The following is a 220,347-nucleotide window of genomic DNA, read 5'->3' as shown; positions in this document are numbered from 1 at the left end:
GCGCCGGGGCCATCGAGTCAACCCGGCCCGTGCCGTGTCTGGGAGGGCGCGCACGGATTGCAATGTCAGGAGGAGAGTGCATGACGTTTTCCAACGTGATCGGCCGTCGCGGCCTGCTGGGGATGGTTGCCGCGACGATGGTCGCCGCCGCGGTCCCGCAGGTCGCCGCCGCCGAGGCCGACTTCAAGGGCAAGACGATCGAGTTCATCATTCCGTTCTCGCCGGGCGGCGGGTCGGACACCTGGGCCCGGTTCAACGCCCCGCTTTTGCAGAAATACCTGCCGGGCAACCCGACCGTGGTCGTCGTGAACGAACCGGGCGGCGGGTCCACCAAGGGCGCCAACGTCTTTGCCACCCGCGCGCGGCCCGACGGGCTGACGATCCTGGGCACCTCGGCATCCACGCAGTTTCCCTATCTGCTGAAAGACCCGCGCGCGCTATGAATATCAGGACTGGACCCCGCTGATGGTCGCGCCGACCGGCGGCGTGGTCTATACCACCCCGTCGCTGGGCCTGACCGGGCCGCAGGACATCGCCAAGCTCAGGGGGCAAAAGCTGGTCTATGCCAGCCAGGGCGCGACCTCGCTGGATCTGGTGCCGCTGCTGGCGTTCCGGCTGATGGGGCTGGAAACCCAGCACGTCTTCGGCTTCAAGGGCCGCGGCGACGGCCGCCTTGCGTTCGAGCGTGGCGAGACGAACATCGACTATCAGACCTCGTCGGCCTATCTCAAGAACGTGCAGCCGCTGGTGGACGCGGGGACCGCGGTCCCGCTGTTTTCCTGGGGCGTGCTGAACGAAGCGGGCGAGCCGGTGCGCGACCCGACCTTCCCGGACCTGCCGCATTTCGGCGAAGCCTATCAGATGCTGACCGGCAACGCGCCGTCGGGGCCGGAATACGACGCCTATTTCGCGTTCTTCGCCGCCGGTTTCCCGGCGCAGAAGATGGTGGTGGTCCCCAAGGACACGCCCGCCGACATCGTCGCGGCCTATCAGAAAGCCTTCGAGGACATGAAGGCGGACCCCGCCTATCAAGCCTCGGCCGAGGCGGTGCTGGGCGACTATGATCAGGTCACCGGCGCCCTTGCCGACGCGCTGTATCAGCGCGGCACGACCATCGAGGACGACGTGCGCAAGACCGTGGTCGACGTCCTGTCCACCGACTATGGCGTCAAGCTGGGCGAGGAGTGATCCTCATGCGCGCCGACGGGAAGGCCCTGCGGGGCCTTCCATGTCGCGCGCTGCATCGAAAGCAACCGGGCATCGGAGAGCTTCGTGACTGAAATCCTTTTGTCATCGCTGACCAACCTGCTGAGTTTCCAGCATCTCGCCTATATGATGCTCGGCATCTCGGTCGGCCTTGTTATCGGCATCCTGCCCGCGCTTGGCGGCATCGCCGGGCTGTCGCTGCTGGTGCCGTTCATCTACGGCATGGACCAGGTGTCCGCGCTGGCCATGCTGATCGGCCTTCTGGCGATCATGCCGACCGGCGACACCTTCTCCTCGATCCTGATGGGGATTCCCGGCGGCTCGTCCAGCCAGGCGACGGTTCTGGACGGGTTCCCGATGGCCAAGAAGGGGCAGGCGGCGCGGGCGCTGTCGGCGGCCTTCATCTCGTCGATGTTCGGGGGCGTGTTCGGCGCGCTGGTGCTGACGGTGTTCGTGCTGATCGCCCGGCCGATCATCCTGGCCTTCGGCTCGCCCGAGCTGTTCATGCTGGCGCTGCTGGGCCTGTCGATGGTCGCGGTGCTGGCGGGGCGCAGCATCGTCAAGGGCCTGACGGCCTGCGCGGTCGGCCTGATCCTGGGTTCGATCGGGGGCGCCCCCGCCACCGGCGAGTTCCGCATGGTGTTCGACATCTTCTATCTTTACGACGGCGTGCCGCTGGTCGTCGTCGGCATGGGCATCTTTGCCATCCCCGAGATCGTGGACCTGCTGCGCACCAACCAGGCCATCGCGCGCGAGGCGCCGCTGGGCAAGGGCTGGGGGCAGGGGTTCCGCGACTGGGCGCAGAACTGGTTTCTCAGCCTGCGCTGCTCGGCCGTGGGCTGCATCGTCGGCGTGATCCCGGGCCTTGGCGGATCGGTCGTGGACTGGATCGCCTATGGCCATGCCGTGCAGACGACCAAGGACAGCAGCCAGTTCGGCAAGGGCGACGTGCGCGGCGTGATCGCCCCCGAAAGCGCCAACAACGCCATGACCGGCGGCGCGATGCTGCCGACGCTGCTGTTCGGCATCCCGGGTTCGGGGTCGATGGCGGTGTTCCTGGGCGGCATGATCCTGATCGGGGTCGAGCCGGGGCCGTCGATGGTCACCACCGACCTGAACCTGACCTATACGATCATCTGGACACTGGCGCTGGCCAACATCTTCGGTGCGGGCATCTGCGCGCTGCTGTCCAAGCCGATCGCCGGGCTGACGCGCATCCCGTTCCAGCTGCTGGCGCCGTTCATGTTCGTCATGGTCAGCTTTGCGGCGTTCCAGTCCACCCGGTCGCTTGAGGATCTGGTGGCCCTGCTGGTGCTGGGCGTCGTCGGCGTGTTCATGAAGCGTTTCGGCTGGCCGCGTCCGGCGCTGCTGATCGGCTATGTGCTGGCCCCGCAGGCCGAGACCTATCTGTATCAGGCAGTGCAGTTCAACGGCTGGAGCTTCCTGGTCCAGCCCGGCGTGCTGATCATCGCGGCCATCATCGCGGTTTCGGTCTTCTTCGGGCTGAAGAACCGCGTCGATGAAAGCGTCGAACTGGGCGAGCTGGACCTGCACCACCACACCGACGCCGAGGCCGCCCGCGCGGCCCGCCGCCCGCAGTTCGCCTTTGCGGCCGCGATGGTGCTGTTCCTGGCCGTGGGGCTTTGGGATGCGCTTGGGCAGTCGTTCCTGGGGGCGATCTTCCCCGGCGTCATGGCGGCGGTGGGCATCCTCACCGGGCTGATGCTGCTGTGGAAGCTGGTCTATGCGGACCGCGGCGCGCCGGCGCTTTACGATCAGGAACGCCAGACCGGCGCCGACGGCCAGATGCCGGCCGGTTCGGCGTGGAACGGCATCATCTGGCTGGCCGCGCTTGTCGGGCTGGCCTCGCTGTTCGGCTTCGTGATCGCGGTCGGTCTGTTCATGGTCGCCTTCATGCGGCAGCGGGTCGGTTCGACCTGGGCGCGGGCGTTCGTCATGGCCGGCTGGGCGCTGGCCGGGGTGATCGGGGTCGCCTATGCGCTGAACCTGAACTTTCCGTCGGGCGTGCTGCAGTCGATGGTCGATCTGCCCTGGCCGCTGAGGTGACGGGGATGCGGCTCCTCTGCCTGCCCGGCGACGGCATCGGCCCCGAAATCCTGTCCGCGACCGAGGCCGTCCTTGCGGCGGCCTCGGAGACCTGGGGGCCGGGGCTGGACCTCGACCGCCGCGAGATCGGACTGACCGCGCTGGCGGCCGAGGGGACGACCATCCCCGACGCCGTGATCGCCGCGGCGAAAGCTGCCGACGGGGTGATCCTTGGCCCGGTGTCGCACAACATCTATCCGCCCGTCAGCCAGGGCGGGCGGAACCCCTCGGGCGTGCTGCGGCGCGAGCTGGACCTTTACGCCAACATCCGCCCCGCCCGCAGCCGCGACGGCGTCCGCCACCCCATCACGAGGCCGGTCGATCTGGTGATCGTGCGCGAGAACCTCGAAGGATTTTACGCCGACCGGAACATGGCCTCGGGCCCCGGCGAGTTCATGGTGGAACCGGGCGTCGCGCTGGCCATGCGCAAGATCACCGCCCGCGCCAGCCGCCGCATCGCCAAGGCCGCCTTTGCGCTGGCCGAACGCCGCCCGGCGCGCAAGGTGGCGGCCATCCACAAGGCCAACGTGATGCGCCTGTCGGACGGGCTGTTCCTGTCCGAGGTGCGCGCCGTCGCCGCCGACCATCCCGGCATCGCCTATGAGGAGGTGCTGGTCGATGCCGCCGCGGCTCTGCTGGTGCGCGATCCCGGCCGCTTTGACGTCATCGTCACGACCAACATGTTCGGGGACATCCTGTCCGACCTCGCGTCCGAGCTTTCGGGCGGGCTGGGGCTGGCGGCGTCGCTGAACCTTGGCCCCGATTTCGCCGTGGCGCAGGCGCAGCACGGATCGGCCCCCGACATCGCCGGGCAGGACCGGGCGAACCCGGTGTCGCTGATCGGCTCGGCCGCCATGCTGCTGGCGCATCTGGGCGCGGCGGACGCGGCGGCGGCCATCGATTCCGCGCTGGACCGGGCGCTGGCCAGCCCCGCCACCCGAACCGCCGACCTTGGCGGCGCGCTTGGCTGCGCCGCCTTCGGCAATCACATCGCATCCCTGATCAGAGACCGGGCACCATGACGCAGACAGCCATTCCGTTCCATTTCTTCCGCGGCGGCACCTCGCGCGGGCCGTATTTCCGGCGCGAGGATCTGCCCGAGGACCGCGAGGTGCTGGCGCAGGTGCTGGTCGCCGCGCTGGGCTCCGGGCATCCGCTGAACATCGACGGCCTTGGCGGCGGCGCGGCGGTAACGACCAAGGTCGCCATGCTGTCGCAGGCCGACAGCGCCGACGACGACGTGGATTATTTCTTTGCGCAGGTCAGCGTCGCCGACGGGCAGGTCGATTTCAAGCCGACCTGCGGCAACATCCTGTCCGGCGTCGGCCCCGCCGCCATCGAGATGGGGCTGGTCGCGCCGCAGGGGGACGAGACCCGCGTCCGCATCCGTTCCGTCAACACCGGCGCGCGGGTCGAGGCGGTGGTGCGCACCCCCGGGGGTCGGGTCGAATATACGGGCGACGCCGCCATCGACGGCGTGCCGGGGACGGCGGCGCCGATCTATCTCAACTTCATGGATGTCGTCGGCTCGAATACCGGCGCGTTGCTGCCGACGGGCAATGCGATCGACGTCATCGACGGGATCGAGGTCACCTGCATGGACGTCGCCATGCCGGTCGTCATGGCACGCGCCGCCGATTTCGGCCTGACCGGGCTGGAAAGCGCGGCCGAGCTGGACGCCAACCTTGCGTTCTTTGAACGGATGGAGCCGATCCGACGCGAGGCGGGACGCCTGATGGGCATGGGCGACGTGTCGCAGTCGGTCACGCCCAAGTTCACCCTGCTGGCCCCGCCGCAGAACGGCGGGCACGTGACCGCGCGCTATTTCATGCCGCGGAACTGCCACCCGACGATGGCCGTGACCGGGGCGCAATGCATCGCCTCGTGCCTGCTGACCCCCGGCACCGTGGCCCACGGGGTCGCGCAGCCGCCGCAAGGCCAGCCCGCGCTGGTCCTGATCGAGCATCCCTCGGGCCAGATCGACGTGACGGTGGACTATGACGCGACCGACGGGTTCCGGCTGAAATCGGCCGGGCTGCTGCGGACCGCGCGTCTGCTGGCGCGGGGCGAGGTGATGGTCCCCGCGACGGTCTGGGACGGGGCGCGGTGAACATCCACCTGCTGGACGACTGGGGCGACGCGCTGCGCGGGTTGCCCAGTTTCCGCAAGCTGGACGGGCATCAGGTCACGGTCTGGACGGACCACGCCGACGGCGCGGAACTGGCGGCCCGGCTGGCGGATGCCGAGGCGGTCGCGTTGTTCCGTGAACGCACGCGGATCACGGACACGCTTCTGGCGGCGCTGCCGGGGCTGCGGCTGATCTCGGGGCGGGGCGCGTGGTCCCATGTCGATGCTGCCGCCTGCGCGGCGCGCGGGGTGACCTTCTGCTCGGCCAATCCACCCTGTTCGGTCAACCACGCGGCCGCCGAACTGACCTGGGCGCTGGTGATGGCGGCGTGGCGGCGATTGCCCGACCAGTTCGCCGCCGCCAACGCCGGCCGCTGGCAGGCAGGCGCCGCCCTTGGCCGCACATTGCGCGGCCGGACGCTGGGCCTTTACGGATACGGGCGCATCGCCCGGCAGGTCGCCGGCTATGCCCGCGCCTTCGGGATGAAGGTCGTCTGGTGGGGATCGGACGCGGGCCGCGCGGGGGCCGCCGCCGACGGCGAAACCGTGGCGCATTCGCGCGAGGCGTTCTTTGCCGGTGCGGACATCCTCAGCCTGCACCTGCGGCTGGTGCCCGAGACGCGCGGGATCGTCACGGCGGCGGACCTTGCCCTGATGCGGCCCGACGCGGTGCTGGTGAACACCGCCCGCGCCGGGCTGATTGCGCCGGGCGCGCTGCTGGCGGCCTTGCAGGCGGGGCGGCCGGACATGGCCGCGCTGGATGTCTTCGACGCCGAGCCGGTGACGCGCGCGGACGATCCGCTGCTGTCGCATCCCCGCGTGATCGCCACCCCGCATGTCGGCTTTGTCACCGCCGAGGAACTGGACCGCCAGTTTTCCGACATCGCCGACCAGATGCTGGCCTTTGCGGCGGGTCGTCCGGTCAACGTGGTGGCGGGCCCTTGCGGCGCGCCCGCACGGCCAGCCGGGCGCCCAGCGGCGCGCCCAGGATCACCAGAACGATCCGCGTCAGGTGGTGGACGACGACGAACCCCAGGTCCGCGCCCACGATGATCGCCAGCACCGTCATTTCCGCCTGACCGCCGGGCGCGAAGGCAAGAAAGCCCTCGATCCCCTGGGCCAGCCCGAACAGGGTCACGACCTCGGTCATCAGGCCCGTGATGACGGCAAGGATCAGCACAAAGATCAGCCCGCTGGCCACGAACCGCCGCAGCTCCCGCAGGGTGACGCCGACATAATTCACGCCGATGCCGATCCCGATGAAGAACTGCGCGGCAAGGATGGCCTCGGCCGGGGGGCGGCTGTGGATGATGTCCGTCAGCGCAAGGACCGTGGTCACGATCATCGGGCCCAGGATCGTCGCGCCGAACAGTCCGATCCGCTCGGCCCCCTTCCAGCCGATCAGCGCGGCGGCCGCCATGATCGCCATCTCGGCGGGCGGCAGGTCGGCCGCGGGGGCGCCCACGGCCCCGGTCAGCGGCGCGCCGTAGGCCAGGCTGAGCAGGATCGGGGCGACGGTCACGATCATCGCGACCCGGGTGGCGTGGATCAGCGACAGCGCGCGCGGATCGCCCCCGGCCTCGGTGCCGAAGATCACCATGTCCTGCAACCCGCCCGGCATCGCGGCGTAATAGGACGTCACCGGATCGAACCCCATGCGCCGGAAATAGGGCACGCCGATCAGCGCGATCAGGGCGATATAGACCGGGATCAGCGCCACGCTGAGCATCATCTGCGGGATGCGGGCGACCACCTCGGGCGTGATCGAGGCGCCCACCGCGACCCCCAGGATGGTGCGGGCGCCCACCGAGACCTGCCCCAGCCCCCGCAGCCTGACGCCCGCCAGCGCGGCGATCAGGCAGGCCAGCATCGGCCCGAACAGGAACGGCAGCGGCAGGGCGAGAAGCAGGAAGGCCGCAGTCCCCGCAAGGGCGATCGCCACCGTCGCAATCCCGCGGAACAGTTGGTTTTGCACGGGCTGGCGCGCTCCTTGACAGGGAATGTATCCGTATGTATCCACGGGGATACAAGTCACGCACGGGCTTGGCAATGGTGCATCCCGCGACGGCCGGTATCCGATGGACTTAGGCGACGACATTCCCCAGGGGCGGCTGATCTACAACCGGCTTCTGGACGAGATCCGCGCGGGCGATCTTGTGCCCGGCACCCGCCTGCGCGAGGTCGAGATCGCCGACCGGCTGGGCGCATCGCGCACCCCCGTGCGCGAGGCGATCCGGCTTTTGGAAAGCGACGGGTTGGTGGCCCACGCGCCACGGCAGGGCGCGACGATCCGCACGCTGGATTACCCCGAGATCATGGAGCTGTACGAGATGCGCGCCGTGATCGAGGGCACGGCCGCCCGGCTGGCCGCGCGCGCCGCCTCTCCGGTCGAGATCGAGGCGCTGGCCGCGCTGAACCACGAGTTCGCCGAGGCAAGCGACGAACGCCAGGCGGCAGAGCTGAACCGCCAGTTCCACGAGATGCTGCTGAACGCCGCCAAGAACCGCTTTCTGATGCGCGCGGTCAGCAGCCTGCAGAAAACCATGCTGATCCTCGGCCCGACCACGCTGATGGAGCGGTCGCGCGTCGCGGATGCCCAGCGCGAGCATTGCGCCATCCTTGCGGCCCTTTCCGCCCGCGACGGCCAAAAGGCCGAGGCCGAGATGCGCGCCCATATCGAGGCGGCCCAGCATGTCCGCCTGAAATCCCTTCGCCAGTCGCGGGTGGACCCCGCGGACTAGCCAGATGGAGAACGGAGCAGAGCGAATGGCAAAAGGACAGGGCGCGCCAGCGGCGGCGCGAAGCGCGACGGAATGGGACGTGGTGATCGCGGGCGGCGGCAACGCCGCGCTGTGCGCCGCGATCACGGCGGCCGAGGCGGGCTGCAAGGTCATCATCCTGGAAGGCGCGCCCAAGCCCTATCGCGGCGGCAACAGCCGCCACACGCGCAACTTTCGCTGCATGCACGAAGGGCCGCTGTCGGTCCTGACCGACGCCTATCTGGAAGACGAATATTTCAACGACCTGCTGCTGGTCACCAAGGGCAAGACCGACGAGCGGCTGGCCCGCATGGTCATCCGCAGCTCGCAGGAATGCCTGCCGTGGATGCAGGCGCATGGCGTGCATTTCCAGCCCTCGCTGTCGGGCACGCTGTCCTTGTCGCGCACCAACGCCTTTTTCCTGGGCGGCGGCAAGGCGCTGGTGAACGCCTATTACAACGCCGCCGAGGATCTGGGCGTTACCGTCGTCTACGAGGCGCAGGTCAGGCACGTTCATCTGCAAGGCGACCGGTTCACCCACATGGAGGTTTCCGTCGCGGGCGGCCCGGTCGAGCGGATCGCGGGCCGCGCGGCGGTGCTGGCGTCCGGCGGGTTCCAGTCCGACATCGAGTGGCTGACCCGCGCCTGGGGTCCGGCGGCCGCGAACTTCCTGATCCGCGGCACGCCCTACAACCGCGGCGTGGTGCTGAAGGACATGATCGACCAGGGCTGCGACACGGTGGGCGACCCGACCCAGTGCCACGCGGTCGCCATCGACGGGCGCGCGCCCAAGTATGACGGCGGCATCTGCACGCGGCTGGACTGCGTGCCCTTCTCGGTCGTGGTGAACAGGGACGGCGACCGCTTCTATAACGAGGGCGAGGACACCTGGCCCAAACGCTACGCGATCTGGGGCCGGCTGGTCGCCGCCCAGCCCGAGCAGGTCGGTTATGCGATCATCGACGCCAAGTCGATCGACCTGTTCATGCCGTCGGTCTTCCCGGCCATCAAGGCCGACAGCATCGAGGAACTGGGCCGGCAGCTTGGCCTTGACGGCGGCAAGCTGGCGCGGACCGTCGCGGATTTCAACGCCGCCGCCCGCCCCGGCCGCTTTCACCCGACCGAGCTGGACGGGCTGGCGACCGAGGGGCTTGACCCGCCCAAGACCAACTGGGCGCGGCCCATCGATACGCCGCCCTTCTATGGCTATCAGCTGCGTCCCGGCGTGACCTTCACCTATCTGGGGCTGAAGGTGTCGGACACCGCGCAGGTGCAGACGCAGGCCGGGCCGCTGCGGAACGTCTGGGCGGCCGGAGAGATGATGGCCGGATCCATCCTGGGGCAGGGCTATCTGGCCGGCTTCGGAATGACCATTGGAACCGTGTTTGGCCGCATCGCCGGCCGGGAGGCAGCCGCCCATGTCGCTTGAAACCCCCGCCCTGATCCAGGAAGCCCGCCGCCAGCTGGAGATCTGCAACGCCTGCCGCTATTGCGAGGGGTTCTGCGCGGTCTTTCCGGCGATGATGCGCAACAAGATGTTCGCCGACGGCGACATCAGCCACATGGCCAACCTGTGCCACAACTGCCGGGGCTGCTATTATTCCTGCCAGTATGCCCCCCCGCACGAGTTCCAGCTGAACCTGCCCGCCGCGCTGGCCGAGGTGCGTCAGGACAGCTGGGAAAGCCATGTCTGGCCGCAGGGCATCGGGCGGCTGTTCCACAACCACGGCGTCGCCATCATGGCGCTGATCGTCCTGGCGACCACGGCGCTGATGTGGGTGGCGCTGAACCTGCGCCCGGCCGAGGGCGACGGGTTCTATGCCTATATCGGCCATAACGTGATGGTGGCGATCTTCGCGCCCGCCTTCCTGCTGCCGCTGCTGGCGCTGTTCGTGGGCCTGCGCCGCTATTGGCGCGACACCGGGGGCAGGCGCGCGACGGTCAGTGACCTGCGCGGCGCCTTCTGGTCGGTCGCCAAGATGCGCAACCTGTCGGGCGGCCACGGCGAGGGCTGCAACTTTGAAAAAGAGGACCGCTATTCCAATGCCCGCCGCTGGGCGCACCAGGCGGTTCTGGTCGGGTTCCTGCTGTGCTTTGCCGCGACCTCGGTCGCGTCGATCATGCACACCTTCGGGATGCCCGCGCCCTATCCGCTGTTCAGCCCGCCCAAGCTGCTGGGCATCCCCGGCGGCATCCTGCTGGTGCTGGGCACCATCGAGATGGCGCGGCTGAAGCTGAAGGCCGACCCGACCCTGGGCGCCCGCCGCGTCTGGGGCGGCGAGATGGCCTTTGTCGTCCTGCTGGGCCTGACCGGCGCGACCGGGCTGATCCTCTACGCCGCGACCGGCACCGCCGCCGTCGCCTGGCTGCTGCCGCTGCATCTTGGCACGGTGCTGACGCTGTTCCTGCTGCTGCCGTTCTCGAAGATGGTCCACGGATTCTTCCGGCTGGCCGCCCTGATCATCGAGGAGCAGAAAAAGAAGTTCATGCGTGAGGTCGTGACCGCCGACTGAGGAGGTGCGCCGGGTCGGCGAGGCGGTTTCCCGGCGGCCATGAATGACCCCCGACAGGGCAAGGACTTGCCCCCGCAGCACGGCGGCGGCGTCGGTCACCGGGTCCGGGCGCAGGATGCAAAGAACGGCAAGCCCGCCGCCATCGCTGGCGGCGGGCTTCCATTTCCGGCCTCGGTCGGAGGCTTATGCGGCGGGGAAGGTGGCCTGCATGGACGGGCGTTCGGACACCGCGGCGAACCATGCGCCAAGGCGCGGATGCCCGCTGCGCCAGTCCTTGTCGGCAAAGCGGAAATCGAGATAGCCCAGCATGCACGCGACGGCGATCGACCCGGCGTGGAACCCCGCCGACAGGGCGTCGAACCAGCGGCCCTCCAGATCGTCCAGCCCCGAATCGACCTTTTCCATCTGCCCGCGCGCCCAGTCGTCCCAGCGCTTGTCCTCGGGGCGCAGGACGTTTTCGTAACGGTGCAGCAGCGCCGCCTCGAGGATCGAATCCCCCAGCGCCTCAAGCGTCAGCACCGTAAAGCGGCGGCTGTCCTGCGGATACAGCGTTTCGCCCTCGTCCCCCTGCGCGTCGATGAAGGCCGAGATGACGCGGCTGTCGAAGATCGGCGTGTCGTCGTCCAGCAGCAGGCAAGGAACCTTGCCGGTCGCGTTGTGCCGCACGATGTTCGGGTCGCGCTTGACCGGCCAGGCGGCCGAAGGCAGCTTCTCGATCTCGACCCCCCGTTCCAGCGCGGCGACCATCGCCTTGCGCACAAAGGGCGAGGCGGGCGAGAAGAAGATGCGGGGCGTCATGCGGAAGTCCTTTTGTTGCTGCCGCTGCTGCGGCGCGGGGCGGGTTTGTCAAAGTTGGGCACGCGCAGGAAATCCTGCGGGTAAAGCTGCAGCTGGACCTGCATGTGTTCCAGCGCAAAGGTGATGTGCTCGCGCATGATGGCGGCCGCGCGTTCGCCCTGCGCCTTGGACAGCGCCGTGGCGATGCGGCGGTGGTCGTCGTGCGACCGCTCGATCACGCGGAAATCGCGCCACATGATGACCCGGTCGGACGCCGCGGGCACGTCATGCAGGCGCTGCACGAAGGTCGCAAGCCAGGGATTGCCGGACAGCTGCATGACGGTGGTGTGAAAATCCACGTTCATGCGCCGGTAATCGGCCAGGTTCTCGGGCAGCAGGGCGCCGGGTGACAGCAGGCGCTGGGCGGCGTGCCCGTGTCGGTCCCGATCGCCGACGTCTATTCGGGGCTGGAGCGGGGGTCGATCGACTGCACGCTGTCGGACGCCACCAACCTCGACAAGGGCAGCAAGTTCTGGGAGGTCGCCAAGACCGTGAACACGCTGCCGCAGGGCGTCGTGGTGGGGGCGACCTATGTGTTCAACAAGGACGCCTGGGCCGGGCTTGAACCCGCGCAGCGGCGGGTTCTGCTGGACAATGTGGCGACCGGGCTGGCGCGCTCGCAAGTGGCCTATCACGTCGGGGTCGAGGCGGCGCTGAAAGGGTCCAGGGAACGCGGGCTGAAGGTCACCGAACCCACGCAGGAGATGAAGGACACGCTGGCCGCGTTCCAGACGCAGGTGGCCGAGAACCTGCCCGCCAAGTCGATGGCCGAGCGCGGGATCGAGGATCCGACCGATGTGGCAGATGGCCAACGACTTCGGTCCCAGCGGCATCCGCGTCAACGCCGTCGCCCCCGGCCTGATCGAGACGCCCCTGACCGCCGAGCGCATCCGCACCGAGGCCTGGCGCCGCCATGTCATGATCGACGGCGCGCCCCTGCGCCGCCCCGGTCGAACGGGGCGGGTCGGGGATCGCCGCCGGCGAAACGCAAGGGCGGGCCGCGCTGGCCGCGCTGGCGCGGTTCTCGGTCCAGAACTTCGGCGGGCTTTGCCGGCACCAGATGACGGATGTCGTGCTGTGGCAGGGGGGCGATGCCGACACCGTTCAGGGGAAATGCCGGATGATCATCAGCGACTTTCGCCACGGGCCGGGCCGCGTGGCGATGGCGGGCATCTATGATCTGACGCTTGTCCGCACCGCCCAGGGCTGGCGCATCGCCGAACTGGCGGCGGATTTCCTGCCGGGGTGATCCAAAGGGCGGACAGGACCGCGCCTTCCATTCAGCGGATCAGCCCGCGGCGGCAGCCTGGGCGAGGGGCGCGAAATTGTCGGGATGCGCCGCCAGAAAGGCGGGATGCGCCGCGCAGGACCGCGCCACGATCGAAATGCGCGGCAGGTGGTCGAAGGAAACACCCCAGCGGTCGGCGTTGTAAAGCTGCGGGATCAGCACGCAATCGGCAAGGCCGGGCGCGTCGCCGTGGCAGAACCGGCCGGCAAAGCCCGGATGATCCAGCATCCGTTCGAACGCGGAAAGCCCGCGGCCGATGTTGTCGCGGTTCCATTCGGCGCGCGCGTCGGCGCCCGCCAGCGCCTCGACCCGCGCCAGCACCGCGAGGTTGGACAGGGGGTGAACCTCGCAGGCGATGGCAAGGGCCAGCGCGCGGACATGGGCGCGGGCTGGCGCGCCTTGGGGCAGCAGCGGCGGGGCGGGGCGGGTTTCGTCGAGATAGTCGATGATCGCCAGCGATTGGGTCAGCACGAGGCCGTCGATCTGCAGCGCGGGCACCAGCCCCTGCGGGTTGACGTCCAGATGCGCGGCCGCGCGCTGCTGGCCCGCGACCAGATCGACCGGAACGCGGCCATAGACGATGCCCTTCAGCGCCAGCGCGATCCTGACCCGATAGGATGCCGACGACCGCCAGTAATCGTGCAGCACCACGCCGCCGGTCCCTTCCGCCACGGCCCCAACCCCCGGCATGGTCATTCCGCCGCCGGCAGGATCTGCCCGGTGCAGGGGCCGAAGCCCACCCGATAGCCGTCGCCCGCGGCGTGGGCGTAAAGCCCGATCTCGTCGCCGTCCTGAATAAAGGTCCGGGGCTGGCCGTTCACCGTCACCGGCACCTTGCCGCCCTGCGTCATTTCCAGCAGCGCCCCGGTCTGGTCCGGCGACGGCCCGGAAATCGTGCCGGTCCCCAGCAGGTCGCCCACCCGCATCGGGCAGCCGGACTCCGTGTGATGGGCCAGTTGCTGGGCACTGGACCAATACATGACGTTATAGTTCGTGCGCGCCATGTCCTGGCCGTTCATCGTCCAGCCGACGGTCAGGTCGTAAAAGCCCGGGCGGCTTTCCTGCAGATAGGGCAGCAGCGGGTTGTCGCGCGCCGCCCCCTCGCAGCGGAAGGGTTCCAGCGCGGCCTGCGTCACGATCCACGGGCTGATCGTGGTGCCAAGCGCCTTGGCCTGGAACGGCCCCAGCGGCTGGTATTCCCACGCCTGCACGTCGCGCGCCGACCAGTCGTTCAGCAGCACATAGCCGAAGATCATCTGCTCGGCCTGCTCGACGCCGACCCGCTCGCCCATCGTGCTGTCCGCCCCGACGATGGCGCCCAGCTCCAGCTCCAGGTCCAGCCTGCGGCAGGCGGTCCATTCCGGCCCGCTCTCGCCCCGGACCTGCCCCATCGGGCGGCGGATCGGGGTGCCCGACACCACCACCGACGAGGCGCGGCCGTTATAGCCGATGGGCATGTGCGTCCACTGCGGCGGCAGCGCGTTTTCCGGGCCGCGGAACAGCACGCCCACGTTGAAGGCGTGGTTCTTCGAGGCGTAGAAATCCGTGAACTCGGTCACGCGGACCGGCAGGTGCAGCGTGGCCCCGGCCATCGGGACCAGCGGCAGGGTGCGGTCGCCGCCCTCGCTCAGCAACTCGGTCAGCCGCGCCCGGACCCCGGCCCATGCGTCGCGGCCAAGGGCGATGAAATCGTTCAGATCAGACCGTGCAAAGGTGCCGCTTGCGTCGATCAGGCCGCGTTCCTCGCAGGCGGCAAGATCGACGATCATGTCCCCGATGGCCGCCCCGCAGCGGCGCGGGCCGTTCCCCGTCGAGAACACGCCATAGGGCAGGTTCTGGATGGGAAAGTCGCACCCCTTTTCGTTCGCCGATGCCACCCAGCTTTTCAGCGTCGCCGCCCCGTTGTCTGCCGCCATGTCCAGTCCTCGCATTGCCCATCCGTCCCCGCGCCGGCACGGCCGCGGGAGGTCATCTGTCGTCGTTGGTGATCGTCCGGGGACGGCGCGCTATTTGACGCCCGGCGTCCCGTCGAACTTTTTCTCCAGCCGGTTCCAGACCTCGATGTATTCCTTCTGCATCGGGGCCTCGTTCGCGGCGAACGCGGTCAGGTGCTGCGGAAAGCGGGTCTCGAACATGAAGGACATCGTCTCGTCCAGCTTCTCGGGCTTAAGCTCGGCGTTCGACGCGCCCTCGAACGCGTCGCGGTCGGGACCGTGCGGCAGCATGCAGTTGTGCAGGCTCATGCCCCCCGGCGCAAAGCCCTGCGGCTTGGCGTCATAGATGCCGTAGATGTTGCCCATCAGCTCGGACATGATGTTCTTGTGATACCACGGCGGGCGGAAGGAATGTTCCGCCACCATCCAGCGTTCGCGGAACAGCACAAAGTCGATGTTGGCCGTCCCTTCCTGCCCCGAAGGCGCGGTCAGGACGGTAAAGATCGACGGGTCGGGATGGTCGAACAGGATCGCGCCGACCGGCGAATAGGTGCGCAGGTCGTATTTATAGGCGCAATAATTGCCGTGCCACGCCACCACGTCCAAGGGCGAATGGTCGATCCAGGTCTCGTGGAACTGGCCGCACCACTTGATGACGACGCGGGATTTCGCGTCCCGATCCTCGAACGCGGCGACCGGGCACTTGAAGTCGCGCGGGTTCGCCATGCAGTTGGCGCCGATGGGGCCGCGGCCGGGCAGGTCGAACTTTTGCCCATAGTTCTCGCAGACAAAGCCGCGGGCGGGGCCTTCCAGCACCTCGACGCGGTAAACCAGCCCGCGCGGGATGATCGCGATTTCCTTGGGTTCAAGGTCGATCACGCCCAGTTCTGTGCAAAAGCGCAGCCTGCCCTCCTGCGGGACGACCAGCAGCTCGCTGTCGGCCGAGAAGAAATATTCGTCCTGCATCGAGCGGGTGACCAGATAGACGTGGCTGGCCATCCCCACCTGGATGTTGACGTCGCCCGCGGTGGTGATCGTGCGCATGCCGGTAATCCAGGTCAGGTCGGCGTCGGCGGCAGGCATGGGAACGGGATCCCAGCGATACTGGCCCAGGCTGGTGACGTTCGGCAGCACGTTGGGCGCGGTTTTCCAATATGGCACCTCGATCGCGCTGAACCGCCCCGTGTGATGCACCGAGGGGCGGATGCGATAGCACCAGGTCCGCTCGTTCTGGCCGCGCGGCGCGGTGAAGGCGGTGCCCGAAAGCTGTTCGGCATAAAGGCCATAGTTGACCTTCTGCGGGCTGTTCTGCCCCTGCGGCAGCGCGCCGGGCAGCGCCTCGGTTTCAAAGTCGTTGCCGAAGCCGGGCATATAGCCCTCGACGGTGCCCGTGGTCACGGTGCCCCGCACCAGCCCTTTCGGCAAATCATGGGTCGTCATGCCTGGTCCTCCGCCCCCCGGGGTGTTCATCGCTGATGCAACGATATCCGTTGCAGACGCAACGATGTCAAGCCCGCGTCACTCGGGCGGCGCGGTTTCCCCGGACCCGCCCGGACGCGGAAAGGCGGTGCCGTGCCCGGCCTCGGGCTGGGTCACGCTTGCGATGGCGCGGTCAAGGGCGGCGATGCCGCGCAGCAGCGCCTCGCGGTCGGCGGGCGGCATGGCGTCAAGGATTTCCTGCGCGCGGGCCTCGACCTCGGCAAAGGCGCGGGTGAACAGCGCCTGTCCCGCGTCGGTGATCCGGTAGTCGCGCAGGCGGCGGTCTGACCCCAAGACCGAGCGGGTGATCAAGCCCTTGGATTCCAGCCGCGAGGCGGCGCGGCTGACCTGCACCTTGTCCAGCGACGTGCGCTGCGACACCTGCAGGGAATCGAGCATCCCCGCATCCTCAAGCAGGAACAGCAGCCGCCATTCCTCGCGCGACAGCCCGTGGGTGCGGCCATAAACGGCGACCAGCTGGCGGGAAAACGCCTCGGCCGTGACCGCCATCCGATAGGGAAAGAACGCTTCGATCTTCATGGGCGGCCCGTGGTGGCTGGGGTGATTTCAGTCGCAACGATGCCTGCTTGGTGCCGGAAATCGCCCGCGCCCGTCAAGGGACGGCGGCCGAGCGACGAGCCCCCCGTCCGCGCCGCCCCTCTCACCACAGATAGGCGGGGCCGCGGATGGTCCAGCCCTCGTCATGGCTGCGCGGATCGAACGCGTCGGACTGCGCGGCCCGCACCCCGCCCCGCGTGGGCAGGCCCTCGGGAGTCCGCGCCGCCCCTCTCACCACAGATTGGCCGGCCGCGGATGTTCCCGCCCTCGTCATGGCTGCGCGGTTCGAACGCGTCGGACTGCGCGGCCAGCATCTCGCCCCGCGTGGGCAGGCCCTCGGACGGTCGCGCCGCCACCCTCACCACAGATTCGCGGGTCCGCGGATGTTCCAGCCCTCGTCATAGCTGCGCGATTCGAACTCGTCGGATTGCGCGGCCAGCATCTCGCCCTGCGTGGGCAGGCCCTCGGGCGGGCGGCGGTCGGCCCAGATGCGCGAGCGCATGATCGCGCGGGTGCATTGCATATAAACCTCGGCCGTCTGCACGATCATCACCGTGCGCGGCACCAGCGCGCCGGCGGTGGTGCCGCGGGCAAAGCTGTCGCGGAAGGCGGGGTCCGCCGTCACGCGGGCGATGCCGTTGACGCGGACCACGTTGCCCGAACCGGGCACCATGAACATCACCGCGATGCGGTCGTCGTGGACCAGGTTGCGCAGCGTGTCGATGCGGTTGTTGCCCACCCAGTCGGGGATCGCCAGCGTGCGTTCGTCCAGCACGCGGGCGACGGGGCCATCGTCGCCGCGGGGCGAGGCGTCGGTGCCGCCCGGCCCGACGGTCGAGATCACGCAGAACGGCGCCGCCTCGATCCAGCGGCGATAGGTCGGGGTCAGCCAGGCCGACACCTTGGCGACGGCGGCCTTGACCGGCTCGCCATAGATCGCCTCAAGCTCGGCTTCGCTGCTGATGAACTGCATGGACACGTTCCACCCTGGCGGTTGCGGGCGGGACCGAAGGCCCCGCCCCGTGGGGTCACTTCACGGCTTCGGCGGTGGCGTTCGCCTGCGGCCAGATCAGCTGGTTCACGCCGCTTTGGACCTGGGCCACCGGCAGCGGCAGATATTCGCCGCCGCCGATGACGGTGTGGTCCTCGGGGTCGAACTTGAACCGCCCGATCAGGCAGTTGTAGTCGGTCGCCCCGATGGCGTCCGACACCGCCTTGGGGTCGGTGCCGCCCGCGGTTTCCAGCGCCCGCAGCCCGATCATCATCGTGCAATAGCCGTGCGCATGGCTATAGGTGGCGGGGTTGCCGAACTCGGCCTGGATCTTGTCGTCGAACGCCTTGTGGGCGGGCACCACGTCGGGTGCGAACTGCAGCGAGGTCCAGATCAGCCCCTTGCCCGCGTCGCCGACCTGGTCCATGAACTCGGGCTTGGTCGGGTAATAGATCGCCATGTGGCGGCCGGGCATCGCCTGTTCGGCGATCTGGCGGACCAGCGACACGCCCGAGTTGACGGCGGTGAACACCGACAGCGTCAGGTCGGGCGCCGCGCTTTTCAGCTTGGTCAGCTGCGGATAGAAATCCGTGCTGCCCGCGGGCACGGCCTCGGTGGCGACGACGGTCCAGCCGTCGGCGGTGAACAGCTCGGTGATCGTGTCGGCGTTGGAATGGCCATAGTCGGTGTCCTCGATCACGAAGGCCAGCTTCTTGCCGCCCTCGGCGATCACGCCGTTTTCCAGCGCCCATTTGACAAAGTCGTGGACCGTCTCGCCATAGGCGCTGCTGTTATAGTTGCCCTTCCAATACAGCGCGTATTTCTCGGGGTCGGATTTGACCTTGTCGGCGATCAGCGTGCTGACCGGCTCGGCGCTGAGGATCGGCAGGTCGAACTGGGGCGAAAGCTCCATCAGGGCCATCGTGACATGGCTGTGCAGCGCGTCGCCGATCAGCAGCTTGATGCCGTTGCGGGTGATCAGGCGCTGCGCGGCGCTGACGCCCACCTCGGGTTTCGAGTTGTTGTCCTCGACCGTCAGGGCGACGGTCGGGTGCGCGCCGCCGGGGGTGACATAGTCGGCCTTGCCCTCGTTCCATTCCTTGACGGCCAGCATGAACCCCTGGCGCAGGGCCTCGCCCGAGTTCGCGGCGGGGCCGGTCAGCGGCGCGATGGCGCCGACGGGGATGTCCTGCGCGGCGGCGGTCAGCGGCGCGGCGAAGGACAGCGCAAGCGCGCTGGTGGCGAGCAGTCGTCTCAGCATGGCGGCAGTTCCTCTGTTGGTTGATGTTGGTTGTCAGGCCGCCCGGCGGCGTCCGATCAGGGCCAGCCATCCCGCAAGGCCCCGCGGCGCGCCCAGCACGAACAGCATGACGATGCCCCCGTAAAGCAGCATCCGGTAATCCCCGAACTCGCGCAGCGCCTCGCCCACAACGGTCAGCAGCAGCGCGCCCAGGATCGGGCCGGTGAACCGCCCGACGCCGCCCACGATGATCATCGCCAGCAACGTCACCAGCATCTCGGGGCCTACGGTCGATGTGGGCGTGAGGATCTGGATGTAATGGGCATAAAGCGCCCCGCTGAGGCCGACGATCGCGGCGCTGAAGGCAAAGACGCCCAGCTTCCAGCGGGTCAGGTCCACCGCAAGGCTTTCCGCCGCCAGTTCGGAATCGCGCATCGCCACCAGCGTCAGCCCGATGCGCCCGCGCAGCACCACCAGCAGCAGCGCGTGGACCCCGGCAAAGAACGCCAGCGCCAGCAGATACGACCCGAAGGGCTTGCCGGTCCCGAACTCGACCACGGTGCCGCCCAGGTTCAGCGCGGGCATCGCGTCGATCCCCCAGAACCCAAGCTCTCCGCGGGTCCAGTCCTTGAGGTTGGCCAGCACCAGCCGGATGATCTCGGCAAAGGCCAGCGTCACGATGGCCACATGCGGCATCGAGCGGATGCGCAGGATCGGCACCCCGATCAGCAGGCCCGCCAGCGCCGCGATCCCCGCGCCGACCCAGATCGTGGCCCAGGGCGAGACGCCGGCGTAATGCGACAGCATGGCCGAGCCATAGGCCCCCAGCGCAAAGAACGCGTGGTGGCCCAGCGTCTTCAGCCCCAGGATGCCCAGCGTCAGGTTCCAGCCCGACGCGAAGATCGCGAACAGCAGGAAGATCGTCAGCACGTGCAGGTAATAGGGGTTCGTCACCACGAACGGGATCACCGCCAGCACGGCGATCAGCAACAGCAGGGTCAGGGCCGGGCGGCGGCCGAGCATCTCGGTCATGGATCAGCCCTCCCGCGTGCTGAAAAGGCCATAGGGCCGGACCCAGATCACCGCGATCAGCAGCCCGAACGAGATCACGTCCCGCCATTCGCTGGACGTCAGCGTGACGCCAAAGCTTTCGATGATGCCCAGCAGGAAACCGGCCAGGATCGCGCCGCCAAAGCTGCCCAGCCCGCCCAGGATCACCACGGCGAATGCCTTGAGGATATAGGGCACGCCCATCCACGGGTTCACCGACAACAGCGGCGCCAGCATGATCGCGCCCACGGCCGCAAGACCCGCCGACAGCGCAAAGACCATCGTGTGGACGCGCGCGGCGGGGATGCCGAACGCCTCGGCCGCCTCGGCGTCCTGCGCCGTGGCGCGGATCATCTGGCCGAACCGCGTGCGATACAGCAGCAGGGCCGACAGCCCCAGCGCCACCAGCGCCACGATCAGGATGGCGATGCGCTGCCACGGCATCCGCACCGGCCCCAGCACCAGCACGCCGTCGAAGAAATAGGGCAGGGCGCTGAACCCCTCGCCCCAGATCAGCTGCGCCGCGCTTTGCAGGAAGATCGACAGGCCGATGGTCGCGGCGATGATGCGGAACGACCAGTCCTCGCGCGCAAGGATGGGCGCGATGACCGCGCGCTGCATCACGACGCCGCCCGCCATGACCAGCAGGATCGCGCCAAGCGCGGCCAGCCACAGCGGCAGCCCCGCCGTGGTGGACAGGATCAGCGCCGCATAGGCGGCCAGCATCATCGCCTCGCCGTGGGCAAAGTTCAGCACCCGCGTCGTGCCATAGATCAGCGCGATCCCCGACCCGATCAGCGCATAGATCGCCCCGGTGATCAGCCCGTTCAGCAGCGTCTCGATCAGGATCGCGCCGGTCATGCGGCGGCCTCGCCCAGATAGACGCGCCGGATCTCGGGGTGGTCCAGCATCTGCGTGCCGGAACCGGTCAGCACCACGCGCCCGGATTCCAGCAGATAGCCGCGGTGGCTCAGCCCGAACGACAGCTTGGCGTTCTGTTCGTTGAACAGGATCGCCACGCCGCGGTCGTTGATCTCGCGCATCAGGGCAAAGACCCGCTGCTGCAATGCCGGCGACAGCCCCAGCAGCGGCTCGTCCATCAGCAGCAGGCGCGGCTTGGCCATCAGCCCGCGGGCAATGGCCGCCATCTGCTGCTGGCCGCCGCTAAGACGGCCCGCGGTCGCGTCCATGTGCGGGCGCAGTTCGGGAAACAGCGACAGCACCCAGTCCATCTGCCGCCGGATCTCGGCGCGGGGCAGGACAAAGCCGCCGATCTCGATGTTCTCGCGCACGCTCATGCGGGGGAACAGGCGGCGGCGTTCCAGGACGATGCTCATCCCCGCGCCGACGCGCGCGGTCGCGGGCGCCTGCGTCAGGTCGGCGCCGTCGAACATCACGCGCCCGCCGCTGGGCCGCTTGAGGCCCATCGCGACCTTCAGCACGGTGCTTTTGCCCGACCCGTTCGGCCCCATGACGGCGACGACCTCGCCCGGGGCGACGGTCAGCGACAGATCCCACAAGACCTGCGCCGCGCCATAGCGCACGTCGATCCCGCTCAGCTCAAACATGGGCGTCCCCCAGATAGATGTCGCGGACGCGCGCGTCGGCGGCGACCTGCGCCAGGCTGCCCGAGACGAGCTGCTCGCCCTGATCCAGAAACAGCGCCTCGTCCACCAGCGCGCCCAGGAAATCCATGTGGTGTTCGACCACCACCATCGTCAGCCCGCGTTCGGCGTGCAGCGCGCGGATCGTCTCGACCAGACCGGGGATGGACGGGCGGTCCACGCCGCCCGTCACCTCGTCCAGCAGCAGCAGCTTGGGCCGGGTGGCCAGCGCGCGCGCCAGTTCAAGCCGCTTGCGCTGCCCGGTGCTGAGGCCCGATGCGGCGTCGTCGATCTTGGCCCGCAGGCCGACGAAATCGACGTATTCCGCCGCCGCGCCATGCGCCTGCCGCATCGCCATACCGGCGGCGGTCAGCGCCACCATGACGTTCTCGCGCACCGTCAGGCTGATGAAGGGCTGGGTGATCTGGAACGTGCGCGCGACGCCCGCCCGGCTGCGCGCGCTGGTGGCGTCGCCGGTCACGTCGCGCCCGTCGAAGGTCACGCGGCCGGTGGACGGGCGGACCGCCCCGGCGATGACGTTGAACAGCGTGGTCTTGCCCGCGCCATTGGGTCCAAGCAGCCCCAGCGACGCATTGCGCCGCAGGTCCAGGCTGATCCCGTTCAGCGCGGTCAGCCCGCCAAAGCGGACGGAAATGTCCTTCAGTCGCAGCAGGTTGGCGTCGGTCACGCAGGATTTTCCTTGTCTTGCGGAAACACTAGAGGTTGACCCCCCGCATGCAAGGCGTTTTCGTGCGGTCCTGCGACGTCCGCACGATGCCGGTCCGCGACAGCCCAAATCAGCAGCAGAAAGTGCCCCGATGCGCGCCTTTTACCACCCCCGGCAGGCGGCGCATGATCCGCAGCAATACATGCGCTTCGGCCGCGTCGTCGCGCCCAAGGATCTGCCCTGCCGGACCGACCGCCTGCTGGACGCGCTTGCCCGCCGCGGCATCCGTCCCCAGGCGCCTGCCGAAACCGGCTGCGACCCGGTCCTGCAGGTCCACGATGCCGGCTTCGTCGCGTTCCTGCGCACCGCCTGGGACCAGTGGCAGCAGCTTCCGCCCGAGCGCGGCCCCGAGGTCTGGCCCGCCACCTTCCCGTATTGGAGCGCGCGCCCCGACCAGCCGGTGCGCCCGCCCCCCCGGCCCACGGGTCTGTTGGGGCGCATGGGGTGGTATCTGGGCGACCTGTCGGTGCCGGTCGGTCCCGACACCTGGCTGTCCACCTTGCGGTCGGCCGAGACGGCGGTCGCGGGCGCCGACGCGATCCTGGGCGGCGAGGACAGCGCCTTTGCGCTGTGCCGCCCGTCGGGCCATCACGCGCGGGCCGACCGGGCGTCGGGGTTCTGCTATCTGAACAACGCCGCCATCGCCGCGCAGCGGCTGCGCCAGCGGTTCGGGCGCGTGGCCGTGCTGGACGTGGACGTGCATCACGGCGACGGGACGCAGCAGATCTTCTATGGGCGGGCGGATGTGCTGACCGTGTCGATCCACGGCGATCCGGGGGATTTCTATCCCTTCTACACCGGCTATGCCGACGAACGCGGCAGCGGCGCGGGCGAGGGGTTCAACCTGAACCTGCCGCTGCCGCACGGCGCGGCCAAGCCGCAGATGATGGCCGCGCTGGCGACCGCCGCTGGCGCGATCCGCGACTTTTGCGCCGAGGCGCTGGTGCTGTCGCTGGGCTATGACGCGCATAAATCGGACCCGATCGGCGTCCTGCGGCTTGAGTCCGAGGATTTCGGCGACATCGCCGCCGCCGTCCGCGCCATCGGCCTGCCCACGCTGATCGTCCAGGAAGGCGGCTATGCCGTCGAGGTCATCGGCGACTGCCTGCACGCCTTCCTGGCCGGGTTCGACGGCTGAGAGCGGGGGGGACCGCTGCGCGCTGCCCTTGCAAGGCTGACGTGACAGGGCGCGGGCAGCGGCGCGGACCGGGGCGAGATGGTTGCGCGATCCCCCGCCGCAAGGCTGTCGTGAGGCGGCGGGCGGGGGAGGCGACGACCCGGGGTGATCGGCCGCGCGCTTCCGGCGGCAAGGCTGTCGTGAGGCGACGCGCGGGCAGGCGGGCACCGGGAAGGACCGGCGCTTCCCCCGGCGGCAGGCTGTCCCGATGCAGCGTGCGGGTCGCGGCGCGGATCGGTCGGGACCGGCTGCGCGCCGCCCGGCGGAAAGGCTGTCGTGCGGGGGCAGCGGCGCGGATCGGCCGGGACCGACTGCGCGATCCGATGCCGTGCGCGCGCAGGCGGCCCGGATCGACCGGGACCGGCTGCGCGCACTCCGGCGGAAAGGCTGTCGCAAGGCGGCGCGGGGCGCAGGTCCGGCCTTGGCCGATGCCCGCGCGTCCTTCAGCGTTTCGGCGGCTTGCCTTGGCCCTTGGGCTTGCCCGCGCCGCCCGGACCCTTGGGCCGGAACGGCGCGCGGGGCTTGGGCGCGCCGCCGGGGTCGGATTTCCACGCGGGCTTGCCGGGCTTGCCCGACGCGGCGCGGTGGGGGGGCGTGTCGGCCTGCGTCGCGCGGGGCTTGGGGCCGGGCTTTTTCGCCGGGAAACTTTTTCGCGCGTCGTCCTGTCCCACCGGGGCGCTGCGGTCCCTCGCGGGGCGCTTCGGCCGTTCGGCATCGCCGCCCGTGGCCGCATGCGCCCTGCCCATCTCGCCGTCCTGCCGGTCGTCGGGGGTCCAGCGGGGGCGCGGCGCCTCGGCCTCCGCCACCGCTGCGCGGGGTGCGGGGCGGGGCGCGGGGCGGGGGCGGGGCGCGGGGCGCGCGCCGCGTTCGTCCAGCGGCGGCTCGCCGTTCAGGCGGCGCATGGCAAGGCCCGGCTCAAGCTCGACCCCCTGGCCGAACCGGGGGGCGAGGGCGGCCGCGATCTGGACATAGCTTTCGTCCTGGCGCACCCGGATCGCGCCGATGCCGTCGCGGGTGATGCCGCCCGCCTCGCAGATCTTGGGCAGCAGCCATCGCGCCTCGGCGCGGCCGGTGTGGCCGACCGACAGCGCGAACCAGACCGCCTCGCCGAACTCGCCGCGCTCGCGCGGGGCGGCGGGGGCGCCGGGGCTGGCGGGCGGGTCCGCCAGCTCCTCGGGGGCGGGGCGGCCTTCGCGCCACAGGCGGATGAAGGCGGCCGCGACCTGCTGCGCGCCGAACCGGTCCAGCAACTGGTCGGCGGCGGCGGTGTCCTCGTCGGGGGCGGCGGTCAGGGCGGGATGGTCCAGCATGCGCTGGTCGTCTTGCGCGCGCACATCCTCGGACGAGGGCGCCGGCCCCCATTCGGCCTGCACCCGCGCCTGCGCCAGCAGGCGCTGCGCCTTCTTGAACTCCGCCGGGGGCACGATCAGCGCCGACACGCCCTTGGCCCCGGCGCGGCCGGTGCGGCCCGAACGGTGCAGCAAGGTGTCGGCGTTGGTCGGCAGGTCGGCGTGGATCACCAGTTCCAGCCCCGGCAGGTCGATGCCGCGCGCGGCCACGTCGGTCGCCACGCACACCCGCGCCCGCCCGTCGCGCAGCGCCTGCAGGGCGTGGGTGCGTTCCTGCTGGCTCAACTCGCCCGACAGCGCCACGGCCTTGAAGCCGCGGTTGCCCATGCGCGCCAGCAGGTGGTTCACGTTGGCGCGCGTCTTGCAGAAGATGATCGCCGTCCGCGCCTCGTGAAAGCGCAGCAGGTTGAAGATCGCGTTCTCGCGGTCGCGCGACGCCACGCTGATCGCGCGATACGCGATGTCGCCGTGCTGGCGCGCCTCGCCGGTGGCGACGATGCGCAGCGCGTCGCGCTGGAACTCGGTCGCCAGTTTCGCGATGGCCGCGGGCACCGTGGCCGAGAACATCAGCGTCCGCCGGTCGGCGGGGGCGGATTGCAGGATGAACTCCAGGTCCTCGCGGAAGCCCAGGTCCAGCATCTCGTCCGCCTCGTCCAGGACGCAGGCGCGAAGCATCGACAGGTCAAGGCTGCCGCGTTCGATGTGGTCGCGCAGCCGGCCGGGGGTGCCCACGACGATATGCGCGCCGCGCGCCAGCGCCCGGCGTTCGGTGCGATAGTCCATGCCGCCGACGCAGGTCGCGATCTGCGCCCCGGCGCTGGCGTAAAGCCACCCCAGCTCGCGCGCGACCTGCAGCGCCAGTTCGCGCGTCGGCGCGATGGCCAGCGCCACCGGCAGGCCGCCCAGCGGCAGGCTGTCGCCGTCCAGGATGTTCGTGGCGATCGCCAGCCCGAAGGCGACGGTCTTGCCCGACCCGGTCTGGGCCGACACCAGGATGTCGCGCCCCGCCGCATCGGGGGCGAGGACCGCCTGCTGCACGGGGGTAAGGGTGGAATAGCCCTTGTCGGCCAGGGCCGCGGAAAGCGGCGCGGCAAGGTCAAAACTGGTCATCGTGTTCGCCTGAAGGGGTGCCGTGCACCGATGGACGGCACCTGTCCCCTGCGATCGCCCCCTATGGCGACCGCGCCGGAGCGTCTGGCCGAAAGGACCGCCCATAGCGGCTGCGCGCGCCCGAGTCAAAACTTCCGTCCGGTCGCGGCGGCCGGCGGCCGGCGGCTGGGGTCGGCGGTGGCCTGCGGCGACGGCGGCCGGCAGCGGCGGCCGCTGGCGGGGGTCGGCGGCGGTTGTGGTGGCGGCAGTCGCGGCGGCGGGGCGCTGCGGCGCTTGGCGGCGGGCCTCAGTCGCCCGGCGGGCCGCCCAGCCGCCGCTCGATGCGGTCGAAGGCGGCGGCCAGCCTGCCGCGGCGATAGGTCAGCCCCTCATAGACGGCATAGGCCCGGCGCGCCCAGCCGACATACAGGCCCGGCCGCCCCAACGCCGCCGACAGCCGCGCCATGCGGTGCGACCAGGCGCTGATCGCGGCGCGGGTGCGATAGACGGCGCGCCTGCGCACAGGCAGCCCCGCGGCGGATGGCGCGACCCGCTTGACCGGGCGGATGCCCCGGCGCGCCCAGGTCAGCCGGTAAGCCAGCCCCTCGCGCCGCTGGCGTAACCCGGCCGCCTGCGTGTCCGCGACGAAACCCGCGTCCACCGGCGACAGCTCCAGCCGGCCGTCGGCGATGCCCGCGTCGATCAGCGCCTGTATCCGGGGGGCGCGCACGATCACCACGTTGGTGCCGCGCCCGTCCGAGGAATAGGGTTCCACCCAGGCATCGCCAAAGCTGACGTCGGCCGTCTCGGCCACCACGTCGTCGCAGAAATTGCAGGCGCTGTTCTGGAAATATCCCGCGCCCCAGTCGCCGTCGGCCAGGTTCCACCAGTCGCGCACCGCAGTCGTGCCGCCGTCCAGCGTCAGTTCGGCGGTATAGACGTTGGCGGGGCGCGCCGTGTCCTTGCGGCGGTATTCGACGGCCCGCACCCGGCCCGGATCGACGCCCATCTGCCACGCGAAACTGGTGACGAAACGCGCGCTTTTCATGTGCCCGCAGAACAGCCCCAGCGTGACCGCGATGCGTTCGTCCAGCACCGCGTCCTGCGCGCGGGCCAGATGCACCGCCTTGATGAAGCAGGGGATGCCGATCACCGCATAGCGCCCGGGCACTGCCCGCACCTCGTCCAGCACCTGCGCCAGATGCACGGGATGATACCGCGACCGCGCCCCCGCCATCAGCGCGTCGGCCGTGCGCGCGATGCGATAGCCGAAGAACGGCTGGCCCGGCCCCCCCTCTGCCCCCGCCGGATGGACGTGCAGCACGCCGTCGATGTCGCCGCGGGCCATCAGCTCGGCCGCGACCCATGTCGTCAGCCCGCCGGAACTGCCGCGTTCGCGGAACGGCGGCTGCGCCACCGCGCCCACGTGGCACGAGATATGGCGCCCGATGCGGCCGTCGTGCAGGGGCGCGTCGGGGAACCGCGCGGCGGCGATGGCATCCTCGTTCGCGGCGGCGGGCGAGAACGGGCAGCGGGCGGAAAACCCGGCGTCGGGGGTGGACAGCCACGCGGGCGCGCCCTGCGGCCGGATCTGGCCGTATCCGTCCCAGCCCATGCCCACGCCCCGGTCCGCCCGCCCCACGGCGCACGACCCGCAGCCGATGCACAGCCCCGACCGGATGATCTGGCGCGGGCTGACGACGGGTGGGGCGGCGGACAAGGCGGGCGGCGGGGTGACGGTAGGGGCGACCCGAGGCGCGGGGGGCGGGACGGGGGCGGACGCAGCGGCGGGCGAGGCGACGGCAGGCGCGGCGGGCGAGGAGGCGATAGGCGCGACCAGCGGGGCTGCGAGCGAGGCGACGGCAGGCACGGCGGGCGGGGCGGGCGTGACAGGCGGTTGCGCCGTCATGCGGCCAGCACCTTGTCCAGCCACGACCATGATTGCGCGCGCAGCGTCGCCAGCCGGTCGGCCACTGCGGGCGACGCGGGTTCCGCCAGCAGCGCGTCCATTCGCGCGGGGTCGTCGTCGGAAAACGTCAGGTGCCGTTCCGCCCCCAGCAGCGCGGTCAGGTCGCGCACCTTGTTCCAGCGGTAATCGGACGGCGCGCAGGCCAGCGGGCGGCCGTTCACCAGCGCAAAGCAGCAGCCGTGGAAATAGGTCGTGGCGACCGCGGCCGCGCCCGCGACCAGCGCCGCGAACTCGGCCGGGCCCGCGTCCAGCCGCTGTTCGTCGGCCCAGTCGTTGCGATACCCGACGCTGAGCGTGCGCAGCCCCCGCCGCCTTGCGGCCGCCTGCACCCGGTCCGCGAACCAGCCGGGCAGGTGGTGCCCATAGACCAGCACATACCCCGCGCCCTCGGCGGGCGGGGGCGAGACATGCGGCGGCGACAGCAGGACCGGGTCCAGCACCAGCGCCGCGTCCAGCCCCGCCGCCTCGCGCACCAGGCGCAGGCTGTTGGCGTCGCGCACCGACACCGCGTCCAGCCCCCGCAGCAGCCCGGCCTGATGCGCGGGGATGCCCCAGTCGGCGTCGTGGTTGCCGAAGCTGGCGGCATAGCTGGCGACGCGGGCCGCGTTCAGCCCCGCGCCCCAGAACAGCGGCTTGCCGCCATACCACGGGTGGCGCAGGTTGAAGACCTCGTCACTGCCGATCAGGGCCAGGTCGACGGCGGGCATCAGACCCGGCTGGTCCAGCGGAAACGGGTCCGACAGCGGCAGGTCGGCCTGCGCGGCCGCGAACCGGCGCAGCTTGGCGCCGTAAAGCCGCAAATCGGCGCGGCTGCTGCGTTCGGGCGCCTGCGGGTTGAAGGCATAGCGCCACTCGGCCGAGGTGACGGCGCAGGACCGGTGGTCCAGCAGCACCGCGTCATGCCCGCGCGCCGCGATCGCCTGCACCAGGCAGCGCGCCTGCCAATAGCTTCCGTAATTGATGCAGCGGTGAAAGGTCAGAACGCCTATGCGCATCGCAAACATTCCCTTGTCCGGGGCGGGGCGGCGCGGGCGGCCCCGGCGGGCGGGCGCCGTGCTGCGCGCCGCCGTCACGCACGGTTGAACCAGCCGCGGCGGCGTTCGTCCAGCCTTGAGGCATCGCCGGGGCCAAGGGTGCAAACTATGTCAAGCCGGGAAACCCGCGCGGCCCCGGCGTGTTGGGCTGCGTCCCCGCCCGCCCGGCGATCCTGCCCGGCGGGTCTTTCACCGACGGAGTCGATCATGGCGCTGATGAAGAACATCGAGACCCTGCAGGATCTGTATGTCCACACGCTGCAGGACATCTATTACGCCGAGAACCAGATCACCAAGGCGCTGCCCAAGATGATCTCGAAGGCGACCGACCCGACGCTGAAGCAGGGCTTTGAACAGCACCTGCAGGAAACCCTGAACCACGTCACGCGGCTTGAGCAGGTGTTCGGGATGCTGGGCCTGTCGCCCAAGGGCGTGGATTGCCCGGCCATCGACGGCATCATCAAGGAAGCCGACGAGACCGCGGCAGACATCGCCGACAAGTCGGTTCTGGACGCGGCGCTGGCCGCATCGGCGCAGGCGGTCGAGCATTACGAGATCACCCGCTATGGCACGCTGATCGCATGGTCGCGGGAACTGGGCCGCGACGACGCCGCCGCGGTGCTGCAGCAGAACCTGGCCGAGGAATACGCTGCCGACGAAAAGCTGACCAAGGTCGCCGAGGCGCGCCTGAACCGCGCCGCGCAGTGATGTGAGGTCAGGCAGGCCCCGGTGCGCGGGCCTGCCGATCGGCGGCCACGGTTCCGACGGCGTTCGTCGGGGGGGATGCGTCGGCCCGTCGCCGAAGGCATGGGCACCGGCTATTTCGGCCGTGATTGCAGTTCGAGAACGTTCCCCTCGGGGTCGGTCACATAGACCCAGGTCAGCCTGGCCCCGGCCGCGTTCGTCAGCGTCACCACCTCGCCCACCGGCGCGCCGCCGGCGGCAAGCACCGCCTCGCGCGCGGCGGGCACGTCGTCCACCACGAACGCGATATGTCCAGATCCCGGCCGGTTGACCGCGATCGGGGATTTTTCCTGCATGATGTTATAGTTGAAGATTTCAAGCGTGGGCCCCTGATCGCCGTGGCCCGGCAGGCGCAGATGTGTTTCCCCCCTGTGCGGCACCGGCACGGTGCGATTTGCGGGGCCATTATACATCGTCGGCGGACAAACGCAGCGCAGGTTCTAAACAGGCGGCGTGACCGCCCGTCCTCGCGCAGCGGCCGGCTTCGTGCTGCTGGCCCTCAGCGGCCGTAGATGCGATCCAGCACCCGCGCCACGTCCGCCAGCCGCCCTGCCTGGGGGTCATGGCCCGCGCCCTGCGCCAGCCGGGTCAGCCAGTCCACCGCGGCGCGGCCGCCCCAGTCGTCGGGCAGGGCGGTCAGGGGTTCCTCGCGGATGTGGTGGTGGCGGGCGGCGATCAGGTCGTGGAACGATCCGTCCACGTTGCGCAGGCTGGCCCCGCCTTCGGTGCCGAAGAACTCGGCCGCGATCACCGCCGGGCGGCCCGCCTGCAGCCCCCACGAACAGCCCAGACGCACGACCGTCCCGCCCGCCAGATCAAGGGTGGCGACGGCGTAATCCTCGACCTGCGCCGCGGGGTCGGCCAGCGGCGCGCCCTTGGCGTAAAGGCGGCTGTCGACGGCCCGGACCTCGGGCCAGTCCAGCGCCCACAGGGCAAGGTCGACCATGTGGACGCCCAGGTCGATGACACAGCCGCCGCCCGACAGCGCCGGGTAATAAAACCACGGCTTGTCCGGCCCCCAGGCGTTGTGGAACAGCAAATCCACGCCGAAAACATGTCCCAGCGCGCGTTCGGCCAGCAGCCTGCGGATGGCGACCATCCCCGCCGTGTGGCGATAGGACAGGTCCACCCCCAGCAGCCGGTCGGCGCGCCGGGCGGCGGCGACGACGGCCGCGACCTCGGGGGCGGTGCGGCCAAGCGGCTTTTGGCAGAACACGGCCTTGCCCGCGTCCAGCGCGGCGATGGACTGGGCGGCGTGGGCGGCGCTGGGGGTCGCGATCACCACCGCGTCGATGTCGGGGCCAAGCAGCGCGTCCAGCCCGTCCACCCGCCGCGCGCCGGGGGCCAGCGCCAGCGCCTCGGCCGCGCTGGCGTCGTCGGGTTCGGCCACCGCCACGATCTGCGCCAGCCCGGTCGCGGCCAACGCCGCCATGCGATGCCGCCCGATCCAGCCGGTGCCAAGGAAACCCAGCCGCGGGCGGGTCACGGCGCAGCCCCCGGTGCGGCCCGACAGGGGGCGGGACAAGGGGCCGGGCGAGTGGCCGCGTGCGCCGCCGGGCGAGCGGCCGGGGGCGGCGCGAGGAGAGGAGCGGGACGAAGGGCAGGGCGAGCGGTCGGGCGAGGGATCAGGCGCGCGGCCGGGCGGGCGGCCCGGCGAGGGGCCGGGAAGGCGGCCCGGCGAGACATCGGGCGAGCGGCCGGGAAAGGGATCGGACAGGGGGCCGGGCGAGGGGCCGCGCCCCCCGGCGTGCGCGCGGCGGGGTTAGAAGCCAGACGAGCCGCCGTGCCAGCGGCAGTTGGGTGCGCAGCTGGGCGGCCGCCCGCGTGCGCCGCCGGGCCAGCGGCAACGTGCGCCGCTGGGCGGCCGGCCGCGTGCGCCGCCGGGCCAGCCGCCGCGTGCGCCGCCGCGCAGGCGACCGTCGCGCCTGACGGGGCGATGCGTCGCGGTCTCACAGCCGCACCCACGCCTTGACGAAGCCGCCCGGCTTGTCGCGCGTCGCCGCCAGCGCGTCGCCCAGCCGGTCCAGCGGATAATCCCCGCTCAGCAGCGGCGACAGGTCCAGCCGCCCCGCGGCCAGCGCATCGACCGCCGCCCGCAGCCCCGCCACGCGGACGCCCGGGTCGCGTTCGTGGGCGCTGGCGATGTCGATGCCCTTCCAGTTCCACATCTGCATGTTCACCTGCCGCGGCCCGTCCTGATGATAGCCTGCGATGACCAGACGCCCGCCCTCGGCCACCAGTTCCCCCGCAAGGTCCAGTGGCCACTGCTTGCCCACGCATTCGATCACCCGCTCGGCCATGCGGCCGCCGGTCAGGCGCTTCACGTCCTCGATGATGCGCCAGTGGTCGTCCATGACCACCGTTTCGGCGGCCCCCATCCGGCGGGCGAGGTCCAGCGTCCCGGCCCGGCGTGACACGGCGATCACCCGTGCCCCCGCGTCCGTGGCCAGCCGCGTCAGGATCGCGCCCAGAAAGCCGATGCCGACGATCGCCACGGTCTGGCCCGCCCGCACGTCCGAGCGCGCGAAGATGTTCATGGCGCAGGCCACGGGTTCACCCGGCACCGGCATTCCGTCCAGGGACGGGGGCAGCGGCACCACCATGTCGGCCCGCGCGACGTCGTATTCCGCATAGGACCGTTCCGTCAGCGCCGTGACCCGCTGGGCCAACGACAGCCCCTCAACCCCCTCCCCCAAGGCGGCAATGCAGCCCCAGCCCTCGTGCCCCATGCCGCCCGGCGCGCCCGGCCATGTGGACCACGGCTGGCCTTCCCAGGGTTCCACGTTGGACGCGCAGACGCCGCAGCCCTCAAGCCGGATCAGCACCTCGCCCGCGGCGGGCTGCGGCACCGGCACCTCGGCCACGGAAAACCGCTGCGGCCCCTCAAGGACCGCCGCGCGCATCGTCGGGGTCATCTGCCGTCCCCCGGAACCGACCGGCCCGCCGGCCCCTTGTGAAGGGCGTGGTTGGCGAGGATGCGATGCAGCGACAAGACCCCGTTCCCCCCGGCGACGGCATAAAGGAACAGCTGACCAGCAACATCCTGCGGCTGGTCAGGCGACGCCGCGAGGAGGACGCCCGCGCCTCGCCCAGCGACCGCATCGCCGGGGCGATCACCCGCGTCGCCGGGTCGATGACCTTCATCGTGCTGCACATCGTCTTTTACGGCGGGCTGCTGCTGGTGCTGACGGATCTGATCCCCGTCCCCGTTGCCTTCGGCGACGGGCTGGGGCTGATCGGGTCGGTCGCGTCCACCGAGGCGATCTTCCTGTCGTTGTTCGTGCTGATGAACCAGCGGCGCGAGGAGCAGCGCGCCGACAGCCGCGCCGATTTCACCCTGCATGTCAGCCTGCTGACCGAGGATGAGCTGACCAAGCTGGCGACGGTCATCCACCGGATGGCCGAAAAGCTGGGCGTCGAGATCGACCAGCAGGCAGCCGACGAGGTCGAGAAGAACGTCGATCCCGAACAGGTGCTGGACGCGCTGGAAAACGTCGCCGGGGACGGCGGCGCCCCCGGCCACGGCGCGCCCCCTCACGGCGCACCCCATCACGACGCGGGCACCGGCACGGCGTCGGCGATGAAATCCTCGACCGCCGAATAGGCGTCGTCGTCGTTCATCTGCCGGGGCGGGTGCTTGCAGAACCAGGCCGCCGGGGCCTCGACCGGGCCGGCCAGCCCGCGGTCCAGCGCGATGCGGGCGCAGCGGATCATGTCGATGGCGACACCGGCCGAGTTCGGGCTGTCCTCGACCGACAGGCGCAGTTCCAGGTTCATGGGGACGCCGCCGAACAACTCGCCCTCCATCCGCAGGAAGCAGACCTTGTTGTCGTTCTGCCAGGCGACGTAATCGGACGGGCCGACGTGGATGTTCTCGTCCGCGATGCGTTCGGCGGCGACGGCCTGCACCGCCTCGGTCTTGGAAATCTTCTTGCTGACCAGCCGCGCGCGGTTGGTCATGTTCAGAAAGTCGGTATTGCCGCCGGTGTTCAGCTGATAGGTGCGGCACAGCTTGACCCCGCGGCGGGCGAACAGGTCGGTCAGGACGCGGTGAACGATGGTCGCGCCCATCTGCGCCTTGATGTCGTCGCCGATCACCGGCAGCCCGGCTGCGCGGAACCGTTCCGCCCAGCCGGGGTCGGACGCGATGAACACCGGGATGTTGTTCACGAACGCGCAGCCCGCCGCCAGCGCGCATTCGGCATAGAACTCGGTCGCGCGCTGGCTGCCGACGGGCAGATAGTTCATCAGCACCTGCGCCCCGCTGTCGCGCAGCGCGGCCACGACCTGGTCGCGGTCGGGCTCGGGCGCGTCGGCGGGGGCAAAGGTCCGCGCCTCGGGGTGGTCGGCCATGTGTTCGGCCACGCCGTCCAGCAGGGCCCCCATGCGCACGACGGCCCCTGTCGCGGGCACGTCGGGGGCAAAGACCGCGGTGCAGTTCGGGGGGGCAAAGATCGCCTGCGCCACGTCCAGCCCGACCTTGCGCCGGTCGATGTCGAACGCGGCGACGATGCGGATGTCGTCGGGTCGGTATCCGCCCAGTTCCGCGTGCATCAGCCCCGCCGCCTGATCGTTGCGGCCGCGGTAATGGGCAAGGCCCTGCACCAGCGAGCTGGCGCAGTTGCCGACCCCGACCAGCGCGACGCGGATCGGATCGGGCGAGATGGGCGAGGGCGCGTTCATGGGCTGACTTTCACAGGGCCGCTTTCAGGCGGCGGACTTCACAACGCCGGGGCGGGCTGTCGGGCGGGCTGCGCCGCGGCGGGCACGCAAGGCGCATAGCGTTCGATCATCGCCGCGCAGAAATGCGCGAATTGCTGCGGATCATGCGGCGGGCTGGTGTGATGCGCGCCGGGGCCGAGATGCTCGGGCGTGAAGCAGAAGGTGACGGTGGTGTCGAAATCCGCCAGCGCCTCCATCTGCCGGTCGAACCAGCCCAGCGCGTCGGGGCGGAAGCTGTCGGCCCAGGACAGGCCGGTCCGCAGGTGGCGCACGCCCAGCCGCTTCATCCAGGCGACGGCATCGTCCAGCCGCGGGTCGTGATAGTGGAACCACTGCATCAGGCCCATGTCGGCGGCATGGGGGGCATAGGCGTCCAGCCCCGGCTTGGGCGTGCCGTCGGCGCGGATCAGGCCCATGTAGAAATGGCGGTAGTAGGACGAGCCTTCCGCCTCGCGGTGCCGCGTCGTCGCGCCCCATTCCTGCGGCAGGTCGAACAGCGAATACCAGAAGATGCGCGGCACCCGGCCGACCAGCAGTTCGGCGGTCTTCTGCACGCCGAAGACCTGCACCTCCTCGGCGCCGAAGGAACCCACGCCCACTTCCGTCACCCAGACGGGCTTGGTCGTCACGGCCTCGATTTCCGCCACCTTGGCGGGCCAGTCGTGGATCGACCACAGATTCCAGTCCAGCGGGAAACCGTGGACCGCGACCACGTCCACGTGGTCCAGCGCGCCGTGGCCCTGCATACGCTGCACCCACAGCGGGTCGATCGGGGACATGCCGCCGAGGACGCGGGTCACGGCCGGGTTCGCCGCCTTGATCGCCTGCCCCGCAAGCGTCACGCATTGGCCAAAGCGCGACCAGTCCGGGTCAAGCTCGGGATCCCAGTGCGACTTGTTGTTCGGCTCGTTCCAGATCATCGCGGCTTCGATCAACGGGCAGGCTCCTCGTCGGGATGGGCGGGGTCGGAACGGGCGGGGTCGGAACGGGCGGGGTCGGAACAGGCGGGACCGCGGGCGGGATAGACCGCCGCGGGTCCGTATCGGGCAAACGGCACCGGGGCCGTGCGGCACAGATAGACCTCATCGGCGGGGCCGGCGTCCACCGCAAAGCCCGCAGCGCGCAGCATCGCCTCGACCCCCGCGCGGTTCGGCACCCACCAGTTGGTCCAGTCGCCCGCCCAGTGCCGTTCGACAAAGGCCATGCGGGGATAGTCGGCGTCCTGGAAATGCGCGTCGTCGGCAAAGTCATAGTCGTCGGCGACCTGCGCCACGCTGTCCGGCCCGCGGGTCAGCGTCTGGAACAGCATCAGGTCGCGCGCCACATGCTCGCGGATCAGGTCCAGCGCCAGCAGCGGGTGGCGCAGGTGGTAAAGCACCCCCATGAAGATCACGAGGTCGAAGCGTTCCCCCAACGCGGCCACGTCATAGACGCCCATCTGGCGGAACTCGACGCCGTCCTGCCCCAGCACCTGCGCCGCAAGGCGGGCCTGCGCCAGATAGCGGTCGTCGCTGTCGATCCCCAGCACGCGGGCCGCGCCCCGGCGGCGCATCTCGAAGCTGTAGAATCCGGCGTTGCAGCCGATGTCCAGCACCGTCCTGCCGGTCAGGTCGTCGGGAAGCAGATGCGCAAAGCGGGCGAACTTGTCGGCCGGGTAATTGCCCAGGAAATGCGCGGGGGCGGTCTGCACCCCGTTCAGGTCAAGGTTGTGGAACCACGGGCCGATGCGTTCAACGTCGCGGGCGATCTGCAAAGGGGTCACGTTGCTGTCCATCATGCCTGCCCGTTCAGGGTTAGGACATGGAACGAACCCTGTCCATGCGCGCGCAGCCAGCTGACGGAACCGGGGTTGATGTCGAATCGCAGCATGTTGTCCAGGTCCAGTCCAAGCGCACGGGCGGCGACGCCGCGGATGACGTCGCAATGGGTGACGCACAGGACCGGCCCCGCGTTCCCTTGCGCCAGCAAGTCCAGATGCGCCGCCGCGCGGGCGACCGCGGCGGCCATCGTCTCGCCCCCCGGTGTCGGCGCGTGGCCGCGGGCGGTGTTCCAGCGGTCCCATGCCGGGTCGCCGTCCAGATCGGCAAAGCGCGCGCCGGACCACGCGCCAAAGTCGATCTCGTCCAGTGCGGGCGCCGGGGCGGGCGTCAGGTTCAGCGCCGCGCCGATGATCGCGGCCGTTTCCACCGTGCGGCGGCGCGGGCTTGTGGTGATCGTGGCGATCCCGCGCCCGCCCAAGCGCCGCGCCAGCGCGGCCGTCTCGGCCCGTCCCGCGGCGTTCAGCGCCACGTCGCGGGTCCGCCCGCTGAGCCATGTGCCCAGATCGTCATGCGCGCCGTGGCGGACCAGTCCGATCAGGACGGTCATCGCGGCGTGTCCGCGCGCGCCGCCGTCAAGCAACAAGGAGGATGAAGAAGATGGAACCCAACTCTCATGACGGGTTTACATCATGGCATTGAGAGGACTTCAATTTCTCAAGGAACAGACGGGGGACGGCTTGGAAAAGGTTCTGATCACCGGCGGCGCGGGTTTCATCGGCCGCTTCGTCACCGACGAGCTGCTGGCGCGCGGCCATCAGGTCCGCGTGCTGGACGCGCTGATCCCGCAGGTGCATGGCGAAGGCGGCGCCCGCCCCGCTGCGCTGAATGCCGGGGCCGAGTTCATCCACGGCGACGTCCGCGACGCCGACGCCGTGACCCGCGCGCTGAAGGGCGTGGACAGCGTCGTGCATCTGGCGGCCGAGGTCGGCGTGGGCCAGTCGATGTACGAGGTCGAGCGGTATACGTCCACGAACGACGTCGGCACCGCCGTCCTGTTCGAGAAGCTGATCGACAACCCCGTGCGCCGCGTCGTCACCGCGTCGTCGATGTCGATCTATGGCGAGGGGCTTTATCGCGACGCCGACGGCGCGCTGGTCGAGGATGCCGAGCGCGTGGGCATCCGCGACGGGCTGAAGCAGTGGGAGCCGGTGGACGCGCAGGGCCGCCCGCTTGCCCCCGTGGCCACGCCCGAATGGAAGCGCCCGAACCTCGCGTCGATCTATGCGCTGAACAAATACGTGCAGGAACGCACCACGCATATCATGTCCGCCCCCTATGGCATCGAAGGGGTCTGCCTGCGGCTGTTCAACGTCTTCGGCCCGGGTCAGGCGCTGTCGAACCCCTATACCGGGGTTCTGGCGATCTTTGCCGCGCGCTACCTGAACGGGCAGGCGCCGATGATCTTCGAGGATGGCGAGCAGCGGCGCGATTTCGTCCATGTGTCGGACGTGGCCCGCGCATTCGCGGATTCGCTGTCGCTGCCGCAGGCGGCGGGGGGCACGTTCAACATCGGTTCGGGCCACGACCGTTCCGTGACCGAGGTCGCGCAGGAACTGGGCCGCGCGATGGGGCGCAACGACCTGGAACCGCTGATCGTCGGCAAGGCCCGGATCGGCGACATCCGCCATTGCTTCTGCGACACGACGCTTGCCGCCGAAAAGCTGGGCTTTACCGCGCGGACCGACTTCCGCGAGGGGCTGGCGGAACTGGCCGAATGGGTGGCCAGCCAGACCGCCGTGGACCGGGTGGAACAGGCGCGCGCGGAACTGGACAAGCGCGGGCTGGTGGCATGAGGCCGACCGACCCAACCGCCGATCCGCGCCCGGTGCTGGTCACGGGCGGCGCGGGGTTCATCGGATCGAACCTGGCCGACCGGCTGGCGGCGGACGGGCACCGCGTCGTCGTTTATGACGCGATGAGCCGGCCGGGGGTGGAACGCAACCTTGCATGGCTTCAGTCCCGCCACGGCGACCGGATCGAGCATGTGCAGGCCGACATCCGCGACGCCGCCCGCATGGCGGCGGCCGCGCGGGACGCCAAGGTGGTGTTCCATCTGGCAGCCCAGGTCGCCGTGACGACCAGCATGGTTGAACCCGCCCTGGACATGACGGTCAACCTGATCGGCACCATGAACCTGCTGGAGGCGCTGCGCGCCAAGGGCGACGGCACGCCGCTGGTCTTCGCGTCGACCAACAAGGTTTATGGCGATCTCGCCGACCTGGACTTTGTGCTGGCGGGCGAGGCTTACCAGCCCACCGACGGCGACGTCCGCGCCCACGGCATCGGTGAATCCCGCCCGCTGGATTTCCACACGCCCTATGGCTGCTCCAAGGGCGCGGCGGACCAGTATGTGCTGGACTATGCGCGCAGCTTCGGCGTGCCGACCTGCGTCCTGCGGATGTCCTGCATCTATGGCCAGCGCCAGATGGGGACCGAGGATCAGGGCTGGGTCGCGCATTTCCTGATCCGCGCGCTGAAGGGCCAGCAGATCACCCTGTTCGGCGACGGCTGCCAGGTCCGCGACATCCTGGACGTGTCGAACGCGGTCGAGGCGTATCTGGCCGCGTGGGCGCGCATCGACGGCGTGGCGGGCCGCGCCTTCAACCTTGGCGGCGGGCCTGCGAACGCGGTCAGCCTGCGGCAGCTGCTGGGCTTTGTGGGCCGGATCATCGACCGCCCTGCGGACATTGCCTATTCCGACTGGCGCGCGGGCGACCAGCGGTATTTCGTGGCCGACACCCGTGCGGCCGAACGGGCGCTGGGCCTGTCGCCCAAGGTGGACTGGCAGGAGGGCGTGACGCGGCTGGCGCAATGGCTGGCGGACGAGGGCGGGATCAACCTGCCCGTGGGCCGCCCGCTGGCCCAGTCGGCATGACCCCGCCCGCATGGCCCGCGCGCAGGAGCGGCCGGCCATGAGGACGCGCCTGCTGATGACCGCCGATGCGGTGGGGGGCGTCTGGCAATATGCGCTGGAACTGGCCGCCGCGCTGGACGCGCAGGTCACGCTGGCGGTGCTGGGGCCGCCCCCCGACGCGGACCAGCGCGCGGCGGCGGCACGGGTGCCGGGGCTGCGGCTGGTGGACACCGGCCTGCCGCTGGACTGGCTGAGCGACGGGCCCGCCCCGGTGCTGGCGGCGGGGCGCGCGCTGGCGCGGCTGGCTGCCGACACAGGCGCCGACCTTGTCCATCTGAACGCGCCCGCGCTGGCTGCCGTGCCGATGGGGCTGCCGGTGGTGGCGGTGAACCACGGCTGCCTGGGGACATGGTGGGATGCGGCGGGCAAGGGCGCGGTGGATCCGGCGCTGGCGTGGCTGCCCGACCTGATCGGGCAGGGGCTGCGGGCGGCCACCCGCACCGTCGCGCCGACCCGCGCCTATGCGGCGCAAACGCAGCGCCGCTATGGGCTGCCGGCACTGCCGGCGGCGGTCCACAACGGCCGCACCGCCCTGCACCTGTCCCCGGGCCAGCCCTTTGCCGGGGCACTGACAGTCGGGCGGCTGTGGGACGAGGTCAAGAACACCGCCACGCTGGACGCCGCCGCAGCCCTGCTGGACGCGCCCTTTGTCGCCATCGGGGCGTTGACCGCGCCGCACGGGGCGACCGTCGCGCCGCGCCACCTGCGCGCCACCGGCCCGCTGCCCGCCGATGCGCTGGCGGGGTGGCTGGCCCGCCGGCCCGTGTTCGTCAGCGCCGCACGGTTCGAGCCGTTCGGCCTTGCCGTGCTGGAAGCCGCGCAGGCGGGCTGCCCGCTGGTGCTGTCCGACATCCCGACGTTCCGCGAGCTGTGGGACGGCGCGGCAAAGTTCGTCGCCCCCGACGACGCGCCGGGCTTTGCGGCGGCCGTCGCCGCGGCCCTCGCCGACCCGGCCCGCCGTGCCGCGCAAGGGGCGCGCGCGCGCGACCGGGCCGCCCGCTACACCCCGGCCGCGACCGCCGCCGCCATGACCGCCATCTACCGCGACGCATTGACCACACGGACCCGGGCCGCATGAAGATCGTCTATTTCACCCACTCGCTGCAGTCCTGCTGGAACCACGGCAACGCCCATTTCCTGCGCGGCGTGCTGCGCGAACTGGCGGCCCTGGGCCACGCGGTCCGGTCGCTGGAACCGAAAGCCTCGTGGAGTCTTGAGAACCTGCTGCGGGACCACGGCGAGGCAGGATTGGAACGATTCCATAGGCATTACCCGGACCTGAGGGTCGAAACCTATGCCGCCGACGCCGATCCGGCGGCGCTGGCGGGCGACGCCGATCTGGTCATCGTGCATGAATGGAACGACCCCGCGCTGGCCACCCGGCTGGGACGGGCCCGCAAGGCTGGCGCGTCGTTCCGGCTGCTGTTCCACGACACCCACCACCGCGCGGTCAGCGAGCCGGACGCGATCCGCGCGTTCGATTTGTCCGGGTTCGACGGCGTGCTGGCCTTTGGCGAGACGCTGAGCGAGGTGTATCGCCGCTGGGGCTGGGGCGACCGCGTCTGGACGTGGCACGAGGCCGCCGACACCCGGCTGTTCCATCCCCCGGCGCAGGAAGGCGCGCGCGAGGGCCTCGTCTGGATCGGCAACTGGGGCGACGGCGAGCGGACGGCGGAGCTGGAAAGCTTCCTGTTCCGCCCGGCCCGCGACGCGGGCCTGCCGCTGGATGTCCACGGCGTCCGCTATCCGCCCGAGGCGCTGGCGACGCTGGCCGCCTATGGCGTGCGCTATCACGGCTGGGCGCCCAATGCCGCCGCGCCGGAAATCTTCTCCAGCCACATGGCGACGGTCCACGTCCCGCGCCGGTTCTATACGACGATGTTGCCCGGCATCCCCACGATCCGCGTGTTCGAGGCGCTGGCCTGCGGCATCCCCCTCGTCTCCGCCCCGTGGAGCGACAGCGAACACCTGTTCCGCCCCGGCGACTTCCTGTTCGCCAAGGATGGCGCGGAAATGACCGCCCACCTGCGCGCCCTTGCGCATGACCCCTGCCTGCGCGCCTCGCTTGTGGCCCGGGGGCTGGACACCATCCGCGCCCGCCACACCTGCGCCCATCGCGCGCGGGAACTGCTGTCCATCGCCGCGACGCTCGGCCTGCCTCAAGGAGCCTCTGCGGCATGAAGATCGCCTTCTACGGGTCCAGCCTGCTGTCGTCCTATTGGAATGGTGCTGCCACCTATTACCGTGGCGTGCTGGGGGAACTCGCGAAGCGCGACTACCGGATCACCTTCTACGAACCCGACGCCTTCGACCGGCAAAAGCATCGCGACATCGACCCGCCCGACTGGTGCCGGTCCGTGGTCTATCCTGCGACGGAAGAGGCCATGCGCGGCGTGCTGGCCGAGGCCGCCGACGCGGATATCGTCGTCAAGGCCAACGGCGTCGGCGTCTTTGACCGCGAGCTGCTAGAGGGCGTGATCGCGGGCGCGAAACCCGGCGCCCTGAAAATCTTCTGGGACGTGGATGCGGCCGCCACGCTGGACGAGATGCGCGCCGACGACAGCCATCCCGTGCGCCGGGCGCTGCCCGGCCTTGACATGGTGCTGACCTATGGCGGCGGCCCGCCGGTGGTGGACGCCTATCGCGGGTTTGGTGCGAAACTGTGCGAGCCGGTCTATAACGCGCTCGACCCCGCCACGCACCATCCCGCGCCGGCGGATGCGCGCTTCGCCTCGGACCTCGCCTTCCTCGGCAACCGCCTGCCGGATCGAGAGGCGCGGGTGGAGGAGTTCTTTCTGAAACCCGCCGCGATGCTGGCCGACCGCAGCTTCCTGATTGGCGGGAACGGCTGGGAAACCAAGCAGATGCCGGGGAACGTCCGCCACTTGGGCCACGTTTATACGACCGAACACAACGCCTTCAACTGCACCCCGCTGGCGGTCCTGAACGTCGCCCGCGACAGCATGGCGAATGTGGGCTTTTCCCCCGCCACCCGCGTCTTCGAGGCGGCGGGCGCGGCCGCCTGCCTGATCACCGACGCATGGGAGGGGATCGAGCAGTTCCTGACCCCCGACGCCGAGGTTCTGGTCGCCCGCGACGGGCAGGACGTGGCGGATCACCTGTCAACCCTGACCCCCGAACGGGCGCAGGAGATCGGGCGGGCCGCGCTGGCCCGCGTCAAGGCCGAACACACCTATGCCCTGCGCGGCGCGCAGGTGGACGCGCTGTTCAAGGCCCATGCGCGCCAGCTTGAGGAGGCGCGGGCATGAAGCTGGTCGTCCTCGGCCTGTCGCTGTCGTCGTCCTGGGGGAACGGCCACGCCACCACCTTCCGGGCGCTGCTCAAGTCCTTTGCCCGGCGCGGGCACGAGGTGCTGTTCCTGGAACGCGACGTGCCCTGGTATGCCGGGCAGCGCGACCTGAGCGACCCCGACTGGTGCCGGCTGGCGTTCTATGCCGACCTGCCCGGCCTCGACCGCTGGCGCGACCAGATCGCGCAGGCGGATGCGGTGATCGTCGGCAGCTATGTCCCCGACGGGGTCGAGGTCGCCCGCCGCGTGCAGGACTGGGCGCAGGGCACCACGGCTTTCTACGACATCGACACGCCGGTCACGCTGGCCAAGCTGGAACGCGGCGACCACGAGTATCTCTCGCCCGAGGTCATCCCCGGCTTCGACGTCTACCTGTCCTTCACCGGCGGCCTGACGCTGCGGCATATCGAAAACCGCTATGGCGCGCCGATGGCAAGGGCGCTCTACTGCTCGGTCGATCTGGACCTTTACGGCCCGCGCGACGTGCCGACCCGCTGGGATCTGTCGTATCTGGGAACCTACAGCGACGACCGCCAGCCCACGCTGGACCGGCTGCTGCTGGAACCCGCCCGTCAGCGCCCCGATCTTCGCTTTGTCGTCGCCGGGCCGCAGTATCCCGCCGGCATCGACTGGCCCCGGAACGTCGAGCGGATCGAGCATTGCCCGCCCGCCGACCACGCCGCCTTCTACTCGGCCAGCCGCTTTACCCTGAACGTGACGCGGGCCGACATGATCCGGGCGGGCTGGTCGCCCTCGGTCCGCCTGTTCGAGGCGGGGGCCTGCGCCACCCCCATCATCTCGGACCGCTGGGGCGGGATCGAGACGCTGTTTCAGCCGGGGGCCGAGATCGCGCTGGCCGACACTGCGGCCGACGTGCTGGCCGCGCTGGACACCGACGCCGCCGTCATGGGCCGCGCCGCCCGCGCCCGGATCGGGGCCGCGCATTCGTCCGATCACCGCGCGGCGGAACTGGAATCGCATCTGACCGAGGCCGCGGCCGCCCGTGCCGCGGGGACTGTTACCGACAACCGAACACGCACGGCCACAGCATAAGCGGCCGCACCTGAAGGGGGAGACAGCCATGACCCATCCGACCCGCATCACGTCCCTGACCCGCCATCCTGAAGGCGGGCGCAAGCTGAACGTGGTGGCCGGGGGGGCGGGCTTCATCGGCTCGCATCTGTGCCGGGCGCTCCTGGACCGGGGCGAGGGGGTGCTGTGCCTCGACAATCTGCAGACCTCGCGCCCGTCGAACCTGTCGGCGCTGACCGGCGATGCGGCGTTCACCTTTCTGCGTTACGACATCACCCAGCCCCTGCCCGCGCCGGTGCTGGCCGAGGCGCCGCGCATCACCCGTGTCTGGAACCTGGCCTGCGCCGCATCGCCGCCGCTGTATCAGAAAGACCCCGAACACACGATGCTGACCAACGTCGTCGGCACGAACAACCTGCTGCATCTGGCCGAGGCGGCGGGCGCGCGGTTCCTGCTGACCTCGACCAGCGAAGTCTATGGCGACCCCGAGGTGCATCCCCAGCCCGAGGATTACCGCGGCAATGTCAGCAGCACCGGCCCCCGCGCCTGCTATGACGAGGGCAAGCGCGCGGCCGAGGCGCTGACCTTCGACTATGGCCGGGCCGGGCGCGTGCGGGTGCGCGTGGCGCGCATCTTCAACACCTATGGCCCCAACATGGACCCGCGGGACGGGCGCGTCGTGTCCAACCTGATCTGCCAGGCGCTGCGGGGCGAGGCGCTGACGATCTATGGCGACGGCGCGCAGACGCGCAGCTTTTGCTATGTCGCGGATCTGGTGGCGGGGCTGATGGCGCTGATGGACGCCGACATCGACGGCATGGCGCCGGTCAACCTTGGCAATTCGGCGGAAATCACCGTGCGCGAGCTGCTGGACCAGATCGTCGCGCTGACCGGAACGCAGGCGGGGGTGGAACATCGCCCGATGCCGGTGGACGATCCGCGCCGCCGCCGCCCCGACCTGCGCCGCGCCGCCGACCTGCTGGGCTGGGCGCCGCGCGTGTCCCTGGCCGAGGGGCTGGCCGAGACGTGGGCCTGGTTCGCCGCCGAACTGCAGGGCGAAATCAGGGCCGCGCCCGCGCAGGCCGCCGAATAGCCGCGCCGTGCGACCGGCGGGCGCGGTCATGACGGACGCCGATCCCTGGACGGCGGCCATGCGGCGCGGCGACTTTCCCGCCGCGTGGGACATCGCGGCGGCCTCGCTTGCCGCGCGCGACCCGCGCACCCGCGACGACCCGCGCCTGCCCTATCACCTGCGCTGGGTCTGGGACGGGCGGCCGTTCGATGGGCGCAACGTGCTGGTGCGCTGTTATCACGGGCTGGGCGACACGCTGATGTTCGCCCGCTTTCTGCCGCTGCTGGCCCGCCGCGCGGCAAGCGTCACGGTCGAGATGCAGCCCGCGCTGATCCCGCTGTTCCGGGGGTTTCCGGGCATCGACCGGCTGCTGCCGTTCGACCCCGCCCGGCCAGCGCCGCCGCAGGACTGCGACATCGAGATCATGGAGCTGGCGCTGGCCCTGCGCGCGCCCCCCGACCGCGCGCCCCCGCCTTATCTGCGCGCCGCGCCGGCCCCGCTGCCAACGGGCACGCTGGCGCTGTGCTGGCGGGCCGGGGACTGGGACGCCCGCCGGTCCATCCCCCAGGCGCTGTTCGCGCCGCTGTGCGACCGCCCGGCGGTGACGCTGGTGACCGCGCCCACCGCGCTGCCGGTCATGAACCCGCAGGGCTGCCCGGTGGACATGGTGCGGACCGCCGGGCTGGTCGCGGGGGCCGCGCTGGTCGTCACCGCGGACACGATGGCCGCGCATCTGGCGGGGGCGCTGGGCCGGCCGGTCTGGCTGCTGGCGCCGCACGATCCCGACTGGCGCTGGCCGGTGACGGGCGACCGCTCGCCCTGGTATCCGGCCATGCGGGTCTGGCGGCAAGGCGCGCCCGGAGACTGGGCGGGCGTGATGGCGCGGGTCGCGGCGGCCCTGGACCGGCCCCGCACGCGGGAAAGGACGGCATGACGACGAACCCCACCCTGCCGATGGCGCCCGTGTCCTGGGGCGAGCTGATCGACAAGATCACCATCCTGGAAATCAAGGCCGACCGCATCGCCGACGCGCCCGCGCGGGCCAATGTCGCGCGCGAACTGGCGCTGTTGCAGGGTGTCGCGGCGCCGGTCATGGACCATCCCGGTCTGGGCGCGCTGGTCGATCGCCTGCGCGCCGTCAACCTGGCCCTGTGGCGGATCGAGGACGACATCCGCGGGAAAGAGGCGCGAGCCGAGTTCGACGCCGCCTTCGTCGAGCTGGCGCGGGCGGTCTATCTGACCAACGACGACCGCGCCGCGATCAAGCGCCGGATCAACACCGCCCTGCGGTCGGAACTGGTCGAGGAAAAGTTCCACGCCCCTGCGGCGGGTCAGCGGGGCTGAGGTCAAGCGCAGGCCGCCGCAATGTTCATCGGTGACGTAAATCGGAACGCCGATGCACCATCGCTTGACACAACTGAACAGAGGGCACATCGTCTGACTGTCCCCTCGCCACAGGTCCGCCATGTCCACCGACCCGCTGCTGCAACCCTACCGGCTGAAACACCTGACGCTGCGCAACCGGATCATGATCACCAGCCATGAACCGGCCTACCCGGAAGACGGGATGCCCAAGGACCGCTATCGCGCCTATCACGTCGAACGGGCGCGGGCGGGCGTGGCGCTGACCATGACGGCGGGGTCGGCGGCGGTCTCGCGCGACAGCCCGCCGGTGTTCAACAACATCCTCGCCTGGAAGGACGAGGTCGTCGGCTGGATGCGCCGGCTGGTGGACGAATGCCACGACCACGGCGCGGCGGTGATGATCCAGCTGACCCACCTGGGCCGGCGCACCCGCTGGGACAAGGGCGACTGGCTGCCGGTGCTGGCGCCGTCCCACGAACGCGAGGCCGCGCACCGCGCATTCCCCAAGCGGATCGAGGACTGGGACATCGCCCGCGTCATCCGCGACTTCGCCGATGCCGCCGAACGGATGCAGGCCGCGGGCGTGGACGGGATCGAGCTTGAGGCCTATGGCCATCTGCTGGAACAGTTCTGGTCGCCGCTGACCAACGACCTGGACGCGCCTTGGGGCGGCAGCCTGGACAACCGGCTGCGGTTCACCTTTGACGTGCTGCGCGCGATCCGCGACCGCTGCGGGCCGGACTTCATCGTCGGGCTGCGCTATACCGGCGACCAGCGCCAGCCCGGCGGCATGACGGCGGCCGAAGGGATCGAGGTGTCGCACCGGCTGAAGGCCAGCGGGCTGGTCGATTTCCTGAACGTGGTGCGCGGCCACATCGACACCGACGCAGGGCTGACCGACCTGATCCCGGTGCAGGGCATGGCGTCCGCCCCGCATCTGGATTTCGCGGGCGAGATCCGGGCGGCGACGGGGGGGTTCCCGACGTTCCACGCGGCGCGCATCCCCGACGTCGCCACCGCCCGCCACGCCATCGCCAGCGGCAAGCTGGACATGGTCGGCATGACCCGCGCGCACATGGCCGACCCGCATCTGGTCCGCAAGGTGATCGAGGGGCGCGAGGATGACATCCGCCCCTGCGTCGGCGCGAACTATTGCCTGGACCGCATCTATCAGGGCGGCATGGCGTTCTGCCTGCACAACGCCGCCACCGGGCGCGAGGAGACGATGCCCCACGCCGTCCCCCGCGCGCCCTTTCCGCGCCGCATCGCCATAATCGGCGCCGGGCCTGCCGGGATGGAGGCCGCGCGCGTCGCCGCCGAACGCGGCCACGACGTCACCGTGTTCGAGGCCGCGGACCGCCCCGGCGGGCAGGTCCGCCTGACCGCGCTGCAGGAACGGCGGCGCGAGATGATCTCGATCATCGACTGGCGGATGGCGCAGTGCGAAAAGCGGGGCGTCCGCTTCCGCTTCAACACCGTGGCGGACGCGGCCGAGGTGCTGGCGACGGACCCCGACGCGGTGATCGTGGCGACCGGCGGCCTGCCGCATACCGACGTGCTGGGCGCGGGCAACGATCTGGTCTGTTCCGCCTGGGACATCCTGTCGGGCGACGTCAAGCCGGGCGCCAGCGTCCTGCTGTTCGACGACGCGGGCGATCACGCAGCCCTGCAGGCCGCCGACGCCGTCGCGGCGACGGGTGCCGCGGTCGAGATCGTGACCCCGGACCGCAGCTTTGCGCCCGAGGTCATGGCGATGAACCTGGTCCCCTATATGCGCAGCCTGCAGCGGCGCGACGTGACCTTTACCGTGACCTGGCGGCTGCTGTCGGTGGCCCCGGACGGCAACCGCCTGCGCGCGGTGCTGGGGTCGGATTACGGCGACATGACGCGCGAACGGCTGGTCGATCAGGTCGTGGTCAACCACGGCACCCGGCCGCTGGACGAGCTGTATTTCGCGCTGAAGCCGTTGTCGTCGAACCTGGGCGAGGTCGATCACGAGGCGCTGACCGGCGGGCGGCCGCAGGACGTCGTCCGCAACCCGGGCGGCCGGTTCCAGCTGTTCCGCATCGGCGACGCGGTGGCGGCGCGCAACACCCACGCCGCGATCCACGACGCGCTGCGGCTGGTCAAGGATCTCTAGCGGGCCATCTTCAGGGGTCCGGCGGCCGCAGCACCATGTCGGCCGCGCGCGACCCCGCCTGCACCCGGCGCGCATTGGCCATGTCGTTGGCCAGATGCGCGGCGACGGCGTTCGCGTCGCAGCCGAGATCGCGCCAGCGCAGGGTCAGGCGGCGTTCCAGTTCCGGGGCGGCGACCTCGATCCAGACCGACAGATCCCAGCGCAGCCGGTCCCAGCCGGGGGCGTCCAGCAGCAGATAGTTCCCCTCGACCACCACAACGCCCGCGTCCGCCGGGACCACGGCCGCGCCCGCGATCGACAGGTCGCGGGTGCGGTCGAACAGCGGATGGACAACCGCCCCGCCGCCCCGCAGGCGTTCGACCAGCGCGGCGAAACCGTCTGCGTCGAACGTCTCCGGCGCGCCCTTGCGGGGCCGCAGGCTTGCGGCGTCCAGCAGGCGGTTGTCCAGGTGGAAGCCGTCCATCGGCACCAGCGGCGCGCCCAGGTGCCCGGCCAGCGCCGTGGCCAGCGTCGATTTCCCCGACCCCGGCGCGCCCGCCACGGCGACCAGCCGCCGGCCCGGCCCAAGCGCCGCGATCCGGTCCAGCAGCGCCGCGCCCGCCGGGCCGTATCCCGGCAGGGCGTCCGGGGCCGGGGTCAAGCCGCCAGCCCCTCGGGCAGCCTTGCGCCGGTCATATAGGCCACGGCGTCCGACATCGAATGCGCCCGCGGGTCGATCACCGCCAGCCTGCGGCCCAGCCTGTGGATGTGGATGCGGTCGGCCACCTCGAACACATGCGGCATGTTGTGCGAGATCAGCACGATAGGGATGCCGCGCGAGCGCACGTCAAGGATCAGGTCCAGCACCCGGCGGCTTTCCTTGACCCCCAGCGCCGCCGTCGGTTCGTCCAGGATGATGACGCGGCTGCCGAAGGCCGCGGCGCGGGCCACCGCGACGCCCTGTCGCTGGCCGCCCGACAGGGTTTCCACCGGCTGGGTGATGTTCTGGATCGTCATCAGCCCCAGTTCCGACAGCTTCTGCCGGGCGAAACGGTCCATCGCGGGCTTGTCCAGCATCCCCAACCAGTCGCCCAGGACGCCCTTGCGGCGCAGTTCGCGCCCCATGAACATGTTGTCGGAAATCGACAGCGCGGGGGACAGGGCCAGCGTCTGATAGACCGTCTCGATCCCGGCGCGGCGGGCCTGCAGCGGGTCGGCAAAGCTGACCGGCTGGCCGGCCAGCCGAATCTCGCCCTCGTCCGGGCGCACCGCGCCCGACAGCGCCTTGATCAGGCTGGACTTGCCCGCGCCGTTGTCGCCGATCACGGCCAGGATCTCGCCGGGGTAAAGCTCGAAGTCGGCGCGGTCCAGCGCGGTGACGCGGCCGTATCGCTTGACCAGCCCGCGCGCCTGCAGGACCGGGGTCGGCGTCTGGGTCATGACGATACCTTTCTGATCCACTGGTCGATGGCAACGGCGACGATGATCAGCCAGCCGGTGGCGAACAGCTGCCACAGCACGTCCACGCCCATCAGCCGCAGGCCGGAATTGAACACGCCGACGATCAGCGCCCCGATCAGCGGCCCCAGGATCGACCCGCGCCCGCCGAAGAGCGATATGCCCCCAATCACCACGGCGGTGATGGATTCCAGGTTCGCCTCCTGAAACGAGGTGGGGGACACCGATCCCACGCGCCCGATGGACGACCACGCCGCCAGCCCGCAGATCAGCCCGGCGGCCATATAGACCGACATCAGCACCCGGTCAGTCCTGATCCCGGCCAGCTTGGCCGATTCCAGGTCGTCGCCCACGGCATAGACGCGGCGGCCCCAGGCGGTGTGGTTCAGCAGGTAATACAGCAGCGCGAACACCGCCAGCATCAGCACCACGCCCCAGGTCAGCACGGCCGAGCCGACGTTGAACCGCGCCCCGAACAGTTTCAGCAGCGGCGCCTCGGCGTCCAGCGTCTGGCTGCGGATCGTGTTGCGGCCCGACAGGTAATAGTTCAGCGCCAGAAAGACGTTCCACGTCCCCAGCGTCGTGATGAAGGGCGGCAGCCGCAGCCGCGTCACCAACAGCCCGTTGACCACCCCCGCCAGCCCCGCGCCCGCCATCCCGCACAGGATCGCCAGCGGCACCGGCAGGCCCAGATCGACCGCCAGCCGCCCCATGATGACCGAGGTCAGCACCATGATCGCGCCGACCGACAGGTCGATCCCCGCCGTCAGGATCACCAGCGACTGCGCGGCGGCCAGCGTGCCGACGACCGCCACCTGCTGGGCGATCAGCGACAGGTTGAAGGCGGAAAAGAAGTTCGGGGCCAGCGCGCCGAAGGCCGCCAGCGCCAGCACCAGCACGATGATCGGCACCATCGTCGGATAGAGATGCAGGAAATGCTGCAGCCCGGCCAGCGGGCCGCGGCGCGCCAGGTCAAAGCTTGCGACCGCGTCGGCGGCGTCGCGCGGCGGGGCCGGGTCGGGTCTGTCGGTCATGCGGGGCACCTCTGCGAAAGGGGTGGCGGGCAGGATGGCGGGCGGGGTCGGCGGGCAGGGGAACTGCGGGCGGGGGTCGGCGGGCAGGGGAGCGGCGCGGGGCCGCCCCCCCTTTGGCGCGCGGCTTGCGCGGTCAGCCCGTCAGCCCCAGCACTGCGCCGTGCCATCCGCCACGCTGATCGACGCCACGCCGTCCACCGGCTGGTCGGTGACAAGGTTGACGCCGGTGTTGGTGAAATCTAGCCCCTGGGACGCCTGCGGCTTTGTGCCGTCCTTGGCAAAGGCGGCGATCGCCTCGATCCCCTGGGACGCCATCAGCAGCGGATATTGCTGCGAGGTGGCGCCGATCACGCCGTCCTTGACGTTTTCCACGCCCGGACAGCCGCCGTCCACCGACACGATCAGCACGTCGTTTTCCTTGCCGAACGACTTCAGCGCCTCATAGGCGCCGGCGGCCGCCGGTTCGTTGATCGTATAGACGACGTTGATCGCGGGGTCTTTCTGCAGCAACGCCTCCATCGCGCTGCGCCCGCCTTCCTCGTTCCCCGAGGTCGATTCGTGGCCCACGACGCGGGGGTCTTCCTCGTCCCCGATGCGGGTCTTGTCCTTCACGTCCACGCCGAAGCCGTCCAGAAAGCCCTGGTCGCGCATCACGTCCACGGACGGCGCGCTTTCGTTCAGGTCCAGCATGGCGATTTTGGCGTTCGCGGCGGCGTCGCCCAGCTTGCCTTTCGCCCATGCGCCGATCAGGCGCCCGGCCTCATAGTTGTCGGTGGCAAAGGTTGCGTCGGCGGCGTCGACGGGTTCCAGCGGCGTGTCCAGCGCGATGACCAGGATGCCCGCGTCCCGCGCCTGCCGGACCGATTCGGTGATCGCCTTGGTGTCGGACGCGGTGATCATGATGCCCTTGACGCCCGCCGCGATGCAGCTTTCCATCGCCTGCTGCTGGCTTTCGTGGTCGCCGTCCACCTTGCCGGCATAGGTCATCAGCTCCATCCCCAGTTCCTGCGCCTTCGCGGCCGCACCTTCCTTCATCTTGACGAAGAACGGGTTGATGTCGGTCTTGGTGATCAGGCAGGCGCTGTCGGCGGCCATCGCGGCGCCGGCGCCAAAGGTCAGTGCCGTGGTCGCAAGCGCGGCCCGGATCAGTTGCGTCCTGGTCATGCGGTCTCTCTCCCCTGGAAATCCGAGTCGGCCCCTTTTCCCCGGCCGATCCGGGATCAGCGGACACCGAAAGAACCGGGCTTGTCAATAAATCAGTCATCCTGATTAATCGGGGCAGGGTTCAGCGGGGGGAAAGGCGATGCGGGCATCGACGCCGGGCGGTTTGCGCAACCACCACGAGCGGCTGATCCTTTCGGCGGTGCGCCGGGGCGGCCCGCTGTCGCGCGCGGCGCTGGCGCAGGCGACCGGGCTTTCGGCGCAGTCGGTCGGCACGATCACCCGCGCGCTGATCGACGCGGGCTATCTCGACCCCGGAGAGCCGATGCGCGGGCAGGTCGGCCAGCCCCGCACGCCGCTGGCGTTGGCCGCGGGGGGGGCGCTGTTCCTCGGCCTCAAGGTCGGGCGCCGCCGGGCCGAGGCGGTGCTGATGGATTTCGCAGGCGGGGTGCGCGCGCGCTGCCTGCGCGACCACGACCACCCCGACCCCGACGCGGTCATGGCGTTCGCCCGCGACAGCGCGGCGCGGATGCTGGACCCGCTGCCAGCGCCCCTGCGCGAGCGGCTGGCGGGACTGGGCGTCGGCATCCCGTTCAGCCTGTGGGACTGGGGCCCGGACATGCAGGGCTGGCGCGACCGCGACCTGCGCGGCGATCTGGCGGCGGCGCTGGACATGCCGGTCTGGCTGGAAAACGACGCCACCTGCGCCTGCGCGGCGGAACTGCTGTTCGGCACCGGCGCGCCGCTGCCGCGCGATTTCCTGTATCTGTATGTCGCCCATTTCGCGGGCGGCGGCATCGTGCTGGACGGGCAGCTGCGGACCGGGCCGACCGGGAACGCGGCGGCCATCGGATCCCTGCCCGTGCGTGGCGGGGGCGTGCAGGCGGGCGGGCAGGTGCTGGACCACGCCGCCGTGGCCGCGCTGGAACGCCGCATGGGCGCGGTGCTGCCGGCGGACGATGGGGCCTGGGCGATCCCCGACGCGGTCGCCGCCGACTGGATCGCTGATGCGGCGGACGCGCTGGCGCAGGCGGCGCTGGCCGGGGTCGCGGTCGCGGACCTTGGGCTGGTGGTGATCGACGGGGCGATGCCCGCCGCCTTGCGCGACCGGCTGGCCGCGGCGACGGCGCAGGCGCTGGACCGGCTGCCCTCGGCCGGGATCGCGGTGCCGCGCGTCGCCTGCGGCACGGTCGGGCGCGCGGCCCGCGCGATGGGCGCGGCCGCCCTGCCGCTGCGCGCGCAGTTCCTGCCCGGCGGCACGCTGGCGGACGCGCGGCTGGGCGCGCGCTGAGGGCAAACCCCGGTCTGGCGCGGCGGCCCCGGCGGCGGTATGGGAAACCAGCGGGCGGCAGGGGCGTTTTGCCCGCGACGAACAAGGGGTTGACGATGGCCGATGATCCGTATGCCGCGCTGGGCGTCGCAAAGACCGCGTCCGAGGCCGAGATCAAGAAGGCCTATCGGCGCATCGCCAAGACCGACCACCCCGACCTGAACGACGATCCCGCCGCGCATGACCGCTTCAAGGCGGCGTCGGCGGCCTATGATTTGCTGAAGGACGCCGACCAGCGCGCCCGTTTCGACCGGGGCGAGATCGACGCCCAGGGCCAGGAACGCCCGCAGCGCCGCTATTACCGCGACTTTTCCGAAGGCGCGGGCAACCCCTACCGGACCGAGGCGAATTACGGCGATTTCTCGGACGTGTTCGCCGATCTGTTCGGGGACGGGCAGGGCGGCGGGCAGGGCGGGCCGCGCCGCGGCCGCGCCGGCGGTTTCGGCGGCGGCGGCTTTGGCGGCGCGCAGGGCGCGCGCAGCTTCGACATGCGCGGGCAGGACCACCGCTATACGCTCGAGGTGGATTTCCTGACCGCGGCGCGCGGCGGCACGACGCGCATCACCCTGCCCGACGGCCATTCGCTGGACGTCCAGATCCCCGCCGGCACCCGCGACGGCCAGACCATCCGCCTGCGCGGCAAGGGCGGCCCCGGCATGGGCGGGGGCGGGCCGGGCGATGCGCTGCTGGCGGTCACGGTCGCCGACGACCCCGACTGGCGGCGCGAGGGCGACGACATCCTGACCACCCTGCCGATCACCATCGACGAGGCTGTCCTGGGCGCCAAGGTCGAGGCGCAGACCCTGGACGGCCCCGTCAAGCTGACCGTGCCGCGCGGCGCGTCCAGCGGGCAAAAGCTGCGGCTGCGCGGGCGCGGGCTGGCGGGGTCCGGCGGCACCCGCGGCGACCAGCACGTCGAGCTGCGGATCGTCATGCCGGCGCGGGTGGACGACGAACTGGCGTCCTTCATGGAACGCTGGCGCGAGGGCCACGCCTATGACCCGCGCGCCACGCCGCGGGGGGGCAGGCCATGATCGGCCGGGACGAGCTGCTGGCGGCGCTGCCCGGCCTGACCGGCCCGGCGCTGGACGCGCTGACGGCCGCGGGCATCGTGCGCCCCGTCCAGTCGCCCGACGGCCCCCGGTTCCGCCCCATCGACGAGGCCCGCCTGACCCTGGCGCTGGAACTCGAGGACGCCTATGCCTTGGACGCCGAGGCGCTGGCGCTGGTGCTGTCGCTGATCGACCAGGTCCACGGCCTGCGCGGCGAGATGCGCGCCATGCTGTCCGCCGTCGCCGCCGAGCCGCCCGAAACCCGCGCCCGCCTGCGCGAGATCATCACCACGACGCGGGTGACGCTGCGGCGCTGACGCGGGGGCAGTGGCTGCGCCAGCGACAGCGCGGCGGCGACACGGGGTTGCGCGCGAGATCATCACCACGGCGAGGACGACGCTGTCGGGGCTGACTGGGGAAGGGACCGCGCCTTCCCGCCGCCCGGCCGGCGCACGGGCCTTGGCCCGCGCCGCCGCCCTGCAAGAGTGTGACGGCCCGAAACCTGCGCCGCATGCGCGGGGCCATCACCAGGACGCGGGTGACGTGCGGGGCTGACGCGGGTCAACGCTGCGCCTGTAGTGGCCGCGCGGCGGGACACGGGGCTTGGCCGCGTCTGCGCGGCCGAGCGGCCGGAACACGAGCCTTGGTCCGCGCCAGCGGCGGCGCGGCCGCGACACGGGGCTTGGCCCTTGCCACCGTCCTGCAAGGACGCGGCAGCCGCGCGGCCCGCGCCACTTCTCCGCAAAGCCGCGGCCCCGCTCCCCTCGGCGGCCGCTATCCCGCAACGCGGATCGTGTCGCCGGGCAGGAACGTGGGGGCCAGCGCGATCACGCCGCCGTCGGGGCGGGCGTCCTTGCCCGCCACGATGCGGGCGGCGCGGCGGCCGATTTCCAGCCGGCGGGCGTCGGTGGTGGCCAGGCGGATCGGCAGGCCGTCCAGCAGGTCAACCCCGTTGAACCCCGCCAGCCCCAGCCGGCCGGGAATGTCGATGCCCTGCTCGCGCGCCCAGATCAGCCCGCCCGCCCCGATCAGGTCGTTCGAGAAATACAGGAAATCCAGATCCGGCTCGCGCGCTAGGATGCGTTCCGTCAGCTCGCGCCCCTTTCCCAGCGACGACCCGCCCTGGTAATATTCGCGCGCGGCCAGCGGCACGCCGGCGGCGTTCAGCGCCCGCTCGAACCCGGCCAGGCGTTTGCGGGCGCGATGATCCTCGGGCATGTGGGTGCCGATGAAACCGATGCGGCGATAGCCTGCGGACAGGATGTGGCCCGCCATCTCGACCCCGGCGCGGTCGTGGCTGATGCCGACGGCGGTGTCGATCGGGTCGCCGTCGATGTCCATGATCTCGACCACCGGGATGCCCGCGGCCTCAAGCATCGCGCGCGAGGCCCGCGAATGTTCCAGCCCGGCGAGGATCACCCCCGACGGCCGCCAGCTGAGCATGTCGTACAGCACCGCCTCTTCGCGCGCGGGGCCATAGTGGGTGACGCCGATCACGGGTTGCAGCCCGGTGTCGTCCAGTTCCGCCGAGATGCCGCCCAGCACCTCGGGAAAGACCAGGTTCGACAGCGACGGGATCACCACCGCGACCAGGTTGACGCGCTGGCTGGCCAGCCCGCCGGCGATCTTATTGGGCACATACCCCAGCGCCCGCGCCGCCGTCTGCACCTTTTCGCGCGTCGCCGGCGACACGTCGCCCCGGTTGCGCAGCACGCGGCTGACCGTCATCTCGCTGACGCCGGAGGCCAGCGACACGTCGCGCAGCGTCAAGGGGCGGCGGGGGCGGTTCGGGTTCATGGATACAACCGATGCGGGATGTCCCGCGTTAGCGCATGACAGCCCCGCCCGCAACCTTGCCAAGCGCGCCGCGCGGGGGCAGAAAGGGCGCGGCGACCTCGTGGCTCAACTGGATAGAGCAGCCCCCTCCTAAGGGGCAGGTTGGGGGTTCAAGTCCCTCCGGGGTCACCACCGGCATCTTGCAGATACGGCGCAGCCGTGCACGTCCCGGCGTTTTCGTGCGCAACCCGGCGGCCGACCGGGTTGAGCGGCGTCCTTGGGTCTGTGCACCGGGACACGTTCAGCGCGTCCGATCGCACACCGCATTGACGGCCCTGATTCTTGCATGGTCGCGCAGCAACCCGGCGGCGCGCAACAGCCATGCGGTCAGCCGGAACTGCGCCGGACGGCTCGCTCAAGCGCGTCAAGGAAGCGCGACCGATCTGCCTTGGCAAAGCTGCGCCCGCCCCCCTGCCGGAACGGATCGGCGGCGCGCAGGTCGGCCAGCAGGTCGCGGGTCGCAAGGATGTTGCCGATGTTCTCGGGCGTCAGCGCCGTGCCGTCGTGCTTTAGAACCTGCGCGCGGGCCTCGACGCATCGCGCGGCCAGAGGGATGTCGCCGGTGATCACGATGTCGCCGGGACCGACGCGGTCGGCGATCCACTTGTCGGCCTCATCGGGGCCCTCCGGCACGATGACCGTCTGGACGAGCGGGTTCTGCGATGGCCTGATCCCGCCGTTCGAGACGATCAGCACCCGCAGCGCGTGCCGCGTGGCCACCCGCTCGACCTCGGCTTTCACGGGGCAGGCGTCCGCATCCACATAGATCGCCATCGATCAACGTCCTCCGGGAAAGGTGCTGTCGCGCCGCTATCGCGGCAGGGCCGATGCACGTCAACCGGTGCTTGATCCGCCGCCCGCCCCTCGCGCGCGGCCTGCGCCGGCGCGGCGCCGGGGCACCGATCCCGTCAGTCGATCCCGGCCATCGTCTGCATCACGCGCACCAGTTCGGACGCGATGCGCGGCTCGCTCAGCGCGTGGCCGGATGCGGGGACGATGCGCAGGTCGCTGCGCGCCCAGCCCTGCGCCAGCTCGTGCGCGCTGATCGGGGGGCAGACCATGTCATAGCGGCCTTGCACGATGACGGCGGGGATATGCTCGATCCGGTGGCGGTCGCGCAGCAGCTGCCCTTCGTCCAGAAAGCAGGCGTTGGCGAAATAGTGGTTTTCCAGCCGCGAGAAGGCGTGCGCGTAATCGGGCGGCGCGTGGCCGCCCGCGCCGCTGTCCAGCCCCGCCAGCGCGTTTTCCCACGCCATCCACGACAGGGCAAAGCGGGTTTCCTCGGCCCGGTCGCCGGAAAACAGCCGGCGGTGATAGGCGGCGATCAGGTCGCCGCGTTCCTCGGGCGGGATCGGCGCCTGGAACCGCGCCCACAGATCCGGCCAGAACCGCCCCGCGCCGCCGCCATAGAACCAGTCCAGTTCCGACCGCCGGCCCAGGAACACCCCGCGCAGCACCAGCGCGGTCACGGCGTCAGGGCGGGCCTGCGCGCAGGCCAGCGCCAGCGTCGCGCCCCAGCTGCCGCCGAACAGCACGGCGGGGGGCAGGTCCATCGCGGCGCGGATCGCGTCGATGTCGCCGATCAGATGGGCGGTGGTGTTCGCCTGAACGCTGGCGTGTGGCGTGGACCGCCCGCAGCCGCGCTGGTCGAACAGCACGACGCGCCAGTGGCCGGGGTCGAAGAACCGGCGCATCACCGGGCTGCAGCCGCCGCCCGGACCGCCGTGCAGCACGATAACGGGCCGGCCGTCGGGGTTGCCGCATTGCTCGGCATAGATCATGTGGCCGTCGCCGCGGTCGATGATGCGGCGGTCGAACGGCTCGATCGGCGGGAACAGCCGCGCCGTGCCGGAACCGGCCATCCGCCCCTGCGACGTCGCGTCCGCGTTTTGCCCTGCCACCCGGTCCATGCCCCGGTTATACACCGCTTTGCCCGCCCGTCACCAGACGGGCCAAGGAACCGGAGCGCGCGATGACCCGAGCAACCAGCATCGACCCGGCCGAGGTCGCCAAGTTCCAGGCGATGGCCGCCGAATGGTGGGACGTGCAGGGCAAGTTCAAGCCGCTGCACATGATGAACCCGGTCCGGCTGGATTACATCCTGTCGCAGATCGCGGCCGAGTTCGGGCGCGACCGCCGCAGCCTGCGCCCGCTGGCGGGGTTGCGGCTGCTGGACATCGGCTGCGGCGGCGGGCTGGTGGCGGAACCGATGGCGCGGCTGGGCGCGGCGGTGACGGGCGCCGACGCGGCCGAGGAAAACATCGCCGTGGCGCGGCTGCATGCCGAGCAGTCGGGCCTGTCCATCGACTATCGCGCCACCACCGCCGAGGCCTTGGCCGACGAGGGCGCGACCTTCGACGTCGTGCTGGCGCTGGAGATCGTGGAGCATGTGGCCGACCCGGCCGAGTTCGTGGCCACCTGCGCGCGTCTGTTGCGCCCCGGCGGCATGCTGGTGCTGTCAACGCTGAACCGCACGCCGCAAAGCTTTGCCGCCGCCATCGTCGGCGCGGAATGGGTCATGCGCTGGCTGCCCCGCGGCACCCACGACTGGCGCCGCTTCATCCGCCCCGACGATCTGGCCGCGATGGCCGAGGCGGCGGGCGTCACGGTCGTTGACCGCACCGGCATGGTGTTCAACCCGCTGCGCTGGTCTTGGTCGCTGTCCAGGGACGATCTGGCGGTGAACTATGCGGTGACGGGGCTGCGGCGCTAGGGTTCAGCCCTCTTCCTCAAGCCGTTCGCGCAGGCGGCGCAGCACGGGCAGGGCGGCGCGGACCTGCGCGGGATCGAGGTCGCGCACCACGTCCGCGATGCGGGGCAGGAACGACGCCAGCGCCGCGTCGCGCGCCGCCCGCCCCGCCGGGCTGATCGACACGAACTTGCGCCGCGCGTCGTCCCAGTCGGGGCGGATATGGACCTGGCCGTTCCATTTCAGCCGCGACAGGGTGTTCGTCATCGCGCTGCGGTTGACGTGAAAGGCGGCGGCAAGCTGGGCCGGGGTGCGCTCCTCGTTCAGATGCGCCAGCAGGTTCAGGACCGAGAAATGCGACAGCTGCATCCCCTTGGGCAGCGCCCGCGTCACCATGTTGCGGGCCAGCTGTTCGGAAATCAGCACCTCGGCGAACAGGCTGGCGGCAAGACGCTCGGCGCCGTGGTCGTCGCTCATGGTCCGGTGAAACCGGTGTCGAGGGACCAGGCCGGGACGCGGGCGCGGGCGCGGTCCACCTGCGAAAGGTCAAGGTCCACGACGGTCACGCCGGGGTCGGTGCCGCCGTCGGCCAGCACCTCGCCCCAGGGGGCGACGGCCAGCGAATGACCGTGGCTGCGGCGGGGCCGCGCGCCCGGCGAATCGGGCGCGGGATGGGTGCCGCATTGCGCGGCGGCCAGCACGAAGCACCCCGTCTCGATCGCGCGGGCGCGCAGCAGCACGGTCCAGTGCGCGGCCCCCGTGGTGTCGTTGAAGGCGGCGGGCACGGTCAGGACCTGCGCCCCCGCCTGCGCCAGCCGCCGATAGAGATGCGGGAACCGCACATCATAGCAGACCGTCATCCCGATCCGCGCCGGGCCGTCCGCCAGCACCGCGCGGCCGCCGGGCCGGAACGCCGCGCTTTCGCGATAGCTTTCCGTGTCCGAGATGGTCACGTCGAACATGTGGATCTTGTCATAGCGCGCGGCGATGCTGCCATCCGGCGCGACCAGAAAGCTGCGGTTGGCGAAGCGCGGCTCGGCCGGGTCGTCCGACAGCAGCGACAGCGACCCGATGGACAGCCAGACGCCCAGACGCGCGGCATCCGCGCGCAGGGCGGCCAGCGTCGGGTCGTCTCCCTCGCGGTGCAGCAGGGCCGCCTGTCGCGCGCGGTCGGGGGTCAGCAGGTTCGTGACCTCGGGCGTCAGGACCAGCGTCGCGCCCTGGGCTGCGGCGTCGGCGACCATCCCGCGCGTGACGGAAAGGTTCGCGGCGGGATCGTCGCCCACCGACAGCTGGACCAGTGCGGCGCGGATCGTCACAGCCCCAGCAGCGCGTCCAGCTTGCCCGCGCGGTCCAGCGCGTGGATGTCGTCCGACCCGCCCACGGGCTGGCCGTCGATGAAGATCTGGGGCACCGTGCGGCGCCCCATCGCGCGCTGGGTCATCTCGGCCCGGCGCGACGGGTCGCGGCCCACGTCGATCAACTCATACTCCACCCCCTTGCGCGCCAACAGGCCGCGCGCGGTGTGGCAATAAGGGCAGCTTTGGGTCGCATAGACCTCGACACGGGCGGTCATCGGCATCTCCGTAACGTGCATTCGGCATCTATCTAGGTGCGGCGCGCGGCCATCGCCAGTCATGCGTGTGGATGGTCCGGGGCGAACGCGCCGCGGGGGCGGTCGTTCCGCCGCGGCCCCGCCCGATCCGCTTGTCACTGCGGGGGGGCGGCCCTATATCGCGGGCTTGCCTTTCAGAACCGGGGTTTACCCATGACCACGCCGCAGACGCCGTTCTATCTGATCGACCGCGCGGCTTTGGCCGCCAACATGGCCAAGATGGAACGCCTGCGTGAACGGTCGGGCGCAAGGACGCTGCTGGCGCTGAAATGCTTTGCGACCTGGGGCGTGTTCGGGCAGATGGCGCAGTCGATGGACGGCACCACCTCGTCCAGCCTGAACGAATTGCGTCTGGGACGCGAAAAGTTCGGGGGCGAGACGCACGCCTATTCCGTCGCCTGGGCCGACCACGAGATCGACGAGGCGGTGGGTTACGCCGACAAGATCATCTTCAACAGCCTCGGCCAGCTTGACCGCTTTGCGGATCGCGCGTCGGGCATCGCCCGCGGGCTGCGGTTGAACCCGCGGTTCTCGACCTCGGGCTTTGACCTTGCGGACCCGGCGCGCAAGTTCTCGCGCCTGGGCGAATGGGACATGGCGCGGCTGGAACAGGCGCTGGACCGCATCTCGGGCGTGATGATCCATTACAACTGCGAGAACCGCGACTTTGACCTGTTTTCGGTCCAACTCGACCGGATCGAATCCGAGTTCGGCGGTTTTCTGGAAAAGCTGGATTGGGTCAGCCTTGGCGGCGGCATCCATTTCACCGGCGAGGGCTATCCGCTGGACGACCTCGCCGACCGGCTGCGCGCGTTTTCCGACCGCTTCGGCGTGCAGGTCTATCTGGAACCCGGCGAGGCCAGCATCACCGGCACCACGACGCTGGAACTGACGGTGCTGGACATCCTGAACAACGGCAAGGAGGTCGCCGTCGTGGACAGCAGCATCGAGGCGCACATGCTGGACCTGCTGATCTATCGCGAGGACGCCAAGCTGCCGCAGGACGGCGCGCATGAATACCAGATCGCGGGCAAGTCCTGCCTTGCGGGCGACATCTTCGGCGACGCGCGCTTTCCCCGGCCGCTGAAGGTCGGCGACCGCATCAGCGTAGAGGACGCGGCCGGTTACACGATGGTCAAGAAGAACTGGTTCAACGGCGTCGCGATGCCCGCGATCTGCATCCGCGAACTGGACGGCACCATCACGACCGTCCGCTCGTTCGGCTACGACGACTACCGGGACTCGCTGTCCTGAACCCGCGAAAGGAGACCGCTGCGGTGGCAAAACCCAACGTCCTCATCATCGGCGCCGGCGGCGTGGCGCAGGTCGCCGCGCACAAGGTCGCGCAATGGGCCGACGAGTTCGGTGACATCCACATCGCCAACCGCACGCAGTCCAGGGCCGACGCCATCGTCGGCACGATCCGCGACAAGGGCACGGCGCACGGGCGCACCATCACCACCCATCCGCTGGACGCGATGGACGCGGACGCCGTGGCCGCGCTGATCCGGCGCACCGACGCACGGATCGTCATCAACGTGGGCTCCGCCTTCATCAACATGACGGTCCTGCAGGGCTGCATCGACACGGGCGCGGCCTATATCGACACCGCCATCCACGAGGATCCGGCCAAGATCTGCGAGACGCCGCCGTGGTATGGCAACTATGAATGGCAGCGGCGCGAGGCCTGCGCGGCGGCGGGCGTGACCGCCATCCTCGGCGCGGGCTTCGATCCCGGTGTCGTCAACGCCTATGCCCGGCTGGCCGAGGACGAGTATTTCGACACCATCGAATCCATCGACATCGTGGACATCAACGCGGGCAACCACGGCCGCTGGTTCGCCACCAACTTCGACCCCGAGATCAACTTCCGCGAGTTCACCGGCACGGTTTACAGCTGGCAGGGCGGCGAGTGGCGCGAGAACGAGATGTTCGAGGTCGGCCGCGAATGGGATCTGCCCGTCGTCGGCAGGCAGACGGCGTATCTGTCGGGCCATGACGAGGTCCACAGCCTGTCCGCCCGCTACAAGGACGCGGACGTGCGGTTCTGGATGGGATTCGGCGCGCACTACATCAACGTCTTCACCGTGCTGAAGAACCTGGGCCTGCTGTCCGAACAGCCGGTCACCACCGCCGAAGGGCAGACGGTCGTGCCGCTGAAAGTGGTCAAGGCGGTGCTGCCCGACCCGTCCAGCCTTGCGCCCGACTATACCGGCAAGACCTGCATCGGCGATCTGGTCAAGGGCACCCGCGACGGCCAGCCGGGCGAGGTGTTCATCTACAACGTCGCCGACCACAAGGACGCCTTCGAGGAGGTCGGCTCGCAGGGCATCAGCTATACCGCCGGCGTGCCCCCGGTGGCGGCCGCGATCCTGATCGCGCGCGGCGACTGGGACGTCAAACGCATGGTCAACGTCGAGGATCTGCCCGCGCGCCCGTTCCTTGACCTGCTGGGCCGCATGGGCCTGCCCACCCGCGTCATCGACGCGACCGGCGACCACGCGATCTGACCAGAGGGCCGCGCGGCCGGGGATAGGCGCGGGCGGGGGCGGGGCGCGCCCGGAAGGGGACGGCCGGCCAGCAAGAGAACGGCCTCGCGCGCCCACTGGAGAACGGCCCCGCCTGCCGCGCGAACGAGCGGCCCCGGCGCGCCCGGCAGCGGACGTCCCGGCGCGCTGTGCCAGCGAGCGGCCCCCGCGCCCTCAGCCCACGGGAACGTCGGCGCCGAGGGCGTCCCGCCGCCGGCCAATGCCACCACCGCGCGACCTGCCGCATCGTCCTGCCCCTGCCTGCGGAACCTGCGGGGCGGGCGGCGGGTTCGGGCCTCGCCCAGCCCACCGGAGGAACCATGCCGCCGCGCGATTTCGTCACCAGCCACCGGTTCCCGCGTCCCTCCCGGCCCGAGGGCGAACGCCCCGCCTTTCCCCGCTGGCCGGTCATCGGCATCTTCCTGATCCTGGGGTTCGGCTTCATCGCCGAGGCGCGCAGCTTCCTGATGCCGGTCACGCTGGCGTTCCTGCTGTTCTTCGTCTTCGTGCCGTTCCGCCGGTTCATGTCGCGCCGGGGCATCGGCGCGTCGGTCACGGCCGGAATCGTGGTCGTGGGGCTGGTGCTGGGCATCGCGGTGCTGGGCTATCTGGTGTCGGGGCCGGTCGGCACGCTGATGGCCAACAGCGACACCATCGGCGCCCGGCTGGAAGACCGCTTCCAGACCATCCGCGAAAGCTTTCGCGGGATCGAGGAGGCCGCCGCCAAGCTGGACGAGATCTCGTCGGGTGGCGCCGCCCCCGAGGAACCCGCGCCGGGCGCGGCCCCCGTCCCGCCCGGCGGCGCGCCGGGCAACGTCGCGGTGCAGACCGCGACCGACGGCGACGCGCAGACCACCACGGTGGCCGCCCCCGGCGGCGCGGCGGCGACGGCGACGATGACGACCACGACGGCCCCCGGCGGCGCCGCCCCGGTGACGACGACCCAGGACATCCGGGTCGAGGTGGACAGCAGCGACGGCCCGTCCACCCTGCAGCAGGCGCTGACGATGGGGCCGGACATCGCCGGGCAGATCATCTTTACGCTGGTCCTGCTGTTCTTCATGCTCAGCGCGGGCGACCTGCTGTATCTCAAGATCGTGCAAAGCTTCGAGACGATGAAGGAAAAGCGCGCCGCCTATCTGGCGCTGCGCGAGATCGAGGACCGGCTGGGCACCTATCTGGGCGCGATCACGATGGTCAACCTGGGCCTTGGCCTTGCCATCGGGCTGGCGATGTGGGCCTGGGGGATGCCCAGCCCGATCCTGTTCGGCGTCGCGGGGTTCGTGCTGAACTATATCCCCTATATCGGGGCGATCCTGGGCACCGTCGTGTCGGCCGTGGTCGCGCTGCTGGTGTTCGACGATCTGTGGTCTCCGATCATGGTCGGGCTGACCTTTCTGGGCCTGACCGCGGTCGAGGGGCAGTTCGTGACGCCCTATTTCGTCTCGCGCCGGTTGCAACTGAACGAAGTCGTCGTGTTCCTGACCGTCGCCCTGTGGGCGTGGCTGTGGTCGATCCTGGGCATGGTCGTGGCGGTCCCCACGCTGGTCGTGCTGCGGGTGCTGGCCGACCACATCCCGGGGCTGGAAAAGTTCGGCAACTTCCTGGCCGGCGAAGACCCGCCCGAGCTGGAGGACGAGGACGAGGACGAGGCCCGCGAGATCGTGGACGAGGGCGAAAAGGCCGACACGATGGAGGAGGCCGCCGTCGCCACCCACGAGCTTGCGCCGGAATCCGACCTGATCCCGCGCGACGCCGACCGCACGCCGGGCAGCGCGGCACGGGCGGGCGGCGAGGCGGGATAGCGCAGGGGGAGCGAGGGGGGGCGCGCGCAAGGCACCCATCCCGCGCCGTTGTGCCGAGGCCCCCGTGGGCGGTGCGTGCAAGGCAAGCACCCGCGCGGTTGCCGCGACCTTGTTGGGTGCGTGTTCACATGCACCCAACGTTGCCGCGCCCCGCTTGGGCGGTGCGTGTGAACACGCACCCTACACCGTTAAGCAACGTAGGGTGCGTGTTCACACGCACCATTCCCCGCAGCCCCCCACGCCGCCGCCACAACCCAGCCCCGCCCGCATCCCCCTTGCATCGCGCCCCGTGCTTCGCTATATCCCCCTCGACAGCGGCGCAGGCGTCCAAACCCTGCCCACCGGACGCATCCGCACGGGCCGCCCAGACGGCCCGTTTTTCATTTCAGGGATCGGAACATGACCGACCTCATCGCCAAGACCGCCATCGACCGGCGCCTGGCCGAGATCATCCAGCCGGTGATCGAGGATCTGGGCTTTGAACTGGTGCGCCTGCGCCTGCAGGGCGGCCGCACCGCCACGCTGCAGATCATGGCCGACCGCCCCGAGGGCGGCATCAACGTGGACGACTGCGCCGACATTTCGACCGCCGTCAGCGCCACGCTGGACGTCGAGGATCCGCTGGAGGACGCCTTCCACCTGGAGGTCAGCAGCCCCGGCATCGACCGGCCGCTGACCCGGCTGAAGGACTTTGCCACGTTCGAGGGCTATGAGGCGCGGGTCGAGACGAACCAGCCCATCGACGGGCGCAAGCGCTTCAAGGGCGTTCTGGCAGGCGTCGAGGGCGACGAGGTGCTGCTGAACATCGAGGACCGGGGCGAGACCCACACCATCGGCCTGAACTTTGACTGGCTTTCCGACGCCAAGCTGGTGCTGACGGACGAGCTGATCGCGCTGATGCTGCGCGAACGCAAAGAGGCGGGCACCCTGCCGCCGGGGGCCGAGGCGGGCGCGGGGATCGGCGACGGCATGGCCGCCGACCTGGACGAAAGCGCCTTTGACGAGATCGAAACCGAACAGCCCGGCGACGACGCCGACGACAAGGAGTGAGTGATGGCGATCACCTCTGCCAACCAGCTTGAACTGCTGCAGACCGCCGAGGCGGTGGCGCGGGAAAAGATGATCGACCCCGGTCTGGTGATCGAGGCGATGGAGGACAGCCTCGCCCGTGCGGCCAAGTCGCGCTATGGCGCGGAGATGGACATCCGGGTCAGCATCGACCGCAAGACCGGCAACGCGCGGTTCACCCGCGTCCGCACCGTGGTCGAGGATGACGCGGTGGAAAACTATCAGGCGCAGTTCAGCGCCGCCGACGCGCGCCCCTATTTCGCGGCCGGCAAGGGCCAGTCGCGCTGGCTGCGCGAGGGCGCGGCGCTCGGCGATTTCGCAGGCGCCCCGCAGGTCGGCGACGTGTTCGAGGAGCAGGTGCCCCCGGTCGAGCTGGGCCGCATCGCCGCGCAGTCGGCCAAGCAGGTCATCCTGCAGCGCGTCCGCGAGGCCGAGCGCGACCAGCAGTATGAAGAGTTCAAGGACCGCGCCGGGACGATCATCAACGGCGTCGTCAAGCGCGAGGAATACGGCAACATCATCGTCGACGTGGGCCGCGGCGAGGCGATCCTGCGCCGCAACGAAAAGATCGGCCGCGAAAGCTATCGCCCGAACGACCGCATCCGCGCCTATGTCAAGGACGTGCGCCGCGAGACGCGCGGCCCGCAGATCTTCCTGTCGCGCACCGATCCGCAGTTCATGGCCGAGCTGTTCAAGATGGAGGTGCCGGAAATCTATGACGGCGTCATCGAGATCAAGGCCGTGGCCCGCGATCCCGGTTCGCGCGCCAAGATCGCGGTGATCAGCTATGACAACTCGATCGACCCGGTGGGCGCCTGCGTCGGCATGCGCGGCAGCCGCGTGCAGGCCGTGGTGGGCGAGCTGCAGGGCGAAAAGATCGATATCATCCCGTGGTCCGAGGATCAGGCGACGTTCCTGGTGAACGCGCTGCAACCGGCCGAGGTCGCCAAGGTCGTCGTCGATCCCGACGCCACCCGGATCGAGGTCGTGGTCCCCGAGGAACAGCTGAGCCTCGCCATCGGCCGCCGCGGCCAGAACGTGCGGCTGGCGTCGCAGCTGACCGGGCTGGACATCGACATCCTGACCGAGGAGGAGGAGTCCAAGCGCCGTCAGGCCGAGTTCAACACCCGCACCCAGCTGTTCATGGAGGCGCTGGACCTGGACGAGTTCTTCGCCCAGCTGCTGGTCGCCGAAGGCTTCACCAACCTGGAAGAGGTGGCTTACGTCGAACTGGACGAACTTTTGTCCATCGACGGCGTGGACGAGGGCACGGCCGAGGAATTGCAGGCCCGCGCCCGCGACCACCTGGAGGCCGCGAACCGCCGCGCGCTGGAGGCCGCCCGCGAACTGGGCGCCGAGGACAGCCTGATCGCGTTCGAGGGGCTGACCCCCCAGATGGTCGAGGCGCTGGCCAAGGACGGCGTCAAGACGCTGGAGGATTTCGCCACCTGCGCCGACTGGGAACTGGCCGGCGGCTGGACCACCCAGGACGGCCAGCGGGTCAAGGACGACGGTTTGCTGGAACCCTTCGGCATCGATCTGGAACAGGCGCAGGACATGGTGATGACCGCCCGCGTGATGCTGGGCTGGGTCGATCCCGACGAGCTGCACCCCGCCGCCGACGGCGAGGCCGAGGACGAAGCCGAGGGCGCAACCCCGGAGGCCGGGGTGTAACGCCCCGGATCGCCGCTTGACGCGCGGGGGACGGACCAAGGATCGCGAGACGCCGGAACGGCGGTGCATCGTCACCGGCACGGTTCAGCCCAAGCATGGGCTGATCCGTTTCGTCGCCGGCGCCGACGGCATGGTGGTGCCCGATCTGGCCGAAAAACTGCCCGGCCGCGGCTTCTGGGTGGCCAGCGACCGCGCGTCGCTGGAAAAAGCTGTCGCCAAGGGTCTGTTTTCCCGCGGCGCGAAGGCCCAAGTAAAGGCAGAGCCGGATCTGGTGGACGCAATCGAGGCGGGACTGGCCCGCCGCGTGGTCGAACTGGTGTCGCTGGCACGCAAGGCCGGCGATGCCGTCGCCGGATTCGAGAAGGTCAAGGATTGGCTGGCCGCGGGCAAGGCAAAGGTCTTGCTGCAGGCCAGCGACGGTTCGGACCGTGGCAAGGGCAAGTTGTGGACGCCGCCCGGCGGCCGCTGGTTCGGATGCCTCACGGCGTCCGAAATGGGTTTGGCATTCGGGCGCGATCATGTCATACACAGCGCGCTCGCGCGTGGGGGCCTGACCGACAAGGTGATCAGGGACGCCAGCAGACTGAACGGTCTGCGCGGGCATGACGGCAGTTTGGCTGCCGAGAAGGATTCGAGAGCGGATGAGCGATAAAGACGGAAAGAAACCCCTGGGTCTGGGCGGCGGCGGAACCGGCCGTTCGGGACAGGTGAAGCAGAGCTTCAGCCACGGGCGCACGCATAACGTGGTGGTCGAGACCAAGCGCAAGCGCGTCGTGGTGCCCAAGCCGGGTGCCGCGGGTGCCGCTGGCGCGGTTCCGCCGCGTCCCAACTCGCCCGCCGCGGTCGCCTCCGACCCCTCGAAGCGCCCGGCCGGGATCACCGAGGCCGAGATGGAACGCCGCCTGAAGGCGCTGGCCGCCGCCAAGTCGCGCGAGGCCGAGGACAACGCCCGCCGCGCCGCCGAGGAAAAGGCCCGCGAGGAGGAACGCGACCGCCGCCGCGCCGAGATCGAGGCGAAGGAGCGCGAGGAGCGCGAACGCGAAGAGGCGCTGAAGGCCAAGGCCGAGGAAGACGCCCGCAAGCTGCGCGAAGAGGCGCTGCGCGCCCAGAAAAAGGCCGAGGTCACCGCCAAGCCGGGGCAGCCCGCGTCCACCGACCGCGCCACCGCCGAGGCCGCGGCCGCGCGCGCCGAGACCAAGGGCGTGGCCTCGGCGCCGCGCCGGACCGACCGCGACCGCCGCGACACCGGCGGCGACAGCGACGCCAAGGCCAAGGCCAAGGCCGACGACAACCGCCGCACCGGGCGGCTGTCGCTGACCCAGGCGCTGTCGGGCGACGGCGGCCGCGTCCGCAGCCTTGCGGCCATGAAGCGCAAGCAGGAAAAGGCCCGCGCCAAGGCGATGGGCCAGGCGCATCGCGCCGAAAAGCAGGTGCGCGACGTCCAGCTGCCCGAAACCATCATGGTGGGCGAGCTGGCCAACCGCATGGCCGAGCGCGTGACCGAGGTCATCAAGTCCCTGATGAAGATGGGCATGATGGTCACGGCCAACCAGGCCATCGACGCCGACACCGCCGAGCTGGTGATCGAGGAGTTCGGCCACAAGACTGTCCGCGTCAGCTATTCGGACGTCGAACAGGTGATCGACACCGTCGATGACCGCGACGAGGATCTGCAGTCGCGCCCGCCGATCATCACGATCATGGGCCACGTCGACCACGGCAAGACCTCGCTCTTGGACCGCATCCGGCAGGCGAACGTCGTGTCGGGCGAGGCCGGCGGCATCACCCAGCACATCGGCGCCTATCAGGTGACGACGGAAAGCGGCTCGCTGCTGACCTTCCTGGACACGCCCGGCCACGCCGCCTTCACGTCCATGCGGGCGCGGGGGGCCAACGTGACCGACATCGTGGTGCTGGTCGTGGCCGCCGACGACGCGGTGATGCCGCAGACGGTCGAGGCGATCAACCACGCCAAGGCCGCGGGCGTCCCGATGATCGTGGCGATCAACAAGATCGACAAGCCCACCGCCAACCCCCAGAAGGTCCGCACCGACCTGCTGCAGCACGAGGTCGTCGTCGAGGCGATGTCGGGCGACGTGCAGGACGTCGAGGTTTCGGCCGCGACCGGCCAGGGCATCGACGAGCTGCTGGAGGCCATCGCGCTGCAGGCGGAAATCCTGGAGCTGAAGGCCAACCCGACCCGCGCCGCCCTTGGCGCCGTGATCGAGGCCAAGCTGGACGTCGGCCGCGGCCCGGTCGCCACGGTTCTGGTCCAGAACGGCACGCTGAAGCAGGGCGACATCTTTGTCGTGGGCGAACAGTGGGGCAAGGTCCGCGCGCTGATCGACGACAAGGGCGAACGCGTGTCCCGGGCCGCGCCGTCCGTCCCGGTCGAGGTGCTGGGCCTGAACGGCACCCCCGAGGCGGGCGACGTGCTGAACGTGGTCGAGACCGAGGCGCAGGCCCGCGAGATCGCGGATTACCGGATCACCGCCGCCAAGGACAAGCGCGCCGCCGCCGGCGCCGCCACCACGCTGCAGGAACTGATGGCCAAGGCGAAAGCCGACGAATCGGTCGCCGAGCTGCCGGTGGTGGTCAAGGCCGACGTGCAGGGTTCGGCCGAGGCGATCGTCCAGGCGCTGGAAAAGGTCGGCAACGACGAGGTGCGGGTCCGCGTCCTGCATTCCGGCGTCGGCGCGATCACCGAAAGCGACATCGGCCTGGCCGAGGCAAGCGGGGCGCCCGTCATCGGCTTCAACGTCCGCGCCAACGCGCCGGCGCGCAACGCCGCGAACCAGAAGGGGGTCGAGATCCGCTATTACGCGATCATCTATGACCTGGTGGACGACATCAAGGCGGCGGCCAGCGGGCTGCTGTCGGCCGAGGTGCGCGAGAACTTCATCGGCTATGCCGAGATCCGCGAGGTCTTCCGCGTCACCGGCGTCGGCAACGTTGCGGGCTGTCTGGTGACCGAGGGCGTGGCGCGCCGGTCGGCGGGCGTGCGCCTGCTGCGCGACAACGTGGTGATCCACGAAGGCACGCTGAAGACGTTGAAAAGGTTCAAGGACGAGGTCAAGGAAGTCCAGTCGGGCCAGGAATGCGGCATGGCGTTCGAGAATTACGACGACATCCGCAAGGGCGACGTCATCGAAATCTTCGAGCGCGAGGAAGTGCAGCGCCAGCTGTGATTTTCCCCGCCAGCGAATGCAAGGGCCGCCCGAAAGGGCGGCCTTTTGCGTCTGCGGGGATGCGCGTGGCTTGAGGCGGCACCATGCGGGATCGGGCAGGTCGACGGGTCCGGTCAGGCGGACACGACCACCGCGCGCGGCATGGGGGAAAGCCTGTCCGCGTGACAGCGGGGCATAAAAAAGGCGCCCCGGTCGGGACGCCATCGCAAGGGATGATCGGTCCGGGCCGGGCGGGTCCGGTCAGGCGGACGCGACCACCGCGCGCGGCAGGGGGAAGTGTCCGCGTGACGCAGGGGCGCGCCCCGTCGATGCGCCATCGCAAGGGATGATCGGTCCGGCCCCTGGCGGGTCCGGTCAGGCGGATGCGACCACCGCGCGCGGCATCGCCGGGAAGCGTGCCCGCGTGGCGCAGGGGCAAAAAAAGGGCGCCCCGGTCGGGACGCCATCACAAGGGTTGATCGGTCCGGCCCAGGCAGGTCCGGTCAGGCGGATACGACCACCGCGCGCGGCATGGGGGAAAGCCTGTCCGCGTGACAGCGGGGCATAAAAAAGGCGCCCCGGTCGGGACGCCAGGCGATCAACGCCGCTGTGTTGGCGTCAGCGTTTTACCGGCTTGCCGACATAGGTCTGGTCGCCGACGCGCACGGCGATTTGACCATCGCCCAAGTCGCGTTCGAACATGCCCTGGACCGAAATGCAGCTGCCGACCGTAATCGTGCGAATCAACTCGCGACCCTCCTTGCGCCTGCAGGCACCCGCCGCAGGGATAGGTCAAGTTATACATGACAAAAGTTTAGTAGACCATGAATGACGCGGAACCATGCGCGATTGCTGAAAGTTGACGCAAATCCGTCACAGCGTCCGAAAGTCGCATGGTCACAGCCAGTCGCGCAGAATCGGGATCAGCGGCAGGTCCGCGGGCGGCATCGGATAGCGGGTCAGCTCGCCCGCCCGCGCCCAGGCCAGCGCCTGCCCCTCGCGCCCGTGCGGCGTGCCCTGCCAGCGGCGGCAGGCGAACAGCGGCATCAGCAGGTGGAAATCCTCATAGGCGTGGCTGGCGAAGGTCAGCGGCGCCAGGCAGCTGTTCCAGGTCTGGATGCCCAGCTCTTCGTCCAGCTCGCGGATCAGGGCGGCCTCGGGCGTTTCGCCCGCGTCTACCTTGCCGCCGGGAAACTCCCACAGCCCCGCCAGCGGCTTGCCGGGCGGACGCTGCGCCAGCAGCACCCGCCCGTCCGCGTCGATCAGCGCGACCGCCGCGACCAGCAGCAGTTTCACGACCGGTAATCGGCGTTGATGTCGATATACCGATGGGTCAGGTCGCAGGTCCACACGGTCGCGCGGCCGTCGCCCAGCCCCAGATCGACGCCGATCACCAGCTCGGGGCGTTTCATATAGGCGCTGGCCGCCCCCTCGTCATAGCCGGGGGCGCGCCAGCCGTTCTCGGCCAGCACCATGTCGCCAAAGCGGATCGCCAGGCGGTCGCGGTCGGCCTGCGCGCCCGACTTGCCGACCGCCGCCACGACCCGGCCCCAGTTGGCGTCCTCGCCCGCCAGCGCGGTCTTGACCAGCGGGCTGTTGGCGATCGACAGCGCCACCTTTCGCGCGTCGCCGGTGCTGGCGGCGCCCGTCACCGCCACCTCGACGAACTTGGTCGCGCCCTCGCCGTCGCGGACGACCTGCTGGGCCAGGTCCAGCATCACCCGCCCCAGCGCCGCCTGAAAGTCGCGGGCGACCTTGCCGCGCATGTCGGTGATCGGCGCGGCCGCCGATTTCCCCGTCGCCGCCAAGATCAGCGCGTCGCTGGTGGATGTGTCGCTGTCCACGGTGATGGCGTTGAACGTGGCGTCCATGTGCTTGCGCAGCATCCGCTGCAGCAGCTTGGGCGCGACGGACGCGTCGGTGAAGATATAGACCAGCATCGTCGCCATGTCGGGCGCGATCATCCCCGACCCCTTGGCGATGCCCGCGATGCGGATCGGGCCGCCGTCGCCCGCGATCTCGGCCGCCGATCCCTTGGGGAAGGTGTCGGTCGTCATGATGGCGCGGGCCGCGTCGGCGATGCCGCCCGCGTCCAGCCCGGCGCGCAGATCGTCCACGATGGCCACGATGCGCTCGGCCGGCAGCGGCTCGCCGATGACCCCGGTCGAGGACGAGAACACCCGGCCGGCCGGCACCCCCAGCGCCTTGGCGACCGCGCCCGTCACCGCATCGACGCCGCGCTGGCCCTCGGCCCCGGTAAAGGCGTTGGCGTTGCCCGAGTTGACGACGATGGCCGCCCCCGCCGCGCTGTCCGGCGTGCCCGCCAGCTTGTCCTGGCAGTCGAGGATGCAGGCGGCGCGGGTGGACGAGCGCGTGAACGCGCCCGCGATGGCGGTGCCCGGCGCCAGCCGGACCAGCATCACGTCGGTGCGGCCCTGATACTTGATCCCGGCGGCGCCAGCGGCGAACTCGACCCCGTCGATGGCGGGCAGGTCGGGAAAGGCCGCGGGCGCCAGCGGCGACACGGCAAAGCGTTTCGCGGCGGGCTGTGCGGGTGCAGGGGCTGGTGCAGCTGCGGCGGATGCAGCGGCGGCGGGTGCAGAGACGGGTGCAGGGGCGGCATCGGACCCCGCCTTGCCGGTCCGGTTCGCCCGTGCGGCCTTGCGGGCCTGCCTTTCGGCGGCCTTGGCCTCGGCCTTGCCTGCCTTCTCGGCGGCCTTCGCAGCCTCGCGCGCGGCCTTGCGGGCCGCCTTTTCCGCGGCCTTGTCAGTGGCCTTGCCGGCCGCCTTGTCGTCCGGCTTTCCACCGGCCCGACCAGCCTTGCCGCCCGCCTTGCCGCCCCCCTTGCCTGCGCCCGCCTTGCCGCCCGTCTTGCCCGGCCCGGCCTTCTTGTCCTCGCTCATGCTCACTTCTCCAGCAGGGCGGCGTCGTTCAGCGTCGCGGGGTCGATGCCCGGCACCTTTTCGATGGCGGCGCGGCCGACCTCGGACTGGATCGCGGCCTCGACCCGCTCGCGGCGGACCTGCATCGCAAGCTGGTCCTTGATCGTGTCGAACTCGGGCGCGGCCTGGGTGCGGGTGTCGTTCAGCTTGATGACGTGCCAGCCGAACTGCGACTGGACGGGGGCCGATACCGCGCCTTTTTCCAGCGCGACGACGGCATCGGCGAACGGCTTGACCATCATGTCGGGGGTGAACCAGCCCAGGTCGCCCTTGTTCGGGCCGCTGTTGTCGGTGGACCGCTCCTCGGCCAGCGTGCCGAAGTCGGCGCCTTTGGCCAGCTCGTCGGCGATGGCCTTGGCGGCCTCCTCGGTTTCAACAAGGATGTGGGCGGCGCTGTATTCGGTCTTGGGTTCGGCCTGCGCGGGGAACGCCTTGTCATAGACCGCGCGCAGCTCGGCGTCGGTCGGCTCGGCCGCGGCGATGCGTTCCATCGCGGCCCCCGACAGATAGGCGCGCCGGTCGATGTCCAGCGCCGCGCGGTCGCGGGCGGTCATCTGGCCCTGTCCCAGCTGCGCCACGGCGGTCTGGCGGATCATCTGGTCCAGCATCAGGTCGTAAAGCGCCGCCGCCGGCATCTCGGCCACCGCCTGGTCGTGCAGCCCGGATTTCATCGCGATCATCTGGCCCAGGGTGATCGTCTCGCCGTTGACGGTGGCGACGACGGTGTCGGCGCTTGCAGGCCCCGTCGCGGGGGCGGCGGTCGTCACGGTGGGGGCGGCGGCCGGGGCGGCCGGGGGGGCGGCTTGCGCGTCGGCGGGCGCGGGCGTCTGCGCCATCGCGGGCGCGGCGCAGGCCAGCGCCGCGACAAGGGCGGCGGACAGCGTCGTCGAACGGGTCGCAAGCTTCATGGGAAATCCCTTTCCGGGCTGGCGCATGACGGCCTGTTGACCGGGCGGCAGCGTTGACAGTGGTGGTGGCGGGGCCTACATCCGGCGCAACCGAAAATGCGCGCCCGCCGCCGATTTTCCGGCCTGTGATAGGGCAAGGCCATCGGTCGGGGCAAGTGGGCCAGCGCGCCCGCGGCGCCACAGACCCGACAAGGACAACATGCTCGGCATCGGCAATCTCGCGAAAAAGGTCTTTGGCACGCCGAACGACCGCAAGGTCAAATCCGTCCGTCCGCTGGTCGCGCAGATCAACGCGCTGGAACCGCAGATCCAGGCGTTGTCGGACGCCGACCTGATCGGGCGCACCCGCACCCTGCAGGGCCGCGCCCAGTCGGGCGAGCCGCTGGACGCGCTGTTGCCCGAGGCCTTCGCCACCTGCCGCGAGGGGGCGCGCCGCGCGCTGGGCCTGCGCGCCTTCGACACGCAGCTGATGGGCGGCATCTTCCTGCACCAGGGCAACATCGCCGAGATGAAGACCGGCGAGGGCAAGACGCTGGTCGCGACCCTGCCCGCCTATCTGAACGCGCTGGCGGGCAAGGGCGTCCACATCGTCACCGTCAACGACTATCTGGCGAAACGCGACGCCGACTGGATGGGCAAGGTGTTCACCCAGCTGGGGATGACCACCGGCGTCGTCTATCCGTTCCAGGGCGATCAGGAAAAGCGCGCGGCCTACCGCGCCGACGTGACCTATGCCACCAACAACGAGCTGGGCTTCGATTACCTGCGCGACAACATGAAGGCGTCCATCGACGAGATGACCCAGCGCGGCCATTTCTTTGCCATCGTGGACGAGGTCGATTCGATCCTGATCGACGAGGCGCGGACGCCGCTGATCATCTCGGGGCCCAGCCAGGACCGCAGCGACCTTTACAAGCTGCTGGACCAGATCATCCCCGAGGTCACGCCCGAGCATTTCAAGCTGGACGAAAAGACCCGCAACGCCACCTTTACCGAGGATGGCAACGAGTTCATGGAACAGCGCCTGCAGTCGGCGGGCATCCTGCCCGACGGGCAGACGCTGTATGACCCGGAATCGACGACCATCGTCCACCACGCCAACCAGGCGCTGCGGGCGCACAAGCTGTTCCACCGCGACCAGAACTATATCGTCAAGGACGGCGAGGTGGTGCTGATCGACGAGTTCACCGGCCGGATGATGGCCGGCCGCCGCCTGTCGGACGGGCTGCACCAGGCGATCGAGGCGAAGGAGGGCGTCGAGATCCAGCCCGAGAACGTGACGCTCGCCAGCGTCACCTTCCAGAACTATTTCCGCCTTTACGACAAGCTGGCGGGCATGACCGGCACCGCCGTCACGGAGGCCGAGGAGTTCGCCGAAATCTACAAGCTGGGCGTGGTCGAGGTGCCGACCAACCGCCCCGTCGCCCGCGTGGACGACCACGACCGCGTCTATCGCACCGCGTCCGAGAAATACGCCGCCGTGATCGAGGCGATCAAGGAGGCGCACGGCCGCGGCCAGCCGCTGCTGGTCGGCACCACCAGCATCGAGAAATCCGAGATGCTGTCGGACATGCTGGGGCGCGAGGGCATCCCCCACAACGTCCTGAACGCCCGCCAGCACGAGCAGGAGGCGCAGATCGTCGCCGACGCGGGCAAACCCGGCGCGGTCACCATTGCCACCAACATGGCCGGGCGCGGCACCGACATCCAGCTGGGCGGCAACGTCGAGATGAAGGTGCTGGAGGCGCTGAAGATCGACCCCGAGGCCAACCCCGACGCGCTGCGCGCCCGGATCGAGGCCGAACACGCCGCCGACAAGCAGGCGGTGCTGGCATCCGGCGGGCTTTACGTCCTGTCCACCGAACGCCACGAAAGCCGCCGCATCGACAACCAGCTGCGCGGCCGGTCCGGCCGGCAGGGCGATCCGGGGCGGTCGCTGTTCTTCCTGTCGCTGGAAGACGACCTGATGCGGATCTTCGGGTCCGAGCGTCTGGACAAGGTGCTGTCCACGCTGGGCATGAAGGAAGGCGAGGCGATCATCCACCCGTGGGTGAACAAGTCGCTGGAACGCGCGCAGGCCAAGGTCGAGGGGCGCAACTTCGACATCCGCAAGCAGTTGCTGAAGTTCGACGACGTGATGAACGACCAGCGCAAGGCGATCTTTTCGCAGCGGCTGGACATCATGCATTCCGACGACGTGGCCGACATCACCCGCGACATGCGCCATCAGGTCATCGACGACCTGGCCGCCCAGTTCATGCCCGAACGCGCCTATGCCGAGCAGTGGGATCTGAAGGGACTGAAGGCCGCCGTGGTCGAGCGGCTGAACATGGACCTGCCGGTCGAGGAATGGGGCGCCGAGGACGGGGTGGACCAGACCGCCCTGCGCGAGCGCGTCACCGCGGCGACCGACGCCTATATGGCGCAAAAGGCCGAGCAGTTCGGCCCCGAGCAGATGGCCCAGATCGAGAAACAGGTGCTGCTGCAGGCCATCGACGCCAAATGGCGCGAGCATCTGGTGACGCTTGAGCATCTGCGGTCGGTCGTGGGGTTCCGCGGCTATGCGCAGCGCGACCCGCTGTCGGAATACAAGACCGAGAGCTTCCAGCTGTTCCAGTCGCTGCTGGACGGGCTGCGCGGCGACGTGACGCAGCAGCTGGCCCGCATCCGTCCCCTGACCGACGCCGAGCGCGAGGACATGATGCGCCAGTATCAGGCGCAGCTGGCCCAGCAGGCCGGTTCAGCGGTGGCCGTCCATCAGGACGCCGAGGCCGCCGACGTGGCGGGCGCCGCGCCCGGCTTTGACGCGAACGACCCCACCACCTGGGGCGATCCGGGGCGCAACGACCCGTGCCCCTGCGGTTCCGGCGAGCGGTTCAAGAACTGCCACGGCCGGCTGGTCTGAGCCGGGGTTCGGGGGCACTGCCCCCGGCCCTGCGGGCCTCCCCCGGGATATTTTTGCAAGAGAGACAGGGCCCGGGCGGGTCGGTTTGCGCGGGCTTGCCGGGGGGCGTGGGCAGGTTGGTCTGACGGTCCCGGCGGGCTGCTGTCCCGCAGGCCGGAGGGAACACGCCGATGACGAACCTGCCCGCCTCGCTTGCGGCCTATGGGCTTGCGGCGCTGGCCGAGATTGCCGGATGCTTTGCGTTCTGGGCCTGGCTGCGGCTGGGACGCCCGGTCCTGTGGCTGGTGCCCGGCGTCGCCGCCCTGATGCTGTTCGCGTGGCTGCTGACGCAGGTCGATGCGGGCTTTGCGGGCCGTGCCTATGCGGCCTATGGCGGGGTCTATATCGCCGCGTCGGTCGCCTGGCTGTGGGCCGTCGAGGGCCAGACGCCGACGCGATGGGATGTGGTCGGGGCGGCGGTCTGCCTGGCCGGGATGGCCATCATCCTGATCGGGGGGATGGTTCGGGACTGACCGCGGGGGATTCGCCGCGCGGCGGGAACGCTCAGCGCCCGCGCAACCTGCCCGCGGCCGCGGCCAGCAGCAGCGCCGCCGTGCCGGCGCGGGTCTGGCGATAGACCCCCAGCCGCGCCAGCCGCGCCGCCGCGGCCGGGCCGGGGGCGGCCAGCGTGCGGCCGAACTGGTCCAGCACCGCGCGGTTCGCGTCGGTCAGCATCGGCGCAACCGCCCGCAGCGCCGCGTGGTTGGCCGCCAGCCACGCGCCATAATCGCCCGCCCCCAGCATCGCCAGCCGCGCCGCCCGCGCGCGCAGCGTGTCGTTGCGCCCCATGACGTTCCGCGGATGCTGGCGATACAGCACAGTCTGCGCCGGATCGCGCAGGACGACGCCCCCCGCGCCCGCGATCAGCTGATAGGTGAACCAGTCGTGCGACACCACGCCGGCGCGCGCCGCAGCCGGGGCCGCGCGCGCCAGCAGCGCCGCGCCCGCGGCGTTGACCAGCGTGGTGTTGCCCGGCGTGCAGGCCTGGACCAGCGCGTTCAGGAACGACGCCGGGCGGGTATACAGCGGCGCCGGGCGGATCGGGGTCAGGTCACCCGCGCACAGCATGGTGCGGCAGGCGTGCAGGGCGGGGCGTGCGGCGGGCGCGGCCGGGTCTGGCATCGCGCCGCCAGTGGCATCCGCCACGGCGGGGTTGAGGGCGAACGGCGGCGCATGGCGCGCGGGTCCGACCGGATCCGGCGCGGGCGGTTTGTCGGAAAGCGCCGTGGGTCCGCCCGCACCCGGCGCGGGCGGTCTGTGCGAAAGCGCCGCGAGGCCGCCCGCATCCGGCTCGCGCGGTCCCCCCGAACGCGCCGCGAGGCCGCGCGCATCCGGATCGGGCGGGCCGTCCGAAAGCGCCGCGAGGCCCCCCGCATCCGATCCCGGCGATTCCCCCGAAAGCGCCGCGAGGCCGCGCGCCAGGCGGTCGGGCAGCCAGACATCGTCCTGATCGCACCAGGCCAGCCATTCCCCTTGGCGCAGTTGCCCCAGCAGATGCAGGAAGTTGCGCGTGGCGCCTTGGCGCGGGCCGTCGATCAGCGTGACCTCGTGGCCCGGGTTCTCGGCGGCGAAGGCCCGGACGATGGCGCGGGTGCCATCGCGCGAGCCGTCGTCGGACACCACCAGCCGCCAGTCGGTCACGCTTTGGTCGCGGATGCTGTCCAACTGGGCGCGCAGGAACCGCGCCCCGTCGAAGGTCGCCATCAGGATCGCGATTCGGGGACGCGCGGCCAGCATGCGCCCCCGGTATCGCCTGCAAGGCATCTGCGCCAGCCGGGCGCCTAGCGTTCCTGTCGGGCAATGTCGCCGATCAGGATGTCGGCGATCTCGGGCACCACGCCCTGCGCCGCGCCCAGCAGCGCCGAGCGCAGCACCCGCAGATGCGCCTCGGCGGTGAAATTGCCGTCGAAACCGCCGGTGTTGGCGTGGATCAGCAACTGCCGCAGCAGCGCGTCGCGCAGCTTGTGTTCATGGGCATGGACCGTGTCGGTCGATGCCTGCGGCATCTCGGCGGTCAGGGTCAGGACCATCGTGCTGTCAAGGCGGCCGTCGTGCAGCAACGGGACGAAGAACTGCTGCGGGAACCTGAACCATGCCGCGGCCGCGGTGTCGCCCGCGCCATCCGCCGCCGCGGGCGCCGCGCCGTGCCCGTCCGCAGCCGGCGCGCCGTGACCGGCATCCGCAGCGGGCGCGTCATGCCCCGCATCTTTCGCGGCCCCCGCATCGTCCCCGGCCCCGGCGGCTGCCTGCGCCTCGGCCGCCGGGTCGCCGCGCAGCAGGTCGCCGCCCACCGCGCCGCCCGCAAAGGCCAGCACCGGCAGCAGCAGTTTCAGGATCTTGCCGATCATCGCGCCCCCTCAATACGGCAGGATGACGTCGGCCAGCTGCTGGCCATAGCGCGGCTGCTGGACCTCGCTGATCTGCCCGCGCCCGCCATAGCTGATGCGCGCGCCCGCGATGCGATCATAGGCCACCTCGTTCTCGCGCGAGATGTCGGAGGGGCGGGCGAAGCCGCTGACGGTCAGTTCGCGGACCTCATAGTTGACGCGCACCTCTTGCGTGCCCTGGATGTGCAGCACGCCGTTCGGCAGCGTGTCGATCACCGTCGCCGCGACCCGCAGCGTCAGCTTGTCGCGCCGCGAGATGTTGCCCTGACCCTTGAAGGTCGAGGCCGATTTCGCCTCGGCCAGCTCGTCCATGCTGGCGCCTTCGGGCAGGATGTCGTCGATGCGCTGGGGGATGCCCATCATCGACGGGATGCCCACCTTTTCCGACGCCGCCCGCGACCGGCCGGAGCTGTTCTGGATCTCGGCCCGGTCGTCGATCTCGATCACCACGGTCAGGATGTCGCCGCGGGTGCGGGCGCGGCGGTCGCCGACCAGCGACATCTGCTGGCCCGACCACAGCGAGGCGCCGCTGTCGGGGCGCGCGCCGATGTCGGCCAGCGGCACCACCGGCTCGGCCATCGCTTGGAACTCGGCGCTGGAATGGGGCTCGGTCATCGGCGGCACCTGTCCGATCTGCTGGACGCGGCCGCAGCCGGCCAGGGTCAGGCCCAGGCACAGCGCCGGGATGACAAGTCGGGACGGGAAACGGGATGCAAAACGCGGCATGGGGCGGTCCTTAGCGGCTGGCGACGGTCACGGTGCCGTCGGGATTGATGCGGGCGCTGAGCGTCGCCCGCGAGGAGAGGTTCATCACCCGGATCACGTCGCCGGCGCCGCCGGCGCCCAGCGCGCGGCCCTCGGTCTCGATGCGCAGGGCGGCGCTGTCATAGGCCAGTGTCACCAGCTGGTTGCGCGCGACCAGCGTGGGCGTGGTCAGCTGCGCGGCCAGGATCGGGCGGCCCTGATAGATGGCGACGCGGGTCTGGCGGCCGATCACCTCGGGCGGAAGGGGACCGGCGCGGGGGGTGACGGCGTGGGTCACGTCGGCGGCGGTCAGGACGGTGCCCGCGGGCAGGGTGCGCGCGGCGACGCTTTCGTCGGCGGCGGCGGCCAGCGGCCACAGCGCCAGCAGCGGCGGGGCCAGCATGGAAGCGGCCAGCAGCGAACGCGCCAGCAGGGTCGGGGCCAGCATCAGGATCGGTCGGCCCATCAGCGCACCTGCACCGTGGCGCCCAGCATCTGGTCGGCGGCGGTGATGACCTTCGAGTTCAGCTCGTATCCCCGCTGCGCCTTGATCAGTTCCGAAATCTCGCGCACCGGATCGACCGAGCTGTCTTCCAGGTAGCCCTGCCGCAGCATCCCCAGCCCCTGTTCGCCCGGCACCGCGATGTTGGGCGCGCCGGATGCCGGGGTCTCCAGGAACAGGTTCGATCCCGTCGCCTCCAGCCCCTTTTCGTTGACGAAACTCGCCAGCGTGATCTGTCCCAGGTTCTGCGGCTCGACCTGGTCGTTGAAATAGGCGAACACCTCGCCCGCCGCGCTGACCGATACGCTGCGCGCCTCGGGGGGGATGGTGATGCCGGCGGCCAGCGGGAACCCGTCCGAGGTCACGATCTGCCCTTCGGCCGACCGTTTCAGCCCGCCGTCGCGGGTATAGCCCGAGGCGCCGGATGGCAGCGTCACCTCGATATAGCCGGTCCCGTCGATGGCCAGGTCGAGGTCGCCCCCGGTCTGGCTGAGCGAGCCTTGCGCGGGCATGAAGGTGACGGCGGTCGGGCGCACGCCCAGCCCCATCTGCACCCCCGCAGGCACCATCGTGCCATCCGCGCCGGAGATCGTGCCGGGCCGCTGCGCCTGCTGATAGGCGAGGTCGGCGAACTCGGCCCGCCGCGCGTTATAGCCGGTGGTCGACATGTTGGCGAGGTTGTTGGAAATCACCTCGACCCGGGACTGCTGGGCGGCCATGCCGGTCGCCGCGATCTGCAATGCTCTCATCTGCGGGGGCTTTCTCAGCGGGTGGTGGCGACCAGGACGGCGCGGATGCGCTGGTCCTCGCCGTCAAGGAAGGACTGGCCCAACTCATAGGCGCGCTGGACCTCGATCATGCGGGCGATTTCCAGCACCGGGTTGACGTTCGAATCCTCAAGGAAACCCTGCCGCACCGTCGCCTCGGGCAGGGGCTCGGCGCCGTCGGCGGCAAACAGCGTGCCGCCCTCGTGGGTCAGGCGCGACGGGTCGGGCTGGGCAAAGACGCCGACCCGGCCCAGCGGCTGGCCGTCGGCGGAAATCGTGCCGTCGACCGCCACGCCGATGCCGCGCGTGCCCGGCGGCACCGCGATCGGGGCTTGGCCCTCGTCCAGCAGGCGGTGGCCGTCGGCGTTGATCAGCTCGCCCTCGGCCGAGGTCAGGAACGCGCCGGCGCGGGTCAGGCGGTTGCCCTGCGCCGTCGCCACCATGAAGAAGCCCTCGCCCTCCAGCGCCAGATCCCAGGTGCCGCCGGTCTGCGTCAGCGCGGCGTGGGTCAGGTCCACCTCGCGGCCGCGGGCGTTGGCCATCGACAGCGTCTCGCCGCGCCCGTCCAGCGCGGTCATGTGTTCGGAAAACACCACCCCCTCGCGGCGGAACCCGGTGGTCGAGGCGTTGGCCATGTTGTTGGCCACCGTCCGCATCTCGCGCATCAGCCCCGACTGGCGGGTCAGCGCGGCATAGATCGCGTTGTCCATCACATCCCCGCCACAATGGGCAGGATCTGGCCGGCAAAGAACCCCGCCAGCGTCGAGGTCATGAAGCTCATCGTGACCCAGAACACGGCCAGCATCAGCCCGACCTTGGGGACGAAGGTCAGCGTCATCTCCTGCACCGAGGTCAGCGCCTGGAAAAGGCCGATCGCCACGCCCGCGACCAGCGCCACGACCAGCAGCGGGGCCGACATGCGCACCGCGATCCACAGCGCCTGCCGGGTGACGTCAAAGATCAGGTTCTCGTCCATCAGACCGGCATCCTCAGGATTTCCTGATACGCCTCGACGACCTTGTCGCGGATGGCGACGGCGGTTTCCAAGGCGATCTGCGCCTCGGCGATGGACTGGACCAGCGTCTGGGTGTCGGACCGGCCGGTCATCGCGCCGACGGCGGCGGCGTCGGCTTGGTCCATGACGCGGGCGAAATCCTGGGCGGCCGCGGTCACGGGGCCGGCGCCGGGGGCGGGGCCGGCGTGGGCGCGCGCCTCGGCATAGGCGCCGGCGACGCGGCCGCCCGACTGCAGTGCGGCAGAGGTCAGCGAGATCATGGTGGTGCCCCTTTCTAGCGGCGGATCAGGTCCAGAAGCGCCGAGGACATCTGGCGCGACTGTTCATAAATCTTCAGGTTCGCCTCATAGCTGCGCGAGGCTTCGCGGGCGTCGGCCACCTCGATCACCAGATCGACGTTCGAGCCGAGGTAATAGCCGTCCGCGCCCGCCATCGGGTGGCCGGGATCGTGGATCTTGGGCAGTTCGGTCCGGTCGGGCAGGGTGCGGCTGGCGGCGACGGCCCCCGTCTCGCGGCCGAAATCCCGGTCGGGGCGAAAGGCGACCAGCTTGCGGCGATAGCCGGGCGTGTCGGCATTGGCGATGTTCTCGGAAATGTGGCGCAGGCGCACGCCCTGCGCGCGCATTCCCGACGCGGCCAGATCGGTGGCGGACAGACCCCCCATCGTCAGCCCCGCCGCCCGATGGCCGTGCGCATCAGCGACAGCCCCGACTGATAGATCGTCAGCGACAGGTCGAACGACCGCTTGGCGCTGGCGGCGCGGATCATCTCATCCTCAAGCGAGACGGTGTTGCCGTTCGGCGCAGGCTCGCCCCCCGCGTCGACCGGGCGGCCTGCGGCGGTGCCCCAGCGGCCGGGTTCCACATGCCCCGCGCGGGTGGCGCGCAGGCCGGTCGCGGGCTGGTCGCGCCAGATGTCGGAAAACGCGCGCAGGTCGGCGGCGCGATAGCCGGGCGTGTCGGCGTTGGCGACGTTGCGGGCCACGGCCTGCTGGCGGGCGCTGGCGTGGGCGCCCAGGTCGCGCGCCAGCCGGATCGTGTCGATTTGTCCAAACAAAGAGGCTTCTCCTCTGCCGCGATAAACCGGGTCTTAACCCCCGAAGGTTTAGAAACCGTTTCGAGCGGGGCGTTTTCCGCAGCCGCCGGGGGAAAAGAATTGGACAGGATCGCATCCATCGCCGCCCGCATCCGCCGCCTGCGGCTGGCCCGCCATTTCGGCCGCGTGACCGCGATCCGCGCCGGCGTGGTCGAGGTGGCGGGGCTGAACCATTCCGCAAGCGTGGGCGATCGCGTGGTTTTCCTTGACGGCGCCCTTGCCGGAGAGGTGGTGGGCCTGACCCCCGACGCCGCCCAGATCCTGCCCGAGGGGGCGACCGACGGGCTGTCCATCGGCGCGCTGGCGGAACTGTTGTTCGCGCCGACCATCGCGCCCGATGATTCGTGGGTCGGGCGCATCGTCGATCCGTTCGGCCGGCCGCTGGACGGCCGCGCGCTGGCGCCCGGCCCCGCCGACCGGGCCTTTCGCGCGGCCCCGCCGCCCGCCGCCTCGCGCAGGCGGCTGGGGGCGCGTCTGGACACCGGGCTTGCCGTCTTTGACACGCTGCTGCCGGTGGTGCGCGGCCAGCGGATCGGGCTGTTCGCGGGATCGGGGGTGGGCAAATCCACGCTGCTGTCGGCGCTGGCCCGCGGGGTCGCCGCCGATGTCGTGGTCATCGCCATGATCGGCGAGCGCGGGCGCGAGCTGCGCGAGTTCGTGGAATCGACCCTCGGCCCCGCCGGCATGGCGCGGGCGGTGGTCGTCGCGGCGACCTCCGACCAGTCGCCCTTGATGCGGCGGCGCTGTGCCTGGGCGGCGATGGCGGTGGCCGAGCATTTCCGCGACGCCGGCCGCCACGTGCTGTTCCTGGCCGATTCGATCACCCGCTTTGCCGAGGCGCACCGCGAGATCGCGCTGGCATCGGGCGAGGCGCCCAGCTATCGCGGGTTCCCGCCCTCGACCTCGCAGATGATCATGGCGCTGGCGGAACGGTCGGGGCCGGGCCCCGAGGGGGCGGGCGACATCACCGCCATCTTCAGCGTGCTGGTCGCCGGGTCCGACATGGAGGAGCCGGTCGCCGACATCCTGCGCGGCGTGCTGGACGGCCATGTGGTGCTGGACCGCGCCATTGCCGAACGCGGGCGGTTCCCGGCCATCGACGTGCTGCGTTCGGTGTCGCGGTCGCTGCCGCATGCGGCGTCGGACGCCGAGAACGGGCTGATCCAGCGGGCGCGGACGGCGCTGGGCACCTATGCCGAATCGGAATTGATGATCAAGGCGGGGCTTTACGCCCCCGGTTCGGACCCGCGGCTGGACGAGGCGGTCAAGCTGTTCCCGGCGCTGGACGCCTTTGTCGCACGCGCGGCCCCGGATGGCGCGGGGCAAAGCTTTCGGCTGCTGTCGGACGCGCTGACCCTGCGCGGCCGCCTGCCCGGCCCGGCCCGCGCATCCGCGTGACGGGCGCGCGCGTCGGGAACCGATGGGTCCGTCGCAAGTTGATCCGGCGAACCGCAGAAAGGCGGGGGCCGATGCCTTCCGGCCCGCAGGGAACCGATCATGACGGACACGCCGGACCAGCCGGCCGCACAGCGTGCGGCACGGACCGATGACTTCACGGCCACGACCACGACCCCGTCGCGTTCCGCGGACGATGGGCGCGGCGACCTTGCCCCGGCCGACCGGGCGATGGACGACGCGCAGGTGATCGAGGTCGTGGCCGAAACCGCCCAGGTGCGGGTCGAGCGCCGCGAAACCGGCGGCGTCCGCGTCCAGCTTGTGACCGAGGCCGAGGAGACCCTGATCCCCGCCACCACCCGCCGCGAGACGGTCGAGGTCACGCGCCACCCGGTCAACCGTGTGGTCGATGCCGCGCCCGAACCCCGGACCGAGGGCGACGTGACCATCCTGTCCGTCGTCGAGGAACAGCCCGTCGTGACCACCCGCCTGGTCGTGACGGAAGAAATCCGCATCCGGCGCGTCGCCCAGACCAGCGACGACGCCGTGGCGGTGACGCTGCGCCGCCAGCGCGCCGTCATCTCGCGCCTGGATGACCCGGACGCGACCTGACAGGGCCGTCCGGCCCTGCCCACCTGCAGTTTCACCAGAGGAAGACCGCAATGACCGACTATGACACCTTTTCCACCTCGGGCGCGTCGCGCAGCCTGTCGGCCATGTTCGACAACCGCGCCGAGGCCGACCGCGCCGTCGCCGCGCTGGCCGCCGCGGGCATCGCCGACGTCGTGCTGACCGGGGGCGACAACGCGGGCTATGGCGCGGTCGAGCGGACCGGCGACGCCCGCCGCGACGACAACCGGGGATTCTTCGAATCCATCGGGGATTTCTTCTTTCCCGACGAGGACCGCTATAGCTATGCCGAAGGGCTTGGCCGCGGCGGGTATCTGGTGACGGTCCGCAACATCCCCGCCGCGCAATACGACACCGCGCTGGACATCCTGGACGACGAGGGCGCGGTCGACATGGATGCGCGCGAGCAGGAATGGCGCGCCGAAGGCTGGACCGGCTATGACCGCGACGCCCTGGACAGCGGCAGCCTGGCCGCGGGCGGCGTGGGCGCCGGCAGCCTCAGCGCGGACAGCCTTGGCGCCGGCAGCCGTGTCGCGGGCAGCATGGCCGACGATCGCACCCGCCTTGAGGGCGACACCAACGCCGACGGCGTGATCGACGTCGTCGAGGAACGCGTGATGATCGCCAAGCGCGAGACCGAGGGCGGGCGCGTCCGCGTCCGGTCCTATGTCACGGAAACCCCGGTCGAACAGGACGTCGAACTGCGCACCGAACGGGTGAACGTCGAACGCCGCCCCGTGGACCGGCCCGCCGGCGACGCGGCCTTTGCCGACCGCACGCTTGAGGCGCGCGAATACAGCGAAACGCCCGTCGTCCACAAAGAGGCCCGCGTCGTCGAAGAGATCGCGCTGAACAAGGACGTGGAAACCCGCGTCGAGACGGTCCGCGACAGCGTCCGCAAGACCGAGGTCGAGATCGAGGACGACCGCGGCACCCTGACCGGGCGCGACGACGACCTGACCCGCCGCTGACCCGACCCGCCGCGGGCGGGCGGCATCGACAACCGGGGCGGCCGAAAGGTCGCCCCGCCTGCCGTCCCGCGCGGGGCGCGACCAACAAATATCAAGATGCCCGGGCTTGCCCGCGCGTCAACTGTTTGGAACATCCTTGGGACGCGGCCCGAGGATATCAGACAAATGGCGCTGACCGAATACTTCATCCGTTATCTTCAGCGCCGCGACACGCTGACGGATGAGGATCTGGTCCGCCTGCGCCAGATCCCCACGACCACCGCGCTGTTCGAATCCGGCCAGACCATCGTCGCCGCCGGCCGCGACCACACCCGCAGCTGCCTGCTGCTGAGGGGGATGGCCGCGCGCGCCCACACGCTGCCCGCCCGAACGCAGCAGCGCGTCGTGACGGCGCTGCATGTGCCGGGCGATTTTGTCGATCTGCATGGTTTCGTGCTGTCGGGGCTGGATCATTCCGTCGTCTCGGTCGGCCCGTCCGAGGTCGAGTTCATCGACCACGCCCATCTGACCAGGATCACCGAGAACCATCCCCACCTGACCCGCCTGCTGTGGATGTCCACCGTCATCGACGGCGCGATCCACCGGCGCTGGCTGGTGGCGTCGAACGCGCTGCGTTCGACCGCGCATCTGGCCCATCTGCTGTGCGAGGTCTATACGCGGCTGTCCACCGTCGGCGCGGCCCGCGACCTGCGGCTGACGCTGCCCCTGCTGCAGCGGGAACTGGCGGACGTGCTGGGGTATTCCTCGATCCACATCAACCGGGCGGTGCGCGACCTGCGCGACCGCGGGCTGGTGGCCTGGGCGGGCACCGACATCCGCATCCTGGACTGGGCCGGGCTGTGCGGGCTGGCGCGGTTCGACCCGGTGTATCTGGAACTGGAACACCGCCGCCGCTGACCGGACGCGGGGCCGACGCTGACCGAACCGGGGGCGCGGCTATTGGCACAGCCGGAATCCGCCCCGGCGCGCCTTGATGTCCAGATGCAGGTGGTCGTCGTGGGCGTCGTTGCTGCCCGGCCCCAGCACGGTCGCAAAGAACAGGCAGGCCGACCCCTGCACCGCGTTCTGGAACGCCTCGGCCATGTCGCCCCGGCCTTGGCGCGGGGCGACCGGCAGGGTCGTCCCGTCGTCCAGCCGGAACCCCGCGATGTCCACCGCATTGCCGGTGGCGTGTTCCGACAGCCGCGCCGCGCCGCCGCCGCCCACCACCGGCCGGCACTGATAGGTCGAACCCGGCACCAGCCCCACGATCCGTGGCGCGCCCGGCAGATGCGCGGCGGCGGGCAGCACGATCTGGTCCATCCACCGCGCCAGCGCGCGCGCCGTGTCGCAGCGCATGACCGCGCCGCCGTCGATGGGGATGCCGGGCAGGATCGCGTCCACGCGCACCGGCCGCGCGATGCCGCAATCGCGCTGGCCGGGGTCGGTGACGGGCGGCGCCTCGGACACGCGCGCGCCCATGATGAACAGCTCCAGCCGGCAGGCGGAATGGGTGAAGTCGTCCTCGCGCAGCGTCTGCGGCACCGGCGGCGGCAGCGGTCCGGCGGGCGGCGTCGCGGGCTGGGCCTCGGGTGCGTCGGGCGGCGGGATCAACGCGCCCTGGCTGACCGGGGCGGGCGCGTCGGAACCGGATGTCGCCGCGCCGGGTGCCGCGATCAGCGCGCCTTGACTGACCGGCGCGGGCGTGTCCGTGCCCGGCGCAGCCCCGCCACGCCCCGAGGCCGACGGCGGGATCAGCGCGCCCTGGCTTGGCGGGACCGGGGCGTCGGGACCGGGCATCGCCTCGGGCGGGATCAGCCGTCCCTGGCTGAGGCCCTGCGGCCGGGGTGGCGGCGGCTCGGCGCCGGGCGGGGGCGCCGGGCCGGACAGGGCGGACGGGCGCGGGGCAGGGGCCTCGGCCGTGTCGGCGGCGGCCGGGGCGCGCGTGGGTTGGGCGGCCGCCGGCCATGCTGCCAGCGCCAGGGCGGCAGCGGCGGCGGCCGCCCGGATCACAGGCCCGGCCCCGAGGCCGCGGCGTCGGCCGGCGGCAGGGCTTGCGTGGCCACCGGCGCGGCGGGTGTGACGGGCGTCACGGGCGTCACGGGCGTCACGGGCGTCACGGGCGGCACCGGGGCCACAGGCGCGCCCGATTGCGGCTGCAGCGCGCCGCCGGTCGCGGTGGTCAGCGCCTGGTTCAGCGCGTCGGCCACGGCGGGCAGCGTGGCGTCCGCCCCCCCGGCCGCGCCGGACATCGGCGCGCCCGCGTCGGCGGCAACGCCCGCCGCGGACAGGGCGTCCGCCGGGGCCGCGGCCGTCACCGGCACCACGGTCGCATCGGCCCCGACACCCCCCAGCCGCAGCGGGCGCGGCGCGGGCTTGCCGGCGGCCAGCGCCAGCGCCGCCCCGTCCACCGCAACCCCGTCCGCGCCCGTCGCGGGCATGGCGGGCTGCACCGCCGGCGTCACGTCGGCGATCCGCAGGCCGGGGGCCAGGAACTCGACCACCGTCTGGTTCGGGATGACCATGCCGCCCAGTTCGGTCGCGTCCCAGTTCGTCAGCCGCACGCAGCCGTTCGACTGGTTCACGAACAGCCGCGACGGCGTAGGCGTGCCGTGGATGCCATAGGTCGGCTGGCTGAGGTCGATCCACATGTTGCCGACCGGCCCGTTCGGCCCCGGCGGCACGCGCAGCACCTTGTCGTTGTCGCCCTGCTTAAAATTGAGGTTCGGATTATAGGTATAGTCCGGGTTCTTGGCGACCGCCGTCACCGTGTGGGTGCCGTGGGGCGAGGGCGTGGCCGCCGACCCGACGGTCGCCGGGTAATCGACGACCAGCCGGCCGCCCGCGTCATAGGCGGCGACGCGGCCCGATTCCTTGTCCACGATGATGCGCGTGACCTTGGTCCTGATCGGCTTGGCCGGGACCACGACCTTGATCGTGGCGCCCGGCTGGAACGCCACGCCGGGGTTCAGCTGGGCCAGGAACTTTTCGTCCATGTGGAACTTTTCGGCCAGCTTTTCGGTGACCGAGGTATAGCCCATCGACGTCATCGCCGCCTTTTCGGCATAGTCGGCGGGAATGCTGTCCACCAGACCCTGCGCGTCCTCCTCGGCGATGGTATAGTCGGCGGTGACCGGCATCTCGCCCAAAGGTTGCAGCAGCGCCCAGACCGCCGGGTCCAGGCGGCCGTCCACCGGCAGGCCGCTTTTGCGTTCGAACGCGCGCAGCGCGCTGTCGGACATGCCGCCGCGGAACCCGTCCACCACGCCCGGCGACACGCCCGCCCGGTCCAGCAGCACCTGCACCCGCGCGGTCAGCGCCGACTGCCCGGACGGCAGGTCGCCGGTGCCGGAAAACACCGCCGTCTCGATGTCGGCGGCGGTCATCGGCACGCGCGCCGATTGCGCCCCGGCGGCGGCAGGGGCCAGCGCCAGCGCCACGGCAAGGGTCAGGGGGGCTGCGGGCAGCGTCAGGGTCGCGCGGGGCATCAAGGTCTCCGATCCATATCCGGGCACAACCATGCCGGTTGCGGCCGGTCGCGCCAAGACCGCAAGGGTCAAGAATGGTTGACCCGTGGCGTCTGCGTGACGCGGGGTGCGGCTTGCGCGCGGGCGGGCCAGCCGCGAGACTGCCGGCACCGGAACGCCAAGGACGCCCCATGACCGACACCTGCGAGATCATCGACCAAGGCACCCACCTTGTCGTCGTCAACCGCAACCCCGCGCGGCGCAACGCGCTGACGCCCGGGTTCTATGCCGGGCTGCGGCAGGCGCTGGCGCAGGCGGCCGACCAGCCGCGCGTGGGCGCGGTGGTGCTGACCGGGGCCGAGGGGTTCTTTTGCGCCGGTGGCGACCTGACGATGCTGATCCGCGCCCAGCAGATGACGGAAGACGCGCGCCGCGCCGAAATCGGCGACCTGCAATCGCTGGTCCGGTCGATCATGGACTGTCCCCGCCCGGTCATCGCCGCGGTCGAGGGCGGGGCTGCGGGGGCCGGGTTCTCGCTGGCGATGGCCTGCGACCTGATCATCGCGGCCGATGACGCCCGGTTCACCGCCGCCTATGTGAACGCCGGGCTGATCCCCGACGGCGGGCTGACCGGCAGCCTGACCGCCGCGCTGCCCCCGGCGCTGGTGGCCGAGCTGTGCCTTGGCGGCCAGCCGGTCGCGGCGACCCGCCTGCACGCGCTGGGCGCGATCAACGCCGTGACGCCGCCCGGACAGGCCCGCCCCGCGGCCGAGATGGTGGCAGCCCAGCTGGCCCAGGGTCCGGCCGAGGCGCAGGCCGCGATCAAGGCGCTGGTCGTCGGCGCCCGGCGCGCGCTGATGGACCGCCAGCTTGACGCCGAGGTGCCCGCGATGGCCCGCGCCCTTGCCGCCCCCGAGGCGGCCGAGGGCATTGCCGGGTTCCTGGAAAAGCGCCGCCCCGGTTTCGCCGCGCTGCGCCGTGGCTGACCGGCGCGGCCGCCGGCGTCAGAACAGCGGGTTGCGGACCACGACCTCGGGGTGGAAGACGTAACGCACGCTGGTCAGCGGCTGCGCGTCGATCCACGAGCAGGTGTCATAGACGATCACCGGCGCCTCTTGCGCGCATTCCAGCGCCTCGGCGGCCTGTTCCTGCCCCGCGGTGGACGCCGAGACGCGGATTTCCGCGTGGGTCAGGCGCGACCGCATCCACAGCCAGTCGCTGGCGCAGGTCGTCGCCAGCACCGCGTCGGTCATCTGCGGCACCAGCGCCATGTTGGTGAACCGCCGTTCGTGGCAGAATGCGTGATCGTCGGCCAGGAACATCGCCTGAGTCTCGCGCACCCGGGCGGGTTCGCGGGCCATCAGCCGCACCAGCATGGCGTGGGTCGCAGAACCCGCGCGCCCGCCCAGAAAGCGATAGCCAAAGCGGCGGCCCTCGCCCTCGATCAGGGTGCGCAGCACCGGGCGCGACAGGTCCGACCCGTGTTCCATCGCCAGCGCCACGCGGGTGCCGACGCGGCGGCGGCGTTCGACCACGCCCCGGTCGGCCAGATCGGTCAGCGCCCGGTTCACCGTGGCGCGGGCGCAGCCCATCTCGGCGGCCAGCTGTTCTTCGGTGGGGATCAGGTCGCCGGGGGGATAGACCCGCCGCTTGATCCGCGCCAGGATCTCGCGCTGGACCGATTGCCAGGTCAGCGCGCGCCGGACCGCCCGCGCGCCCGCCGCATGGGGGCCGCTGTCGCGGGGCGCTGCGGCCCTGTCCGGTCGCTTTGTCGTCGTGTCCATCGCGTTCCATTCTTTTCGGGGAACTATATCCACGGCCCGCCCGGCGGGTGAACTTGTCGAAATGGCCAGCCCCGCGCCGGGGGTGCGGGAAAGGTTGACTCTGCCCCCGCCGAGGATTGATCTGCCCCCGGCACTGGTGCGGGCGCAGGGGGCGGATGATGACGGCAGTGACGACGGACCATGCGCCCCGCGCGGCAGCGGGGCCGCACTGGATCGTGCTGGGCGCGCTCAGCCTGTGCCACATGGTCAACGACATCCTGCAATCGCTGCTGTCGGCGATCTATCCGCTGCTGAAAGCCGAGTTCGCGCTGAGCTATGCGCAGATCGGGATGATGACCTTCGCCTTCCAGGTCACGGCCTCGCTGCTGCAGCCGGCGGTGGGGCTGGTCACCGACCGCCATCCGATGCCCAAGTCGCTGGCGCTGGGGATGTTGGCCAGCTTCGTGGGCGTGCTGACGCTGGCCTTCGCGCCCGAATACGGCTGGCTGCTGGCGGGGGCGATGCTGATCGGCTTGGGCTCGGCCATCTTCCACCCGGAAAGCTCGCGCGTGGCGCGGGCGGCGTCGGGGGGCCGTTTCGGCACCGCGCAGTCGCTGTTCCAGCTGGGCGGCAACGGCGGGCAGGCGCTGGGCCCGCTGCTGGCGGCGTTCCTGGTCGTGCCGCTGGGACGGGGCGTCCTGGGCTGGGTCGGGCTGATCGCTCTGGCCGGCGCGGGCGTGCTGTGGCGGGTCGGCCGCTGGGCCGAGGGGCGGCGCCGCGCGGGCGCGCTGCGCGGCCACCCCGGGCCGGCGCTGGCGCGCAGCCGCATCGTGATGGCGATCGGGGTGCTGGCGGTGCTGTCGATGACCAAGGCCTTCTACATGGCCAGCCTGTCCAGCTATTACACGTTCTTCCTTATCGACAAGTTCGGGGTCAGCACGCAGGTCTCGCAGGTGATGCTGTTCCTGCTGCTGTTCGGGTCCGCCGCGGGGGTGATGCTGGGCGGGATACTGGGCGACCGGGTCGGCACGCGCCGGGTGATCTGGTTCTCGATCCTCGGCGTGCTGCCGTTCTCGCTGCTGATGCCGCATGTGGGGCTGGCGGCGACCGGGGTTCTGACGGTGCTTGTGGGCGCGATCATGGCGTCGGCCGCGCCCGCCATCGTGGTCTTTGCGCAGGAACTGGTGCCCGGCCGCACCGGGCTGATCGCGGGGCTGTTCTTCGGCTTTGCCTTCGGCATGGGCGGCATCGCGGCGGCGGTGCTGGGGCAGGTCGCGGACGTCCACGGCATCCGCTTCGTGTTCCTGATCTGCTCGGTCCTGCCGGTGCTGGGGCTGCTGACGGTGTTCCTGCCGCGCCCCATGCAGATGGTGCCCGCGCGCTGAGCGCGCCCGGCCGACATTGCCGCCAGCCGGAAAGCCGCGACGCCCCGGCTGGACAAGCGCCGCCGCCCGCGTGACCTTGCGCGCGCAGGACGACGAGGGATCACCGATGCGATACAGCCGCGACATGCGAGGCCACGGGGCGGACGCGCCCGATCCGCAATGGCCGGGCGGGGCGCGCATCGCCGTCCAGATCGTCGTGAACTATGAAGAGGGCGGCGAGAACAGCGTCGAACACGGCGACGCCGCGTCCGAGGCGTTCCTGTCGGAGATCGTCGGCGCCCAGCCCTGGCCGGGGCAGCGCCACTGGAACATGGAAACCATCTACGACTATGGCGCGCGGGCCGGGTTCTGGCGGCTTTACCGGATGCTGGAGGGGCTGCCGGTCACCTGCTATGGCGTGGCCACGGCGCTGGCCCGCAACCCCGAACAGACCCGCGCGATGATCGACGCGGGGTGGGAGATGGCGACCCACGGGCTGAAGTGGATCGACTATCGGGACGTCCCGCGCGAGATCGAGGCCGAGCATATCCGGCAGGCGGTCGCGCTGCACACCCATGTCACCGGCGCGCGCCCGCTGGGGTTCTATCAGGGCCGCGCGTCGATGAACACGGTGGCGCTGGGCTGCGAGGAGGGCGGGTTCGAATATCTCGCCGACAGCTATGCCGACGAACTGCCGTTCTGGCACGTCCACGATGGCCGCCCGCAGCTGATGGTGCCCTATACGCTGGACGCCAACGACATGCGGTTCGCCAACGGCGGTTTCTCGAACGGCGAGGAGTTCTTCCTGTATCTGCGCGACAGCTTCGACTGCCTGTATCGCGAAGGGGCCGAGGGGCGGCCGCGGATGCTGTCCATCGGGCTGCACAACCGGCTGGCGGGCCGTCCCGGCCGGGCCGAGGGGCTGCGGCGGTTTCTGGACCACGCCCGCGCGCACGACGGCGTGTGGTTCGCCACCCGGCTGGACATCGCCCGCCACTGGGCGGCGACGCATCCGTTCCGCGCGGGCGAACGGCCGTCGGGGATGGACCGCGCGGCGTTCGTGAACCGCTTCGGCGGCATCTATGAACATTCCGCGTGGGTGGCCGAACGGGTCTGGGACGGCGATATGGGCGCGGCCCACGACAGCGCCGGCGGGCTTGCGGGCGCAATGGCGCGGGTGTTCCGCGCCGCGTCCGCGGACGAACGGCTGGCCGTGCTGCGGGCCCACCCCGATCTGGCCGGCAAGCTGGCGGCCGCGAAACGCCTGACCGCCGAGTCCACCGCCGAGCAGGCCAGCGCCGGGCTGGACGCGCTGACCGACGCCGAACGGGCCGCGTTCACGCGCCTGAACGATGCCTATACGGACAAGCACGGGTTCCCCTTCATCATCGCGGTGCGCGACCACGACAAGGCGGGGATCATGCGCGCGATGGCCGCGCGGGTGGACAATGACAGCGCCACGGAACGCGCCGAGGCCGAGGCGCAGGTCATGCGCATCGCGGAACTGCGGCTGAGGGCCGCGCTGGAATAGGGGGGCGCTGCCCCCGCCGCGCTGGCGCGCGGCCCCCCCGGGATATTTGGACAAGGAAGATCGCGCGCGGCTGTTCTTCCTTGCTGAAATATCCTGGGGGGCGCGGGGGGCGAAGCCCCCCGGTGGGCGAAGTTCCCCGGCAGCTGCCACGAAAAGGAGAGAGCGATGATCGACGACACCACCCCCACCGGCAACCCCGCGCCCATCCCCGGCGAGGACGCGCCCGCCCCGCCCCCGTCGCGCTATGCCGGGCCGGTGGCCGGGCTGCCGCCGCAGACCGGGCTGACCACCGACACCGCGGTCCTGACCGACGCCTATGCCGTGATCCCGCGCAGCGTGATGCGCGACATCGTGACCACCTATCTGCCCGGCTGGACGGGCATGCGGATGTGGGTGCTGGCCCGCCCGATGACGGGGTTCGCCGAAACCTTCAGCCAGTATGTCGTGGAACTGGCCGAGGGCGGCGGCTGCGACACCCCCGAGGACGACCCGCGCGTCGAAAGCGCGCTGTTCGTCACCGGGGGCGAGCTGGACGTGACCATCGACGGCGCCTGCCACCGCCTGACGCCCGGCGGGTTCGCCTATGTGCCGCCCGGTGCCGCCTGGTCGGTCCGCAACGCGACGCCCGGCAACGCGGGGTTCCACTGGTTCCGCAAGCTGTGGCAGCCCGCCGCCGGGGTGACGCCCCCCGACCCGGTGGTGGCGAACGAGAACGACATCCCGCCCAGCCCGATGCCCGACACCGAGGGCAGCTGGTCCACCACGCGGTTCGTGGCCCTGGACGACCTGCGCCACGACATGCACATCACCGTCGTGACCTTCACCCCCGGCGGCTCGATCCCCTTTGCCGAGACGCATGTGATGGAACACGGGCTGTTCGTGCTGGAGGGCAAGGCCGTCTATCGCCTGAACCGCGACTGGGTCGAGGTCGGCCCCGGCGATTTCATGTGGCTGCGCGCGTTCTGCCCGCAGGCCTGCTATGCGGGCGGGCCGGGGCGGTTCCGCTATCTGCTTTACAAGGACGTGAACCGCCACGCGCCGCTGTGGTTCGGCGCAGCCGGGCAGGGGCGATGAGCGCCCCAAGGACCGGGGCGCTGCCCCGGACCCCGGAGTATTTGCGCCAGGAGAATCCATGACCGCGATCCGCGCCGTTCCGATCACGCCCGAGGCGTTCGCGCCCTTCGGCGATCTGCTGGCCCCGCGCGACGCGCCCACGCGGCTGATCAACGCCGGGCGCTGCGAACGCCATCACGCGCTGGTGACGGTGGAACGCGGCGGCGGCGAGGCGGTGATTTCGATCTTTCGCAGCCAGCCGGTCAGCCTGCCTTATGACTGCGCGCTGCTGGAACGCCATCCGCTGGGGTCGCAGGCGTTCATGCCGCTGGGGCCGGACCCGTGGCTGTCGGTCGTGGCCCCCGACGCGGGCGGCCGCCCCGGCGCGCCGCTGGCGTTCATCGTGCCCGCCGGCATGGGCGTGAACCTGCGCGCGGGGGTCTGGCACGGGGTGCTGACGCCGCTGGACCGGCCCGCCGATTTCCTGGTGATCGACCGCGAGGGCGGGGGCGACAACCTTGAGGAGGTGGCGATCGAACCCGTCACCATCACCCGATGAAGGATCTGTTTCCCGGCGCGCCGGTGGCGAAGCCCCGGCCCAAGCGGCCCACGCGCCCGTCGCTGCGCCATGAAAAGGACTGCTGGGCCAGCGGCGCGACGCTGGTCTGCGGCGTGGACGAGGTCGGGCGCGGGCCGCTGGCCGGGCCGGTGACGGCGGCGGCGGTGATCCTGCCCGCGCGCGGCATCCCGCGCGGGCTGGACGATTCCAAGAAACTGTCGGCGGCAGAACGCGAACGGCTGGCGGCGCGCGTCATGGCCTGCGCCGACTGGGCCGTGGCCCACGCCTCGGTCGAGGAGATCGAGGCGCTGAACATCTATCACGCCGCGCATCTGGCGATGTGCCGGGCCGTCGCCGCGCTGCCGCGCGCGCCCTGCGTCGTGCTGGTGGACGGCAACCGCATCCCTCGCGATCTGGACCGCCCCGCGCGCGCCATCGTCGCAGGCGACGCGGCCAGCCTGTCCATCGCCGCCGCCAGCATCGTCGCCAAGGTGACGCGCGACCGCATCATGGTGGATTTGGCGCAACAGCACCCCGGCTATGGCTGGGAGGAAAACATGGGCTATCCCACGCCCGCGCACAAGCGCGCGCTGGCGGAAAGGGGGGTCAGCCCCCTCCATAGGCGGGGATTTCCGGCCATCCACAAGATGTTGTGTCCACAGCTAAACCTAAGTGACTGATTCAAAATAGTATTTGACGGCGAATCACCCGTGACTCATCTTGGCTTCGACACGACCGGCACCAAAAACCGCCGGCGAACCCGAGGCAGAGACGATGAAAACCGACCTGACGACCCGCCGCGCCGCGCGGCCCGCTGCGGTGTTGCCGCTGAACACCATCCTTGACGGCGATTGCGTCGCGGCGATGAACGCGCTGCCCGAGGCGTCGGTGGACCTGATCTTTGCCGACCCGCCCTATAACCTGCAATTGCGGGGCGAGCTGCACCGCCCCGACCACAGCCGCGTCGATGCGGTGGACGACCACTGGGACCAGTTCGGCAGCCTTGCCGCCTATGACGCGTTCACCAAGGCGTGGCTGGCGGCGGCGCGCCGCCTGCTGAAACCGGACGGCGCGATCTGGGTGATCGGCAGTTATCACAACATCTTCCGCGTCGGCGCGGAACTGCAGAACCAGGGGTTCTGGCTGCTGAACGACGTCGTGTGGCGCAAGTCGAACCCGATGCCGAACTTTCGCGGCAAGCGGCTGACCAACGCGCACGAGACGCTGATCTGGGCGTCGAAAACCGAGGGCGCGAAATACACCTTCAACTATGAGGCGCTGAAGTCGCTGAACGAGGGCATCCAGATGCGCTCGGACTGGACCCTGCCGATCTGCACCGGGGCCGAGCGGATCAAGGGCGACGACGGGGCCAAGGCGCATCCGACGCAGAAACCCGAAAGCCTGCTGCACCGGATCATCGTCGGCACCACCAACCCCGGCGACGTGGTGCTGGACCCGTTCTTCGGCACCGGCACCACCGGCGCCGTCGCCAAGATGCTGGGCCGCGACTATATCGGGATCGAGCGTGAGGCGGCTTACCGTGAGGTCGCGGGACGTCGCCTGTCCCGCGTCCGCCGCCTGGACGCGAGCGCCTTGGCCACCACCGGCAGCAAGCGGGCCGAGCCGCGCGTGCCCTTTGGCCAGGTCGTCGAACGCGGCATGCTGCGCCCGGGCGAGGAGCTGGTGTCCGTCAACGCCCGCCACAGCGCGCGGGTGCGGGCCGACGGCTCGCTGATCGGGCGCGACGTCAAGGGCTCGATCCACCAGGTCGGCGCCGCGCTGGAGGGGGCGCCGTCCTGCAACGGCTGGACCTATTGGCATTTTCGCCGCGACGGGCAGATGATCCCCATCGACATTCTTCGCCAGCAGATCCGCGCGGAACTGGCCGCCGCGGGCTGACGACCGGGTCGCCGGTGTCTCGGGCGCGCAAGGTCCGACCTTGCGCCACGGGACGGACTTGCCCCGCCGGGTCCGCCCGGCGGGGCTTTTTTCCGCCCTTGCGCCGGAGCGCGCCCCGTGCGCGCTGCCGACAAGGGCTGGCAGGTTGCCGGCGGCATCGGGGCCGCAGGGGGCCGCACCGCTCGCCCCTAAAGCGCCCGGCGCGGCATCGGGTTCTCGCCCCGGTTATACGGCCCCCAGTCGGTCACGTCGGGATAGAACTGCCGCCGCCATGCCCGCACGCGGGGGTTCATCCGCCGCCGCCACCACGGCGGGACCATCGCCACGAAGGTCATCGCCGGATACCCGAGGGGCAGTTGCGGGGCCTGATCCTCGGCATAGGTCTGCAGCAGGGGGAACCGCCGGTCGGGTTTGTAGTGGTGGTCGGAATGGCGCTGCAGATTGATCAGCAGCCAGTTCGACGCCGTGTGGCTGGCATTCCAGCTGTGGCGCGGCAGGACGTGTTCATACCGCCCGTCCCCCAGATGCCGCCGGGTCAGGCCGTAATGCTCGACATAGTTCGTCAGCTCAAGCTGCCAGACGGCGACGAAGGCCTGGAAGGCGAACAGCGCCACGCCTTGCCAGCCGCCCAGCACGGCGGCCAGCGCCAGCATCGCCCCTTGCAGCGCCGCGTATCGCCAGAACGGGTTGCGCCGGTCCCACCACGGCCGCCCCAGCCGCGCCAGCAGCCGCGCTTCCGCCGCCCAGGCGGATCGCGGGCAGTCGGCCAGCACGCGGGCGAAATAGCGAAAGAACCCCTCGTTATAGCGCGCCGACACCGCGTCGCGGGGGGTGGCGACCCAGGCGTGATGGACCAGCAGATGTTCGGTGCGGAAATGCGAATACAGCGTCATCGCCAGCAGCAGGTCGCCCAGGGCCCGCTCCCACGCGGGTTTCTGGTGCAGCAGCTCGTGCGCATAGACCATGCCGATGGTGCCCGACATCACGCCGAGGCCGAAGAACAGGCCCAGCCTCTCCCACCCGCCCAGGGGGGCCGTGTGGGTCACGTGCCAGATCGCCCAGAAGACCACCGCGGCCTGCACGGGAAACCAGATCACGGTGATGGCGCGGTGCCAGCGCAGCTGCGCGGTGGGCGTGTCGGGGTCGGGGTTGTCCGGGTTCAGCCCCAGCACCCCGTCCAGCGCGGTGACCAGATACCACGCGCAGGCGGGCATCAGCACCCACCACCAGCCGCCCCGCAGGGTCGCCAGCACGGCCAGCGGCACCAGCATCAGCGACATCCAGAACGGCAGGGCGGATCGCAGCGTCATGGCGGCGTTCTAGCGGCTTCAGCCCGCCGGGGGAACCGGGCGCGGGGCGCTCGGGGTGCCGCAGGCGGCGGGCCGGTTGCGGCTGTTTGCCCGCCGGGGGAACCGGGCGCGGGGCGCTCGGGGTGCCGCAGGCGACGGGGCGGTTGCTGCTTCAGCCCGCCGGGGGAACCGGGCGCGGCGCGGGGTGCCGCACGTGACGGGCAGGGTCCAGCTGTTTGCCCGCCGGGGGAACCGGGCGCGGGGCGCTCGGGGTGCCGCAGGCGACGGGGCGGTTGCTGCTTCAGCCCGCCGGGGGAACCGGGCGCGGCGCGGGGTGCCGCACGTGACGGGCAGGGTCCAGCTGTTTGCCCGCCGGGGGAACCGGGCGCGGGGCGCTCGGGGTGCCGCAGGCGACGGGGCGGTTGCTGCTTCAGCCCGCCGGGGGAACCGGGCGCGGCGCGGGGTGCCGCACGTGACGGGCAGGGTCCAGCTGTTTGCCCGCCGGGGGAACCGGGCGCGGGGCGCGCGGGGTGCCGCAGGCGGCGGGCCGGGTCCGGCTGTTTGCCCGCCGGGGGAACCGGGCGCGGGGCGCTCGGGGGGCCGCAGGCGACGGGGCGGTTGCTGCTGCAGCCCGCCGGGGGAACCGGGCGCGGCGCGGGGTGCCGCGCGTGGCGGGCAGGGTCCAGCTGTTTGCCCGCCGGGGGACCCGGGCGCGGGGCGCTCGGGGTGCCGCAGGCGACGGGGCGGTTGCTGCTTCAGCCCGCCGGGGGAACCGGGCGCGGCGCGGGGTGCCGCAGGTGGCGGGCAGGTTCCAGCTGTTGCCTGCCGGGGGAACCGGGATGGCGGCGCAAGCTGCCGCAGTCGGCGGGGCGGGCGCGGCCGTGGACCCTTGCCGGCCGGCGCGCGGCCCCTTACCCCTGACCCGGCGCGGGCGTGGCGGAATGGTAGACGCATGGGACTTAAACTCCCTGGGCCTCTGGCCGTGCGGGTTCAAGTCCCGCCGCCCGCACCACGCCAAACGGGGGAAACGATGACCCATTGCATCCTGATCGGCGCGCCGGTGGACAGCGGCCAGCAGCGGCCCGGCTGCCTGATGGGACCGGCCGCCTATCGCGTCGCGGGAATCGCGCGGACGCTGGCCGCGCTGGGCCACACGGTCGAGGACATGGGCGACATCGACCCCGGCCCCTCGGGGACCGAGACCAGCGCCAACGCCGCCGTGCGCCACCTGCCCGAAACGCTGGGCTGGACCCGCGCGCTGGCCGCCGCCGGCCGCGCGGCGCTGGCGCGGGGAATGCCGGTGTTCCTGGGCGGCGATCATTCGCTGTCGCTGGGATCGGCCGCCGCCGCCGCCCACGCGGCCGAGGCCGGGCGGCCGCTGTTCGTGCTGTGGCTGGACGCGCACAGCGACATCCACAGCGTCGAGACGACCGAATCGGGCAACCTGCACGGCACGCCCGTCGGCTATCTGGCCGGCCACGCGGGGTTCGACGCGTTCCCTCCGTTTCCCGCCCCGGTGCCGGAGGCCAACATCTGCCTGTTCGGCATCCGCAGCGTCGATCCGGCGGAACACGCGGCGCTGGCGGCGACCGACATCGTGGTCAACGACATGCGGGTGCTGGACGAATACGGCTTTGCCGTGCCGATGCGGGCTTTTCTTGAGAAGGTGCGCGCCGCGGACGGGATGCTGCACGTCAGCCTGGACGTGGATTTCCTCGACCCCTCGGTCGCGCCTGCGGTGGGCACCACGGTCCCCGGCGGCGCGACCTTCCGCGAGGCGCATCTGGTCTGCGAACTGATCCACGAAAGCGGGCTGATGACCTCGCTGGACTTGGTCGAGCTGAACCCGTTCCTGGACGAAAAGGGCCGCACCGCGCGGATGATGGTCGATCTGGTCGGCAGCCTGATGGGCCGCAAGGTGTTCGACCGTCCGACGCGGGCGGGCTGACGCGAGGGCAGGCCGGGGCGCTGCCCCGCTGGGGCTTCGCCCCTGGCCCGCTGAAAACGGTCCACCGGACCGTTTTCCGGGCGTTCGCCAGCCCGGGATACTTGAGGCCAGAAGATGGGGCAGGGCGCGGGCGTCGGGGGGCTTGACCGCGCCCCCCTCGCCCGGTGAAGTGCCGCGATCATGTGTAAGCCCGCACGATCAGCTGTTCGCTTCCTGCCTCGGCCCCCCTGCGCGGCCGAACGCGGCACGCGCGCGCACCGACGAGCCTGACCGGACCGGCACCCCGCCCCCCGGCCTTTTCCCGGCTGACCCCCGATCCCGGCTCCGCCCCCCCGGACGCGACCCAACAGGCAGATCATGAACAGCTTTCTCGACATTCACACGACCTCGAAATCCGACCTGCGGGCGATCATCGACACCGCGCGCCGGATGAAGGACGCCCGCGACGGCGCCCCCAAGGGCACCCCCGACGCCGAACAGCCGCTGGCGAACCGCATGGTCGCGCTGATCTTCGAAAAACCCTCCACCCGCACCCGCGTCAGCTTTGACCTGGGCGTGCGGCAGATGGGGGGCCAGACGATGGTGCTGTCGGGCCAGGAGATGCAGCTGGGCCACGGCGAGACCATCGCCGACACCGCCCGCGTCCTGTCGCGTTACGTGGACCTGATCATGATCCGCACGTTCGAGGAGGCGACGCTGCAGGAGATGGCGGAATACGCCAGCGTCCCGGTCATCAACGGGCTGACCAACCGCACCCACCCCTGCCAGATCATGGCCGACGTGATGACGTTCGAGGAACATCGCGGCCCGATCGCGGGGCGCAAGGTCGTCTGGTCGGGGGACGGCAACAACGTCTGCGCCAGCATGATCCAGGCGGCGGGGCAGTTCGGCTTCGACTTCACCTTCACCGGGCCGCCGCCCCTGGACCCGGAACGCGAGTGGCTGGAGTTCGCCCGCGCCCAGGGCGTCCGTGCCGAAATCGAGCGCGACCCCGCCCGCGCGGTCGAGGGCGCGGACCTGGTCGTCACCGACACATGGGTCAGCATGCACGACCCGCAATCGGCCAAGGAACGCCGCCACAACCAGCTGCGCGGCTATCAGATCAACGAATCGCTGATGGCGCAGGCCAAGCCCGACGCGCTGTTCATGCACTGCCTGCCCGCCCACCGCGAGGACGAGGTGACCTCGGCCGTGATGGACGGCCCGAACAGCGTCGTCTGGGACGAGGCCGAGAACCGCCTGCACGCGCAAAAGGCGGTGATGCGCTGGTGCCTGGGGGTCTGAGGGTGCCGGGGGGCTTTGCCCCCGGCCGCTGGCGCGGCCTCCCCCAGGATATTTTGGGCCAAGAGATCACTGGCGTTGCGGGCCGCACGGATCGCGCGTTGGAACGGCGCCGGGTTCGCGGCCGGGGTTGCGGATGCCGGGGCGGGAGCGCGTGCGGTTTCCGGTGGCAGCCCCGGCGGGCGGCGGCAAACCGGCGTTCATTCCGCCAGCGCCCAGACCTTGCGCATCAGCCCCGGCAACGTCAGCGGATCGAACCCTTCGCGCGAAACCACCTCTCCGCGCGCAGGATTGCGCAGTCGCGCGCGCAGCACCGTCAGACGCAGCTCGAAATGGGTGAAGACGTGGCGCACCTCGCCCAACGCCTGCCAGCCGCCGTCCTGCGGCGGCGGCAGCTCGCTGCCGTCCCACCCGGTCGAGGGGAAGGCGAGCGTCCCCCCCAGCAGCCCGCGCGCGGGGCGGCGTTCGACCAGCACGCCGGTCGCGTCCAGCGCGACCCAGGCGGTGCCGGTGCGGACGGGACGCGGCGCTTTCGGGGCGCGGCGGGGCAGGTCGGCGGCGATGCCTTGCGCGCGGGCCGCGCATATCTGCGTCAGCGGGCAGATGCCGCAGGCCGGGCGGCGCGGGGTGCAGATCGTCGCGCCCAGGTCCATCATCGCCTGCGCGAAATCGCCCGGCCGGTCGGCGGGGGTCAGGGTCGCGGCCAGCGCCGTCAGCTCTCGCCTTGCCGCCGGCAGCGGGGTCTGCACGGCGAAGAGGCGCGCCACCACGCGTTCGACGTTGCCGTCAACCACCGTCTCGGCCCGGCCAAAGGCGATGGCGGCGATCGCGGCCGAGGTATAGGCGCCGATCCCCGGCAACGCCGCCAGCCCCTCGCGCGTGTCGGGGAACCCGCCCGCCGCCGCGACGGCGCGGGCGCAGGCGACCAGGTTGCGGGCGCGGGCGTAATAGCCAAGCCCCGCCCATTCGGCCATCACCCGCGCCTCGTCCGCGCGGGCCAGCGCCTGCACGTCCGGCCACAGCGCGGTGAAGCGGTCGAAATAGCCGCGCACCGCCGCCACCGTCGTCTGCTGCAGCATGATTTCCGACAGCCACACGCGATAGGGATCGGCCCCCGTCCCGCCCGGCGGCACCCGCCAGGGCAGCACCCGGGCGTGGCGGTCATACCAGACCAGCAACCGCGCCGCGACATCGCCGTCGCCCGCGCGATGGTCACGCAAACTTTCCCGTTTCGTCATGGGCGCCGGTCTGGCATCCCTTGCAACGCCGGTCCAGAGTGCGCCGGCAATCCTTTGCGTCGGAACCAGATGGCCCGTGCCGCGCCCCAGACCCCCACCCGGCCCAAGGCCGAGGACCGCCCGGCCCGCCGCCGGATGCGGGGGTTCGAGGCCGCCGCCCTGCTGGTCGCGACCGACATCCGCCGCGGCGCGGAAAAGCGCGGCTTTGCCGTCGCCCGCCTGCTGACCCACTGGCCCGAGATCGTGGGCGCGCAGACGGCGGCCCATACCCGCCCGGTCAAGGTCAGCCACGGCAAGGGCATGGGCGCCACGCTGACCCTGCTGACCACTGGCGCGCAGGCGCCGCTGGTGCAGATGGACCTGCCGCGCATCCGCGAACGGGTGAACGCCTGCTATGGCTTCAACGCGGTGTCGCGCGTCGTCGTGACCCAGACCGCCGCCACCGGCTTTGCCGAGGGGCAGGCGAGCTTTGACCACGCCCCCGCCGCCCGCCGCCGCACGGCCCAGCCCAGCCCCGAACGGCAGGCGCAGGCCGAGGTTCTGGCGGCGCAGTTTTCCGATCCGGCGCTTGCCGGGGCCATGCGCCTGCTGGCGCTGAACACGCTGTCCCGCCGGGACGCCAACGACCGAAAGGCCACCTCATGACCCTGACGATCCGCCGCCTTGCATCGGCCGCCGCGCTGGCCGCGCTGATGGGCGGGCTGCCCGCCGCCGCGCAGACGACCGCCGCGCCCGCGCCCGCGCCCGCCCCGGCCGAGGCCGCGACCGCCGCGACCCCCGCCGTCCTGCCCGACATCGTGCTGGGCGAGGCGTCGGCGCCGCTGACCGTGATCGAATACGCCAGCTTTACCTGCTCGCACTGCGCGGCGTTCCACGCCGACAGCTTCGGCACGCTCAAGTCCGAATACATCGACACCGGCAAGGTCAAGTTCATCCAGCGCGACGTCTATTTCGACGAGATCGGCCTGTGGGCCGGCATCCTGGCCCACTGCGGCGGCGACGACAAATACTACGCAGTGGCCGACATGCTGTTCGACGAGCAGGAGACCTGGCTGAACGCCAAGACCGGCGAGGAATACGCCGCCAACCTGCGCAAGATCGGCGCCAAGGCCGGGTTCACGCCCGAACAGATGGACGCCTGCTGGGCCGACAAGGCGCAGGTGGAACGGCTGATCGCCACCTTCCAGGCCAATGCCGTCGCCGACGGGATCGAGGGCACGCCGACGTTCATCATCGGGGGCGAAAAGGTGCAGAACCAGCCTTGGGACCAGCTGAAGGCCAAGATCGACGAAAAGCACGCCGCGGCCGTGGCCGCCGCGCCCGCCGCCCCCGCCGCGTCGAACTGAGACGGCGCCGTGTCGTCGCCGCTGGCCGGGATCAGGGTCGTCGAGCTGGCCCGCATCCTGGCCGGTCCCTGGGCCGGCCAGATCATGGCCGACCTGGGGGCCGAGGTCGTCAAGGTCGAATCGCCCGAGGGTGACGACACCCGCCAGTGGGGCCCGCCCTTCATCGAGAGGACGGCCCCGGACGGGACGGTGGACCGCTCGGCGTCGTATTTCCACGTCGCCAACCGCGGCAAGCGGTCGGTCGTCTGCGATTTCCGCACGCCCGAAGGGCAGGCCCGCGTCCGCGAGCTGGTCGCCGACGCCGATGTGGTGATCGAGAACTTCAAGGTCGGCGGGCTGGCCCGCTATGGGCTGGACTGGCCGTCGCTGCGCGAGGTCAACCCGCGGCTGGTCTATTGTTCCATCACCGGCTTTGGCCAGACCGGGCCTTATGCGGGGCGCGCGGGATACGACTATATCCTGCAGGGCATGTCGGGGTTGATGAGCGTGACGGGCGACCCCGCCGGACAGCCGCAAAAGACCGGCGTTGCCATCGTGGACCTGTTCACCGGCGTCTATGCGGTGGTGGGCGTGCTGGCCGCGCTGCACCAGCGCCAGGCGACCGGGCGCGGGCAGCAGGTGGACATGTCGCTGATGGACGTGGCGACGGCGATGACCGCCAACCAGGCGATGAACTATCTGGCGACGGGCAGGGTGCCGGGGCGTATCGGCAACACCCATGCCAATATCGTGCCCTATGCGGTGTTCGACTGCGCCGATGGCTGGATCATCATCGCCACCGGCAACGACGGCCAGTATCGCCGCCTGTGCGAGGTGCTGGGCCTGCCCGCGCTGGCCAATGCGCCCGACTATGCGACAAACGCCGCGCGCGTGGCCAACCGCGACGCGCTGACAGCGGCGCTGGGCGCGGTCATGCGGGGGCGGACCCGCGACGACCTGCTGGCGGCGCTGGAACAGGCGGGCGTGCCCGCCGGGCCGATCAACGACATGGCCGACGTCTTCGCCGACCCGCAGGTGATTGCCCGCAAGCTGCGCATCGACCCCGAAGGGGTGCCGGGCGTCCGCACGCCCATCGTGTTCTCGGACGCCGAACTGTCGCTGGACCGCGCCTCGCCCGGGTTGGGCCAGGGTTAGGGGGCGCTGCCCCCAAGCGGCCCGTGCGGGCCGCTTTCCCCCGGAGTATTTGCGCCAAGCAGAAACAGCCGGTCCAGGATCGCATCCAGTGGCGCGGGATCGTCCAGCCGCAGCCGGACGGGAAGGGTCAGCACCTTTGGCCTGAACCGGCGCGGCAGGCGGGCTGCGTCCTTTTCGGTGGTGACAAGCTGCGCGCCGGTCAGCCGAGCCTCGGTTTCCAGCCGCGTCAGCATCTGCGGCGAGAACGGCTGGTGGTCGGCCAGCGCCTCGGCCCGGACGACATCGGCGCCAAGGCCGCGCAGGGTGGCGAAGAACTTGCCGGGATGGCCGATCCCGGCGAAGGCCAGCGCCCGCAGCCCCGCCCAGTCCATCCCGGTCCGCAGCGGTTCCAGCCGCCCCGTCAGGCGCGGCACCGGCAGGGCGGGCCAGCGCGCCGTGAACGCCGCCTGCGCGGGCGCGTCGCCGATGGTCAGCACCAGATCGGCGCGGGCCAGCCCCGCCGCCACGGGTTCACGCAGCGGCCCCGCCGGCAGGCAGCGCCCGTTGCCCCAGCCGCGCGCGGCGTCCGCCACCACGATCGCAAGGTCCAGCGCCAGCGCCGGATCCTGAAAGCCGTCGTCGAGAATGATCGCCTGCGCGCCGCCGGCCACCGCCGCGCGGGCGCCCGCGGCCCGGTCGCGCGCCACCCAGACGGGGGCGAAGGCCGCCAGCAGCAGCGGCTCGTCCCCCACCTGCGCGGCGGTGTGGGCGCGTTCATCGACGCGCAGGGGGCCGGTCTCGGACCCGCCGTGGCCGCGGCTGACCACATGCGCCGCGATGCCGCGCGCGGCCAGCCGTTCGATCAGGGCGATGACGGTGGGCGTCTTGCCGGTGCCGCCCGCGTTCAGGTTGCCCGCGCAGATCACCGGCACGCCGACGCGCGCGCGCGCGCCCCTTGCCAGCCGCCGGGCCGTGGCGCGGGCGTAAAGCGCGCCCAGCGGCGCCAGCGCCGCCGCCGCCAGCCCCGGCGGGCGGTCCCAGAAGGCGGGGGGGCGCAGGCTCAACCCCGCGCCTCGGGCAGGTCGGACAGCACCGCCTCGGCGATGCGGCGGATGACGGCGGCGCCGTCGGTGGCGACGGTCCAGGCGGCATGGGCCAGCGCCGCGGCCTGGTCGGGGGCGGTCAGATCCTCGACCGCGGGACGTAGCGCGGCCGCGTTCGCGACCTTCCGCGCGGCGCGGGCGCGGTCCAGCGCGGTCCACTCGGCGCCGTGTTCGCCGGTCGCGGGGCCGTGGATGATGGCCGATCCCAGTCCCGCCGGTTCGAACGGGTGGCGGGCCGCGCCGCCCCCCGCCAGCGTGCCGCCCATGAAGGTGACGGGCGCCAGCCGATACCACAGCCCCAGTTCGGCGGCGTCGCCCGCAACCATGACCTGGACGCCCGGCCCCGGTTCCTCGTCGCGTTCGCGCCGCGCGACCGACAGGCCGCGCGCCTCGGCGGTCGAGGCGATGGCCTCGGCCTCGGCCGGGTCGGCGGGCGCGATCAGCAGCAGCGCGCGGTGGCGCGCCGTCAACAGCGCGGCATGGGCGTCCAGCACCGCGTCGGCCTCGGCCAGGGGCAGGGCGGCGGCCAGCCAGACGGGGCGGGCGTGCATCAGCGGGCGCAGCGCCTCGGCCTCGGGGCGGTTCACGGGGGGCGGGTCGATGACGGGGGACAGCGGGCCGGTGATGTCCACCCGCGCAGGCGCCAGGCCCAGGCGCAGCGCCTCGGCCCGGGTGGCGCGGTCGGGGACCAGCACGCGGGCGATGCGCGTGACCGGGCTGCGGGCGCGGCTGTCGTGCCACAGGCCGCGCTGGGTCGCGGGCGCGCGCGGGATCTGGCCCGCGACCAGCGTGACCGGCACGCCTGCGTCGTCGCAGGCAAAGACCAGCGCGGCCGGCACCGCGCCGTCGGTCAGCACCAGCGCCGCCGGGTCCAGCGCCGCCAGCAGCCGCCGCGACAGCGCGGCGTCAGGGGGCGGTTCGGGCAGCACCTGCGGCACGGCGGGGTCGCCGCGGTCCACCGCCACCGGCCCCAGCGCCCCCAGCCGCAGCCCCGGCCGCAGCCGCCGCAGCGCGCCCGCCAGCCCCGGCATCGCGTCCGACGGCCCGCAGATCAGCACCAGCGGCCCGTCGCCCGGCGGCGCGACCGGGTCCGGCGGGGTCGCCAAGGTCCGCGTCCCGCGCAGGTGGCGCCAGAACGCCAGGTCGGCCAGGCCGGACACGGGCGCCCCCTAGACGCCCAGTTCGCCGGTCGGACTGGCCTCGCGCGTTTCGTCGTGCAGGCGGTGCAGATGGGCGATGAAATAGCGCGTCTGGGCGCTGTCCACGGTGCGCTGGGCGTGCGTTTTCCAAGCCGCATGGGCGGCGGCATAGTCGGGGAAGATCCCCACGACATGGATGGCGGCGGGGTCGCGGAACACGGTCGAGCCGGTGCTCTCCAACTCTCCGCCAAAGACGAGATGCAGGCGCTGCTGGGTCATGCGAGGTTTCCTGTGGGGGCGCGGTCTGGCGCGGTCTGGCGCGGGATAGCGCGGCCCGGCCCCGAGACCAAGGTGAATTGAAACAAATGTGCAGCGTTCGGGGTTTGAACCGAATCGCGCGCCGGGGCATGACAGGGGCATCGGCCAGGACGGCTGAACCCGTTTCGGATCGCGTGTGGTGGCAGGGGGCACGCGGGGGGCGAGGGGTTCCGGTCCGGGGGGGCCGGAACCCCTTCGTTCACGGCGGGCCGGGGTGTTTGGGGGCCGGGGAGGCGTCTGGAATGACGGCGGCGGTTTTCCGAACCGTTGGCTCGGCGTGTCGCGCGCCGCGCGCGCAGCAAAACCGGCGCGAACGTCAGCCCCGCGGAACGTCAGCCCCGCGGAACGTCAGCCCCACGGAACGTCAGCCCCGCGGAACCCCAGCCCCAGCCCCTCAGTCCCGCACGCCCTGGAACCGCTGCTGCCAGTCCTCGCGGCTTTCGTCGGTGATCTTGGCGAACAGCACCTCGGGCACGTCAAAGCCGTGGCCGGGCGGCAGCAGCGCAAGGGCGGCCCCGACCTCGTCGGGCCAGCCGCGGTCATCGGTGCGCATCGCGGCCAGCATCGCATCCGCCGCGAACGGGATAAAGGGGGCCGACAGCACCGCGTAAAGCCGGATCAGGTTCAGCCCCAGCCGCACCTGCATTGCGGCGCGGTCGGGGTCGGTCTTGAACGTGGCCCAGGGCGCGGCCGACTGCAGGTATTCGTTGCCCAGAACCCAGATCGCGCGCAGCTCGGCGGCGGACTTGCGCACCTCCATCGCGGCCATGTGGGTTTCATAGGCGCGGATGCGGGTCGTCAGCGCGGCAATCAGCTCGCGCTCGGCCTCGCCGTGTTCGCCGCCGTCCGGGATCGTCTCGCCGAACCTGGACCGGCAGAACTTGGTGATGCGGCTGACGAAGTTGCCCAGCACGTCGGCCAGGTCCTTGTTCACCGAGGTCTGGAAGTTCTCCCACGTGAACTCGGCGTCGGACCCTTCGGGCGCATGGCTCAGCAGCCACCAGCGCCAGTAGTCGGCGGGCAGGATCTGCAGCGCCTGGTCCATGAACACGCCGCGCCCCTGCGAGGTCGAGAACTGGCCGCCGTCATAGTTCAGGTAGTTGAACGACTTGATGTAATCGACCAGCTTCCACGGCTCGCCCGACCCCATGATCGTGGCCGGGAAGGACAGCGTGTGGAACGGCACGTTGTCCTTGCCCATGAACTGGGTATAGGTCACGTCCCCCGCGCCGTGGTCCAGCCGCCACCAGCGCAGCCACGCCGCATCCGGCTCGCCCCGCGCGTCGGTCAGCTCCTTGGTGGCGGCGATGTATTCGATGGGTGCGTCGAACCAGACATAGAAGACCTTGCCCTCCATCCCCGGCCAGGGCTGGTCGCCCTTGCGGACCGGCACGCCCCAGTCGAGGTCGCGGGTGATGCCGCGGTCGCGCAGCCCCTCGCCGTCGTTCAGCCATTTGCGCGCGATCGAGGTGGTCAGGATCGGCCAGTCGGTCTTGCTGTCGATCCATTCGGCCAGCCGGTCCCTCAGCGCGGACTGGCGCAGATACAGGTGCTTGGTTTCCCGCACCTCAAGGTCGGTCGAGCCGCTGATGGCGGACCGCGGGTCGATCAGGTCGGTCGGGTCAAGCTGCTTGGTGCAGTTCTCGCACTGGTCGCCGCGGGCGCGGTCATAGCCGCAGTTGGGGCAGGTGCCCTCGATATAGCGGTCGGGCAGAAAGCGGCCGTCGGCGCGCGAATAGACCTGCCGTTCCGACACCTCGGCGATATAGCCGTTCTCGGCCAGCCTGCCCGCGAAATGCTGGGTCAGCCGGTGGTTCTGGGGCGACGACGACCGGCCGAACTTGTCGAAGGACAGGCCGAAGCGGCGGGCGATGTCGGCCTGGATGTCGTGCATCTCGGCGCAGAACACATCGACGGGCTTGCCCGCCTTGGCGGCGGCCAGTTCGGCGGGGGTGCCGTGTTCGTCGGTCGCGCAGATGAACATCACCTCGTGCCCGCGCGCGCTGATAGCGGGCGAACAGGTCGGCGGGCAACTGGCTGCCGATCAGGTTCCCCAGATGCTTGATGCCGTTGATATAGGGAATGGCCGAGGTGATGAGATGGCGGGGCATGTGCGTGTCCTGTGGGTCGGGGGTTGTTTATCCAAGCCGCCCCCGCAATGCCAGTGCGGCGGATGATGCGGGGGTGCGGCCGGATCGTGCGGGGGTGCGCCGTGAACGGTGCCCGGCGCGCGCGGGTGGGGCCTGGCCCGGGCGGCGTCGGGCGGCCAGTTCTCGTGTTCGGCGCGCGGGGGCGTGGCGAGCGGCTGCCCGTCGTCCTTGCCGCGTTTGTGGAATCGGGCGTCTGTCGCAGGTGCCCCCCCCGGCCGGCGAATCCGCGCCCATCACGCGGTTGCGACGAACCTTGCGCGGCGTTGCGCGGTATCACTTGGGGGACGGGACGTGACCCGTCGCCGACAACGGAGATGGATCATGCGAAAGATCATGCTTGCCACCGCCGCCGTGGTGCTGGGCGCCGGCATCGCACAGGCGGACCAGATGACCGACAGCATCCAGCGCGATCTGGCGGGGCAGGGATTCACGGATATCGGGTTCGACCGCGACGATGGCCGGCTGGAGGTTGACGCCCGGCGCGGCGACCAGCGCGTCGAGCTGATCTATGACGCCGCCACCGGCGCGCTGCTGTCGCAAGAGGGCCGCCGCAGCGACGACGACGATGGCGACGACCGGCGCCGTGGGCGCGGTGATGACGATGACCACGATGATGACAACGACGGACGCGGCGGGCGCGGCGACGACGATGGCGACGGCCGGGGCGGGCGCGGCCACGACGATGACGGCGGCGGCGATGATCGCGGTGGCGATGATCGGGGCGGCGACGACCGCGGCGGAGATGACAGCGGGGGCGACGGCCGCGGGGGCGACGACGGTTGATCCGCACGCGGCGCGCGCCCGTGCCCCCGCAGGGGGATGCGGTTGTCCCTGACATGGGCCAGCCACGGTTGATCCGCACGCGCGCGCGCGCGCGCCCCTGCCAAGCGAAAGGGCCGCTGCAACCGCAGCGGCCCTTTTCACGTCAGGCGGGTTTTCACGTCATGCCGCCCGGATCAGCGCCGCCGGTCGCGGCGCGCGCTCATCGGCTGGAACGCGACGCCCACATGGGCCTCGCAATAGGGCTTGCCCGCCTGCGAGGGCAGGCCGCAGAACCAGAACTTGTCGGTCGCGGGGTCGCCGATGGGCCATTTGCAGGTCCGCTCGGTCAGCTCCATCAGGGTCAGCTTGCGGGCGCGCTTTTCGACCTCGCGGACGCTCGCCAGCGCCTCGGGCGAAATCTCGTTGGCCGAGGGCTGCGGCGGCAGGGGCTGGCCCGCGGGCACGATGGGGCGGCGCGGGGTGAACACCGGGGCGTAAGCCACCGGCTCGGGCGCGGCCGGTTCCGGCGCGGCCTCGGGCGGCGCGGGGTCGGCCTGCGGCTCGGGGCGCTGGGGGGCGGCCGGGGCGTTGGCGGCGCGCGCGGGTGCGGCGGGCGCGGGCGGCTGTTCGGCCGGCTGGGGCGCGGGTTCGGGCGCGGCGGCGGCCTCCTCGCCCTCGGCGCGGTTCGACAGACCCAGGCGATGGACCTTGCCGATCACGGCGTTGCGGGTCACGCCGCCCAGTTCCTTGGCGATCTGGCTGGCGGACTGCCCCTCGCTCCACATGCGTTTGAGGGTCTCGACGCGCTCGTCGGTCCAGGACATCACGGGCTCCTTGCGGAAGGGGCGCGGGGGCGGGCTTGCACCGGCCACGCCGCTTCTGGTCTAAGCGGGATGCCAAGAACTACACGTTGCACCCGCCCAGTTCAAGGACGCCCGATGCCGGTTTCCCCCGCCCGCCCCCACGTTCCCCCGCCCGCGGCGCGCCCGTTCGACTATGGCGGGCAGGCCGTGCGCCGGTTCGGGCGCATCAACTGGCGCGGCTTGGCGACGCTGGCGGGGCGCGAGATCATGCGCTTCATGGCGGTGTGGCAGCAGACGGTGTTCGCCCCGCTGATCACCTCGGCGCTGTTCGTGGTGGTGTTCGCGCTGGCGCTGGGCGGGTCGGACCGGCAGGTGATGGGCCTGCCCTATCTGGATTTCATCGGGCCGGGCATCCTGATGATGACGGTGATCCAGAACGCGTTCGCCAATTCGTCCTCGTCGATCATCTCGGCCAAGATGCAGGGCAACATCGTGGACACGCTGATGCCGCCGCTGTCGGCGGGCGAGATCCTGGCCGGTTATCTGGCCGGCAGCCTGGTGCGCGCGGCGCTGGTCGCCACGGTCATCGGCACCGGTCTTTCGCTGGTGACGGGCCACGCGCCCGCGCATCCCGTCCATGCGGCGGCGTTCGTCGTGCTGGGCGCGCTGATGCTGGGGGGCCTGGGCATCATCGGCGGCATCGTCGCGCAAAAGTTCGACCACATGGCGGCGATCACCAATTTCATCGTGACGCCGCTGTCGTTCCTGTCGGGCACCTTCTATTCCGTGACCGCGCTGCCGGAACCGTTCCGCACCCTGTCGCACTGGAATCCGATATTCTATCTGATCGACGGCGCGCGCTATGGCTTTGCCGGGGTCAGCGACGCGAACCCCGCGCTGGGGCTGGCGGTGACGGCGGCGACCGTCGCGCTGGTGGCGGGGCTGGCTTGGCGCTGGCTGCGGTCGGGATACCGGATGAAGGCGTAAGCCCCCTTAGCCCCGCATCAGCAGCCAGTCGCGCCCGGTGCCGGTCCAGCCGTCCTTGACCATCGCGCGTCGCGCCTGCAGCGCGTAGCCGTGGCGGGCGTAAAGCGCCAGCGCGGCGGCGTTGTCGTCGGCCACGATCAGCGACATGCCGCGCGGGCCGCGCCAGCGCCCCGCGTGGGTCATCAGCGCCGCGCCGACGCCCCGGCCCCGGTGGTCGGGCGCGGTGGCGATGGCGTGGACATGGCCGGTGCCGCAGGCCATGTCCTCCAACTGCTGCAGGGGCACGAACATCGGCGGCAGGCCGGGGTCGGGCGGCGGCGGCCGGTCGGGCAGCGCGTGGGCGTAAAGGCAGCCCGCGGGCGTGCCGTCCAGTTCCGCCACCACCGCCTTGCGCCAGGAAAACGCCGCCGTGTCGCCCGCGATGCGCGACAGGCCCACCTGCCACGGATCCTGCCCTGGCCCGGCCGCGCCGGTCCAGAAATGCAGCGGCAGCCCGCCCCCCGCCGCGTTGACCAGCGGCAGCAGGAACGCCGCGTCGTCGGCCCGCGCGGGCCGGATCGTGATCGCCATCGCTGCGTCCCCCCGTTCGGGCCAAGCATAGCACGCCGCGCGCCCCCGCGCATCGCGGCAGATACCCCGTTGATCCCCCGCGCCGGGCGCGGTAACGCTGCGTCCCATGAACGTGTCCCGCGCCCAGACCCCGCGCCGACGCTGAGGCGTCCGCGCCCCGATTGCCGGGGCCGCGCCCGCCTGCCGTTCACCACCCCATCATCAGCCAAGGGACCGACCCATGATCGACGCCGTCCTGCCGACCTATAACCGCGCACCCCTGGCCTTCGACCGGGGCGAGGGCGCCTGGGCCATCACCGCGGACGGCACCCGATACCTGGACCTGGGCGCGGGGATCGCGGTCAACGCGCTGGGTCACGCCAACCCCGATCTGGTCGCGGCGCTGACCGCGCAGGCGGGCCGGATCTGGCATGTGTCGAACCTGTATCAGATCCCGCAGCAGCAGGCGCTGGCGCAGGCGCTGGTGGATGCCACATTCGCCGACACGGTGTTCGTCACGAACTCGGGGACCGAGGCGGCCGAGCTGGCGATCAAGATGGTGCGGAAATACTGGCACGACGCGGGCGACGAGGGCCGCATCGAGATCGTGACGTTCGAGGGGGCGTTCCACGGCCGGTCCACCGGCGCCATCGCCGCCGCCGGGTCGGAAAAGATGACCAGGGGCTATGGCCCGCTGATGCCCGGCTTCCGGCAGGTGCCGTGGGGCGACATGGACGCGCTGCGCGCCGCCGTCAGCGACCGCACCGCCGCCGTCATGGTCGAGCCGGTGCAGGGCGAGGGCGGCATCCGCCCGATCCCCGACGACGAGCTGCGCGCCATCCGCGCCCTGTGCGACGAGACCGGCGCGCTGTTGGTGCTGGACGAGGTGCAGTGCGGCATGGGACGCACGGGGCGGCTGTTCGCGCATGAATGGGCGGGGATCGCGCCCGACATCATGATGGTCGCCAAGGGCATCGGCGGGGGCTTTCCGCTGGGCGCGGTGCTGGCCACGGAACGCGCCGCCGCGGGGATGACGGCGGGAACGCACGGGTCCACCTATGGCGGCAACCCGCTGGCCTGCGCCGTCGGCACGCGGGTCATGGAAATCATTTCCGATCCCGCGTTCCTGGCCGAGGTGAACCGCAAGGGCGCGCTGTTCCGCCAGCGGCTGGAAGGGCTGGTCGCGGCCCGCCCCGACGTGTTCGAGGGGGTGCGCGGGTCCGGGCTGATGCTGGGGCTGAAATGCCGGGTCGCGCCCGGCGACGTGGTGCAGGCGGGCTATGCCGAGCATCTGCTGACCGTGCCCGCCGCCGACAACGTGCTGCGCCTGCTGCCGCCCCTGACCATCACCGACGACGAGATCGCCGAGGCGGTCGCGCGGCTGGACCGCGCGGCGGCGCGGGTGGACGCGGCGGCGGCGGCCTGATCGGGGGGCGCGAGAACCGGGGGCGCGAGGACCGGGGACGCGAGAACCGGCGGCGCGAGAACCGGGGGCCAGTCCCCTGGGGCTTCGCCCCTGGCTTACTGAAAACGGTCCACCGGACCGTTTTCCGGGCGTTCGCCAGCCCCGGGATATTTCCAGCCAGAAGATCGGTGCCGGATCAGAAGATCGTGGCGGGATCAGTCCGCGGGCAGCTCGCGCGCCCAGGGCGGGTCGGCGCCGGGGCGCGAGACGGTGATGGCCGCCGCGCGGGCCGCGTGGGCCAGCGCGGCGGCCAGCGTGGCGTCGTCCAGCGCCGCCAGACGCGACAGCGCGCCCGCCCGGTGCAGCGCGTCCAGCATCCCCGCGTTGAACGTGTCGCCCGCGCCGATGGTGTCGGCGACCGCGACGCGGATCGCCGGGGCGCGCAGGCTGCCGCGCGCTGTATGGGCGACCGCCCCCGCCGCGCCGCCGGTCTGCAGGACCAGCGCCGGGCCACGGTCCAGCAGCGCGCGCGCGGCCTGCGCCGGGTCCGCGCCGGGGTTTAGCCAGGCGAGGTCGTCGGCCGACAGCTTGACGATGGACGCAAGCCCGATCAGCCGGTCCAGCCGGTCGCGGTGGGCGGCGGCATCCGCGATGAAGAAGGGCCGGATGTTCGGGTCCAGCATCACCGGGACGCCGTCGGCTGCGGCGCGGGTGGCCAGCACCTCGACCGCCGCGCCGCAGGGGTCGGGGACCAGGCTGATGCCGCCGATGAACAGCGCCGTGAGGCCCCCGGGCAGGGCGGGCAGGTCGGATTCCTGCAGCATGCGGCCTGCCGAGCCTTCGTCATAAAAGGCATAGCGCGCCTCGCCCCCGGTCAGGGTGACAAAGGCCAGCGTCGTCGGCCGGTCGCTGCGCGGGCACAGCGCCGTGTCCACCCCGGCATCCGCCAGCGGGCGCAGCAGCGATTCGCCGAAGCCGTCGCGCGAGATCGGCCACAGATAGCCCGCGGGCGCGCCCAGCCGCCCCAGCGCCAGCGCGGTGTTCCAGACCGACCCGCCCGGCAGCGGCTGGAACAGCCCGTCGCGGGGAACCATGTCGATCAGCGATTCGCCAGCGCACAGGATCATCGGGCGGTCCTTGGGTTCGGGAACGGCGGGGCGCGCCGCGTCAGTCGTATCGGATCACATGGTCCGCGCCGGGGCGAAAGCCCCCGGGCGGATATTCCGCAAGAACCCTGTCGCCCGGCGACGAAAACCCGGCGTTGCCAACCCGGACATAGCCGGATTCGTTTGCCGCCCACAGCAGACCGGCCAGCGCCAGAACCGCCAGCAGCACCGCCAGCGCGATCTTCCATGCCGAATACGGGCGGTCGCCCTGCACCCGGCCGGACTGGCCGTTGACGACAAAGCGATACGACTTGCCGTTATAGCGATAGGCCGCCGACCAGATCGGCAGCAGGATGTGCTTGAACGTCTCGGCGGCGTGGTCGGTGTCCATCGCCTCGATCCGCTGGACGTCGCCGCCAATGTCGCGGCGCACGTCCATCGCGATCACGCCCGCCATTTCCTGCCGCGCGATGGCGTGGCCGTCGGCCAGCGGGATCGTATAGCCCTCGGCGCTGAAGCCCGCCAGATATTGCGGGTCATAGGGCGTCAGATGCGACAGATCCCACGGCGCCAGCGCATCGGCAAAGCGGCGCGGCAGGGACGAGGCCGCCAGCACCAGCACGTCGTTGAAGCTGCGCGAGACGCGGCCCGCGGCCCGGCGCCAGCGCGTGCGCATGACCTGCTGGGCCACGCGCTGGCTGCGGCCGTTGACGGTCTGGGTGACATAGACGGTTTCATAGTAGTGGTCGCCCCGCTGGCCCGAATAGGCGGTGCGCGTGTCCGCGTCGAAGGTCCAGAAGGGCGAATACACCCCCGACATCCGCCGCCCGCGGCGGGCGTATTGCACCAGCCCGCCGGGCGCGAACCACAGTCGGCCCAGCCAGTCGCCCAAAGCGGCGCGGGCCTGATCCTCGGTGATGACGAAGGGCAGCACGCCCTGCGGCTTGATCAGCCGGGTGGTGCCGGTGTCGGTCACGACCGGCGTCGCGCAGAACGGGCAGGCGCCGGCGTGGGCGGTGCCGTCCACCTCGATCCGGGCGCCGCAATTGGGGCAGGACAGCGTGCGCACGGTTTCGGTCAGGTCGCTGGCGTCGTCCACGCGCAGCCCCTGCGCCAGCGGGATCTCGGCCAGCCCCTGTGCCTTGCGCCCGCCATCCCACTGGATCGCGCGGCCCGTGGCGGGGTCGCGCAGCAGCAGATCCTGGCCCTCGGCCCCGCCCGCGTGCTGGCGGGCGGGCGCGCGGGCGGCGCCCGGCGAGATGGTCTGGACATGCCCGCACCAGGGGCAGGTCAGCGCGTTCTGACCCGGCGCGAACTGCAGGCTGCCGCCGCAATTCTCGCAGGGATAGCGGTGTTCGATCCGGGGCGTGGGCATGGCGCGGCCTTTCGGGCGCGGGGTGGGCGAGGGTGGCGGGGACGAGGCGGGGGGCCAGCCCCCATCGTCGTATACGACGATTCCCCCGGGATATTTGCGGCCAGAAGATCGGGCGGTCAGCCTTGCGGGGGCGCGGGCGGCGCGGGAAGGGGCGGGGGCTGCATGGTGAACAGCTGCGCCAGCGCCGGCACCTCGTCGGCGGGCATCCAGCCGTCCTGTCCCGGCGTCCAGACCAGCGTGTCGCGGGTGAACCGCCCCTCGTTCATCAGCCGGCCCAGATGGGCGCGGCCATAGGGGCCGCTGGCCTGGCCCTCCAGCGCGACGTGCCACAGGATGTCCGGCGCGCCCGCGGGCGGCGCGATCATGCCGGGCAGGTTCTGCGGGGCCAGCGCGGGGGCCTGCGCGGGCGCGGGGATGGCGCCCCACGGGCCGCGCAGCCCGCCGCCGCCCATGCCGCCCGCCATGCCCATGCCGATGGCCGCCCCCATCCCGGCGCCCAGCCCCGCGCCCATGCCGCCGGGCTGGGCCGAGGCGTTCAGCATCGCCTCGGCCTGCGCATACTGGCCAAAGCGGTTCAGGTCGCCGACGATCCCCATCGAGGTGCGCTTGTCGAGCATCTTTTCCACCTCGTCGGGCAGGCTGATGTTCTCGACATAGAACTCGGGCAGGGTCAGGCCGTATTGCGCGACCGTGGGCTGAATCGCCTTGACCACCATTTCCCCCAGCGAGCGGGTGTTGGCGGCCATGTCCAGCACCGGGATGCCGGATGCCGCGATCAGCCGCGAGAACGCCTCGACGATGACGTTGCGCAGCTGAAAGGTGATCTCGTCGGCGGTGAACTCGCCGTCGGTGCCGACGATTTCCGCGATGAACCGCGCGGGGTCGGTCACGCGCATCGCATAGGTGCCGAAGGCCCGCAGCCGGACCGCGCCGAACTCGGGATCGCGCGCGATGATCGGGTTGCGGGTGCCCCATTTCAGGTCGTTGAACCGGGTCGTGCTGACGAAATAGATTTCCGACTTGAAGGGGCTGCGGAACCCGTGGTGCCAGTGCTGCAGCCGGGTCAGCACCGGCATGTTGTTGGTTTCCAGCAGGTAAAGCCCCGGCCCGAAGGTGTCGGCGATCTGGCCCTCGTGGACGAAGACGGCCGCCTGCCCCTCGCGCACGGTCAGTTTCGCGCCGTATTTGATCGCATTGCCGCGCGTCTCATAGCGCCAGACCATCGTGTCGCGGGTGTCGTCGGTCCATTCGATGACGTCGATGAACTCTCCGGTCAGGAAGTCGAGGATGGCCATGTCGTGGTCCTTTCGAGAGGGCGAGCGGCGTGGATCAAGTCGCGGGACCGGGCGGGGTTCCTGTCAGCAGTTCCGCCGCGATGGCCAGGGCGACGGGGCGGGCCTCGGCCTCGGTCATGCCGGGGCGCAGGCGGGGGTCATAGAGCATCTGCAGCAGCAGCTCGTCATGGCCGGTCAGATAGGCGAACTCCTCGTCGTCGTTGAAGATCGAGGGGCGCGCGGTCGGGCTGTCGTTGGCGAGCCCCATGCCTTGCGCCAGCTCTTCGTGGATGCAGCTGAGGCGCAGGCGGTCGGGCAGTTCGGCGCGGATCACGGCGACCGCGTTGGCATAGGCGGCGCTGCTGCCGCGCGAATAGGCGAAGACGGTGCAATAGGTCTGCGGCGACAGCGATTCGATGGCGGCCAGGTCGGCGGTGGGGATGCCGGGGATCAGCCGCGACAGGCGCGGGCCGATGGATGCGCGCTCATCCTCGGCCACGACCAGCACGATGAAATTGCCCGACGGCGCCACGCCGACGGGGTGGCGGGTGACGCGCGACAGGCGGGCGGCGAAGGACGCGATCTGGGCCTGGTCGCCGGCGCGCTGGCCGCGCGGGACCGATGCCCCGAACTCGACCGCAAGGCGCACCGGGTCGGTCCAGCGGCGCAAGGGGGCGGCGTGCGAATGGGGGATGAGCTGGCCGTCCTGGCGGATGTATTCGTCGCGCAGCGCGATCTGGACAAAGTTCTCGGCCAGCGTTTCCGGCGTCAGCCTGTCCTCTGCCGCGCCCGAATCGGTGCGCAGCTGCCCGCGCGTCACCAGCGCATCCTGAACGCTGGCCAGATACTGCGTCATGGTCAGGCTGGCGGGCGTCGCGGCCGCCACCTGCGGAACGGGCGGTGGCGGCACGGGCCGCAGCCGGTCGGGGCGCGCGGCCGGCGCCGGCGTGGTCGGTGCAGGCGGCGGGGCAGCGGGCGTGCAGGCGGCCAGCACGGCCAGCACGGCCAGCGCCAGCGCGCCGCGCCGCGGCAGGGCGCAACGCCCCGGCGCGGGGGCGGCGGGGCGAAGGTGCGGGGCGGGCGGCATGACGTTCAAGGCCGTCGGTCAGGCGGAACGCCCGCCCCCCGGCGACACGGTGGCCGCGCCCATCGTGACCGGCGCCTGCTGGCGCGCGCTTGACGCGGCGAGCGTCTGGCGCAGCTCGACCTCCATCTTCTGCAGCTCCATCTCGGCGGCGGCGCGGCGGGCCTTGCCCTCGTCGGCGATGCGCAGGCTGTCCTCGATCGTGGCGATCAGCTCGGCGTTGGCGGTACGCACCGATTCGATGTCGAAAAGGCCGCGTTCTGTTTCGGTGCGGATGCGGGCGTTGGCGTCGCGCAGGTTCTTCGCGTTGGCGGTCAGCAGGTCGTTGGTCAGGTCGGTGGCCTGACGGACCGCACCCGCGGCCTGCGACGCGCGCTGGATCGTCACCGCCTGCGCCAGCTGGGTTTCCCACAGCGGCACGGTGTTCACCAGCGTCGAGCTGATCTTGGTCACCAGCGACTTGTCGTTTTCCTGCACCAGCCGGATCGAGGGCAGCGACTGCATCGTGACCTGCCGCGTCAGCTTCAGGTCGTGGACGCGGCGTTCCAGATCGTCGCGCAGGGTGCGCAGGTCGCGCAGCTCCTGCGCCTCGAGCACCTGACCGTCGGTGGGGCTGGCCTGAACCTCGGCCTCCTTGGCGGGGATGGTCGTTGCGTCCAGTTCGCGCAGCTTTTCCTCGCCCGCCGAGATATAGAGCGCGAGTTCGTCATAGAAATCCAGCGTGCGGTCATACAGCACGTCCAGCGACTTGATGTCCTTCAACAGCCGGTGCTGGTGGCTGTCCAGGTCGGCGGTGATGCGGTCGATCTGGCCCTGGATTTCCTCGTAGTTCGCCACGAACTTGGCAAAGGGCGCGGCGCGGCCCAGCAGCTTTTCCCACCAGGACCGTTCGCGGCGCACGTCCAGCTCGCTGACGGAAAAGCCGCGGATCGTGGACACGATGTCGCGCAGGCTGTCGCCCGCCGGCCCCACGTCCTTGTTCTTGACGTCGGCCAGCATCGACTGGCTGATTTCCTGCAGGCCCGCCTGCGCGCGGGCGCCGAAATGCACGATCGAGGTGGTGTCGCGCAGGTCGATCTCGTCCATGCGGCGGCGGATCTCGTCGGCCACGGGGGCGGGCGCCTCGTCCAGGGTGACGACCTGCGCGGCGGGTTCCGGCAGGACGACGGCGGTCACGGCCTGCAGTTCGGGCAGCGCGGCCTGGGCGCTGGCCTGTGTCTGTGTGCTCATCGCGCGGTTCCCTTTCGGCGGCGTTGGCAGGGCGCGGCGGCCATGCGGCATCGGCCCGCAGACTAGGCCGATTTCTTGCCGCTTCAACGGGATAATCCGCGGGAAAGTTCCGGCACGCGCGCGGGCGTGGCCGCAGCGCGGGCTGTCGCCGCAGGGTGCGTTGCAGCAACGGGGGCCTGCGTGTATGCATCGCGCCGTTGCAGCAGGGGAATATCGCACATGCGCAGGGTTGTCGTCACCGGGCTGGGAATGGTCACGCCGCTGGCATCGGGCGTCGAGGAGACGTGGCGGCGCCTGCTGGACGGGCAGTCGGGCGCGGGTCCGATCACGCGGTTCGATCCGTCGCAGGTGGTGACGAAATACGCCTGCGAGATCCCGCTGGGCGACGGCCGGGACGGCACCTTCAACCCCGATGAGTGGATGGAGCCGAAGGACCGCCGCAAGGTGGACGATTTCATCCTGTATGGCATGGCCGCCGCCGTGCAGGCCGTCCGCGACAGCGGGTGGCAGCCCGAGACGGACGAAGAGCGCGAGCGCACCGGCGTGATGATCGGCAGCGGCATCGGCGGGCTAACGTCGATCGCGGACACCGCCGTGCTGATCAAGGAACGCGGGCCCAAGCGGGTCAGCCCGTTCTTCATTCCCGGCGCGCTGATCAACCTTGTCAGCGGGCAGGTCAGCATCCGGTTCGGGTTCAAGGGGCCGAACCATGCGGTCGTTACGGCCTGTTCCACCGGCGCGCATGCCATCGGCGACGCGGCGCGGATGATCGCCTTCGGCGACGCCGACGTGATGGTGGCGGGCGGGGCGGAATCCCCCATATCCGAAATCGGCATCGCCGGGTTCAACGCCTGCAAGGCCCTGTCCACCAAGCGCGACAACGACCCGCAGGCGGCCAGCCGCCCCTGGGACGCCGACCGCGACGGCTTTGTCATGGGCGAGGGCGCGGGCATCGTCGTGCTTGAGGAATACGAGCACGCCAAGGCGCGTGGCGCGAAGATTTACGCCGAGGTGCTGGGTTACGGCATGTCGGGCGACGCCTATCACATCACCGCCCCGTCCGAGGACGGCGACGGCGGGTTCCGGTCGATGGCCGCGGCGCTGAAGCGGGCGGGGCTGGAGCCGTCGGCGGTCGACTACATCAACGCCCACGGCACCAGCACCATGGCCGACGTGATCGAACTGGGCGCCGTCGAGCGGCTGCTGGGCGAACACGCGGGCCGCGTCACCATGTCGTCCACGAAATCCTCGATCGGGCACCTGCTGGGTGCTGCGGGCGCGGTCGAGGCGATCTTCTGCATCCTGGCGATCCGCGACCAGATCGCGCCGCCGACGATCAACCTGGACGATCCGGTGGCCGACACGCCGGTCGATCTGGCCGCGAACGCGGCGGTCCGGCGCAGGATCGACGTGGCGCTGTCCAACAGCTTCGGCTTTGGCGGGACCAACGCCAGCCTGGTGCTGGGCCGGGTCGCGGACTGATGTGGCGGGCCATCGCCTCGAACTTTCTGACGCTGGCGATCGTGCTGCTGGTCGCGGCGTCCATCGCCGTGGGGTGGGGGCGCAGCCAGTATGTCGCGCCCGGACCCAGCGCGGTGGCGCAATGCGTCGAGGTTCCGGCGGGGGCCAAGCTGTATGACGTCAGCCAGCAACTGGCCCAGCAGGGTGTGATCACAAGCCCCTATATCATGCGCACCGGCGCGGATTACACCGGCAAGGCCGGCAGCCTCAAGTTCGGCAGCTATCTGGTGCCGCCCGGCGCCAGCATGAAGGACGTGGTGGACACGATCACCGCGGGCGGCCCGTCCACCTGCGGGACCGAGGTCGTGTTCCGCGTCGGGGTGCGCGAGAACGCCGTCGTGCTGCGCGACCTGAACGCCGAGAACGGCCGGTACGAGGACCGGGTCCGCCACGACCCGGCCGCGGGCGATCTGCCCGAGCCGATCCGGCAGGCGGTGGACAGGCCCGGCGCGCGGCTGCGGCTGGCGGTGGCCGAAGGGGTCACCAGCTGGCAGGTGGTCGAGGCACTGAAGCAGACCCCGGTGCTGACCGGCGACACCGGCCCGGTCCCGCCCGAGGGCAGCCTTGCCCCCGACACCTATGAGATCGGCAAGGGCGGCGAGCGGCGCGCGATCCTGGCGCAGATGACCGCGCAGCAGGCCGCGATCCTGGCCGCGGCGTGGGAGGCGCGGCCGTTCGGCCTGCCCTATGAGACGCCCGAGGAGGCGCTGATCATGGCGTCCATCGTCGAGAAGGAAACCGGCATCCCCGAGGAACGCGGCGAGGTCGCGGCGGTGTTCGTCAACCGCCTGCGCCAGGGGATGCGACTGCAGACCGACCCCACGGTCATCTATGGCGTGACCGAGGGGCGCGAGGTGCTGGACCGCGGGCTGCGCCGGTCCGAGCTGCAGCGGCGCACGCCCTATAACACCTATGTCATCGACGGGCTGCCGCCGACCCCCATCGCCAACCCCGGCCGCGCCGCCATCGCGGCGGCGCTGAACCCCGACGACAGCGACTATCTGTTCTTTGTCGCGGACGGATCGGGCGGCCACGCCTTCGCCCGCACGCTGGAGGAGCACGAGCGCAACGTGGCCCGCTGGCGCGAGATCGAGCGCGCCCGAGGGGCGGACACGCCAAGCCCGGTGCAGTCGGAGTGACGAGCCGCCGTGGTCGAGTGTCGTTTGGCGACCCGCGCTGGCCGGGGCGGCTGACGGAAGGCTGCCCGGTGCATGAGGCGGCCGTCAGGGAATGATGCCATGCTCTCGGCACATCCGCTCGAACTGCGGCGTCAGTTGCAGTTTTCCGGTTGAGTCGGAACGCCCCCGTTCGACCAGCGCCCTTGCGTCGTCGATCTCGCCGGACCGCAACATCATGCTGATCAGGTTCAGGAAGACGTGCTTGGACGGGTGCTTTTCGAGGCTCTGCTCCATCAGCGATCGCGCCTCCGCCGGGTTCGTTCGCATGAGCGTCTTCGCCTTGGTGAACATGTACCCCGGCGAATCGGTGGGCAGATCGAAGTCGATGATTTCGTCTCGCTCGACCAGCGCCCTGATGAACCGCGACAGAACCTTCGCCCGGCTCATCTCGACCAGGACACCGTGCCCGGCATAGTCGGTCTGAACATGCCGAGCATCGGGATAGGCCCGGGTCGCCATTTCCTCGATCGTGGCGACGTCGCCCTTTAGGAAGCGGTCATAGATCAGCACTGGTGCTTTCGAACTGCGGGGCACTTCCCAAAGCTCGTGGTGGGTCACGACGAGATCGGCGTATTTCGGGTCCGCCCGCCGCGGCCACGCCGGAAAGCGCGGCGCGGCGGCGATGATCCGGGAGTCGATCGCACCGCCGTAGTAGAGGGCGCAGTACGCCCCGAGGCTGGATCCATAGCACACCACGTCGCGACCGGCGCCGCACGTGGCTACGGCGTCGACGAAAGCCTCAAGCGAAAGCCCCTGGTATTTGCGTCCCCGCCCGCTGGGCGACAAAGATGTGATCCCATCGGTTGAGCCCGCAGTAGCTGGTGCCGAATCCTTGCTCCGTCCGCTTCGATGGCTGCGCCCCGAACGTGATCACCAGCGGGCCGCCTTGCCGTTCTGCGAAGGGATGCAGCGTGATCAGATAGTCGTCGTGTGCGGCGAGGGTCTGCGTGGTCATAGCGTCGTCCGTCTGATCAGGTCGCGGCACAACTATACGCGGAGAGCGGGCAAGGCGAGTGCCAAGCGCTGGGGCGCTTAAATGAGGATGGGTCCGACAGCATCGTCACGGCCAACACCTTCGTAAAGGCGGGCTTCACAGGGGCGCCGCCAGGTGCTGGCCGGATCGCCAGCGTTCGTCCGCCGCGAGATCAGCGATGACGAGGTCGCGTGGACGGCTGAATACCCGCGAATATCAGGAACTGGCGCCGCGCTCGCACCGGGGATGCGCCTCACGGAACCACTGGGAACGGTCGAGGCCGGCCGCCCCCATCTGCGGGGCGCAACCGCTAACGGGAACTTGCCTCATCATCTTGTTGACTCCGCGCATCCCCGTGGCCTAGTGAAATAATGAACAACCTGTTCAATAACGAAACGTTCGTGGTGGATTCAGGCATGCTGAAGGTGGGAATCGCAGGTGGCGGGGTGGGTGGCATGGCTGCCGCCATCGCCTTGCAGAAGCAGGGACACGACGTTGCGATATTCGAGCAGGCGCGCGAGTTCGGCCGGATCGGGGCGGATGTGAACCTGACCCCCAACGCCGTCCACGCGCTGGATGGCCTGGGGATCGGCGACGCCCTGCGGCGCACGGCGGCACGGCCGCAGTCACGCATCTCGCGCACTTGGGACTCGGGCGAGGAAACATCGCGCTTGCCGATGAGCTCGGCCGCCGAGGAAAAATATGGCGCGCCTCAGCTGACAATCCACCGCGCCGACCTGCTGGCGGCGCTTGAAAGCCAGCTTGCCAAGGGCACGATCCGGTTTTCGGCGCGCGTCACCGGGGTCGAGCAGGACGAGCATGGCCCCCGCATCCTGTTCGCGGACGGCAGCCGTTTCGACTGTGATCTCGTGATCGGCGCCGATGGCATCCATTCGCCCGTGCGCCGTGCCCTCTATGGAGAGGACAGTCCCCGCTTCACCGGTCTCGTGTCCTATCGCGGAGTGTTCCCGCGCGAGGCGGCGCCGGACATCCCCAATCTCGACAGCTTCACGAAATGGTGGGGACCGACGCCCGACCTTCAGATCGTCACCTTTCCCCTGAACCTGGGCAGAGAGATCTTTGTCTTTGCGACCACGGGCCAGAAGGACTGGACCGATGAGGGCTGGACCCTGCCCGGCGACATCGCGGAGCTGCGCGCGATCTACAAGGGCTTCCACCCCGAGGCGCGCGCCTTGCTGGATGCGCTGACCGAGGTCACGCGATCGGCGCTGCACGTGCGCGATCCCATGCCCCGCTGGTCCGAAGGCCGGATCGCCCTGATGGGGGACGCGGCCCATCCGATGGTGCCGTTCATGGCGCAGGGTGCCTGCATGGCCTGCGAGGATGCTGTCGTGCTGTCCCGCGCCATCGAGGGCGCAAGCGTCGAGACCTTGCCCCGGGCGCTCGAGGCCTATGCAGCGGCGCGCATACCGCGGACGACGCGCGTGCAGGAAGGGTCGCTCGCCAACGACTGGCTGAAACAGGGCGGGAACGCGGACTGGGTCTATGGCTATGACGCCTGGCACGCGCTGGATCGGGCGCAGGCCTGATCCATGATCCCCATCCGGCGGGGAACCCCCGGACGCAGCCGCAGCCTGAAAGCGCGCAGACAGTGCCCCGGCGCAACCGCGGAAACCGAGAGGGAGGAAAGACCATGATGACCCGACGCCAGGGACTGCGATGGCTGGCCGCTGCAGGCCTTGCCCCCGCTCTTCCTGCCCTTGCGCAGACCGCTCCAACCACCGCACCGGCCGGTGGCGCCCCGTCTGCCGCAGGCAGCGGCCAGACGCGTCTGATCCTTCTGGGCACCGGGGGCGGGCCGACGCCACTGCCGGACCGCAACCAGCCCGCCAGCGTCCTGGTCGTGAACGACACTCCTTATATCATCGACGCGGGCAACGGGGTTGCGCGCCAGCTCATGCTGGCGGGGATCGGCGTGCAGCGGGTGGGCCGGATATTCATCACCCACCACCACGACGACCACAACGCCGACCTGGGCACACTGATGGGGCTGGCCTGGTCCAACGGCCGCACCGAAGAAGTCCACGCTTACGGCCCGCCGGGCACTGAAGGGATGATCCGGGCCTTCGTGGATTACTTCCGCCCCAGCGCCGACCTGCGCCGGGCCTTCAGCGGCGGCGCCGACGATCCGGCCGCGCTGTTCATGGGGCACGACATTGCCGGACCGGGCGAGGTCTACAAGGACGACAACATCCGCGTCACCTGCATCGAGAACACGCATTACCCGAATGGCGGCGTCAAGGACGGCGTGCACTATCTCTCTTATGCCTACCGCTTCGAGACGCCCGACCGGGCGATCGTGTTCAGCGGCGACACGGCGGAAAGCGATGCGCTGGTCGGCCTGTCCAGAGGCGTAGACGTGCTGGTGCACGAGATCGTGGATCCCCACCGCACCGCCGAGCAGTTCCGCCGCAAGTTCGCCCAGCAGGGCCGCCCCGCCGAAGCCGCCGAGAAGCTGATCGAGAAGGTCATCGCGATTCACACCACACCGGAGGAGGCAGGCCGCGTCGCCGAGGCCGCCGGCGTCGGCACGCTGGTGCTGAACCACTTCGTCCCCGGCTACGACCCGGCGGAACGGACTGAGGACTGGACCGAAGGCGTGAGCCGGCACTATCGCGGCAGGATCGTCGTCGGTGCCGACCTGATGGAGATCTGAGCGCCCGGCGCATCCCCGTCCCGGCGCGATGCTGCCGCTGATCGGGCCGCAGCCACGAACATGCAAGGAGGAGAACCAATGATTCAAGGAACCATGAACCGTCGCGGGTTTCTGGGAAGCGCCGCGGCCTCGCTGGCGGTGCTGGCGGCGGGCAGGCCCGCGCTCGGGCAGGACGGGACGTTCCGCTTCATCACCCCGTTTTCCTATTCGCTGGCGTTCGCCCCGGTGCTTTATGCGGATGTGGCGGGCTATTATGCCGAGAATGGCCTGCAGATGAAGATCGAGGCCGCGAAGGGCGCGGCGATGGTGTCGCAGATGGTCATCGCCGGACAGATGGACGCGGGCCGGACCGGAGGGACGAACATGATCGTCTCGCGCATCAACAACAATGCGCCACTGATCTCGATCGCGACGATCGCGCAGGTCTCGCCCTTCTACGTCATCTCCTCCACGGAAAGCCCGGTGAACTCGGTCGCCGAGCTGGAAGGGCGCACCGTCGGGATGGCGAGCCTCGGCGGCTCGATGGAGGGCACGCTCGATCTTCTGTTGCGCCGCAGCGGGGTCGATCCGGCCGCGGTGACGAAGGTCAAGGTCGCCGACAGCGCGGCCTCGTTCGCGCTGATCGAGGCGGGACGCGCGGGCGCGTTCATCGGCAACACCTCGTCGATGGTGCTGGCCCAGGCTGCGCGCCAGAACGTGAACGCGATGGCGATGGACGACGGGATGCCGGGGCAGGTCTATGTCGCACACCCCGCCGAGATCGAGACCCGGCCCGACAGCTTCGTGGCCTTCCTCAAGGCCACCCACCGCGCCGCCGCGGAAATCGCCGCGGCCGGGGACACCGCGCCGATCATCAAGGCCATCGTGGAGAAATACGATGTCTCGGGGGCCGACGACCTGGAGGCTGCCCGGCGCGATCTGGGCGCCAATGCCGAGAACTGGATGGCCAAGGGGACCGGAAACCTGCTTCGCAACGTCCCCGAGGTCTGGGCCGGGGCGGTGCAGCTTCTGCACGACGCCGGCATGATCGACAGCGCCCCGGATGCGGAAACGCTTTATACCAACGCGCTGCTGGACAGGGCGCTGGCGTGATGCGGGACATGGCGTTGGAAACCCCTCCCGACATCACCGTCTCGGGGCTGAGCAAGGTGTTCGGCCACGGACCTGAGGCGGTCCGCGCGATCACGGATGCAAATCTGACGCTGGCACAGGGCGAGTTCCTGTCGCTGCTGGGTCCGTCGGGCTGCGGCAAGACCACGCTGCTGCGCATCATCGCCGGGCTGGAATCGCCCTCGGCGGGCGAGGTGCTGGTGCGCGGGCGCCCGGTCTGGCCGGGTGGGCGCCGCTCTGCCGCCGCGACCCGCCCGGTGTCGATGATGTTCCAGGAGGCGCGGCTGTTTCCCTGGTTCACCGTCGCCGAGAACGTCGCGCTGCCGTTGCGGACCGCGGGCGTCGGCCGCCGCGAACGGATGGAGCGCGCGCGCCGGATCTGCGCCGCGGTGGGGCTGGAGCGGTTCACGGATCACTCTCCCGGACAGCTTTCGGGCGGGATGCGCCAGCGTGCGTCGCTGGCGCGTGCGCTGGTCACGGATCCGCAGGTTCTGCTGCTGGACGAGCCGTTCGGCGCCCTGGATGCGATGACGCGCGACACGCTGAACATGGAACTGCTGGAGGTCTGCGCGCGGGCGAATGTGACGACGATCCTGGTGACCCATTCGATCGCCGAGGCCGCCTTTTTGTCCGACCGGGTCGCGGTTCTGGCTTCCCGGCCGGCGCGGATCGTCGAGACCGTGGACATCCCCTTCGCGCGGCCCCGCAGCCTCGACCTGCAGCGCAGCGGCGCATTCCAGGACATGGTGGCCGGGCTGCGGCACACACTGACGAAAGGCGCGGCATGAACATGACCCGGAGAACCCTCAGAATCTTGCTGCCGGTGCTGTCGGTGGCGCTGTTCCTGGCCGGCTGGTCGGCCTATGTCCGCAACTCCGAGGTCTCGGCCTTCGTCCTGCCCTCCCCCGAGCAGATCGTGGTCGCGTTGTGGCAGATGCTGCCTGATCCCGAACTGTGGCACCACGTCCGCATCACCGTGACCGAGGCGGTGGGCGGCTTTGTCATCGCGGTTGTTTCCGGGATCGTGCTGGGCTTCGTCATGGCGCGGGTGCCGCCGGTCGAATGGGCGGCCAAGCCCTTCATCGTGCTGCTGCAGCTGACCCCCAAGATCGCGCTCGCGCCGCTGTTCATCCTGTGGTTCGGCTTCGGGCTGGAATCCAAGATCGTCATCGCCGCGGCTCTGGCCTTCTTTCCGATCTTCTCCAACGCGCTGCAGGCCTTCAAGTCTGTCGAGCCGGGCGACCGGGACGTGATGACGATGCTTCAGGCCAATCCCTGGCAGCGTTTCGTCATGCTGGATCTGCCGACCGCGCTGCCGGTCATCCTGACCGGGACCGAGGTCGCGGTGGTCATGGCGATGATCGGGGCGATCGTGGGCGAGTTTATCGGCGGCAGCGAGGGTCTGGGCTATCTGGCGGTGGCGCATCTGCAGAACCTGGCCGTGCCCCAGCTTTTCGCGGTGATCGCCGTGCTGACGTTCGTCGGGCTGCTGCTCTACGGGCTTATCGCGCAACTGCGGCGCTGGCTGTCGCCCTGGCACGTGTCGGTGACAGGATAGCGGGTCCGGGCGCGCGGTTCAGATCTGCGCGCCCAGAAGCGACGACAGGCGGTTTGCGGTCTCGCGGATGCGATCGGCGATCTGATGGCGGCGGCCGCTTTCCGCCTCGAAGGCGCTCTGATGGCCCGACAGGCTGATCGCGGCCATCGGCCGGTTCGAGTGGTTCAGGATCGCCGCCGCGGCGGAGCCGATGCCAGCCTCGTAGTTCCCGGCCGACCAGGCCAGCCCTTCGGCCCCGTCGGCATCAAGCTGCCGGCCCAACTGCTCGAACGTGACGGGGGTGCGCGCGGTAATCGCCGCCAGATCGCTGTCCGACAGGATGCGGCGCACCTCGTCGCGCGGCAGGTTTGCCAAGATGATGCGCCCCATGACCGTCGCGTGGGCGGGCAGGCGGCTGCCCTCGCGGATACTGCTGACGAGCTGCACATCGGGGGTCTCGCGCACCAGCACGATCACGTCGGTCCCCAGCAGCACCCCCAGATGCGCCGAAAGCCCCGTCTCGGCCGCGAGGCGTGACAGCAGCGGCCGCGCAAGGCGCACCACGTCGCGCGAGGAGAGCATGCTCGATGTCAGTTCCAGCAGTCCGTAGGACAGGATGTAGCCGCCCCCTTCCTCGTCGCACTCGATCATGCCCTCACGCTCCAGAGTATGCAGAAGCCGCAGCAGGGTCGTGCGGTTGATGCCCAGCGCGCTCGCCGCCTTGGACATATTGCGGCAGCGATTCCCGGCGCTGATGTAGCGCAGCAGGCTGAAAGCGCGGGAGACGGGCGGCACGTCGTAGCTGGGACGCGACCCGGAGGGTGATTCGTCGATGGAATCGGCGCTGACAGAGGGCATGGGGTGCCTCCTCGGTAAACCTTGAACAGTTTATTCTAAAATGAACAGCTTCTGTCGCAGAGGCAAGATGTCCGTGCCGTTGCTGTCCTTCACGCTGGCAAGCCCTTCAAAAATGCAAAGCACGTCCGCAGGTTGGCCGATCAGTCCCGCGTGCGACGCAACGCCGCAGGTCAGCGCCGCGCCCAACTTTCCCCCTCAGAAAAGCAAAAATGCGTCGCGGACCACAGGATTTGTTGACAGGTCGGCGCGCTGACGCTCTACTGTGAACATAAAGTTCAAAAATGAACCAAAGGCTCTGACGTTTCGGCTCGCCTTTGGCATCAGGAGAGAACGGGAGGGGAGAATGGACGTCTTCAAGGATCGCCTGTCTCGGCGGGCAGCGGATACGAGCCGGCCGGCTCTGGCCCATCAAAGCCTGGGCCGACCCCTGACCGGCACTGAAACGGCGCTGAAGGATGCGCTGATGGCGGTGTTCGGCGAGGGCACACAGGATTTCGGCGCGGTCGCGGCCGGATTGGCGGCGCGCCGCGTCGTGGCGCCGGTGTCCGGCCGGACCGACTGGGACGAGGCGCTGCTGCGGCAGGAGCTGGCGGCGATCAACGCCGATCTCGACGCCGCCTATCGCGAGCATGGCTATGGCGCTTGAGTTCCGCCAGGTCAGCAAGCGCTTCCCCACAGTGACGCGGGGCGAGGTGACGGCGGTCAGCGGCGTGAGCTTCGTCGTCAACGAAGGCGAGTTCGTCTCGGTGGTCGGCCCCTCGGGCTGCGGCAAGTCCACCATCCTCAGCATGACCGCCGGCCTCTACAGTCCCTCCGAGGGCGAAGTGCTGGTCTCGGGAGAGCCGGTGAACGGTCCCAACCCGCATGTCGGCTTCATGCTGCAAAAGGATCTGCTGCTGCCCTGGCGCGACATCGTGTCGAACGTCGAGTTCGGGCTTGAATCGCGGGGCGTGGAAAAGGCGGCGCGGCGTCGCCGGGCGATGGAAGAGCTGGCCCACTGCCATCTGGAAGGGTTCGAGCACCAGTATCCCTATCAACTGTCGGGGGGTATGCGGCAGCGCGCGGCGCTGGCCCGGACCCTGGCCATCGACCCCGAGATCATCCTGCTGGACGAGCCCTTCTCGGCTCTCGACGCGCAGACGAAGCTTCTGATCCAGAACAGCTTCGCCAAGGTCATCGCCGAGCAGCGCAAGACCACGCTGCTGATCACCCACGATCTGGCCGAGGCGGTGCTGATGTCGGACCGCATCCTTGTGCTGTCCGAACGTCCCGGCACGGTCATTTCCGAAATCCGGGTCGATCTGCCCCACCGTGACGAGCCGTTGAAGCGACGCAAGATGAAAGAGGTCGCGGGCTATGCCGCGCAGATCTTCGCGCTTCTCAAACTGGAAGAGAAGGCCAACGCCTGATGAAAAGGAATGCCATGAAGACGACCCTGTTCTCGGCGGCCTTTGCCGTCTCGACCTTCGCATCGGCAATCGCGCTGCAGGCGCAGGAGGCCGTCACCTATCTGTTCCCCGCCCCCGAGTTCCTGCCCGCCTTCGCGCCTTTCCAGCTGGCCCAGGGGAAGGGCTATTTCAAGGATGCCGGGCTGGACGTGACGTTCCGCGTGGGCAAGGGCGGGGCGGATGTCGCCACGCAGGTGGCCGTCGGCAACGCCGATCTGGGCGGCGGGATCGGGGACACGCCGATCGTGGTGCGCGCCAACGGCCTTGACGTCAAGGGCGTGGCGCTGCTGGGCGGGCATGGCCTGACGCAGCTTGCCTGGCGCAAGGACAGCGGCATCACCGGCCCCCAGGATTTCAAGGGCAAGCGGATCGGGGTGATGTCCTACCAGGACACCACCTATTACAACCTGCTGGGCGCCCTGTCCTCGGTCGGGCTGACCAAGGATGACGTGCAGATCCAGGCAGTCGGTCCCGGCGGCCTCGTGCAACTGTCCATCTCGGGCGATCTCGACGGCATTTCGGGCGTGCCGGAATGGGTTCCGGCGATCGAGGCGGCCGGCGTCGAGATGGAGCAGATGCCGGTGGACCAGATCTTCCCGGCCATGGCGCAGGCGATCATCGCCTCGGACAAGACCATCGCCGACCGGCCCGAAGTCGTGCGCGGCTTTGTCGGTGCGGTGCTGCACGCCGTCCGGGACATCCGGGCCGACCCCGCCCGGGCGGCCGCAGAGTTCGTGAGCTTTGTCCCGCAGCAGGCTGGCAAGGAGGCCGAGGTCGAGGCGATCCTGCGCGACTATGCCACCAAGGTCTATCCCGCGAAGGAGGGCCAGCCGCTCGGCAGCTTCGATCCCGAGCGGCTGACGGCAGTCCAGAAGTTCTATGTCGATCACGGCATCGTCCAGACCGCCGTGCCCGCCGATGACCTCTATACCAACGAGTTCGTCCAGTGACCCACGCCGTGCAACAGACCGACCGACGGGTCCGCGTTCCCCCGATCAACCCGGCAGCGATCGAACGCCGGCTGCAGGCGGGGGTTTCCCTGACCATCCTGACGCTGCTGCTGCTGGCCTGGCAGTTCCTGCCGCCGCTGCTGGACATCCCGCGCTATATCATCCCGACATTGTCGCAGTGCCTTTCGGAACTGGCGCGGATGTTCGCTTCCGAAGGGCTGGTCGGCCACACGCTTTCGACCGCGGTCTACACGGTGATCGGCTTTCTCATCGGCTCGGCGCTGGGGGCGGCGATCGGCTATCTGCTCGGCATGTCTCCCTTTTGGGAGAAGGTGCTGTCGCCCTATATCCTGGGGCTTCAGATCGCGCCCAAGGTCGCCTTCGCGCCGCTGTTCATCATGTGGTTCGGCTATAACGCGATGCCCAAGCTGCTGGTCACCGTGCTGATCGTGTTCTTTCCGGTGCTGGTGAACGTGCTGCAGGCGATGCGCACCGTGGACCGCGACCTGGTCAACCTGGCCCGCGCCTATTCGCTGAACCGCTGGCAGATATTCCGCAAGGTCGAGATGCCCTCGACCCTGCCGAACCTGATGGCCGGCCTGCGCATCGCCTCGACGCTGGCGGTGATCGGGGTGACGGTCGGCGAGCTTGTCGGCGGCAGCACCGGGCTTGGCTATCTCATCGCCTATGGCGGCGGCCAGGCCAATGCGGCGATGGTCTTCAACGCGATCATCCTGCTGACCCTGATCGGCTTCGTGCTCTACCTCGTCCTGGAACGCATCGAGACGCGGGCCCTGCACTACATCCCCAAGGCGCACGGCTAAAGGCAGCCGCCCGCCACGGAACCCCCCTCCCGACTCCAGAGGAAATCCAGTCATGATCGACAAGAAGACCCTGATCGAAGAACGCGTGAACACGGGGCTGCTGGGCCAATGGTATCCGGTCGCCAAGTCCGTCGAAATCAGGACCAGCGTCCCTTATGGCGCCGTCGTTCTGGGCCGCAAGGTCGTGCTGTGGCGCGAGGGCGGCGGCAAGATCCGGTGCATCGAGGATTTCTGCCCCCATCGCGGCGCGCCGCTGTCCTATGGCGAGATCCACGACGGCAACATCGCCTGCCGCTATCATGGCGTGGTCGTGGATGGCGAGGGCGTCGTCCAGCGCGTCCCGGCGATGCCGGAATGCGCGCTGGAGGGACGCAAGGCGCTGGACAGCTTTGCCGTGACCGAACACAGCGACTGCGTGTTCGTCTATGTCCCTTCGGTCGAGCAGCCCGAACCCCCCGAGCTGGTCATGCCTAGGGAGCTGACCTCGGACGACTGGACCGGTTTCCTGTGCACCTCGGTCTGGAACTGCAACTATCGCTATGCGGTGGACAACCTCGCCGACCCGATGCACGGCTGCTATCTGCATTCGGAAAGCTTCACGCTCGCCTTCGGGTCCAAGCAGGATCTGATCGAACTGAACAAGACCGAGGAAGGGTTCCGCGTCTCGCGCGTGGGACAGGTCGGCGCGAACTTCGACTGGACCGAGTTCGAAGTCCATCCCGGCAACATCTTCTGTTATCTCGACATTCCCTATCCGCCTGCTGCGGGGCCCGGGGGCAACATGCGGATCGTGGGATTCGTGCTGCCGGTCGATGCCCACAGCTGCAAGGTCTTCTTCTGGCGGTTGCGCCAGGTGACGGGGACCGCGCGGGAAAGCTGGCGGTTCCTGTATCGCGCGCAACTCGAGGAAAACCACTGGAACGTGCTGGAGCAGGACCGCGTGATGCTGGAAGGCATGCCCGACGACGCCCGCAAGCGCGAGATGCTTTATCAGCACGACCTGGGCGTCAGCCGCATCCGCCAGATCCTGACCCGCGCGGCCAAGGGCCAGATCGAGGCCGAAGCGGCAAGGATGGCGGCGGAATGACGCTGGACGGCCGTCATATCGTCGTCACCGGCGCCGCGCGCGGCCTGGGCGAAAGAATCGCCGCGCGGCTGGCCGATGCGGGTGCGCGGCTGATCCTCGCCGACGTGCTCGCGGAGGAGGGCCGCGCCGTGGCCGAGCGGCTTGGGGCATCCTTCGTTCCGCTTGATCTGGGCGAGCCGGAGTCGATCGAGGCGATGGCGGCCGAAGTCGGCCGGCAGACCGGCGGGCTGCTGCATGGACTGGTCAACAATGGCGCGATCGCCACCGGAATCGGCGGCATCCCCCACGACCAGATCGACATCGACGTCTGGGACAGGGTGATGCGGGTCAATGTCCGCGGCACCTGGCTGGCGACGCGGGCATTGGTGCCGCTGCTCAGGGCCTCCGGGTCGGGGCGGGTCGTCAACCTGGCCTCGGACACGGCGCTTTGGGGCGCGCCGCGGTTGATGGCCTACACCGCCTCGAAGGGCGCGGTGATGGCGATGACGCGGTCCTATGCGCGCGAGCTTGGCCCCGACCGGATCGGCGTCACGGCGGTCGCGCCCGGGATCCTGACGACCGAAAGCACCGGATACGTGCCCGAGGCGCGTCACCGCCTGTATGAGGAAGGGCGCGCGGTCCCCGGCCCTCAGTCCCCCGACGACATCACCGGCACCGTCGCCTTCCTGCTGAGCGAGGACGCGCTGACCCTGACCGGGCAGACCCTGCCCGTCAACAACGGCTTCTGGTTCAACTGATGGGATTCCTGCGCGCCATATCCGGCCCCGTGGCCTGCCTGGACCGTCCGGGGACGGGTGTGCCGCTGGTCCTGCTGCACGGGATCGGCTCGAACGCGTCGGGCTTTGCCGGGCTGTTGCCCCATCTGCCGGCGGACCTGCGGGTGATCGCCTGGGATGCGCCGGGCTATGGCGGCTCGGCCGCGCTGGCTGCCGACTGGCCGGTCGCAGGTGACTACGCCGCGGCGCTGGCCGGGCTTCTGGACCGGCTGGGCATCGGGCGGGCGATCATCCTGGGCCATTCGCTGGGGACGCTGATGGCGGCAGCCTTTGCGCGGCGCTGGCCGGATCGGGCCGGGGCACTGGTGCTGGCCTCCTGCGCGCTCGGGCACGGGGTCCGGCCGGGCGAACCGCTTTCAGAGGCGGCGCAGGCGCGGATCGACGATCTGGAACGGCTCGGCCCCGCGGCCTTTGCCGCTGACCGCGCGCCCCGTCTGGTTCATCAGCCCGAACGCAATCCCGAAGTTGCGGGCTTGGTCATGCGCAACATGGCCGCGGTGCGGATGCCGGGATATGGGCAGGCAGGGCGGATGCTGGCGTCAGGCCGGCTGCTGGACGATCTGGCGGCGCTGGCCGTCCCGGCCTCGGTCATTGTCGGGACCGAGGACAGGATCACCCCCCCCGAGGCGAACCGCCGCGCCCATGCCGCCATTCCGCCCCATCTGCGCGGTCCGCTGGTCGAACTGCCCGAGGCGGGCCACGCCCTTTACCAGCAGGCTCCTGCCGCCTTCGTGCGGGCGGTCATGGCCAGTCTTGCCGAAACCCTGCCTGCCGCGGCGCAGGCTGCCAACAAGGAGTAACCCGATGGACAAGCGCGTTCGTGTTGACAGTCTCCGGGGCATCGTGATGCGTGGGCCGGGGCTGGCGGCGACGCTGCCCTTCTACCTCGACATGTGGGGACTGAAGCTCGCCCATCAGCAGGACGGCGCCGCCTGGCTGAAGGGCACGGGCCCGGAAGCGTTCCTCTACGGGCTGAAGGACGGGCCGGTCTATGGGATCGACCACATCCATTTCAACATGCCCGACGAGGCGGCGATCGATGCGCTGCACGCCCAGGTCCTGAGGGAGGGCGGCACCGCCCTGGGCGAACCGGCGCGGTTCGACGACTGGATCGGCGGCTACGGCTTCGAGATGCTGGACCCGGACCTGCGGCGGCTGCGGTTCCGTGCGGGCGGGCTGCGCCATGACGAAAAGCCTGAATGGGCGATGCCCAAGAAGGTCTCGCATGTGGTGCTGAACACGCCCGACATGGAGGGTGTGCAGGCGTGGTACGAGCGCGTGCTGGGGTTCCGGGTGTCGGACTATTCGGCCGACCAGATGGTCTTCCTGCGCTGCTCGTCCGACCACCATTCGATCGCGCTTGTGCGCGCGCATTACCCATCGGTCAACCATGTCGCCTTCGAGGTGCCGACGCTCAATGAATTCATGCGCGCCATCGGCCGGATGAAGCAAAAGGGCCATGTGCCCAGCTGGGGGCCGGGCCGCCACGGGCCGGGCAACAATCCGTTCGCCTATTTCGTCTCGCCCTCGGGCTTCGTCATCGAGTTCACCTCCGAGCTGCAGCAGATCGACGAAGTCACGCATGAGGCGCAGGTCTGGCCGCGCGACGTGCCCGAGAAGATGGACCAGTGGATGACCGCCGGCCCCCCCACGCCCGCGCAGCGCGCCGTGATGCAGGGTCGCCCGGACCCCGGCTTTCCCGAGCTGGTCCCCACCCGCATGGACAGAGAGGCCACCCGATGAACCGGTATGATTATAACGGGCAGGTCGCGGTCGTGACCGGCGGCTCGTCGGGCATCGGACTTGCGACCGTCAAGCTGCTGCTGGACTGCGGGGCGCGGGTCGCCTTGTGTGCGCGCAACGCCGACCGGCTGAAGGACGTCGCCGCCGTCCTGCGGCGCGACCACGGCGACGACAGGGTTCTGGCCTCGGCCCTGTCGGTGCTGGAGCCTGAGGCGGTCAACACCTTTGCCGCCGAGGTCGGGGACCGCTTCGGCCGCTGCGACCTTCTGGTGAACAACGCCGGGCAGGGGCGCCAGTCCACCTTCGCCACCACCTCGGACGAGGACTGGCGGACGGAATATGAGCTGAAGATCTTCAGCCAGGTGCTGCCCGCCCGTGCCTTCCTGCCCATGCTGCGCGACGCGCGGGGTGCCATTGTCGCGGTCAATTCCCTGCTTGCCTACCAGCCCGAGCCGCACATGGTCTGCACCTCTTCCGCCCGCGCGGGCGTGCAGAACCTGCTGAAGAGCCTGTCGATCGAGCTGGCGCCCGAGGTGCGCGTGAACTCGGTCCTGCTGGGGCTGATCGGGTCCGGCCAGTGGACCCGCCGCTTTGCCGACCGAGAGGATAAATCCGTCAGCCGCGAAGCCTGGTATGCGGCGCTGGCGAAGGACAAGGGAATCCCGCTTGGGCGGCTGGGTGACGCCGAGGAGGCCGCCCATGCCATCGCCTTCCTGGGGTCGCGAGGCGCCAGCTACATCACCGGGTCGCAGATCGACGTGTCGGGCGGCCTGGCCCGCTTTATCTGAGGAACAACCACATGAAAATGGACATCCGGCTGGAAGTCGAAACGGTCGGCGACCTGATCGCCCGCTATCTGGCCGATATCGGCGTCACCGAGATTTTCGGGGTGATTTCGATCCACAACATGCCGATCCTGGATGCAATTGCGCGCCAGGACCGCATCCGCTTTGTCCCCGCGCGGGGCGAGGCCGGAGCGATGAACATGGCCGACGCCCATGCCCGTGTGTCGGGCCGGCTGGGCGTGTGCCTGACCTCGACCGGCACCGCGGCGGGCAATGCGGCGGGGGGGCAGGCCGAGGCGCTGACCGCGGGCACGTCCCTGCTGCACATCACCACCCAGGTGGACCGCGAGTTCGCCGACCGCGACCGGGCCGCGATCCACGACGTGCCGCGCCAGCCCCGGATGCTGGAGGGCGTGTCGAAGGCGGTCTTCCGGATGTGGGACGCGCAAGGCGCGGTGGGAACGCTGACGGCGGCCTGTTCGGCGGCGCTGTCGGCGCCCGCGGGGCCGGTCAGCCTTGAGATTCCGGTGGACGTGCAGCGCAGCCCCGTGGCCGGATCGGCGCGCGCCTATGCGCCCCTCGTCCAGCGCCCGATCGCCGGGGACGAGGCTATCGCCGAACTGACCGAGCGGGTCCGGGCCGCGCGCCGCCCGATGCTGTGGCTGGGCGGCGGCGCGCGCGGCGCGTCCGCGGCCGCGACCGAGCTGGTGCGCCGCGGCTTCGGCGCCGTCACCTCGACCAACGGCCGCGCCATCGTGCCCGAGGACAACCCCGCCTCGCTGGGAGCGTTCAACATGACGCCCGAGGCGGTCGAGCTTTACAGGACTTGCGATCTGATGATCGTCGTCGGCTCGCGCCTGCGCGGCAACGAGACGCAGAACAACCGGATGCCGCTGCCCTCGCCCTTGGTGCAGATCGACGCCGAGGCGTCGCAGGGCGGGCGCAACTATCCGGTCGAGCAGTTCATCCACGGCGACGCGGCCGACGTGCTTGGCCGCCTGGTCGCGATGCTGCCCGAGACGCTGGACACCGACGAGGGGCTGCGATTCGACATCGCCCGCGTCCGGGCGCAGGGCGAGGGGCGCGTCCGCGACCTGCTGGGCCCCTACCGCGTTGTGGCCGACGTGCTGAACCAGACGGTCACGGCGGGCCGCCACCCCTGGGTGCGCGACGTGACCATCTCGAACTCGACCTTCGGCAACCGCTATGTCCAGATCGCCGAACCGCAGCTGGGCGTCCATGCCCTGGGGGGCGGCATCGGGCAGGGCGTCGCCATGGGCATCGGCGCGGCCCTCGCCTCGGACGGGCCGAAGGCGATCACCCTTCTGGGCGACGGCGGCACGATGCTGGGCATCGCCGAGATGATCACCGCCGTCGAGGAACGCGCGCCGCTGGTCTATGTGCTGATGAACGATCAGGCCTATGGCGTCATCCGCAACATCCAGGACGTGCAATACGATTCGCGGCATCACTACAGCGCGCTGGCGACGCCGGATTTCGCGACCTTCTGCGCCGCGATCGGCATGCCGCACCAGAGGGTGGACGATCTTGCGCGCTTTCAGGCAGCCCTTGCCGCAGCCATCGCGGCAGAGGGGCCGCAGCTGGTTGAAATCGATATGTGCGCGATCGGACCCTTCGCGGAAACCTTCGCAGGTCCGCCCGCCGGCGCCGCAGGCAAGTCGGAGTGAGGCGATGCGACTGGGTCTGATCGGGTTCGGCAACATCGCCACCACGCTTCTGGGACTGATGCGGCAGCAGGGGCTGCGGGTCGAACATCTGTCGGTCTTGACCCTGCCGGGAATGGAGGACGACACCCGCGCCCGGCTGGATCGCGACTTCGCCGGTGCAGCAGAGGGTGCGGAGGTCGTCACCGACGCGACCGGCCTGCTGGCCGCACGCCCGGACCTGGTGGTCGAATGCGCCGGGCACGCGGCAGTCACGGCGCATGTCCCGCCTGTCCTGCGCGCGGGAACCGACGTGGTCATCGTCTCGATCGGCGCCCTTGCGGACGCTGAACTGCTTGCCCTGGTGCGAAAGGCCGCGGACGAAGGCGGCGCCCGACTGATCCTGCCGGCCGGCGCAGTCGGCGGGATCGACCTGCTGTCGGCCCTGGGCACGGCGGGAGGGCTGACGGTCCGTTACCGCGGGGTCAAGCCGCCGCGCGCCTGGGAGGGCACCCCTGCCGCGCAAATCCTGGATCTGGGAACACTGTCCGAGGCGGCGGTCTTCTTCACCGGCAACGCGCGGCAGGCTGCGACCGACTATCCCCGGAACGCCAATGTCGCGGCGACGCTTGCACTGGCAGGCGCGGGGTTCGAGGCGACCCGGGTCGAGCTGGTGGCCGATCCCGCGGCACCCGGCAATGTCCATGAATACAGCGTGGACTCTCCGCTCGCCCGCTACTCGATCCGGATCGAGAACCAGCCTTCAGCGGGCAACGCCAAGACGTCGGTCACGACAGTCTGGAGCGTGCTGCGCGAGATCCGCAACCGCATCGGCCCCGTGGCCATCTGAGAGAGGACGCCATGACCCGGATGTCGAAAATCAACGCGCCGGACATCGACCTGCCCGATGGCCGCCTGTTCGTCGGCGGTGAATGGGAAACCGGCACCGGCGCCGAGATCACCTCGATCTTTCCCGCCGATGGCACGGTGAACCGGATCTTTCGCGGCGCCTCGCGCGAGGATGGCCTGCGTGCCATCGCGAGCGCCAAGGCGGCGCAGGCCGATCCGGCATGGCGAAACCTGAAGCCGCACGAGCGCGCGCGCCATCTCTACCGGATCGCCGACGGGCTCGAGGCGAATGCCGACCGCATCTCGCGCATCCAGACCCGCGACACCGGCAAGACCCTGAAGGAGACGCGGGCGCTCGCCCTCTCGGCGGCGGGAACGTTCCGCTACTTCGGCGCGGTGCTGGAGACGATGGACGACGCGCTGACCGCGCAGCGGGGCGATGCGCTGACCATGTCGGTGTGGGAACCGCTGGGACTGGTGGCGGCGATCACGCCCTGGAACTCGCCCATCGCCTCGGACGCGCAGAAGGTCGCGCCGGCGCTTGCGGCGGGCAATGCCGTGCTGCTCAAGCCGGCGAGCTGGGCGCCGCTCGTATCGCTGGAACTCGCCCGGATCGTCGAGGAAGCCGGGCTGCCCAAAGGGCTGTTCTCGGTCCTGCCGGGGGCGGGGCGGGAAATCGGCAACCTGCTGGTCGAGCATCCCGACATCGGCCGGGTGTCGTTCACCGGCGGCACCTCGACCGGACGGCAGATCGCCCGGCAGGCGGCCGAAAAGCTGATGCCGGTGTCGCTGGAACTGGGGGGCAAGTCGCCCACCATCGTGTTCGAGGATGCCGACCCGGATCTGGCCATCGCGGGCGTGCTTTACGGCATCTTTTCCTCGACCGGGCAAAGCTGCATCGCCGGGGCGCGCCTGTTCGTGCAGCGCGGGATCTATGACAGCTTCGTGCCGCGTCTCGTCAGGGCGGCCGAACGCCTGCGCGTGGGCCATCCCGGCGATCCCGCGACCCAGGTGTCCTGCCTCGTTCACCCCGACCACCGGGCTGCGGTCGAAACCCATGTCGCCGCCGCGCTGGCGGAAGGCGCGCAGCTGCTGACCGGCGGCCGGCGGCCCGACGACCCGGCCTTGGCGGAGGGCGCCTATTACCTGCCGACGATCCTGTCGGGCGTGCCGAATACCGCCCGCATCTGCCGCGACGAGGTGTTCGGCCCGGTCCTGGTCGTGCTGCCTTTCGAGGACGAGGCCGACCTGATCGCGCAGGCGAACGACAACGACTATGGCCTGGCCTGCGGTGTCTGGACCCGCGATTTCCCCAAGGCCTGGCGGATTGGCCGCGCGATCAACACCGGCACGGTCTGGATCAACACCTACAAGCAGTTCTCGATCTCGACGCCTTTCGGCGGCGAGAAGGACAGCGGCATGGCCCGCGAGAAGGGGCGCGAGGGCCTGCGGGCCTATCAGGCGCAGAAGGCGATCTACACTGACCTGACGAACGCCCCGCATCCCTGGGCCGCCGATCTGCTGGACGGGGCCTGACATGCGCCGCATCGCAATCGTCGGTTCAGGCCCTTCGGGCTGCTTCACCGCCCAGGCGCTGCTCAAGGCGCGGCCCGGCTGGACCGTGGACGTGTTCGACACCCTGCCGGTGCCCTTCGGGCTGGTCCGCTATGGCGTGGCGCCGGATCATCAGGGCACCAAGGCCATCACCCGGCAGTTCGAGCGCGTCTTCGAACGGCAAGGGGCCAGATTTTTCGGAAATGTCACGCTGGGACGGGACGTGACGCTGGAGGCGCTGCGCGGGGCCTATGACGCGGTGGTGCTGGCGACCGGGCTGGCCGGGGACCGCGATCATGGGCTGGGCGAGGCTTCGGGGATTGTCGGCGCGGGCGCGCTGACCCGGTCGCTCTACGATCATCCCGACGCCAGCCATCTGCCCGATGTGCGAGGCGACGTGATCGTGCTGGGCAACGGCAATGTCGCGGTGGACCTACTGCGGCTGCTGGCCAAGACTGCGGACGAGTTGCAGGACAGCGACCTTGGCCCTGCGGCAAGCGCGTGGCTGGCGGCGCGGCCCGTCAAAAGCTTGACGATCCTCGGCCGCTCTGCCGCAGCCGCGGCCCGGTTCGATCCGGTCATGATCCGCGAACTGGGCAAGCTGCAGGGCGTGACGATCCGCGTGACCGACCTGCCCCCGGCCGGGGGCAACAAGACCGTCGAGGCGCTGGCCGCGCTGGACGGTATCGCCACAGGGCCGCGTTCCGTCCTTTTCCGCTTCGGCTGCCAGCCTGCGGGCATCGGGACGGATGCGGGCGGCCGCATCCGCGCCCTGCGTGTCGAGGGGCCGTCCGGCCCCGAGATCCTGCCATGCGACACGCTGATCACGGCCATCGGCTTTCGCTGCGATGGCGCGCTGGACCGCGACGTGCTGATCGCAGGGGCCGAGGACGCGGAAACCGGACGCATCGCGCCGGGGCTTTATGCCGCCGGATGGTTCCGCCGTGGCCCGCGCGGCACCATTCCCGAGAACCGCGCCGACAGCATCGCGCTGGCCGAGCGCATTGTCGCGGATGTCGAGGCCATGCCCGTCACCCAGCGCGCCGGCGTGGACGTGCTGCCCGAAAGCCACAAGGTTGTGGACTGGGCCGCGTGGAAACGGCTGGACGCCATCGAAACCGGCCAGGCACCTCCTGGCCGCTGCCGCACCAAGATTTCCACCCGCCACGACATGCTGAAGCTGTCCCGTCAGTCGGAGAACGCCCCATGATGAACATCGTCATCCTGTATGGTACCGAAACCGGAAACGCCGAGATGCTGGCTGAGGATATTCAGTCTGGCCTGCAAGCCGATCATCAGGTCGAGATCCTCAATCTCTCCGACTTCGCCCCCGGCGATTTCGACAGGGGCAGGCTGTATCTGATCGTCTCCTCGACCTATGGCGATGGCGAGCTGCCTGCCTCGGCCCAGCCATTCGGCCAGGCGATGAAGGCGCAGACGCCGGACCTGACGGGGGTCGTCTTCGGCCTTTTCGGCCTGGGCGATTCCGAATACGACACCTTCAATCTGGGGTCCAAGGTGGTGCAGGACCTGATGGAGGAAGCCGGCGCCACGATGCTGGGCGAACGCATCGTCCATGACGCCTCGGGAAGCGATATGGCCGAGGATCTGGCGCTGCCCTGGGCGCGCGAGGTCGTCTCTCTGGCCGAGACCCGGATCGGGGTGGCGGCCTGATGCGCGGCGCTGAAATCCGCGCGCGCCTGGAGGTGCCTTACCGCTTTGGCGAGCACGTCGATCTGCGCCGCGTCGTCTGCGAGGATCACCTGGATCTTGACGGTGCCACGCTGACCGCCGCCGATTTCACCGGCGCGCGCTTTCCACAAGGGATTTCGGCGTGCGGCGCCAGGTTTCAGGGCCTTGCCTGGTTCTGCGGCGTCCATGCCGCAGGGGGCGACCTCTCGGGCGCGGTGTTCCACTCGGATGCGCGCTTCGACGGCGCGCAGTTCACGCGCAGGCTGGTGATGCAGCAGGCCGAGTTCCGCGGCGTGCTGCAGTTCGATGGCGCCACTCTGGCGGAAGGTGTCGATCTGTCGGATGCGGTGGGCTACGGTAACTGCTCGTTCGAGCGCGCCCGTCTGCAGGGCGCTTCCAGCCTGCGCGGTTCCGAATGGATGGGCGGATTGTGGATGGAAAGCGCCATCCTGGACCGGCTTGAAACCGACGACATGCAAGTCCACGGCCGACTTTGGACGCGCCGCGCGCGCCTTGGCGATGCCGCCCTGCCGCCGGCGCGGTTCAGCATCAGCTTCGGCTATGCCTATGCCTGAATAGGGCGCCTGTTTTGCATGTAAAACGATGGTTATGCGGCAAAACAGCGCAACCTTATACCACAAGGCCAGCAAGACCAGGCACTTCACTCCCGAATCAGAGCGAGATGACACGATGACCGTTCAAGACCCGAACTTCACGACGCTTGCCGACGAACTCAAGGCTCACACGGGCCGCTTTACCGACAAGCAGTTCGACTGGAAGGCCTTCCCCTCGAACGTCGGCTTTGACGAACTGGCGCGCGCGCAGATGCGCTATATCGGCGCCGGCGGCTCGCCCAAGGTGGGCGACGCCAGCACGCTGAAACCCGACCACTTCACCCTGTCCCTGATCTACAAGGAGCCGGGGCGCTATGCGGCGTGCCACAGCCACGAGATCGAGGAAAGCTTCCTCGTGATCGACGGCGCACTGGTGGTGGGCTGGGAGAGGGACGGCGAGGTGGTCGAGGTGAACCTCGGCCCCAAGGACATGATCCTGAACGCCCGCGATGTCGGCCACGGCTTTCGCGTTGACGGCGTGGAACCCGTGCTGATGACCATTTCGGTCGATGTGGGCAAGCCGCTGCCGCCGGTCTACCTCTATCATCCCAAGGAACATCCCGCCGAGCTGGCGCGCGCCTTCGGGGCAGAGCCGGGCAAGACGCTGAAGTTCGATCCCAAGGGCGATCATCCGCTGCAAAAGCTGATGGCCGGATATGTCGTCCGCCATGCCGAGCTGGAGACCCATTGGGAAAACGCGGGCTTTACCCGCAAGATCTACTGCGGCCCCGGCGGCGTCGAGACCGACACCTGCCGCAAGGAGATGCTGGGCATCCCCTCGCGCGTGGGCGTCAAGCCGTTCAGCCGCGATGTCGAGGACGCCTTCCTGGTGCTGGAAGGTTCGCTGATCGTCGGCTGGGAGGAAAACGGTGAACAGGTCGAGGTCGAGCTGGGCCCGCGCGACCTGGTCAAGACCCCGGCCGGTCGTCGCCACTGGTTCCGCAACAACGGCGCAGGCCATGCCACGGTCTGGTATATCGTCGGCTCGGCCGAACCCGAGACGGTCACCTTCGAGGCTGCCTGACAATCCCGCCGACAGGGGCGGGCCTTTCACCCGCTCCTGTCGCCGCCGGGCGCGTCCCGGGCGACAGGGCGCGATGGTTCATAGCCCAGCAGGCGCGAGACGCGCCCGGCGGTCGCCAGCAGCGCGCCCTTTACCTCGTCCATCCGGCATTCCGCCGCCTCGTCATTCGGCGTCGTCACGTTTATGGCCGCAACGACCTGCCCGGACATGTTGCGCACGGGCGCCGCGACCGAAACGATCCCCGCCTCGAAATCACCGGCATGGGACACGACTTGCGCAGCAGCATCGACCTGGGCCTGGCGCAGGATCTCGGCGGCCACCTTCGGGGTCTGCGCGCCAGTCGTCATGGGGCGATAGCGATTCAGAATCTCGCTCTGTTCCAGCCCGGCCAGCAGCACGCGCCCCAGCGTGGTCGCCCGCGCAGGCAACCGGCTGCCGATATGGATGATCGAGGCTTCGTGACGTGGTCCGGCAAGCCGGACGAGATACATCACCGACGTTCCGTCCAGCACCCCCAGATGGACGGACCAGCCAGTCCGCTCCCGCAATTGCATCAGCTCGGGCTGCGCGATCTCGACGACCTCGCGGGTCGCGAAGTAGCCGTAGGTCAGCCGCATCACGCCGGGCCCCAGTGTATAGGTCTGGCTGCGCTCGTCATGCAGCAGACATCCTTCGTGGGCCAGGGTGTAGACGGTTCGGAACGCGGCCGAACGGGTGATCCCCAGCGCCCTTGCGATCTCACTCAGCGTAAGCGACTGAGTGGCCGGCGTGAAAAGCTTCAGCGTTGCCAGTCCGCGCAGCAGTCCCGGCACGAGATAGCGGTCGTGGTCATCGCGGGACATGGCGCATGTGTCTCCAGAATGTGGTACACAGCGCCGCTCTCCATGCTGGTGAACGGTTCCCGGATCGGTCGCTGGCCGCTGTTTCCTTGCAGATAAACGTGAACCCATGAGAAGTTACCAGCGATACACCATTTTTGGACTGATCGGACTGCTTGCCGTGACCGCGGTCCTTGCGGCCGTCCGGTTCGGGGGCGGCTGGCATGTCGCGGCCACGGTCATGACACTCCTGTTCCTGGTGGGCCTTTACGATCTGGCGCAGCGCCGCCACGCGATCCTGCGCAACTATCCGGTCATCGGCCATCTGCGCTTCCTGTTCGAGAACTTCCGCCCCGAGATCCGCCAGTACATGATCGAGGGCGACCAGGACGAGGTGCCCTTCTCGCGCGAGGCGCGCGCGCTGGTCTATCAGCGCGCCAAGGGGGTCGAGGACAAGCGCCCGTTCGGCACCATCGAGAACGTCTATGGCTCGGGCTATTCCTGGCTCACCCATTCCGCGACGCCGGTCAAGAACGACAATGCCGACTTCCGGGTGATGGTGGGGGGACCGGCCTGCAGGCAGCCCTATTCGGCCAGCCTCTACAACATCTCGGCGATGAGCTTCGGGGCGCTGTCGGGGAACGCCATTCTCGCGCTCAGCCGTGGCGCGAAGATGGCCGGCTTTGCCCAGGACAGCGGCGAGGGCGGCATCAGCCGCTATCACCGCGAGGGCGGGGGCGACCTGATCTATCAGATCGCTTCGGGCTATTTCGGCTGCCGCAACGACGACGGCAGCTTCTCGCCCGAGAGGTTCGCCGAACAGGCGGCCGATCCCCGGATCAGGATGATCGAGGTCAAGCTGAGCCAGGGGGCCAAGCCCGGTCACGGCGGGATGCTGCCCGCCGCCAAGATCTCGCCCGAGATCGCCGAGGCGCGCGGCATCCCGATGGGTGTGGACTGCATCTCTCCGCCCGCGCACGGCACCTTTTCGACCCCGATGGGGTTGATGAAGTTCATTCAGCAGCTGCGCGAGCTGTCGGACGGCAAGCCCGTGGGCTTCAAGCTGTGCATCGGCCACCGGCGCGAGTTCCTCAGCATGGTCAAGGCGATGCTGAAGACCGGCATCCGCCCCGACTTCATCGTCATCGACGGGGCCGAAGGGGGCACGGGCGCGGCGCCCATCGAGTTCGTCAACCGCGTCGGCATGCCGATGCTGGAGGGGCTGACCTTCGTCCACAACGCCCTGCGCGGCGCCGGCATCCGCGACGAGATACGGATCGGGGCGGCGGGCAAGATCATCTCGGCCTTCGATATCGCGCGGGCCCTGGCGCTTGGCGCCGACTGGTGCAATTCGGGACGCGGCTTCATGTTCGCGATCGGCTGCATCCAGGCGCAGGCCTGCCACACCAACAAATGCCCCGTCGGCATCGCCACGCAGGATCCGCTGCGCCAGCGCGCGCTGGACGTCGCGGATAAAAGCGAGCGGGTCGCACGATTCCATCGCAACACCATGCACGCTTTAGGCGAGATCGCCGGCGCCGCAGGGCTGCGCAACCCCAGCGACTTCATGCCCTACCACTTCATGTTCCGACATAAGGACAACGAGTTCCGTGACGGCAACGAGGCGTATCCCTATCTGCCAGAGGGCTTCCTGCTGTCCGGGGATGAAATCCCGGAACTGGCCGACTGGTACGGCCGCTGGGATCGTGCCAGCGCGGAAACCTTCTCTCCGCCCGAGATTCCCCACGGACCGTTCACACGCCGGGGGTAGATGCCGGCGCGGGATACGACACGGATGCACTGCGCCGGTTCGTCATTGATGATCCACGGGCCACCGCCCGGACCAAGCGCAGCCGCAGCCGGAGGCGCCCGTCCGTCCCCGACAGCCTTCCGCCTAGGGTTTCAACAGTCCGCTCATCATTTCGCGGAAGGCCTGTTGTGCCTTGGGCAGGACGTCCTTGGGCTGGCCGCTGGACGCCACCCAAAGCGCGGCGTTCAGGGCCGCGCCGTTGATGAGACGCGCGGCGGCCTCGGGGTCCACGTTCTTGACGACACCCGCCTCGATCAGCCCGGCCAGCTTTGCCTGGGTCGTCTGCAGGCACGAGTTCTGGCTGGGCCACAGGGACGGATCCCCCAGGTAGGCGGGACCGTCGCGCAGCACGATGCGCTGGATTTCCGGGTCGAGCGCAAGTTCGGTATATGCCACTCCCTCCGCGATCAGCTGTTCCCAGGGATCGTCCGTGCCCGATTGCTGCACGATCTGGTGAGCACGCTCTGCCATCTCTGAATCGACAAGCGCCACCACCGCCGCCAGCAGGCCCTTCTTGTCACCGAAGTGATGATAAAGCGCCCCGCGCGTCAGTCCGGCTTCGGCCGTCAGCTCGTCCATCGCGGCATCGGCAAAGCCCTTGTCGGCAAAGGCCTTGCGCGCGGCAGCAATCAGCTTGCCCCGCGTCTCGTCGATCATGTCCGCCCGGCTTCTTCGTGCCATCGAAACTCCGCTCGCATACAGTTCGCATGGTATTGACATACGCTTCGTATGACTGTCCTTTCACATACGCAGCGTATCCGAGTCGTGCGGACTTTGGAACAGCTGCGGCATCACGACGCCGAAACCGCCTTGCACAGAAGGGATTCCCATGAACCAGATCACCCCGGTCTTCCCGCCGAACCGCCATGCGCTTTACGAGCTGCACGGCTATTCTGCCGCTCTCAGGTCCGGCGACCTGCTTTTCGTGTCGGGGCAGGTGGGCAGCCGCGCGGACGGCAGCCCTGAACCCGACTTCGAGGCGCAGGTCCGGCTGGCCTTCGATAACCTGCGGGCCACGCTTGCAGCTGCCGGCTGCGGGGTCGAGGACATCATCGACCTCACCACCTTTCATACCGATCCCGAGGCGCAGTTCCCGGCCGTGATGAGGGTGAAGGCCGACGTCTTTCCCGCTGCGCCTTACCCGAACTGGACGGCCCTCGGCGTGACGTGGCTTGCCGGGTTCGACTTCGAGATCAAGGTGATCGCCCGAATCCCTTCCTGACACCGCCTGTCCCTCGGGGACCGGATTCTCACGACGTCCGACAAGACCATCCTTGTCTCCGGCGCGACCGGACGGCAGGGCGGCGCAACCGCTCGGGCGCTTATGGAACGGCACTGGCGCGTCCGGGCATTCGTCCGCAATCCCGACCGCCTGGCCGCACAACAACACCCGCCGGGCAGGCGGCGGCGATGAGGGTCTGACCCGAACCGCGCCGGCACGTCCGGGGCTGGCGCCTGCAGACGTTATGGGCAATTCTGCCTGCACCGAAGCAATGCGGGCGATCCTCGCCCGCATCCGAAGCGAAGGCCTGCGCCCTGTGACGAAGACCGAACCGACCGCATGAACAGCAAGCTTATCCTTTCCATTGGCGAGGCCATGGTTGAACTGTCGGAGGCGGGGCAGTCCGGCCTCTGGCGGCTCGGGATCGCCGGCGACACGCTGAACACCGCCTGGTACCTGCGCCGCCTGCTGCCCCCCGACTGGCGCATCGCCTATTGCAGCCGGGTAGGGCAGGGCGAGTTCTCGCAGAAGATGCTGGATTTCCTTGCCGCCGAGGGGATCGAGACGACCCATGTGTCCCGCGACCCCGCCCGCGAGATCGCGCTTTACGCCATCGCGCTGAAGAACGGCGAGCGCAGCTTCAACTACTGGCGCGAGACCTCGGCGGCCAGGGGTCTGGCCGACGATCCGCAGGCCTTGTCCGCCGCGCTGGACGGCGTGCGGATCGCCTATTTCTCGGGCATCACCCTTGCCATCCTGCCCGAGCCCGGCCGCGTCCGGCTGCTCGAGACGCTCAAGGCCGCGCGGGCGGCGGGCACGCAGGTGGTCTTCGACCCGAACCTGCGGCCCCGGCTCTGGCCCGATGCGGCGACCATGCGGGACCGGATCGAGGCCGCGGCAGGCATCGCCGACCTCGTCATGCCCAGCTTTGACGACGAGCGCGACCATTTCGGCGACGCCGACCCGCAGGCGACGGTGGCGCGCTATCTTGGGTGGGGCGCCCGGCAGGTTGTCGTCAAGGCGGGGGGCGATCCGATCCACCATGGCGGGTCCGAGGGCAAGGGGCTGATCGACGGGCTGGAACGCGAGCTGCTGCCCGTGGACACCACCGCGGCGGGCGACAGCTTCAACGCGGGCTATCTCGCCGCGCAGCTGCAGGGCGCCGGCATCGCCGATGCCATCCGCGCCGCGCATGACCTCAGCCGCGCGGTCATCCGCCACCCCGGCGCGCTGGTGCGCGAGGCCGTCGCGCGGGACTGACCGCAGGAACCCAACGCACGGGCGGCTTGCCCCCGTCCGACACCGCTACGGAGACGCAGCATGACCGACCCCCTTGAGCGCATCGCCGAAATCGGTGTCGTTCCCGTCATCGCCATCGACAGCGTGGACCACGCCCTGCCGCTGGCCGACGCCCTGCTGGAAGCGGGCCTGCCCACCGCCGAGATCACCTTCCGCACCCACGCCGCCGCCGATGTGCTGGCGCGCCTGCGCGACGCCCGGCCCGAGCTGCTGATCGGCGCCGGCACGCTTCTGTCGCCCGCGCAGGTGCGCCAGGCGGTCGGGGCCGGCGCCGCCTACGGCCTCGCCCCCGGCTACGATCCGGCGGTGGTGGACGCCGCCGCACAGACGGGCCTGCCCTTCATCCCCGGCGTGATGACGCCCTCGGACATCACCCTTGCGACTGCCCGGGGCTGCCGGCTGATGAAGTTCTTTCCCGCCACCGCGGCGGGCGGCCCGTCCATGCTGCAGAACATCGCGGCGCCATTCGCGCACCTGGGCCTGAGCTTCATCCCCACGGGCGGAGTGAAGATGGAAACGGTTGGTGACTGGCTGGCGCTGCCCGAAATCGTCGCCGTGGGGGGCACATGGATCGCCACCGCCCGGCAGATGGCCGAGGGGGACTGGGCCGGCATCCGCGACCGCGCCCGCGCCGCCGTCGAACGGGTGAAGGAACTTCGCCGATAGGCTTGCTGCGCTGTCGCGATGAAGCCGTGCAGGGCCGACCTGCGGGATCGCGGGACAAGAGGCTTTCGGCTGATGGAGCTGGAGGTCGGCGCCAAAGCGCGCGTGTTCATCAGGAAAGCCGGGCAAGGGCGATGACGGCGCCGGCAAGTGCGATTGCCACGGCCGCCCCGATCCAGGCATCGTAAAGCGCGTGGCTCAGGATCAACCCGCCGAAAACCGGGGAAACGACATCTGCGGCAGCAACAAGGGACTGTGCGCCGCCGATGACGATTCCCTGCCGCGCTGAGGACACATGAACCGACAGCGCCGCAAGATAGGTCGGCTTCGCCAAGGCGTCGCCGGTGCTGATGCAAAGCACCGCAAGCGCCAGAACGGGGATCGTGCCGGCATTGGCGGCGATCACGAAACCGCTGCAGGCGAGAAGGAAGATCAGAAGGATCAGGTTTCGTTCTGTCATAAACGCCCCCAGCCAGCCCAGCAGGAAAAGCTGCACGAGGATGTTGATCGCGCCGTCGGCCATGATCAGATAGCTCAGTTCCTTCGCGGTAAAGGCGTGTCCGTTCCAGACAAAGGTTTCTGCCAGAAAGACCGGCATCTGCGAGACATAGAGGCCGTAGGCGAAGAAATGGCACAGCATCACCACGATCAGGATCCGGACCGCCGCCGAGTCCAGGATCGCACGAAGCGAAACCTTCTCGCCTTCCACTGCGGCTTCGGCAAGCCGCGCCGTCCGGCGGTCGTCCATGACGAGAAAGGTCACTGCGGCCGCGACCAGCGTCAATGCAAGCGCGGTGTAGATGGGCGTGGTCAGCGAGGTATCGGACAGAAGGCCCGAGATCCCCGCGCCGACGATTCCGCCAAGACCGACGCTGCCGGTCAGGATGCCGATCGCCTGCCGCCGGCTCGCGGCGCTTGAACGATCCGCGACATATGCCATCGCCGCCGACAGATTCCCCGCGGTCAGGCCAAAGATGGCACGGGCCAGCACGATAAAGGCGACGCTGCCGGCGCTTGCCAGCAAAACAAGGCTGATCGCGCCGATCAGCTGGCTGGCCAGCAGGATCCGCTTGCGGCCGAACCGGTCGGAGAGTTGCCCGAGGAACGGCGCGGACGCGAACTGGCAGAAGGCTTCGGTCGCGATGACGACGCCAAGCGCCAGGGGCGACCCGCCTGCTTCCCGGACATGGAAGGGCAGCACGGGCAGGACGGCGGCCATCCCGGCGGCGTAGATGCTGACGACCACGAAGACAGGCAGCAGCGACCGCCAGTCGAGCGTTTCCCCGACGCCCTCCATGTCCAGCGGCACCGGATCAGCGGTCATTCCCGGCCTCCGCGGTCTTGATGATGAAAACGGTGCGGCGGGTGCTGTCATCCTGTGCCCATCCCTGGTCGAAATCGTCGAACGCCACCGGCGTGAACGCGATCTTCAGATCGCCGGACGCGGTTGCGTGCAGCACCTGCCCGGTGATCTCGATCAGACGTGGAACCGGCACGCTGCCCAGGCCGCTTCCCATGAGCACGCTCGCCGAGGCCCGCAGCACGGCGGCGGGAAGGGTGATGTCCTGCGCGGAGGCCGAGCCCACCTGAACGAACCTCGTCGGCATCTCGGCGCGGCCGGCCTTGGCTGCGGCGATCAACAGGCTCTCGGCGCTTTGGCCCCAGAGATAGTCGATCACGACATCCACGCCTTGCGCGAATTCCCGCATGAAGCGGCCTTCAAGCCCCTTGGCATCCGCGCCGAGAGGAACCGCCGCATCGGCGCCAAGCGCCCGCACCTGATCCAGGGCGCCGGCGTCGCGGCCGGTCGCGACGACGCGGCCCGCGCCCAGCAGCCTTGCGATCCGGACCGCAAGCCGCCCGGATGTGCCGGTGGCGCCGTTGATGAGCACCGTCTCGCCCGGCTGCAGCCGCGCACGCTCGGTCAGCGCGACCCAGGACGACATGCCGGGGTTGGCGATCGCGGCGGCGGTGGCGTCGTCCAGCCCCTCCGGCACCGGAACGCAAAGCCCCGCATCCACCACGGTCTGGTCGGCCATGCTGCCGTGGGGCAGGCGCGGCAGGGCGAAATAGACCCGGCGTCCGTCGGTGAGCGTTCCCACGCCGTCGATGCCGGCGACGAAGGGAAACTGCCGGTCCGCGCTGTAATGCGCGCCCGAGGCCCGGGCCTTGACGACATGGCTGACGGCGGCCGCGCGGACGCGGACAAGCTGCTCGCCGGCGGCGGGTTGCGGGGCGGCGAAGTCTGCCAGAACCGGGGGCTGCCCCGCAGCGGAAACGACGGCGGCTCTCATTGCGGGTCCTCCCCAGGCCGGCCGACACCCACGTGGCCGAGATACCGCGCAAGCTTGCGTGTCCGCTCGCCGCCAAGGGTCACGAATGCGCCGATGTAGCCGTCCGGCCGGATCAGGACGCATTCGCCGGGGGCAAGTTCAAAGGCATCCCGGACGCAACCCCATGCATCGATCACATCGCCGCATGGCCCGATGCGGTGCACATGCAGCCCCGGACGGCGCGGCGGCGGCTCGGTGCCCGCCGCGTCCATCAGCAATGTCCAGTGCGTCCCCTTGAACAGCTGAAACAGGCGCGACGGCTGCCCGGCGGCGCCCAGGATCGGGGCATCCGGCGCGCGCGCGCCCGAGCGCAGGCTTCCGTTCCGCTCGACCAGCTGCCGCGAGAGCGGCGAGTCCGGATAGCCGATGTCGAGCTGGCGCACCTCGCGGCCCCGCTGCATCCTGCCCTGCATCTGCGCGTCGAGCAGCCGGGTCGAAAGGCCAAGCATCGCCTCGGCGACCGGGCGGCGCTCGGCTTCGTAGGTGTCGAGCAGCTCGTTGTCGGCTCCGCCGAGCACGGCCGACAATTTCCAGCCGAGGTTATAGGCATCCTGCACGCTGGTGTTCAGGCCCTGCCCGCCGGTGGGGGGGTGGATGTGCGCCGCATCGCCGACAAGGAACACCCGGCCGACCCTGTAGCGTCCGGCCAGCCGGGCGTTCATCACATAGGCCGATGCCCAGGCGACCGACTGCACCTGCACGTCGCGGCATCCCGTCCTGTGGGCGATCAGGCGACCGATCCCCTGGGCCGAAAGATCGACCTCGCCCTCGGCCGGGACAGGCGACTGAAGCTGGAACAGCCCGGTTCCGGCGAGCGGGCAGATGGCGACCATGCGCTCGAAGTCGCCCTCGTTGAACTGGTGCCATACGTCGCGGCCAAGGCCGGTCAGCGCGATATCCGCCACGATCGCACGCACGCCCAGTGTCTTGCCCGGGAACTCCACGCCAAGCGTTTCCCTGACGAAGCTGCGCCCGCCGTCCGCCCCGGCAAGATAGCGGCAGCGGATGGTTTCCTGACCCGCGGACGAGGCAAGGCGCGCGATGACGCCCTTTTCGTCCTGTTCGAATCCGACCAGTTCGCAGCCGAACTCGACGTGTCCGCCCAGTTCGGCCAGCCGCTCCCGCATGATCCTCTCGGTCAGGAACTGCGGCACCATCAGCGCGACATGATAAGGCTCGGCCGGTGAAGGCTCGGCGCCCTCGCTCAGGTCTTTTTCAAGACGGCTGCCGTCGGCCCCGTACACGCGCATCGGCGGATAGGGGCCCCCGGAGGCGACCAGCCTGTCGAGGATGCCCAGGTCTTCGAAGATTTCCTGCGTCCTCGGCTGTATGCCCTTCCCGCGCGAGCCGTGGAACGGTTTCTCCATCCTTTCGATCAGCCGGAAGGACACGCCGCGCCGCGCAAGCTCGATCGCCAGCGTCAGGCCAGCCGCTCCCGCCCCGCAGATGAGCACATCTGCGGCACAATCGGTTGTCATGGTCATCTCCTTATGTGTATGATGCACATAAATGGAGGCCGGCATGACGTCAACAAAAAACGTGCATGATGCACACATATCCAGGCAGCAGGTTCGCGAGATCCACCGCGCCCTGATCGACATCGTCGGCCTGATGAACCGGCCACAGCGTGACGAGGCGCTGGTGCGCGAGGCCGGCATCTCGTTGGACGGCGCCCTTTTTCCGCTGCTTGTGGCTGTCGAGCGACTGGGGCCGATCGGCACGGTGGAACTGGCGGCAGGCGTGGGCCGCGACTACACCACGGTCAGCCGCCAGATCGGCAGGCTGGAGAGCCTTGGCCTGGTGGAGCGCAGGCAGAGCGCCACCGACCGCCGCGTGAACGAAGCCGTGGTCACGCCATCGGGCAAGGCAATGACCGGCAGGATCGATACCGCGCGCGAAAGGATCGTCCGTGCCATCTTCGCGGATTGGGAGGCGCATGACGTCGGCGAATTGCTGCGCCTCATGCGCAAATTCGCCGATGCCATGGAGAAAGAGCCCGGACCCCCGGCCCCGGGGCTGCGGCAGGGACATTCGGGCTTTCTTGAAACGGACAAGGACGCCGCCGGGGATCGCGAAGCCCGGGGATGAAACCCCGAGGGTGATGCGTCTGACCTCGCCAGCCGAATGCCGTCGCACATGCGGGGCCTGATCCGGATGCCGGCTTTCTGCCCTTCACGCGCCCTGCGCCAGCCGATCACCCCGAAGCAGCCTGCCTCGTGTGGGCCGAGGTTCGGCCCGAATACAGCACGACAAGGCGGAAACGCCGCCAGCCGCATATCCAGCCACCCGTCTTGGGGGTCGAAACGCCCCTTGGTCTGCAGGGTGCAACAGCGTCTTGCAGATCATCGCATCGGGCGTGCCTGCCCGTAGCTCACGACAGCAGGAGCAGCGGTTTGCCGGACAAGCCCGGTGAAGGGCGGCGCATCAGTCGCCCAGAAGCTGACGGTCGTCGCCGTCGCGGCTGCGCACCAGTTCCTCCTTGATGCGGCGCAGGAACACCGTGGCGCGCTGGCGGTCCGCATAGGCGACCAGATTGGCCAGAATGTCGATTGCCGCCAGAAAGGCATAGCGGGTCGATGTCGGGCGGAAGATGTTCCGGCCTTCGGGCAGATCAATGGCAATGGGAATATCGGCCGCCGATGCCACTGGCGAGCCGCTCTGCGTCAGGGCGATGGTCGGCACCTTCTGCTGGCGCATCAATTCAAGGCAGCGCACCAGGTCGGCATCAAGTCCGGTCATCGAGGAAACCACCGTCACCGTGCCGGGCGTCACCGCCGCCGACAGCATCAGATCCATGCTCCGGTCGTTCGAGCTGTGGATGCGGCAACCCAACCTGAACAGCCGGTTGTGCAGTTCATGCGAGATCATGGACGAATTGCCGCCCGACCCGAAGGCAAGGATGAAATCCGCCGCCCGCAAAGCCTGCGCCGCCCGCTCAAGCGCCGCAAGGTCAAGCTGCTGGTGCAGCTGGAACAACGCGTTCTGCGCCTTGCCGACGATGTCTTGCGCCACTTCCGCCGCGCTTGTGGTGGGCACTTCGGGACGCAGATAGCGCAGGCCGACATAGTTCATCCTGGCCAGTTGCAACTTGAAGTCGGAAAACCCCGCACAACCGATGCGCCGGCAGAACCGCGTCACCGTCGGCGGCGACACCGCCGCCCGCAACGCCAGTTCGCCGATCGTGGAATGGATGGCAAAATCCACGTCATCCAGCACGATCTGCGCCAGCTTTCGATCATGACCGGACAGGCGGCGCTCCTCGTCTGCAAGGGCATGGTAAAGGTCGAGCATGGCCATTCCGATCCAATGGAGGAAAAATTATTACATGAAGGCTGGTCGGGTCAAGGCTCTGTGGTACAACATCGAGGAATTCATGCGAAAATATGAAACTCAGTAACATCCCAAGGAGAACACCATGTCCTATCCGTGGCCCGAGCCCGGCACGCCGCTGTCCCAGGTGCCGACGCCGATGCCGGTCATCGATGAAGACCGCCTGTCCCGGAACATCGCCCGCGCACAGGAGTATTTCGATCGGCATGGAAAGTCCTTCCGGCCCCACATCAAGACGCACAAGCTGGTGGCGATGGCCCGGCAGCAGCTTGCCGCGGGGGCGACGGGGATCAACTGCCAGAAGATCTCGGAAGCCGAGGCATTTGCCGATGCGGGGATCGGCGACATCCTGATCACCTACAACATTCTTGGCGCGGACAAGCTGGCGCGGCTCAAGGCGCTGAACGACCGGATCCCGGCACTTGCCGTGACCGCCGACAATGCCACCGTGGTTGCGGGCCTGGCCGCGACCTTCGGCCCCGATCGCCCGCTGCGGGTGCTGGTCGAATGCGACACCGGCGCGAAACGCTGCGGGGTGCAGACGCCCGAGGCGGCCGTCGAGCTGGCAGAGCCGATCGACGCGGCCCCGGGGCTGCGCTTCATGGGGCTGATGACATATCCGCCGGTCGGCGGCGCTGCACAGGTAGAGGCGTTCTTTGCCGGCGCCATGCGGCAGCTTCAGGCGCGGGCCATTCCCTGTCCCGTCCGCTCGAACGGCGGCTCGCCCGATCTGTTCCGGGCGCACGAGGTGCCCTCGGCCACCGAGCATCGGTCGGGAACCTACATCTACAACGATCGCAGCCTGGAACGCGCCGGCCATTGCGGCCCGGACGACATGGCCATGCACATCCTGGCGACGGTGGTGTCGCGGCCGGCGCCCGGACGGGCCGTGCTGGATTCGGGATCGAAATCCCTGAGCTCGGATCTGCTGGGCTTTGCGGATCACGGCCGCATCGAGGGCCATGCAGGCGCGCGCATCACGGCCCTGTCCGAGGAACATGCCGTCGTCGAGCTTGCCGATGATGCGCAGTTTCCCGACGTGGGCGCGCAGGTGCGGATCGTGCCGAATCATACCTGCGTCGTGACCAACCTGTTCGACCGGATGGTGTTTCATCGCAACGGGATCGTCACCCGAGTCGAAGCGGTGGACGCGCGCGGCACCGTCTGGTGAAAGCGCGCGCCCCTGCCGCGGGCCGGGATTGGAAAGGCGCGGGGGTGAAAATCCGCCGCCTTTTCACCTCTTTTTTTCATCCGGCTTGGGCGGGGGTGTTTGGGAAAACGCAACGTCACCCTCGGCGCGATGAAACTGAGCAGAGGGTATTTTCGCTTGCATGAAAATAAGTTTCCTGCAGCCCCGAGTGACGTGATGTTTGTTGACGGATTTGCCCGACTCTGCGTAAATGATGAAAATCAATTACGGTCGTGTTCATGGTCAGCATCCGCCGCTTCCGCATCCCAGGCGACGCCGGGAACCTCGCATGAGGATCTTCACCGCATCCCTGGCCACCGAGACCAACACCTTCTCGCCGGTGCCGACCGATCTGGACGCGTTCCACGCCGCCTTCTATGCCCCGCCCGGCCAGCACCCCGAAACCCCGACGCTGTGTTCATCGGTGGTGCCGATCCTGCGCCGGCGCGGCCGCGCCGAGGGCTTCACCGTGATCGAGGGCACGTCGTGCTGGGCAGAACCTGCCGGCCTGATCCAGCGTGCGACGTATGAACGCTTGCGCGACGAGATCCTTGGCCAGCTTGCCGCCGCGCTTCCGGTCGATGGCGTCGTGCTTGGCCTGCATGGCGCGATGGTGGCGCAAGGGTATGACGACCCCGAGGGCGATCTGCTGGAACGCATCCGGGCCTTGTGCGGCCCCGGCGTGCTGATCGCGGCCGAGTTCGACCCCCACAGCCACCTGACGGCAAAGCGCCTGCGCCAACTGGACCTGATGGCGGCCTTTCTTGAGTTCCCCCACACCGACTTCGAGGAACGCGGCGCCCATGTCGTGGATCTGGCGCTGAGCGCGATCCGGGGTGAAATCCGTCCGGTCATCTCCTCCTTCGATTGCCGGATGATCACCATCTATCCGACCAGCCAGGCGCCGATGCGCGGCTTTGTGGACCGCATCGCGGCATTGCAGGGGCGGGACGGGGTGCTGTCGGTTTCGGTCATCCACGGCTTCATGGCGGGCGACGTCCCCGAAATGGGCACGCGCATCGTGGTTGTGACCGACAACGATCCCGAAAAGGGCGCGGCACTGGCCCGCCAGCTGGGGCACGAGCTATACCGCCTGCGGCGCCAGACCGCGATGCCGATGCTGGATACCGAGGCAGGGCTGGACCGGGCAGGGGCGGTCCGCCGCCGGCACCCGGACCGGCCGGTGGTGATTGCCGACGTGTGGGACAATCCGGGCGGCGGCGTGGCGGGCGATGCCACCCATGTCCTTCGCCGGATGATCGAACGGGGCCAGACCAATGCGGGCGTGGCGACGGTCTGGGATCCGGTCGCGGTCAGCTTCGCCCATGCCGCCGGAGAGGGGGCCGAACTTGACCTGCGGATCGGCGGAAAGTCCTGCGCCGAGGGCGGCGAGCCCCTAGACCTGCGCATCAGGGTCATGCGGGCCGTGGACGAGGGCTGGCAAAGCTTTCGCAACAGCCGCGTCACGCTGGGACGGGCGGCGGTCGTGCGTGTCCTGGGGACGGAACTGGACATCATCCTGATCACCAGCCGCACCCAGACCTACGAGCCGGACATCTTCAGCAGCCTCGGCATCGACTTCGCGGCCAAGGATTACCTTCTGGTGAAATCGACCAATCACTTCCAGGCGGGCTTTGCCCCGGTCGCGTCCGAGATCGTCTATGTCTCGGCGCCGACCTCGTATCCCACCGACCCCGCGACGACGCCCTATCAAAAGGCCAGTCACGATCTTTGGCCGCGGGTTCCCGATCCCTTGGGACTGGACGGCTGAAAAACCGCCGTCCGGCCCCGGGCGGCACATCAAAAAGGCCCGCAAGCGGCCGCAACAACAGGAAAACAGACATGAAAGACACGCTTCTTCTGACCAGCTGCCTGGCGCTCATGGCCGGCATGGCGCAGGCCGGCGACGGCATCCTGACCGTCGCCACCATTGGCGAGCCGCCCACCCTGGACGCGATGCAGACGCCCACGGACATCGTGCTGACCATCGGCCAGCACATCTTCGAGACGCTGTTCACCTATGACGCGGCGTGGCGTTCGGTTCCGCTTCTGGCGGCGGCGATGCCCGAAGTGTCGGAAGACGGCCTGACCGTCCGCATCCCGCTGCGCGAAGGGGTGAAGTTCCACGACGGCAGCGATTTCGACAGCGCCGACGTGGTCGCCTCGCTGGAACGCTGGATGGCCGTCAACTCGAAGGGCAAGCAGGTGGCCGAGGTCGTCGAAAGCCTGACGGCGGACGGGCCGAACGCCGTCGTGTTCAAGCTGAAATCGCGCTATTCGCCGCTTCTGGCGACGATCTCGCAGGCGGCGGTCATCCTGCCCTCGGAAAAGGTCGCGGACGAGCTGACCGAGTTCGTGGGCACCGGTCCCTATGCCCTGAAGGAGCGCAAGCCGGATCAATACACGCAGCTTGTCCGCTTTGACGGCTATCAATCGCCCGAAGGCGAGATCAGCAACTATGCCGGCAAGCGCGAGGCCGTCGCCGGCGAGATCCGCTTTGTCCCCGTTCCCGACGCCAACACCCGCGTCGAGGGGCTGATCGCGGGCCAGTTCGATTACGCGGATTCCCTGCCGGTCAGCGCCTACGAGCGCGTGAAGTCCAGCGACACCGCAACCCCGGTCATCTTCGAGAACACCGGCTGGGTGTCCATGAACATGAACATGAAGGAAGGGCTGCTGACCAACAAGGATCTGCGGCACGCCGTGCAACTGGCGCTGAACCCCCAGGACATGATGCTGGCGGCCTTCGGCAGCGAGGAGTTCTTCAGCGTCGATGCCTCGCTGTTCCCGGAAGGCTATCCCTGGCACACCGAGGCGGGGGTCGCGCGCTATGGCACGGGCGATCCTGAAGGCGCCGCGAAGCTGCTGGAATCCGCCGGCTATGACGGCACGCCGCTGCGCATCCTGACCAGCCGCCAGTACGAGTTCCACTACAAGATCGCCGAGGTCGCCAAGGCCTATCTGGAGGCCGCGGGCTTCAAGACCGACCTGCAGGTGGTGGACTGGGCGACGCTGACCCAGCGGCGCGGCGATCCCGCGCAGTGGGACATCTTCATCACCCATTCGAACTTCCCCGGCGATCCCAGCACGATCAACACCATCACCGACAGCTATCCGGGCTGGTATGTCTCGGACCAGAAGACGCAGGCGGTGGATGCCTATCTGGCGGCGACCTCGGACGCGGAAAAGGTCGCGGCGTGGCAGGCCATCCAGACCGTGATCTATGACGACGCCCCGCTGTTCAAGGTCGGCAACTTCAATGCCGTCTCGGGGATCTCGAAGTCGGTGGGGGGCTACGAGCCGACCTACTGGCCGCATTTCTGGAACGTCACCCCCAAGGAGTAAGCAGAAATGAACCGGGTCATCCGCGCCTTTCTCAGACGCCTGATGGGCATGATTGTTGTGCTGCTGATCGTGGCAACGCTGGTCTTCATCATCGTCCGGGTGACGCCGGGCGACCCGGCCGCAGTGATGCTGGGCAGCGATGCGACGCCCGAGGACATCGCGCAGCTGCGCGAAAAGATGGGCCTCAACGCGCCGCTGATCGTGCAGTACGGGCAGTTCATGGCCGGACTGCTGCGCGGTGACCTGGGCCAGTCGATCTTTCTGGACCAGTCGGTCGGGCAGGCGCTGCTGTCGCGCGCCGAGCCCACCTTCTTCCTGACGCTGTTCTCGATCCTGATCGCCACCGTCATCGCGCTGCCGGTCGGGATCCTGTCCGCGGTGCGACGGGGTTCCGGCTTCGACCAGCTCGTGGTGACGGTGACGATGGTGGCGGCCAGCGTGCCCAGCTTCTGGCTGGGGCTGATCCTGATCCAGGTCTTCGCCGTGCAGCTTGGCTGGTTTCCGGCCTCGGGCTATGGGGGGCCGGACACCCCCTTCCTGTACCGGCTGACTCACCTGGTCCTGCCGGCGGTGACGCTGGGGATTGTCAATTCGGCGCTGATCACCCGTTTCACCCGGGCCGCCATGCTGGACGTGCTGGGCGATGACTATGTCCGCACCGCCCGCGCCAAGGGTGCGTCCGAAAGGCGCGTGGTGCTGAAGCACGCCTTCCGCAACGCCATGGTGCCGATCATCACCGTCATCGGCCTGTCGGTGGCGATGCTGGTCGCGGGCGCGGTGGTGACGGAAACCGTCTTCGGCCTGCCGGGCGTGGGCAACCTTGTCGTCTCGGCGGTGTTGCGGCGGGATTACCCGGTGATCCAGGGCGCGCTTCTTGTGGTCGCGGCCATCTATGTGCTGATCAACTTCATCGTCGACATGCTGTACGTCGCCGCCGATCCCCGGGTGAGGATATGACTCCTTTCAATCTCTTCTCGGGCCTGCGCCCGCTGCTGCGCAGCCGCGCCGTGATCGTCGGCCTGGTGATCCTGGCCATCGTCCTGCTGGCCGCCATCCTGGCGCCCCTGCTGGCGCCCCATGCCCCGAACAAGCTGTCGATCGTGAACAAGCTGCAGCCGCCCTCGGCCGCGCATCTGTTCGGGACCGACGAATTCGGCCGCGATATCCTGTCGCGGGCGATGTATGCGGGGCGGATCTCGCTGCTGGTCAGCCTGGGGGTCGTGGCGCTGTCAACGGTGCTGGGGGTGATCCTCGGCGTGGCGGCGGGCTTCTTTCCGCGCCTCGACACGCCGATCTCGCGGCTGCTGGATGCCATGATGTCCTTTCCCGACATCCTGCTGGCGATCGCGCTGGTCGCGGCACTGGGTCCGTCCCTGATCACGGTCATCATCGCGCTGGGGATCACCTATGCCCCGCGACTGGCGCGGATCGTGCGCGGATCGACGCTTGTTCTGCGCGAGATGCCCTATATCGAGGCCGCGCTGACCCTCGGCCTGCCGCTTTGGCGGGTTCTGACGCGCCATGTGCTGCTGAACCTTGCCTCGCCGATCCTTGTGCAGGCCACCTTCGTCTTCGCCTCGGCGATGCTGGCCGAGGCAAGCCTGTCCTTTCTTGGCGTCGGCGTTTCAGCCGACATGCCGACCTGGGGGACGATGCTGGCGTCGGGGCGGGAATACATCAACAACGCGCCCTGGCTGATGGTCTTTCCCGGTCTTGCCATCGTGTTTTCGGTTCTGTCGCTGCAGCTTCTGGGCGACGGGCTGCGCGATCTGGCCGATCCCCGGCTGTCGAAGGAACGCTAGAATGAACGCTCGGCAACACGCTGTCCTGAAGGCCGGGACCAGCCAATCCCCCGTCCTGGAAGTCGAGAAGCTGACGACGTCGTTCCGAACCTCCGCGGGATGGCGTCCGGTGATCCGCGACATCAGCTTCCATGTGGACATCGGCGAGACCGTGGCCATCGTCGGTGAATCCGGTTCCGGTAAAAGCGTCACGGCGCTGTCCGCCATGCGGCTGCTGCCGCGTGACCGGGCGCGCGTCGAAGGCCGCATCATGCTTGAGGGTCGTGATCTCCTGACCCTGGGCGAAGCCGAGATGCGCAGCATCCGCGGCGGCCGGATCGGCATGATCTTCCAGGAACCGATGACCTCGCTGAACCCGGTGTTCACGATCGGCAACCAGCTGGCCGAGGCGCTGGTCCTGCACAGGGATCTGTCATGGAGCGCCGCCGAGGCCGAGGCCCTGCGCCTGATGGACCGGGTCCGCATCCCCGCCGCGAAATCCCGCCTGCATGAATATCCCCACAAGTTTTCCGGCGGAATGCGCCAGCGGGTGATGATCGCGATGGCGCTGGCTTGCCGTCCCAAGCTGCTGATCGCGGATGAGCCGACAACTGCCCTGGACGTGACGATCCAGGCGGAGATCCTGCATCTGATCCGTGAACTGCAGCGCGAACAGGACATGGCGGTCCTGTTCATCACGCACGACATGGGCGTCGTGGCAGAGGTGGCTGACCGCACCGTGGTCATGTTCCGTGGCGACATGGTGGAAACAGGCGCGACGGATGTGCTGTTTGCCCAGCCTGCCAAGCCCTACACGCGGATGTTGCTGGCTTCGATCCCGCAACTGGGGACGATGGGCGCGTCCCGGGGCCCGCGCCGATTTCCCGAGGTGGATCCTGCCACGGGCGTGCCCGGCGAAGGCAGGGAAATGCCCCCGGCCAGGGCAGCGGGGGCGCCGGTGGTCGAGGTCTCGAACCTGTCGATCCGGTTCAATCTGCCGCACGGCCGGGTGCATGCGGTCGAGGATGTCTCGTTTTCCATCATGCCCGGCGAGACATTGGCGCTTGTCGGTGAGTCGGGCTGCGGAAAATCCACCACCGGACGCGCGATCATGCGCCTGCAGGACCCCAGTGCCGGCAGCATCAGCATAGGGGGGCGCGACATCGCGCATATGAAGGCGCGGGACTTGCGTGGGCTGAGGCGTTCGGCGCAGATGATCTTCCAGGACCCCTTCGCCTCTCTCAACCCGCGCATCACCGTGGGCAGCGCCATAGCCGAGCCGATGCTGGTGCATGGGGTGCGGGAAAAGCGCGCCATACGGGACCGCGTGACGGAGCTGCTGGAACAGGTCGGGCTGTCCCCCGACATGGTCAGCCGCTATCCGCATGAATTTTCCGGCGGGCAGCGGCAGCGCATTTCGATCGCGCGGGCGCTCGCGTTGGAGCCGCAGCTGATCGTCGCGGACGAGGCGGTTTCGGCCCTGGATGTCTCGGTCAAGGCACAGGTCTCGAACCTGCTGATGGATCTGCAGGCTGAGAAAGGACTGGCCTATCTGTTCATCAGCCATGACATGTCCGTGGTCGAACGCATCAGCCACCGCGTCGCCGTCATGTATTTCGGCGAGATCGTCGAAATCGGGCCGCGTGCCGCCGTGTTCGGCAACCCCCGGCATCCTTATACCCGCCGTCTGATCTCGGCGGTGCCGATCCCGGACCCGGCCCGGCGCGGCACCAGGATTCCCGCCCCGGCCTCCGAGGAGGCCCGCAGCCCCATCCGGCCGCTGGACTATGTGGCGCCGAAACGGCGCTACCAGGAGGTCTCGCCCGGGCATCTTGTTCAGCTGGCCTGAACCTTCCTGTCAACATCGAAAGGACATCAGCATGACCATTACCCGACATGGCGTCGGCACCGGCCGGGGCTCGGGGCAAAAAGCCTTGCCCTTTGCCAAGGCCACCGAAGCTGACGGCTGGTTGTATGTCTCCGGCCAGACTCCGATGCGCGATGGCGAGGTGGTGGGCCAGGGCATCGTCGAGCAGTCCCGCATCGCCATCGAGAACATGCTGCAGATCGTCCGCGACGCCGGTTACGGCCCCGAGGACATCATGCGCGTTGGCGTGTGGCTGGACGATGCGCGCGATTTCTGGAGCTTCAATGCTGTCTTTGAAGATTACTTCAGGGACAATCCGCCTGCCCGTGCTTGCGTGCAGTCCTCGATGGTCGTCGACTGCAAGGTCGAGGTCGACTGCATCGCTTATCGCAAGCCGCGCATTTAGCGCCAGACGCGGTATCCGGCTCAAATCCTGCGCCTGCTGTCGTCACTGGCTGTCCCCCCGCCTGGGAAGGGCGGTGGGACAGACGCGCGCCTGCAGCTTTCTGACCTGTTCGACCCCGGCTGCTGTTCAGCCCTGTGGTGCAGCAAGTCAGTCGATCCTCATCAATTCAAGGTGCGTGCCGGCGCCCAGATGAACTGTGTTCGTCGCCACACGCGACCGGCGCGAGGTTCCCTCGGCTTCGCCAGTGTCGGGATTGATGTCGAACTTGGGGACGTTCGAGGACGAGATGTCCAGCCTGATCCGGTGGCCCCGTTTGAACAGATTTGCCGTCGCGAACGGCTGGATCGTGATTTCGAACGGACCTTCGCCGGCCTCGACCAGTCGCGGCTTGTCCCATCCGTCGCGGTAGCGAACGCGGAAGATGCCATCCGACAGGTTCAGCGCATAGCGCCATAGCCCGCGAAGGGGCACCCCGCCGAGGGGGCGCATCCGGCAGCGGCCTGCGCCGCTCGCCCCGCGGACCTTTACGCCCGCTTTACGCCCCGGGCCGCCTTTCATATCGCCGCTTTACGCGGTCCCCGCCCATGCTCCGCCCATCCGAACCAAGGAGCATGGGATGCTGTCCGACATTGTTTTCATTCTGGGCGGGCTGGCGGTTTTCCTGCTGGCCGGCCTCGCCGTGCGTGGCGCCGACCGGCTGTGAGGGCGCGATGACCATCGAACTTATCCTGGGCGGCGGCCTCGCGGCCGTGCTGCTCGTCTATTTCCTGTTCGCGCTTCTCGCGCCGGAGCGGTTCTGACATGGCCGCGGATCTGATCTTCTTCGCGCTGTTCCTGGCGGGGCTGACCCTGATGGGAATGGCGCTCGGTCCTTACATGGCGCGAGTCTTCACCGGCAGGGTCCGGTGGCTCGCCCCCGTCGAGGCGGCGCTTTACCGCGCGGCAGGCGTCACCGGCCAGGGGCAGCGCTGGACCGGCTATGCGGCGGCGGTGCTGGCCTTCAACGCAGCGGGCTTCCTGCTGCTCTATCTGATCCTGCGGCTGCAGGGGTTCCTGCCCTTCAACCCGCAGGGCTTCGGCGCGATGGGCGAGGCCCAGGCCTTCAACACCGCCGTCAGCTTCATGACCAACACCAACTGGCAGAGCTATGGCGGCGAAACCACTGTCAGCCATTTCAGCCAGATGGCCGGGCTGACCGTGCAGAACTTCGTCTCGGCCGCCACGGGGATCGCGGTGGCGGTCGCGGTGGTGCGGGGCCTGGCCGCGCGTTCGGTCGCGGATCTGGGCAACTTCTGGGTCGATCTGACGCGGGCCACGCTTTATCTGCTGCTGCCCGGCGCGATCCTCATTACGCTGGTGCTGGTCTGGCAGGGGATGCCGCAGACGCTGGCGGCGGGCGTGACGGCCACCACGCTGGAAGGCGCGCAGCAGGTCATCGCCCAGGGGCCGGTCGCATCCCAGGCGGCGATCAAGATGCTGGGCACCAACGGCGGCGGCTTCTTCAACGCCAATGCCTCGCATCCCTATGAGAACGCGACCGCGCTGACGAACCTGGTGCAGATTTACGCGATCCTGGTCATCCCCGCGGCCTTCCCGTTCTTCTTCGGCCGCATGGTCGGCGACCGCCGGCAGGGCTGGGCGATCTTCGCCGCGATGAGCGTGATGTTCGTGGGCGTCCTTCTGGCCGCCTATTTCACCGAAGGTTCGGGCAACCCGCTGCACGCGGGCCTGACCGAACCCGGCGTCAGCATGGAGGGCAAGGAGACGCGCTTCGGCCTGGCGCAGACCGTTCTGTTCGTGGTGGCGACCACCGTCGCCTCCTGCGGGGCGGTGAACGCGATGCATGACAGCCTGATGGCGCTTGGCGGCATGATCCCGCTGTTCAACATGCTGCTGGGCGAGATCATCTATGGCGGCGTCGGCGCGGGCTTCTACGGCATGGTGCTGTATGTGGTGCTGACGGTCTTCATCGCCGGGCTGATGGTGGGGCGCACCCCCGAATGGCTGGGCAAGAAGATCGAGGCGCGCGAGATGAAGCTGGCGGCCCTGACGCTGCTGGTCATGCCGCTGGGCGTGCTGGTGCTGTCGGCCCTGTCGATCCTGACCGGCAACGCGCAGACGGCGGTGCAGGACGCGGGCCCCCACGGGCTGACCGAACTGATCTATGCCTATACCTCGGGGACGGCCAACAACGGCTCGGCCTTCGCGGGCTTCGGGGCCAACACGACCTGGCACAACACCATGATCGGGCTGGCGATGCTGATCGGCCGCTGGGGCTACATCGTCCCGGTGCTGGCCATCGCGGGCGGCCTTGCGGCCAAGCCGCGCGCGCCCGCCACGGCGGGCACCTTCCCGACCCACGGCGCCGCCTTCACCCTGCTGCTTGTCGCCACGATCCTGATCGTCGGCGCGCTGACCTTCCTTCCTGTCCTGGCCCTTGGCCCGATCGCCGAGCATGTCTCGATCGCGGCCGGGCAGGCGTTCTGAGGCCCTCATGTCCAAGCATCCAAGAACCGAGATCGGGCTGTTCGCGCCCGAGATCGTCCGGCCCGCGATCCGCGCGGCCTTTGCCAAGCTCGACCCGCGCAGGCTGGCGCGCAACCCGGTGATCTTCGCGACCGCCTTGGTGGCGGGGGTCACGACGCTGCTGGTGCTGCTGCGCTGGGGCCAGGCGGGCAGCGCCGTGTCGCTGCAGATCGCGCTGTGGCTCTGGGCCACGGTGCTGTTTGCCAACTTCGCCGAGGCCGTGGCCGAAGGGCGCGGCAAGGCCCGCGCCGACGCCTTCCGCGCCACCCGGTCCGACGCCAGGGCCAGGGTGCTGCTGGACCCCGCCCGCCGCGACCTGTTCGAACTGCAGGATGTGGACCAGCTTGACCTGGGCGAGGTGATCCTGGTCGAGGCGGGCGACATCGTGCCCACCGACGGCGAGGTGATCGAGGGCGTGGCCTCGGTCGATGAAAGCGCCATCACCGGGGAATCCGCGCCGGTGATCCGGGAATCGGGCGGCGACCGTTCGTCCGTGACGGGGGGCACGCGGCTGGTCAGCGACTGGCTGGTGGTGCGCGTGACCGCGAAGCCGGGCGAGACCTTCCTCGACCGCATGATCTCGCTGGTCGAGGGCGCCAAGCGCGCCAAGACCCCCAACGAGATCGCGCTGGACATCCTGCTGGCGGGGCTGAGCCTCGTGTTCCTGCTGGTGGTGGCGACGCTGCCGGTCTTCGCGGGCTGGTCGGGCACGCAGATCCCGGTGGTCTGGCTGGCGGCGCTGTTCGTGACGCTGATCCCGACCACCATCGGGGGCCTGCTGTCGGCCATCGGCATCGCGGGCATGGACCGGCTGGTCAAGGCCAACGTCATCGCCAAGTCGGGCCGGGCGGTCGAGGCGGCGGGCGACATCGACGTGCTGCTCTTGGACAAGACCGGCACCATCACCTTCGGCAACCGCATGGCCGACGCCTTCCTGCCCGTCCCCGGCGTGACGGAACGCGAGGTGGCCGAGGCCGCCTTCATCAGCAGCCTGGCCGACGACACGCCCGAGGGGAAATCCACCGTCGATCTGGCCGTCCGCACCTTCGGCTTCGCCGAGGGCAACCGGCGCGGGGGGGCGCGCTTCGTCCCCTTCACCGCGCAGACGCGGATGTCGGGCGTGGACCTGGCGGACGGGCGGCAGTTCCGCAAGGGCGCGGCGGACGCCATGGCGCGCTGCTTTCCGGGCGAGGGCGCGGCGGCGGCCGAGCCGATCGTGCGCCAGATCGCCATGGGGGGCGGCACGCCCCTGGTGGTCGCCCGCGACGGGCAGGTGCTGGGAGTCATCCACCTCAAGGACGTGGTCAAGCCCGGCATCCGCGACCGCTTCGCCGAATTGCGCCGCATGGGCATCCGCACGGTGATGATCACCGGCGACAATCCCCTGACCGCCGCCGCCATCGCCGCCGAAGCCGGGGTGGACGACTTCCTGGCCGAGGCCACGCCCGAGCGGAAGCTCGACTATATCCGCGGCGAGCAGGCGCAGGGGCGGCTGGTCGCCATGTGCGGGGACGGGTCGAACGACGCCCCCGCGCTGGCGCAGGCCGACGTGGGCGTCGCCATGAACTCGGGCACGCCGGCGGCCAAGGAGGCGGGCAACCTCGTGGACCTCGACAGCGACCCGACCAAGCTGATCGAGATCGTGATGGTGGGCAAGCAGCTGCTGATCTCGCGCGGGGCGCTGACGACCTTCAGCATCGCAAACGACGTGGCCAAGTATTTCGCCATCCTGCCCGCGCTGTTCGTGGCGGCCTATCCGGGCCTTGGCGTTCTGGACGTGATGGGGCTGGGCACCCCGCAATCGGCGATCCTGTCGGCCATCATCTTCAACGCGCTGGTGATCGTGGCGCTGATCCCGCTGGCGCTGAAGGGGGTGCGCTACCGCCCCGCCTCGGCCGGGGCGCTGCTGTCGCGCAACCTTCTGGTCTACGGCTTGGGCGGCCTTGTCGCCCCGTTCATCGGCATCAAGCTGATCGACATGATCGTCGATCTGGCCCATCTGGCATGAGGTTTCCCATGATCCCGCAACTCCGCCCCGCGCTGGTGATGGCGGGGGCCTTCACGGCCCTCTTGGGGCTGGCCTATCCGCTGGCCATGACAGGGATCGCCCAGGTGGCGATGCCGCGCCAGGCCGACGGCTCTCTGGTCAGCCGTGAGGGCACGGTGGTCGGCTCGGCCCTGATCGGGCAGTCCTTCACCCGGCCCGAATACCTGCACCCCCGCCCCTCGGCGACGGATCCGGCCTACAATGCGGGCGCGTCCACCGGCTCGAACCTGGGGCCCTCCTCGGCCACGCTGCTGGCGCAGGTGCGGGAGCGTGCCGACGCCTTCGGCTCCGCGCCGGTTCCGTCCGAGATGGCGACCGCCTCGGGGTCCGGGCTTGACCCGCACATCACGCTGGACGCCGCGCTCCGGCAGGTGGACCGCATCGCGGCCGCGCGGGGCATCCCGGCGGCAGCCGTGAAGGACGCGATCCTGAAGGCGGCCACCGGGCCGGCCTTCGGCTTCGTGGGCGAGCCGGTCGTGAACGTCCTTGGCGCCAATCTCGCGCTGGATGCCTTGAAAGGCTAGAAAGGCCCATGACCGAGGACGCGCGCCCCGACCCCGAACGCTTCCTGGCCGAGGCCAAGGCCGAAGCCAGCGGCGCCGTGCCGGGGTGCGGACGGCTCAAGATCTTCCTGGGCGCGGCGCCCGGCGTGGGCAAGACCTATGCCATGCTGGAGGAAGCGGCCGCCCGCGCCCGCGCCGGGACCGACGTCGTGGTGGGGTTGGCCGAAACCCACGGCCGGCAGGAAACCGCGGCGCTTCTGGCGCATCTCGACCAGATCCCCCGCCGGGTCGTCACCTATCGCGGGCGCCAGCTGACCGAGATGGATCTGGACGCGCTGCTGGCGCGCCGCCCGCGGCTGGCGCTGATCGACGAGCTGGCCCATACCAACGTGCCCGGCAGCCGGCACCCGAAGCGCTGGCAGGACGTCGAGGAGGTGCTGGCCGCCGGCATCGACGTCTATTCGACGCTGAACATCCAGCATATCGAGAGCCTCAACGACCTTGTGGCCCGGATCACCGGGGTCCGCGTGCAGGAAACCGTGCCCGACACGGTCCTGCAGAGGGCCGACGAGATCAAGCTGATCGACCTGCCGCCCGAGGACCTGATCCAGCGGATGCGCGAGGGCAAGGTCTACATGCCCGCCGAGGCGGGACGCGCGCTCGGCAACTTCTTTTCCCGGCCCAACCTGACCGCGCTGCGCGAACTGGCCCTGCGCACCGCCGCCAGCCGCGTCGATGCCGAGATGGTGGCGCTGCGGCAGGGGACTGGGCGGGTGACGGGTCGGGGGGCCTCGCAGGACCGGCTGATGGTCTGCCTCGACGATCCGGCAACCGCCAAGGGGCTGGTCCGGGCCGGCCGCCGCATGACCGACCGCGCCCGCATCCCCTGGGTGGTGGCGACGGTCGTGACGCCCGCCATCGAGGCGCGCGGCCCTTCGGCGGCGGGGGCCATGACCGACGCGCTGCAACTGGCCGAGCGCCTGGGCGCCGTGACCCGCACGCTGCGGGCCGAGGGCGACGTGGCCGGCGCCTTCCTGGAGGCCGCGCGGGCGCTGGACGTGACGCGGCTGATCCTGGGGCGCGCCGCGCCGGGCGGCGGGCGGGCGCGGCTTGCGGCGCTGCTGCGCCCGACGCCGTCCCAGCAGCTGCTGGCCCGCGCCCACGGGGTCGAGGTCACCATCCTCGACCCCGCCGCCAACGGCGCGGCGCCCCTGCCCCCTGCGCCCGCCAGGCCGTGGTGGCGCGCAAAGGGCGGGCGCGACCGGCTGCGCCTGCTGGTCCAGCCCGCCTTGGCAACCGCCGCGGCCACGCTGATCGCCTGGCCCCTTTGGCATGTCCTGCCCGATGCCTCGATGGCGGTGATCTACCTGGTCGGCGTGCTGGCCGTGGCAATGCGGCGCGGGACCGCCAGCGCCATCGTCGCCAGCTTCCTGGGCTTTCTCGCCTACAACTACTTCTTCACCGCACCTTTCTTCTCGCTACGGGTGTCGGCCGAGGAATCCTTTGTCGCGCTGATGGTCTTCACCGTCTCGGCGCTGTTTACCGGCAGCCTGGCGGGGCGGCTGAAGCGGCAGGTCGAGTTCATGCGCGCCACCCAGGCGCGGACCGAGACGCTTTACGACTTCGCCCGCAAGATCGCCTCGGCCACGACCACCGACGACGTGCTCTGGGCCGCCGCCGCCCATATCGCGCATACGGTGGAATGCCATTCGCTGATCCTGATGCCGGGGGACGGGGGCGCGCTTCAGCAGGTGCAGGGCTTTCCGTCGATCGAGGAGCGCCTCGATCCCCCCTCGCAGGCCGCGGCGCTGTGGGCCTATCAGAAGAACCGGCCGGCGGGCCGGGACACCGACACGCTGCCCGCGGCGGACTGGATGTTCCTGCCGCTGGCCACGCAGGGCGCGCCCATGGGGGCGGTGGGGCTGCGCTTTCTCGATCCCTCGCGCCGGCTCGACCCCGAGACGCGCCGCCTGCTGGCGGCGGTCGAGGACCAGATCGCGGTCGCGGTGGAACGCATCGCCGTTGAAAGCGACCTGGAGCGGGCGCGGCTGGTGTCCGAGACCGAAAAGCTGCGCGCGGCCCTTCTGAACAGCGTCAGCCACGACCTGCGCACGCCGCTTGTCACCGTGATCGGTGCCTTGTCGGCGGTGGCCGACGGCGCGCTGACCCCCGCGCAGAACCGCGAACTGGTGGCCGAGGCGCTGGACGAGGCGCGCAGGCTCGACCGCTTCGTCGGCAACCTTCTGGGCATGACCCGCCTGGGGCATGGCGCCCTTGTGCCGCGCCGCGAGACGGTCGAGGCGGCCGAGCTGATCGGCCGCGCCCGCGCCGACCTGTCGCGCGTGCTGGCCCCCTTCCGCGTCGAGGCAAGGGTCGCGCCGGGCACGCCGCCCGTCTTCGCCGACCCGGTGCTGATCGGCCAGTCGCTGGCCAACCTGCTGGAGAACGCCACCAAATACGCCCCCGAGGGCAGCACCATCCGCATCACCGCCGAACCCGTCGCGGACGGCGTGGCGCTGACCGTGGCCGACGAAGGCCCCGGCATCCCCGAGGCGGAACGCGGCCGGGTGTTCGACATCTTCCACCGCGCCGTGCAGGGGGACGGACAGCCCGCCGGGACCGGGCTTGGCCTTGCCATCGTCAAGGGCATGGTGGAAGCCAACGAGGGAAGCGTCGCCGCCATCGACCCGCCGGGCGGGCTGGGCGCGGCGATCCGCATGATCCTGCCCGCCGCCCCCGAGGACGCCGATGCCTGACCCTTCCGCGCCCCTGCGCCTTCTGGTGATCGAGGACGAGGCCCCGATCCGCCGCTTCCTGCGCATCGTGCTGGAAGGCGCGGGCCACGCCATGGAGGAGGCCGCGCGCGGGCGCGAGGGGATCGAGCGCGCGGCGACCGGCGCCCCTTCGGCGGTGGTGCTGGACCTCGGCCTGCCGGACATGGACGGCAAGGCGGTGATCGCCGCCATCCGCGAATGGTCCGACGTGCCCATCGTGGTCGTCTCGGTGCGCTCGGCCGAGGCCGAGATCGTCGCGGCGCTGGACGCGGGCGCCGACGACTATGTCACCAAGCCCTTCGCCCCCGCCGAGCTGCTGGCCCGCCTGCGCGCCCTGGTCCGCCGCCGGGGAACGGACGAGACCTCGCCCGTCATCCGCGCCGGCGATCTTTGCCTGGACATGGCCGGGCGGATGGTGACGCTGGCCGGCAGGCCGGTGCGCCTGACCCGGAAGGAGTTCGACGTGCTGGCGATTCTGGTCCGCAAGTCGGGCCGCCTTCTGACGCACGAGGAACTGCTGCGCACCGTCTGGGGACCGGCGCACCTCGGCGACAGCCACTATCTGCGGATTGCCGTGGGGCATCTGCGCGAAAAGCTGGGCGACGACGCGGCCGCGCCGCGGATGATCTTCACCGAACCGGGGATCGGCTATCGCTTCGCCTCGGCCGAGTGAGGTCATGCAGATGAATACTTCTCAACGAACCTGCCGATAGGCTTGCATGAGCATGGGCTTTCTTGACGTGTCGGGGCATCGCGCGTCCTTGAGAGGGAAGAGACCTGTTGCAGGCGCAGATTGCAAAAAGTGATCCGGCACCCTCGCTGTGATGGCGGCATCGCAAGGGAGGAAGATAGGCGGCTCGCCGTAACTTGATTTGTGTTCCCGAGTCATTGCCCTCATCGAGGCCGCTGGAAATGCACAAGGATTAACAGGTATGTATCGATCGATTTCCGCCTTTGCCATCGCCTCTTCCTTTCTGCTTGCTGGCTGCATTGCAGATGAGTCCCAATTGCCTGGCCAAGGAGCATCCGAAACCCGACTTCAGGAAGGAGAGTGGACGGTTGTGAGTATCGGAGGCCAGAACGTTGTTGCAGGATCGCCTGCGACGTTGCTGTTCAGTGCAGATGGTCAAGTGTCCGGAAATGCAAGCTGCAACCGTTTGATCGCAAGCTATACCGTCCGCGGCAGCGAAATCAGCATCACCCCGGGTGGAACGACAATGATGATGTGCCCGCCCGAACTGATGGAACAGGAGCGGCAGATGATGGAACTTTTGGAAGCCGTTGATACATATCGCATCGACGAAAGTGGCGCACTTGTTCTTGGTCGGGAGTCCGGAAAGCAGATCATCGCACGCCCTTGATGATCGGCGGGGAATCTTGTTCCTTGCACCTGCTCTTGATATCAGCAGAAGGTCCAGTGTTCTGGCATAATGGCAAGTGGGCGACGCTCAAGAACTTTGAGCGGAGCAGCTATTTGGCCGCAACCAGCACCTCGTTCGTGCCGAACATCCTGTGTGCGGTCTTCGGCCGCACCGGGACGCGATGCTGGCGCGAGACGCGCAGATCCCGGGAGGGCGCATCAGCGCCCAGCCCCCATCGCCGCATGCGATCCCCGGGGGATGCCCGGGCACCAAAGACGGGGGGTGTTGCGGGTGGGGCGGTGGGGTGTTGCCGTGGTTAAGATACTGATAGTGAACGTATAAAATCAGAAAAATCGCCAGGCACCCGGCGTTGCGGATTGACTTTGCGAACGGTCCGGGATACACATTGGACATGCTGGGAGAGGTGGGCAAGCGGCCGGGTCGGTGAGACCGCGGGCCGCTTTTTTCGTCTCTCGCTCGTGCGGACAGGCACCGAGGGGCAGGGCATCACAACATGGACATGAGTTTCGATCCGGGGCCGGACGCCCCGGAGGGGCCGTTCACGCCGGACGCGCCCCGGCGCACGCCGGTCGTCGATCTGTCGGAGGGGCTGTTTCACGCCTATGCCGACGATCTGGAACAGGCCCGCAAGAAGGTTCTGGCGGGCGAATTCGGTCAGGTGAAGGACAGCGCGAAACTGGCGCGCGACCTGCGGGACGCGGCGCAGCTGGTGCTTGAGGAAAGGAACAAGGTTGACAAGCTTCGCAAGGATGTTGCCGGGACCGTCGGAGAGGCCAGCCTCGACCTTGCCGCGGCACGAGATGAGATCGGGCGCCGCCTGGCTTGCCTGCGCCGAGCCGGCGGAGGTTGACGGGTTCCTGGGGGGCCTGGGCGCGAACGCGCTGGCCAGCCTGCCGTGGCTTTTCGAGTTCTGGGCGCTGCCGCACCAGCTGCCCCCCGAGGGCGACTGGAAGTCGTGGGTCATCATGGGCGGGCGCGGCGCGGGCAAGACCCGCGCCGGCTCCGAGTGGGTGCGCGCGCAGGTCGAGGGGGCGACCCCGCTTGCGGCCGGGCGCGCGCGCCGGGTGGCGCTGGTGGCCGAGACGTTCGATCAGGGGCGGGACGTGATGGTGATGGGGGATTCGGGCATCCTCGCCTGTTCGCCCCCGGACCGGCGGCCGGTGTGGGAGGCGGGGCGGCGGCGGCTGGTCTGGCCCAACGGGGCGACCGCGACCGTCTTTTCGGCGCATGAGCCCGAGGCGCTGCGCGGGCCGCAGTTCGACGCGGCGTGGGCGGACGAGCTGGCCAAGTGGAAGAAAGCCGAGGAGACGTGGGACATGCTGCAGTTCGCGCTGCGGCTGGGCGAGCATCCGCAGCAGGTGGTGACGACGACGCCGCGCAACGTGGGGGTGCTGAAGGCGATCCTGCGGAATGCCTCGACGGTCGTCACCCATGCGCCGACGGATGCGAACCGGGCCTATCTGGCCGAAAGCTTCCTCGCCGAGGTGGCGGCGCGCTATGCCGGGACGCGGCTGGGCCGGCAGGAGCTGGAGGGCGTGCTGCTGGAGGATGTCGAGGGCGCGCTGTGGACGACGGCGATGCTGGAGGGCTGCCGCGTCGAGGCGGCGCCGGTGCTGGACCGCGTGGTGGTGGCGGTGGACCCGGCGGTGACGGGCGGGGCTGCCAGCGACGAATGCGGGATCGTGGTCGCGGGGGTGGTCTGTCAAGGGCCGCCGCAGGACTGGCGCGCCTATGTGCTGGAGGATGCGACGGTGCGCGGCGGGCCGACCGACTGGGCGCGCGCCGCCATTGCCGCCATGCAGCGCCACGGGGCCGAGCGGCTGGTGGCCGAGGTGAACCAGGGCGGCGATCTGGTGGAAAGCGTGATCCGGCAGGTGGACCCGCTGGTGCCGTTCCGGGCGCTGCGCGCCGGGCGCGGCAAGGGGCTGCGCGCCGAGCCGGTCGCCGCCCTTTACGAGCAGGGGCGGGTCAGGCACCTGCGCGGGCTGGGCGCGCTGGAGGACCAGATGTGCCGGATGACGGTCGGCGGGTTCGAGGGGCGCGGGTCGCCCGACCGGCTGGACGCGCTGGTCTGGGCCATCCACGAGCTGATGATCGAGCCGGCGGGGCACTACATGCGGCCGCAGGTGCGGGGCTTGTGAGGGCGGACCGGGGCTCTGCCCCGGACCCCGGAGTATTTCGACAAGAAGAAGCTTCGCGAGACGCACGGCTCGTCCCATCGGGGCGGGCCATTTTTCGTGGCTGGGCAGGGAGGCTCGCATGGCGATGCGGTGGTTCGGGCGGCAGGCGCCGCAGCAGGGAGAACGGGGCGCGAAGGCCGGCGGCGCGGCGCTGGCGGTGGCGCAGGTCGCCCCGGTTTCGGCGCGCGTCGAGGCCAAGGCCAGCGCGGCCGGCAAGGTCGCGGCGCTGGCGCAGGGGTTCGCCCTGCAGGGCATCGGCCGCGCGGCGGCGGGGCCGCGCGATCCGGCCGGGCTGACGCGCGGCGGGTTCGTGGGCAATCCGGTCGGCTTTCGCGCCGTCAGGCTGGTGGCGGAGGCGGCGGCGGCGGTGCCGCTGGTCTGCCAGGACGCCGAGCGGCGATACGAGGTGCATCCGGTGCTGGAGCTGATGCGCCGGCCCAACCCCGGCCAGGGCCGCGCCGAGCTGTTCGAGGCGTTGTTCGGGCAGCTGCTGCTGAGCGGCAACGCCTATCTGGAGGCGGTCGGGGGCGAGGACGGGTTGCCCGACGAGCTGCACGTCCTGCGGTCGGACCGGGTGACAGTGGTTCCGGGCGCGGACGGGTGGCCGGTCGCCTATGACTATGCCGTTGCCGGGCGCAAGCACCGGTTCGACATGACGGGCAGCCCCGATCCGGTCTGCCACATCAAGGCGTTCCATCCGATGGACGACCATTATGGCCTGTCGCCGATGCAGGCGGCGGCGGTGGCGATCGATGTCCACAACAGCGCCAGCGCGTGGTCGCGGGCGCTGCTGGACAATGCGGCCCGGCCGTCGGGCGCGATCATCTATCGCGGCGCGGACGGGCAGGGGGTGCTGTCGGCGGATCAATACGACCGGCTGGTCAGCGAGATGGAGAGCCATCACCAGGGCGCGCGCAACGCCGGGCGGCCGATGCTGCTGGAGGGCGGGCTGGACTGGAAGCCGATGGGGTTTTCCCCCAGCGACATGGAGTTCCACGAGACCAAGCTGGCCGCGGCGCGCGAGATCGCGATGGCGTTCGGCGTGCCGCCGATGCTGATCGGGATCACCGGCGACGCGACCTATGCCAACTATGCCGAGGCGCACCGGGCATTCTATCGCCTGACGGTGCTGCCGCTGGTGACGCGGGTGGCGGCGTCCGTCGCCTGGTGGCTGAGCGAGCATCTGGGCGCCGAGGTGGACCTGCGCCCCGACCTGGACGCGATCCCGGCGCTGGCCGAAGAGCGCGACCAGCACTGGGCGCGGGTCGGCGCGGCAAGCTTCCTCAGCGACGCGGAAAAGCGGGTCGCGCTGGGCCTGCCGCCGCTGGCGGAGGGGTGAGGCGATGGAGGGGTCGAAGTTCATCGACCGCCCCTTTGTCTGGCACGAGCAGCGGCTGGAGGCGCAGGAGCGCATCATGGCGCTGCAGTTCGGGCAGGTGGACCGGCGGCTGGAGCGGATCGAGTCGCTGATCGAGGGGCTGGAGAAGCGCCTGTGGATGACGGTCTATGGCGTGGTCGCCGTGATCCTGACCCAGGCGGTGCAGTCGATTTTGCAGTTCGCGCCGAAGGGGGGCTGAGGATGCGCAGTGACGATCTGGGGCTGGAGATGAAGTTCGCGGGCGGCGCCCCGGTGCTGACCGAGGGGTCGGTGCTGGAAGGCTATGCGAGCCTGTTCGGCGTGACCGACCAGGGCGGGGACATGGTGGCGCCGGGGGCCTATGCCGCCAGCCTGTCGCGGCTGGCTGCGCGCGGCGACAAGGTGCGGATGCTGTGGCAGCACGATCCGACCCGGCCCATCGGCGTCTGGGACGAGATCCGCGAGGACGCCAAGGGCCTGTGGGTCCGCGGCCGCCTGCTGCCCGAGGTGGCGCAGGCGCGCGAGGCGGCGGCGCTGGTCGCGGCGGGCGCCATCGAGGGGCTGTCGATCGGCTATCGCACCATCGCCGCCGAGCGCGAGGCCAAGGGCCGGCGGGTGCTGACCGAGATCGAGCTGTGGGAGGTGTCGCTGGTGACATTCCCCATGCTGGCCGAGGCGAAGGTCGGGCGGAAGTCCGGCGACCGCGACGACGACGCGGCCGAAAGCGAGGCGGGCGCCGTGGCGGCGGTGCTGCGCGCGGCCGCGGCGGCGCTGCGCGCGGGCTGAGGCACCACGGGCCGCGGGGATCGCCCCCGAGGCCCGGCAGGAATGCGGCGCGGGGTTGGCGGACCCGTGCCGACACGGGGGGACACGCGCGCAAGCGCAACGGTCGCCCCGGCCAGGCAAGCGACTGGCGACGCCGATACCGACAAGGAGAACGGCTATGACCGAGGCAAACGCCGCGGACACCAAGTCTGCGGGCGGCGGCGACACGCCCGCCGCATTGAAGGGCGCGATGGCCGAGTTCGTCAGCGAACTGGGCCGTTTCCGCGCGACCGTCGAAACCAAACTGCAAGCACAGGACAAACGCATGACCATGCTGGACCGCAAGACCGCCTTCCGCGTCCGTTCGCCGCTGGCGACCGGGGCCGAGATCGAGGCCCCCCATCAAAAGGCCATCGCCGCCTATCTGCGCCGCGGCGACGACAGCGGGCTGCGGACGCTGGCGCTGGAGGAGAAGGGCCTGGCCTCGACCACCGACGGCGCCTATCTGGCGGGGCCGACGATTTCCGAGGGCGTGCAGGCCGTGCTGCGCGGGACCGGGTCGCTGCGGGCGATCGCCAATGTCGTGCAGGTCGAAAGCGCCAGTTTTGACGTGCTGATGGACAAGACCGACATCGGCAGCGGCTGGGCCAACGAGGTGGCCGCCGCCGCGGAGACCGACAGCCCGCAGATCGAGAAGATCTCGATTCCGCTGCACGAGCTGGCGGCGATGCCCAAGGCGACGCAGCGCCTGCTGGACGACGCGTCGTTCGACCTGGAAGGCTGGCTGGCCGAGCGCATCGCCGAGAGGTTCGCGCGGGCCGAGGCCAACGCGTTCCTGCTGGGCAACGGGATCGAGAAGCCCCGCGGCCTGCTGGCGCATCCGTCGGGGCCCAACGCCACCGCGGCCGATTCGGTGATCGGCATCATCAACTCGGGGGCGGCGGGGGACTTCCCGCCCTCGGCGCCGGCGAACGCGCTGATCGACCTGGTCTATGCCCTGGCCGCGCCCTATCGCGCGAACGCGACCTTTGTGATGAACAGCCGCGTGGCGGGCATGGTGCGCAAGCTGCGTGACGGGGACGGCCGCTATCTGTGGGCGGATTCGCTGACCGGCGGAGAGCCGGCGCGGCTGCTGGGCTATCCGGTGCTGATCTGCGAGGACATGCCGAACCCGTCCAACCAGTCCAAGTCGATCGCCTTCGGCGATTTCCGCAAGGGGTATACCATCGCCGAACGGTCCGAGCTGCGCATCCTGCGCGACCCGTTCTCGGCCAAGCCGCATGTGCTGTTCTATGCCAGCAAGCGCATCGGCGGCTCGGTGGTGGACGCCCGCGCGATCAAGCTGCTGAGCTTGGCCGTCTGATCGGTTCGGGTCGGACGGCCGGGGCGAAGGGGGGCCGCGTGGGCGGCGCGCCGGCCAGCACAGCCACTGTCCGCGCGGGCGGTCGGCGTGGCGCGGGCGCGGCCCCCCGACCGGGCGGCGACCGCCATCGACGTAAACGCAAGCAGACTGCGGGCGGGGCACCGGCCCCCGCCCGCGGCGTGGTGCCGCGCGCCTGGGCGATGAACGCGCGGCGCGGATGAACGGGGAGGTTTCAGGATGTTGCTTGTCGAGGAAACGGCGCCGGCGCAGGGCGCATTGCCCGTCGCCGCGCTGCGGACCCATCTGCGCCTGGGTTCGGGGTTCGACCTGATCGAGGACGCGACCGAGGATGCGGCGCTGGCGGGGTTCCTGCGCGCCGCCATCGCAACGGTCGAGGCGCGCACCGGCAAGGTGCTGTTGACGCGGGTCTTTCGGCTGCGGCTGGAGGATTGGCGCGATCCGGCCGGGCAGCCGCTGCCGCTGGCCCCGGCGCTGGCCGTCGAGTCGGTCGAGATGGAGGACGGGGCCGGGGTCGTCGCGGCCGTGCCGCCCGCGGCCTATCGGCTGGTGCCCGACAGCCAGCGGCCGGTGCTGATGCCGGTCGGGCCGAGCCTGCCGGCGGTGCCGATGCACGGGTTCGTCACGGTGCGGTTCAGCGCCGGGTTCGGGAGCGCCTGGGCGCAGGTGCCGCCCGATCTGGCGCAGGCGGTGATGATGCTGGCCGCCCGATACTATGAGGATCGGGGGTTCAACGGCACGACCCTGGCGCTGCCGCACGGGGTCAGTGCGCTGATCGAGAAATGGCGCGCGGTGCGCACCATCGGCGGGGCGCGCGCGCCGGGGCGGCTGGGCATGACCGCGCCGCGGCCGACCGTGCCGCTGCGGCTGGAAAGCGCCGGGCGGGTGGACGACGGGATGGGCGGATACCGCCTGGACTGGCGGCCGCTGGGCATCGTTTACGCACAGATGCGCGCGGGGCCGGGGTCCGAACGGGCCGGCGAGGTCGGGGCGCGCAGCGTCGTGTCATGGCGCATCACCCTGCGTGCCGCCCCCGATGGCGATCCGCGCCGCCCCCGGCCGGAACAGCGGCTGCGGATGGGCAACCGGGTGTTCCGCATCGAGGCCGTGGCCGAGGCGGACGCCGCCGGGCTGTGGCTGACCTGCATGGCAACAGAGGAGAGGCTGGCATGAGCTATGAGGCCGGGGCCGCGCTGCAGATCGCGGTCTATCAGGCGCTGCGGACCGATCCGGCGCTGGCCGCGCTGATCGGCGACGCGGTGTTCGACGCGATGCCGGTGACGGCGCCCAGCGGCACCTATGTCGCGCTGGGCGCCGAGGACGTGGCCGACGCGGGCGACATGACCGGGCGGGGCACGCGGCATGATTTCGTTGTCTCGGTCCTGTCGGGGGCCGACGAGGGCGGCGGCGGCTTCGCCGACGTCAAGGCGGCGGCGGGGGCGGTGGCCCGCGCGCTGGAGGATGGCGCGGTGGCGCTGGAACACGGCCGGCTGGCCGGGCTGTGGTTCGTCAGCGCACGCGCGCGGCGGGTCGAAAGCGGCGCGGGTCGCCGCGTGGACATGACGTTCCGCGCGCGCATCGACCTGGGCCTGAACGTGGCATGAGAAAGGGCTGAACGATGGCGGTGCAGAACGGGCGCGACCTGCTGATCAAGATGGACATGACCGGCGACGGCATGTTCGAGACCATCGCGGGGCTGCGCGCCACGCGGCTGGGCTTCAACGCCGAGACGGTGGACGTCACCAGCCTGGACAGCCAGGGCGGCTGGCGCGAGCTGCTGGCGGGCGCGGGGGTGCGCACGGCCTCGATTTCCGGGTCGGGGGTGTTCCGGGACGAGGCCAGCGACGGGCGCGTGCGGCAGGTGTTCTTTGACGGCGAGGTGCCGCGGTTCCAGGTGGTGATCCCGGATTTCGGCACCGTCGAGGGGCCGTTCCAGATCACCGGGCTGGAATACGCCGGCAGCTATAACGGCGAGGCGACGTACGAGCTGGCGCTGGCCTCGGCCGGGGCGCTGACCTTCGAGGTGGCATGATGGCCAACCCGCATCGCGGCGAGGTCGCGGTCTGGCTGGACGGCGAGCGGCGGGTGGCGCGGCTGACGCTGGGCGCGCTGGCGGGGCTGGAGGCGGCCTTGGGCGCCGACAGCCTGGTGGGCGTGATCGAGCGGTTCGAAAGCGGCCGGTTCGCCAGCCGCGACGTGATCGCGGTGCTGGTCGCGGGGCTGCGCGGCGGCGGCTGGCAGGGGGCCGAGGGCGACCTGCTGACGGTCGAGATCGGCGGCGGGCCGGTCGAGGCCGCGCGTCTGGCTGCCGAGTTGCTGGCGCTGGCCTTTCGCGGGCCGGCCGCCGCCACCGGATGAGCGGGGCGGGGGCCGCGGGCGCGGGGCTGGACTGGGGCGGGCTGATGCGGGCCGGGATCGCGGGCCTCGGGCTGCGCCCGGCCGTGTTCTGGGATCTGACGCCCGCCGAACTGGCGCTGATGCTGGGCATCGACACCTCGGGCCACGGCGCGGGGACGATGAGCCGGGCGCGGCTGGATGCGCTGATGGCGCGGTTCCCCGACGCCTGAGCGCGGGATGCAATCGGGGGGCCGCGCGGCCCCCCTTGTCGTTGCAGGAGGAAACGGATGTCGGACGGGTTTGCGACCAACAGGGACGGCGTGGACCGCCTGGGCGAGCGGCTGGACCAGACCGGGCAGATGACCGCCAGCTTTCAGGCGGAACTGGCGCGGCTGTCCCGGGCGATGAACCAGACGGGCCGCGAGGTGACGACGCTGACCGCGGGGTTCAGCGGCGGGCTGCGCCGCGCGTTCGAGGGCGTCGTCTTTGACGGCGTGCGGCTGTCGGATGCGCTGAAGGGCATCGCGTCCAGCATGGCCGACACGGTGTTCGCCGCCGCCATGAAGCCGGTGCAGCAAGCCGTGGCTGGCGCGCTGGCGCAGGGCGTCACCGGCATGGTCGCCGGGGCGCTGCCGTTCGCGGACGGCGCGGCCTTTAGCCAGGGGCGGGTCGCGCCGTTCGCGCGGGGCGGCGTCGTCAGCCAGCCCACGCATTTCCCGATGCGCGGCGCGACCGGCCTGATGGGCGAGGCCGGCCCGGAGGCGATCATGCCGCTGCGCCGCGGCGCCGACGCGCGGCTGGGCGTCGCCGCGGCGGGCGCGGGCGGGCGGCCGGTCAGCGTCACCTTCAACGTGAGCACGCCCGACGTGGCGGGGTTCCAGCGCAGCCAGAGCCAGATCGCCGCCACCTTGGGCCGGGCGCTGGCGCGCGGCGAAAGGAACGCATGATGGCATTTCACGACATCCGTTTTCCGGCCAACCTGTCACGCGGATCGGTGGGCGGCCCCGAACGGCGCACCGAGATCGTCACCCTGACCAACGGGTATGAGGAGCGCAACAGCGCCTGGGCCCATTCGCGCCGCCGCTATGACGCAGGCGTGGGGCTGCGGTCGCTGGACGACGTGGCGGCGGTGATCGCGTTCTTCGAGGCGCGGGGCGGGCAGTTGCACGCGTTCCGCTGGAAGGACTGGGCGGATTACAAATCCTGCGCCCCCAGCCGGGCGGTCGCGGCGGGTGATCAGGTGATCGGGCGGGGCGACGGGCGGACGGTCAGCTTTGCGCTGTCCAAGCTGTATGCCTCGGGTCCGGCGAGCTATCGCCGGCCTGTCGTCAAGCCGGTCGTGGGGACGGTCAAGGTCGCGCTGGGTGGGGTCGAGAAGATCGAGACGATCGACTTCGACGTGGATCTGGCGACCGGCGTCGTTACCTTCGCCGACGCGCCGGTGATGGACGCGCCTGTCACGGCCGGGTTCGAGTTCGACGTGCCGGTGCGGTTCGACACCGACCGGATCGCGGTGTCGGTATCCTCGTTCCAGGCGGGCGACGTGCCGCAGGTGCCGGTCGTCGAGGTGCGGTTGTGAGCGCGGACCGGACGACCGCGGTCGCGCGCGCCTGGGCGGTGGCGCGGCGGGACGGCATGGTGCTGGGGTTCACCGACCACGACTGCCTGCTGGAGTTCGAGGGCGTGCGGTTCCGCCCCGATGCGGGCCTGAGCGCGCGGGCGGTCGTGCAGGGGCTGGGCCTGTCCGTGGACAACACCGAGGCGCAGGGCGTGCTGTCGGACGACGCGATCACCGAGGCCGACCTGATGGCGGGTCGCTGGGACGGGGCCGAGGTCCGCCTGTGGGAGGTGGACTGGCAGGCGCCCGCCGACCGGCGGCTGGTGTTCCGCGGCCATCTGGGCGAGGTCGCGCGCGGCAACGGCGCCTTTCGCGCCGAGTTGCGCGGCCTGGCCGAGGCGCTGAACGTGCCGCAGGGGCGGGTGTTCCATCCGCGCTGCTCGGCCCGGCTGGGCGACGGGCAGTGCCGTTTCGACACCGGCCGCGACGGCTATAACGCCCTGGGCGAGGTGACGCGGGTCGAGGAGGACGGCGCGCGGCTGATCCTGCGCGGCATCGCCGGGCATGACACCGACTGGTTCGCGCACGGCCGCGTGACGCTGCTGGATGGCGAGGGCGCGGGGCTGAGCGCGTCGATCAAGAGCGACCGCGCGCAGCCGGACGGCGGGCGGCTGGTCGAATTGTGGGCGGCGCCGGGGCTGCCGCCTGCCGTGGGCGACCGCGTGCGGCTGGAGGCGGGCTGCGACAAGCGCGCCGAGACCTGCCGGCTGAAGTTCCTGAACCATCTGAACTTTCGCGGCTTTCCGCATCTGCCGCCCGAGGACTGGCTGATCGCGCCGCAGGCCGCCGGGGGCCGGCGATGAGCCTGCGCGCGGTCGAGGCCGCGCGGACGTGGATCGGCACGCCCTATGTCCATCAGGGATCGGCACGGGGTGCAGGCGCCGACTGCCTGGGGCTGGTGCGCGGGGTCTGGCGCGCGGTCCACGGGACCGAGCCCGAGGCGGTGCCCGCCTATACCCCCGACTGGGGCGAGACGGGCGCAACCGAACTGCTGTGGTCGGCGGCGCTGCGCAACCTGCGGCCGGTGGCGGCGGACGCGCCGGAGGGTCCGGGCGAGGTCTTGCTGTTCCGCATGAGGGCGGGGGCGGTCGCCAAGCATCTGGGCATCCGCGCCGGGCTGGGCGGGGCGGCAAGTTTCATCCACGCCTATGACCGGCACGGGGTCGTGGAAAGCCCGCTGTCCGCCCCGTGGCGGGCGCGGATCGTGGCGCGGTTCGCCTGGCCCGGTGTGGGGCAGGTCGGGCCGGGGCAGGTCGGGGCCGACGTCTGAGGGCTGCGCGCGGCCGGACGGGACATCACAAGGGAGAGGACGATGGCCACCATTCTGCTGGCAGCGGCGGGCGCGTCGATCGGGGCGGGCTTGGGGGGAACCATGCTGGGCCTGACCGGCGCCGTCATCGGCCGCGCGGTGGGCGCGACCGTCGGGCGCGTCATCGACCAGAAGCTGCTGGGCGGCGGGTCGCGGCCGGTCGAGACCGGGCGCATCGACCGGCTGCGGCTGCAGACCGCGGGCGAGGGCACGCCCATTGCACGGCTGTGGGGGCAGATGCGGGTGCCGGGGCACGTCATCTGGGCCTCGCCCATCGAGGAGGTCAGTTCGACGCAGTCGGGCGGCAAAGGCTCGGGGCCGAAGGTGACCGAGATCAGCTATCGGCTGAGCCTGGCGCTGGCGCTGTGCGAGGGACCGATCCTGGGCGTGGGCCGGGTCTGGGCCGATGGCGAGGAGATCGCGGCGGCCGACCTGAACCTGCGCGTCTATCCCGGCGACGAGGCGCAGCTGCCAGACCCCTGCATCGCCGCGCACGAGGGCGAGGCCGCGCCCACGTATCGCGGCATCGCCTATGTCGTGCTGGAGGAGCTGGCGCTGGAGCGCTGGGGCAACCGCGTGCCGCAGCTGAGTTTCGAGGTGACGCGCGCCGCCGAGGGTGGCGCGGGGCTGTCGCGGCAGGTTCGCGCCGTCGCGATGATCCCCGGCACGGGCGAATACACGCTGGCCACGACCCAGGTGTCGCAGGATCTGGGCCTGGGCGAGACGCGCGTGATCAACCGCAACACGCCGATGGGCGGGACGGACTTCGCCGTCTCGCTGGAGACGCTGGGGCGCGAGTTGCCGCGGGTCGGGTCGGTGTCGCTGGTGGTGTCGTGGTTCGGGGACGACCTGCGCGCCGGCCACTGCACGCTGCGCCCCAAGGTCGAGCAGCGGGAGGTGGACGGCGACGAGATGCGCTGGCGCGCGGGCGGCATCGGGCGCGCCGACGCGGCCGAGGTGGCGCGCCGGGACGGGCGGCCGATCTATGGCGGGACGCCCGCGGACCAGTCGGTCATCGAGGCGCTGCGCGCCATCGCGGCATCGGGGCGGCGCGCGGTGTTCTATCCGTTCATTTTGATGGAGCAGCTTGGCGGCAACGGGCGACCGGACCCGTGGACGGGCGCGGCAGATCAGCCGGTGATGCCGTGGCGGGGGCGGATCACCAGTTCTGTCGCGGCGGGGCGGGCGGGCAGCCCGGACGGCACGCCCGACGCCGCGGCCGAGGTCGCGGCGTTCTTTGGCCGGGCGGCGGGGTCGGATTTCGCCGTCGAGGGGGGCTGCGTCGTCTATCGCGGGCCGGACGAATGGTCATACCGGCGGTTCATCCTGCATTATGCGCATCTTTGCGCGCTGGCGGGGGGGATCGACAGTTTCCTGATCGGGTCCGAGATGATCGGGTTGACGCAGATCCGGGGCGCGGCGGGCAGCTATCCGGCGGTGGCGGCGCTGCGGCGGCTGGCGGCGGACGTGCGCGCCATCCTGGGGCCTGGCGTCAAGCTGAGCTATGCGGCCGACTGGTCCGAGTATTTCGGCCACCAGCCCGGCGGGGGCGAGCGGCGTTACCATCTGGACCCGCTGTGGGCGGATGAGGCGGTCGATTTCGTCGGCATCGACAACTATATGCCGCTGTCGGACTGGCGCGACGGCGAGGATCACGCCGACGCGGGCTGGGGCCGGATCGACAACCCGGCCTATCTGCGCGCGAATGTCTGCGGCGGCGAGGGGTATGACTGGTATTACCAGAACGACACCCACCGCGAGGCGCAGCGCCGCACGCCCATCGAGGATCACCGGGACGAGCCGTGGATCTGGCGCTATAAGGACATCCGCAACTGGTGGGCGCGTCCGCATCATGAACGGAGCGCCGACGGTGCGCGCGCGGCCCAGCCGACGGCATGGGTGCCGCGGTCGAAGCCCATCTGGTTCACGGAATACGGCTGCGCCGCGTTGGACAAGGCCACGAACCAGCCCAACAAGTTCCTGGATGCGATGAGCAGCGAGTCGATGCTGCCCTGGTATTCCAGCGGGCGGCGGGACGACGCGCTGCAGGCGGCCTATGTCGCGGCGGTCGTGGACTATTGGTCCGATCCCGACAACAACCCGGCGACCCCTGCGGGGTGGCGCATGGTCGATCTGGACCGGGCGCATGTCTGGGCCTGGGACGCGCGGCCGTTCCCGGCCTTTCCGGGGCGGCCCGAGCTGTGGTCGGACGGACCGGCGTGGGAGCGGGGGCACTGGCTGAACGGGCGGGCGGGCGCGGTGCCGCTGGCCGACGTGGTCGCCGAGATCTGCCGCGCCGCGGGCGTCGCCGCGTTCGACGTGTCCGCGCTGTCCGGCGTCGTGCGCGGCTATGCGCTGGGCGGCGGCGAAAGCGGCCGCGCGGCGTTGCAGCCCCTGATGCTGGCGCACGGGTTCGATGCGGTCGAGCGCGACGGCGTGCTGGATTTCGTCATGCGCGACGGGCGGGTCACGGCCGAAGTCGGCCCCGATGACCTGGCGTTGACCGATGATTTGCCGGGGGTCGAGATCAGCCGCGCGCCCGAGCCCGAGCTGCTGGGCCGGGTGCGCGTCAGCCACGTCGAGGCGGGTGCGGACTACACCGTGCGGACGGCGGAAACGGCGTTGCCCGAAGCCTCGCTTGCGACGGTGTCGGACAGCGAGCTGCCGATGAGCCTGACGCGCGCCGAAGGCCAGTCGATCGCGGCGCGCTGGCTGGCCGAGGCGGGGGTGGCGCGCGACACGGCGCGGCTGGCGCTACCGCCGTCACGCGCCGGGCTGCGGCCGGGCGATGTCGTGCGCCTGACGGGCGGCAGCGGCGCGGGGCAGCGCTGGCGCATCGACCGGGTGGAACGCGCGGGTGCGGTCACGGTGGATGCGGTGCGGGTCGAGCCGGGCGTCTATCGTCCCGCGCCCATCGTCGGCGAGGCGGCGGTGATCCGCGCGTTCCAGCCGCCGGTGCCGGTCTGGCCGATGTTCCTGGACCTGCCGCTGATGCGCGGCAACGAGGTGGCGCACGCGCCGCATCTGGCGGTGACGGCAACGCCGTGGCCGGAGTCGGTGCAGGTCTGGTCCTCGGTCGAGGCCGAGGGCGGATTTGCGCTGAACCGCACGCTGCCGCGCCGCGCGATCATGGGCGTGACGACGACGCCGCTGGCGGCGGCGCGGCCGGGCGTCTGGGACCGTGGTCCCGCGCTGCGGGTGCGGTTGAAGGGGGGGCAGCTGCGCGCCGCGACCGAGGCGGCGCTGCTGGCCGGGGCCAACGTGATGGCGATCGGCGACGGCAGCCCCGAGCGGTGGGAGCTGATCCAGTTCGCGCGCGCCGAGCTGGTCGCGCCCGGCCTGTGGGAGATCGGGCTGCGGCTGCGCGGGCAGGCGGGCACGGACGCGTTCATGCCCCAGGCTTGGCCGGCCGGCAGCGTCGTGGTGCTGATCGACGGCGCGCCCGTGCAGGTGGACCTGCCGCCGGATGCGCGCGGGATGGTGCGTCACTGGCGCATCGGCCCGTCCAGCCGGACGCCGGACGACCCCAGCTATCGCGAGCGGGCGCATGCCTTTTCCGGCGCGGGGCTGCGGCCGCTGGCGCCCTGCCATCTGACGGTCACGGGCCGCCAGATCGGCTGGATCCGGCGCACGCGGATCGGCGGCGACGGGTGGGACGGCTGGGACGTGCCGCTGGGCGAGGCCGCGGAACGCTATGCCGTGCGGCTGATGCGGGGGGCGACGCGGCTTTACGAGCGGACGGTGAACGACCCGCAGCATGAGGTTCCGGCGCAGGCCTGGGATGCCGCGCGGGCAGGTGGCGCGTTCACCGTCGAGGTGGCGCAGGTGTCGGATGTCTTCGGGCCGGGCCCGTTTGTCAGGAGAACGATCAATGGCTGACGCGAACTCTACCGCGCGGTGCGGGTTGCCGCTGTTGCAGCCCGCGCAGGCGCAAAAGCACGTCACCGTCAACGACGCGATGATGCGGCTGGACGGTCTGGTCAACCTGGTGCTGGAATCGGTGCGGATCGCGACGCCGCCGGCGGTGGTTCCCGACGGGGCCAGCTGGGGCGTGCCGGTGGGCGCCGTCAACGCGTGGCAGGGCCGGGCCGGGCAGATCGCGACGGGCGCGAACGGCGGCTGGGTGTTCACCGTGCCGCGGCGCGGGCAGCGCGCCTTTGTGGCCGACGAGGGCGCGGGCGCGCTGTTCGACGGGCTGCGCTGGGCCACGGGCGCGATCACCCTTGGCCTGCTCGGCGGCGGGCTGTCGGCGGGCGTCACCGAGGGCGAGTGGACCGTGACGGCGGGCACGGCGCTGACGACCGACGTCGTCATTCCCGGCAACGTCCTGATCATCGGCACCACGGCGCGGGTCGCAGGGACGATCACCGGCACGCTGACCAGCTGGTCGCTGGGCGTGGCCGGCGCGGTCAACCGCTTTGGGTCCGGGCTGGGGCTGGCGCAGGGATCGTGGGGGCAGGGGCTGCTGTCGGCGCCGATGGCCAACTACGCGCCCGCGGCCCTGCGGCTGCAGGCGACGGGTGGTGCCTTTGCCGCGGGCCGGGTGCGGCTGTCGGTCCACTGGCTGGAAATGCGGCTGCCGCACGAGGCTGCGTGACGCAGGGCCACTGCCGCTGCGGTGCGGCGGCGGTGGCTTTTCGCCGCCACGATCCTGGCCTAATATGATCGCCCATGACGAGAGGTGCGGCGATGGATGGACAGGGTGACTTGGAGCGGATCGCCGCGGCCGGGCACGGGCCGCTGTGGGACCGCATCCGCGACGAGGCCAGCCGCGCCGTCCAGGACGAGCCGCTGCTGGGCGCGCTGATCCATGCCGGGCTGCTGCATCACCCGACGTTCCAGGCGGCGCTGGGATACCGCTTTTCGCTGAAGCTGGCATCCGGCGAGATGTCCGAGCAGATCCTGCGCGAGATCGCCGACCATGCCCACCTGCGCGAGCCGCATCTGGCCGAGGCCGCCCGCCGCGACCTTGAGGCGGTGTTCGAGCGCGACCCCGCGTGCCACCGGCTGATGCAGCCGATGCTGTTCTTCAAGGGGTTCCAGGCGCTGCAGGCCTATCGCGTGGGGCACTGGCTGTGGAACAACGGCCGGCGGGACATGGCGTATTTCGTGCAGATGCGCTGTTCCGAGGTGTTCGGCGTGGACATCCACCCGGCCGCCCGGATCGGAACTGGGGTGATGATCGACCACGCCCATTCCATCGTGATCGGTGAAACGGCGGTGGTGGGCAACGACGTGTCGATGCTGCACTCTGTGACCCTGGGCGGGACCGGCAAGGAGGACGGCGACCGCCATCCCAAGATCGGCGACGGGGTGATGATCGGGGCCGGCGCCAAGGTGCTGGGCAACATCAGCGTCGGCCATCACAGCCGGATCGCCGCGGGGTCGGTGGTGCTGGCCGAGGTGCCGCCGTGCAAGACCGTCGCGGGCGTTCCCGCGCGCATCATCGGGGATGCGGGCTGCGAGGCGCCGTCGGACGTGATGAATCAGCTGCTGGGGCTGGACGACGTGTTCTAGCGCGCCCAGCGGTCGGCTTCGCTGCCGGTGAGGTCGGCGAGGCGGTCGATGCCCTTTTCGGCAAGCCGGGCATCGAAAGCGCGGGCAATCCGGTCGGCAAGCGAAAACCCCTGATAGATCAGCGCGCTGTAGATCTGGATGGCCGTCGCCCCGGCCGCGATCTTGTCCCACGCCTGTTCGGCCGAGCCGATGCCGCCCACGCCGATGATCGGCAGGCGGCCGCCGGTCAGGCGATACAGCCGCGCAAGCTGGCGGGTGGACAGGTCGAACAGCGGCGCGCCGGACAGGCCCCCGGTTTCCGCGGCATGGCGCGACGTCAGGCCGCGGCGCGACAGCGTGGTGTTGGTGGCGATGGCGCCGTCGATGCCGCTGTCGCGCAGCACGGCGGCCAGTTCGGCCAGCGCGGCGTCGTCCAGGTCGGGGGCGATCTTGACGAAAACGGGCGGGTGGGCGCCGGACGCCTCGCGCGCCGCCACCACGCCCGCGATCAGCGCGGCCAGCGCCCGCGCGCCCTGAAGGTCGCGCAGCTTTTCGGTGTTGGGCGAGCTGACGTTGATCGTCAGGAAGTCGGCGACCGGGGCCGCCTGTTCGGCGACGCGGGCGAAATCGGCGGCGCGGTCGCCGCTGTCCTTGTTCGCGCCGATGTTCAGCCCGACCGGAACCGAGCCGCGCGGGCGGGCCGCCAGCCGGGCGGCGATGCTGTCGATGCCGTCGTTGTTGAAGCCGAAGCGGTTGATGATGGCCCGATCCCCGGTCAGACGGAACAGCCGGGGGCGCGGGTTGCCGGGCTGCGGCAGGGGGGTGGCCGCACCCGCCTCGACAAAGCCGAAGCCGGCGCGGGTCAGGGCGCGCAGGGCCACGGCGTTCTTGTCGTAACCGGCGGCGAGGCCGACCGGGTTCGGCAGCGACAGACCCGCAAGGTTCGTGGCGATGCGCGGCGTGCTGAAGGGCCGGCCCGGCAGCGGCACGATGCCGGCCGCCAGCGCGCGCAGCGACAGGTCGTGCGCGCGTTCCGGGTCGATCCGGTGCAGCACGGCAAGGCCCGCGCGTTCGATCAGGGTCACGACAACTCTCCGGTCAGGTGGCCTGCGGCGGTCAGGGGCAGGTCGCGCGACCACAGGACGTCGGAAAGCCGCAGGGGGCGGTAAAGGTGCGGGAACAGCGCGCCGCCGCGCGAAGGCTCCCACCGCAGGTCGGCCCCGAGGGCGTCCGCATCGCAGGCCAGAAGGATCAGGCCCGCTTCGCCCGCGAAATGGCGGCGGAGGGTGACCGGCAACTGCTCGGCGGTCGAGAAATGGACAAAGCCGTCCTGCCGGTCCACGGGCGCGCCGGCCGAGGTGCCGGCGGCCCGCAGATCAGCCCATTCGGCGGGACGCAGAACCTTGTAGATCAGCATGGCGGTGTCCTTTCGGCCAATTCGGCGGCGACGCGGCGGTCGGCGGGCGATTCGGCGCCGCAGGCCCAGGGCCGGAACCGCAGGCGGAAGGCGCGCAGACGGTCTGCGGCGGCTGCGGCGGGATAGCCGATGCGGTCAAGCGAGGCGGCAAGCGGCGGGCCGTCGCCCGCGCCGGGGTCGTCGGCCCACAGCGCCAGTCCCGCAAGCCCCAGCCGGCGCCAGTCGAAGCGCGGGCCGGGGTCGATCTTGCGGTCGGGCGCCATGTCGGAATGGGCGATGACGCCTGCGGGCAAGACGTGCCAGCGGGCCATGATCCCGGCCAGCAGCCGTTCCAGCGCGGCCATCTGGGGCGCGGGAAAGGGGCGGTCGCCGGGGTTCGCGATCTCGATCCCGATGCTGTGCGAGTTCACGTCAGCGCGCCCCCGCCACGATCCGTCCCCGGCATGCCAGGCGCGGCGATCCTCGGGGACCAGCGGCTCGGCGCGGCCGTTTTCGTGGATAAGCCAGTGGGCCGACACCTGCGCCGCGGGGTCGCACAGGCGGTCGCGCGCCGATGCAGCGTCAGCCATGCCGGTATAGTGCAGCACGATCAGGTCGGGCGCCTGCGTGCCCCGGCGGGGGCCGTGGTTCGGCGAAGGCAGGGTCATGCAACGGCCCGCAGCGGCTTAGCGGGCGGTCTGCCGATAGGGCGCGGGGTTCCAGCCGCAGGCATAGCCGTCGCCGTCGGGATCAAGGCCCAGCCGGTCGGTTCCGGGGCCGCCGCTGTTCAGGAAGGCCGTCTGCGCGGACGCGGCCGAGGCATAGCCCGAGCAGGCGAGGCCCGTCGGCCGCGGGTTGGCGCGCGGCCAGACGACGGTGCCGGGCGTGTGGCGCGAGCTTGAGGCATAGGCGTCGAGCAGGGCTGTCTGGGACAGCGGCGCGACGGCGCGGCCGGGCGCGGTGCTGATCGTGCGCGAGCGACGCAACGGGGTCGGGGTCAGGACAGCCGGCGGCGGCGTCAGCCGCGGGTCGACGGCGGGGGCACGGTTGTGGACCGGCGCGGGCTGGACCCGCACCGGCGCGGCCTGCGCGCGGCGCGGCGTCGTCGCCTGTTCCAGGATGCGCACGGGGGACGGGCCGGCGATCTGTTCGGGTGTGGGGGCCTTGACGGGCAGCGCGACGGGGATGACGCGCGGCGGTTCGGCGCGCGTGCCCGTCAGCGCCAGTTCGCGCTGGCGCAGATAGTCGCCATAGGGGGTGGCCTTGGCCTGATAATTCGGGTTCCAGCCGCTGTTTTCGCCCGAACATGCGGCAAGCGCGAGAATGGGGATCAGGAATAGGGTCCGCATGGTTGCCTCGCGCGTTGTCAACTTGGTCTTACCACCAGCGGGCGGGCTTGGCGACAAATCCCGCCGCCTTTTCCAGAACAAGCCCGTGGTTCAGCAGGTCGCCCTCGTCCCAAGGGCGGCCGATCAGTTGCAGCCCGAGGGGCAGGCCCTGCGCGTCCAGCCCCACCGGCACCGACAGGCCGGGCAGCCCGGCGAGGTTCACGGTCACGGTGAACACGTCGTTGAGATACATCTCGACCGGGTCGGCGGCGTCCATCGAACCCAGCGCGAACGCGGCCGAAGGGGTGGCGGGCGTCAGGATCGTGTCGATCCCGTCGGCGAAGGCGCGGTCGAAGTCGCGCTTGATCAGCGCGCGCACCTTGCGGGCGCGGTTGTAATAGGCGTCGTAAAAGCCCGCCGACAGCACATAGGTGCCGATCATCACGCGGCGCTGCACCTCGGGTCCGAAGCCTTCGGCGCGGGTTTTTTCGTAAAGCTCGGTGATGCCGTCGCCGGCCGACAGGCTGGCGCGGTGGCCATAGCGCACGCCGTCATAACGCGCGAGGTTCGAGGACGCCTCGGCCGGGGCGATGACGTAATAGGCGGGCAACGCGTATTTCGTGTGCGGCAGCGAGATGTCCACGATTTCGGCGCCCGCGTCGCGCAGCATGTCCGCGCCATGTTGCCACAGCGCGTCGATCTCGGCCGGCATGCCGTCCATGCGGTATTCGCGGGGGATGCCGATGCGCTTGCCACGGATGTCGCCGGTCAGCGCGGATTCGTAGTCGGGCACGGGCCGGTCGGCCGAGGTCGAATCACGGGGATCGACCGAGGCCATCGCGCCCAGCATGATCGCGGCGTCCCGCACGGTCCGGGTCATCGGCCCGGCCTGGTCCAGCGACGAGGCGAAAGCGATGGTGCCCCAGCGGCTGACGCGGCCATAGGTCGGCTTCAGCCCCACGATTCCCGTGAAAGCGGCGGGCTGGCGGATCGAGCCGCCGGTATCGGTGCCGGTCGCGGCAAGGCACAGGTCGCCGGCGACGGCCGCGGCCGACCCGCCGGACGACCCGCCGGGCGTCAGCTGCCGGTCGTCCACCTTCCACGGATTCACTGCGTCGCCGTAGGCGCTGGTCTCGTTCGACGAGCCCATCGCAAACTCGTCCATGTTCAGCTTGCCCAGCATCACCGCGCCGGCGTCGAACAGGTTCTGCGTCACGGTCGATTCGTATTCGGGCAGGAAGCCTTGCAGGATCCAGCTGGCGGCCTGGGACGGCACGCCACGGGTGCAGAACAGATCCTTGATGCCGACCGGAATGCCGCACATCGCAGGCGCATCGCCCGCCGCCAGCCGCGTATCGGCGGCGGCGGCCTGTGCGCGTGCGATGTCGGGCGTCTGATGGACGAACGCATTCAGCGCGCCGGCGCCTTCGACGGCGGTCAGGCAGGCGTCGGCCAGCTCGGCGGCGCTGATGTCGCGGGCGCGCAGGCGGTCGCGGGCCTCGGCAATGGTCAGGGCGTTCAGGGTCATTCCACCACCTTCGGCACGGCAAAGAATCCTTCGCGCGCGTCGGGCGCGTTCTTCAGGATGCGGTCCTGCATCGCGCCGTCGGTCACGATATCCTCGCGCCGTTTCAGCCGCATGCGTTCGACGCCGGTCATCGGCTCGATGCCGTCGACGTCGACCTCGTTCAGCTGTTCCATGAAATGCAGGATGCCGTTCAGTTCGGCGGCCAGCGCCGGCAGGGCGTCGTCCGCGACCGCGATCCGGGCCAGATGCGCGACCTTGCGGGCCTCGGCTTCGGTAATCGACATGGGTTTTTCCTTTTGCTCGGCCCGCGTTTACCGCCGGCGGACCAGCCCCGCAAGTCGCGCGGGCGGCGGGCGGGTCAACGCAGCCGTGCGAAAACGGCGGCGAGCCTTTGCGCCTCGTCGGCCAGGCCAAAGGGCGGGTTGATGACCAACATCCCCGACCCGACCATCCCGTGACCCGGCCGCGCCGGGGGAAAGCCGACCTGCGACAGCAGCGCCTGCGGGTGGTCGGCGGTCAGCTGCGCGACCATGCCCGCGTGGCGGGCGTCGGGCAGCACCGGATACCACAGCGCGATCACCCCCACGTTCCACTTGCGCGCCAGCCGGGCCACGATGCCGGGCAGACGAGCCAGATCCGCCTTGATCTCGTAACTGGGGTCGATCAGCAGCAGCCCGCGCCGGGGCGTGGGCGGGATCAGGGCGTTCGCCATCTGGAACCCGTCGCTGTAGTGCAGATGGGCAAAGCCCGCGACGGACGCCAGCACCGCATGTTCCGCCGGGTGCAGTTCGGCAAGATGCGCCGCGTCGACGGGGCGCAGGAAATGCCGCGCGATCAGGGGCGATCCGGGATAGGCGTCGGGACCGTGCGCCGCCCGCACCGCGGCCAGCGCCGACAGCAGCGGATGGCCGGCCGGCAGCCACCCCTCGTCCAGGGCGCGGGCGATGCCGGCGGCGGCCTCGCCCGTGCGGGCGGCCTGCGCCGATCCCAGGTCGTAAAGCCCGCGCCCCGCGTGGGTTTCCAGATAGGTGAACGGCTTGTCCTTGGCGGCAAGGCGCGACAGCGCGGTCGCCAGCAAGGCATGCTTGTGCAGGTCGGCCAGGTTCCCGGCGTGATACGCGTGCTGATAGGACAACATGCCCCGTGCCTAGTCGCCATGTGCCGGAATGAAAAGCGGCGGCGCCCAGGGAGGAGGAGGGGCGCCGCCGCGCAACGCTGGCCCGGGGAGGAGGAGGGCCGCGTATGGGGTGCGGTGGCCGCCTGGGAGGAGGAGGGGCCGCCACCGCGAACGATCGGTCCTGGGGAGGAGGAGGGACCGCCGTAACTGCCCCCGCCATGACCCCGGCGGGGAAGGGAGCGGCGACCCCGGGGAGGAGGAGAGGGGTCGCCGCCGCAACAGCGTCACCCCAGGGAGGAGGAGAGGGGCGCCGCGAGCAAGGAACTTGGCCGGGGAGGAGGTCGGCGTCGTTCCTTGACAGCAAGATGGGCCAAATGCTGCGGATGCACAATCACCAATAGCGCGCAGCAGCTATGCGCTGGGCGCATTACACATCGTCGCGATTGCCCTAAATAAGCCCTGATCGATGACTCTTTGGCCACATGTGCCAATAAAGTTCCCTTAGTTATGCTCGTGACGCAAGGTATTTTTGGGCTGACCCGCATTTCGCCGCGTCACGCGGGGTGCGCTGGCGGGCTGTCGGTCGGCGCAGCGGCGCATTATACAGGGCCGGACCCGAACCCAGCGCATGAGGCCAAGCCAGATGAGTGTAGATCGCGAAGCCGTCCTGGCGGCACTGGGCCGCATCATCGTTCCGGGTGGGCGGTCGATGGTCGAGGCGGATCTTGTCCGCGCGTTGCAGATCGGCGCGGACGATGTCCGCTTTGTTCTGGAGGCGCCGGACGCCACCTATGCCAAGGCGCTGGAACCCGCCCGCGCCGAGGCCGAGCGGCGGCTGCGCGACCTGCCCGGCGTCGCGCGGGTGCAGATCGTGACCACCGCCCCCGCCGGCAAGGCGCCCCCCGTCGCCGCGCAAAGCGGCGCAGGCGCGCCCCCCAGCCTCAAGATCGGGCGGCATCCGACCCCGCAGGCCGGCCCCGAGGCGATCCCCGGCGTGGCGCGCATCGTCGCCATCGGTTCGGGCAAAGGCGGGGTCGGCAAGTCCACGCTGACCACCAACCTTGCCGTGGCGCTGGCCCAGGCCGGGCGGCGCGTCGGCGTGCTGGACGCCGACATCTATGGGCCCAGCCAGCCGCGGATGCTGGGCGTCACCGAACGGCCCCGCAGCGAGGGCGACCGGATCATTCCCGTGACCGCCCACGGCGTCACCATGATGTCGCTGGGCCTGATGATGAAGGAAGGCGAGGCCGTCGTCTGGCGTGGACCCATGCTGATGGGCGCGCTGCAGCAGATGCTGAACCAGGTCGAATGGGGCACGCTGGACGTGCTGCTGGTGGACCTGCCGCCCGGCACCGGCGACGTGCAGCTGAGCCTGTGCCAGAAGGCCCCCGTCACCGGGGCGATCATCGTGTCCACCCCGCAGGACGTGGCGCTGATCGACGCGCGCCGCGCCATCGACATGTTCGACAAGCTCAAGACTCCGGTTCTGGGGCTGGTCGAGAACATGTCCACCTATGTCTGCCCCAACTGCGGGCACGAGGCGCATCTGTTCGGCCACGGCGGCGTCGCGGCCGAGGCGCAGGCGCGCGGGCTGCCCTTTCTGGGCGAAGTGCCGCTGGATCTGTCGGTGCGCACCGGCGGCGATTCGGGACGGCCCGTGGCGGCCGGGCGCGGCCCGGTCGCGGACGCCTATCGCCGTCTTGCGGATCGCCTGATCAGCGGCGGCGTGGCCTGAGCGCGCGCGTTTCCGGGAATATACGGGAAAGCCGGGCGAGGCCCGGCTGGCCCCTTTAGCCTGCGGGAATCACCGCCGCGTGAGGGGGTGTGAGTCACGTCGCCGCAAACCGTATAGCCCGCTGCGCGCGACCCTCCCGCACCATTCCCGGCACCGTGGGTCCATTGTGCAACATCACGCCGACCGCAATATATAGCGTCGCGAAGGTTGCCAAACCCAACCACTCTCTGGCCGCTTTCCGCTCTGCGGAATGTTCGCCTCTCGTTCGCGTGAGGTGGCGTGAAGCATCGGACGGCACCGTGCAGAAACCCGTTGCTTCCCATGATTTCCCGTGGCATCCCCTGTGACACGGAAGACGGGCAGTGAAGGGGCGACCAAGACCCCGGCCAAGGCAGGCTTCATACAGGCACCCGCCATCCGCAATGCGACCCGGTCGCGCGCGAGCAGCACCTTCCCCCAGGTGGCGCGACGAACACGGGCGATCCCCGAAACTTCGGGGCCCAGAGATGGGACGAGGGCGGCGGATCGGGCAGTGGCAGCGGCCCGATCCGCCCTTTCCCGTTCTGGGGCAGGGACAGTGGAAGGGATGCGGGCTTGGCGCGCAGGTTCAGAGGCTCGGACGAGGTCAAGGTGGACGCCAAGGGGCGCGTCTCGATCCCGGCCAAGTTCCGCCGCGTGTTCGAGACCTGCGACCCCGACTGGGAACCCAACAGGCGCCCGCAACTGGTCATCGTCTATGGCCGCGACGACTGGCGGCACCTGGAACTCTACACCATTGACGCCATTCATGAAATCGACGCCCAGATCGACCTGATGCAGCGCGGCTCGCCCGAGCGGCGGCTGCTGGAATCGATCATGCACGGCAGCGCCGAAGAGGCCGAGATCGACCCCGACGGGCGCCTGGTCCTGCCGCAGAAGCTGCGCGAAAAGATCGGGCTGGACGAGCGCGCGTTCTTCATCGCGTCGGGCGACTATCTCAAGGTCTGGCGTCCCGAAACCTATGCCGAGGCCGAGGGCGACGAGGTCGAGGCGCTGGTCGCCAGCTTCGAGCCGGGGTTCGACCCGCGCGCGCTGCTGCCGCCGCTGCCGCCTGCGGCCAAGACGGCCGGGGGCTGAGCCGTGGACGCCCCGCATGTCCCCGTCCTGCTGCGCCCGCTGCTGGCGGCGGTCGCCCCGGTGACCGGCGTCTGGGCCGATGGCACCTTTGGCGCCGGCGGCTATGCGCGCGGCCTGCTGGACGCGGGTGCCGACCGCGTGATCGGGATCGACCGCGATCCCGCCGTGCTGGCGATGGCGGCGGGCTGGGCCGGCGCGCAGGGCGACCGGCTGCGGCTGGTGCCGGGCACGTTTTCCGACCTGGACACGCTTGCGGGCGAGCCGCTGGACGGCGTGGTGCTGGACCTGGGCGTCAGCTCGATGCAGCTTGACCAGCCCGAGCGCGGCTTTTCCTTCCTGCGCGACGGACCGCTGGATATGCGGATGGGCGGCGACGTGCCGTCGGCGGCCGACCTGCTGAACAACGCGGACGATGCGACCATCGCCGACGTGCTGTATCATTACGGCGAGGAACGCGCCGCCCGCCGGATCGCCCGCGCCATCGTGGCCGGGCGGCCGCTGTCGCGCACGGGGGAACTGGCGGCGATCGTGTCGGCGCAGCTGCCCCGGCCGAAACCGGGCCAAAGCCATCCCGCCACCCGCGCCTTTCAGGCGATCCGCATCTGGGTCAACGACGAGTTCGGCCAGCTTGTCGCCGGGCTTGCCGCCGCGGAACGCGCGCTGAAACCCGGCGGCAGGCTGGCGGTCGTCAGCTTTCATTCGCTGGAAGACCGCATCGTCAAGCGCTTCATGCAGGCGCGCGCCAATGCCGCAGGCGGCGGCAGCCGCCATGCCCCGCAGGTGGTGCAGGACGCCCCCGCCTTCACCCTGCCGTTCCGCCGCGCCGTCGGCCCCGACGACGCCGAACTGGCCGCCAACCCGCGCGCCCGGTCGGCGCTGTTGCGCGTGGCGATCCGCACCGACGCCCCGGCCCGCCCGGTCGAGGGCGCGGCGCTGGCGCAGCCCATCCTGCCCGGGGGCGCGTGATGCGGTCGGTGATGTATCTGATGGCCGCGCTGGTCGTGATGGGGCTGGCGTTCTGGGTCTATCGCGAGAATTACCGCACCCAAAGCCAGATCGACCGGATGCAGTCGGTCCAGAACGAGATCGCGGGCCTGCGCGACGATCTGGGCGTTCTGCGCGCCGAATGGGCCTATCTGAACCGGCCCGACCGCCTGCGCGAGCTGGTGGACCTGAACTTCGACCGGCTGCGGCTGGTGCCGGTCGCCGCCGGTCAGTTCGGCACCGCCGCCAACGTCGATTACCCCGCCCCCGACGCGCCCGTGCCCCCGGACCCCGAACTGGGCGAACCCGGCCCCCCGCCCGCTGCGGCCTATCCCGGCGGGCCGCGGGCACGGCCCGCGTGGGTCGCGGGCGGTCCCACGTCTGCCCCCCCTTCCGCCCCGCTGCCCGAGGAGTGACCGCATGATCCGCACGCCCCTGCGCCCGCTGGCCCGCATCCTGCGCGCCCGCGAAACCGGCCAGAACCCCGACGAGATCGAGGCGGAACTGCGCGCCCAGCGTCACGCCGACATCCAGGACCGCGCCCGCCGGCGGGCCGAAACCCGGCTGAAGGTGATCGTGGGCAGCTTTGTGCTGGCCTTCGCGCTGGTCGGGTTCCGCATGGGCGCGCTGGCCCACAGCCAGCCGTCGGAACCCCGCGCGCTGGCCTCGGGCGCGCAGATCATCTCGCAGCGCGCCGACATCGTGGACCGGCGCGGCCGCGTTCTGGCCACCAACCTGTCCACCCATGCGCTTTACGCCCATCCCCGCGATCTGGTCGATCCGGCCCGCGCCGCGCGCGAGCTGGCGAAGATATTCCCCGACCTGAACGCCGAGCGCCTGACCGCCGACCTGACCGGCAGCCGCAAGTTCGTCTGGGTCAAGAAAAAGCTGTCCCCCGAACAGATGCAAGCCGTCCATGACATCGGCGAGCCGGGTCTTGTCTTTGGCCCGCGCGAGATGCGGCTTTACCCCAACGGCCGCCTGGCCAGCCATATCCTCGGCGGGTCGCAGTTCGGCAACGAAGGCGTCGCCAGCGCCGAGGTGCTGGGCATGGCGGGCGTTGAAAAGGCCTTCGACAACTGGCTGCGCGATCCCGCCAACGCCGGCGCGCCGCTGGCGCTGTCCATCGACCTGACCGCGCAGGCCGCGATGGAGGAGGTGCTGGGCAACGGCATGAAGGTCATGAAGGCCAAGGGCGCGACCGGCATCCTGATGGAGGTGGCGACCGGCGAGATCGTGGCGATGGCCAGCCTGCCCGACTTTGACCCCAACAACAGGCCGCGGCCGCTGCTCAAGGGCGATCCGTCCGACAGCCCGCTGTTCAACCGCGCGGTGCAGGGGCAATACGAACTCGGCTCGACCTTCAAGATCTTTCCGGTGGCGCAGGCCATCGACGAAAAGCTGATCAACGCCAACACGATGATCAACGCATCCTCGCCGATGAAGATCGGCAAGTATCTGATCCACGATTTTCACAACTATGGCGGCCAGCTGTCGGTGGCCGACATCATCGTCAAGTCGTCGAACGTGGGCACGGTGCGGATCGCGCAGATGCTGGGCGCCGAACGCCAGCAGCAGTTCCTGAAGGATCTGGGCCTGTTCGAGCCGACCCCGGTCGAGATGTCCGAGGGGCCGACCGGCAAGCCGCTGGTGCCCACGCGCTGGCCCGCCGTCACGGCGGCGACGGTCGCATTCGGCCACGGGCTGGCGGCCAGCCCCCTGCACCTTGCGGCGGCCTATGCGACCATCGCCAACGACGGCCGCCGGGTGCGCCCGACGCTGGTGCATCGCAAGGAACACCCGGCGGGCGAACAGGTGCTGTCGCCCGGCGCGGCCAAGGCGGCGCGCGACCTTCTGCGTCAGGTCGTGACGCGCGGCACCGCCCGCCAGGCCGAGGTCGCGGGCTATGCCGTCGGCGGCAAGACCGGCACCGCCGACAAGCCGCGCCCCGGCGGCGGCTATTACGCCAGCAAGAACGTGTCCACGTTCGCGGCCATGTATCCGTCGGACAAGCCCGTCTATGTGCTGGTGGTGTCGCTGGACGAACCCTCGGTCGCCTCGGCCGGCGGGGGCGAGATGCGCACGGCGGGCGCCACGGCGGCCCCGGTCGCGGCAGCCCTGGTCCAGCGGCTGTCGCCGATGCTGGGCCTTCGCCCCGACAACGTGACCCTGCCCGAGATTGCGCCCCGCCCGGCGGATGCCCTAAAGCTCGTGTCCAACTGAGGGCGGGGGGACAGGGTGACAGGCGACGGCAAGGAGCTGAACCGGCTTGGCCTGCAGGCGCGCGACGGGCGCGATCCGCAGATCACGGGCATATCGCTGGATTCGCGGCAGGTGCGCGACGGCCACCTGTTCGCGGCCCTGCCCGGATCGGCCGTCCACGGGGCCGAGTTCATCCCGTTTGCGCTGCGTCAGGGCGCGGCGGCCGTGCTGACCGACCGCGCGGGGGCAGCCATCGCCGCCGACGCGCTGGCCGGTGCAGGCGTGGCGGTCGTCGTGGCCGAGGATGCGCGCGCCGCGCTGGCGGGCGCGGCGGCGCTGTGGTTCGACGCCCAGCCCGGCACGGTGGTCGCGGTCACCGGCACCTCGGGCAAGACCTCGGTCGCAAGCTTTACCCGGCAGCTGTGGCAGGCGCTGGGACACAAGGCGATCAGCCTTGGCACGATGGGGGTCGAGGGCGACTTTCAGGCGCGGCTGGCGCACACGACGCCGGACCCGCTGACCCTGCACCGGGTGCTGGCCGAGGCCGCGGCGGCGGGCGTGACCCACGCGGCGATGGAGGCGTCGTCCCACGGGCTGGACCAGCGCCGGCTGGACGGGGTGCGGGTCGCCGCCGGGGCGTTCACCAACTTCAGCCAGGACCACCTGGATTATCACAAGGATTTCGACAGCTATTTCGCCGCCAAGGCGCTGCTGTTCACCCACATCCTGGAACCCGGCAGCTTTGCCGTCGTTAACACCGACGACCCGCGGGGTGTGCAGATGGCGCAGGTCGCCCGCGACCGCGACCTGCATCTGGTGACCATCGGCCGGGGCGAGACGGCCGACCTGCGCATCCTCGCGCAGCGGTATGATTCCACCGGGCAGGAGCTGCGCTTTGCCCTGAACGGGCAGGCGCATCTGGTCCGGCTGGACCTGATCGGCGGCTTTCAGGCGGAAAACGTGCTGGCCGCCGCCGCCCTCGTCATCGCCACCGGGGCCGAGCCGCAGCGCGTCGTCGATGCGCTGCCCGGCCTTGCCACCGTGCGCGGCCGGATGGAACTGGCCGCCGTGCGCGGGAACGGCGCGGCGGTGTTCGTGGATTACGCCCACAAGCCCGGCGCCGTGACCGCCGCGCTGCAATCGCTGCGCCCGCATGTCATGGGCCGCATCGTCGTCGTGATCGGCGCGGGCGGCGACCGCGACCGGGGCAAGCGCCCGCTGATGGGGCAGGCGGCGGCGCAGCACGCCGACGTCGTCTATGTCACCGACGACAACCCCCGCAGCGAAGACCCCGCCGCGATCCGCGCCGAGGTGATGGCGGGCGCAGGCCCCGACGCGACCGAGGTCGGCGACCGGGCCGAGGCGATCCTGCGCGGCGTCGATGCGCTGGGCCCCGGCGACGCGCTGCTGATCGCGGGCAAGGGGCACGAAACCGGGCAGATCGTCGGCAGCGACGTGTTCCCCTTTGACGACGCCGAGCAGGCCTCGGTCGCCGTCGCAGCACTGGATGGCATGATATGACCCTGTGGACCGCGGCCGACGCGGCCGCCGCGACCGGGGGGCGGGCGACCGCCGACTGGGCCGCGGACGGCATTTCCATCGACAGCCGCACGATCCGGCCCGGTGATCTGTTCATTGCGCTGACCGATGCGCGCGACGGCCATGATTTCGTGGCGCAGGCGCTGGACAAGGGCGCGGCCGCCGCGCTGGTCAGCCGCATCCCCGAAGGGGTCGCGCCCGACGCGCCGCTGCTGGTCGTGCCCGACGTCTTTGCGGCGCTTGAGGCGCTGGGCCGCGCGGGCCGGGCGCGCACGCGGGCGCGGGTGCTGGCGATCACCGGATCGGTCGGCAAGACCTCGACCAAGGACATGGCCGCCGCCGCGCTTGCCGGGCAGGGCCGCGTCCACGCCGCCGAGGCCAGCCTGAACAACCACTGGGGCGTCCCCCTGACGCTGGCCCGGATGCCCGCCGACACCGACTGGGCGATCGTTGAACTGGGGATGAACCACCCCGGCGAGATCGAGCCGCTGTCGCGCATGGCCCGCCCCCATGTCGCCCTGATCACCACCGTCGCCCCCGCCCATATGGAGGCGTTCGGCAGCCTCGACGGCATCGCCCGCGAAAAGGCCGCGATCTTCGCCGGGCTGGAGCCGATGGGCGCGGCCATCATCCCCGAGGATCTGCCGGTGACGCCGATCCTGCGCGCGGCCGCCGACGCCGCGGGCGCGGTCGTCGTGGGCTTTGGCCGCGACGGCATGGCGAAACCCCTGTCGGCCAGCGTGGACGCCACGGGCCACACCGCGCTGAGCGCCCGCGTCCTGGGCGAGACGGTCGCCGCCACGCTGGCGACCGCCGGGGCGCATTTCACCATGAACGCGGTCGGCGTGCTGGCCGCCATCGCCCGGCTGGGCGCGGACCTGCCCACGGCGGCGCGCGGGCTGGCCGGCTGGCGGCCCTATCAGGGGCGGGGCGCGGTCGAACGGCTGCGCGGCCTCACGCTGCTGGACGACAGCTATAACGCCAACCCGACCAGCCTGTCGGCGGGGCTGGCGACGCTGGACCGCCTGCCGCCGGGGCGGCGTGTGGCGATCCTGGGCGACATGCTGGAACTGGGGCCGGACGAAAACGCCCTGCACGCCGGGATGGCCGACGATCCGGCGATGGCGGGCGTCGCCGTGGTCCACAGCTGCGGGCCGCGGATGCGGCACCTGCACGACGCGCTGCCTGCGGAAAAACGCGGGATCTGGGCGCCCGACGCCGCGGCGCTGATCGCCCGGCTGGACGATCTGGTCGCCGACGGGGATCTGGTCTTCGTCAAGGGGTCCAAGGGATCGCAGGTCGCCCGCGTGGTTGACGCGATCCGCAAATCGCGCCAGACGCCGCCCCCTGCGGCGCAAGAACGGGACTGACGGATGCTTTACTGGCTCACCACGCTTTCGGATGGCGGCGGCGTGTTCAACCTGTTCCGCTATATCACCTTCCGGGCGGGGGCGGCCTTTTTCACGGCGCTGATCTTCGGCTTCATCTTCGGGCGGCCGCTGATCAACTGGCTGCGGCTCAAGCAGAAAAAGGGCCAGCCGATCCGCGACGACGGCCCGCAGACGCATTTCGTCAAGGCCGGCACGCCGACCATGGGGGGGCTGCTGATCCTGTCGGCGCTGTTCGTGTCCACGCTGCTGTGGGCGCGGCTGGACAACGGCTATATCTGGATCGTGCTGCTGGTGACGGCGGCCTTTGCCGCCATCGGGTTCGCCGACGATTATGCCAAGGTCACCAAACAGCATCACGCGGGCCTGTCGGGGCGGGTCCGCATGGGGATCGGCCTGATCGTGGGCGCGCTGGCGGGCCTTGCCGCCGCCTGGCTGCACCCCGAGGGGCTGTCGGGCCAGCTTGCGCTGCCGTTCTTCAAGAACGCGCTGATCGGGCTGGGGATCGTGTTCGTTCCCTTCGCGATGCTGGTCATCGTGGGGGCGGCCAACGCGGTCAACCTGACCGACGGGCTGGACGGGCTGGCCATCGGCCCGGTGATGATCGCCGCGGGCACCTTCGGCGTGATCTCGTATCTGGTCGGCAACGCCAATTTCGCCAACTATCTCGGCGTCCACTTCGTCCCCGGCACGGGCGAGATCGTGGTCTTTACCGCCGCGCTGATCGGGGGCGGGCTGGGGTTCCTGTGGTATAACGCGCCGCCCGCCGCCGTGTTCATGGGCGACACCGGCAGCCTTGCGCTGGGCGGGGCGCTCGGGGCCATCGCCGTCTGCGTCAAGCACGAGATCGTGCTGGCCATCGTCGGCGGCCTGTTCGTGGTCGAGGCGCTGAGCGTCATCATCCAGGTGCTGTATTTCAAGCGCACCGGCAAGCGCGTGTTCCTGATGGCCCCGATCCACCACCATTTCGAAAAGAAGGGCTGGGCCGAGCCGACCATCGTCATCCGCTTCTGGATCATCGCCATCATCCTGGCGCTGATCGGGCTGTCCACGCTCAAGCTGAGGTGAGCCGTGCCCGCGCTCGTCACCACGCCCAACCTGCCAAGCCGCAGCTTTGACGCGACCGAGGCGTTCTATGCCCGGCTGGGGTTCGTGCGGCGCTGGCGGGACGAGGGCTGGATGATCCTTGAACGCGACGGCGCGGCGATCGAGTTCTTTCCCCACCCCGGGCTTGACCCCAAGGCAAGCTGGTTCAGCGCCTGCATCCGCACCGACGATCTGGACGCGCTGCACCGCGAGATCGCGGCGCTGGACCTGAACGGCCCGCAGGGCATCACGCGGGTCGCCGACGACCTGCGGATGTTTCCCATCATCGACCCCGACGGTAGCCTGATCCGCTGCCTTGGACCCTGAGGAGCCGCCGATGATCCCCGTGCAAGGCGTCGCCAACCAGACCATCGCCGTCCTCGGCCTCGGCCGGTCGGGCCGGGCCACCGCCGCCGCGCTGGCGGCGGGCGGCGCGCGCGTCGTCGCCTGGGACGACAGCGCCGAGACGCGGGCGCAGGCGGAAACCGAGGGGCTGGCGGTCGTGGACCTGACCCGCGACGCGGGCTGGGCGGACCGGATCGACGCGCTCATCACCTCGCCCGGCATCCCGCATCTGTATCCCGCGCCGCATCCGGCCATCGCGCAGGCGATGGCGCGGGGCGTGCCGGTGGACAACGACATCGGGCTGTTCTTCCGCAGCTTTGCGACGCCCGACTGGGAACGCATGGACACGCCCCCCCGCGTGATCTGCGTCACCGGGTCGAACGGGAAATCGACCACCACGGCGCTGATCCACCACGTCCTGCAATCGGCGGGCCGCCCCGCGCAGATGGGCGGCAACATCGGCACCGGCGTCCTGTCGCTGGACCCGCCCGAGGACGGCGAGGTCGTGGTGCTGGAACTGTCCAGCTATCAGACCGACCTTGCCCGCGCCCTGACCCCGGACGTGGCCGTCTTCACCAACCTGTCGCCCGACCACATGGATCGCCACGGCGGCATGGGCGGCTATTTCGCGGCCAAGCGGCGGCTGTTCGCCGAGGGCGGGCCGGACCGCTGCGTGGTCGGCGTGGACGAGGCCGAGGGGCGTTACCTTGCCAACCAGCTGGGGCAGGGGCCGCAGGACGACCGTGTGATCCGCATTTCCGTCGATGCGAAGCTCGACGGCTTTGGCTGGGCGGTGTCGGCCCGCAAGGGGTATCTGGCCGAATGGCGCAAGGGGCGGCAGGTCGCGTCCATCGACCTGCGCGGGATCGCGGGCCTGCCCGGCGCGCACAACCACCAGAACGCCTGCGCCGCCTATGCCGCCTGCCGCGCCGTGGGCCTTGCCCCGCGCGAGATCGAGGCCGCGTTCCACGGCTTTGCCGGCCTGCCCCACCGCAGCCAGACGCTGGCCACCATCGGCGGCGTGCGCTGGGTCAACGACAGCAAGGCCACCAACGTCGATGCGGCGGCCAAGGCGCTGCTGGCCTTTGACAACATCCGCTGGATCGCGGGGGGCCTAGGCAAGGACGGCGGCATCGCCGCGCTGGCCCCGCATCTGGGGCGCGTCGCCAAGGCCTATCTGATCGGCCATTCCGCCCGCGATTTCGCGCTGCAGCTTGGCGCGACCCCGCACGAGGTCGTGGACACGATGGACGCGGCGGTCGCCCGCGCGGCGGCCGAGGCGCAGCCGGGCGACACTGTCCTGCTGGCCCCGGCGGCGGCCAGTTTCGACCAGTATCCCAACTTTGAAAAACGCGGCGAGCATTTCGCCGAACTGGTCGCCGCCCTGCCGCGCTGACCCCGGCCACGGCGCACGCAAGGGCTTGCCCCGCCACCCCCGCCGCGCCACCGTCGCCCCTGGAACCAAAGGGGGGGACAACCATGAACGGACATTGCATCTGCGGGGCGGTCACGTATCAGCTGACCGACGCGCCGCTGTTCGTCCAGTGCTGCCATTGCAGCTGGTGCCAGCGCGAAACCGGCAGCGCATTCGCCGTGAACGCGCTGATCGAGACCGACCGGGTCGTCATCGACGGCCCGCTGCGCGAGCGCGAGGTGCCGACCGCCTCGGGCAAGGGGCAGGTGCTGGTCCAGTGCGCGCAGTGCGGCTGCACCATCCTCAGCCACTATGCCGGGGCGGGGCGCAAGATGGCGTTCCTGCGGACGGGAACGCTGGACGATCCCGGCGCGTTGCCCCCCGCGATTCACATCTATGTCGGCACGCGCCGCCCGTGGGTGATCCTGCCCGATGGCGTGCCTGCGTCGGATGCCTATTACCGCGCGGCCGACCACTGGTCCCCGGCCGCGCTGGCCCGACGGCAGGCGCTGCGCTGACCGCCACAACATCTTGCGAAAGGATGCTTACGCGATGTCCAAAGACAAGACCGATCCGGTTCTGCCGCCCCACCGCTCGGGTGCGATCGAAAACCCCGACCTGCCGCTGAACCCCTATTCCGACAAGCAGCAGTCCTGGCCGGGGCTGGCCGAAAAGATGGACCCGCAGCCCGACCACGGCGAGGAAAGCTATAAGGGCCGCGACCGGCTGGCGGGCAAGCGGGCACTGGTGACGGGCGGCGACAGCGGCATCGGCCGCGCCACTGCCATTGCCTTCGCGCGCGAGGGCGCGGACGTCGCCATCGCCTATCACCCCAACGACGAATCCGACGCCCGGACCGTGGTCAGACTGATCGAGGCCGAGGGCCGCAAGGCAGTCGCCCTGCCCGCCGACCTCAGCGTCGAGGACGCGGCCCGCAAGGTCGCCGACGACGCGGTGAAACAGCTTGGCGGGCTTGAGGTGCTGGTCCTGAACGCCGGGATGCAGCAGGCGCAGAAATCCATCGCCGACATCACGTCAAAGCAGTTCGACGACACGATGAAGACCAACATCTATGCCCATTTCTGGATCACCCAGCAGGTGCTGCCGCATCTGAAAAAGGGCGCGTCGATCATCATCACCTCGTCGGTGAACGCCTATTCGCCGTCGAAAGAGCTGTTCGACTATGCCCAGACCAAGGCCGCGAACAAGGCGTTCGCGCAGGCGCTGGCCAAGCAGCTTGCCGCCGACGGCATCCGCGTGAACGCCGTCGCGCCGGGCCCGTTCTGGACGCCCATCCAGGTGTCGGGCGGCCAGCCCAAAAAGGATCTGCCGCAGTTCGGCTCCGACAGCCCGCTGGGCCGTGCCGGCCAGCCGGTCGAGATCGCGCCGATCTATGTGCTGCTGGCCAGCGACGAGGCCAGCTATATCACCGGCGAATGCTATGCCGCGACGGGGGGCAGCGGGACGGGCTGATCCCGCGGGGGCGGTCCGCGGGGGGCGTCCCTGCCTTTCCATTGACGCCACCCGCCGGGCCGGGCAAATCGCCGCGACACCAGAAGGGATCGCGCATGACCATCCACCTGCACCAGCACGATTTGCCCGACGGGCTGGACCTTGGCCCCGTCGTCGCCATCGACACCGAGACGATGGGCCTTGACCCCCGCCGCGACCGGCTGTGCCTGGTGCAGCTGTCGTCAGGCGACGGGGACGCGCATCTGGTCCAGATCGGCAAGGGCCAGCGGTCGGCGCCCAATCTGGAACGGATGCTGGCCGATCCCGCCGTGCTGAAGCTGTTCCATTTCGGCCGCTTCGACATCGCGGCGCTGTATCAGGCGTTCGGCGTGCTGACCGCGCCGGTGTGGTGCACCAAGATCGCGTCCAAGATGATCCGCACCTTCACCGACCGGCACGGGCTGAAATACCTGCTGAACGACCTGGTCGGCGTGGACGTGTCCAAGCAGCAGCAGACCAGCGACTGGGGCGCCGAGGTGCTGACCGACGCGCAGCGCGACTATGCCGCGTCCGACGTGCTGCACCTGCACCCGCTGAAGGCGGAACTGGAGCGGCGGCTGGCGCGCGAGGGGCGGACGGATCTGGCGCAGGCCTGTTTCGATTTCCTGCCGACCCGCGCCCGGCTGGACCTGCTGGGCTGGGGCGATGACAACGACATCTTCCATCACTAGTTGGCCGTGATGGACGCTTATCTGACCACCGCCCGCCGCGTCATCCGCACCGAGGCCGAGGCGCTTTCCCTGCTGGAAGCCAGCCTGGGCCAGCCCTTCGTGGACGCCATGCGGCTGATCCTGGACGCCACGGGGCGCGTCGTCGTGTCGGGGATGGGCAAGTCGGGCCATGTCGGGCGCAAGATCGCGGCGACGCTCGCATCGACCGGGACGCCCGCGCAGTTCGTCCACCCGGCCGAGGCCAGCCACGGCGATCTGGGCATGGTGACGGCGGGCGACGTTGTGATCGTGCTGTCCAACAGCGGCGAGACGCCCGAGATCGCCGACATCGTGGCCCACACCCGCCGGTTTTCCATTCCGCTGATCGGGGTCGCGGGGCGCGAGGGGTCCACACTGCTGCGGCAGGCCGACGTGGCCCTGCTGCTGCCGCAGGCCGAGGAGGCGTGCGGCACCGGCATCGTGCCGACCAGCTCGACCACCATGACGCTGGCCTTGGGCGACGCGCTGGCGGTGGCGCTGATGGAACACCGCAAGTTCACGCCGGAACATTTCCGCACCTTTCACCCCGGCGGCAAGCTGGGCGCGCGGCTGCTGCAGGTGGGTGAGCTGATGCACGCCGACATGCCGCTGGTGGACGAGGACGCGCCGATGGCCGACGCGCTGCTGACGATCAGCGCCAAGGGCTTCGGCGTGACCGGGGTCACGGGCGCGGACGGGCGACTGGTCGGGATCATCACCGACGGTGACCTGCGGCGGCACATGGACGGCCTGCTGGACCACCGCGCGGCCGAGGTGATGACCCGCAGCCCGCGCACCATCGCGCCGGGCGCGCTGGCCGAAACCGCGCTGGCGCAGATGCAGGACCGCAAGATCACCTGCCTGTTCGCGGTCGCCGACAACGGCCGCCCCGCCGGCATCCTGCACATCCACGACTGCCTGCGCGCCGGCATCGTGTGAATGGACCGCTCGCGCGTCATCCGCTGGCTGCGCGCGCTGCTGCCGCTGGCGGCGCTGGCGATCCTGTCGGGGCTGTTCCTGCTGGGCCGCTCGCCCGACCCGGAAAACGCCATCCCCTATGCCGAGGGCGCGGGCGACGAGATGGCGCGCCAGCCCGGGATGACCGCGCCCGACTATGCCGGCGTCACCCCGGACGGCGCGGTCCTGACGCTGCGCGCGGCCCGCGCCGCGCCTGCGGGCGACGAGGGCAGCGCCAGCCACGTCACGCTGGACTGGCGCGCGCCTGACGGGCTGGCGGCGTCGGTGACGGCGGGCGCGGCCGGAATCGACGGCGACCGCATCGCGCTGGCCGAGGGGGTGCGGATGACGCTGTCGTCGGGCTGGGTGCTGACCACGCCCGACATGGCCGCCGACACCGACGCCGACCGGCTGACCGCGCCCGGACGGGTCGAGGGGTTGGCCCCCCTTGGCCGGCTGAGCGCGGGCGGCATGGTCCTGTCGCGCGGGCCGGACGGCGCGCATGTTCTTGAATTGAACGGCGGCGTGCGTCTGCTATACCAGCCCTGATCCGGTCCGGGGCGTCCCATGCAGCGTGTCTTCACCCTTATCGCCCTGCCTGTGGCGCTGGCGCTGGCCAGCCCGCTTGCGGCCCAGACCGTCGCCTTTGGCGGCAGCCGGGCCGACACCTCGGCCCCGGTCGAGATGACGGCCGACACGCTGACCGTGGACCAGTCCGGCGGGCAGGCGGTGTTCACCGGCAACGTCCTGATCGGCCAGGGCGAGATGCGGCTGAGCGCGGACAAGGTCACCGTGACCTATGCCGCGGGCGGCCAGCAGAAGATCCAGTCCCTGACCGCCACCGGCGGGGTCACGCTGGTCAACGGCCCCGACGCCGCCGAGGCGGCCGAGGCGGTCTATGACGTCGCCACCGGCAACGTGACGCTGACCGGCGACGTAGTGATGACGCAGGGCCGGAACGTCCTGTCGGGGGAACGGATGCTGGTCAATCTGGCCGACGGCACCGCGCAGGTGCAGGGGCGCGTCCGCAGCGTTCTGCAGCCCGGCGGGAACTGATGGGCGCGCCCGCGCCCGGCCCGGGCCTTGCGGTCCGGCAGCTGCGCAAGGCGTGGCGCAACCGTCCCGTGATCCGCGACGTGTCGATGACGCTGGACCGGGGCGAGGTGGTGGCCCTGCTGGGCCCGAACGGTTCGGGCAAGACGACGTGCTTTTACTGCATCGCCGGGCTGAACGTGCCCGACGCGGGGCAGGTGCTGATCGACGGGCAGGACGCCACCCGCCTGCCGATGTACCGCCGCGCCCGCATGGGCATCGGCTATCTGCCGCAGGAGATGTCGATCTTCCGCGGCCTGACGGTCGAGCAGAACATCATGGCCGTGCTTGAGGTGGTGGTGCCGCAGGGCCACCGCCGCCGCGACCGGCTGGAGGAGCTGCTGGGCGATTTTTCCATCGGGCACCTGCGCGCCGCGCCCGCGCTTGCCCTGTCGGGGGGCGAGCGGCGGCGGGTGGAAATCGCGCGCTGCCTGGCCTCGGACCCCGCGTTCCTGCTGCTGGACGAACCCTTCGCCGGCGTGGACCCCATCGCCGTGGGCGAGATCCGCGGGCTGGTCCACGACCTGAAATCGCGCGGCATCGGGGTGCTGATCACCGACCACAACGTCCGCGAGACGCTGGGGATCGTGGACCGCGCCTACATCCTGCACGACGGGCACGTCCTGAAATCGGGCACCACGGCCGAGATCGTGGCCGATCCCCAGGTGCGCGAGGTCTATCTGGGCGCGGGCTTCTCGATGGGGTAAACGGCGGGGCGCGCGGCGGGCGCGACCTGTCGCTCGGCGCGCCGTCGCAGGCCGTTGACAGCCCCCGCGCGCTGTCCTCAACTGGCGTCATGCGGGCGCATCCCGCATCCTGCGCGATGCGCCACGCTGTCCAGGCTGCCGGGCCGCAGCATCGCGCCGCATTCCGCGGCGCCGGCCCCGCGGCACAGGGAAAGGATGCAAGATGCGCTATCAGATCAGTGGCAAGCAGATCGACGTGGGCGAGGCGCTGCAATCGCACGTCAAGACCGAGCTGGACGAAACCGTCGCCAAGTATTCGCAGCGCCCCACCGACGCCACGGTCATCTTTTCCCGCGACGCGCACAACCTGATCTGCGATGCGGTCGTGCATCTGTCCACCGGCCTGACCGCGCAGGCCAAGGGGCAGGCCGCCGACAACATCTATGCCGCGTTCGAGAAATGCCGCGAGCGCATGGACAAGCAGCTGCGCCGATACAAGCGGCGGCTGAAGGACCACCACAAGGACCGGACCGAGCCGGTTGAATACGGGGGCGCGGCCAGCTATGTGCTCGACGCCGACGAGGAGACGTGGGAATCGCAGGACGAAACCGGCCTGCAACCGATCATCGTGGCGGAAATGGAAACGCGGGTGCCGACCCTGTCGGTCGGCGACGCGGTGATGCAGATGGAACTGGCGGGGGCGCCCCTGCTTGTGTTCCGCAACGAGAAACACGGCGGCGTCAATGTCGTCCACCGCCGCGATGACGGCAACGTGGGCTGGATCGACCCGCGCAACCTGGCGTGACGCCTGCCCCCGGAAAGGGGCGGGGACGCGCCGCATGAACCCAAGCGCCGGTCGCCCGTTGCGACCGGCCGTCAAGCCGGCCGCCGCTGGGCGGGGCGATGAGGTCAAGGCCACGATGCACATCAGCGACATTCTTTCCCCTGCGGCCGTCCGGTCGCAGGCGCAGGTGAGCTCCAAGAAGCGCCTGTTCCACGATCTGGCCGACATGGCCGCCGCCGCCTATGGCGTCGATGCCGCGCGCACGCTGGACGCGCTGCAGGAACGCGAAAGCCTGGGGGCCACGGGCGTCGGCCACGGGGTCGCGCTGCCGCATGCGCGCATCCCGGGGCTGGAACGGGTCGCGGGGCTGTTCCTGCGGCTGGACAAGGCGATGGATTTCGACGCCGTTGACCGCCAGCCCGTCGATCTGGTCTTTGCGCTGCTGGCCCCCGATTCGCCGGGGGTCGAGCATCTGAAGGCCCTGGCGCTGGTCAGCCGCACGCTGCGCGACGCCGACCTGCGCGCCAAGCTGCGCGCCAACGACGACCCGGTGGCGCTGCATGCGGTGCTGGCGGCGGCGCAGGACGTCAAGGCCGCCTGAACGCGGCGGCCCCGGCTGTCACGAACCGGGGCGCTGCCCCGTATACGACGCTCCCGGGATATTTCCGCAAGGAAGAACGATTGCGAGCGGTGAGGCGCGCTGACGCGTTCGCGCGCTAAAGCCCGCTGTCGGCCAGCACCCGTTGCAGCAGCGGCGCGAGGCGGTCGGCCCACAGGGACTGGCCCGCCTCGTCCCGGATCAGGTCGTTCCTGACCTCGACCAGCAGGTTGGGGCGGCCGTGGGACAGCGCGTGGCGGTCGATCGAATCGCCTTGCAGATGGCCCGCATAGGGTTCGTTCGCGCCCGTCGCCCAGCCCCGGTCGCGGCAGGCCTGCACCATCGCCGGGCCAAGCCGTTCGTCGCGGTGGGAATACAGGATGCCCAGCAGCCACGGGCGCGGCGGACGCCCGCGCAGCTGCGGGGTAAAGCTGTGGACGGCGCAGATCGCGCGGGCGGGATGCGCCGCCGCCAGCCGCGCCAGCGCCGCGTGATAGGGGCGGTGCAGCCGGTCCAGCCGGCGCTCGCGTTCGGCCGCGTCGGCGCGGCGGTTGGCCGGGATGACCGTGCCGTCGTAAAGCCGCATCAGCAGGGTCGGGTCGTCCTCGCCCCGGTTGGGGTCGATCACCAGCCGCGAGAACCGCGACAGGATCGCCGGCGCGTCCAGCCGCCGGGCCAGCGCGCGGGCCAGCCCCGCCGCGCCCACGTCCCAGGCGATGTGTCGGGCCATGTCGGCGGGCGCGATCCCCAGGTCGCCGTCCGCGACCCAGTCCGGCACGCGGTTGCTGGCGTGGTCGCAGGTGACCAGCCAGCGGCCGGGGCGGCCGGCGCCCTCGATCGCAAAGGGCTGTTCGGTCGTGGTTCCATCAGGCATCGCAGCCCCGCTATAGCCGCAGCCTTGCCCCTGCGCCAGTTGCCGTTCGGCGCGGTTTCCGACATAACGGCGGCAAGTTGGCGCTAACGGCCGAGGCCGATGGGGGGACGGGATGAGACGACACCGCAACGTCAAGATCGTGGCGACACTGGGGCCGTCATCCAGCGACCATGCCACCATCCGGGCGCTGTTCGACGCCGGGGCCGACGTGTTCCGCCTGAACATGAGCCACGGCACCCATGCCGAGCAGCAGGCGCGCTATGACATCATCCGCGCGGTCGAGGCCGAGACGGGCCGCCCCATCGCCGTGCTGGCCGACCTGCAGGGGCCCAAGCTGCGCGTCGGCGTGTTTGCCGCGGGCGCGCATGAGCTGGACGAGGGCGACGCGTTCCGGTTCGACCTGGACCCCGCGCCGGGCGACGGGACACGGGTGCAGCTGCCGCACCCCGAGATCTTTGCCGCGCTGTCGCCGGGGTCGCGGCTGCTGGTCAACGACGGCAAGATCCGCCTGCGCGTGGACGCCTGCGGGCCGGACTTTGCCGATTGCGTGGTGACGGCGGGGGGCACGATTTCCAACCGCAAGGGCGTGAACGTGCCCGATGTGGTGCTGCCGCTGGCGGCGCTGTCGGACAAGGACCGCGCCGATCTGGAGTTCGCCTGCGAGCTGGGCGCCGACTGGCTGGCGCTGTCGTTCGTCCAGCGGCCCCAGGATGTGGTCGACGCGCGCGATCTTGCCCGCGGCCGCGCCGCGATCCTGTCCAAGATCGAAAAGCCCGCCGCGGTCGAGGCGTTCGCCGAAATCCTGAAGGTGTCGGACGGGATCATGGTCGCGCGCGGCGATCTGGGCGTCGAGCTGCCCGTCCATTCCGTGCCGCCGATCCAGAAACGGCTGGTCACGGCCTGCCGGCAGGCGGCCAAGCCCGTGATCGTGGCGACGCAGATGCTGGAAAGCATGATCGAAAGCCCGATGCCGACGCGGGCCGAGGTCAGCGACGTCGCCACCGCCATCTATGAGGGCGCCGACGCCGTCATGCTGTCGGCCGAATCCGCCGCCGGCCGCTATCCGGTCGAGGCGGTGCTGACGATGGATTCCGTCGCCCGGTCGGTCGAAAGCGACCCGACCTATCGCACGATGATCGACAGCACGCGCAGCGTCCACAACCGCCAGACCATCGCCGACAGCATCGCCGTCGCCGCGCGCGAGATCGCCGAGACGACCGACGTCTCGGCCATCTGCGCCTATACCCAGTCGGGCACGACCGTCCGGCTGGCGGCGCGCGAACGCCCGCGGGTGCCGATCCTGGCGCTGACCTCGCTGCCGTCGACGCTGCGTCAGATGTGCCTGGTCTGGGGCGCGCATTGCGTGCTGGTGCCGGAACTGAGCCGGTTCAAGCAGGCCGTGACCAACGCCGCCAGGGCCGCGCGCGAGTTTGACTTTGCAGACGAAACGCAGCGGATCATCGTGATCGCGGGCGTTCCGTTCAACACCACGGGATCGACCAACATCCTTAGGGTGGCCCCGTGCGACGAGCGGTTGATCTATAGCACCGACCCGGAATAAGGGCGCAGTGAAACGACGTATTCGGTGGTCCAATGTCCGACATCCTGATTCTGGCCGGCACCGCGCTGATGGCGCTGTCGGTGATACTGGCGATCGCCGCGCTGGCGCGCACCGAGCCGCCGCGCGGCGCGGCCATCACCTTTGTGCTGGGCATCGCCGCGCTGCTGGGCGGGGCGTGGACGGACCCGACGCCGTTTCAGGTGCAGGATCTGGGGCTGGCGTGGCAGCGCCTGATCGGCGGCCAGATCAGCCTGTAAGGCTTGCCATTTCCCGTGCGCGCCGCTATAGGGCGCGCTTCGACCCCGTGCGGCCGGCCGATTGGCATTGCCGAGCCGCACGATCACTCTGACAAGGAGATGAAAATGCCGAAGATGAAGACCAAGGCCGCTGCGAAGAAGCGGTTCTCGATGACGGCCAGCGGCAAGGTCAAGGCCGGCCCGGCGGGCAAGCGCCACGGCATGATCAAGCGCTCGACGAAATTCATCCGCGACGTGACCGGGACGATGATCCTGTCCGTGGCGGACACGAAGATCGTCAAGAAATACATGCCCTACGACCGTTAAGAGGATCTGAACCATGTCCCGTGTGAAATCCGGCAAGGTCACCCACGCCCGCCACAAGAAGGTTCTTGAGGCCGCCAAGGGCTATTACGGCAACCGCTCGCGCAACTTCCGCACCGCGACGCAGGCTGTCGACAAGGCCAACCAGTATGCGACCCGCGACCGCAAGACGCGCAAGCGCAACTTTCGTGCGCTGTGGATCGCGCGCATCAACGCCGCCGTCCGCGCGGTCGATGCCGAGATGACCTATTCGCGCTTTATCGCCGCGCTGTCCAAGGCCGGGATCGAGGTGGACCGCAAGGTTCTGGCCGACCTGGCCGTGCACGAGCCCGACGCCTTCGGCGCCATCGTGGCGCAGGCGAAAGCCGCCGCCGGCACCCCGGCCGCCGCCGCCTGATCGGCGCGGACAGACCCTGACGCAGAACCCGCGCCCCGGCGCGGGTTCTTTCGTTTGGGCGTCAGCGCCAGATGTCCGCGTCCACGCCGCGGCCCGCAAGGTCGGGGTGGGCGGACAGGTGAAACTCGGGGCGGCGGCCGGCGCGGCGCTGCGCGAGGAAATCGCGGGTGATCGCGGCGATGGTGCCGGACAGCGCCACGATGGCGAACAGGTTGATCGTCGCCATCACCCCCATCGAGGCGTCGGCAAAGTTGAACACCGTGCCCACCGCCTGCAGCGCGCCCCAGATCACCATCCCCAGCACGGCGAACCGCAGGACCGTGATCCCGCGCTGGCCGAAGCCCAGATAGATCAGCGCGTTTTCCGCATAGGCATAGTTCCCGATGATCGAGGTGAAGGCGAAGAACAGGATCGCCAGCCCGACGAAGTAGAGGCCGGCCGAGCCGAAATGTTCCCCCAGCGCCGTCTGCGTCAGCGCGACGCCGGTCAGCTCGGCCGAGGGGACGGCGCCCGACAGCAGGATCATCACCGCCGTTGCGGTGCAGACCAGGATCGTGTCGATGAAGACGCCCAGCGACTGCACGAAGCCCTGCGCCGCCGGGTGGTGCGGGTCGGGGGTCGCCACCGCCGCGATGTTGGGGGCGGACCCCATCCCGGCCTCGTTGGAAAACAGCCCGCGCTTGACCCCGTTCAGCATCGCCGCCGCCATGCCGCCCGCGACGCCGCCGACGACCGGCTCCAGCCCCAGCGCCTGCCGGACGATATGGGACAGCACCGCCGGCACCTCGGACAGGTTGGTGGCGAATATCCACGCCGCCGCCAGCAGATAGGCGCCCGCCATGAAGGGCACGATCAGTTCCGCCGCGCGGGCGATCTGGGGGATGCCGCCG

The 220,347-nt window shown here is 70.3% G+C and carries 222 protein-coding genes, 2 tRNA genes and 5 pseudogenes (1 of these 229 cut by a window edge); 144 read left to right on the top strand and 85 right to left on the bottom strand.

All coding sequences use genetic code 11. From position 1 onward, the window contains the following. Positions 1-80 precede the first annotated feature (80 nt). The 6 genes and pseudogenes from EPA64_RS16665 to EPA64_RS06235 all read left to right on the top strand — a co-directional run. Positions 81-443, top strand: a complete 363-nt coding sequence (locus tag EPA64_RS16665; protein ID WP_246026639.1) for a type 2 periplasmic-binding domain-containing protein — start codon at positions 81-83, stop codon at positions 441-443. A 22-nt stretch (positions 444-465) separates the two neighbouring features. Beyond that, positions 466-1,188 (top strand): type 2 periplasmic-binding domain-containing protein, encoded by a 723-nt coding sequence (locus EPA64_RS06255; RefSeq protein WP_246026638.1) that lies wholly within the window; start codon positions 466-468, stop codon positions 1,186-1,188. An 84-nt stretch (positions 1,189-1,272) separates the two neighbouring features. Next, the gene (locus EPA64_RS06250) at positions 1,273-3,273 is read left to right on the top strand and encodes a tripartite tricarboxylate transporter permease (RefSeq protein ID WP_134725368.1); all 2,001 of its coding nucleotides are present in this window, start codon (positions 1,273-1,275) and stop codon (positions 3,271-3,273) included. Between the two features lie 5 nt (positions 3,274-3,278). Beyond that, the gene (locus EPA64_RS06245; protein ID WP_134725367.1) at positions 3,279-4,334 is read left to right on the top strand and encodes an isocitrate/isopropylmalate dehydrogenase family protein; all 1,056 of its coding nucleotides are present in this window, start codon (positions 3,279-3,281) and stop codon (positions 4,332-4,334) included. After that, positions 4,331-5,422 carry a 4-oxalomesaconate tautomerase gene (locus EPA64_RS06240; protein WP_134725366.1) on the top strand — a complete coding sequence of 364 codons (1,092 nt, stop codon included), beginning with the start codon at positions 4,331-4,333 and terminating at the stop codon, positions 5,420-5,422. Before EPA64_RS06245 ends, EPA64_RS06240 begins: the two co-directional genes overlap by 4 nt. After that, positions 5,419-6,309: pseudogene (locus EPA64_RS06235) on the top strand (D-2-hydroxyacid dehydrogenase family protein); the annotation flags it as partial. The gene EPA64_RS06240 and the pseudogene EPA64_RS06235, both read left to right, overlap by 4 nt. A 52-nt stretch (positions 6,310-6,361) precedes the next feature. Here EPA64_RS06235 and EPA64_RS06230 read toward each other — a convergent pair. Next, complete coding sequence (locus EPA64_RS06230; protein WP_246026637.1) at positions 6,362-7,414, bottom strand: AbrB family transcriptional regulator; 1,053 nt, start codon at positions 7,412-7,414, stop codon at positions 6,362-6,364. A gap of 103 nt (positions 7,415-7,517) precedes the next feature. Here EPA64_RS06230 and EPA64_RS06225 point away from each other — a divergent pair, with 103 nt between their 5' ends. The 3 genes from EPA64_RS06225 to tcuB are packed head-to-tail and all read left to right on the top strand — an operon-like array spanning position 7,518 to position 10,711. After that, entirely contained in the window at positions 7,518-8,180 is a 663-nt protein-coding gene (locus EPA64_RS06225; protein ID WP_134725364.1) for a GntR family transcriptional regulator, read from the top strand. A 25-nt stretch (positions 8,181-8,205) separates the two neighbouring features. Then, positions 8,206-9,627 (top strand): FAD-dependent tricarballylate dehydrogenase TcuA, encoded by a 1,422-nt coding sequence (gene tcuA, locus EPA64_RS06220; protein WP_134725363.1) that lies wholly within the window; start codon positions 8,206-8,208, stop codon positions 9,625-9,627. Next, positions 9,617-10,711 (top strand): tricarballylate utilization 4Fe-4S protein TcuB, encoded by a 1,095-nt coding sequence (gene tcuB, locus EPA64_RS06215; protein WP_134725362.1) that lies wholly within the window; start codon positions 9,617-9,619, stop codon positions 10,709-10,711. The genes tcuA and tcuB overlap by 11 nt, the downstream gene beginning before the upstream one ends. Positions 10,712-10,894: 183 nt before the next feature. Here the strand turns inward: tcuB and EPA64_RS06210 are convergent, their stop codons facing one another. Beyond that, positions 10,895-11,509, bottom strand: coding sequence for a glutathione S-transferase family protein (locus tag EPA64_RS06210; protein ID WP_134725361.1), 615 nt, complete (start codon positions 11,507-11,509; stop codon positions 10,895-10,897). Beyond that, positions 11,506-11,871 (bottom strand): FCD domain-containing protein, encoded by a 366-nt coding sequence (locus EPA64_RS06205; protein ID WP_281278552.1) that lies wholly within the window; start codon positions 11,869-11,871, stop codon positions 11,506-11,508. Before EPA64_RS06205 ends, EPA64_RS06210 begins: the two co-directional genes overlap by 4 nt. Positions 11,872-11,916: 45 nt before the next feature. Here EPA64_RS06205 and EPA64_RS06200 point away from each other — a divergent pair. The 3 genes and pseudogenes from EPA64_RS06200 to EPA64_RS06190 form a co-directional block, all read left to right on the top strand. Next, positions 11,917-12,225: pseudogene (locus EPA64_RS06200) on the top strand (C4-dicarboxylate TRAP transporter substrate-binding protein); the annotation flags it as partial. A gap of 118 nt (positions 12,226-12,343) precedes the next feature. After that, positions 12,344-12,457, top strand: a pseudogene (locus EPA64_RS06195) (SDR family oxidoreductase); the annotation flags it as partial. A gap of 61 nt (positions 12,458-12,518) precedes the next feature. Then, positions 12,519-12,797, top strand: coding sequence for a nuclear transport factor 2 family protein (locus tag EPA64_RS06190; protein WP_134725360.1), 279 nt, complete (start codon positions 12,519-12,521; stop codon positions 12,795-12,797). Between the two features lie 39 nt (positions 12,798-12,836). On the opposite strand, the gene maiA is transcribed toward EPA64_RS06190, so the two are convergent. The 11 genes from maiA to EPA64_RS06140 all read right to left on the bottom strand — a co-directional run bounded on the left by maiA (position 12,837) and on the right by EPA64_RS06140 (position 22,380). Then, complete coding sequence (maiA, locus tag EPA64_RS06185; RefSeq protein ID WP_246026636.1) at positions 12,837-13,508, bottom strand: maleylacetoacetate isomerase; 672 nt, start codon at positions 13,506-13,508, stop codon at positions 12,837-12,839. Between the two features lie 20 nt (positions 13,509-13,528). Then, the gene (fahA, locus tag EPA64_RS06180) at positions 13,529-14,752 is read right to left on the bottom strand and encodes a fumarylacetoacetase (protein ID WP_134725358.1); all 1,224 of its coding nucleotides are present in this window, start codon (positions 14,750-14,752) and stop codon (positions 13,529-13,531) included. A gap of 90 nt (positions 14,753-14,842) precedes the next feature. Beyond that, positions 14,843-16,210 (bottom strand): homogentisate 1,2-dioxygenase, encoded by a 1,368-nt coding sequence (gene hmgA, locus EPA64_RS06175; protein ID WP_134725357.1) that lies wholly within the window; start codon positions 16,208-16,210, stop codon positions 14,843-14,845. 78 nt (positions 16,211-16,288) lie between these two features. Next, a complete protein-coding gene (locus EPA64_RS06170; RefSeq protein ID WP_134725356.1) occupies positions 16,289-16,789 on the bottom strand; it encodes a MarR family winged helix-turn-helix transcriptional regulator in 501 nt (166 codons plus the stop codon). Between the two features lie 121 nt (positions 16,790-16,910). Further along, complete coding sequence (locus EPA64_RS16890; RefSeq protein ID WP_281278547.1) at positions 16,911-17,042, bottom strand: hypothetical protein; 132 nt, start codon at positions 17,040-17,042, stop codon at positions 16,911-16,913. A gap of 123 nt (positions 17,043-17,165) precedes the next feature. Continuing rightward, the gene (locus EPA64_RS06165; RefSeq protein ID WP_134725355.1) at positions 17,166-17,780 is read right to left on the bottom strand and encodes an MSMEG_1061 family FMN-dependent PPOX-type flavoprotein; all 615 of its coding nucleotides are present in this window, start codon (positions 17,778-17,780) and stop codon (positions 17,166-17,168) included. Between the two features lie 55 nt (positions 17,781-17,835). Further along, complete coding sequence (locus EPA64_RS06160; protein ID WP_134725354.1) at positions 17,836-19,059, bottom strand: ABC transporter substrate-binding protein; 1,224 nt, start codon at positions 19,057-19,059, stop codon at positions 17,836-17,838. Between the two features lie 33 nt (positions 19,060-19,092). Next, positions 19,093-20,070, bottom strand: a complete 978-nt coding sequence (locus EPA64_RS06155; RefSeq protein WP_134725353.1) for a branched-chain amino acid ABC transporter permease — start codon at positions 20,068-20,070, stop codon at positions 19,093-19,095. A 3-nt stretch (positions 20,071-20,073) separates the two neighbouring features. Next, positions 20,074-20,949, bottom strand: a complete 876-nt coding sequence (locus EPA64_RS06150) for a branched-chain amino acid ABC transporter permease (protein ID WP_134725352.1) — start codon at positions 20,947-20,949, stop codon at positions 20,074-20,076. After that, entirely contained in the window at positions 20,946-21,656 is a 711-nt protein-coding gene (locus tag EPA64_RS06145; RefSeq protein WP_134725351.1) for an ABC transporter ATP-binding protein, read from the bottom strand. Before EPA64_RS06145 ends, EPA64_RS06150 begins: the two co-directional genes overlap by 4 nt. Then, the gene (locus EPA64_RS06140) at positions 21,649-22,380 is read right to left on the bottom strand and encodes an ABC transporter ATP-binding protein (RefSeq protein WP_134725350.1); all 732 of its coding nucleotides are present in this window, start codon (positions 22,378-22,380) and stop codon (positions 21,649-21,651) included. The genes EPA64_RS06145 and EPA64_RS06140 overlap by 8 nt, the downstream gene beginning before the upstream one ends. 130 nt (positions 22,381-22,510) lie before the next feature. Between EPA64_RS06140 and EPA64_RS06135 the strand changes: the two genes are divergently transcribed. Beyond that, the gene (locus tag EPA64_RS06135) at positions 22,511-23,557 is read left to right on the top strand and encodes a histone deacetylase family protein (protein ID WP_134725349.1); all 1,047 of its coding nucleotides are present in this window, start codon (positions 22,511-22,513) and stop codon (positions 23,555-23,557) included. A gap of 482 nt (positions 23,558-24,039) precedes the next feature. Here EPA64_RS06135 and EPA64_RS06130 read toward each other — a convergent pair whose 3' ends face one another. The 3 genes from EPA64_RS06130 to EPA64_RS06120 form a co-directional block, all read right to left on the bottom strand. Continuing rightward, positions 24,040-26,055 (bottom strand): DEAD/DEAH box helicase, encoded by a 2,016-nt coding sequence (locus EPA64_RS06130; RefSeq protein ID WP_134725348.1) that lies wholly within the window; start codon positions 26,053-26,055, stop codon positions 24,040-24,042. A 286-nt stretch (positions 26,056-26,341) separates the two neighbouring features. Next, entirely contained in the window at positions 26,342-27,943 is a 1,602-nt protein-coding gene (locus EPA64_RS06125; protein ID WP_134725347.1) for a Coenzyme F420 hydrogenase/dehydrogenase, beta subunit C-terminal domain, read from the bottom strand. Beyond that, positions 27,940-28,998, bottom strand: coding sequence for a polysaccharide pyruvyl transferase family protein (locus tag EPA64_RS06120; protein WP_134725346.1), 1,059 nt, complete (start codon positions 28,996-28,998; stop codon positions 27,940-27,942). The genes EPA64_RS06125 and EPA64_RS06120 overlap by 4 nt, the downstream gene beginning before the upstream one ends. A 246-nt stretch (positions 28,999-29,244) precedes the next feature. Here EPA64_RS06120 and EPA64_RS06115 point away from each other — a divergent pair, with 246 nt between their 5' ends. Continuing rightward, positions 29,245-29,745, top strand: a complete 501-nt coding sequence (locus EPA64_RS06115; protein WP_134725345.1) for a YciE/YciF ferroxidase family protein — start codon at positions 29,245-29,247, stop codon at positions 29,743-29,745. Between the two features lie 110 nt (positions 29,746-29,855). On the opposite strand, the gene EPA64_RS06110 is transcribed toward EPA64_RS06115, so the two are convergent. The 3 genes from EPA64_RS06110 to EPA64_RS06100 all read right to left on the bottom strand — a co-directional run bounded on the left by EPA64_RS06110 (position 29,856) and on the right by EPA64_RS06100 (position 32,696). Further along, positions 29,856-30,194 (bottom strand): VOC family protein, encoded by a 339-nt coding sequence (locus tag EPA64_RS06110; protein WP_167626597.1) that lies wholly within the window; start codon positions 30,192-30,194, stop codon positions 29,856-29,858. Between the two features lie 86 nt (positions 30,195-30,280). Continuing rightward, a complete protein-coding gene (locus EPA64_RS06105) occupies positions 30,281-31,267 on the bottom strand; it encodes a Gfo/Idh/MocA family protein (protein WP_134725344.1) in 987 nt (328 codons plus the stop codon). A 463-nt stretch (positions 31,268-31,730) separates the two neighbouring features. Further along, positions 31,731-32,696 carry an MDR/zinc-dependent alcohol dehydrogenase-like family protein gene (locus EPA64_RS06100; protein ID WP_246026635.1) on the bottom strand — a complete coding sequence of 322 codons (966 nt, stop codon included), beginning with the start codon at positions 32,694-32,696 and terminating at the stop codon, positions 31,731-31,733. Between the two features lie 65 nt (positions 32,697-32,761). Between EPA64_RS06100 and EPA64_RS06095 the strand changes: the two genes are divergently transcribed. Continuing rightward, entirely contained in the window at positions 32,762-33,385 is a 624-nt protein-coding gene (locus tag EPA64_RS06095; protein ID WP_134725343.1) for a DUF1003 domain-containing protein, read from the top strand. Here EPA64_RS06095 and EPA64_RS06090 read toward each other — a convergent pair. From EPA64_RS06090 to EPA64_RS06075, 4 genes are read right to left on the bottom strand one after another with little or no spacing between them, the layout of a single operon-like run. After that, positions 33,331-34,464 carry an inositol-3-phosphate synthase gene (locus EPA64_RS06090; protein WP_134725342.1) on the bottom strand — a complete coding sequence of 378 codons (1,134 nt, stop codon included), beginning with the start codon at positions 34,462-34,464 and terminating at the stop codon, positions 33,331-33,333. The two genes, EPA64_RS06095 and EPA64_RS06090, sit on opposite strands and share 55 nt — an antisense overlap. 38 nt (positions 34,465-34,502) lie before the next feature. Continuing rightward, positions 34,503-35,438 carry a glycosyl hydrolase gene (locus tag EPA64_RS06085; protein ID WP_134725341.1) on the bottom strand — a complete coding sequence of 312 codons (936 nt, stop codon included), beginning with the start codon at positions 35,436-35,438 and terminating at the stop codon, positions 34,503-34,505. Further along, the gene (locus EPA64_RS06080; RefSeq protein WP_134725340.1) at positions 35,435-36,280 is read right to left on the bottom strand and encodes a TIGR04290 family methyltransferase; all 846 of its coding nucleotides are present in this window, start codon (positions 36,278-36,280) and stop codon (positions 35,435-35,437) included. The genes EPA64_RS06085 and EPA64_RS06080 overlap by 4 nt, the downstream gene beginning before the upstream one ends. Continuing rightward, a complete protein-coding gene (locus tag EPA64_RS06075; protein ID WP_134725339.1) occupies positions 36,277-36,870 on the bottom strand; it encodes a histidine phosphatase family protein in 594 nt (197 codons plus the stop codon). The genes EPA64_RS06080 and EPA64_RS06075 overlap by 4 nt, the downstream gene beginning before the upstream one ends. A gap of 130 nt (positions 36,871-37,000) precedes the next feature. Between EPA64_RS06075 and EPA64_RS06070 the strand changes: the two genes are divergently transcribed. From EPA64_RS06070 to hpbA, 10 genes are all read left to right on the top strand, one after another. After that, a complete protein-coding gene (locus tag EPA64_RS06070) occupies positions 37,001-38,116 on the top strand; it encodes an NAD-dependent epimerase/dehydratase family protein (RefSeq protein WP_134725338.1) in 1,116 nt (371 codons plus the stop codon). Next, positions 38,113-39,198, top strand: a complete 1,086-nt coding sequence (locus EPA64_RS06065; protein WP_246026634.1) for an SDR family NAD(P)-dependent oxidoreductase — start codon at positions 38,113-38,115, stop codon at positions 39,196-39,198. Before EPA64_RS06070 ends, EPA64_RS06065 begins: the two co-directional genes overlap by 4 nt. Positions 39,199-39,235: 37 nt before the next feature. After that, a complete protein-coding gene (locus EPA64_RS06060) occupies positions 39,236-40,315 on the top strand; it encodes a glycosyltransferase (RefSeq protein ID WP_134725336.1) in 1,080 nt (359 codons plus the stop codon). After that, positions 40,312-41,418 (top strand): CgeB family protein, encoded by a 1,107-nt coding sequence (locus EPA64_RS06055; protein WP_134725335.1) that lies wholly within the window; start codon positions 40,312-40,314, stop codon positions 41,416-41,418. Before EPA64_RS06060 ends, EPA64_RS06055 begins: the two co-directional genes overlap by 4 nt. Beyond that, positions 41,415-42,506: a CgeB family protein gene (locus tag EPA64_RS06050; protein ID WP_134725334.1), complete on the top strand. Its 1,092-nt coding sequence runs from the start codon at positions 41,415-41,417 to the stop codon at positions 42,504-42,506. Before EPA64_RS06055 ends, EPA64_RS06050 begins: the two co-directional genes overlap by 4 nt. Continuing rightward, positions 42,503-43,600, top strand: coding sequence for a CgeB family protein (locus tag EPA64_RS06045; RefSeq protein ID WP_134725333.1), 1,098 nt, complete (start codon positions 42,503-42,505; stop codon positions 43,598-43,600). The genes EPA64_RS06050 and EPA64_RS06045 overlap by 4 nt, the downstream gene beginning before the upstream one ends. A 28-nt stretch (positions 43,601-43,628) precedes the next feature. Further along, entirely contained in the window at positions 43,629-44,672 is a 1,044-nt protein-coding gene (locus tag EPA64_RS06040) for an NAD-dependent epimerase/dehydratase family protein (RefSeq protein WP_134725332.1), read from the top strand. 28 nt (positions 44,673-44,700) lie between these two features. Beyond that, entirely contained in the window at positions 44,701-45,585 is an 885-nt protein-coding gene (locus tag EPA64_RS06035; RefSeq protein ID WP_220443711.1) for a glycosyltransferase family protein, read from the top strand. Then, complete coding sequence (locus EPA64_RS06030; protein WP_181953503.1) at positions 45,582-45,995, top strand: DUF6165 family protein; 414 nt, start codon at positions 45,582-45,584, stop codon at positions 45,993-45,995. Before EPA64_RS06035 ends, EPA64_RS06030 begins: the two co-directional genes overlap by 4 nt. Before the next feature lie 121 nt (positions 45,996-46,116). After that, complete coding sequence (gene hpbA, locus EPA64_RS06025; RefSeq protein WP_134725331.1) at positions 46,117-48,156, top strand: N-methyl-L-proline N-demethylase HpbA; 2,040 nt, start codon at positions 46,117-46,119, stop codon at positions 48,154-48,156. 10 nt (positions 48,157-48,166) lie between these two features. Here hpbA and EPA64_RS06020 read toward each other — a convergent pair whose 3' ends face one another. The 4 genes from EPA64_RS06020 to EPA64_RS06005 form a co-directional block, all read right to left on the bottom strand. Then, on the bottom strand, positions 48,167-48,796 hold the full coding sequence (locus EPA64_RS06020) for an AAA family ATPase (RefSeq protein ID WP_246026633.1): 630 nt from the start codon (positions 48,794-48,796) through the stop codon (positions 48,167-48,169). Then, positions 48,793-49,575 carry an ATP-binding cassette domain-containing protein gene (locus tag EPA64_RS06015; RefSeq protein ID WP_134725330.1) on the bottom strand — a complete coding sequence of 261 codons (783 nt, stop codon included), beginning with the start codon at positions 49,573-49,575 and terminating at the stop codon, positions 48,793-48,795. The genes EPA64_RS06020 and EPA64_RS06015 overlap by 4 nt, the downstream gene beginning before the upstream one ends. Then, positions 49,572-50,627, bottom strand: a complete 1,056-nt coding sequence (locus tag EPA64_RS06010) for an ABC transporter permease (RefSeq protein WP_134725329.1) — start codon at positions 50,625-50,627, stop codon at positions 49,572-49,574. Before EPA64_RS06010 ends, EPA64_RS06015 begins: the two co-directional genes overlap by 4 nt. A gap of 141 nt (positions 50,628-50,768) precedes the next feature. Next, the gene (locus EPA64_RS06005) at positions 50,769-51,791 is read right to left on the bottom strand and encodes a sugar ABC transporter substrate-binding protein (protein ID WP_134725328.1); all 1,023 of its coding nucleotides are present in this window, start codon (positions 51,789-51,791) and stop codon (positions 50,769-50,771) included. Positions 51,792-51,930: 139 nt separating this feature from the next. Here EPA64_RS06005 and EPA64_RS06000 point away from each other — a divergent pair, with 139 nt between their 5' ends. The 3 genes from EPA64_RS06000 (at position 51,931) to EPA64_RS05990 (ending at position 54,487) form a co-directional block, all read left to right on the top strand. Then, positions 51,931-53,079, top strand: coding sequence for an ROK family transcriptional regulator (locus EPA64_RS06000; RefSeq protein ID WP_134725327.1), 1,149 nt, complete (start codon positions 51,931-51,933; stop codon positions 53,077-53,079). Between the two features lie 95 nt (positions 53,080-53,174). Then, positions 53,175-54,152 carry a DnaJ C-terminal domain-containing protein gene (locus EPA64_RS05995; protein WP_134725326.1) on the top strand — a complete coding sequence of 326 codons (978 nt, stop codon included), beginning with the start codon at positions 53,175-53,177 and terminating at the stop codon, positions 54,150-54,152. After that, a complete protein-coding gene (locus tag EPA64_RS05990; protein ID WP_134725325.1) occupies positions 54,149-54,487 on the top strand; it encodes a hypothetical protein in 339 nt (112 codons plus the stop codon). The genes EPA64_RS05995 and EPA64_RS05990 overlap by 4 nt, the downstream gene beginning before the upstream one ends. Before the next feature lie 457 nt (positions 54,488-54,944). Here the strand turns inward: EPA64_RS05990 and EPA64_RS05985 are convergent, their stop codons facing one another. Beyond that, positions 54,945-55,967 carry a LacI family DNA-binding transcriptional regulator gene (locus EPA64_RS05985; RefSeq protein WP_134725324.1) on the bottom strand — a complete coding sequence of 341 codons (1,023 nt, stop codon included), beginning with the start codon at positions 55,965-55,967 and terminating at the stop codon, positions 54,945-54,947. A gap of 94 nt (positions 55,968-56,061) precedes the next feature. On the opposite strand from EPA64_RS05985, the gene EPA64_RS05980 reads away from it, so the two are divergent. Further along, a tRNA-Arg gene (locus EPA64_RS05980) sits at positions 56,062-56,138 on the top strand. Between the two features lie 195 nt (positions 56,139-56,333). Here the strand turns inward: EPA64_RS05980 and EPA64_RS05975 are convergent. Together EPA64_RS05975 and pip are read right to left on the bottom strand one after the other, a co-directional pair. After that, positions 56,334-56,780: a YaiI/YqxD family protein gene (locus EPA64_RS05975; protein ID WP_134725323.1), complete on the bottom strand. Its 447-nt coding sequence runs from the start codon at positions 56,778-56,780 to the stop codon at positions 56,334-56,336. Between the two features lie 134 nt (positions 56,781-56,914). After that, positions 56,915-57,868, bottom strand: coding sequence for a prolyl aminopeptidase (pip, locus tag EPA64_RS05970; protein WP_134725496.1), 954 nt, complete (start codon positions 57,866-57,868; stop codon positions 56,915-56,917). A gap of 110 nt (positions 57,869-57,978) precedes the next feature. Here pip and ubiG point away from each other — a divergent pair, with 110 nt between their 5' ends. Continuing rightward, positions 57,979-58,719 (top strand): bifunctional 2-polyprenyl-6-hydroxyphenol methylase/3-demethylubiquinol 3-O-methyltransferase UbiG, encoded by a 741-nt coding sequence (ubiG, locus tag EPA64_RS05965; protein WP_134725322.1) that lies wholly within the window; start codon positions 57,979-57,981, stop codon positions 58,717-58,719. Between the two features lie 3 nt (positions 58,720-58,722). Here the strand turns inward: ubiG and EPA64_RS05960 are convergent, their stop codons facing one another. Genes EPA64_RS05960 through grxC form a run of 3 tightly spaced genes read right to left on the bottom strand, consistent with a single transcriptional unit; the run spans position 58,723 to position 60,271 of the window. Continuing rightward, on the bottom strand, positions 58,723-59,172 hold the full coding sequence (locus EPA64_RS05960) for a MarR family winged helix-turn-helix transcriptional regulator (RefSeq protein ID WP_134725321.1): 450 nt from the start codon (positions 59,170-59,172) through the stop codon (positions 58,723-58,725). Next, on the bottom strand, positions 59,169-60,008 hold the full coding sequence (locus EPA64_RS05955; RefSeq protein ID WP_134725495.1) for a carbon-nitrogen hydrolase family protein: 840 nt from the start codon (positions 60,006-60,008) through the stop codon (positions 59,169-59,171). The genes EPA64_RS05960 and EPA64_RS05955 overlap by 4 nt, the downstream gene beginning before the upstream one ends. Positions 60,009-60,010: 2 nt before the next feature. Further along, the gene (gene grxC / locus EPA64_RS05950) at positions 60,011-60,271 is read right to left on the bottom strand and encodes a glutaredoxin 3 (RefSeq protein WP_134725320.1); all 261 of its coding nucleotides are present in this window, start codon (positions 60,269-60,271) and stop codon (positions 60,011-60,013) included. A gap of 192 nt (positions 60,272-60,463) precedes the next feature. On the opposite strand from grxC, the gene EPA64_RS05945 reads away from it, so the two are divergent. The 7 genes from EPA64_RS05945 to infB all read left to right on the top strand — a co-directional run bounded on the left by EPA64_RS05945 (position 60,464) and on the right by infB (position 70,573). Beyond that, complete coding sequence (locus EPA64_RS05945; RefSeq protein WP_134725319.1) at positions 60,464-61,564, top strand: carboxynorspermidine decarboxylase; 1,101 nt, start codon at positions 60,464-60,466, stop codon at positions 61,562-61,564. Positions 61,565-61,587: 23 nt separating this feature from the next. Then, positions 61,588-62,820 (top strand): saccharopine dehydrogenase family protein, encoded by a 1,233-nt coding sequence (locus EPA64_RS05940; protein WP_134725318.1) that lies wholly within the window; start codon positions 61,588-61,590, stop codon positions 62,818-62,820. Between the two features lie 338 nt (positions 62,821-63,158). Further along, positions 63,159-64,643 (top strand): AI-2E family transporter, encoded by a 1,485-nt coding sequence (locus EPA64_RS05935; RefSeq protein WP_134725317.1) that lies wholly within the window; start codon positions 63,159-63,161, stop codon positions 64,641-64,643. A gap of 399 nt (positions 64,644-65,042) precedes the next feature. Further along, positions 65,043-65,693 carry a ribosome maturation factor RimP gene (rimP, locus tag EPA64_RS05930; RefSeq protein ID WP_134725316.1) on the top strand — a complete coding sequence of 217 codons (651 nt, stop codon included), beginning with the start codon at positions 65,043-65,045 and terminating at the stop codon, positions 65,691-65,693. Between the two features lie 3 nt (positions 65,694-65,696). Continuing rightward, positions 65,697-67,385, top strand: coding sequence for a transcription termination factor NusA (gene nusA / locus EPA64_RS05925; protein ID WP_134725315.1), 1,689 nt, complete (start codon positions 65,697-65,699; stop codon positions 67,383-67,385). 16 nt (positions 67,386-67,401) lie between these two features. Then, positions 67,402-68,037: an RNA-binding protein gene (locus tag EPA64_RS05920; RefSeq protein WP_134725314.1), complete on the top strand. Its 636-nt coding sequence runs from the start codon at positions 67,402-67,404 to the stop codon at positions 68,035-68,037. Then, positions 68,027-70,573, top strand: coding sequence for a translation initiation factor IF-2 (gene infB, locus EPA64_RS05915; RefSeq protein WP_134725313.1), 2,547 nt, complete (start codon positions 68,027-68,029; stop codon positions 70,571-70,573). The genes EPA64_RS05920 and infB overlap by 11 nt, the downstream gene beginning before the upstream one ends. A 597-nt stretch (positions 70,574-71,170) precedes the next feature. Here infB and EPA64_RS16885 read toward each other — a convergent pair. The 4 genes from EPA64_RS16885 to EPA64_RS05900 form a co-directional block, all read right to left on the bottom strand. Then, positions 71,171-71,299: a hypothetical protein gene (locus EPA64_RS16885; protein ID WP_281278545.1), complete on the bottom strand. Its 129-nt coding sequence runs from the start codon at positions 71,297-71,299 to the stop codon at positions 71,171-71,173. Positions 71,300-71,449: 150 nt separating this feature from the next. Further along, entirely contained in the window at positions 71,450-71,848 is a 399-nt protein-coding gene (locus EPA64_RS05910; protein ID WP_134725312.1) for a (deoxy)nucleoside triphosphate pyrophosphohydrolase, read from the bottom strand. Beyond that, on the bottom strand, positions 71,845-73,077 hold the full coding sequence (gene argJ, locus EPA64_RS05905; RefSeq protein WP_134725494.1) for a bifunctional glutamate N-acetyltransferase/amino-acid acetyltransferase ArgJ: 1,233 nt from the start codon (positions 73,075-73,077) through the stop codon (positions 71,845-71,847). The genes EPA64_RS05910 and argJ overlap by 4 nt, the downstream gene beginning before the upstream one ends. Positions 73,078-73,457: 380 nt before the next feature. Beyond that, positions 73,458-74,402: a peptidylprolyl isomerase gene (locus tag EPA64_RS05900; RefSeq protein WP_246026632.1), complete on the bottom strand. Its 945-nt coding sequence runs from the start codon at positions 74,400-74,402 to the stop codon at positions 73,458-73,460. Positions 74,403-74,601: 199 nt separating this feature from the next. Between EPA64_RS05900 and secA the strand changes: the two genes are divergently transcribed. After that, positions 74,602-77,307: a preprotein translocase subunit SecA gene (secA, locus tag EPA64_RS05895; RefSeq protein ID WP_134725311.1), complete on the top strand. Its 2,706-nt coding sequence runs from the start codon at positions 74,602-74,604 to the stop codon at positions 77,305-77,307. A 170-nt stretch (positions 77,308-77,477) separates the two neighbouring features. Beyond that, positions 77,478-77,819 (top strand): YnfA family protein, encoded by a 342-nt coding sequence (locus EPA64_RS05890; protein ID WP_134725310.1) that lies wholly within the window; start codon positions 77,478-77,480, stop codon positions 77,817-77,819. A gap of 31 nt (positions 77,820-77,850) precedes the next feature. On the opposite strand, the gene EPA64_RS05885 is transcribed toward EPA64_RS05890, so the two are convergent. The 10 genes from EPA64_RS05885 to EPA64_RS05840 are packed head-to-tail and all read right to left on the bottom strand — an operon-like array spanning position 77,851 to position 83,817. Next, complete coding sequence (locus tag EPA64_RS05885; protein ID WP_167626596.1) at positions 77,851-79,083, bottom strand: glycosyltransferase; 1,233 nt, start codon at positions 79,081-79,083, stop codon at positions 77,851-77,853. Between the two features lie 44 nt (positions 79,084-79,127). Next, positions 79,128-79,694, bottom strand: a complete 567-nt coding sequence (locus EPA64_RS05880) for a hypothetical protein (protein ID WP_134725308.1) — start codon at positions 79,692-79,694, stop codon at positions 79,128-79,130. Between the two features lie 9 nt (positions 79,695-79,703). After that, on the bottom strand, positions 79,704-80,459 hold the full coding sequence (gene flgH, locus EPA64_RS05875) for a flagellar basal body L-ring protein FlgH (RefSeq protein WP_134725307.1): 756 nt from the start codon (positions 80,457-80,459) through the stop codon (positions 79,704-79,706). A gap of 10 nt (positions 80,460-80,469) precedes the next feature. Beyond that, positions 80,470-80,943, bottom strand: a complete 474-nt coding sequence (flgA, locus tag EPA64_RS05870; protein ID WP_246026631.1) for a flagellar basal body P-ring formation chaperone FlgA — start codon at positions 80,941-80,943, stop codon at positions 80,470-80,472. Continuing rightward, positions 80,943-81,728: a flagellar basal-body rod protein FlgG gene (flgG, locus tag EPA64_RS05865; RefSeq protein WP_134725306.1), complete on the bottom strand. Its 786-nt coding sequence runs from the start codon at positions 81,726-81,728 to the stop codon at positions 80,943-80,945. The genes flgA and flgG overlap by 1 nt, the downstream gene beginning before the upstream one ends. Positions 81,729-81,742: 14 nt before the next feature. Beyond that, on the bottom strand, positions 81,743-82,456 hold the full coding sequence (locus tag EPA64_RS05860; RefSeq protein ID WP_134725305.1) for a flagellar hook-basal body complex protein: 714 nt from the start codon (positions 82,454-82,456) through the stop codon (positions 81,743-81,745). Next, entirely contained in the window at positions 82,456-82,722 is a 267-nt protein-coding gene (locus EPA64_RS05855) for a flagellar biosynthetic protein FliQ (protein WP_134725304.1), read from the bottom strand. Before EPA64_RS05855 ends, EPA64_RS05860 begins: the two co-directional genes overlap by 1 nt. Further along, complete coding sequence (gene fliE, locus EPA64_RS05850; RefSeq protein ID WP_134725303.1) at positions 82,722-83,021, bottom strand: flagellar hook-basal body complex protein FliE; 300 nt, start codon at positions 83,019-83,021, stop codon at positions 82,722-82,724. Before fliE ends, EPA64_RS05855 begins: the two co-directional genes overlap by 1 nt. 14 nt (positions 83,022-83,035) lie before the next feature. Beyond that, the gene (gene flgC, locus EPA64_RS05845; RefSeq protein ID WP_134725302.1) at positions 83,036-83,425 is read right to left on the bottom strand and encodes a flagellar basal body rod protein FlgC; all 390 of its coding nucleotides are present in this window, start codon (positions 83,423-83,425) and stop codon (positions 83,036-83,038) included. Positions 83,426-83,427: 2 nt separating this feature from the next. After that, entirely contained in the window at positions 83,428-83,817 is a 390-nt protein-coding gene (locus tag EPA64_RS05840; RefSeq protein ID WP_134725301.1) for a FlgB family protein, read from the bottom strand. A 108-nt stretch (positions 83,818-83,925) separates the two neighbouring features. On the opposite strand from EPA64_RS05840, the gene EPA64_RS05835 reads away from it, so the two are divergent. From EPA64_RS05835 to EPA64_RS05820, 4 genes are all read left to right on the top strand, one after another. Continuing rightward, on the top strand, positions 83,926-85,254 hold the full coding sequence (locus EPA64_RS05835) for a FliI/YscN family ATPase (RefSeq protein WP_134725491.1): 1,329 nt from the start codon (positions 83,926-83,928) through the stop codon (positions 85,252-85,254). A gap of 99 nt (positions 85,255-85,353) precedes the next feature. Next, positions 85,354-85,863, top strand: coding sequence for a YsnF/AvaK domain-containing protein (locus EPA64_RS05830; protein WP_134725300.1), 510 nt, complete (start codon positions 85,354-85,356; stop codon positions 85,861-85,863). A gap of 50 nt (positions 85,864-85,913) precedes the next feature. Further along, positions 85,914-86,852, top strand: a complete 939-nt coding sequence (locus EPA64_RS05825) for a YsnF/AvaK domain-containing protein (protein ID WP_134725299.1) — start codon at positions 85,914-85,916, stop codon at positions 86,850-86,852. Between the two features lie 165 nt (positions 86,853-87,017). Continuing rightward, complete coding sequence (locus EPA64_RS05820; RefSeq protein WP_134725298.1) at positions 87,018-87,749, top strand: Crp/Fnr family transcriptional regulator; 732 nt, start codon at positions 87,018-87,020, stop codon at positions 87,747-87,749. Between the two features lie 39 nt (positions 87,750-87,788). Here the strand turns inward: EPA64_RS05820 and EPA64_RS05815 are convergent, their stop codons facing one another. Both EPA64_RS05815 and EPA64_RS05805 read right to left on the bottom strand, forming a co-directional pair. Further along, positions 87,789-88,844 (bottom strand): extensin-like domain-containing protein, encoded by a 1,056-nt coding sequence (locus EPA64_RS05815; protein ID WP_246026630.1) that lies wholly within the window; start codon positions 88,842-88,844, stop codon positions 87,789-87,791. Continuing rightward, complete coding sequence (locus EPA64_RS05805) at positions 88,841-90,319, bottom strand: L,D-transpeptidase family protein (RefSeq protein ID WP_246026629.1); 1,479 nt, start codon at positions 90,317-90,319, stop codon at positions 88,841-88,843. The genes EPA64_RS05815 and EPA64_RS05805 overlap by 4 nt, the downstream gene beginning before the upstream one ends. Before the next feature lie 170 nt (positions 90,320-90,489). On the opposite strand from EPA64_RS05805, the gene EPA64_RS05800 reads away from it, so the two are divergent. Further along, positions 90,490-91,284 (top strand): oxepin-CoA hydrolase, alternative type, encoded by a 795-nt coding sequence (locus EPA64_RS05800; protein WP_134725297.1) that lies wholly within the window; start codon positions 90,490-90,492, stop codon positions 91,282-91,284. A gap of 18 nt (positions 91,285-91,302) precedes the next feature. On the opposite strand, the gene EPA64_RS05795 is transcribed toward EPA64_RS05800, so the two are convergent. Next, positions 91,303-92,082, bottom strand: coding sequence for a GntR family transcriptional regulator (locus EPA64_RS05795; RefSeq protein WP_134725296.1), 780 nt, complete (start codon positions 92,080-92,082; stop codon positions 91,303-91,305). A 158-nt stretch (positions 92,083-92,240) separates the two neighbouring features. Between EPA64_RS05795 and EPA64_RS05790 the strand changes: the two genes are divergently transcribed. The 6 genes from EPA64_RS05790 (at position 92,241) to EPA64_RS05765 (ending at position 98,467) form a co-directional block, all read left to right on the top strand. After that, positions 92,241-93,446: an MFS transporter gene (locus EPA64_RS05790; protein ID WP_134725295.1), complete on the top strand. Its 1,206-nt coding sequence runs from the start codon at positions 92,241-92,243 to the stop codon at positions 93,444-93,446. A 106-nt stretch (positions 93,447-93,552) separates the two neighbouring features. Further along, the gene (gene puuE, locus EPA64_RS05785; RefSeq protein WP_134725294.1) at positions 93,553-94,956 is read left to right on the top strand and encodes an allantoinase PuuE; all 1,404 of its coding nucleotides are present in this window, start codon (positions 93,553-93,555) and stop codon (positions 94,954-94,956) included. A gap of 165 nt (positions 94,957-95,121) precedes the next feature. Beyond that, a complete protein-coding gene (locus tag EPA64_RS05780) occupies positions 95,122-96,030 on the top strand; it encodes a bifunctional allantoicase/(S)-ureidoglycine aminohydrolase (RefSeq protein WP_134725293.1) in 909 nt (302 codons plus the stop codon). Between the two features lie 58 nt (positions 96,031-96,088). Continuing rightward, on the top strand, positions 96,089-96,568 hold the full coding sequence (locus EPA64_RS05775) for an ureidoglycolate lyase (RefSeq protein ID WP_134725292.1): 480 nt from the start codon (positions 96,089-96,091) through the stop codon (positions 96,566-96,568). After that, on the top strand, positions 96,565-97,248 hold the full coding sequence (locus EPA64_RS05770; RefSeq protein ID WP_134725291.1) for a ribonuclease HII: 684 nt from the start codon (positions 96,565-96,567) through the stop codon (positions 97,246-97,248). Before EPA64_RS05775 ends, EPA64_RS05770 begins: the two co-directional genes overlap by 4 nt. Before the next feature lie 94 nt (positions 97,249-97,342). Continuing rightward, on the top strand, positions 97,343-98,467 hold the full coding sequence (locus tag EPA64_RS05765) for a site-specific DNA-methyltransferase (RefSeq protein WP_134725290.1): 1,125 nt from the start codon (positions 97,343-97,345) through the stop codon (positions 98,465-98,467). A gap of 188 nt (positions 98,468-98,655) precedes the next feature. Here the strand turns inward: EPA64_RS05765 and EPA64_RS05760 are convergent, their stop codons facing one another. After that, positions 98,656-99,777, bottom strand: a complete 1,122-nt coding sequence (locus EPA64_RS05760; protein WP_134725289.1) for an alkane 1-monooxygenase — start codon at positions 99,775-99,777, stop codon at positions 98,656-98,658. Positions 99,778-100,683: 906 nt separating this feature from the next. On the opposite strand from EPA64_RS05760, the gene EPA64_RS05755 reads away from it, so the two are divergent. The 3 genes from EPA64_RS05755 (at position 100,684) to argF (ending at position 102,988) form a co-directional block, all read left to right on the top strand. Next, positions 100,684-100,768 (top strand) — tRNA-Leu (locus EPA64_RS05755). Between the two features lie 18 nt (positions 100,769-100,786). Beyond that, positions 100,787-101,704: an arginase gene (rocF, locus tag EPA64_RS05750; protein ID WP_134725288.1), complete on the top strand. Its 918-nt coding sequence runs from the start codon at positions 100,787-100,789 to the stop codon at positions 101,702-101,704. A gap of 357 nt (positions 101,705-102,061) precedes the next feature. Beyond that, complete coding sequence (gene argF, locus EPA64_RS05745; RefSeq protein ID WP_134725287.1) at positions 102,062-102,988, top strand: ornithine carbamoyltransferase; 927 nt, start codon at positions 102,062-102,064, stop codon at positions 102,986-102,988. 197 nt (positions 102,989-103,185) lie between these two features. Here the strand turns inward: argF and EPA64_RS05740 are convergent, their stop codons facing one another. After that, on the bottom strand, positions 103,186-104,223 hold the full coding sequence (locus tag EPA64_RS05740; protein WP_134725286.1) for an A/G-specific adenine glycosylase: 1,038 nt from the start codon (positions 104,221-104,223) through the stop codon (positions 103,186-103,188). Between the two features lie 69 nt (positions 104,224-104,292). Here EPA64_RS05740 and EPA64_RS05735 point away from each other — a divergent pair, with 69 nt between their 5' ends. Genes EPA64_RS05735 through EPA64_RS05725 form a run of 3 tightly spaced genes read left to right on the top strand, consistent with a single transcriptional unit; the run spans position 104,293 to position 106,703 of the window. Further along, entirely contained in the window at positions 104,293-104,868 is a 576-nt protein-coding gene (locus EPA64_RS05735) for a DUF721 domain-containing protein (RefSeq protein ID WP_425467014.1), read from the top strand. Then, positions 104,865-105,569 (top strand): DsbA family protein, encoded by a 705-nt coding sequence (locus EPA64_RS05730; protein WP_134725285.1) that lies wholly within the window; start codon positions 104,865-104,867, stop codon positions 105,567-105,569. The genes EPA64_RS05735 and EPA64_RS05730 overlap by 4 nt, the downstream gene beginning before the upstream one ends. 9 nt (positions 105,570-105,578) lie before the next feature. Continuing rightward, entirely contained in the window at positions 105,579-106,703 is a 1,125-nt protein-coding gene (locus EPA64_RS05725; RefSeq protein WP_134725284.1) for a CaiB/BaiF CoA transferase family protein, read from the top strand. Here EPA64_RS05725 and lpxK read toward each other — a convergent pair. The 4 genes and pseudogenes from lpxK to metG all read right to left on the bottom strand — a co-directional run bounded on the left by lpxK (position 106,700) and on the right by metG (position 111,353). Continuing rightward, positions 106,700-107,740 (bottom strand): tetraacyldisaccharide 4'-kinase, encoded by a 1,041-nt coding sequence (gene lpxK, locus EPA64_RS05720; protein WP_425467017.1) that lies wholly within the window; start codon positions 107,738-107,740, stop codon positions 106,700-106,702. The two genes, EPA64_RS05725 and lpxK, sit on opposite strands and share 4 nt — an antisense overlap. A gap of 2 nt (positions 107,741-107,742) precedes the next feature. Next, complete coding sequence (locus tag EPA64_RS05715) at positions 107,743-108,945, bottom strand: glycosyltransferase N-terminal domain-containing protein (protein WP_134725282.1); 1,203 nt, start codon at positions 108,943-108,945, stop codon at positions 107,743-107,745. Between the two features lie 9 nt (positions 108,946-108,954). Then, positions 108,955-109,203: a DUF4170 domain-containing protein gene (locus EPA64_RS05710; protein ID WP_134725281.1), complete on the bottom strand. Its 249-nt coding sequence runs from the start codon at positions 109,201-109,203 to the stop codon at positions 108,955-108,957. 433 nt (positions 109,204-109,636) lie between these two features. Beyond that, positions 109,637-111,353 (bottom strand): annotated as a pseudogene (gene metG / locus EPA64_RS05705) (methionine--tRNA ligase). Positions 111,354-111,713: 360 nt separating this feature from the next. Between metG and EPA64_RS05700 the strand changes: the two are divergent. Next, the gene (locus tag EPA64_RS05700) at positions 111,714-112,175 is read left to right on the top strand and encodes a PepSY domain-containing protein (protein ID WP_134725280.1); all 462 of its coding nucleotides are present in this window, start codon (positions 111,714-111,716) and stop codon (positions 112,173-112,175) included. Positions 112,176-112,348: 173 nt separating this feature from the next. Here EPA64_RS05700 and EPA64_RS05695 read toward each other — a convergent pair whose 3' ends face one another. Continuing rightward, complete coding sequence (locus EPA64_RS05695; RefSeq protein ID WP_134725279.1) at positions 112,349-112,978, bottom strand: GcrA family cell cycle regulator; 630 nt, start codon at positions 112,976-112,978, stop codon at positions 112,349-112,351. A gap of 114 nt (positions 112,979-113,092) precedes the next feature. Here EPA64_RS05695 and EPA64_RS05690 point away from each other — a divergent pair, with 114 nt between their 5' ends. Beyond that, a complete protein-coding gene (locus tag EPA64_RS05690) occupies positions 113,093-113,944 on the top strand; it encodes an ABC transporter permease (protein WP_134725278.1) in 852 nt (283 codons plus the stop codon). Between the two features lie 6 nt (positions 113,945-113,950). Here EPA64_RS05690 and EPA64_RS05685 read toward each other — a convergent pair whose 3' ends face one another. Continuing rightward, positions 113,951-114,514: a GNAT family N-acetyltransferase gene (locus tag EPA64_RS05685; RefSeq protein ID WP_167626595.1), complete on the bottom strand. Its 564-nt coding sequence runs from the start codon at positions 114,512-114,514 to the stop codon at positions 113,951-113,953. Positions 114,515-114,734: 220 nt separating this feature from the next. Here EPA64_RS05685 and EPA64_RS05680 point away from each other — a divergent pair, with 220 nt between their 5' ends. Continuing rightward, on the top strand, positions 114,735-115,919 hold the full coding sequence (locus tag EPA64_RS05680) for an aspartate aminotransferase family protein (protein WP_134725276.1): 1,185 nt from the start codon (positions 114,735-114,737) through the stop codon (positions 115,917-115,919). Positions 115,920-116,113: 194 nt separating this feature from the next. Here the strand turns inward: EPA64_RS05680 and EPA64_RS05675 are convergent, their stop codons facing one another. The 5 genes from EPA64_RS05675 to EPA64_RS05655 form a co-directional block, all read right to left on the bottom strand. Beyond that, positions 116,114-117,025: a carbohydrate kinase family protein gene (locus EPA64_RS05675; protein WP_134725275.1), complete on the bottom strand. Its 912-nt coding sequence runs from the start codon at positions 117,023-117,025 to the stop codon at positions 116,114-116,116. A gap of 40 nt (positions 117,026-117,065) precedes the next feature. Next, complete coding sequence (locus EPA64_RS05670) at positions 117,066-118,379, bottom strand: TFIIB-type zinc ribbon-containing protein (protein WP_246026627.1); 1,314 nt, start codon at positions 118,377-118,379, stop codon at positions 117,066-117,068. 116 nt (positions 118,380-118,495) lie between these two features. Further along, a complete protein-coding gene (locus tag EPA64_RS05665; RefSeq protein ID WP_134725274.1) occupies positions 118,496-119,674 on the bottom strand; it encodes an SPFH domain-containing protein in 1,179 nt (392 codons plus the stop codon). Between the two features lie 34 nt (positions 119,675-119,708). Then, on the bottom strand, positions 119,709-120,740 hold the full coding sequence (locus EPA64_RS05660; RefSeq protein WP_134725273.1) for a DUF2927 domain-containing protein: 1,032 nt from the start codon (positions 120,738-120,740) through the stop codon (positions 119,709-119,711). Between the two features lie 18 nt (positions 120,741-120,758). Continuing rightward, positions 120,759-121,967, bottom strand: coding sequence for a toxic anion resistance protein (locus EPA64_RS05655; protein ID WP_134725272.1), 1,209 nt, complete (start codon positions 121,965-121,967; stop codon positions 120,759-120,761). 219 nt (positions 121,968-122,186) lie between these two features. On the opposite strand from EPA64_RS05655, the gene fabF reads away from it, so the two are divergent. Together fabF and mltG are read left to right on the top strand one after the other, a co-directional pair. After that, positions 122,187-123,449, top strand: coding sequence for a beta-ketoacyl-ACP synthase II (fabF, locus tag EPA64_RS05650; RefSeq protein ID WP_134725271.1), 1,263 nt, complete (start codon positions 122,187-122,189; stop codon positions 123,447-123,449). Beyond that, a complete protein-coding gene (mltG, locus tag EPA64_RS05645; RefSeq protein WP_134725270.1) occupies positions 123,449-124,627 on the top strand; it encodes an endolytic transglycosylase MltG in 1,179 nt (392 codons plus the stop codon). Before fabF ends, mltG begins: the two co-directional genes overlap by 1 nt. Before the next feature lie 84 nt (positions 124,628-124,711). Here the strand turns inward: mltG and EPA64_RS05640 are convergent, their stop codons facing one another. After that, positions 124,712-125,452: a tetratricopeptide repeat protein gene (locus tag EPA64_RS05640; protein WP_134725269.1), complete on the bottom strand. Its 741-nt coding sequence runs from the start codon at positions 125,450-125,452 to the stop codon at positions 124,712-124,714. After that, complete coding sequence (locus EPA64_RS05635) at positions 125,406-125,621, bottom strand: hypothetical protein (RefSeq protein WP_134725268.1); 216 nt, start codon at positions 125,619-125,621, stop codon at positions 125,406-125,408. Before EPA64_RS05635 ends, EPA64_RS05640 begins: the two co-directional genes overlap by 47 nt. Before the next feature lie 434 nt (positions 125,622-126,055). Here EPA64_RS05635 and EPA64_RS05630 point away from each other — a divergent pair, with 434 nt between their 5' ends. The 5 genes from EPA64_RS05630 (at position 126,056) to EPA64_RS05610 (ending at position 130,984) form a co-directional block, all read left to right on the top strand. Continuing rightward, a complete protein-coding gene (locus tag EPA64_RS05630) occupies positions 126,056-127,189 on the top strand; it encodes an FAD-dependent monooxygenase (RefSeq protein WP_134725267.1) in 1,134 nt (377 codons plus the stop codon). A 104-nt stretch (positions 127,190-127,293) separates the two neighbouring features. After that, positions 127,294-128,316 (top strand): MBL fold metallo-hydrolase, encoded by a 1,023-nt coding sequence (locus EPA64_RS05625; RefSeq protein WP_134725266.1) that lies wholly within the window; start codon positions 127,294-127,296, stop codon positions 128,314-128,316. 78 nt (positions 128,317-128,394) lie between these two features. Continuing rightward, the gene (locus EPA64_RS05620) at positions 128,395-129,408 is read left to right on the top strand and encodes an ABC transporter substrate-binding protein (protein ID WP_220443710.1); all 1,014 of its coding nucleotides are present in this window, start codon (positions 128,395-128,397) and stop codon (positions 129,406-129,408) included. Then, positions 129,408-130,214 carry an ABC transporter ATP-binding protein gene (locus EPA64_RS05615; protein WP_246026626.1) on the top strand — a complete coding sequence of 269 codons (807 nt, stop codon included), beginning with the start codon at positions 129,408-129,410 and terminating at the stop codon, positions 130,212-130,214. The genes EPA64_RS05620 and EPA64_RS05615 overlap by 1 nt, the downstream gene beginning before the upstream one ends. Positions 130,215-130,216: 2 nt before the next feature. Next, complete coding sequence (locus EPA64_RS05610; protein WP_134725265.1) at positions 130,217-130,984, top strand: ABC transporter permease; 768 nt, start codon at positions 130,217-130,219, stop codon at positions 130,982-130,984. An 18-nt stretch (positions 130,985-131,002) separates the two neighbouring features. Here the strand turns inward: EPA64_RS05610 and EPA64_RS05605 are convergent, their stop codons facing one another. Together EPA64_RS05605 and EPA64_RS16250 are read right to left on the bottom strand one after the other, a co-directional pair. After that, on the bottom strand, positions 131,003-131,821 hold the full coding sequence (locus EPA64_RS05605) for an IclR family transcriptional regulator (RefSeq protein WP_134725264.1): 819 nt from the start codon (positions 131,819-131,821) through the stop codon (positions 131,003-131,005). 30 nt (positions 131,822-131,851) lie between these two features. Beyond that, entirely contained in the window at positions 131,852-132,007 is a 156-nt protein-coding gene (locus tag EPA64_RS16250) for a hypothetical protein (protein ID WP_167626594.1), read from the bottom strand. A 157-nt stretch (positions 132,008-132,164) separates the two neighbouring features. Here EPA64_RS16250 and EPA64_RS05600 point away from each other — a divergent pair, with 157 nt between their 5' ends. The 16 genes from EPA64_RS05600 to EPA64_RS05525 all read left to right on the top strand — a co-directional run bounded on the left by EPA64_RS05600 (position 132,165) and on the right by EPA64_RS05525 (position 146,831). Beyond that, positions 132,165-132,467 carry a recombinase-like helix-turn-helix domain-containing protein gene (locus EPA64_RS05600; protein WP_134725263.1) on the top strand — a complete coding sequence of 101 codons (303 nt, stop codon included), beginning with the start codon at positions 132,165-132,167 and terminating at the stop codon, positions 132,465-132,467. After that, positions 132,451-133,230, top strand: coding sequence for an ABC transporter ATP-binding protein (locus tag EPA64_RS05595; protein ID WP_220443709.1), 780 nt, complete (start codon positions 132,451-132,453; stop codon positions 133,228-133,230). The genes EPA64_RS05600 and EPA64_RS05595 overlap by 17 nt, the downstream gene beginning before the upstream one ends. A 14-nt stretch (positions 133,231-133,244) precedes the next feature. Further along, positions 133,245-134,219 (top strand): ABC transporter substrate-binding protein, encoded by a 975-nt coding sequence (locus tag EPA64_RS05590; RefSeq protein WP_220443708.1) that lies wholly within the window; start codon positions 133,245-133,247, stop codon positions 134,217-134,219. Next, entirely contained in the window at positions 134,216-135,043 is an 828-nt protein-coding gene (locus EPA64_RS05585; RefSeq protein WP_220443707.1) for an ABC transporter permease, read from the top strand. Before EPA64_RS05590 ends, EPA64_RS05585 begins: the two co-directional genes overlap by 4 nt. 52 nt (positions 135,044-135,095) lie before the next feature. Beyond that, on the top strand, positions 135,096-136,130 hold the full coding sequence (locus tag EPA64_RS05580) for a Rieske 2Fe-2S domain-containing protein (protein ID WP_134725261.1): 1,035 nt from the start codon (positions 135,096-135,098) through the stop codon (positions 136,128-136,130). Next, a complete protein-coding gene (locus tag EPA64_RS05575) occupies positions 136,127-136,867 on the top strand; it encodes an SDR family oxidoreductase (RefSeq protein ID WP_134725260.1) in 741 nt (246 codons plus the stop codon). Before EPA64_RS05580 ends, EPA64_RS05575 begins: the two co-directional genes overlap by 4 nt. Continuing rightward, positions 136,867-137,706 carry an alpha/beta fold hydrolase gene (locus EPA64_RS05570; RefSeq protein ID WP_134725259.1) on the top strand — a complete coding sequence of 280 codons (840 nt, stop codon included), beginning with the start codon at positions 136,867-136,869 and terminating at the stop codon, positions 137,704-137,706. Before EPA64_RS05575 ends, EPA64_RS05570 begins: the two co-directional genes overlap by 1 nt. 4 nt (positions 137,707-137,710) lie before the next feature. Further along, positions 137,711-138,649, top strand: coding sequence for a VOC family protein (locus EPA64_RS05565; protein ID WP_134725258.1), 939 nt, complete (start codon positions 137,711-137,713; stop codon positions 138,647-138,649). Then, positions 138,646-139,437: an SDR family oxidoreductase gene (locus EPA64_RS05560; protein ID WP_134725257.1), complete on the top strand. Its 792-nt coding sequence runs from the start codon at positions 138,646-138,648 to the stop codon at positions 139,435-139,437. Before EPA64_RS05565 ends, EPA64_RS05560 begins: the two co-directional genes overlap by 4 nt. 11 nt (positions 139,438-139,448) lie before the next feature. Next, entirely contained in the window at positions 139,449-141,122 is a 1,674-nt protein-coding gene (locus EPA64_RS05555; protein WP_134725256.1) for a thiamine pyrophosphate-binding protein, read from the top strand. 4 nt (positions 141,123-141,126) lie between these two features. Continuing rightward, on the top strand, positions 141,127-141,948 hold the full coding sequence (locus tag EPA64_RS05550) for an aspartate dehydrogenase (protein WP_134725255.1): 822 nt from the start codon (positions 141,127-141,129) through the stop codon (positions 141,946-141,948). Positions 141,949-141,959: 11 nt separating this feature from the next. After that, on the top strand, positions 141,960-143,483 hold the full coding sequence (locus EPA64_RS05545) for an aldehyde dehydrogenase (RefSeq protein WP_246026625.1): 1,524 nt from the start codon (positions 141,960-141,962) through the stop codon (positions 143,481-143,483). A gap of 1 nt (position 143,484) precedes the next feature. Next, the gene (locus EPA64_RS05540) at positions 143,485-144,711 is read left to right on the top strand and encodes an NAD(P)-binding protein (protein WP_134725254.1); all 1,227 of its coding nucleotides are present in this window, start codon (positions 143,485-143,487) and stop codon (positions 144,709-144,711) included. Continuing rightward, positions 144,708-145,175: a flavodoxin domain-containing protein gene (locus tag EPA64_RS05535; protein ID WP_246026624.1), complete on the top strand. Its 468-nt coding sequence runs from the start codon at positions 144,708-144,710 to the stop codon at positions 145,173-145,175. The genes EPA64_RS05540 and EPA64_RS05535 overlap by 4 nt, the downstream gene beginning before the upstream one ends. Continuing rightward, positions 145,175-145,768: a pentapeptide repeat-containing protein gene (locus EPA64_RS05530; protein WP_134725253.1), complete on the top strand. Its 594-nt coding sequence runs from the start codon at positions 145,175-145,177 to the stop codon at positions 145,766-145,768. Before EPA64_RS05535 ends, EPA64_RS05530 begins: the two co-directional genes overlap by 1 nt. A gap of 115 nt (positions 145,769-145,883) precedes the next feature. After that, positions 145,884-146,831: a cupin domain-containing protein gene (locus tag EPA64_RS05525; protein WP_134725252.1), complete on the top strand. Its 948-nt coding sequence runs from the start codon at positions 145,884-145,886 to the stop codon at positions 146,829-146,831. Between the two features lie 26 nt (positions 146,832-146,857). On the opposite strand, the gene EPA64_RS05520 is transcribed toward EPA64_RS05525, so the two are convergent. Beyond that, a complete protein-coding gene (locus EPA64_RS05520; protein ID WP_134725251.1) occupies positions 146,858-147,673 on the bottom strand; it encodes an IclR family transcriptional regulator in 816 nt (271 codons plus the stop codon). Positions 147,674-147,779: 106 nt separating this feature from the next. On the opposite strand from EPA64_RS05520, the gene EPA64_RS05515 reads away from it, so the two are divergent. Continuing rightward, positions 147,780-149,420, top strand: a complete 1,641-nt coding sequence (locus EPA64_RS05515) for an FMN-binding glutamate synthase family protein (RefSeq protein ID WP_134725250.1) — start codon at positions 147,780-147,782, stop codon at positions 149,418-149,420. A 123-nt stretch (positions 149,421-149,543) separates the two neighbouring features. Here EPA64_RS05515 and EPA64_RS05510 read toward each other — a convergent pair whose 3' ends face one another. Then, positions 149,544-150,116, bottom strand: coding sequence for a TetR/AcrR family transcriptional regulator (locus EPA64_RS05510; RefSeq protein WP_246026623.1), 573 nt, complete (start codon positions 150,114-150,116; stop codon positions 149,544-149,546). Between the two features lie 172 nt (positions 150,117-150,288). On the opposite strand from EPA64_RS05510, the gene EPA64_RS05505 reads away from it, so the two are divergent. The 4 genes from EPA64_RS05505 (at position 150,289) to eda (ending at position 152,646) form a co-directional block, all read left to right on the top strand. Further along, positions 150,289-150,681, top strand: a complete 393-nt coding sequence (locus EPA64_RS05505) for a RidA family protein (protein WP_134725248.1) — start codon at positions 150,289-150,291, stop codon at positions 150,679-150,681. Positions 150,682-150,687: 6 nt separating this feature from the next. Beyond that, positions 150,688-150,873 carry an NmrA family NAD(P)-binding protein gene (locus EPA64_RS17065; protein WP_220443715.1) on the top strand — a complete coding sequence of 62 codons (186 nt, stop codon included), beginning with the start codon at positions 150,688-150,690 and terminating at the stop codon, positions 150,871-150,873. A gap of 147 nt (positions 150,874-151,020) precedes the next feature. Continuing rightward, complete coding sequence (locus EPA64_RS05495; protein WP_134725247.1) at positions 151,021-151,941, top strand: sugar kinase; 921 nt, start codon at positions 151,021-151,023, stop codon at positions 151,939-151,941. A gap of 60 nt (positions 151,942-152,001) precedes the next feature. Continuing rightward, entirely contained in the window at positions 152,002-152,646 is a 645-nt protein-coding gene (gene eda, locus EPA64_RS05490; RefSeq protein WP_134725246.1) for a bifunctional 4-hydroxy-2-oxoglutarate aldolase/2-dehydro-3-deoxy-phosphogluconate aldolase, read from the top strand. A gap of 109 nt (positions 152,647-152,755) precedes the next feature. On the opposite strand, the gene EPA64_RS05485 is transcribed toward eda, so the two are convergent. Genes EPA64_RS05485 through EPA64_RS05475 form a run of 3 tightly spaced genes read right to left on the bottom strand, consistent with a single transcriptional unit; the run spans position 152,756 to position 156,460 of the window. Next, the gene (locus tag EPA64_RS05485; protein ID WP_134725245.1) at positions 152,756-153,967 is read right to left on the bottom strand and encodes an MFS transporter; all 1,212 of its coding nucleotides are present in this window, start codon (positions 153,965-153,967) and stop codon (positions 152,756-152,758) included. Continuing rightward, positions 153,957-154,937 carry a quinone oxidoreductase family protein gene (locus tag EPA64_RS05480; protein ID WP_134725244.1) on the bottom strand — a complete coding sequence of 327 codons (981 nt, stop codon included), beginning with the start codon at positions 154,935-154,937 and terminating at the stop codon, positions 153,957-153,959. Before EPA64_RS05480 ends, EPA64_RS05485 begins: the two co-directional genes overlap by 11 nt. Continuing rightward, a complete protein-coding gene (locus EPA64_RS05475; protein WP_246026622.1) occupies positions 154,934-156,460 on the bottom strand; it encodes an FAD-dependent oxidoreductase in 1,527 nt (508 codons plus the stop codon). Before EPA64_RS05475 ends, EPA64_RS05480 begins: the two co-directional genes overlap by 4 nt. Before the next feature lie 37 nt (positions 156,461-156,497). Between EPA64_RS05475 and EPA64_RS05470 the strand changes: the two genes are divergently transcribed. Continuing rightward, positions 156,498-157,064, top strand: a complete 567-nt coding sequence (locus EPA64_RS05470; RefSeq protein WP_134725243.1) for a MarR family winged helix-turn-helix transcriptional regulator — start codon at positions 156,498-156,500, stop codon at positions 157,062-157,064. 336 nt (positions 157,065-157,400) lie between these two features. Here the strand turns inward: EPA64_RS05470 and EPA64_RS05465 are convergent, their stop codons facing one another. Further along, positions 157,401-158,273: a MurR/RpiR family transcriptional regulator gene (locus EPA64_RS05465; RefSeq protein WP_246026621.1), complete on the bottom strand. Its 873-nt coding sequence runs from the start codon at positions 158,271-158,273 to the stop codon at positions 157,401-157,403. A 118-nt stretch (positions 158,274-158,391) separates the two neighbouring features. Between EPA64_RS05465 and EPA64_RS05460 the strand changes: the two genes are divergently transcribed. From EPA64_RS05460 to EPA64_RS05430, 7 genes are all read left to right on the top strand, one after another. Beyond that, entirely contained in the window at positions 158,392-159,477 is a 1,086-nt protein-coding gene (locus EPA64_RS05460) for a D-TA family PLP-dependent enzyme (RefSeq protein WP_134725242.1), read from the top strand. Positions 159,478-159,784: 307 nt separating this feature from the next. Then, positions 159,785-161,266, top strand: a complete 1,482-nt coding sequence (locus EPA64_RS05455; RefSeq protein WP_134725241.1) for a M81 family metallopeptidase — start codon at positions 159,785-159,787, stop codon at positions 161,264-161,266. Between the two features lie 71 nt (positions 161,267-161,337). Continuing rightward, positions 161,338-162,840, top strand: coding sequence for an ABC transporter substrate-binding protein (locus EPA64_RS05450; RefSeq protein ID WP_134725240.1), 1,503 nt, complete (start codon positions 161,338-161,340; stop codon positions 162,838-162,840). A gap of 6 nt (positions 162,841-162,846) precedes the next feature. Then, the gene (locus tag EPA64_RS05445; protein ID WP_134725239.1) at positions 162,847-163,797 is read left to right on the top strand and encodes an ABC transporter permease; all 951 of its coding nucleotides are present in this window, start codon (positions 162,847-162,849) and stop codon (positions 163,795-163,797) included. Continuing rightward, entirely contained in the window at positions 163,794-164,642 is an 849-nt protein-coding gene (locus tag EPA64_RS05440; protein WP_134725238.1) for an ABC transporter permease, read from the top strand. Before EPA64_RS05445 ends, EPA64_RS05440 begins: the two co-directional genes overlap by 4 nt. 1 nt (position 164,643) lies before the next feature. Beyond that, positions 164,644-166,470 (top strand): ABC transporter ATP-binding protein, encoded by a 1,827-nt coding sequence (locus EPA64_RS05435; protein WP_134725237.1) that lies wholly within the window; start codon positions 164,644-164,646, stop codon positions 166,468-166,470. Positions 166,471-166,501: 31 nt separating this feature from the next. Beyond that, positions 166,502-166,894: a RidA family protein gene (locus EPA64_RS05430; protein WP_134725236.1), complete on the top strand. Its 393-nt coding sequence runs from the start codon at positions 166,502-166,504 to the stop codon at positions 166,892-166,894. A 147-nt stretch (positions 166,895-167,041) separates the two neighbouring features. On the opposite strand, the gene EPA64_RS05425 is transcribed toward EPA64_RS05430, so the two are convergent. After that, positions 167,042-167,452, bottom strand: coding sequence for a CocE/NonD family hydrolase C-terminal non-catalytic domain-containing protein (locus EPA64_RS05425; RefSeq protein ID WP_134725235.1), 411 nt, complete (start codon positions 167,450-167,452; stop codon positions 167,042-167,044). 152 nt (positions 167,453-167,604) lie between these two features. On the opposite strand from EPA64_RS05425, the gene EPA64_RS05420 reads away from it, so the two are divergent. The 7 genes from EPA64_RS05420 (at position 167,605) to EPA64_RS05390 (ending at position 176,105) form a co-directional block, all read left to right on the top strand. Continuing rightward, the gene (locus EPA64_RS05420) at positions 167,605-167,694 is read left to right on the top strand and encodes a potassium-transporting ATPase subunit F (protein WP_134725234.1); all 90 of its coding nucleotides are present in this window, start codon (positions 167,605-167,607) and stop codon (positions 167,692-167,694) included. A gap of 1 nt (position 167,695) precedes the next feature. Next, positions 167,696-169,381, top strand: coding sequence for a potassium-transporting ATPase subunit KdpA (kdpA, locus tag EPA64_RS05415; protein WP_134725233.1), 1,686 nt, complete (start codon positions 167,696-167,698; stop codon positions 169,379-169,381). A gap of 7 nt (positions 169,382-169,388) precedes the next feature. Next, positions 169,389-171,428 (top strand): potassium-transporting ATPase subunit KdpB, encoded by a 2,040-nt coding sequence (kdpB, locus tag EPA64_RS05410; RefSeq protein WP_134725232.1) that lies wholly within the window; start codon positions 169,389-169,391, stop codon positions 171,426-171,428. An 8-nt stretch (positions 171,429-171,436) separates the two neighbouring features. Further along, complete coding sequence (kdpC, locus tag EPA64_RS05405; protein WP_134725231.1) at positions 171,437-171,991, top strand: potassium-transporting ATPase subunit KdpC; 555 nt, start codon at positions 171,437-171,439, stop codon at positions 171,989-171,991. An 8-nt stretch (positions 171,992-171,999) separates the two neighbouring features. Continuing rightward, positions 172,000-174,726, top strand: a complete 2,727-nt coding sequence (locus EPA64_RS05400) for a sensor histidine kinase (RefSeq protein ID WP_134725230.1) — start codon at positions 172,000-172,002, stop codon at positions 174,724-174,726. After that, positions 174,719-175,417 carry a response regulator gene (locus tag EPA64_RS05395; protein ID WP_134725229.1) on the top strand — a complete coding sequence of 233 codons (699 nt, stop codon included), beginning with the start codon at positions 174,719-174,721 and terminating at the stop codon, positions 175,415-175,417. The genes EPA64_RS05400 and EPA64_RS05395 overlap by 8 nt, the downstream gene beginning before the upstream one ends. 259 nt (positions 175,418-175,676) lie before the next feature. Further along, positions 175,677-176,105 (top strand): META domain-containing protein, encoded by a 429-nt coding sequence (locus EPA64_RS05390; RefSeq protein ID WP_134725228.1) that lies wholly within the window; start codon positions 175,677-175,679, stop codon positions 176,103-176,105. Positions 176,106-176,214: 109 nt separating this feature from the next. Here the strand turns inward: EPA64_RS05390 and EPA64_RS17000 are convergent, their stop codons facing one another. Next, positions 176,215-176,349 carry a Hint domain-containing protein gene (locus EPA64_RS17000; protein ID WP_342773352.1) on the bottom strand — a complete coding sequence of 45 codons (135 nt, stop codon included), beginning with the start codon at positions 176,347-176,349 and terminating at the stop codon, positions 176,215-176,217. A 270-nt stretch (positions 176,350-176,619) separates the two neighbouring features. Here EPA64_RS17000 and EPA64_RS05380 point away from each other — a divergent pair, with 270 nt between their 5' ends. From EPA64_RS05380 to cysE, 19 genes and pseudogenes are all read left to right on the top strand, one after another. Continuing rightward, positions 176,620-176,976 (top strand): permease, encoded by a 357-nt coding sequence (locus EPA64_RS05380; RefSeq protein ID WP_134725227.1) that lies wholly within the window; start codon positions 176,620-176,622, stop codon positions 176,974-176,976. After that, complete coding sequence (locus EPA64_RS05375) at positions 176,927-178,267, top strand: DNA-packaging protein (RefSeq protein WP_134725226.1); 1,341 nt, start codon at positions 176,927-176,929, stop codon at positions 178,265-178,267. The genes EPA64_RS05380 and EPA64_RS05375 overlap by 50 nt, the downstream gene beginning before the upstream one ends. 118 nt (positions 178,268-178,385) lie before the next feature. Further along, positions 178,386-179,645, top strand: coding sequence for a phage portal protein (locus tag EPA64_RS05370; protein WP_246026619.1), 1,260 nt, complete (start codon positions 178,386-178,388; stop codon positions 179,643-179,645). A 4-nt stretch (positions 179,646-179,649) separates the two neighbouring features. After that, positions 179,650-179,883: a GTA head formation protein, RCAP_rcc01685 family gene (locus EPA64_RS05365; RefSeq protein ID WP_112872717.1), complete on the top strand. Its 234-nt coding sequence runs from the start codon at positions 179,650-179,652 to the stop codon at positions 179,881-179,883. A 2-nt stretch (positions 179,884-179,885) separates the two neighbouring features. Beyond that, positions 179,886-180,449 (top strand): HK97 family phage prohead protease, encoded by a 564-nt coding sequence (locus EPA64_RS05360; RefSeq protein WP_246026618.1) that lies wholly within the window; start codon positions 179,886-179,888, stop codon positions 180,447-180,449. A 157-nt stretch (positions 180,450-180,606) separates the two neighbouring features. Then, the gene (locus EPA64_RS05355; protein WP_181953501.1) at positions 180,607-181,791 is read left to right on the top strand and encodes a phage major capsid protein; all 1,185 of its coding nucleotides are present in this window, start codon (positions 180,607-180,609) and stop codon (positions 181,789-181,791) included. 237 nt (positions 181,792-182,028) lie between these two features. Next, positions 182,029-182,595, top strand: a pseudogene (locus EPA64_RS17060) (head-tail connector protein); the annotation flags it as partial. Positions 182,596-182,643: 48 nt separating this feature from the next. After that, positions 182,644-182,982, top strand: coding sequence for a head-tail adaptor protein (locus EPA64_RS17055; RefSeq protein ID WP_134725469.1), 339 nt, complete (start codon positions 182,644-182,646; stop codon positions 182,980-182,982). Beyond that, positions 182,979-183,413 carry a DUF3168 domain-containing protein gene (locus EPA64_RS05340; RefSeq protein ID WP_134725225.1) on the top strand — a complete coding sequence of 145 codons (435 nt, stop codon included), beginning with the start codon at positions 182,979-182,981 and terminating at the stop codon, positions 183,411-183,413. The genes EPA64_RS17055 and EPA64_RS05340 overlap by 4 nt, the downstream gene beginning before the upstream one ends. Positions 183,414-183,427: 14 nt before the next feature. Beyond that, a complete protein-coding gene (locus tag EPA64_RS05335; protein WP_134725224.1) occupies positions 183,428-183,841 on the top strand; it encodes a phage major tail protein, TP901-1 family in 414 nt (137 codons plus the stop codon). Next, a complete protein-coding gene (locus EPA64_RS05330; protein ID WP_134725223.1) occupies positions 183,841-184,167 on the top strand; it encodes a gene transfer agent family protein in 327 nt (108 codons plus the stop codon). The genes EPA64_RS05335 and EPA64_RS05330 overlap by 1 nt, the downstream gene beginning before the upstream one ends. After that, positions 184,164-184,376, top strand: a complete 213-nt coding sequence (locus EPA64_RS05325) for a rcc01693 family protein (protein WP_134725222.1) — start codon at positions 184,164-184,166, stop codon at positions 184,374-184,376. The genes EPA64_RS05330 and EPA64_RS05325 overlap by 4 nt, the downstream gene beginning before the upstream one ends. A 57-nt stretch (positions 184,377-184,433) precedes the next feature. Then, positions 184,434-185,093, top strand: coding sequence for a phage tail tape measure protein (locus tag EPA64_RS05320; protein ID WP_134725221.1), 660 nt, complete (start codon positions 184,434-184,436; stop codon positions 185,091-185,093). Then, on the top strand, positions 185,093-185,725 hold the full coding sequence (locus EPA64_RS05315) for a DUF2460 domain-containing protein (protein ID WP_134725220.1): 633 nt from the start codon (positions 185,093-185,095) through the stop codon (positions 185,723-185,725). Before EPA64_RS05320 ends, EPA64_RS05315 begins: the two co-directional genes overlap by 1 nt. Next, positions 185,722-186,567, top strand: coding sequence for a DUF2163 domain-containing protein (locus EPA64_RS05310; RefSeq protein ID WP_134725219.1), 846 nt, complete (start codon positions 185,722-185,724; stop codon positions 186,565-186,567). The genes EPA64_RS05315 and EPA64_RS05310 overlap by 4 nt, the downstream gene beginning before the upstream one ends. Further along, complete coding sequence (locus tag EPA64_RS05305) at positions 186,564-187,034, top strand: NlpC/P60 family protein (protein WP_134725218.1); 471 nt, start codon at positions 186,564-186,566, stop codon at positions 187,032-187,034. Before EPA64_RS05310 ends, EPA64_RS05305 begins: the two co-directional genes overlap by 4 nt. Before the next feature lie 42 nt (positions 187,035-187,076). Then, a complete protein-coding gene (locus EPA64_RS05300) occupies positions 187,077-190,952 on the top strand; it encodes a baseplate multidomain protein megatron (RefSeq protein ID WP_134725217.1) in 3,876 nt (1,291 codons plus the stop codon). Then, positions 190,945-191,670 carry a DUF2793 domain-containing protein gene (locus EPA64_RS05295; protein WP_134725216.1) on the top strand — a complete coding sequence of 242 codons (726 nt, stop codon included), beginning with the start codon at positions 190,945-190,947 and terminating at the stop codon, positions 191,668-191,670. The genes EPA64_RS05300 and EPA64_RS05295 overlap by 8 nt, the downstream gene beginning before the upstream one ends. 92 nt (positions 191,671-191,762) lie before the next feature. Beyond that, a complete protein-coding gene (gene cysE / locus EPA64_RS05290) occupies positions 191,763-192,590 on the top strand; it encodes a serine O-acetyltransferase (protein WP_134725467.1) in 828 nt (275 codons plus the stop codon). Here cysE and EPA64_RS05285 read toward each other — a convergent pair. The 7 genes from EPA64_RS05285 to rlmJ form a co-directional block, all read right to left on the bottom strand. Beyond that, positions 192,587-193,654 (bottom strand): quinone-dependent dihydroorotate dehydrogenase, encoded by a 1,068-nt coding sequence (locus tag EPA64_RS05285; protein WP_134725215.1) that lies wholly within the window; start codon positions 193,652-193,654, stop codon positions 192,587-192,589. The genes cysE and EPA64_RS05285 overlap by 4 nt on opposite strands. Beyond that, complete coding sequence (locus tag EPA64_RS05280; RefSeq protein ID WP_134725214.1) at positions 193,651-193,986, bottom strand: DUF952 domain-containing protein; 336 nt, start codon at positions 193,984-193,986, stop codon at positions 193,651-193,653. Before EPA64_RS05280 ends, EPA64_RS05285 begins: the two co-directional genes overlap by 4 nt. Further along, complete coding sequence (locus EPA64_RS05275; RefSeq protein ID WP_134725213.1) at positions 193,980-194,633, bottom strand: N-acetylmuramoyl-L-alanine amidase; 654 nt, start codon at positions 194,631-194,633, stop codon at positions 193,980-193,982. Before EPA64_RS05275 ends, EPA64_RS05280 begins: the two co-directional genes overlap by 7 nt. A gap of 18 nt (positions 194,634-194,651) precedes the next feature. Then, positions 194,652-195,314, bottom strand: a complete 663-nt coding sequence (locus tag EPA64_RS05270) for a hypothetical protein (protein WP_134725212.1) — start codon at positions 195,312-195,314, stop codon at positions 194,652-194,654. A 28-nt stretch (positions 195,315-195,342) separates the two neighbouring features. Then, complete coding sequence (gene gatA / locus EPA64_RS05265) at positions 195,343-196,821, bottom strand: Asp-tRNA(Asn)/Glu-tRNA(Gln) amidotransferase subunit GatA (RefSeq protein ID WP_134725211.1); 1,479 nt, start codon at positions 196,819-196,821, stop codon at positions 195,343-195,345. Continuing rightward, positions 196,818-197,105, bottom strand: a complete 288-nt coding sequence (gatC, locus tag EPA64_RS05260) for an Asp-tRNA(Asn)/Glu-tRNA(Gln) amidotransferase subunit GatC (protein ID WP_134725210.1) — start codon at positions 197,103-197,105, stop codon at positions 196,818-196,820. Before gatC ends, gatA begins: the two co-directional genes overlap by 4 nt. A gap of 74 nt (positions 197,106-197,179) precedes the next feature. After that, entirely contained in the window at positions 197,180-197,959 is a 780-nt protein-coding gene (rlmJ, locus tag EPA64_RS05255) for a 23S rRNA (adenine(2030)-N(6))-methyltransferase RlmJ (RefSeq protein ID WP_134725209.1), read from the bottom strand. A gap of 622 nt (positions 197,960-198,581) precedes the next feature. On the opposite strand from rlmJ, the gene EPA64_RS05250 reads away from it, so the two are divergent. The 19 genes from EPA64_RS05250 to EPA64_RS05160 all read left to right on the top strand — a co-directional run bounded on the left by EPA64_RS05250 (position 198,582) and on the right by EPA64_RS05160 (position 216,068). Then, positions 198,582-199,673: an Mrp/NBP35 family ATP-binding protein gene (locus tag EPA64_RS05250; RefSeq protein ID WP_134725208.1), complete on the top strand. Its 1,092-nt coding sequence runs from the start codon at positions 198,582-198,584 to the stop codon at positions 199,671-199,673. Between the two features lie 594 nt (positions 199,674-200,267). Beyond that, the gene (gene mraZ, locus EPA64_RS05245; RefSeq protein WP_134725207.1) at positions 200,268-200,789 is read left to right on the top strand and encodes a division/cell wall cluster transcriptional repressor MraZ; all 522 of its coding nucleotides are present in this window, start codon (positions 200,268-200,270) and stop codon (positions 200,787-200,789) included. Positions 200,790-200,792: 3 nt separating this feature from the next. Continuing rightward, complete coding sequence (rsmH, locus tag EPA64_RS05240; RefSeq protein ID WP_134725206.1) at positions 200,793-201,755, top strand: 16S rRNA (cytosine(1402)-N(4))-methyltransferase RsmH; 963 nt, start codon at positions 200,793-200,795, stop codon at positions 201,753-201,755. Further along, complete coding sequence (gene ftsL, locus EPA64_RS16390) at positions 201,755-202,189, top strand: cell division protein FtsL (protein ID WP_181953500.1); 435 nt, start codon at positions 201,755-201,757, stop codon at positions 202,187-202,189. Before rsmH ends, ftsL begins: the two co-directional genes overlap by 1 nt. A gap of 4 nt (positions 202,190-202,193) precedes the next feature. Further along, positions 202,194-203,996, top strand: a complete 1,803-nt coding sequence (locus EPA64_RS05230; RefSeq protein WP_134725205.1) for a peptidoglycan D,D-transpeptidase FtsI family protein — start codon at positions 202,194-202,196, stop codon at positions 203,994-203,996. A gap of 15 nt (positions 203,997-204,011) precedes the next feature. Beyond that, positions 204,012-205,496, top strand: coding sequence for a UDP-N-acetylmuramoyl-L-alanyl-D-glutamate--2,6-diaminopimelate ligase (locus EPA64_RS05225; RefSeq protein ID WP_167626593.1), 1,485 nt, complete (start codon positions 204,012-204,014; stop codon positions 205,494-205,496). Continuing rightward, a complete protein-coding gene (locus tag EPA64_RS05220; RefSeq protein ID WP_134725204.1) occupies positions 205,493-206,884 on the top strand; it encodes a UDP-N-acetylmuramoyl-tripeptide--D-alanyl-D-alanine ligase in 1,392 nt (463 codons plus the stop codon). Before EPA64_RS05225 ends, EPA64_RS05220 begins: the two co-directional genes overlap by 4 nt. Positions 206,885-206,887: 3 nt before the next feature. Next, a complete protein-coding gene (gene mraY / locus EPA64_RS05215; protein ID WP_134725203.1) occupies positions 206,888-207,970 on the top strand; it encodes a phospho-N-acetylmuramoyl-pentapeptide-transferase in 1,083 nt (360 codons plus the stop codon). 3 nt (positions 207,971-207,973) lie between these two features. Continuing rightward, the gene (locus tag EPA64_RS05210; protein ID WP_134725202.1) at positions 207,974-208,315 is read left to right on the top strand and encodes a VOC family protein; all 342 of its coding nucleotides are present in this window, start codon (positions 207,974-207,976) and stop codon (positions 208,313-208,315) included. 10 nt (positions 208,316-208,325) lie between these two features. After that, entirely contained in the window at positions 208,326-209,729 is a 1,404-nt protein-coding gene (gene murD, locus EPA64_RS05205) for a UDP-N-acetylmuramoyl-L-alanine--D-glutamate ligase (RefSeq protein WP_134725201.1), read from the top strand. 83 nt (positions 209,730-209,812) lie between these two features. Continuing rightward, positions 209,813-210,265 carry a GFA family protein gene (locus EPA64_RS05200; RefSeq protein ID WP_134725200.1) on the top strand — a complete coding sequence of 151 codons (453 nt, stop codon included), beginning with the start codon at positions 209,813-209,815 and terminating at the stop codon, positions 210,263-210,265. Positions 210,266-210,299: 34 nt separating this feature from the next. Beyond that, positions 210,300-211,220: an SDR family oxidoreductase gene (locus EPA64_RS05195; protein WP_181953499.1), complete on the top strand. Its 921-nt coding sequence runs from the start codon at positions 210,300-210,302 to the stop codon at positions 211,218-211,220. A 95-nt stretch (positions 211,221-211,315) separates the two neighbouring features. Further along, positions 211,316-211,930 (top strand): ribonuclease D, encoded by a 615-nt coding sequence (locus EPA64_RS05190; protein ID WP_134725198.1) that lies wholly within the window; start codon positions 211,316-211,318, stop codon positions 211,928-211,930. A gap of 9 nt (positions 211,931-211,939) precedes the next feature. Then, entirely contained in the window at positions 211,940-212,887 is a 948-nt protein-coding gene (locus EPA64_RS05185; protein ID WP_134725197.1) for a KpsF/GutQ family sugar-phosphate isomerase, read from the top strand. After that, positions 212,888-213,454 (top strand): hypothetical protein, encoded by a 567-nt coding sequence (locus EPA64_RS05180; protein WP_134725196.1) that lies wholly within the window; start codon positions 212,888-212,890, stop codon positions 213,452-213,454. An 18-nt stretch (positions 213,455-213,472) separates the two neighbouring features. Then, positions 213,473-213,961: a lipopolysaccharide transport periplasmic protein LptA gene (gene lptA / locus EPA64_RS05175; RefSeq protein WP_134725195.1), complete on the top strand. Its 489-nt coding sequence runs from the start codon at positions 213,473-213,475 to the stop codon at positions 213,959-213,961. Continuing rightward, positions 213,961-214,704 carry an LPS export ABC transporter ATP-binding protein gene (gene lptB, locus EPA64_RS05170; protein ID WP_134725194.1) on the top strand — a complete coding sequence of 248 codons (744 nt, stop codon included), beginning with the start codon at positions 213,961-213,963 and terminating at the stop codon, positions 214,702-214,704. The genes lptA and lptB overlap by 1 nt, the downstream gene beginning before the upstream one ends. Before the next feature lie 202 nt (positions 214,705-214,906). After that, a complete protein-coding gene (gene hpf / locus EPA64_RS05165) occupies positions 214,907-215,488 on the top strand; it encodes a ribosome hibernation-promoting factor, HPF/YfiA family (protein WP_134725193.1) in 582 nt (193 codons plus the stop codon). Between the two features lie 115 nt (positions 215,489-215,603). Next, the gene (locus EPA64_RS05160) at positions 215,604-216,068 is read left to right on the top strand and encodes a PTS sugar transporter subunit IIA (protein WP_134725192.1); all 465 of its coding nucleotides are present in this window, start codon (positions 215,604-215,606) and stop codon (positions 216,066-216,068) included. Between the two features lie 115 nt (positions 216,069-216,183). Here the strand turns inward: EPA64_RS05160 and EPA64_RS05155 are convergent, their stop codons facing one another. Continuing rightward, positions 216,184-216,939 carry an N-formylglutamate amidohydrolase gene (locus EPA64_RS05155; protein WP_134725191.1) on the bottom strand — a complete coding sequence of 252 codons (756 nt, stop codon included), beginning with the start codon at positions 216,937-216,939 and terminating at the stop codon, positions 216,184-216,186. Positions 216,940-217,051: 112 nt separating this feature from the next. Between EPA64_RS05155 and pyk the strand changes: the two genes are divergently transcribed. From pyk to rplT, 4 genes are all read left to right on the top strand, one after another. After that, positions 217,052-218,500, top strand: coding sequence for a pyruvate kinase (gene pyk / locus EPA64_RS05150; protein ID WP_134725190.1), 1,449 nt, complete (start codon positions 217,052-217,054; stop codon positions 218,498-218,500). Positions 218,501-218,532: 32 nt separating this feature from the next. Then, a complete protein-coding gene (locus tag EPA64_RS05145) occupies positions 218,533-218,757 on the top strand; it encodes a hypothetical protein (protein ID WP_134725189.1) in 225 nt (74 codons plus the stop codon). A 105-nt stretch (positions 218,758-218,862) separates the two neighbouring features. After that, entirely contained in the window at positions 218,863-219,063 is a 201-nt protein-coding gene (rpmI, locus tag EPA64_RS05140) for a 50S ribosomal protein L35 (RefSeq protein WP_134725188.1), read from the top strand. A gap of 13 nt (positions 219,064-219,076) precedes the next feature. Then, positions 219,077-219,457: a 50S ribosomal protein L20 gene (gene rplT, locus EPA64_RS05135; protein ID WP_134725187.1), complete on the top strand. Its 381-nt coding sequence runs from the start codon at positions 219,077-219,079 to the stop codon at positions 219,455-219,457. Positions 219,458-219,518: 61 nt separating this feature from the next. On the opposite strand, the gene EPA64_RS05130 is transcribed toward rplT, so the two are convergent. After that, positions 219,519-220,347 carry the 3' portion of an alanine/glycine:cation symporter family protein gene (locus EPA64_RS05130; protein WP_134725186.1) on the bottom strand. 581 nt of this gene lie beyond the right edge of the window, so the window shows 829 of its 1,410 coding nt (coding positions 582-1,410); the start codon falls outside the window, past its right edge; the stop codon is at positions 219,519-219,521.

The sequence above is a fragment of the Paracoccus luteus genome (assembly GCF_004522155.1).
Classification (GTDB): Bacteria; Pseudomonadota; Alphaproteobacteria; order Rhodobacterales; family Rhodobacteraceae; genus Paracoccus; species Paracoccus luteus.
This window is presented reverse-complemented; position numbering and strand designations above follow the sequence as displayed.

Bases quoted from the DNA above. Each gene is read 5' to 3' on its own strand.
- EPA64_RS05800 (WP_134725297.1), top strand. From the start codon at position 90,490: ATGACCGACACCTGCGAGATCATCGACCAAGGCACCCACCTTGTCGTC.
- EPA64_RS05670 (WP_246026627.1), bottom strand. From the start codon at position 118,379: ATGCCCACGCCCCGGATCGAACACCGCTATCCCTGCGAGAATTGCGGC.
- EPA64_RS06160 (WP_134725354.1), bottom strand. From the start codon at position 19,059: ATGCTGAGACGACTGCTCGCCACCAGCGCGCTTGCGCTGTCCTTCGCC.
- EPA64_RS06065 (WP_246026634.1), top strand. From the start codon at position 38,113: ATGAGGCCGACCGACCCAACCGCCGATCCGCGCCCGGTGCTGGTCACG.
- EPA64_RS05375 (WP_134725226.1), top strand. From the start codon at position 176,927: ATGAGATCGGGCGCCGCCTGGCTTGCCTGCGCCGAGCCGGCGGAGGTT.
- tcuB (WP_134725362.1), top strand. From the start codon at position 9,617: ATGTCGCTTGAAACCCCCGCCCTGATCCAGGAAGCCCGCCGCCAGCTG.
- mraY (WP_134725203.1), top strand. From the start codon at position 206,888: ATGCTTTACTGGCTCACCACGCTTTCGGATGGCGGCGGCGTGTTCAAC.
- pip (WP_134725496.1), bottom strand. From the start codon at position 57,868: ATGGCCGGTTCCGGCACGGCGCGGCTGTTCCCGCCGATCGAGCCGTTC.
- flgG (WP_134725306.1), bottom strand. From the start codon at position 81,728: ATGAGAGCATTGCAGATCGCGGCGACCGGCATGGCCGCCCAGCAGTCC.
- EPA64_RS05900 (WP_246026632.1), bottom strand. From the start codon at position 74,402: ATGAAGCTTGCGACCCGTTCGACGACGCTGTCCGCCGCCCTTGTCGCG.
- kdpB (WP_134725232.1), top strand. From the start codon at position 169,389: ATGTCCAAGCATCCAAGAACCGAGATCGGGCTGTTCGCGCCCGAGATC.
- EPA64_RS05540 (WP_134725254.1), top strand. From the start codon at position 143,485: ATGCGCCGCATCGCAATCGTCGGTTCAGGCCCTTCGGGCTGCTTCACC.
- EPA64_RS05185 (WP_134725197.1), top strand. From the start codon at position 211,940: ATGGACGCTTATCTGACCACCGCCCGCCGCGTCATCCGCACCGAGGCC.
- EPA64_RS05510 (WP_246026623.1), bottom strand. From the start codon at position 150,116: ATGATCGACGAGACGCGGGGCAAGCTGATTGCTGCCGCGCGCAAGGCC.
- EPA64_RS05855 (WP_134725304.1), bottom strand. From the start codon at position 82,722: ATGGACGAGAACCTGATCTTTGACGTCACCCGGCAGGCGCTGTGGATC.
- EPA64_RS05790 (WP_134725295.1), top strand. From the start codon at position 92,241: ATGACGGCAGTGACGACGGACCATGCGCCCCGCGCGGCAGCGGGGCCG.
- EPA64_RS05470 (WP_134725243.1), top strand. From the start codon at position 156,498: ATGACGTCAACAAAAAACGTGCATGATGCACACATATCCAGGCAGCAG.
- EPA64_RS06245 (WP_134725367.1), top strand. From the start codon at position 3,279: ATGCGGCTCCTCTGCCTGCCCGGCGACGGCATCGGCCCCGAAATCCTG.
- EPA64_RS05445 (WP_134725239.1), top strand. From the start codon at position 162,847: ATGAACCGGGTCATCCGCGCCTTTCTCAGACGCCTGATGGGCATGATT.
- EPA64_RS05600 (WP_134725263.1), top strand. From the start codon at position 132,165: ATGGACGTCTTCAAGGATCGCCTGTCTCGGCGGGCAGCGGATACGAGC.
- EPA64_RS17000 (WP_342773352.1), bottom strand. From the start codon at position 176,349: ATGCGGCGATGGGGGCTGGGCGCTGATGCGCCCTCCCGGGATCTGCGC.
- EPA64_RS05675 (WP_134725275.1), bottom strand. From the start codon at position 117,025: ATGATCCTGTGCGCTGGCGAATCGCTGATCGACATGGTTCCCCGCGAC.
- EPA64_RS05825 (WP_134725299.1), top strand. From the start codon at position 85,914: ATGACCGACTATGACACCTTTTCCACCTCGGGCGCGTCGCGCAGCCTG.
- EPA64_RS05160 (WP_134725192.1), top strand. From the start codon at position 215,604: ATGCACATCAGCGACATTCTTTCCCCTGCGGCCGTCCGGTCGCAGGCG.
- EPA64_RS06210 (WP_134725361.1), bottom strand. From the start codon at position 11,509: ATGACGCCCCGCATCTTCTTCTCGCCCGCCTCGCCCTTTGTGCGCAAG.
- EPA64_RS05580 (WP_134725261.1), top strand. From the start codon at position 135,096: ATGATCGACAAGAAGACCCTGATCGAAGAACGCGTGAACACGGGGCTG.
- EPA64_RS06165 (WP_134725355.1), bottom strand. From the start codon at position 17,780: ATGCAGTTCATCAGCAGCGAAGCCGAGCTTGAGGCGATCTATGGCGAG.
- EPA64_RS06100 (WP_246026635.1), bottom strand. From the start codon at position 32,696: ATGACCCCGACGATGCGCGCGGCGGTCCTTGAGGGGCCGCAGCGGTTT.
- EPA64_RS05485 (WP_134725245.1), bottom strand. From the start codon at position 153,967: ATGACCGCTGATCCGGTGCCGCTGGACATGGAGGGCGTCGGGGAAACG.
- EPA64_RS05200 (WP_134725200.1), top strand. From the start codon at position 209,813: ATGAACGGACATTGCATCTGCGGGGCGGTCACGTATCAGCTGACCGAC.
- EPA64_RS05545 (WP_246026625.1), top strand. From the start codon at position 141,960: ATGACCCGGATGTCGAAAATCAACGCGCCGGACATCGACCTGCCCGAT.
- EPA64_RS05370 (WP_246026619.1), top strand. From the start codon at position 178,386: ATGGCGATGCGGTGGTTCGGGCGGCAGGCGCCGCAGCAGGGAGAACGG.
- EPA64_RS05195 (WP_181953499.1), top strand. From the start codon at position 210,300: ATGTCCAAAGACAAGACCGATCCGGTTCTGCCGCCCCACCGCTCGGGT.
- EPA64_RS05190 (WP_134725198.1), top strand. From the start codon at position 211,316: ATGACCATCCACCTGCACCAGCACGATTTGCCCGACGGGCTGGACCTT.
- EPA64_RS06135 (WP_134725349.1), top strand. From the start codon at position 22,511: ATGCGCGCCTTTTACCACCCCCGGCAGGCGGCGCATGATCCGCAGCAA.
- EPA64_RS05570 (WP_134725259.1), top strand. From the start codon at position 136,867: ATGGGATTCCTGCGCGCCATATCCGGCCCCGTGGCCTGCCTGGACCGT.
- EPA64_RS06040 (WP_134725332.1), top strand. From the start codon at position 43,629: ATGACCCATCCGACCCGCATCACGTCCCTGACCCGCCATCCTGAAGGC.
- EPA64_RS05555 (WP_134725256.1), top strand. From the start codon at position 139,449: ATGAAAATGGACATCCGGCTGGAAGTCGAAACGGTCGGCGACCTGATC.
- EPA64_RS05995 (WP_134725326.1), top strand. From the start codon at position 53,175: ATGGCCGATGATCCGTATGCCGCGCTGGGCGTCGCAAAGACCGCGTCC.
- EPA64_RS05700 (WP_134725280.1), top strand. From the start codon at position 111,714: ATGCGAAAGATCATGCTTGCCACCGCCGCCGTGGTGCTGGGCGCCGGC.
- EPA64_RS05525 (WP_134725252.1), top strand. From the start codon at position 145,884: ATGACCGTTCAAGACCCGAACTTCACGACGCTTGCCGACGAACTCAAG.
- flgA (WP_246026631.1), bottom strand. From the start codon at position 80,943: ATGGGCCGACCGATCCTGATGCTGGCCCCGACCCTGCTGGCGCGTTCG.
- EPA64_RS05530 (WP_134725253.1), top strand. From the start codon at position 145,175: ATGCGCGGCGCTGAAATCCGCGCGCGCCTGGAGGTGCCTTACCGCTTT.
- EPA64_RS05565 (WP_134725258.1), top strand. From the start codon at position 137,711: ATGGACAAGCGCGTTCGTGTTGACAGTCTCCGGGGCATCGTGATGCGT.
- fliE (WP_134725303.1), bottom strand. From the start codon at position 83,021: ATGATCTCGCTGACCTCTGCCGCACTGCAGTCGGGCGGCCGCGTCGCC.
- EPA64_RS06170 (WP_134725356.1), bottom strand. From the start codon at position 16,789: ATGAAGATCGAAGCGTTCTTTCCCTATCGGATGGCGGTCACGGCCGAG.
- EPA64_RS05615 (WP_246026626.1), top strand. From the start codon at position 129,408: ATGCGGGACATGGCGTTGGAAACCCCTCCCGACATCACCGTCTCGGGG.
- EPA64_RS05935 (WP_134725317.1), top strand. From the start codon at position 63,159: ATGCCGCCGCGCGATTTCGTCACCAGCCACCGGTTCCCGCGTCCCTCC.
- EPA64_RS05625 (WP_134725266.1), top strand. From the start codon at position 127,294: ATGATGACCCGACGCCAGGGACTGCGATGGCTGGCCGCTGCAGGCCTT.
- EPA64_RS05730 (WP_134725285.1), top strand. From the start codon at position 104,865: ATGACCCTGACGATCCGCCGCCTTGCATCGGCCGCCGCGCTGGCCGCG.
- EPA64_RS05365 (WP_112872717.1), top strand. From the start codon at position 179,650: ATGGAGGGGTCGAAGTTCATCGACCGCCCCTTTGTCTGGCACGAGCAG.
- EPA64_RS05480 (WP_134725244.1), bottom strand. From the start codon at position 154,937: ATGAGAGCCGCCGTCGTTTCCGCTGCGGGGCAGCCCCCGGTTCTGGCA.
- EPA64_RS05695 (WP_134725279.1), bottom strand. From the start codon at position 112,978: ATGTCCTGGACCGACGAGCGCGTCGAGACCCTCAAACGCATGTGGAGC.
- EPA64_RS05435 (WP_134725237.1), top strand. From the start codon at position 164,644: ATGAACGCTCGGCAACACGCTGTCCTGAAGGCCGGGACCAGCCAATCC.
- EPA64_RS05890 (WP_134725310.1), top strand. From the start codon at position 77,478: ATGACGAACCTGCCCGCCTCGCTTGCGGCCTATGGGCTTGCGGCGCTG.
- EPA64_RS06000 (WP_134725327.1), top strand. From the start codon at position 51,931: ATGCGGGCATCGACGCCGGGCGGTTTGCGCAACCACCACGAGCGGCTG.
- EPA64_RS05685 (WP_167626595.1), bottom strand. From the start codon at position 114,514: ATGGCGATCACGATCCGGCCCGCGCGGGCCGACGACGCGGCGTTCCTG.
- hpf (WP_134725193.1), top strand. From the start codon at position 214,907: ATGCGCTATCAGATCAGTGGCAAGCAGATCGACGTGGGCGAGGCGCTG.
- fabF (WP_134725271.1), top strand. From the start codon at position 122,187: ATGCGCAGGGTTGTCGTCACCGGGCTGGGAATGGTCACGCCGCTGGCA.
- EPA64_RS05335 (WP_134725224.1), top strand. From the start codon at position 183,428: ATGGCGGTGCAGAACGGGCGCGACCTGCTGATCAAGATGGACATGACC.
- lptA (WP_134725195.1), top strand. From the start codon at position 213,473: ATGCAGCGTGTCTTCACCCTTATCGCCCTGCCTGTGGCGCTGGCGCTG.
- EPA64_RS05740 (WP_134725286.1), bottom strand. From the start codon at position 104,223: ATGACGAAACGGGAAAGTTTGCGTGACCATCGCGCGGGCGACGGCGAT.
- rimP (WP_134725316.1), top strand. From the start codon at position 65,043: ATGACCGACCTCATCGCCAAGACCGCCATCGACCGGCGCCTGGCCGAG.
- EPA64_RS05975 (WP_134725323.1), bottom strand. From the start codon at position 56,780: ATGGCGATCTATGTGGATGCGGACGCCTGCCCCGTGAAAGCCGAGGTC.
- cysE (WP_134725467.1), top strand. From the start codon at position 191,763: ATGGATGGACAGGGTGACTTGGAGCGGATCGCCGCGGCCGGGCACGGG.
- EPA64_RS05820 (WP_134725298.1), top strand. From the start codon at position 87,018: ATGGCGCTGACCGAATACTTCATCCGTTATCTTCAGCGCCGCGACACG.
- EPA64_RS06010 (WP_134725329.1), bottom strand. From the start codon at position 50,627: ATGACCGACAGACCCGACCCGGCCCCGCCGCGCGACGCCGCCGACGCG.
- EPA64_RS05960 (WP_134725321.1), bottom strand. From the start codon at position 59,172: ATGAGCGACGACCACGGCGCCGAGCGTCTTGCCGCCAGCCTGTTCGCC.
- EPA64_RS05450 (WP_134725240.1), top strand. From the start codon at position 161,338: ATGAAAGACACGCTTCTTCTGACCAGCTGCCTGGCGCTCATGGCCGGC.
- puuE (WP_134725294.1), top strand. From the start codon at position 93,553: ATGCGATACAGCCGCGACATGCGAGGCCACGGGGCGGACGCGCCCGAT.
- EPA64_RS05680 (WP_134725276.1), top strand. From the start codon at position 114,735: ATGATCGACGCCGTCCTGCCGACCTATAACCGCGCACCCCTGGCCTTC.
- EPA64_RS06155 (WP_134725353.1), bottom strand. From the start codon at position 20,070: ATGACCGAGATGCTCGGCCGCCGCCCGGCCCTGACCCTGCTGTTGCTG.
- EPA64_RS05230 (WP_134725205.1), top strand. From the start codon at position 202,194: ATGATCCGCACGCCCCTGCGCCCGCTGGCCCGCATCCTGCGCGCCCGC.
- EPA64_RS05400 (WP_134725230.1), top strand. From the start codon at position 172,000: ATGACCGAGGACGCGCGCCCCGACCCCGAACGCTTCCTGGCCGAGGCC.
- EPA64_RS05690 (WP_134725278.1), top strand. From the start codon at position 113,093: ATGCCGGTTTCCCCCGCCCGCCCCCACGTTCCCCCGCCCGCGGCGCGC.
- EPA64_RS05475 (WP_246026622.1), bottom strand. From the start codon at position 156,460: ATGACCATGACAACCGATTGTGCCGCAGATGTGCTCATCTGCGGGGCG.
- EPA64_RS05830 (WP_134725300.1), top strand. From the start codon at position 85,354: ATGACGGACACGCCGGACCAGCCGGCCGCACAGCGTGCGGCACGGACC.
- EPA64_RS05550 (WP_134725255.1), top strand. From the start codon at position 141,127: ATGCGACTGGGTCTGATCGGGTTCGGCAACATCGCCACCACGCTTCTG.
- EPA64_RS05280 (WP_134725214.1), bottom strand. From the start codon at position 193,986: ATGCTGATCTACAAGGTTCTGCGTCCCGCCGAATGGGCTGATCTGCGG.
- EPA64_RS05465 (WP_246026621.1), bottom strand. From the start codon at position 158,273: ATGGCCATGCTCGACCTTTACCATGCCCTTGCAGACGAGGAGCGCCGC.
- EPA64_RS05355 (WP_181953501.1), top strand. From the start codon at position 180,607: ATGACCGAGGCAAACGCCGCGGACACCAAGTCTGCGGGCGGCGGCGAC.
- EPA64_RS05455 (WP_134725241.1), top strand. From the start codon at position 159,785: ATGAGGATCTTCACCGCATCCCTGGCCACCGAGACCAACACCTTCTCG.
- EPA64_RS06035 (WP_220443711.1), top strand. From the start codon at position 44,701: ATGACGGACGCCGATCCCTGGACGGCGGCCATGCGGCGCGGCGACTTT.
- EPA64_RS05655 (WP_134725272.1), bottom strand. From the start codon at position 121,967: ATGAGCACACAGACACAGGCCAGCGCCCAGGCCGCGCTGCCCGAACTG.
- EPA64_RS05665 (WP_134725274.1), bottom strand. From the start codon at position 119,674: ATGGCCATCCTCGACTTCCTGACCGGAGAGTTCATCGACGTCATCGAA.
- EPA64_RS05765 (WP_134725290.1), top strand. From the start codon at position 97,343: ATGAAAACCGACCTGACGACCCGCCGCGCCGCGCGGCCCGCTGCGGTG.
- EPA64_RS05320 (WP_134725221.1), top strand. From the start codon at position 184,434: ATGTCGGACGGGTTTGCGACCAACAGGGACGGCGTGGACCGCCTGGGC.
- EPA64_RS05945 (WP_134725319.1), top strand. From the start codon at position 60,464: ATGACCACGCCGCAGACGCCGTTCTATCTGATCGACCGCGCGGCTTTG.
- EPA64_RS05605 (WP_134725264.1), bottom strand. From the start codon at position 131,821: ATGCCCTCTGTCAGCGCCGATTCCATCGACGAATCACCCTCCGGGTCG.
- EPA64_RS06145 (WP_134725351.1), bottom strand. From the start codon at position 21,656: ATGTTTGAGCTGAGCGGGATCGACGTGCGCTATGGCGCGGCGCAGGTC.
- rpmI (WP_134725188.1), top strand. From the start codon at position 218,863: ATGCCGAAGATGAAGACCAAGGCCGCTGCGAAGAAGCGGTTCTCGATG.
- EPA64_RS05420 (WP_134725234.1), top strand. From the start codon at position 167,605: ATGACCATCGAACTTATCCTGGGCGGCGGCCTCGCGGCCGTGCTGCTC.
- pyk (WP_134725190.1), top strand. From the start codon at position 217,052: ATGAGACGACACCGCAACGTCAAGATCGTGGCGACACTGGGGCCGTCA.
- nusA (WP_134725315.1), top strand. From the start codon at position 65,697: ATGGCGATCACCTCTGCCAACCAGCTTGAACTGCTGCAGACCGCCGAG.
- EPA64_RS05635 (WP_134725268.1), bottom strand. From the start codon at position 125,621: ATGACCACGCAGACCCTCGCCGCACACGACGACTATCTGATCACGCTG.
- EPA64_RS05340 (WP_134725225.1), top strand. From the start codon at position 182,979: ATGAGCTATGAGGCCGGGGCCGCGCTGCAGATCGCGGTCTATCAGGCG.
- EPA64_RS06075 (WP_134725339.1), bottom strand. From the start codon at position 36,870: ATGACCGTCCTGATCGGACTGGTCCGCCACGGCGCGCATGACGATCTG.
- EPA64_RS06115 (WP_134725345.1), top strand. From the start codon at position 29,245: ATGGCGCTGATGAAGAACATCGAGACCCTGCAGGATCTGTATGTCCAC.
- rocF (WP_134725288.1), top strand. From the start codon at position 100,787: ATGACCCATTGCATCCTGATCGGCGCGCCGGTGGACAGCGGCCAGCAG.
- ubiG (WP_134725322.1), top strand. From the start codon at position 57,979: ATGACCCGAGCAACCAGCATCGACCCGGCCGAGGTCGCCAAGTTCCAG.
- EPA64_RS05360 (WP_246026618.1), top strand. From the start codon at position 179,886: ATGCGCAGTGACGATCTGGGGCTGGAGATGAAGTTCGCGGGCGGCGCC.
- infB (WP_134725313.1), top strand. From the start codon at position 68,027: ATGAGCGATAAAGACGGAAAGAAACCCCTGGGTCTGGGCGGCGGCGGA.
- EPA64_RS05440 (WP_134725238.1), top strand. From the start codon at position 163,794: ATGACTCCTTTCAATCTCTTCTCGGGCCTGCGCCCGCTGCTGCGCAGC.
- EPA64_RS05315 (WP_134725220.1), top strand. From the start codon at position 185,093: ATGGCATTTCACGACATCCGTTTTCCGGCCAACCTGTCACGCGGATCG.
- EPA64_RS05305 (WP_134725218.1), top strand. From the start codon at position 186,564: ATGAGCCTGCGCGCGGTCGAGGCCGCGCGGACGTGGATCGGCACGCCC.
- EPA64_RS05760 (WP_134725289.1), bottom strand. From the start codon at position 99,777: ATGACGCTGCGATCCGCCCTGCCGTTCTGGATGTCGCTGATGCTGGTG.
- EPA64_RS16665 (WP_246026639.1), top strand. From the start codon at position 81: ATGACGTTTTCCAACGTGATCGGCCGTCGCGGCCTGCTGGGGATGGTT.
- mltG (WP_134725270.1), top strand. From the start codon at position 123,449: ATGTGGCGGGCCATCGCCTCGAACTTTCTGACGCTGGCGATCGTGCTG.
- EPA64_RS05275 (WP_134725213.1), bottom strand. From the start codon at position 194,633: ATGACCCTGCCTTCGCCGAACCACGGCCCCCGCCGGGGCACGCAGGCG.
- EPA64_RS05330 (WP_134725223.1), top strand. From the start codon at position 183,841: ATGGCCAACCCGCATCGCGGCGAGGTCGCGGTCTGGCTGGACGGCGAG.
- EPA64_RS05710 (WP_134725281.1), bottom strand. From the start codon at position 109,203: ATGACCCAGCAGCGCCTGCATCTCGTCTTTGGCGGAGAGTTGGAGAGC.
- lptB (WP_134725194.1), top strand. From the start codon at position 213,961: ATGGGCGCGCCCGCGCCCGGCCCGGGCCTTGCGGTCCGGCAGCTGCGC.
- gatC (WP_134725210.1), bottom strand. From the start codon at position 197,105: ATGTCGATTACCGAAGCCGAGGCCCGCAAGGTCGCGCATCTGGCCCGG.
- EPA64_RS05155 (WP_134725191.1), bottom strand. From the start codon at position 216,939: ATGCCTGATGGAACCACGACCGAACAGCCCTTTGCGATCGAGGGCGCC.
- EPA64_RS05390 (WP_134725228.1), top strand. From the start codon at position 175,677: ATGTATCGATCGATTTCCGCCTTTGCCATCGCCTCTTCCTTTCTGCTT.
- kdpC (WP_134725231.1), top strand. From the start codon at position 171,437: ATGATCCCGCAACTCCGCCCCGCGCTGGTGATGGCGGGGGCCTTCACG.
- EPA64_RS06240 (WP_134725366.1), top strand. From the start codon at position 4,331: ATGACGCAGACAGCCATTCCGTTCCATTTCTTCCGCGGCGGCACCTCG.
- EPA64_RS06005 (WP_134725328.1), bottom strand. From the start codon at position 51,791: ATGACCAGGACGCAACTGATCCGGGCCGCGCTTGCGACCACGGCACTG.
- EPA64_RS05560 (WP_134725257.1), top strand. From the start codon at position 138,646: ATGAACCGGTATGATTATAACGGGCAGGTCGCGGTCGTGACCGGCGGC.
- EPA64_RS05180 (WP_134725196.1), top strand. From the start codon at position 212,888: ATGGACCGCTCGCGCGTCATCCGCTGGCTGCGCGCGCTGCTGCCGCTG.
- argF (WP_134725287.1), top strand. From the start codon at position 102,062: ATGAACAGCTTTCTCGACATTCACACGACCTCGAAATCCGACCTGCGG.
- gatA (WP_134725211.1), bottom strand. From the start codon at position 196,821: ATGACCCTGAACGCCCTGACCATTGCCGAGGCCCGCGACCGCCTGCGC.
- EPA64_RS05380 (WP_134725227.1), top strand. From the start codon at position 176,620: ATGGACATGAGTTTCGATCCGGGGCCGGACGCCCCGGAGGGGCCGTTC.
- EPA64_RS05300 (WP_134725217.1), top strand. From the start codon at position 187,077: ATGGCCACCATTCTGCTGGCAGCGGCGGGCGCGTCGATCGGGGCGGGC.
- EPA64_RS05395 (WP_134725229.1), top strand. From the start codon at position 174,719: ATGCCTGACCCTTCCGCGCCCCTGCGCCTTCTGGTGATCGAGGACGAG.
- EPA64_RS06120 (WP_134725346.1), bottom strand. From the start codon at position 28,998: ATGCGCATAGGCGTTCTGACCTTTCACCGCTGCATCAATTACGGAAGC.
- grxC (WP_134725320.1), bottom strand. From the start codon at position 60,271: ATGACCGCCCGTGTCGAGGTCTATGCGACCCAAAGCTGCCCTTATTGC.
- EPA64_RS05860 (WP_134725305.1), bottom strand. From the start codon at position 82,456: ATGGACAACGCGATCTATGCCGCGCTGACCCGCCAGTCGGGGCTGATG.
- EPA64_RS05775 (WP_134725292.1), top strand. From the start codon at position 96,089: ATGACCGCGATCCGCGCCGTTCCGATCACGCCCGAGGCGTTCGCGCCC.
- rplT (WP_134725187.1), top strand. From the start codon at position 219,077: ATGTCCCGTGTGAAATCCGGCAAGGTCACCCACGCCCGCCACAAGAAG.
- EPA64_RS05295 (WP_134725216.1), top strand. From the start codon at position 190,945: ATGGCTGACGCGAACTCTACCGCGCGGTGCGGGTTGCCGCTGTTGCAG.
- eda (WP_134725246.1), top strand. From the start codon at position 152,002: ATGACCGACCCCCTTGAGCGCATCGCCGAAATCGGTGTCGTTCCCGTC.
- EPA64_RS05620 (WP_220443710.1), top strand. From the start codon at position 128,395: ATGATTCAAGGAACCATGAACCGTCGCGGGTTTCTGGGAAGCGCCGCG.
- EPA64_RS06080 (WP_134725340.1), bottom strand. From the start codon at position 36,280: ATGATGGACAGCAACGTGACCCCTTTGCAGATCGCCCGCGACGTTGAA.
- ftsL (WP_181953500.1), top strand. From the start codon at position 201,755: ATGCGGTCGGTGATGTATCTGATGGCCGCGCTGGTCGTGATGGGGCTG.
- EPA64_RS06150 (WP_134725352.1), bottom strand. From the start codon at position 20,949: ATGACCGGCGCGATCCTGATCGAGACGCTGCTGAACGGGCTGATCACC.
- EPA64_RS06095 (WP_134725343.1), top strand. From the start codon at position 32,762: ATGCAGCGACAAGACCCCGTTCCCCCCGGCGACGGCATAAAGGAACAG.
- rlmJ (WP_134725209.1), bottom strand. From the start codon at position 197,959: ATGTTGTCCTATCAGCACGCGTATCACGCCGGGAACCTGGCCGACCTG.
- EPA64_RS05805 (WP_246026629.1), bottom strand. From the start codon at position 90,319: ATGCCCCGCGCGACCCTGACGCTGCCCGCAGCCCCCCTGACCCTTGCC.
- EPA64_RS05520 (WP_134725251.1), bottom strand. From the start codon at position 147,673: ATGTCCCGCGATGACCACGACCGCTATCTCGTGCCGGGACTGCTGCGC.
- fahA (WP_134725358.1), bottom strand. From the start codon at position 14,752: ATGGCGGCAGACAACGGGGCGGCGACGCTGAAAAGCTGGGTGGCATCG.
- murD (WP_134725201.1), top strand. From the start codon at position 208,326: ATGATCCCCGTGCAAGGCGTCGCCAACCAGACCATCGCCGTCCTCGGC.
- EPA64_RS05595 (WP_220443709.1), top strand. From the start codon at position 132,451: ATGGCTATGGCGCTTGAGTTCCGCCAGGTCAGCAAGCGCTTCCCCACA.
- EPA64_RS06015 (WP_134725330.1), bottom strand. From the start codon at position 49,575: ATGACCCAGACGCCGACCCCGGTCCTGCAGGCGCGCGGGCTGGTCAAG.
- EPA64_RS06125 (WP_134725347.1), bottom strand. From the start codon at position 27,943: ATGACGGCGCAACCGCCTGTCACGCCCGCCCCGCCCGCCGTGCCTGCC.
- EPA64_RS05780 (WP_134725293.1), top strand. From the start codon at position 95,122: ATGATCGACGACACCACCCCCACCGGCAACCCCGCGCCCATCCCCGGC.
- EPA64_RS05990 (WP_134725325.1), top strand. From the start codon at position 54,149: ATGATCGGCCGGGACGAGCTGCTGGCGGCGCTGCCCGGCCTGACCGGC.
- EPA64_RS17055 (WP_134725469.1), top strand. From the start codon at position 182,644: ATGACCGCGCCGCGGCCGACCGTGCCGCTGCGGCTGGAAAGCGCCGGG.
- EPA64_RS06055 (WP_134725335.1), top strand. From the start codon at position 40,312: ATGAAGATCGTCTATTTCACCCACTCGCTGCAGTCCTGCTGGAACCAC.
- EPA64_RS05430 (WP_134725236.1), top strand. From the start codon at position 166,502: ATGACCATTACCCGACATGGCGTCGGCACCGGCCGGGGCTCGGGGCAA.
- kdpA (WP_134725233.1), top strand. From the start codon at position 167,696: ATGGCCGCGGATCTGATCTTCTTCGCGCTGTTCCTGGCGGGGCTGACC.
- EPA64_RS05515 (WP_134725250.1), top strand. From the start codon at position 147,780: ATGAGAAGTTACCAGCGATACACCATTTTTGGACTGATCGGACTGCTT.
- EPA64_RS06225 (WP_134725364.1), top strand. From the start codon at position 7,518: ATGGACTTAGGCGACGACATTCCCCAGGGGCGGCTGATCTACAACCGG.
- EPA64_RS05795 (WP_134725296.1), bottom strand. From the start codon at position 92,082: ATGGACACGACGACAAAGCGACCGGACAGGGCCGCAGCGCCCCGCGAC.
- EPA64_RS05145 (WP_134725189.1), top strand. From the start codon at position 218,533: ATGTCCGACATCCTGATTCTGGCCGGCACCGCGCTGATGGCGCTGTCG.
- EPA64_RS05220 (WP_134725204.1), top strand. From the start codon at position 205,493: ATGACCCTGTGGACCGCGGCCGACGCGGCCGCCGCGACCGGGGGGCGG.
- EPA64_RS06090 (WP_134725342.1), bottom strand. From the start codon at position 34,464: ATGAACGCGCCCTCGCCCATCTCGCCCGATCCGATCCGCGTCGCGCTG.
- EPA64_RS05660 (WP_134725273.1), bottom strand. From the start codon at position 120,740: ATGCCGCCCGCCCCGCACCTTCGCCCCGCCGCCCCCGCGCCGGGGCGT.
- EPA64_RS05535 (WP_246026624.1), top strand. From the start codon at position 144,708: ATGATGAACATCGTCATCCTGTATGGTACCGAAACCGGAAACGCCGAG.
- EPA64_RS05575 (WP_134725260.1), top strand. From the start codon at position 136,127: ATGACGCTGGACGGCCGTCATATCGTCGTCACCGGCGCCGCGCGCGGC.
- EPA64_RS06030 (WP_181953503.1), top strand. From the start codon at position 45,582: ATGACGACGAACCCCACCCTGCCGATGGCGCCCGTGTCCTGGGGCGAG.
- EPA64_RS06045 (WP_134725333.1), top strand. From the start codon at position 42,503: ATGAAGCTGGTCGTCCTCGGCCTGTCGCTGTCGTCGTCCTGGGGGAAC.
- EPA64_RS05630 (WP_134725267.1), top strand. From the start codon at position 126,056: ATGCTGAAGGTGGGAATCGCAGGTGGCGGGGTGGGTGGCATGGCTGCC.
- EPA64_RS05250 (WP_134725208.1), top strand. From the start codon at position 198,582: ATGAGTGTAGATCGCGAAGCCGTCCTGGCGGCACTGGGCCGCATCATC.
- flgH (WP_134725307.1), bottom strand. From the start codon at position 80,459: ATGCCGCGTTTTGCATCCCGTTTCCCGTCCCGACTTGTCATCCCGGCG.
- secA (WP_134725311.1), top strand. From the start codon at position 74,602: ATGCTCGGCATCGGCAATCTCGCGAAAAAGGTCTTTGGCACGCCGAAC.
- EPA64_RS05270 (WP_134725212.1), bottom strand. From the start codon at position 195,314: ATGCGGACCCTATTCCTGATCCCCATTCTCGCGCTTGCCGCATGTTCG.
- EPA64_RS05590 (WP_220443708.1), top strand. From the start codon at position 133,245: ATGAAGACGACCCTGTTCTCGGCGGCCTTTGCCGTCTCGACCTTCGCA.
- EPA64_RS05610 (WP_134725265.1), top strand. From the start codon at position 130,217: ATGACCCGGAGAACCCTCAGAATCTTGCTGCCGGTGCTGTCGGTGGCG.
- EPA64_RS05495 (WP_134725247.1), top strand. From the start codon at position 151,021: ATGAACAGCAAGCTTATCCTTTCCATTGGCGAGGCCATGGTTGAACTG.
- EPA64_RS06255 (WP_246026638.1), top strand. From the start codon at position 466: ATGGTCGCGCCGACCGGCGGCGTGGTCTATACCACCCCGTCGCTGGGC.
- EPA64_RS05505 (WP_134725248.1), top strand. From the start codon at position 150,289: ATGAACCAGATCACCCCGGTCTTCCCGCCGAACCGCCATGCGCTTTAC.
- flgC (WP_134725302.1), bottom strand. From the start codon at position 83,425: ATGGGGGGTCTGTCCGCCACCGATCTGGCCGCGTCGGGAATGCGCGCG.
- EPA64_RS05880 (WP_134725308.1), bottom strand. From the start codon at position 79,694: ATGATCGGCAAGATCCTGAAACTGCTGCTGCCGGTGCTGGCCTTTGCG.
- EPA64_RS05425 (WP_134725235.1), bottom strand. From the start codon at position 167,452: ATGAAAGGCGGCCCGGGGCGTAAAGCGGGCGTAAAGGTCCGCGGGGCG.
- EPA64_RS06050 (WP_134725334.1), top strand. From the start codon at position 41,415: ATGAAGATCGCCTTCTACGGGTCCAGCCTGCTGTCGTCCTATTGGAAT.
- tcuA (WP_134725363.1), top strand. From the start codon at position 8,206: ATGGCAAAAGGACAGGGCGCGCCAGCGGCGGCGCGAAGCGCGACGGAA.
- EPA64_RS05985 (WP_134725324.1), bottom strand. From the start codon at position 55,967: ATGAACCCGAACCGCCCCCGCCGCCCCTTGACGCTGCGCGACGTGTCG.
- EPA64_RS06110 (WP_167626597.1), bottom strand. From the start codon at position 30,194: ATGTATAATGGCCCCGCAAATCGCACCGTGCCGGTGCCGCACAGGGGG.
- EPA64_RS06060 (WP_134725336.1), top strand. From the start codon at position 39,236: ATGAGGACGCGCCTGCTGATGACCGCCGATGCGGTGGGGGGCGTCTGG.
- EPA64_RS06130 (WP_134725348.1), bottom strand. From the start codon at position 26,055: ATGACCAGTTTTGACCTTGCCGCGCCGCTTTCCGCGGCCCTGGCCGAC.
- EPA64_RS05770 (WP_134725291.1), top strand. From the start codon at position 96,565: ATGAAGGATCTGTTTCCCGGCGCGCCGGTGGCGAAGCCCCGGCCCAAG.
- EPA64_RS05885 (WP_167626596.1), bottom strand. From the start codon at position 79,083: ATGCTGGCCGCGCGTCCCCGAATCGCGATCCTGATGGCGACCTTCGAC.
- EPA64_RS05460 (WP_134725242.1), top strand. From the start codon at position 158,392: ATGTCCTATCCGTGGCCCGAGCCCGGCACGCCGCTGTCCCAGGTGCCG.
- hpbA (WP_134725331.1), top strand. From the start codon at position 46,117: ATGTCCACCGACCCGCTGCTGCAACCCTACCGGCTGAAACACCTGACG.
- EPA64_RS05325 (WP_134725222.1), top strand. From the start codon at position 184,164: ATGAGCGGGGCGGGGGCCGCGGGCGCGGGGCTGGACTGGGGCGGGCTG.
- EPA64_RS05735 (WP_425467014.1), top strand. From the start codon at position 104,293: ATGGCCCGTGCCGCGCCCCAGACCCCCACCCGGCCCAAGGCCGAGGAC.
- hmgA (WP_134725357.1), bottom strand. From the start codon at position 16,210: ATGACGACCCATGATTTGCCGAAAGGGCTGGTGCGGGGCACCGTGACC.